Origin of the sequence: Thioclava litoralis, from assembly GCF_045278885.1 — a bacterium.
Classification (GTDB): Bacteria; Pseudomonadota; Alphaproteobacteria; order Rhodobacterales; family Rhodobacteraceae; genus Thioclava; species Thioclava litoralis.
In genome coordinates, this window is the sequence record NZ_CP135444.1 from 1 (window position 1) to 230,686 (window position 230,686).

Sequence of the window (230,686 nt, forward strand, 5' to 3'; positions counted from 1 at the left end):
ATGCACAGGGTAAGCGAACATATCCGCGAAATCGAGGCTGTCTCGAACGGGGGGGCCGTCGGGCGCGATCCTGCCGTGGCCGCAAGCTGGCGGCGCTGCCTGCAAGAGCACAAACTCGATCCGGCCCGCCGCTCCGAAGCCTATATCGTTCCCAGCCGCATCCTGCGCCAGCATCGGGAACGTTCGGGCGATCTGATCTCTATCGCGCGCTCGGGGATCGAACAGCTTTATAAACTGGTGGCCGAACAGGATTATGTGCTGCTTCTGGCCGATGCGGCCGGTGTCACGGTGGAGTTTCTGGGGCAGGACCAGCGCAAGGCCGATCTGCAGCATTCGGGCCTTTATCTGGGCGCGGAATGGTCGGAGGCGCGGGCGGGCACCTGCGCCTTGGGGGCCTGTATCGAGGGCGGCGAGCCGATCATCGTCCATCAGAGCGACCATTTCGACAGCACCCATAGCGGGCTGAGTTGCACAGCCGCCCCGATCCACGACCTGTCGGGACGGCTGAGCGCGGTGCTCGACATCTCGCTTCTGTCCTCGCCGCGCCCGCGGGCCAGCCAGTATCTGGCGCTCAACCTTGTCAAACAAACCGCGCGCCGGATTGAAATGGCCAATATCATGGCCGAGAGCCGCCGCGACTGGGTGTTACGCCTTGGCACCAGCGCCGAATTTCTGGATACCGATCCCGAAGCGGCGATCCGGCTGGATGCGTCGGGGCGGGTGACCGGCATGACGCATGGCGCGGCACGGGTGATGGCGGCGGCTCTGGGCTGCGACTGGCGGCGCCCCGATCTGCTCTTGGGGCGCCCGATTTCCGACAGTTTCAATCTGGATCTGAACGGGATCGAGGCGCTGACCCGCCATAGTCCGGCCCGTGAACGCAATGTGGAGACCCGTAACGGGTACAGGCTTTTTGCCCATGCGATCGAACCCCGACGCGAGCCTGTGCGGCGGATGACGGCCTATCGCGGCACAAGCCTGCCTGCGGTGCCGCAGGGGTTGCGGGATCTGGCGCAGAATGATCCGGCGATGGCGCGCGTGATCACGCAGGCCGCCGGTCTGGTCAACGGGCAGGGGGCGGTTTTGCTGACCGGCCCGATGGGCAGTGGCAAACGCCATCTCGCCCGCGCCATCCACGAGGCGGGCATCGGTGGCCCCTTTGTCACCCTGCGCTGTGGCGAGTTTCTGGCCGAGGAAGAGGCCACAATTTTCGGGCGCGAAACCCGTGGCCTGACAGAGCCCGGCATGATCGACGAGGCACAAGGGGGCGCGCTGTTTCTGGACAAGCTCGAAGAGTTGCCCTCTCGCGCACAGGCACGGCTTCTGGCACTGATCTCGGAAGGGGCATGGCGTCCGATCGGGGCGGTGCGGGCGCAAAAAGCCAATATGCGGATCTTCGCCTCGCTTGGCATGCCGGCACAACAGGCCGTGGCCGAGGGGCGCCTGCGCCGCGACCTGTATTTCGCGCTGCGCGGCACGGTGCTGGACCTGCCCGCCCTGCGCGACCGGCAGGATCTGGTCTGGCTGGCCGAAACCGCACTTTCCGAGGCATTCACCCAGCCAGTGACGCTCGGCGCAGAGGCTGCCAGCTGGATCACGCAGCAAGAATGGGCGGGCAACCTGCTGGAGTTGCATGATTTCGCCCGTCACAGCGCTGACCGTCTGGTGGAAAACGGTGCTTTGCCCCGACAAGGGCTGCAGCTGGCCGATCTGGCCCGTGACTATGTTCAGGACGCAGCCTCGAAAGAGCACGGCCACGCGGCGCTCCTCAACCATATCCTGCAACAGACCGGCGGCAATATCTCCGAAACCGCGCGACGGCTGGGGGTAAACCGCTCGACAATCCACCGGCAGATGCAGCGTTACGGGATCAAACGCCGCTAAAGCATGTTGTCAAATGCCGCTTTGCCTGCCAGATGCGGGGGCAAGAAATTCCAAGCGGAGAGCGTCATGCAGATATTGCGTCTCATCGATACTGGCGGCACCATCGGCATGGTGCCTTCCGAACAGGGGCTTGTGCCCGGTGCGGGTGTCGTTGAACAGCATCTGCGCGCGGCGCTGCCACAGGGCACCGCACTGGATGTCGTGACCTTCGACCCGCTGATCGACAGTGCCAATATCCGCCCCGCGGACTGGAACCGGCTGGCCGATCTGATTGACGAACATGACGGACCCGTGCTGATCACACATGGCACCGATACGCTGGGCTTTAGCGCCGCAGCCCTGTCGCAGGTGATCGCCCCCGAACGCGCGGTGGTCCTGTGCGCCGCCATGCAGCCGCTGGGCCAGAATGCCGATGCCGAAGAAAGCCTCGCGCAGGCGCTGGAGTATCTGCTTTCGGGGCGGGCGGGTGTGCGGGTGGCTGTGAATGGCCAGATCCTTGAGGCCGAAGGGGTGACAAAGACCGACAGTCACGCCCGCGCCGCCTTTGTGTCAGTGCCGCAGGCCCCGCCAGCCCCTCGCGCCACCGGCGCGCGGTTCGGCACAGGGCCGCAGATCGGCGTGCTCACCCTGACGCCGGGACTGTCGGGACAGGCACTGGCGGCACTGCTGGGCTGTTTCGACGGGGTCGTCTTGCGCATCTACGGGGCAGGGACCTTTCCCGAGGATCCGGCACTTGTGACCGCTGTGGCCGAGGCCGTCGCACGCGGCCTTCCGGTGCGCGTCGTCAGCCAATGCGTGCAGGGCGGGCTGGCACCGGGGCTTTACGCAGCAGGTGCCAGCTTTTGGCAAAGCGGTGTCACCAATGGCGGCACCGAAACGGTCGAACTGGCCTTTGTGCGGCTTTTGCTCGCGGCCTCTGCGGCCTGAACCTGACGGCCTGAACTTAACGACCGAACGGGCGGTTTTGCAGCGTTACGCCTCGTCGAAGAACAGGCGCGGCGTCATGCCTTTATCGCAATGCACGACATGGGTGAGATCTTCGAAATCATCCACCGCCGCCCGCAGGACAAAGGTCATCCCGTCCACAAAATCGCTGGCTTGCGGATCGAGTATGATCACGATATCCACGCCGACCGGACGGAATTTGAACGTGACCGATTGCGGCTCCGTCCGCGCGCGCGAGCGCAGACAGAGAATATGCCGGATATCGTCATACAGCCCGTAAAGGCAATCCCGCTCGTCCTGCGTCTCGAACAGGGTGCCCGCCGGAAATGTCGCACATAGCGACCCCGAGGCAATCAGCCGCTCCAAAAGCACGTTCATCAGTTTCTTGTCCTTGAGCTTAGCGCTCAGGAAACGATGTTCGATCGCCTCGAAATTCTCGATGATCTGCGATGAAACGCGGTCGATATGTGTCCGTAAAGCCATGTGATCCTCCTCCGGTTCTGGCATGAATTGGGGTTGGTGCCTCCTGCCGCCCATGATGCGGCGATAGGCAGATCGGTGCGGATCAGGCGGATCGGGACCGACCCGACCGCGCGCATAGGGGCAATATCCGCTGTCGTATAAAGAAATGCGGATGCCCGACCTGATCTTGCCGACCGGATCTTGCCGACCGGTTCGGGGCAGGCCCTTTGCCGAGACACAGCCAAACGGCGGATAAAATCGGGACGACATTTTGAACGAGAAACCATTACGGGACATCGAATGAAGCTGCACAGGACACCCAGCTTTGCTCAATGGAATGAAGGTGATCTTAAAATGACCATTCTGCCGGAAAAATTTTACAAAACGGGCAGGATCACGTCACAGATAGCGCGCAGTGGCAGGTCCAAGCGACAAGAGCCAGAGGCGCCTGACAGAACAGAGTGCGAGGTCTCCGAGCCTGCATAAAGCTCCGCCAGAAAAATCTCTGGCCCGTTCGTCCTGTGTCAGTCCTGCGCCAGGTCTGCGTCGGGGGCAGGGGCGGGGACCAAACCGGCTGCGCCTTTGCGATACTCCGACGGGGGCATGCCCATTGCCAGCCGGAAGGCCGTTGCGAAAGCTTCCGGCGTTTCGTAGCCCGCCTGCCGTGCCGCGCTGGCCACCGAAGCCCCCGCATGCAGGGCATGGCCCGCCCGTTCCAGCCGGATCTGGCGCAACCGCCCATGTACCGACATGCCGCGCAGGCGCCGGAACAACCGGCGCATGGAGGACACGCTCATGCCCGCGCTTTCGGCCAGAGCCTCGGACGAAGGCAGCCCCCCCGCGATCAAGGCCTGCGCCTCGATCCGGCTCAGCCGTTCCTGATCCGTCCGGCTGATCTCCGGCTCCGCTCCCATCAGCCCCACCAGCATCGTCTGCAACATGGACAGGGCGAGCGCTTCCGCTTCGATCTGGCAGAAGGGCGTCTGCCGATGGCGTTGCAGCAGGGCTTCGGCCCGTAACACGTCGGGCATGGTCGCCGTCCAGCTTGCCCGCAGATGGGCTTGGCCCTGAAGGATCGATTGCATCGCCACCCCGCGCGCCTCCAGCCAGTTCCACGGGACCAGCACCGACACTTTGCGCACATGGTTGCCTGCCGTGATATTGCGGCGGAAGGCCGTCGGCTGACCAAGCGCACTCAGATGCAGTTGCGCAGGCTGGCCCGGCATCGGCCCGAAACGCTCGCTGCGCGGCCCGAGCCTGCCCTCGACCTGCCCCTCCAGAATGAGATGCAGCAACAGATTGGCCGGACGGGTCAGGAAGGTGACGAAATCTTTCGCGCTGACCGTATCCTGTAGCTGCACGTTGAGGCCCGAGGGCAGCGCAATCCGCCGACGTCCGCCGCGCAGCACGATGTCGGAGACGGGCAGGCTTGCGCCGAAATCCGTCACATCCCCCCGTAGCCCCGTGGCGATGTCATTCAGGCTGATATCCATCTGGACCTCCAAGGTCTGATCCTTTGCGGGAACGCCAGCCGATTGGCGCTTTGACGAAGATATATGGCCGTATGGCACAGGCCGGATACTGGCCAGATACCAGATCCGGCTCTAATGGTCGATAAAAATACTCGGTTATTAAGGGATAGTGCCATGTCACCTGCTGGACGTACCACGTTGAAACTGTGCCTGCTGGCCTCCACCGCCCTTGCCGCACCGGCATTCGCGCAAGATGCGGTCGCACTGGACGAGATCGTTGTCGAAGGGTCGAGCTACGAGACCGAAGGCTCCGATAGCTATGCGACCGATCTGATCTCGGTGGGGGAGAAGGCGGCGATGAGCCCGCGCGAGGTGCCGCAATCGACCTCGGTCGTGACCCATAAGCAGATCGAGGATGGCGGCTACACGGCGCTGGAAGAGGCGCTGTCGGATGTGGCGGGCATCATGATCCTCAATAATGATGTCGGGCGGTCGTCGATCTATTCGCGCGGCTACGAATTCGACTATCTCTATTTCGACGGCCTCCCCGCGCCGGTCAGCTCGATCTACGGCACCCAGCCGGATCTGTCGATTGTCGATCACGTCGAGGTCCTCAAAGGACCGTCGGGCCTGTTCATCAGCACCGGCGAACCGGCAGGCTCGATCAATATGCGTCTCAAACAGGCCACCGCCACCGAGTTTACCGGCTATGCCACGACTTCGGCCGATAGCAACGGGCAACTCCGCGCGGAAGTCGATATGTCCTCGGCACTCAACAAGGACGGCACGCTGCGCGGGCGCTTTGTGGCCGCCTATGGCGATGGCGATACGTTTATCGACGGTGGCTCGAACGGGGTGCAGTCCTATTACGGCACCGTCGCGTGGGATGTGGACCCGAATACCAAACTGACTTTCTCGCTCAGCCATATGGAGCGCGATATCGCGCCGTTCAACGGTCTGCCCACCTATGCGGATGGCTCGCTGATCTGGACGGATGTCGAGGCGGGCGTGATGCCCGACTGGAACGATTTCGACAACGAAACCACCGATGCCGTGGTGGCGGGCGAGCATTTCCTCGATAATGGCGGGCGCATCAAATTCTCGATGCGCAAATCGTGGCAGGATGCCAATTTCCTCTACGGCTATGCCGGATCGACCGCCGATGCCGATAACAACATCTCTTCGATCGCCTATCTGGGCCGCGATTTCAGTCAGGACAGCCTCGCGCTGGACATCCATGCGGATCTGCCCTTCCAACTGGGCCAGATGGAAGGCAACGCGATTGTCGGGGCCGATTGGCAGAAGGTCACCAGCACCACCTACACCGCCCGCGGATCGATCTCGGGCAGCTGGAACCTGAACAATTTCGATGGCGCGTCGGTGGCCAAGCCGAGCTATAGCTATTCGACCCGCGCGGACTCGGAGACCACTTCCACGGGGCTCTATTCGCAGCTACGGCTCAAGCCGATGGACAAGCTGACCGTGATCGGTGGCGCGCGCCTGAGCTGGTATGACGGCACGGTCGACACCACGACGCTGTCCAGCGGCGCGGTCTCGACGGCCGATTATGACGTCGATGCCCATGTGACACCGTTTGCCGGTGCCACCTACGAGCTGACGCCCGATGCCTCGCTCTATGCCAGCTATTCCGAGATCTTCATTCCGCAATCATCGCGGGACACGGATGGCGATCTGCTTGATCCCGTCGAGGGGCGCCAATACGAGCTGGGCGTCAAGGCGCGGCTTGCCTATGGTCTGGATGTCACGGCGGCCTATTTCAACCTGCGCGAGGCGAACCGTCCTGTCGCGATCACCGGCACCGATTACTACAAAGCCGAGGAAGAGGTCGAATCCAAAGGCGTCGAGCTGACGGTATCGGGCGAGTTGCGCGAAAATCTGCACCTCTCGGCAGGCTATACCTATACCGAGACCGAATATCTCAACGGCAGCTCGAAGGGCGAGGATTTCTCGACCTATACGCCCAAACACATGTTCAAGCTTCAGGCCATGTATGACTTCAAGGACGGCGTGATGGCCGATTGGAGCCTCGGGGGCCGCCTGACCATGATGAGCGGTTTCTCCTCCAAGGGGATCGAGGCACCGGGTTACGGGGTGGTCGATCTGATGGCGGTCAAAACCTTCAATGATGACCTGACTTTGCGCATGGGCGTCGATAACCTCTTTGACAAAGAATATTATTCGCGCGTGGGCAGCACCACGGTGTTCAACTTCCGCGGCGAACCGCGCACCTTCAACGTCTCGCTGACCAAGACCTTCTGATCCGCATCCGGCCCGATCCGGCTGCACCCCCCCGCCGATTGGCGGGGGTTATCTTTTGCGCAAAATTCAATCATGACGTGCATGGATATTTTCCTCGACAGGCCAACCCCCCGCACTAATTCCGTTTTTCGGGCCGGACCTCCGGGCATTTTGACGTGACGGATAAGCAAAAAAATGCTGTCAACTGGCGAGAAAATCGGTTTTTACCGCCGGATGGCCTTGTCTTGGGCCGTTGGAAAGCCGAAGCTGGCGCAAAATAAAGAACATGTGGGCTAAGGGTCTATGATTGAACACACCTCCCTTCCGGGCGTTATCCTCATTACGCCCCCGCGTTTTGGTGACCATCGCGGTTTTTTCTCTGAAAGCTGGAACAAGAAGAAGCTTGAAGCCGAAGGGGTGAACCTGCCGGAATTCGTGCAGGACAACCACTCGCTCTCGCGCGAGAAGGGCACGGTGCGCGGGCTGCATTTCCAGTCGCCGCCGCATGCGCAGGGCAAACTGGTGCGCTGTGGCCGCGGGTCGATCTTTGATGTGGCGGTGGATGTACGCAAGGGCAGCCCGACCTATGGTCAATGGGTGGGCTTTGAACTGTCCTTCGAGAACGGCAAACAGCTATGGATTCCGGCAGGCTTCCTGCATGGGTTCATGACGCTGACGGATGATGCCGAGATCTGCTATAAATGCACCGACCATTACGCCCCCGAATGCGATGGCGCGGTGAAATGGGACAGCTGTGGCATCGACTGGCCGATTGCCGATATTACCCCGATCATTTCCGAAAAAGACGAGAAGGCGCAGCCGCTTTCCGCATTCGACACCCCTTTCACCTTCGAGGCCTGATCCTATGAAACTTCTTGTCACCGGCGGGGCCGGATTTATCGGTTCGGCTGTTGTGCGTCTGGCGATGGCGCGGGGCCACTCGGTGGTGAATGTCGATGCGCTGACCTATGCGGCCTGCCTCGAGAATGTGGCCGAATGGGCCGATCATCCGAATTACGCCTTCGAGAAGGCCGATATCCGTGATCGCGCCGCACTGGATGCGGTTTTCGCCAAGCATAAGCCTGATGCGGTGATGCATCTGGCCGCCGAATCCCATGTGGACCGGTCGATCGACGGGCCGGGCGATTTCATCGAGACCAATATCACCGGCACCTATAATATGCTGGAGGCCGCGCGCAGCTATTGGGTCGCGCAGGGCAAGCCCGAAGCCTTCCGCTTCCACCATATCTCAACCGATGAGGTGTTTGGCTCGCTGCCCAATGATCCGTCGGTCAAGTTCACCGAAGACACGCCCTATGATCCGCGCTCGCCCTATTCGGCGTCCAAAGCGTCTTCGGACCATCTGGTGCGCGCATGGCACGAGACCTATGGCCTGCCGGTGGTGCTGACCAACTGCTCCAACAATTACGGTCCCTTCCACTTCCCCGAGAAGCTGATCCCCGTGGTGATCCTGAACGCACTGGCCGGTAAGGACCTGCCGATCTATGGCAAGGGTGACAATATCCGCGACTGGCTCTATGTCGAGGACCATGCCGATGCGCTGCTGCTGGTGGTGGAAAAAGGCGAGCTGGGCCGCAGCTATAATATCGGCGGCGAGAACGAGCGCACCAATCTGGAACTGGTGAAGACGCTCTGCGCGATCCTTGACCAGAAGCGCCCGAAGGCGCAGGGCTCTTACGCCGATCAGATCACCTTTGTGACCGACCGCCCCGGCCATGATGCGCGTTATGCGATTGATCCGACCCGCATCCGCAACGAGCTGGGCTGGCGTCCCTCGGTGACGGTCGAGGAAGGGCTTGAGCGCACCGTTGACTGGTATCTGGCCAATGAGGCCTGGTGGAAACCGCTGCAGGCGCGGGCGGGCGTGGGTATCCGTCTGGGCACGGGCGAGGCAAAAAAGGAAACGGCATGAGCATCCTCGTTTTCGGTTCCACCGGCCAAGTCGCGACCGAGCTGAAATCGCTTCTGCCCGAGGCGCAGTTTCTGTCGCGTGCCGAGGCGGATCTGTCTGACCCCGAAGCCTGCGCTGCCGCCATCACGGCGGCCAAGCCCGAGGCCGTGATCAATGCGGCCGCCTATACGGCGGTGGATAAGGCGGAAAGCGAAGAGGATCTGGCCGAGGCGATCAATGGCGCCGCGCCCGCCGCTATGGCGCAGGCCTGTGCCGGGCTTGGTATTCCCTTTGTGCATATCTCGACGGATTATGTCTTTGACGGGCAGGGCGAGACGCCGTTCAAACCCACGGATATGACCGCGCCGCTGGGGGCCTATGGCCGCAGCAAGCTGAAGGGCGAACAGGGGATCGCGCTGGCGGGCGGGGCCTATGCCGTGCTGCGCACCTCTTGGGTGTTTTCCGCGCATGGCAATAACTTCGTGAAGACGATGCTGCGCCTGTCAGAAACCCGTGACAAGCTGACCGTGGTGGCCGACCAGATCGGCGGCCCGACCTCGGCGCGGGCGATTGCCAAGGCCTGTGTCCGCATCGCAAGCCAGCTTGCCGAAGACCCGTCGAAAGCGGGGATCTACCATTTCTCGGGCGCGCCCGATACAAGCTGGGCCGGTTTCGCGCGCGAGATCTTCGCGCAGGCAGGGCGCGCGACCGCGGTCGAGGATATCCCCACGACGGCCTTCCCGACGCCTGCCAAACGCCCCGCCAATAGCCGGATGGATTGCGCCACGACGTTTGACGCTTTCGGGATTTCCCGCCCCGACTGGAAGGCCGATCTGGCGGAGGTTCTGCACGCGCTGAGAGGGGTTGATGCCGCTTCTGCAAACTGACAGCACTTCTGTCTTTTTCGCGCATGTCCCCAAGACCGGCGGCACGTCGGTCGAGGACTATCTGCAGCAGCATTATGGCCCGCTCTCGCTTTACGACCCCGACTGGTTGGGGCGTAAGGCGGCGGGTCTCCCCCGCAAGTTTCCCTGCTCGGAGCAGCATCTGGTCTGGGCCGATGCCCGCACCCTGTTCGACACCAAGCCCGATCTTGTTTTCGGTCTGGTACGTGACCCTTTGCAACGGGCGATATCGGAATACCGGTTTCAGGCGCGCAGCTTCCCCCATATGAAGCGCCTGACACAGCGCGGCTTTTCGGTCTGGCTGGCGGTAATGGAGGCCGCCTACCGGCGCGACCCCTATGTGATGGACAACCATCTGCGCCCCCAGTCGGATTTCCTGCCGCATGAAGCCACAGTGTTCCGCCTTGAAGAGGGTATGGAGCCTGTTGTGGACTGGTTGCAAACCCATCTTGGCGGGGTCGCAGGGCAGGTGCCCCATGCGCAGAAATCGGCAGAATGCCCGACCCTGCAGGACCGGATCGCACCGAGCAAGGCGGATATGGCCCGCATCACGCGGCTCTATCACAAAGACTATGTGCGCTTTGGCTATCAACATCCGATCGGCGGGTTCGAATTTGCAACGCTTTACCGCCCCGCACCCGTAAAACACACGCTTTATGCAATGGTGAAAGGCCGCAAAGTCACCCGCGCCTATCGCCGGAAATATATCTAGATTTCTAAAGGACAGTTCTCATGACAAAACAGCGCAAAGGTATTATCCTCGCCGGCGGTTCGGGCACGCGGCTCTATCCGCTGACGATGGCTGTCTCGAAGCAGCTGATGCCGATCTATGACAAGCCGATGATCTATTATCCGCTGACCGTGCTGATGCTGACCGGCATCCGCGAGATCGCGATCATCACCACTCCGGCGGATCAGGAGCAGTTCAAGCGGCTTCTGGGCGATGGCAGCCAATGGGGCATCAGCCTGACCTATATCACCCAGCCCTCGCCCGACGGTCTGGCGCAGGCCTATATTCTGGCCGAGGATTTCCTTGACGGTGCGCCTTCGGCGATGGTTCTGGGCGATAACATCTTCTTCGGCCACGGGCTGCCGCAGCTTCTGGAAGCCGCTGACGCGCAGGGTGTGGGCGGGACGGTCTTCGGCTATCGCGTGGCCGATCCCGAACGCTATGGCGTGGTCAAATTCGATACGGCAGGCAAAGTCGAGGAAATCATCGAAAAGCCCGAGGTGCCGCCGTCGAACTATGCAGTCACCGGCCTCTATTTCCTTGATGGCGATGCCCCCAAGCGCGCCCGCGAGGTCAAGCCTTCGCCGCGGGGCGAGTTGGAGATCGTGACGCTGCTGGAAAGCTATCTCAAGGATGGCACGCTGACCGTGAAACAGATGGGCCGTGGCTATGCATGGCTTGATACCGGCACCCATGCCTCGCTTCTGGACGCCGGCAATTTTGTGCGCACGCTCTCGACCCGTCAGGGGGTGCAATCGGGCTGCCCCGAAGAGATCGCCTATGAAAAGGGCTGGATCGACGATGCGAAAATGGCCGAACATGCCGAGACATTCAAAAAGACGGCTTATGGCAAGTATCTGGCAAGCCTGCTGAAATAAGCAGAACGGACGTTCAGTACAGAGATGCGGAAGGGCATTCGGGCGCGCAGGCACCGGATGCCCTTTCTTCTGGCACCTGCGGCCCTATAACGGATAGACAGACCCGCCAAGCCACAGAATGGCGACCGGTTTCCTGTTGTTTTTGGGGCAAAAAACTGCAAGGTGCATAGTCAAGTTCGGGCATCCGGCAGGATGTCTTCCGTATTGCGAGGTTTATATGTCATTGGGATCTTTCGGTACGTCGTTTCTCCGGCATATTGCCCAGCGGTTCTATCTGTCCAAAGCCCGTGCCGGACGCCCCGGAGAGCGGCTGTTTTCCGAGCTTATGGCAAAGTCGCTGGCCTCGGAACTGGCGCTGCGCGAGGATCTGTTCGACAATGTCACGGTAGATGCGGAAAAGCGTGCGAAATTCCTGCGCGCGCCGCTGCCAGAGCGACGCTATATGCTGTTTTTCACCGCGCGTTCGGGAAGCTCGCGTCTGGGCGAGATGCTGGAACGTGCCCGCGTTCTGGGCCAGCCGAACGAGGCGTTCAATTTCCGCTTTGTGCCCAATATCGCCCAAGCCTATCAGGCCGACACGCTGGAAGCCTATGTCGATATGCTGCTGCGCAGGCGCAATACGCGCGGCACCTATGGCGTCGAGATCACCTATGCGCATATGATGAACCTCTTCGGATCGATGGACCGGCTGATCGAGATGATGGCCCCCACCTCGTATATCTGGCTGATCCGCGAGAACCTTCTGGCGCAGGCGTTGTCGCTGTCGAAGCTGATCCAGACCAAGGTCGCCCATTCCACCGCAGCCGACCAGACCAGCCAGATGGCCGCAGATGCCGCCTTCCAGTATAAACCGCTAGAAATTTTGCATGCGATGGCGCGCTATTGCGTCGAGGAAGACCGGCTCGAGGCCGATATGGCCCGTTTCGGGATCAAGCCGCTATGCCTGAGCTACGAGCAGACCGTCGGTCAGCCCGACACCGTGATCCTCAGGACGATCGCCGATCATATCGGGGTCGGGGCTGTGGATCTGCAGCCCGCGCCCACATCCCATCACAAACTTCTGGGGTGCCGTAGTGCGGAATATGCCGAGCGTTTCGCGCAGGAATATCCTGATTTTCTGGCCCGCATGACTGACTATCGTGCGGCGCGCATCGAACGGCTGCACAAGTTCTGACTGGCCTGGCCACATAGGCCGCGCCCGTTTCGGGGTTTCACGCAATCTTAAAAGGATATCGGTTAACTCTGACCGCAAGGGCCGCTATGGCCCGTTTTGTGTGACGAGTAACCTATGCTTGAAAACCGGTTTCGCGCCGATATCCAAGGCCTGCGGGGTCTTGCCGTTGCGGCGGTGGTGCTGTTTCACGCCTGGCCGAAGGCTTTGCCGGGCGGCTTCGTGGGCGTCGATATCTTCTTCGCGATTTCGGGGTTTCTGATTGGCGGCCATCTACAGCGCGACAGCCTCACGGGGCAGGTCTCTTTGCTGACCTTCTACCACAAGCGCGCCAGACGCCTTTTGCCTGCTCTTCTGGTGATGCTTGCCGCCACTCTGGGGCTGGGGGGCATTCTGCTCAGTCCCGATAACTATCAAGAGCTTGCCCGCACCGCTTTGTCTTCGGCGCTCTTTGCCTCGAATATCGATTTCTATCTGTTCAGCGGCTATTTCGACCAGCAGGCGGAACTGCGACCGCTGCTGCATACATGGTCGCTTTCGGTCGAGGAACAGTTCTATCTGCTATTTCCCTTCCTGCTGTTCATAGTGATCAAATGGCGCCCCTCTGCATTGGTGCCGTTGACCCTGCTGGGGATTATGGGCGGGGTGATCCTGTCCGAATGGGGCCTGCGGCATTCTCCGACGGGGGCCTATTTCCTGTTGCCGTTCCGTGGCTTCGAATTCCTGATCGGGGCTCTGGTCGCCTATCTGCCAGCCCCCCGAAAAGACCGGCCCATCCTGCGTCCGCTGGCGCTGGCCACGCTGGGGCTATGCATGGTCTGGCTGACACCCGATATGCCTTTTCCCGGCCTGCGGGCGGGCGTGCCCAGTTTTGCCACAGCGGTCCTGTTATGGGTGGGGCGCTTTCCTTTGCCCCGACAGACCGGCGGGATGCTGGCCGGCGGGATGCTGGGGGCCGGTTTTCTGGGCCGGATCTCCTATTCACTCTATCTCTGGCACTGGCCGTTGATGGCGTTTCTGCGCAGTCTTGCCGGAGAGGTGCCCGATGCGCTGATGGCGCTTTGCGTGGGGGTCTCGGTCATACTGGCATGGCTGAGCTGGCGTTATATCGAGCAGCCCTTCGCCCGCCTGCCCATCGGCCACAGCCCCATCCTGCGCTGGAGCGCGGCGGGGCTTGCCCTGATCATGCTGCTCGCTTGGGGGATCTGGCACGGGCAGGGGATACCGCAGCGCTTTGCGCCGCAGGTGCTGGCCTTATATGATGCGGCACAGGATATCAGCCCGTGGCGGGAAAGCTGCCATCAGGATGACCGCGACAGAAAGCCCTATGCCCGGACCTGCCGCCTGGGCGGCAGCGGCGCGCCACCTCTTGTGGTCTGGGGAGACAGCCACGGGGCCGAACTCGCCGCAGCCTTGGCCCGGAACCAGCCCCTGCGGCAGATCACGGCCTCTGCCTGTCCGCCGGTTCTGGGCCCCGATCTGCCCAGACGTCCCCAATGCGCCCGCGCAAACCAGCGGATGCTGACGGCGATCAGCGGCGATCCGGCCGTCGAGACCGTGCTGCTGGCGATGAACCGCGAGGCCTATCCCGAACTTCCGGCACAGGTTCTGCAAGACGGCCTGCGCGAAACGGTGACGCGGCTCCGGCAAGCGGGCAAACGGGTTATCCTGCTGGGCCAGATCCCCAACCCGCATCGCGATCCGGCACAAAGCGTGGGAAATGCGCTCCGCTTCGGCAGGCTTGCCGCCACGGCCATTCCAGATCCCGAAGCCCATAGCGCCCGTTTGCGCGCATGGGCGGAGATCGAGCAGCAGCTTGTCACGGCGGACCGGATCATACGGATCGACCCGCGCAAGAGGCTGTGTGCCGGTGGCGAATGTCCTTTTGTGATGGGGGGAGAGGTGCTCTATTTCAACGACACCCATCCAAGCATGGCGGGGGCGCGACGGCTGGCAGAACAGATTCGCGCGGAAGCGGCCGACATCTTGCCCCAACCGCGCACCCCCACTCCGCCGCGCATGTCCCATAGGGTGAATTCGGCTGATAGGGTCGCAATTCGTGGTGAATTTAACTTTTGACGCATGCTTCGTTAAGCAGCCATGCGTCAGGCACAAATCAGCACTGCAGAGAAAGCGCTTTCTGCATCGCAGCATATAGGCTAAATTTAATTCAACGCAGCCAAGGTTGCACAGAATTTCGAAGGCTCTCTCCTCCTCCCTGAGCCTTGGAAACAGGCGGCGATCTCCTCCTCCTCCCTGAGATCGCCGCCGCTCCTCCCCTCCGTTGATCCAAATCTGCCTCAGGCCTTCAGGGTCGCGCCGCCATCGACATAAAGATCGGCCATTGTCACATGCCCCGCTTGATCGGACAGCAGGAACATCGCGGCGGCGGCAATATCTTCCGGCACAGCCAGCTTGCCCAAGGGGATGCCGGTTTTATGCAGCGCAAGATTTCCGGCAATCACCCGTTCCGCGCCGTCCGGCCCCGCCCACATGCCGGTCTGCATCGGCGTAAGCGTCGACCCCGGTGCCACGATGTTGCAACGCACACCGGCGGGCGCAAGCTCTAGCCCGAGGCAACGCACGAACATATGCAATCCCGCCTTGCTGGCAGGGTAGCTGCCCATATTGAGCCGTGGAATATCGGCGGAATTCGAGCCGATCACAACAAGGCTCCCGCCGCCATTGTCCACCATATGCCGCCCCAATGCCGTGGTCACATGGAACGCCCCGTCCAGATTGACCTCGATCACCCGCCGCCACTGCGCGGCGCTGGTGCTCAAAAGCGGGCCCTCGGCCAGAATACCTGCGGCATGCACCCCAAAGCGGATCGGGCCAAGATCGCGGATCGTCGCCTGCACCCGCGCCTCGACCGCCTGCGCATCGCAGACATCCAGCCCGTGCCATGTCACACCCGTCATCTGCGGCGCGCGTGCGATCACATCGGGATGGTCGGTCGCCACGACCTGCGTGCCAGCCTCCGACAAAGCCCGCACCAAAGCCAGACCGATACCGCCTGCCGCGCCGGTGACCAGAGCCACCGCCCCCTCGAACCCTGTCAGTTTCATGCCTGCCCCTCCAGCGTCGCGACCATATCCTGCGCCAGAACCGGCACGCCCGAGCAATCAGCCACCCAGTCCAGCGCGCGGCGATGCCAGTCCTCGGAGAAATCGGCCAGAGCATCGGCCACAAAGAACGGTTCGATATCGCGCTGGAAGGCCTCGGTTGCCGTCGCCAGACAGCCGATATGCGCGTAGATCCCGGTGATCAGCAACTGGTCACGACCGCGCGCACGCATCAGCGGCGCAAGGTTGGATCTCTGGAAGGCGCTATAGCGGTGCTTGACCAGAGTGATATCGCCCTCTTGCGGGGCCAGTGGGGCGATGATCTCTTCATGTTCGGGCTGTGCCTTCATACCCGCCCCCCAGAGATCGGCCTGCAAGCCACGGTCGGGGCGGAACTGGTTGCCCTTCTGGGCGGTGTAGAAGACTGGCACGCCCGCCCGCCGCGCCGCCTGCGCAAGGCGGCCAATCGCCTCGACCGCCTGCGACAGCGCCGAGGTCGGGCGCGTCAATGCCCCCTCGCCATAGGCGGCGCAGAAATAGGCCTGCATATCATGAATCAGCAAGGCCGCCCGCGCAGGGTCAAGCGTGAAGGGCGCGCGGGTCTGCGGCAAGCTGCGGGGAAGCGGGTAATCGGGAATTCCCGGAAGGCTCATAAGGTCAATCCTTAATGCGTGAGGTCAATGCCAAGCGCATCGCTCATCGCGATGAATTTGGCCTGTGTTTCAGCGATTTCGGCGGCGGCGGTACTGTCGGGCACGATGCCTGCGCCCGCATGCAGACGCGCCATGCACCCCTCGATCATCGCGCAGCGCAACGTGACATACCATGTGCCGTCGCGCTCGTTCTCAAGCCAGCCCACCGTCCCTGCGTAGAAGCCGCGCGGCTCGGGTTCCAGTCTGGAGATCAGATCCAGCGCGGGACGCAGCGGCGTGCCTGCCACTGCAGGGGTCGGGTGCAGCTTGCCCAGAAGGGCAAGACAGGGCAGGTCGGCATCGCGCAGCACACCGCTGATCCGCGTGCCAAGATGCCACATGCTGGCCGTCTTTTGCAACGCAGGGGTCTGGGGCCTGGTCAGGTTGTGGCAATAGGGGGCAAGAATATCGTGAATATATTCGACCACATAGCGGTGCTCGGCCAGATCCTTGGTCGAGACCAGTAGGGCCTCGGCACGGTGGCGGTCTTCGACCGGATCGGCGCTGCGGGGCGCTGAGCCTGCCAGCGGATGCGACATGACCGCCGCCCCTTTCTTATCCAGCAGCAATTCAGGAGTGGCCCCGACCAGCCAGCGCATATCGCCTTGCGCATCGGCGGTTTTGCCAGAGCGGATCTGCGGCACGGGCAGGGCATAGCTGGTCACATGCGGGTCCTGCCCGAGACGGCGCGCGACCGCCATCGGGTCCACAGGCGCGGCGGTACGATAATCAAGCGCGCGGGCCAGAACCACCTTTTGCAGCGGTGTCTCATAGGAGCGAAGCTGTTCCACCGCATGCTCGACGGCAGCCCCGTAAACCTCGGGCGCGGGGGAAAACTGCCAGGCGCCAGACTGTGCCTGCGGCGGGGAAGGAACTTGTGCGGTGACGGCAGGCGGCCGTTCTGCCGGTGCCAGCGCATAAAGCCATCCGGGATCGGTCGGGGTGAAAGGAAAGACGCCCGCACAGCGCCCTTTGGACTGCGGCACCCCGTTTTTTGCAAATGCCGCAATCGTACCTTGCCACGCGGTATCGATCTGCCCCGTCACATCGCCCAGCACCAGCGGCACCCCCTGTGCAAGAAGCGCATCGTTCATATCAATTCTTTGATGTTCCAAGGCCATATCCATCCGGTTGAAGCTGCAAGGATGCAGCGGGGGGTGAACGGGTGCCTGACGGGAGGTTGGGTGCCGTTTCGCCCCAGATAACCCGACAAAAATTATCAGTCAATATTCGCGCGAGGTCGGGAGCACGGTAACCGCGCGCGAGGAAAACCGGATAACCTCATGTTTTCGTGATATTATAAGGCAAATTCTCAGCGGGAAACCCGCCGCGGCTTCGCCCTGACCTGGCGAGAACCGGCAACAGATCGCCCGTTTGGGGCCATCCGGCAGCAGACACGCGCCCTTCAAAAGATTGTGCGTATTTTCGTGATACCCTGTGAGCTGACGCACTTGAAATAATCTGTGATAAATCGTTACTGCGCCATAAGAGCCAAGATGGGGGTAACGAATCCCCACCCCAGCCACCGCGATTTTCCAGCCTGTTCCACCAGACTCGCCTGTCGGGAAGGAACCGGCCTGCTATCATGGAGGCAAAGGGGGAGCATTCCATACCCCCCTGAAAAGCAAGCTGATTATGCGCATTTCGTCATGCATAGGATGCTGTTTTACGCCTTCCCAGCCACATGCCTTCTCTTTTGCAGCAACCGGTGCAGAGGAGGGGCCATTCCTCACAGGCCAGCCCTTCGCCAGCCGAATTGCAAACTCAGAAGGGCTTTCCGAATGACACTTCACGCACGCCTCGCCTGTGGCGCGGCCATGTCTCTCATCCTGACAAGCGGGGCGCTCCCCGCTTTGGCGCAATCAACGGATACCGGCGAGGTACTCCAGCTCGACGAAATCATCGTGACCGCTGAAGAGCAGATCAAACAGGCGTTGGGTTCATCGACCATCACCGCCGAGGATCTGGAAAAGCAGCCCGTGGTCAATGACGTCGCGGAAATCATCCGCAAGATGCCGGGCGTCAATATGTCGGGCACGTCCTCGACAGGGCAGCGCGGCAACCAGCGCCAGATCGACATCCGTGGCATGGGTCCGGAAAACGTGCTGATCCTCATCGACGGCAAGCCGGTGCTGTCGCGGACCTCGGTCAAAATGGGCCGCTCGGGCGAGCGGGACACGCGCGGTGACACCAACTGGGTTCCGGCAGAGATGATCGAACGGATCGAAGTCATTCGCGGACCGGCAGCGGCGCGCTATGGCTCGGGGGCTGCGGGCGGTGTGGTGAACATCATCACCAAGCAGCCCGACCATGATCTGGTCCAGCTCGGCTTCAAATATGACATGCCCGAAAGCAGCCTCGAGGGTGCGACCCAGCGCTATAACATGCTCTGGGCCAAGCGGATCTCGGATACGCTGTCATTCCGCTTCTCCGGCAATTACAACAAATCCGAAGGCGATGATGCGAGCATCAATGCGAGCGTCGGCACCTGCGAGACCGACTCGACCACCGGCGAGGAAACCTGCAGCTATGATGCGGGGATGGAAGGGGTGGTCAACAAGGATGCCACGCTGCGTCTGAGCTGGGCCCCGACCGATACCGATAAATTCGACTTCGATCTGGGCTATTCGCACCAGAGCAACGAATATGCCGGTGACACCCAATTGGGCGGGCGGGTGACCTCGACCGGTGACAGCACGGTGGACGCGCTGGCCGATGAGGGGGCCGAAACCAATACAATGGAGCGCAGCACCTTCGGTGTGACCCATCACGGGGATTACAACTGGGGTCGCACCATGAACTACCTCCAGTACGAGCACACCAAGAACCGTCGCCTGAGCGAGGGCACGGCAGGCAGCAGCGAAGGCACGATCAACGCAACCGATACATGGGATACCGCCATTCTGGATGCGGTCGCGGCCAAGAGCGAAGCCTATATCGACCATTACGTTCTGGGCCGCCCGTCCGCCATCACGCTGGGGGCGGAGATGCGCTGGGAACGGCTGGACCTGAGCGATTACAGCTCCTTCTCGAGCCTCACCACCGAGGACGGCGCGATCGATACCGCCAATGCCGATCCGGTGACCGAGCAGACGACACTGGGCCTCTATCTGGAAGACAATATCCAGTGGAACGAAGCCCTGACCCTGACCCCCGGTCTGCGGGTGGATTATGCCGATACGTTCGGGATCAATATCTCGGGCGGGCTGAACGCATCCTATGCGCTGTCCTCCGAATGGACCCTGAAAGGTGGCGTGGCGCGGGCGTTCAAATCCCCGACGCTCTACCAGTTGTCGGATAGCTATGTCTATTCCACCAGCGGCAACGGCTGCCCCTATCCCTATTACCGGAACGGCCCGTGCTATGTGATCGGCAATTCGGATCTGGACCCGGAACATTCGATCAATACCGAGATCGGCGTCGCCTATAGCGGGGCCAACCAGATCAACGGCACGCTGACCTATTTCCACAACTTCTATAAAGACAAGATTCAGGCGGGCACCGATCAGGTGGGCACCGTCAGCATTTATCGTAATGGTGCGTGGACGGATGCACGCCTGTATCAATGGACCAATATTCCCGATGCGGAAGTCTCCGGCCTTGAAGGCAGCTTCGCGGCACCGCTGGCGCAGAACCTGTCGCTGTCGGTCAACGGCACCTATATGATCTCGTCGAAGCAGAAGCTGCATATCGACGGTGGCACCACCACCAGCGGCACCAGCTATGATGCCATCGATATCGAGGTACCGCTGTCGCTGGTGCCGAAATACACGATCAACGCATCGCTGAACTGGGCTGTGACCGACCGCTTTACCGTGACCCCCTCGCTGACCCATTACGGCAAAACGAAAGCCACCAGCTATTCGGGCGTGACGGGCTACGAGGCCAGCGATACGACCGATCTGGGTTCCTATACCATCGTCAATCTCGGGCTGAGCTACGAATTCGAGAACGGCGCGAATGTGTCGGGCGGCGTGACCAACGTCTTCGACAAGTCGATCCTGCGTTCGGGCGACGGGGCCAACACCTATAACGAGGCAGGCCGCGCCTTCTATGTGGGCCTGACAAAAACCTTCTGATCCGGACAGGCGGAAGGGAGGCTGTGTCTGCCTTCCGCATCCCGTCCCCCAACCACGACCAAACCAATGATCTTGCTGAAACTACGCGATACGCTGCTGCGGTTCGATCCGCTTCTGGCAAAGGCCGAAATGGCTCTGAGTGCGGCCTGCCTTGCAGCTGTGGTGCTGATGATGGGCGCGGGAACAGTGGCCCGAAGCCTTGGCCATCCCTTCGTTTTCAGCGATGATCTGGCCATCAGCCTGATGGTCTGGGGGGCGCTTTTCTCGATCTCGGCCAATCTGGCGCAGGGCGGGCATATGCGGGTCGACCTTCTGCTGCCGCATCTGCCGCATCTCCTGATACGCCTGATCGATGCGGTCTGCGCGGTGATGCTGGCGGGTTTCGTGCTGACGCTGTGGCTCTGGCTTGATCCGCTGGGCCTGATCGGGGCAGGCGGGGCCATGCAACTGGCCATGACGACCGGAAATTACACCTATACCGAACCGGTGATGACACTGGGCATCCTGAAAATCTGGATCTGGCTGCCGCTGGTTCCGGCCAGTCTGGGCGCGCTTTACCATGCGCTGATCCGTCTGGTGGCCCCCGTACAAAGAGCGGCCCCATGCTGAGCCTTGCCATTTTCATCGTTCTGTTGCTGCTGGGGCTTCCGGTGGCTTTTGCCATGATTGCGGGGGCCGTGGCGCAAATCCTGCTGGCGGGCAATGGGGTGTTGCTGCTCAGCCTGCCGCAGCAATTCTTTCAGGGCATGGAAAACTATGGCCTGCTGGCCCTGCCGGTCTTCATCTTTCTGGGGGAGTTGCTGAATGCCAGCGGAGCGGCGGCGCGCCTTTATGCGCTGGCCTCGCTATTGACACGCGGACTGCGTGGCGGGTTGGCACAGGCCAGCCTGATTGCCAATGCGCTTCTGGCGGCGGTGTTGGGCTCTACGGCGGCGCAGATCACGCTGATGTCGCGCCTTGCGGTCCCGCAAATGGAACGGGCAGGCTATCCCCGCGATGTGGCCACGGGCCTGACGGCAGCAGGGGCGCTGCTGGCCCCGATCATTCCGCCCTCCATGCTGCTGATCGTCTACGGCGTGATCGCGCAGGTCCCCGTGGGCGACCTGTTTCTGGCAGGGATCGCGCCCGGAGTTCTGCTGGCGGCGGTCTTTGCGCTTGTGATCGACCGCATGGCGCGGCGCGGCGCGTTTCCGACGCCTCCGGTTGCCGCAGCCCCCGCGCCCTCGGCGGCTCGGGCGGGGTTTCGCGAGGCCCTGCTGGAGGCCTTACCCGCCATCGTGATTCCGGCGGGGATGATCGCGGCGATCATGCTGGGCTTTGCCACACCGGTCGAGGCCGGTGTGGCCGCCATCGCGCTGACCCTTCTGGTCGGGGCCGCGCTGTACCGCACGCTTACATTCGGGCGGATCTGGCAGGCGCTTCTGGTCAGCGCCAAAATGAGCGGCGCGATCCTGTTTCTGATCGCGGCGGCCAGCCTTTATGCATGGATCATCGCCTTCGAGAACCTGCCCGCGCTGGTGGCACACTTCCTGTGGACCCTGTCCGACAATCCGCTGGTTTTCCTGCTGCTGGTCAACCTGCTGCTGCTGGGGTTGGGAATGATCTGCGATCCGCTTCCCGCATTGATCCTGACAGTGCCGGTGCTGCTGCCTGTCGCGGTGGACCATTACCATATCGACGCCATACATTTCGGTCTGGTGGCCTGTTTCAACCTGACCATCGGCCTGATGACGCCGCCGGTCGGGGTCGGGCTGTATACGGCCGCGTTGCAAAACAACCTGCCCACCGCCGCGCTGATCCGCGTGCTACGCCCGTTTCTGGCCGCCGCGCTGGCGGTGCTGGCGCTGCTGACCCTCTGGCCGCGCTTCGCGCTGGCCATTCCCTCGTTTTTCCAGTGACCCACCACGGAGACCCCTTTCCATGTTCCGCAGTCTCGCTCTGGCCGCCATTGCCCTTTCGATCCCGCTGGCCGTTTGCGCCCAGCCTTTCCGTCTGGGGCTGATCACCCCGCCCACCCATCAATGGACCAAAACCGCGCAAGAGATCAGCCAAGAAATCGCGCAAGGCACCGAAGGGCGCGTGCAGATCATGGTCATGCCCTCGGGCCAGCTGGGCAACGAGGCGCGGATCTTGCAGCAGGTGCAGACCGGAGCGGTGGATTTCGCCTTTCTGACCGGTGGCGAATTCGCCAATCGCGATCCCGATTATGGCGTGTTCTACGCCCCATATCTGGTCAGCAACACGCAGGAGGCCGCCCAGATCCTGCAAGGCGGTGTGGCGCATACGCTTCTGGACCGGCTGGATGGCTTCGGCCTGAAGGGCTTGGGCTGGGGCATGGCGGGAATGCGCCAGATCGTGATGTCCGGCCCCATCGAGACCCGTGACGATCTGCGGGGCAAACGCATCCGTACCGTGCCACTGGCCCCCGAGATGGCGTTCTGGTCAGAACTCGGTGCCGCCCCGACACCGATGCCGCTGCCCGCGCTTTATGACGCCTTCGCCAATGGCCAGATCGATGGCATGCAGATCGACCATGAAGGCACATGGACCGCCGGATACTGGCGTAATGCCAAGGTTGTGCTGAATTCCAACCATATGATCTTCCCGATGCTTGCCGTCGCCTCGCAGCGCAGCTGGGCCAAGATCTCGCCCGAAGACCAGACCCGTATCACCGCAATCATGGAACGCGAACTGGCCCAGATGAATGCCGCCTATGCCCGGATCGATGCCGACAATCTGGCCGAACTCCGGCAGGCAGGGGTGGATGTTCGAAATGTTGATCGCGACTGGTTTGGCGCGGCGGTCGATCGCTGGTATGCCGCATGGCGACAGAAAGCGCCGCTTCTGACGGTGCTGGAACAGGAGATCAACGAATGATGTATCGTCGGGAGATGGTCATGGGCAGCATTCTCACTCTGGCCCTTGCCGTTCCGCTACGCGCGCAGCCCTCGACCAAGCCGCTGCCCCCGTCGCAACTGGATACCGGATCGGCAGTCCGCGATGTCTACAGCTTCACCTTGCCAGCGCCCGCCGCACCCGCCCCCGAGGAAGGGGCGGCCAATCCGGATTACCGAATCGGCGTGCTGGTGCCGAAAGGGCCGGCACCGGCCAAGGGCTGGCCGATCCTTTACATGCTGGATGGGCAGGCCGTGATGGAACGGCTGACCGACGCGATTCTGGCCAAAATCCCGCAGGCCGCACAGCGGATCATCGTCACGGTGGGCTATCAGACCCCGCAGCGTTTCGCGACGGCGGCCCGCGCCCGCGACTACACGCCGCCGGACCCGAAAGGCCTTGCCATCAAGGACCCGCGCACCGGCACCTCGGCGGGGCATGCCGACAGTTTCCTGCATTTGCTGGGCACACAGATCATCCCGCGCGCCGAAAGCTTCGCGCCTGTCGACCCGCAGGAGCGCACATTATGGGGCCATAGCTATGGCGGGCTCTTCGTCCTTTACGCCGCAAGCCAGCCCGACAGCCCCTTCGTGGCCTTCACCTCGGCCAGCCCCGCCCTGTGGTGGGACGAGGCGCGCATCGGCCCCGCCTTCGAGGCACAGATGCGCGCGGGCCGCTGGTCGCGCCGCCCGCTCGACATCCATATCGGCAGCGCCGAACGCGCCAAAGCCACCGATCCGGGCACGAAACAGACGGAAGCTTTCGTGAAAATGCGCGGGGCCTTGCCCGAACATGCGCTGGAGGATCTTGTGAGCACCGCACGCGCCGCCGGTATCCCCGGCCAATTCACCCAGTTTCCGGGCCTCAGCCACGGCCAGAGCTTCGTCGCCTCCCTCTATAAGACAGTGGGGGTTGCAGAATAGGTTTCTTCTCCGGTAAATGCCGGAGCAGAGACGTAAACGGGCCGCCCTGGCCCGGTTCGCCCCGACATCGGGGACGACAAACGCCACGGAGAATTCCGAAGCCAGAGGGTCATCCATCAGAACTTGCACACCTGAAAGGGCGCAACATGACACACTCTCTTCTCCGGTCTCCGGTCTCGGCCAAAGGTCAGGCTGTCGGGGCTGCCGCAACGGCATTGCTTCTTGTGTGGAGCAGCATCGCACTGGCCGACCCCTTCACCACCCCCGGCGGGTATGAGGGCCGCATCTCGGCGCAGGGCGCGAACCGTTCGCCGATCTTTGCCGGAAGCAAAGCCGAGATCGAGGCACAGGGCCTTGCCCCCAATCAGCCGGTCTCGCTGCGTCAGGCAGGTGAAGTGCTGGGCAATGGTGCCAGCTTTGCGGCCGATGACAAAGGCAATCTGAAGGCCGAGCTCGAGATCCCCGCAACCGCCAAGGCCGGGCTTTATCCTGTGGTGGCAGAACTGGGCGGCGACACCCCTTCGGCCACCGTCTTCGATCTGAAAGTCTCGAAACAGCTTCCCTTCAGCGGCAGCGAGAATTACGCGCTCAAATCCGTTGAAATCGTGCGCAACCCCTATCAGGTAGCGGTTGGCAAGGACGCGATCTATGTGACCGGCGCCGTGGGCCGCCCGCCCGTCAAGGAAAGCGAGCTGGCAAAGATCGACCCGCAATCGATGGAAATCACCACCCGCGTGACGCCGCAGGCCGCCCCCTCGAAAGGGGATCGTGAAGGCGGTGTCTTTGCGGTTTACGGTATCGGTCTGGACGAGCAGGACCATCAGGTCTGGGTGACCAACAGCCGCCAGAACACCGTGGCCGTCTATGACAGCAAGGACCTGTCGCTGATCAAACAGTTCCCCGAAGACAGCGTCGACCACCCGCGGGATGTTCTGCTGGCCAATGGCAAAGCCTATGTCAGCGCGACCTTCACCCCCGAGATCTATGTCTTCGATGCCAAGCATCTGGATGCGGAACCGGCGGTGATCGAAATCCCGTCCTCGCAGCGCGGCCAGCGTTTTGCAGCCGCCAGCCTCTCGCTCGCCCCCGAGGCGAACGAGCTGTTCGTCTCGTCGCTGGGCAGCAATGAGGTTGCGGTGATCGACCTGAAAGATGACAGCGTCAAAGCCACGTGGAAAGTGCCCCATTCGGTCAGCACGATCGGTGTGGCCGCCAGCGCCGATGGCAGCAGGGTCTATACCGTTGCGCAGGGCAATGATGCGGTCTCCATCCTTGACGGAAAAACCGGCGCGCTGATCAAACAGGTCAATGTTGGCGCGAACCCGCTGAATGCCGTGGTCGAGCCGAAAAGCGGCAATATCTTCGTGGCCCTGCGCGGCGCGCATGCGGTGGCGGTGATCTCTCCCGAGGGCGAGCTGCTGGCCAATCTGGATGTCGGCTCGACGCCGAACCATCTGACGCAGGACGGCGCGGGCAATGTCTATGTCGTCAACAAATCGGGTGGCGAGGATGATCCCACCGCGAACCGTCTGACCCGCATCAGCGCAAAATAACCCCCAAAGCAAAACATTGTGCCGCGCAGCCGTCTGCGGATTGCGCGGCCCCTCTGTTTATCGGAGAGTGACATGTCCAACCCGACCCAGATCTGGCCCGCCGACCGTGCCCGCAGCTATCGCGAAAAGGGCTATTGGCGCGGAGAAACCTTCCCGGCCTTGCTGCGCCAGCGCGCCGCGGCCCATCCCGACCGCATCTGCCTGACCTCCGGCACCCAAAACTGGAGCTATGCCGAACTGCACACGCGCGCGCTGCGCTTCGGGGCGGGGCTTGTGGCACTGGGGTTGCAACCGGGCGAGCGTATCCTGATCCAGATGGGGAATGTGCCCGAATTTTTCCAAGCCGTGTTCGGTGCCTTTGCCGCAGGGCTGGTGCCGGTTTACGCGCTGCCCGCGCATCGTCGCGCGGAAGTGCAGCATCTGGCCGGAAAGTCACAGGCCCGCGCGATCGTGGTTCAGGACAAGATCGACCGTTTCGACCATGCCCAGCTGGCGCTGGAGGTGCAGGCCGAGCTTGACGGGCTGGACCATGTCATCATTTCCGGCACCGCCCCCGAGGGCACACTGGCGCTTGAGGATATTCAGGGCGATCCCGCCTGCCTTCCCGCCGACCCCGATCCGCAATCGGTGGCCTTCCTGCAGATCTCGGGCGGCTCGACGGGCCTGCCCAAGCTCATTCCCCGCACCCATGACGATTACATCTACTCCCTGCGCGGCAGTAACGCGCTTTGCGGGATGGACGAGAACAGCGTCTATCTGGCCGTGCTGCCCAATGCGCATAACTTCACCATGTCCTCGCCGGGCACCTTCGGGACCTTCTATGCCGGCGGGCGGGTGGTGCTTTGCCCGACACCGCTGCCACAGATCGCCTTCGGGCTGAGCGCGCGGGAAAACGTCACCATCACCGGCCTCGTGCCGCCGCTGGCCCTGCTGTGGCTGGACGCTGCGGAAAAATTGCAGCCCGATCTCTCCAGCCTGCAAATCCTGCAGGTGGGCGGGGCGAAATTCCTGCCCGAGGCCGCGCGCCGCGTGACCCCCGTTCTGGGCTGTCGCCTGCAACAGGTTTTCGGCATGGCCGAGGGTCTGGTCTGCTATACCCGCGCCGAAGACAGTGACGCGCTGGTCATCGGCACTCAGGGCCGCCCGATCTGCCCCGATGACGAGGTTCTGGTGCTGGACGATGCCGGTCATCCGGTTCCCGACGGCCAGCCGGGCAACCTGCTGACCCGCGGCCCCTATACGATCAGCGCCTATCACGACGACCCGTCCGCCAATGCGCGCAGCTTCACCGAAGACGGGTTCTACCGCACCGGCGATATGGTGATCCGTCTACCGTCGGGGCATCTGGTGGTGCAGGGCCGCAGCAATGACCAGATCAACCGCAATGGCGAGAAGATCTCGGCGGAAGAGGTCGAGGATCTGCTGCTCAGCCATCCTGCGGTCTTCGACGCGGTGGTGGTATCGATCCCCGATGCGCGTCTGGGCGAACGGGCCTGCGCCTTCATCCAGCCGAAAGAGGGTCAGAGCACCGATGCCAGCGCGCTGCGCGCCCATCTGCGCGCGCGCGATGTGGCGGCCTTCAAGATCCCCGACGAAATCCGCATGGTGACAGGGTTTGCCACCACCGCCGTCGGCAAGATCAGCCGCCGCCAGCTGCGCGAGAGCCTGCGCGCCAGTGTTCTGGCCGAAGAAGCTGCGGCACAGGAGGCCTGATCATGCGCGACACCCTGACCTTTGCCCAAATGCTGGATGATCTGGCCGGTGTTCTGGATCTGCCGGCCAATGAGATCGACCCCGAGGGCCATCTGGGCGATCTCGGGCTTGATTCCATCGCCCTGATGCGGCTGCTTCTGCTCTGGCAGGAAACCCAGCCCGATCTGCCCGTCGAGCGGCTGTATGAATGCGAGACCCTGAACGAGTTCTGGGCCATCGTCGAGGCGGCGCCATGAAAGACCATCTGTCGCAGGATAGCGGTGTCCAGCTCTGGTCGCCGCTGACCGAGGCGCAGGAGGGGATCTGGTATGCGCAAGCGCGTATGCCGCATAACCCCGCCTTCATGACAGGGCAGGCGCTGCATCTGCACGGGCCGCTGGATCGCGCCCAGCTTGAGGCGGCGCTGGCCGAACTGGGGCAGGAGGCGCACTGCCTGTCGCTGCGGTTCCGGCAGGTCGCGGGACAACCCGAGCAATCGCTGGATCCGGCCTTTGCGCCACGCCTGCAGCACATCACCTTCGACACGCCCCCCTCCGAAGCGGACCTCCGGACGCGCCTTCTGGCCGAGGCCCGCCGCCCGCTGGATCTGGCACGCGATCCGCTGGCAAGTTTCACCCTGTGGCAGATCGCCCCCCAGCACCACATCCTGACCGAGCGCATCCACCATCTGGCCGCCGATGGCCGCGCGATGGTGGAGATCACCCAGCGTCTGGCGCAGCTTTACAACGCCCGTATCACAGGGCAGCCCGCAGGCACGCCGCTGCCGCCACTTGCACGCGCCTTCGAGGAAGATGCGCGCTTCCGCGCCTCCCCCGCCCGCGCGAGCCAGCACCGCTTCTGGCAGGAGAAAATCCGCCTTCTGCCCGAGGTCGAAGACATCGCCGCCCGTGGCGGGCAGGGCGACGGCACATGGTTCCACCGCCACGAACTGCCGCTTTCCGCCGAGCTTTGTGCCGATCTGGCGCAGCTCGCGCATATTGCGGGGGTGCATTGGACCGATGTTCTGGTCGGGCTGGCCGGCGCATGGCTGGGGCGCCATCTGCCCTTGGTCTCACGCGGGGAAAGCGACGAGGTGGTGATCGGTCTGCCATTGCAAAACCGTATGGGCAAGCTGGCCCGCGTGCCCTCGACACAGGTCAATGTCCTGCCGCTTGCCCTGCGCGTGCAGGAAGACGCACCGCTGGGGGACTGGCTGCAGGAGGTGGGCCGGTCTCTGGCGGAGATGCGCCGCAACCCCCGTTATCGCGGCGAATTGCTGGCCCGCGAGGCAGGGCGCATCGGGGCAGGGCGCAGGCTCTGGGGGCCGCTGATCAATATCCTGCCCTTCGAGGCCTGCCCGACATTCTCCGGTTGCACAAGCCAGCTACAGATCCTGTCGGCGGGCTCGGTCGAGGACCTGACCATCTGCTATCGTGGCACGCCCGAAACAGGGCTTTTGCTGCAGATCGATGCCAATGATGCCCGCTACAGCGCCGAAGAGACCGAAACGATGACACGGCGTCTGGGCTGTTTTCTGGCCCGTGCCGCCCTTGCGCCGCAGTTGCGCCTTGTCCCGACCCTGACCGCAGAGGAAACGCAGGCCCATCTGGTCGCGCGCAACCAAACCGCCCATCCCTTGCCCGAGACCACGCTTTGGGACCTCATCGCCACGCAGATCGCCCGAAGCCCCGACGCCTGCGCGCTGCGCTTCGGTGATCAGGCGGTGAGCTATCGCCAGCTTGATGCCCGCACCGAGGCTCTGGCGCAGCATCTGGCCGCTCTCGGGGCCGGACCGGGCCAGATCATCGCCGTGGCACTGCCGCGCTCGGTCGAACTGGTCGTGGCATTGCTGGCGGTGATCCGCGCGGGGGCGGCCTATGTGCCGCTCGACCCCGAGGACCAAAGCGCGCGCAGCGCCGGTATTCTGGCACAGGTCGCGCCTCTGGCGGTGATCGCGCAGGACGGCTACCCCTGCGGCGACTATCCACAGATCGACTGGCCACAGATCGACTTGTCACAAGTCTCTCCGACCACGACAGGCGGCCCCGGCAAAGGCACCACACCGCGCCCTGCCGGCCCCGACGATCTGGCCTATGTGCTGTTCACCTCTGGCTCGACCGGCGCACCGAAAGGTGTGATGATCGAGCACCGTGCCATCGTGAACCGCCTGCTATGGATGCGCGAGACCTATGGTTTCGGACCCGCAGACCGGATCCTGCAGAAAACTCCCGCAACCTTCGATGTCTCGGTCTGGGAGTTTTTCCTGCCCTTCCTCTGCGGGGCCAGCCTTGTGGTCGCCCCGCCCGGCGCGCATCGCGATCCTGTGGCGCTGGCGGGGATCATCCGCCGCGAAAAGATCACCACCCTGCATTTCGTGCCTTCCATGCTGGAGCTGTTTCTGGCGGCCCCTGCCTCTGAAGGGCTGACAATCGCGCGGGTCTTTGCCAGCGGCGAGGCGCTGCCCACACGTCTGGCCCGCCTGTTCGCACAGCGTATCTCGGGGGCGCTGCACAATCTGTATGGCCCGACAGAAGCGGCTGTGGATGTCACCTATGCACCGGCAGATCCGGCACAAAACGGCCCGCAGATCCCGATCGGTCATCCGGTCTGGAACACCGGCTGCTATGTGCTTGACCATTGTCAGCGCCCCGTGCCCGACGGGCTGGCAGGGCGGCTCTATCTGGCGGGGGGGCAGCTTGCCCGTGGCTATCTGGGCCGCCCCGATCTGACCAAAGAGCGTTTCGTGCCCAACCCGTTCCCCGCCGCACCGTTTTCACCGAAAACCGCGACCGGAACGGCGATCATGTATGATACCGGCGATCTGGTCACCGCCGATGCGCAGGGCAGCCTGACCTTTGCCGGTCGGGTCGACCATCAGATCAAGATCCGTGGGGTGCGTATCGAACCCGCCGAAATCGAGGCCCGCATGGCGCAGGCGCCCTGTCTGAAACAGGTGGCGATGATCGTCGATCAGGATGCAACGGGGCAGGCGCGCCTGCTGGCCTATGTGGTCCCGCGCGAGGATGCCTCGACGGCCGATATCCGCAAGGCCTTCGAGACGGCGCTGCCTGCCATGATGCAACCGGCCCATATCCTGACCTTGCCCGCGCTGCCGCTGAACAGCAGTGGCAAGCTGGACCGCAAGGCCCTTCCCGCACCGCAGACGACGGCAGGCGAGACCAAGGCACTGCCCCGCGCAGGCACCGAAACCCTGCTCTCGCGGCTGTATGCGGAAATTCTGGGGCTGCCCGAGCCGGTCGACCGCAAAACGGATTTCTTCCTTGCGGGCGGGGAGTCGCTCAGGGCGGTCCGGCTGTCTTTGCGCATCGAAGAGGAAACCGGTCGCGATCCGGGGCTGGGGGTGTTGCTCGAGCATCCGGTTCTGGCCGATCTGGCAGAGGTGCTGGATCAGGGCGCAAACCGGAGCGCCGCGCCGCAAGATCACGGCACGAAACCCGTCTTGCGCTTGCAAAAGGGCGCGCCAACGGGGCCTGTCATTTTTGCCATCCACCCTGCGGGCGGTCTGGCATGGTGCTATCGCAGGCTGGCGCAAAGCCTGCCCGAAGCCACGGTCTACGGGCTGCAATCGCCGCTATTGGAACACGGCGGCCCGCTGCAAGGCGATCTGAACGCGCTGGCCCGCAGCTATCTTGACGAAATCGCCGCTTTGTGGCCGCGCGAGGGCAAGGTCTATCTGCTGGGCTGGTCTTTGGGCGGCATCATTGCCCATGCGATGGCCGCCGAAGCCGAGAGACGGGGGTGGCCGCTGGCACGGCTGGTGCTGATGGATGCCTATCCCTCGGCCTGCTGGCGCGATCAGCCCGAACCCGATGACGGCACCGCCCTGCGGGCCATTCTGGCCATTGCGGGCTTCGACCCCGAAGCGCACCGGCATCTGGAAACGGTCGCCGAGGTCACCGGCTTCCTTGCCGCCCGTCAGCACCCGCTGGCCCAGCTTCCCGCCGCCATTCTGGCGGGGGTGATGCGCTCGGTGCGGGCGACCAACCGCTTGGTGCGCGACCATCACGAACCGCAGGTCCATTGCCCGACGCTGCATCTGGCGGCGCTACGGGACCAGATCGGGCAGGGGGGCGCGCAGGGGCAGGGGGGCGATCCGCAAGGCCATCATGCCGGATTGTGGGACAGCTATTGCCAGACGCTGGAGCGGATGGAGTTCGACTGTCACCATCCCGATATGATCGGGCCGGAGGTGGTCGAGGCGCTGGCCGGAACCCTGCGTCTCCCCAGCCCGAAATAAGGTCACCGGCAGCGCGGGAGGGTCCGCGCTGCCGGTCTGTTTCCGGCCGATCTCCGGTCAGGCCTTCAGGTCGGCATTATAGACCGTCCCATCCGGTGCCTCCCCCTGCGGCGCGGGCAGGGCGCTCGGGTCCTGATGCAACGAACGCAGCAACCCGAATGCCATCAGCAGCACCAGCACCGAGATCGGCAGGGCTGCGGCAATCGCGGCTGTCTGCAACGCCGAAAGGCCGCCTGCCGCCAGAAGGGCCGCCGCAACCACGCCCTGCGCCGCGCCCCAGATGATCCGGTGGCGGGTCGGCGGATGCGGATTGCCCATCGACAGGATTGTGGTCACCACAAGCGTGCCGCTATCGGCGCTGGTAATGAACCATGTCGCCAGCAGGAAGGTCGCCAGCGCCGAAACGCCCCATGCCAAGGGGCCATTGCCCGCAAGACCGTCAATCGTGGCGTAAAGCGTGCCGCCGAGATTCCAGTTGTTGACCATCTCCAGAAGACCCGCCGTTCCCACCCCGTTCGGTGCGGTCAGCTCTTGATAGAGCGCGTTGCCTCCGAAGATCACGATCCAGAGAAACGCGATAAAGGTCGGCACCAGCATCGCGCCACACATGAACTGACGGATCGTGCGGCCATAGGAGATCCGCGCGATGAACATGCCAACGAAGGGCGCCCAGCTCAGCCACCATCCCCAGTAGAAGATCGTCCAGCCGCCCTGCCATTTGACATTGCCCGGCTCGGAGGCGGTCCAGAATCCCATCGGAATGAAATGGGTGACATATTGCCCGACCGAATTCAGCAGGAAATCCGTCAGCCAGCCCGAGGGGCCGACAAGGAAGAAAAACGCCACCAGCAGCAGAGTAAGCAGGATATTCCACTCCGACAGGATCCGCACGCCGCGGCCAAGGCCGGACACCGCGCTCAGCGTGGCCACCGCCGAGATCAGCAGCACCAGCGTGATCTGCATGCCGGTTCCGGTCGAGGTGCCAAACAGCACGTTCAGCCCCTGCACCATCTGGGTGGCCCCCAGCCCCAGCGAGGTGGCGATGCCGAAGACGGTGCCAAACACCGCCAGCAGGTCCACCGCATGGCCCAAAGGCCCGTAGATCCGCTGGCCCAGCAACGGATAGAGCGCCGAGCGGAAGGTCAGCGGCAGCTTCTTACGATAGGCAAAATAGCCAAGCGCCAGACCGGTCAGCGTGTAGATCGCCCAGCCATGCAGCCCCCAGTGGAAATTGGTCACGCGGACTGCATCAAGCGCACGCTCCAGCGTCATGGCGTGATGGCCCTCGGCCTCGGCAAAGGGATTGTTGGGATAGCCCCAAGCGGCCGTATTGTCGAAATAGAACAACGGCTCGGCCACACCGAAGAACATGATCCCGATCGAGACGGAGGCCGAGAACAGCATCGCGAACCACGAGAAATTGCCGAATTCGGGGCGGCTGTCATCATCGCCCAGCCGGATCGCGCCGAAGCGCGAACACATGATATACAGGGCGACGGCCAGAATCGCGAGGATCGTGGCGATATAATACCACCGCAGCACGCTTTCGACCCATGCACGGATCGCTCCGAACACATCCGTCGCCATATTCAGATTGAGGATCGTGAACAGCACGAAGACGGCCACCATAACCTTGGCCGCGATACTCATTCCATTATGCAATCCGCGCATGGGACCGCGTTCCGCGACGCGAGGCGGCGCGGGGATCTTGTCTGGCTGTTGCGCCATTGTCATTCTCCCTGTTGCAACAGGCGCGGCACTGGTCTGCGCCACGCCCAGCCTTTCAACGCCTCAGCGCATGATGAAAGGATCGGGGATCGGATCATCGCTGGTCCGAAGCCACACAGTCTTGACAGTGGTGTAATCCAGCGCCGCCGCCAGACCACCCTCGCGCCCGTGGCCCGAAAGCCCGTGCCCGCCGAAAGGTGCCATAGGCGAGACCGCGCGATAGGTATTGACCCAGACGATCCCCGCACGGATCTGCCGGATCATCCGGTGTGCCCGTGTCAGGTTCCGGGTAAACACCCCCGAGGCCAGCCCGAAGGCCGTGTCATTGGCCAGCGCGATGGCCTCTTCCTCGGTGTCAAAGCCCACGACCGACAGCACGGGGCCGAAGAATTCGCGGGTCACACACTCGGCGTCGCGCGCCGCCGAGCAATCCAATATGGTGGGCGGGAAATAATAGCCCGCGCCCTCGGGGGCCTTACCACCTGTCACCAGCTTGGCCCCCTGTTCCAGCGAACGGGCGATCAGCGCTTGGGCCATGTCGCGCTGGCGTTTGGTGCAGAGCGGGCCGATCTCGGTCGCCATATCATCGGGCGTACCGATCACGCAGGCTTCGGCCTTGGCCTTGAGCATTTCCAGAAACGCCTCTTTGACCGAATTCTGCACCAAAAGCCGCGAGCCCGCGACACAGCTTTGCCCCGTGGCCGCGAAAATCCCCGAGACCTGCGCATTGGCGGCGCTTTCCAGATCGGCGTCGTCAAAGACGATAAAGGGCGATTTCCCGCCCAGTTCCAGCGAGGTCGAGGCAAGGTTTTCCGCCGAGTTCCGCACGATATGCCGCGCGGTTTCCGGCCCGCCGGTAAAGGCCACATGGGCGACCTTGGGATGGCTGGTCAGCACCGAACCGCAGTCTGCGCCAAAGCCCGTCACGATGCTCAGAACACCCTTGGGGAAGCCTGCCTGATCGAAGATCCGCGCGAATTCCAGCATCGGCGCGGGGCCCTCTTCCGAGGCTTTCAGCACCATCGTACAGCCCGCCGCCAAAGCAGGGCCGATCTTCACCGCCGACAGGAACAGCTGCGAGTTCCAAGGCACCACAGCCGCCACCACGCCGATAGGCTCGCGGCGCAGCCAGACCTCCATATCGGGCTTGTCGATGGGCAGATGCGCGCCCTCGATCTTATCGGCCAGACCGGCGTAATAGCGGTAATATTCAGCGACATAGGCGATCTGGGCGCGGGTCTCGCGGATGATCTTGCCGGTGTCGCGGGTTTCAAGCTCGGCCAGCACCTGCGCGTTTTCCGCGATCAGATCGGCCAGCCGCAGCAGAAGCTTGCCGCGCGCGCTTGCGGTCATCCCCGCCCATTCGGGCGCCAGAAAGGCGCAATGGGCGGCTTCGACCGCGCGGTTGACATCACAGGCCTTGGCCTCGGGCATCAATGCCCAAGGCTGGCCCGTCGCCGGATCGAGGCTTTCGAATTGCGCGCTGGCGTCTTCGAACTGGCCGTTAATGTACTGCTGAAAGCTCTGCATCGGCCCCCTCCTTCTGGAAGGCGGGCATCACCTCGTTGATGAACCGCAACAGCGAGGCCTTTTTCCGCTCGAAGCTCTGGCTGGAATCGATCCAGAAGGAATATTCGTCATAGCCCTGCGCCTCGTAATGACGGAGGCGCTCGATGACCTGATCGGGGGTGCCGATGACCAGATCGCGCTCCATCGCCTCGGGGGTATAGAAGGGATGGGCTGCGATTTCTTCCTCGCTCAGCGGTTTGATCAGCCCTTGGGTGATCTCGCGCTTGTTCATGAACCATGCGCCGAAATAGTTGTAGAAGCGGTTGAACTCTTTCGCCGCCTGTTTCGCATCTGCCGCATCCTCGGCGACATAGCTATGCATCAGAAGCATGATCTTGGGGCGCGGCACCTGCGGATTTTTGGCGCAGGCATCGTTGAACGTGTCGATGAGATGCTGGACCTCTTCCTCGCCCTTCCACAAAGGCGCGACCTGCACGTTGCACCCATTGGCCACGGCGAATTCATGGCTGTTGGGGTCGCGGGCGGCCACCCAGATCGGCGGGCCGTTTTCCTGCAAAGGCAGCGGTGCCGAGGTGGTTTTGGGGAATTGGAAGAATTCGCCCTTATGCGCGTAATCGCCCTTCCACAGCGCCTTGACCGCAGGGATCAGCTCGCGCAAGCGCTGGCCCGCGCCCCAAGCATCCAAACCCGGCATCATCCGGTCATATTCAAACTGATAGGCACCGCGGGCAATGCCCAGATCCAGCCGGCCCTCGGTGATGATATCGGCCATCGCCGCCTCGCCTGCCAGCCGGATCGGATGCCAGAAGGGCGCGATCACCGTGCCGGTGCCGAGGCGCACGGTCTTGGTATGGCGCGCCACATCCACAAGGCTGAGCAGCGGGTTGGGCGCGATGGTGAAATTCATCCCGTGATGTTCGCCCGTCCAGATGGCATGCATGCCGCCCTCATCGGCAATCTTACACAGTTCGATGAATTCGTCGTAAAGCTGTTTCTGGTTATCTTCGGAAGAGATGCGCTCCATATGCGCGAAAAGCGAGAATTTCATACCGTTAGCTCCCGGCAAAGACCCCGCGGACCTCGCCGCTGGTCTGATTTCCGTAATAGACCCCGAAGCTGCCGATGCGGGCTTCCTCGACGAAGCGCTTGAGCATCTGGCAGGTGGCTGGATCGGTAAGATCCATCAATGTCGACGGGACGAGTTCGGTAAAGGCGCCAAGCGCGGGCGCCCCTCCTTCGGCATCACAGTGAAAGGTAATATGCTGGCACGATCTGGCGGTATCTTCATAGACCGCATAGAGAAATCCCGGCTGGGCGTTGAGCCCCGTGGCGGCAAGCAGTCGCGCCAGCGCCGCCGAGACCCCTTCCGCCCCGACCTTGATTTCCGGCAGGGTCAGACCGCCCTCCCGGTCATTGACCAGCAGAACACGCTCGCCCTGCCGGATCAGCGCCGAGACCCTGACCTCGACCCCAGCCTCGATCCTGTCGAGCGCCTTGGTCTCCACCTGCGGGCGCACATAGGCCCCACGGGCATAGCCCAGTCCGGAGGCGGGGCTTGTGTCAAACGCCTCGACACGGCCAAGCAAGATCACATGGTCGCCCGCCTCGATGATCTGGTGCAGCGCGCAATCAAACCATGCAGAGACATCACCGATCACGGGCGCTCCATGCGGCCCGGGCCACCAATGCAGATCGCGGAAGCGGTCCTCGGAGGGTCTGGCAAAGGTGTTGGAAATATCCTTCTGGTCTTCGGCAAGGATATTCACCGCAAAACCCCGCCCTTGGGTAAAGGCCTGATAATTGCGCGAGCTATTGGCCAGACAGACCAGCAGAAGCGGCGGGTCCAGCGACACCGAGGTAAAAGAATTTGCCGTAAACCCCAAAGGATTGCCGGTGCCGTCATGGGTCGTGACCACGGTCACACCGGTCATGAAGGCACCAAATGCGTCGCGTAGGGCGCGTGGATCGATTGCGGTCATGGTACGACCTCCCCGAGAACCGGTGTTGCAAGCCATTTCTCCAGCGCGGCATTCACCCGCGCAGGGTCCGTCAGATTGACCATATGGCGCTGGCCCTCGATGGTCAGCGCGTGCCCATAGGGCGCGGCCTTGGCCATAGCTTCGGCCATTGCAGGGGTCGAATTGGGGTCGCCCGATCCGGTCAGGGCCAGCAGCGGGCAGCGGATCTGGCCGAACCTGTCGGCATAGAGACTGTCGCCTTCGGCAAAGGCCCGATAGGCTGTGGCATAGCCTCTGGGATCAACCGCACGCAGCCAATCCGCCACCTGCGCCCGCACCGCCTGTTCTTCCGGAGCATCCGAAAACCAGCGCGCAAGCGGTGTGGTCAGATCGAAGACACCCTTGGCAATGAGGGCGGCACGGGCAATCACCGCCTCGCGGGCCGCCACGTCACGACGGAAGACCCCGTTCAGAAGCGCGACCCGCGCCACCTGATCGGGATGCTCGACCGCCATACCACCACAGACCAGCGCCCCCATCGAATGGCCCACCAGATTGACCGGCCCCAGATCCAGCGCCTTGAGCACCTGATGCAGCCAGTCCACAAAATCAGGCAGGCGGGCGGCGTCGGGCAGGGGGGAAGACCGCCCATGACCGGGCATATCAAGCGCAATCACCCGATAGCGCCCCGCCAGGGCGTCAACCTGCGGACCCCAAGCGGCGGAGTTCATCCCGACGCCGTGGATCAGCACCAATGGCGCGCCTGTCCCTGCCTCTGTAACCCCGAGCGTCCCCAGACGCTCAGACAGATGCAGGGTTGTCGACATCGCCACCCATCTCCTTCAGATCCTGATAGCGGTCACCAATGCGGTGATGCGGACGGCCACCGATCGAGGCCCCCAGCGCGATGACGATCTCGTCTGCGGCGGGGGCATCGGCCACCGACAGCTGCATGGTCAGATAATGGCTGCGACGGCCGCCATCATTCTTGTCCATCAGCGGGATATAAAGGGGGGCATTGGCCGGACCGCGCGTATTGCAGAAGGCCAGATAGGATTTCGCACCGACCGCTTCGCGGTAGTGGTTGCCAAAGCGCAGCGTATGGATCAGCGCCGAGGCATGTTCGACCTCGCCATTCAGGCCGACGATGGCCGATTTGCCATAGCCCTCGACCCTGTCGCCGCCACCTGCGGCCTCAAGGATCATCTTGGTCAGCAGGGCCCCGAGACCCGGTGCGCAATCAAGGATTTCAGGGCGGAGGTCTTCAACAAAACCCTTTCCCGCCCAAGGGTTACGGATAACCGCAATGGCCGCGATCATGCGCAAGGGGGTCTCGGCCACCTTTCCGCCCTCGATCAGCGTGTCTTCGATATGCAGCAATGTCTTGCGAATCTCAGCAGGCATTGAACGCTCCCAGTTGGATATTTTTTAGTATTATGGACTCATGGAATACCGTAATACAATCTTACAATCAAGCTTGTCGTTGCGCCGTGGCTCTGTTACGAAGGGGCATGACAAATCTTGGCCTGAATAAGATCGACCAACAGCCTGTCACCCTGCGCGAAGTGGTGCTGGACCGGCTGCGTGACGCGATCATCAATGACGTGTTCAAACCGGGAGACCGGCTGATAGAGCGCGTGCTGTGCGAACAGCTTGGCGTCAGCCGGACGGTGGTGCGCGAGAGCCTGCGCTATCTCGACGCGGAAGGACTGGTCGAGCATGTGCCCAATCGTGGCCCGATCGTCGCGCGGATGACATGGGATGATGCCCGCCAGATCTATGACATCCGTCGCAAGCTGGAAACCGACGCCGCCGAGGCCTGCGCGCGCAATATGACACCGGCGCAGGAACGCCGCCTGCGGCAGGCACTGGCGGAGCTGGAATCTGCCGCGCTCCAGAAGGAAAGCTCGGCCCTGTTCAAAGCCACCACACGATTTTACGAGGTGATCTTTGAAGGCGCGGGGCACACGATTGCATGGGAAGTGGTCAGCCGCCTCAACAGCCGTATCTCGCGACTGCGGATCATGACGCTCACCAGCGACGACCGCGCGATATCCGGTCCAAGCCATATGCGCAAAATCTGCGAGGCCATCGCCGCCCATGATCCACAGGCCGCGCGACGCGCCGTGGAAGAGCATGTCACCGATGCATCGGCCATCGCCCAGAAACTGCTGGCCCAAACATCCGGCACTTGAGGAGAAACCGCATGGCCAAAGCCTATTGGATCGCCCGCGTCACCGTCACAGATCCCGAAGCCTATACCGGCTATCAGGATCTGGCACCGGCGGCGTTCCGGAAATATGGCGCGGTGTTTCTGGCACGGGGTGGCCACACCCACAGCGTGGAAGGCCCCGAATGGGAACGCCATGTGGTGATCGAATTCGCGGATATGGCCACGGCGCGCGCCTGTTATGACTCGCCCGAATACCGCACGGCCCGCGCCGCGCGTGCAGGTGCCTGCCATGCCGAGATCTTCCTGACAGAAGGTCTCTAGGCGGAAGTTCGTGCGCCCACGCACGGTTGAGGTGAATTGTTTTACATAATTCGCATTATCAGAATCCCGCCACCAACAGCGGTAATTTCACCTCCTTTATAACGTGATTGCACGAGTTTGCCAAATGTGTTCTTATTTCGTTCTTGGGTGCGCCGAATGTCTTATGTTCATCCTGCTACGAACCGGTACTTTGGTCGCGTCCAGCGCTACATCCTCGCAGACGGCGAACGCTTTGCCACAGTTATCGACGATGTCGGCGCACCAGCATACTACCCGACTGCTTTGGCTCTCTCGCGGCGTTCCCATGGTCACTCGTCAGAGACCATGGGTGCGGAAGCCGCAGATCTGGTCCACCTCGGACTCTGGGCGCTTCGGGAGCGCATCGATCTGAATGCGCGTCTCGAGGCCGGCGCCTATTTTGATCTGGTCGAGATCGAGACACTGGCAGAAGCCTGCGGGCTGAAGACCGAGGCTCTGCGACGGATCACTTCACCCGCGGTGACGGAAATGCGCAGCGGTCTCACCATGACGAAGGCCGATATCGTCAGTAATGCCTTGAAGTCTCGGCGCTTGTCGACGGCTGCCCGATATTTCGATTTCGTTGGGCGTATGTCCAAGGCCCATCTTCCAAAGCGTTCGTTGGAACTCGCCGAGCACATCAGCGCGCGTAAGGATAGGCGATGGTCTTCAGCCATTCGGAGCTGCAGTGATGGAGGAGTTCATCGCCCGCACCATTACTGATTGCCTGAGCTCTGAACCCTATCACGATCTGGTGGTGCCGAAGCCGGACCTGAATCTGGTCGAAGCTCGCATCCAGGCCTTCGACGCCAGCCAACTCCATTCTCTTACCGACAGACAAAAGATGGCGATCCGAACGGCACTTTCTCAGCGAGTGATGATACTCGGTGGATATGCCGGCTCTGGCAAGACCACGTGTCTTCGCGGCATCTGTGACCTCGCAGAGTCTTTTGGCCGTGCGCTGCACCTGATGGCACTCTCTGGTCGCGCTGCGCAGCGCATGGCCGTTGCGACCGGCCGCCCGGCCCGGACCATCGCTGGGTTTCTTCAATCCATGGTGCGCCCCGACGCCGAAACGCTGCCACCTGGTGCTATGGTGATCGTCGACGAAGCGTCGATGCTCGACCTGCCGACGCTCTGGCGGATCCTGAAGGTGCTGGGAGACGCCAACCTTATGCTGGTGGGAGACCCTGCCCAGTTGCCCCCGATAGGCTTCGGATTGACGTTCCATGTTTTGTACCAGACCGAGCGCATACCCCATGTGGTGCTGGATCGGGTGCTTCGACAATCCGATGCGAGCGGCATCCCCTCTGTCGCAGAAGCGGTACGGCTGGGAAACCCCCCTACCCTCGCAACCTATGAAGGGATCCGCCCTGGAGTTTCCTTTATTCCCACCGCGCCCGAAGACGCGATTGGCCTCATCAGCGCGATCGGTCGGGATCTACGCTCCTGTGGTGCCGACCCGAGAGACACCCGGATCATTGCACCGGTGAAGGCCGGCCCGGCCGGTATCGAAGCCATCAATCGCCATTTCCATGAGCTACGTCGACGGGCCAAAGATGGCGCCCTCTTCCCGGGTCGCAGCGACATTGCCGAGGGCGATCCGATTATTTGGACCCGGAACGACTGGGACCGGGATCTCATGAACGGGTCGATGGGCCGCGTCCAGTCGGTGATCGACGGCATCGCGCACGTCACGCTGGATGGAAAACCGTTCGAACTCGATGCAGCCGATGCAGGCAATCTGGACCCGGCCTATGCCATCTCGGTTCATAAGGCCCAAGGCTCTCAATGGCGGCGCGTCATCATTCCGGTCTTCCCGTCCCGTCTTCTGGACCGGACGCTGATCTACACCGCCATAACGAGAGCCACGGATCAAGTCATAATGCTGGGGGATCGATGTGCCCTAGCGGGGGCCATTGCGAACATGCCCGCTTCCACAGCACGCTCTGTCGGGCTTCATGAAAGGTTGCAGCGCGCACAAGGCTTCTCTGCATGCGCAGATTATGTACCGGAGGCGATGGAAGCAAAGAATGAATGACGTTGAGTTTGATGCCCTGATAACGGAGCTCCGCAACGAGGCGGAGGAGGCAGCTTGGTATATTGGCTTCATGAAGGTGGCGATCGACCAGACTGAGCTGATCGCAGATCGTCTCAACGGATCTTACTCCGGATATGCCGGATTGGTCGTGACCTGCCCCCCGGAAGTTCCCTCGCTGTGATGTAGAGTCTGCCCAACCTGAGAAGGAGCAGACGACATGAGGAAAAGCCGTTTCACCGATGCGCAAATCATCGGGATGATCAAGGAGCAGGAGGCTGGCTTGGCGCACGTGGCGAGTTTAGGATACCGGACGTTCATACGCCGCGCATCAAGGAACGCTGCCTTTTGTCCATCACGGCGGCAAGCTGACCTTCGCTGCTGTCTGCGCCAACGTCAGCAATGTCGCGGAACGGAGCGGACCTCGAACTCTTACATGAAGCATTGTTTGAAGCGCTGAGTGTCGCCTCAAACCAGAAATGTCAGCCCGGAGGTCGGTCGGTCAGGCACATCCTCCTGAAGGAAATCAAGGAATTTCTCCAGATAGCGGAGCTTCTTGCAGCTTTCAGGCCAAACCATGAAGTACCCGTCATACGTCTGCACCGCTTCAGGGAACGGCATTACAAGCTGGCCATCCGATACCGCACCCGAGGTTAAAACGAGATCACCGATCGACAGCCCGTGCCCGGCTGTCGCGGCGGCGTTGCCCTGTTCAAGCGTGTCAAAGACCTGCCCCTGCGAGATGTCCACCTGTTCTGCCCTCCCGCTCCGCCTGAGCCAGCGTCGCCAGTCGCGGCGATCGGGCGAGGGATGGATAAGAGCGTACCGGCCGAGATCCTTTCCAAGATCGCGATACAAGGCCGGAGCACAAATCGGGATCAGCCATTCATCGAAGAGCTTGGCGCTTCTGGTGCCCTCCCCGAACTGCCCCGAGCCGAGCAGAATCGCGCAATCGTGGGGCTCGGTAAAAAAATCAACCGTGTCGATATCCATCCACACGCTGCTGATCTGCACGTCAAAGCTAGGCTCGATGGCCCGGAACCGGCTCACGGCATCAAGCAGCCAACGCATCGTCAGCGTCGAGGGGGCCTTGAGACGCAAAACGTTCCGCTCGCTCTGAAAGACGGCACAAGCATCCTCGATGTGTTTGAATCCGTACTTCAGACCGTCCGCGAAGATCTGACCTTGCGGCGTCACCTCCAGCCGGGGTCCATGACGATGGAACAGCTTACGCCCGAAATGCGCCTCTAGCGTTTTGATGTGCTTGCTGATCGCACTCTGCGTCAGGTTCAGCTCCTCGGCCGCACCTGTCGCCGATCCGGTGCGGGCAGCCGCTTCGAACGCTCGCAAAGCATATAGCGGAGGGAGAGTTTTTGCCATCACCGCACCTCTCAATCAAAACTTTTACTCATAGCAAGAAGCAGGAATTTCCATTTTTCAAGGGTATTTTTCATCGCGATAACTACTGAGAGATTATAGAGGAGAACATTTTTTCATGTTTAGAGGGATATCTCCAGGGGTGCTTGTAGAACAGTCTACAATTGAGGCAGAGCTTATTGAGAGACGCGACAAAGAACTTGAAATGGACTGGAGAGCCGTGGCGTTTCGGGGCTTTTCTTCCCACCTCCGCAAGCCTGATTTCCCATGCCTGTTTGGAAAAAGTGGCTTCAAGAGGGAGGCGTTCAAGTTCCTTTTCATCGATGAGGACGACGAAGCAGGCCAATTTTCAGAGGGCCTGCGGCGATACACGGAATTCACCCGGCAAGTGCCCGCGCGCACCCGGCTTTACACGCCCCTGATTGTGATTTTTCAGAGAATTTTTCCAACGCTCGCCGATCAGCACCAGTTCGGCTGGCGACAACTGCAGGCATTACATCATAACGACACAAAAGACTGGCCTTCCAACGTCCCCATTGACCCCAAAGACAGTCTCTGGAGCTTTTGTTTCGACGGGGTGCAGCTGTTTATCAACATGAGTTGCCCGGGTCATGTGACCCTGAAAAGCCGCAACCTTGGAGGCTACATCACCTTCGTCATCAATCCGCGTGAAAACTTCGATCTGATCGCCAATCGGAACAGCCGCAAGGGTATCCGGGTGCGTCAGACGATTCGCAAGCGCGTCGAAAGGTATAACGCTGCGCCGGTTCCCGATGTGCTTGGCTTCTTCGGTAGCCACAGCAACCTCGAATGGCGACAGTACCAGTTAGCCGAGGAGCATAGTCCGCCGAAAACCATTTGCCCCTTCCGTATGCGCACTCGAACCAGAGAGGTCGAGCCCTCATGAACCTTACGCTTCTGTCGGTCTATTTGACCTCCATCGTTTTGCTGATCGCAACCCCTGGCCCCGTTGTCGCACTCGTTCTCAACACGGCCGCAAAGCGCGGGTTGCGTGAGGCCGTGCTCACTGTATTCGGAACTAACTGGGCCTCGCTTTTCCTGATCGGCGCAGCTGCTCTGGTGATTTCCGGCCTGATGACCATCAACGTGAGGATGCTGACCTGGGTCAGTCTTATCGGCTGCCTGTTCATCGCCTGGATGGCCATTCAGTCGTTTCGTCACAGGCCGACCTCGCAGGAAACAGATCCCACAGAGGCATTGGGGATGGCACGACGCGGCTCCTCTCCTCTGTTGCACGGGTTTCTTGTTGGCATCTCCAACCCGAAGGACATCCTGTTTTTCGTCGCCTTCTTCCCGCAATTTGTCGGCATCACCAGCCGACACGAGATCAGTCTCATCATTCTGACTTTGCTCTGGATTCTCTTCGACTTTGCGATCCTCGTCAGCTACGCCGCCGTCATCCACACCCGCGTGTTCCGCCGCCAGGCGCATCGGATCGCACAGATCTCCGCAGGGTTCCTGCTCTGTGTCGCCATCGCAGGCTTTGCCTACTCTCTCAACGAGTTGCTCTCTGTGCCCCGTTAAATGATAAGCCGAAACCTCTACCGCAAAAGACCACCGACAACTGTCAATGTCATGCCAGCGGGGCTCTGATGATGTGACCGACCGCGCCCATCGGCATCAATGTGCCAAGGTGGGGCTGCGATGATCCACAAGGGTGGCCAGTCATGTCGAAGATTATCACGGTCGGGCTCGACCTGGTGGAAAATGTGTTCCAGGCACACGGGGCGGACGGAGAATGAAGACTGCGCCATGCCATTAGCTTTTCCCTTGCGCGCGGGCATTGCCACCCGAGAGATGTCAAAGTGGGCTCGAAGCTGCCTTCAGCTGCCTAAATCATGAAAGTCCGGTTTGGGCCGATCGCGTCGATACGGTGTCGCGGCCCTCATGATGGGGCCCCGCGCCGCCGCATGACCGCTTCGAGCCCACTTTGACCAATGCTGCGAACTATATGAACGGCAGCTTTCGCAGTTTGCCGCGGTCACTCCACCTTCAATTTCAGCGTCGCAACGAGCCATTCATTGTAGTCGCGAAGTGCCGCTTCGTTGCGAGAACAGTACGTCCATTTTTGCCGCCTTCTCGCCGAGAGAAAATTCGCCCGCTTCAAGAGCTCGACATGGCGGCTCATCGTTGGCTGGCTCACTCCGAAATGCTCCGCGAGGAGTTGGACGCAAACACCAATCTCAACGGGGTCGGCCGACTCCTGATGTGCGAAGTGACGTCCCGGATCATCAAGAACACGAAGAATGTTCATCCTTGTCTCGTTTGCCAGCGCCTTGATCTGATCGGTTCGAACTATCATTCCAACACCATATAGCTACTTCGCTAATTGACAATGGGTGTTGATCATATAGTTTATTCGCTAATTGACAATGAGAGGTATCCACGATGCTTGAGCTCAACCAACGCTATGACCATCGGGGCCAGTCCGTCGCCTGGGGCGTGATGGGCGACGGCGATCCGATCATACTGGTGCACGGCTTCCCTTGGTCGGCGCAGGCTTGGCGGCGGATCGCGCCATGGCTCGCACGGACCCATAGGGTTTACTTTTTCGACATGCTCGGCACCGGCCTGTCGGAGAAGTCTTCGGATCAGAGCGTCGCCGAGTCGGTCCAGAGCGATCTTCTGGCCGCCCTGATCGGGCATTGGCGACTCGATAAACCTCAGGTCGTGGGACACGACTTCGGCGGCCTCGCCTCGCTGCGCGCGCATTTCGTGAACGGCGTTCCCTACGGCAAGCTGCACCTCATCAATGCCGTCGGCGTCCGGCTCTCCGTTCTACGCTCATGTGCGCCAGCACGAGGCAGCGTTTGCGGGTCTGCCCGACTATGCCCACGAGGCGCTGTTTCGCGCCTATATCCAGAATGCAGCGCACTATCCCCTCCGCGAGGAGTCCATCCGCCTCTACTTCGAGCCCTGGTCGGACGCGGTGGGCAAAGCTGCCTTCTATCGGCAGATCGGACAGGCCGATACGGCGAACATCGCGGAAGCGCAGGAACGCTATGGCAAGACCGACTTCGACGTTCACCTGATCTGGGGTGAGGAAGACACCTTCATTCCGTTGGCGCAAGGCGAGGAGTTGGCGGGGCTGGTCCATGCGAAGAGCTTCACACGAGTTCCGAGTGCCGCTCACATCGGTCAAGAGGACGCGCCAGAAGCGCTTCTAGGTGCGCTACTAGCTAACATCTGATCTGAGGCGTGTGAGCCGATCCTTTCGGCGGAAGCGCGCCCGGAACGGGCCTTCGCGCCTCGCGCAGCGAAATTCTGCTCCGTCCCGCATTGCGGACGTCGAGCAACCGGGTCTCGCTGCACAGTGCCACGATTGTCTGGTTCAGTGAACCACATCACCGCGCAGATCGGCCCGTTGAATGTCCGGATAGGGCCGATCGCGTCGATACGGTGTCGCGACCCTCGAAAACAACCTGCCGCACCGCCGTATGACCGCTTCGAGCCCAAAACGTTCATTCAGATGCAAGATCGATAGCACTACGTCTTATCGACAGGGTGTCCGCAGGGTTTCCCTCCACCGTCACGTAGTATACGAGGCGCAGATGCCGGTCCTGATCGACGATCAGCGTTGTATGATCGAATGCAACCTGACCTCGGTCTGGCATCTCGAAACTGCGACGCCCCTCACATTGGCCCTGCACGTCATGGTCGCGCCACAGGCGACGAAAGGTGCGGGACGCCGTTTGCAAATGATCTGCCAAGTCTTGCATGTCGCTCCGGTGATGTCCGGCAGCATAGTCACGTCGGAAGCTGGCGACGATCTGGGCCGCTTGCCGGGGCCAGTCCTGCACGCGACAGCTCAGCCGTTCATCTGCGAAATACATCCAGAGCATGTTCCGCTGGCCCTTCGGGTAGTCCGAGAACCCGAACAGGCCGTCGCCCGCGGCATTCCATCCGATCACGTCCCAGCGAAGGTTCATCACGAATGCAGGTCGCTGCGTCAAGTCGTCCAGAAGCACCCGGATCAACGGCGGCATCTCGCACCATGTATCTGCCGGGGCCGAGGGCGGACGGTTCTGCGCAAGAAGGTACAGGTGCTGGCGTTCTTCGGGGCTCATCCGAAGGGCGCGCGCGACGCTGTCGAGAAGATGAGCAGAAACACGGATGTCTCGTCCCTGCTCCAGCCACGTATACCAGCTCAGGCCGATCCCCGCGACGGTCGCGACCTCCTCGCGCCGCAGGCCGGGGGTGCGGCGGCGTGGACTGCGCGGCAGGCCGACCTCCTCAGGCTGTACGCTGGCGCGTTTGCGGCGCAGGAAATCCGCCAGATCCTGACGAGTACGGAATAGACGGGTGTTCATGGTGCTGCCAGTAATAGGATAACTTCCCCCATAGTAACAGAATGAGAGGTGCGCGAAAAGACGTCATGATCTCGAAGAAGGAGTTGACATGACGACCGAACCCGCCCCTCGCCACCTTGGCATGCTCCCGCTTTTCGCCCTTTTGCTTGGTGGCTTCATCACCGTCTTCGATCTGTTCGTGGTGAACGTCGCGTTGCCGTCCAGGCGGCATGGCGCAGACGATGCTGCGCGGCATCGAGAGTGCGCGCGCCCGCTTCATCATGACGATGGCCGTAGGCAATCTCGCCAGATTGCCGAAACTGCTCGCCATGTGAGGCGCCCGGGGGCCTGTTGGGAGCGCCACAGCGACGCAAGAGGGACAAAGCACGACGGGCGTCAGAGGAAAGTGTTCCGCAGGCCCGACTTCTTCAGCGACCTGCTAACCTGCGGGTGGCTTCGGGCTGTGGTCTCGGCCCCAGCTGCACAGTCATAAAACTACCGGTCAGCGCTCAATCGATTCCCAAACCACCGCAAAACGACCGGTAGTTTTGAAGAGCAGCGTGCAGTGCGGTTCGAAACCTCTGTGCCGCAAGCAGTCATCACCACACACACAGTTCGGAGTGTCGCATTTTTGGTATTATGGCACGTTGCGATGCCTGTCAGGCGTTGTGGTGCAGCAGCGTTGCCGGATAATCCGGACGCAGGACCGGCATGTGCGGCATCTGCGCTTGCGCAATATTCACGCGCCCCAATCGGGTCGGCACCCCGTCGAATTTCCGCGCATCACCGATATAATCCACGTCATATCCGGCGCGACGGATCAGCCTTTCGAAAATGAATTGCGGCATGACCATCAGGAAATGGTCCAGATCGCGGTTCTGGCCGAATTCATAGATTGTCCGGAAAAGCGAGCTGATCGCATCCTTGCGCTGTGCGGCATTCAACTCGGCAGAACAGCCAAACCTTGTCGCTTCCCAGATCTTCGGGGATTTCGGACAGGCCGGTCCGGGCCATTCCGGCCAGAGCGTCTCGATCATATAGGGCGAGGTTGTCGGCACCAGACGCGACAGGGCGCAAACATGGTCATCCTCGTCCAGCGCCACCACATAATGGGCGGCAGGTGTGTCGAAGCTGTCGAATTCCAGATCCCCGTCCTCCGGCAGATCCCATTCGAGACGTTCCACGAAAATGCGACGGCGGAGCTGGAAATGCTCCAGCCAATAGCGGTGGAATTTCCCCAAATTCAAAGCATTGATCACAACGGTACGCATTCGGTCGGCTCCAGTTTGACACGAGGGTTCAGTCCGAGGTCGTCGCGCCGCAAAAGCCGAAAAGTGCTTATAACCTGACATGATACAACTTTAGGTCACTACGTCACTTCGCAGAGCTTGCGCCACCGGAAGTCGATATCGAAATATCTCATCCATAATTTTTATTAGTTATCCGTGATTTAATGATAAATAACCAATTTTGGTGGTTTTGTTAACCAAAACTTTACGCATTCATGGCGCAGAAATCGCCGCCGGACGACTCAGCTTAAGGTTGATCTTTGGCGACGTAGTGGTAACGGTTGAGGACGTTATGGGGCAGAAAAAACCGCGTGATCTTGTCGATTATGCCCGCTGGATCTCTGGCGGATTATGCCTGGCCGCTGGCATCGCCAAAGCCTTTCCGCAGGTCGAGGATGTTGCCGCCACGCTCGAACTGATGGCCGCCGCCAATGCCGCCAACCTGCTCGGGCCGCTCAGCGCCTTTATCGTCGCACATGTCGCGCTGGTGACAACCCTTGTGGGGCTGGCCCTCGGGTTGACGGGGCTGGCTTTCCTGACCAACCGCTATCTGGTCGTGGCCTGCCTGATCCAGCTCGTCCTGTTCAGCTGTTTCGTGACATTTCTCTTTAGTGCCATTCCCGCCATCCTACTGGTCGATGCGCCCTTCTTTGCGGTCACGCTCTTGGTGCTGTGGCGGGCGCTTGCGGCCCCCCGTGCCCACTCCCACCCCTCGCTTATCAAGGAATAGACCGTGGACCGGCGCATATTTCCAGACACAGCCCCGCGGGTCCTGCCCCTTGTCGATCCGGGGCTCCCCCATATTGCCGTGGTCGGCGCAGGCCTTTCGGGGCTGCGGGCCGCCTACGAGCTGATCAAGGCGGGCGCGCGGGTGACTCTTTACGAGGCCGCCTCGAGCCCCGGCGGCAATGCCTGGCTGGAAACGCATGGCCATCTGGAATTCCCGACGGCGGGCTCGTGCTTTCGCTTTCCGGCACCGGGTTCGGATACGGACACCCTGCTGCGGGAGATCGGGCTGCGCGACAGCTGTCACTCGACGACGCGCTCCATGCAGGTGCTGTTCCGCACCTCGGCCTTGGTCCGCAGCCTGCCGACAATCACTCTGGCCTGCCTCAAGCATCCCAGATCGCTTCTGGACCCGAAGCTCTGGGGGCTGACCGCCAAGCTCTGCCTTGCCAGCCTGACGAACCAGCCGCTGGTCAAGGCGGACAAGTCACTCGGGGATCCGATCTTTCATGATCTCTATACTTTTCTGGACCGCCTCGCGCCGGACGGGGGCAGCTACCCTGCCCTGCCCTGGACGGAAAGCTGCGGTATCTCGCGCGAGGATATGGAACGGCTCGACCGTCTGAGCATAGAGCAGTTCCTGTTCGATCCCGCCGCGCGGCAGACGCTGCCCCGACATCTGCAACCGCCCGCAAAGATCGGTGCGCTGGCCCGCACGGTCATCACCACGACACTGGCGGTCGAAGGGCTGTTGCTGAGCAACTGTTCGGCCTATGTCGGCCTGCATTTCCTTGTGGGCTATCTGCGCGGCGACCTGTTCAGCTGTCGTGGCGGAAACGGCGCCGTGGCCCGCCGTCTGCTGGAGCATCTGTCGCAGACCCCGCGCTTCACCCTGCATCTGGAGGCCGCCGTGTCGGAGGTCTCGCAGAACGAGCGCCGCTATAGCCTCTGCGTCAACGAAGGCGGTCAGGACCGCATCTTCGCCTTCGACGGCGTCGTGGTGGCCACGCCCAAGGATGTCGCGATGCAGATCGTGCAGGGGTTGCCGGTCGGCCAGCTTTCGGCCATGCGCGAGATCGAATATTCGGATTACGCTATCGTCAATGCCGAGCTGTCCCAGCCGATCTGGACCGAGACCTTCGGCGGTTATTTCATTGGCGACACGGCCCCGCGCGCCCAACCCGGCAGCTATTGTCAGGCGGGGGGCATCGTGAATGCCAGCTGGTCGGCCCTCGGGGCGCAGACCGAGCGCGGCGGCCTGACCTTCCTGAAACCCGTGCCGCAGCGCGCCGATCAGGGACGGCTGGCCAATGACCCGCCCGCACAGCTACGGCAGGCCGCCGAGGCCGAGGTCCGGCGGGCGCTGCGGGCCATCGGCGTTGAGGAGACCCTGCTGGAGATGGTCTGGCTGCATCGCTGGCCACGCGGGCTTGTGTCCCCCCGCCCCGGTCAGGTGGCACGCGATCTGTTCAAACAGGCCAGCCAGCCTCTGGGCGCGATCACATTCGCCAATCAGGACAGCGTCGGGGTCGGCGCATTGGAATCCGCGATGGAGGCCGGACGTCAGGCCGCCCAGTATCTGATCACCCATCTTGCCATCCCCCCCCAACGCGCCGAGCGCGCTGGCTCTACCCGCGTATACAAGGAGACACCGCAAGATGTTTATACACCAGCTTGACGGGCGGGCCCCCGATCAGCGCAGCCTACTTGGCGGCAAAGCCCTGTCACTAAACAAGATGGTGGCCGAGGGTCTGCCGGTGCCAGAGGCCTTCTGTATCACGACCGAGGCCTTCACGCATTTTCTGCAAGCCAACCGGCTTGATCCGCAAGATCCCGAGATTGCGGGCAAGGTCACATCCGCGGCCCTTCCTGCCGATCTGGAGGCCGATCTCCGCGCGGCCTATGCGCGTTGGGGCGACCGGCCGGTGGCGGTCCGCTCGTCTGCCGCCGCCGAGGATTCCGCGCAAAGCTCCTATGCGGGGCAGTTCCTGACCTGCCTGAACCTGCGCGGCGCCGACGCGGTCATCGCCGCCATGCGCGCCTGCTGGGCGTCCTATTTCAACGGCGCGGCACAAAGCTATGCCAAACAGCGCGCCGAAGACAGCAGCGCGCCGCTGATTGCGGTTGTCGTGCAGCATATGGTGGATGCCGATATTGCGGGTGTGCTGTTCACGCAGGACCCGATGGCCAATAACGCCCAGACCATGCGGATCGAAGCCGCGTGGGGCGTGGGCGAGGGGCTGGTCTCCAGTCAGGTCAGCACCGACAGCTATATCGTGGCCCGCGACAGCCTGACACTGCTCTCGCATACCATCCGCGCCAAGACCATGAGCACCCTGCCCCAGCGCAGTGGCGGCATCGCCCTTGTCGAGACGCCCGCCCACAAGATCGACAGCCCGACCCTGTCGGAAGACACCGCCTGCAGACTGGCGGGGCTGGCCGACCGGCTTATGCGCTCTGCCGCCTATGCGGGGCTGGATCTCGATATCGAATGGGCCATACAGGGGGACACGCTCTGGATCCTGCAGGCCCGCCCGATCACCACACTGGCACAGGACCAGAACACGAAGGTCTATGCCGATAGCGACGAGACCGACCCCGAGCGCCGTGAAAACGCGCTGTTCTCGCGGATGGATACCGGCGAGATCGTGACCGGCCTGATGTCGCCGCTGGGCCTGTCTTTCTGCCGCTTCTACCAGAACCATATCCACGGGCCGGCGGTCAAAACGATGGGCCTGCGCAAGCTTCTCGAACCGCATACCTTCATGGGGTATGTGCGCGGCCATGTCTATCTGAACATCTCCGCCTCGGCCTTCATGCTCACGCAATGCCCGCCGACCCGCGACATGCGTAAATTCACCCAGCGTTACGCCACCGACGATGTGGATCTGCGCGCCCATACCAACCCCTATGGCGTGCCGCCCAAGGGGCTGGAATATCTGCGGGCGGTCGGGCATTGGGCCCGCCAGCAGGTGCATAACCTGCGCACGGCCGACAAAACCGCCCAGGCGATGGTCCAACAGCGCAAGGCCCGCACCGCCGCCTCTCTGGCGCTGGACCTGCCACAGATGAGCCTGCCCGAACTGAATGCCGAGCTGGAGCGTATCGATATCGCCTTCCGCGCGGCCTGCGCGGCCTATATGCCCTTTTTCCTGCAGAGCTTCGCGCTTTATGACGCGCTGGCCGAGACCTGCCAGAAACTGTTCAAAACGCAGGGCAAGGGGCTGGAAAACCGGATCAAGGCCTCGCTGAACAATCTGCGCACCATCGAGGTCACACGCGGCATCGCAGCCCTTACGGAAACCGTGCGCGCTCAGCCCGCCCTTGCCGACCTGATCCGCCGCACCCCCAGCGCCGATCTGGGCAGGGCGCTGGACAGCACCGCCGAGGGGCGCGCCTTTCTGACCGGCGCGTTCAAGGCGTTCATGGAGGAATTCGGCTCGCGCGGGCGGCAGGAATTCGAGCTGACCCTGCCCCGCTGGGCCGATGATCCCTGTTATATCTTCGATGTGATCCGGCTCTATCTGGAAAACCCCGTGGATGTCGATGCCATCATGGCCCAAAGCGAGGCCCTGCGCGGGGCCGATACTGAGGCGCTGATGGCCAGCCTGTCGCGCAAGGACCGGATGAAGCTGCGCTTCATCATCAAGACCTATGCGAAAATGGCCGATCTGCGCGAGACGGTGCGCCCTGCCTTCATTTGCGAGACATGGTTCTATCGCCGGATCATCGTCGAGGTTCTGGGTCGGCTGGAACGGCAGAATATCCTCAAACAGTCCGATTTCCCCTATATCGACTTTGCCCTGTTCCGCGATTACGTGGCAGGCCGCAAAACCGCGCAGGAGGCCTTCCCTCCGGCGCTGATCATGGCCAACCGCCGCGAGAACCTGATCAACCTGCGCTCGGAAGAGCCGCCGATGGCCCTGCTGGGCGGCTATGTCCCGCAACCTGCCGAAAGCGTGAAAATCGCGGAAGATGGGCAGCTGAACGGCATGGGCGCAAGCCCCGGCATCACCGTGGGCACCGCCCGCGTGATCACCGATCTGCCGCATCAGGCGCAAAGCTTCAAGAAGGGCGAGATTCTGGTGGCCCGATTTACCGATGCCTCATGGACGCCGCTGTTCACGCTGGCCAGCGGCGTGATCACCGATATCGGTTCGGCGCTGTCGCATAGCTCGATCGTGGCGCGCGAATTCGGCATTCCGGCCGTGGTCAATACCCGCACGGCCACAGCCCAGATCCGCACCGGCGATATCGTCGAGATCGATGGCGACCGTGGCATCATCTCGGTCGAACGCCAGAGCGCCGCCAGCCCCCTCCAGCCCCCCGTCGATCTCCCCCTGACCGTTCCGGCCTGACAGGTCCAGCAGACATCCCTTCGACCCTAAGGAAGATATTATGGATATTTGCGTCAGCGTCATAGTTGTCACGCGCAATGCAGACCTGTTCCACGCCGGTGCCTCGGTGATTTCCGACCTGCGCGACACATTGTTCGACGAGGTCACGCTGGACAGTGACTGGAGCGTGCTGGACCACGCCATGCCCGAGGCCGGACCGCATTACCAGACGGCGCGGACCCGCGCGATCCGCGCCCTTGCGGGGCATCAGAACCGGCTTTCGCTGAATGTCGTGCATGCCCAGAGCCTGTCGGGCGCGCTTGACAGGCTTCAGGCCTGTGACCGGCGCGATAACGTGCATCACATCGGTATGGCCTATATCGATTATTCCGACCCCTATCACGCAGGGCGTTCGACCGCCGAGATCGAGAATGATCTGAACTGGTTCTATGACCGGCTGCGCGCGCGCAACCTGCAGGCGTTCCAGACGCCGACCTCGACCGCCGTGTTCCAGTCGGCGGAGATGCCGCATTACCATATCCACCCGATGAATTTCATCCGCTGCCTGCTGCCCGGCGATATGGATGTGCTGCGCGCCCATCTGCTGTCGCTATGGATGGATTTCTACGAACTGAGCCTTGCCAATCGCAAGATCCGTCCCGGTAGCCAGAAACGCCCCACCAGCCTTATGGCCTCGACGCTTGCGGCGTTTCTGGCGCAGCAGGCGGGGTCGAACTGGGTCTTGCAATATTACACCGGCTCTGTGGTCTCCAGCCTGATCACAGCGTTCGAGGATCAGGCCGCCGCGCAGAACGTGCCTGTCCTGCGCGGCCCGAACGAGCATTCTCTGGCCTGCGGGGCGATGGCCAACTGGCAGCTTTACGAAAAGCCCTCGGTCACCATCGTCACCTCGGGAATGATCGATGAATTCCGCGGCACTTTTGCCAATCTCTACGAGACCCGCGCGCGCGGTTTCCTGATCTGCGCCGAACAGAAACCGGCGCTGTGGTATGCGTTCCAATCCACCATCAACCCCGAATTCGACAGTCGCGACGTGCTGCATGCGCGCGGTGTGCCCTTTGTCTATATCAGCGAGCCGCAGGATCTGGCGCGGGGGCTGGAACAGGCGATGGCGCTTTATGCCGCAGATCGCGGACCGGTGGTCATTCTGGCCACGCAGGCCGTCATGAATATGGCCGCGCCGCCCACCCCCCGCGTTCCCGCCCCCTGCATCCCCGTCCCCGCACAGGACCAGACGCAAAGCCACGCGCCGCCCGCCGCGCTGGATGATCTGGTCGATCTGGTCAATGGCGATGCCGAACGCCTGCTTTTACAGCCCGGCGCATTGCCGCCCCGCTGCCGCCAGCTTGTGACCGAGCTGGCCGAGGCAAGCGGCATCGCGCTGGTCGACAGCATCCTGCATCCGGGCATGGTGGCCAGCCATCACAACGGGCGTCCCAACCCCAATTATCTCGGCACGCTTGGTGTTTATGGCTTTTCCGATCCGGTCTACCGCTATCTGTATCGCGGCGGCCGGATTGCCCCGCGCGAGACGCAGGCGCTGATTTTCATGGAGGACAAGATCTCGCAGGCGGCCACGCCTTTCGGTGAAAGCAAGCTGCGCCAGCAGTTCCAGATTGCGCAGATCGTCCGCCGCAGCGACCACCTCGCCCCCTTTGCCGATCTGGCGATCCGCCACGACCCCGAAGCCGCCCTTGCCTATCTTCTGGCGCGGCTGGATATCTCCGACGCCCTGCTGGCCCGCCGCCGTGCTGCGATCGCACTGGCCCGCGAGGGCGAGAAGGACCTGTCCAGCAGCCTGCCCGTCCTGCCGATGACACCCAATTATTTCTTCGGTCAGCTGGGCGCGCTCCTGCGCCATATGATCGAGGCCGAGGGCTACGATTTCACGGGGCTTTACGATGTGGGACGCTGCGGCATCTCGGCCATCCGCAACCTGCCCAGAACCCGCGCGGGCTTTTCGGGCTGGTACGGGCGGGCGCTGATGGGCGATGCCTATACCGCAACGGTCGCATTGGCGCAGACCGCCGCCACCGATCTGCTGGTCTTTGTCGGGGACGGGGCACGCGCTCTGGTGCCCGACATCCTGCCCAGCCTGCTGGAAAACGCCCTTGCCAACGGGGCGCGCCGCGACCTGAGCGTGACCATTTTCGTGCTGGCCAATAGCGGCCTCTCGGCCATCAATTCGTATCAGGAGCGGATCCTGTTCAACCGCACGTCCCGGCAGATGCGGGTGCTCAATCTGGGCACGCAGGACAGCCAGCAGGATATGTGCGGCTATCAGGTCGTGACCCGCGCCATCAACACATTCGACCCCGACGCCCTGCGCCATGATCTACGCAAACGCGGGCGGATCAATCTCTTTACCGTCAATCTGGCCCATAACAACGAGGGCGACGGCATGTCTCTGGCCCATGTTTCGGGCTGGCAGCAAGACCAACTGGCGGGACGGCGCAACCGCCCGCTCCGCGCCCATACCGAAGAAAGGATCTAGCCATGCGCTTCGGTTTCATCGCCCATCCGACCTCTGTCCCTTTGAAACGCTATGTGAAAATGCTCGATCTGGTGCAGCGCAGCAGCCAGGATTTCCACAGCGGCTATTCGCGCGATCTCTGGTCGCATAACAACCTTGTGCCCTTCATGAATTTCGACCGCATCGTCAGCGCGACAGGGGCCGAGACCTCGGGTCAGGTGCGCTATCTGCCGCTGACCGCACAGGAAATGATCCATGACGCTCAAGGCAGCCTGCGCCGCGTCATCCAAGGCACGAAATCGCTGGCCGCTGACGGGGCCGATCTGGTCGGGCTGGGCGGGTTCACCTCTATCGTCGGGCGTCGCGGGATCGAGGTCGCCAATGCCAGCCCCGTTCCTGTCACCAGCGGCAATTCCCTGACCGCTTATGCCGCCTATCGGGCGCTGCAACAGGTCATGCGCTGGATGCAGCTACGCCCCAGCGATCACCGTGTCTGCATCGTGGGCTATCCCGGCTCTATCGCGCTGGTGATTGCGCGGTTGCTGCTGGAGGAAGGCGTCGAACTGGATCTTGTCCACCGCCAAGGGGCCAAACCCGAGGATCTGCTCGCGCATCTGCCCGAACGCTGGCACCACAAGCTGCGCCTGAGCGGCGATATCTCGGCCTTCTATGGCGAGACCCGCTTTTTCGTGGCCGCCACATCGGCGGGCGGGGTGATCGACGCACATCGCCTTGCCGCCGGTTCGATCGTGATCGATGTGGCGCTGCCGCGCGATGTCGAGGAAAGCGTGGCCACCCAGCGCGAGGATATCCTGATCATCGATGGCGGCTGTGTGACCGCTTCCGATCAGGTGCGGATCGGCGGCGAAAGCCTGAACCTGACCATCAAGCAGCAACTCAATGCCTGTCTGGCCGAAACGCTGGTGCTGGCGCTGGAAGGCCGCGCCGAGATCTATTCCATCGGGCGCAGTCTGGACAGCGAGAAGGTGCTGGCGATTGGCGAGATCGCCCAGCGGCATGGCTTTGCCCCCGATCCGCTGGCCTCCTATGGCCAGCGCGTCGAGCCCTCGTTCGTTGCCAGCTTCCGCCGCTATCACTGCACCGACCGCCCAAAGGAAAGCGGGCTGACCGCGCAACCGATCCTCCCCGAACGCCACAGCCAGACCCATTATGATACCGCGCAGCGTTTCCGCCGCCATATCAACCCCTATCTGGCCGATTTCCTGCAGACCCTGCATTGCGACCGCGTCTTCGAGACGGCGCAGGGCGTGGTGCTGACCGATACCGAGGGGCAGGACTATCTGGATTTCGTGGCGGGCTATGGCTGCCTCAATCTGGGGCATAACCCGCCCGCCGTGGTGACCTCGCTACAGGCGTTTCTGGCCGGATCGCAGCCCAATTTCGTGCAATATGTCTCGTTCCCAAAACAGACGGCGCTGCTGGCCGAGCGGCTGTGCCAGACCGTGGGCGGGCGGATGGAGCGGGTGTTCTTCTCGAATTCGGGCACCGAGGCCATCGAGGCCGCGCTGAAACTGGCGCGCGCCGCCTCCGCGCACCACATCATCGCCCATGTCGAGAACAGCTATCATGGCAAGACCCTCGGCGCGCTTTCGGTGACCGGACGCGACAAACACCAGCGCCCGTTCCGCCCGCTGCTGCCGGGCACGGTCTCTGTGCCCTTTGGCGATCTGGACGCGCTGGAAGCGGTTCTGTCGCAAGGCGATATCGCGGCGTTCATCGTCGAGCCGATCCTGGGCGAAGGCGGGGTGCATGTGCCGCCCGAGGGCTATCTGCGCGGCGTCCGCCAGCTGTGTGACCGCTATGGCGTGCTGCTGATCCTTGACGAGGTGCAGACCGGCATGGGGCGCACGGGGCGTTTTCTGGCCAGCCAGTGGGAGGGCATCCATGCCGATATCCTGTGCCTGTCGAAATCGCTCTCGGGCGGTCTGATGCCGATTGGCGCGACGCTGTGCCGTGCGGAGACATGGGACCGTGCCTATGGCAGCAGTGACCGCTTCGTGGCGCATAGCTCCACCTTTGGAGGTGGCAATATGGCCGCAGTTGCGGGGCTTGCCACGCTGGAGGCGATGGCCGACGGGACGGTGATGGACAATGCCCATCGGGTCGGTGAGGCGCTGCGCCACAAGCTGGCCGAAGCCACCGCCGAATTCCCCTTTATCGGCGAGATCCGCGGCAAGGGTCTGATGCTGGCGGTGGCCTTTGCCGCCGACTTCTCGGGGGCGGTCTCGGCAGGGGCGCATGAATTTGCCACCCGCCTGCCCGGCGACTGGCACATGACATGGCGCTTCCTGCCCGATCAGGTCCGCGAGAACCTGCTGGACGCGATGCGCCGCTTCGAAGGGTCGCTGTCGGAAATGTTCTGCATGCGCTTCGTCACCAAGCTGGCACAGGATCACAACATCCTCACCTTCGTCACCGCGAATTCCAACACCGTCATCCGTCTGCAACCCCCTCTGACGCTGACGCAGGATCAGGCCGACCGTTTCGTCGAGGCCTTCCGTGCCGTCTGCGCCGACATGTCGACCTTCCTGAACTGAGGACCAATTCATGGACACTCCCCTTGCCCATGTCAGCGGCACCCTGTTGTCATTTTTCAACGCACAGGCGCTGATCAGTGGCTACGAGCTTGGCATTTTCGAGGCCGCCCGCGACGGGGCCGAGGCCCGCGAGATCTGCGCCACCTGCGCCCTGCCCGAAAGTTCGGGCCAGCAACTGCTGATCGCGCTGGCAACGATGGGCTTTCTGAGCCGCACCCAAGCGGGCTTCGCGCTGCCCGCCGATCTGCGCCCCTATCTGCTGCGGGACGGCGCAGCCTATATGGGCGGGCTGGCCCGCCATGCGGCCAAATTCCTCTACCCGCTCTGGGGACAGGCCGCCGCTGGCATCCGCGAGAACCGCAACCAGCGCGAGAAGGTCTTCAACGACCCGCGCAAATGGTTCGAGATGCTGTATTCGGACCCTGCCGATGTCGCGGATTTCCACGCCTTCCTCAGCGTGCTGGCCGATCCTTTCGTGGAAAGCTTCACCCGTGACTTCGACTTCACCCCCTATCGCAGCTTCCTCGATATCGGCTCGGGGCGCGCCGCATTGCCGCGCGCGGTGCTGGCGGCCAATCCGCGGCTTGACGCCGCGGTCTGCGACCTGCCCGAGGCCGCGACCCATATGCGCAAGGAACTAGCGCAGGCGGGCATGGACGGGCGCATCGCGGTGTATGAAGGGGATGTGATCACGGGGAACCTGCCCGAGATTTCGGCCGATCTCGTGCATATGGGCTGGATGCTGCATGATTACAGCGCCGAGACCCAAGCCACGATCCTGTCCAACCTCTTTGCAGCCCTGCCCCCCAAAGCCACCTTCATCGCCAGCGAGACACCGCTTGATGATGACCTGTCCGGCCCCGCCTTTGTCGCTCTGTTGTCGATCAATATGCTCGTCTCCTGCGATGGCGGCATCGAAAGCACGACGGGGCAATATCTCGAACGTTTCCGCGCGGCGGGCTTTGTGAACGTGCGTGCCGCATCGCTGGCGGGACCGCGTGTCCTGCTGATCGGCGAAAAACCCTGACCCTGAAGACTGGACCCGATTATGGAACAACAGATCCTTGAGATTATCGAAGAGAATTACGGCCTTGGCCAAGATCAGGCGCTGACGCCCGACACGCCGCTGCTGGAGCTGAACATTCTCGATTCCAGCGCCTTCTTCGACCTGATCGAGCTGCTTCAGGCGCAGTTCGACATTCAGGTGCCGCTGACGAAAATCGTGCCGGAAAACTTTGCCGATATCCGCGCGATTGCCCGCATGACCACCGAGTTGATGACACCGGGCGTGGCCTGACACGTCCTGCGGACGCCCCCAACAGGAGAGATGAGATGAGCGACGACCAGACCACCCTGGACCTTTCGCGTGACGAAACCGCGCTCGCGCTGACCCTTACGGTCGTGCAGCACCATACCGGCTACAGCCCCGAACAGCTTTCGCCCGAGGCCGAATTCGAGGCCGATCTGGGCATTGACAGCATCGTCCTGCTGGAGATCCATTCCGATCTGATGGGCCGGTGCAACTGTGCAGGGGGCAGTCTGGACGGGATCCGTTCGATCCGTGATCTCACCCGCCAGCTGCTGGAGCGGCTTGGCGCTGCACCCCTGCCCGAATTGGCGGCGCAACCGGCCCCGAGCGGGGCGGCGGATCTGGTCGACACCCTGCTCAATGCCGCGCAGGACGCCCCCACCGAGGACGTGCGCCCCGTTGCGCCGCAAGACACCCGCACCATGCGCGATTTTGCCGACCTGCCCAGCCGTGACCTGTTCCATAAGGCCAGGGAATTCAGCGCCTTCTATCAGGCCCAGCGGACGCAGGGCTATTACTGGTACGGAATGCCGCTGGAGACCCCCTGCCAGAACCGCGCGGTGATTTTTGACGAGGTGGCGGGCCGCCCCCGCGAATTCCTGATGTTCGCTTCGAACAACTATCTCGGGCTGGCCAATGACCCGCGGGTGCTCGAGGCCATCCGCGATGCCGCAACCCGCTATGGGGCGACCAATACCGGCTGCCGCCTGATTGGCGGGTCGAATATCCTGCATAAAGAGCTGGAAACAAAACTGTCGCTGCTGAAGGGCACCGAGGATTCCATCGTGTTCCCCTCCGGCTATTCCGCCAATCTGGGCACGATCTCGGCGCTCTGTTCGCAGCGTGACATGGTCTTTACCGATGCGATCAACCATATGAGCATCCAAGATGGCTGCAAGCTGTCGGGGGCCTCGCGCAAGATCTACCAGCACAGCATCGCCTCGCTGGAACGCACGCTGGAACGCAGTGCCGATGCCGAGGGCGGGCGCCTGATCGTGACCGATGGCGTGTTCTCCATGCATGGCGATATCGTCGATCTGCCGCGTCTGGTGGAGCTGGCGCGCAAATACGACGCCAAGGTGCTGGTGGATGATGCCCATTCCACCGGTGTGCTGGGCAAGACGGGGTCGGGCACCAGCGAGCATTTCGGGATGAAGGGGCAGGTCGATCTGGAACTGGGCACCTTCTCGAAAACGCTCGCAGGCGTTGGCGGCTTTGTCGCGGCGCGGGCCGAGGTGGTGGAATATCTGCGCTTCTACGCCAATTCCTATGTGTTCGCCGCCACCATCCCGGCCCATGTCGCGGCAGGGTTGATCATGTCGATCGAGCTGATGATGACCGAGCCGCAACGGCTGGCCACGCTCTGGCGCAATATCGACCATCTCAAAAGCCGCCTGCTGCGGGCGGGCTTCGATCTGGGCGAGACCCAGAGCGCGATCCTGCCCGTCGTCATCGGTGATGACCGCAAGACACTGGAACTGGGGCGTGCGGTCCGGTCACGCGGGATGTTCTGCCAGACCGTGGTCTTCCCCGGCGTGGCGGTGGGCGATGCACGGCTGCGTATTTCGGTCACCTCGGAACATACGCTGGAAGATCTCGATCTGGCCGCCCAGATCCTGATCGAAAGCGCCAAGGAAGTGGGGATCGAGGTCGATGACTGACATCTCCCGCCAGCAGGCCGCGCCGTTCACACCGGTCACACAGGGGCTGCGCGTTCATGCAGCCCGCACGCCCGAGGCCCCGTGCCTGAAGGGCGAGACGCCGCTGTCCTATGGCGCGCTTTACACACAGGTCGCGCGTCTGGCCGGTCACCTGCAGATCGCGGGCCTCTCGGAAGGGCATCGCCTCGCGATCTGGACCCAGAAGGGCCCGCAGGCGATCACCGCGATCTGGGGGGCGCTGGAAGCGGGGCTTGCCTATATCCCGCTTGACCCCTCGCAACCGGGCGAGCGGGCGGCAAGAATTCTGGCCGAGGCGCACCCCGAGGTGCTGGTGGTCTCGCCCGATCTTCTGGCCCATCTGCCCGGTCCGCTGCCCGACAGCCTGCAACTGGTCATCTTCAGCGATTGTGCCGACACGGCGGAACTGCCCGCGCTTCCGGTGCCCAGCCTGCGGCTCGACCGGCTGGCTCCGGTGCCGCACCACCCTGCACAGCCGCAACCCGACTGGATTGCCGCGATCCTGTTCACCTCGGGCTCGACAGGTGTGCCGAAGGGCGTGCAGATGTCCTATCGCAATCTCGATGCCTTTATCGGCTGGGCAGTCAAGGAATTCAGCCTCGGCCCCGCCGATGTGATCGGCAACCATGCCAGCTTCCACTTCGATCTCTCGACCTTCGATCTGTTCGCGGCGGCGCGGGCGGGGGCCTCTGTCTGGCCGATCCCCACAACAGAGCAATCCAATATCATCGCCATTTCCGAGGGGCTGAAGCGGTATAGGGTGACAACAGTTTATGCCGTGCCCTCGATCCTGACCATGCTGACCCGTGCCAAGCGGCTGGCCCCTGCCCATGCCCCGGCGCTGCGCCAGATCGCCTTCGCAGGCGAGGTCTTCCCGATTGGCGATCTGCGCGCGATGGCCGCGCAGGTCGGGGCGGATATGCCGCTTTACAATCTCTATGGTCCGACAGAGACCAATGCCTGCACGTTCCATCGCATAACCCCTGCCGATCTGGCAGCCGACCATCCCGCCCCGATTGGCCGCCCCCTTCCCGGCCAGCGCGCGTTCATCCGCGACCCCGAGACCGGCCATGCCGTAGCGCCGGGCGAAAAGGGCGAACTGGTCATCGAAGGGACGATGGTCACGCCCGGCTATCTCAACCATCCCGACCCCGCGATCCAGCGCGATCATGCGGCAGGGCGCCATGCGACGGGGGACATCGTGTCCGAACAGCCCGAAGGTCTGGTCTATCACGGGCGCATCGACCGGATCGTCAAGATCAACGGCAACCGTGTCGAGCTGGGCGAGATAGAGGCCGCGCTGGCCCGCCATCCGGCGGTAGCCCAAGCGGCCGTGGTGCAGATCCTCGGCCCGCGCGGGGCGGCACTGGTGGCCTTTGTCACTCCGGTCCATGCCGCGCATCCGCCCGCGCAAATGGAGATCTTGGAGCATCTGCGCGACCTCCTGCCCCGCTTCATGCTGCCCCGCCATATGAAGATCATGTCGGATCTGCCGCGCACCCCCAATGGCAAAACCGATATGCGCCACCTCCAGCGTATCGCGGAAGATGCCTTCCTGCCGGGCCCGCGCCACAGCCACAGGGTCGAACCCGTATGACCCAGCCCCCCCGCACCCTTGCAGGCACCAGCCCCGCAACGCCATATCCACAGACCCGTCTGGCCTGCAAACTGGCGATTGTCGCGGCCAGACACGCGGTAGCGGGGCCGGTGCAACCCTATCCGCCGAACCGGCTGGCGGCCTGCGACCCGCGGATCGCGGCGGAACTGTCCGGCCTACGGGTGGCGCTTCTGCCCCCGCCTCCCTGCCCGGCGGCAAGTTTCCGGATCCCGCCGATCTACGAACGGGCCGTCTCTATGCTGACGCTCAATCTGCTCTGGCTCGCGCGCGAGGCGGTTTCGGCGCAGCCGCTTTCGGACCATGCGGACCGCACCGACATCCTTGTCACCATCTGCGGCGGGTTCGATGCCACATTGCGCAATGCGCTCAAGGTGGCGGGCGTGCGCGCATTGGCCCAGTCCCCGCCCAAGCCTCTGGCGCAGGGCCGCAAGCGTTTGCAGGAGGCCTTCGGCTCGACCACCCATGACAAGGTCGGCGAGATGGCCAGTATCATCGCCGCCCGCATCGGCATCGAAACCAAGGCACGGGGCCGGATTCTGGCGCTGGAAAATGCCGAGGCCGGTCTGGTCAACGCCTTACAGATGGCCTCGCTCAACCTGAGTGACGGAAGCAGCGACAGGGTGATCATCGGCACCGGCCAGCGTATCGAAGGGGCGCATATGGCGGCGGCGCTACAGCATCGCTTCGGGCCGGATCTGGTGCTGGAGGAAGGCGCAAGCCTTCTGGTCCTGCGCAGGCTCGATCTGGCGCAAAAGGACGGCGACCCCATTCTGGGCGTGATCGAGACCGCCGATCTTGGTGCAGTCGACCCCGTTCAGCCCCCCGCTCCGACAGGGCGTTACGGGCTGGGCCACGAGGTCGCACGCCAGTTGCGGGACGCGCTGGAAACCCTGCCACAAACCGGACAGGCCGTGCTTGCGGGCCGTTCGCTTTACGGACAGCGCTGGCAGTTGCGCCTGTCGCGCGACGCCCAGCACGGCACTGAGAACGGCGCACAAACCAACGCCTCCCCGCCCCCGCGCGCCGCCCCCTTGGCCATTCTGGGCAGCGGGGCCTGCTATGGCCCCTTCACCACGCGCGCGCAGGTCGGTCAGGCGTTTCGCGACGGCGAAAATGGCATCGGCCCTGTCAGCGCGGAAGCCCTGCCCCGCAGCTGTGCCTTCGATCCCCAGAAACAGGCCCCCCTGACCAGCTATTCCGATCAGGGGGCCGAAAGCCCTGTCACGGCGGCTCCCGATGCCACCCGCGCCTTGGCCTACAGGGTCGCGAAGGAGGCGCTGTCTCAGGCGGGGGCCACGCCGGACTGGGGGCGCTGGTCGATCATTCTGGCAACGCAGCTTTGCACCAATCTGGAACGTCAGGTCTCGAACGCGGTGCACCAAAGCGCGCTCGAGGCCATTCTGGGCAGCGATATCGCCCCGCCGCCCACCCCGACGCCCGCCCCGCTGCCGCAGACCCCGCTTTGCGAGATGCTCCCGAGCCATCTGGTCAGGCAGCTCAGTGTGGAATTCGGGCTGGCGGCCAGCGGCCTGACGGTCGAAAGTGCCTGTGCCTCATCACTGGCGGCGCTGGATCTGGCCCGCGCCCAGTTGCGCGCGGGGCAGGCCGATGCGGTGCTGGTGATTGCGGCGGAAACCCCGATCAACCAGCGCGATTTCACGCTCTGCTCGGCGCAAAGGATGCTCTCGGCGGGCCGCATCGCGCCCTTCTGCCAGACTGCGGATGGTTTCTCGCCCGGGGACGGGGCGGGCGCGGTGGTGCTGCGGCGGCTGGCGGATTGCGCCACCGAGACCAGCGAGGCCAGCACGATCGAAGGGGTCATTCTGGGCATTGGCGGGTCGTCGGATGCGCTGTCCTTTACCGCCCCCGATGCCAGCGGCCAGATGCGGGCGATGCAGCGTGCGCTGGAAGATGCGGCCATTGCCCCCGAGACGGTCAGCTATGTCGAGGCGCATGGCACCGGCACCCGACGCGGCGACGGGATCGAGATCGAGGCGCTGAATGCGGTCTATGCCGCGCAGCGCCACGGAGCGGCCAGTCTGGGTTCGGTCAAATCGCTGATCGGGCACAGCTTTGCAGCCGCCGGTATGGCGGGGCTGTTCCGTGCGCTGGAGGCCGTACAGACAGGACAGACCCCGCCCACCCTGCTGCGCGGCGCGCTGAGCACGGAACTGGGGCTGGAGGCTGGAGGCTGGCAGATCCGTCCGACAGCGGACACCTCTTCCCCTGCGGACCGCATGCCCGCCCCCCATCGCCGCGCCGCCGTCAATGCGCTTGGCACGGGTGGCACGAATTTTCACATGATTATCGAAGCAGCCCCCGCTGCATTGGACGAAACGGATCATATATGCATTTGATTATCCACAAAATCCGCCTGCTCGCCCCCGAACAGGCCGCGGCCTTCGAAGCATGGGTGCTCGGCACCGATTACGCGACCTGCCCGCAGCTGCCCAGCGTCGAGGCCTTCAGCGTCCAGCGTGCCGATGCCGGACAGGGCTTCGACTATTTCGAGGTCATCACCGTCACCTCGCAAGCCGCCTTCGAGGCCGATATGGCCAGCGCGGCCTTTGCCAGCCTCGTCGCGGCATTTTCCGGCATGGCCGAGGTTGTCGAAGAGCTTTCCGGCGCGCAGCTTGGTCAGGGCTACCGGCGCGCGGCCTGCCTATGATCACCGTCACCCATCTGCGTCTTGGCCCCCATTGCCCCACCGCCCTGACGTTACAGGACGGGCCAAGCGACAGGCTGCGCAGCTTGGCCGCAAAGGTGCTATCCCCACCCGAGCACGATCTGTGGCACAGTTTCGGACAGCACAAGAAGCAGCGCGAGTGGCTGGCCGGTCGACTGGCCGCCAAGATCGCATTGCGGCGACAGATGCCCCGCTTGGGCCCCTTGCGGACGCTCTCGCTGCTGCCGCGCGAGGGGCGCAGCGGGCCGGTGGCGGGGCCGCAGGGCTGGCAGGTGTCTCTGGCCCATAGCGGCGCATACGCGCTGGCTGCCTGCGCGCGCCATCCTCTGGGGGTCGATATCGAGACGCGGACCACGTTCCGGCCCGAGATCCTGCCCTATTTCCTGAGCACGACCGAGCGCGATCTGCTGGGCCAGCTCCCCCCGAACGACCCGCGTCTGCCAGTGCTCTGGGCGGTCAAGGAAGCCGTGCTGAAAACCCGCCTTGCCCGCAGTCTCGCCGAGATTTCCGACATCTTCTGGACAGGCTGGGGCCACGGCTGCCGCATCGCCGTCAGGGATGCCCGCCTGCCCTGCCTGACCGCGTTTGGCGGGATCTGGCGCGGCACGGCGGTTGCGGTGGCCTCGGCACATATCCGCACGGAGGCCCGCGCATGACGCAGATCCCACCGCTGATCACCCAAGCCGCCTCGATCGCACGATGGGCACCGTCATCTCATAATTGCCAGCCGTGGCAGGTCAGCCTGCAGGCCCTGCCGCAGGAGCGCAGCTATCAGGCGCTTCTGACACTGGATGAGACGGCCCGTCTGGCGGCGCTGGACACGCTTGCGGCGGAGATGGCCCTGAGCCTCGGGCTGTTTGCAGGCATTTTCTGCCATGTGCTGGACTTGGGCGGCGCGCAATGGCGCTGCCATGTCGAAGGGGACAGGGCGCTGCGGATCACGATCACCCTGCCGGCTGTGGAAACGCGCACGGGGCTGGATGCCTTTGCCGAACAGGTCCGCAACCGGCGCACCACCCGTGGCCCCTTCGCCGCAACCCCCATCAGCCGCGCCGATTGCGCGCGTCTGGCGGCACGCCACTGGCCACTGCTGGGCACCGGCCAGCCGGCCGACCTAAGGATCATCCAAGACCCGCAGACCCGTCAGAAGGTGGCCGCTCTTGTGGCCCATTACGGGGCGCTGGATTTCTCGAATTTCGCCGCATGGTCAGAGACCTACCGCCATATCCATTTCCAGCCCGCGCCACAGGTCGCAAAAACGCGCGGCTTCCCGATCGAGGCGCTGCTCGGGCCGCTACCGACGTTCAGGCGCAAGCTGCTACAACTGCTTCTGCATCCGGTCACGATGCAATGCCTGCGCCCGTTCGGGCTGGCGCGGACATTGGCACGCGAACTGGCCGATCTGGTGCGCACCACCCCTGCCATCCTGATCTTGCAGGCACGGACACCGAACCTGTCCTTTGGCGATCTGCTGGAAACCGGCAACCGGCTGGCCGAGCTGTGGCTGGCGGCGGCGCAGCTGGGGTTGCAGATCCATCCGCTGAGCGTGCTTCTCCAACACGCGCGCCCGCGTGACGCATTGCGCCTATCGCTCCGGCTCACGGAGTGGCCCTGTTTCATCGCCCGTCTCGGGGCACAAAAACCGGCGGAGATCGTCACCCCGCGCGTGGAAACCAGTGTGATCCTGCATGCGACCTCCGCGCAGCGCGACCCCTGTGCCGCTCCCTATGCCGACCATTCCCCCTTACTGTCTGACTGAAGGTCTGTCATGGATTTCTCCCTTTCCCCCGAACAGCAGGAGCGCAACAGCCATCTGGCGCGCTTTGCCCAAGATTTTGCTGCAACCTGCGCCAAGGACCTGCAGTCTTCGTCCGGCTTCTCGCGCCCGCAATGGGACAGGCTCTGCGCGATGGGGCTGGCGGGGCTGCCGCTGCCCGAGACCTATGGCGGCACCGCGGCAGGGGCGCTTGAAACCATCCAGAGCTACGAGACAATCGCCCGTCATATCCCCGATCTGGGCTTGCTGTTTTCGCTCTGTGCGCATCTTTTCGCCTGTGTCATTCCGGTCTGGCGGGGCGGCACAGACAGCCAGAAAGCCGACTGGCTGCCCGCAATGGCACAGGGCGGCAAAATCGCCGCCAACGCGATTTCGGAAGAGGGGTCCGGCTCGGATGTCTTCGCCATGAAAACGCGGGCAGAAAAACAGGGGGGGCACTATATCCTCAACGGCACAAAGCGGTTTATCACCAACGCCCCTGTCGCGGATATGCTGGTGGCCTATGCCCGGACCGATGCGACCTCTTCCTTTTTCGGGATCAGCTGTTTCGTGCTGCCCACCGATCATCCCGGCGTGACGATCAGCGCCGAGGAAAGCAAGTCAGGCCTGCGCTCCAGCCCGTGGGGCAGCGTGCATTTCCAAGATTGCGCGCTGCCGGAAAGCTTCCGGATCGGGCCGGAAGGTGCCGGAGCCAGCCTGTTCCACGAGAGCATGGTCTGGGAAAGATGCTGCCTGTTTTCCATCTATCTGGGCGCGATGGAGCGCATTCTGGCGCTCTGTCTGGAGCATGCGCGCACCCGCGTGCAATTCGGGCGCCATATCGGGGCCAATCAGGCCATCTCGAACCGGTTGGTCGATATGCGCCTGAAAATCGAGACCGCACGGCTTTTGCTGTATAAGGCGGCATGGCTCTATGATCAGGGCAAGCCCTGCGAGCAGACCGTCGCCCTGAGCAAGATCTGGATCGCGGAATCGGCGGTGCAGATCGGACAGGATGCAATGCAGATTTTCGGCGGCGAGGCGATGACGGCTACCCATCCCGTGAACCGGTTTCTCAATGACGCCATGCCCGCGCGGATTTTCTCGGGCAGTTCCGAAATGCAGCGCGAGATCGTCGCCCGCGCGATGAAATTACGTTAACCATTCAAGAAAGATATAGAAATGACCCCTGTCTATTGGATCATGATCGCGATCACCGTGCTGTTCACGCTTTTGGGCATGCTGTCGGCATGGCGCACGGGCGACACCAAATGGCCCTTTGTCTTCGGCTTTTTCAGCATCCTGCCCGTCACCATCGTGCTGGCCGTTCAGGGCGAGGGCGCTGCGTGGCGGCGCTGGATGATCGTGGCGCTGGTGGCGGTCTATGTGGCGCGGATGCTGTATACGCTGTTGATCTGGTTCAATGCGACAGGGGCGGCCAAGCTGAAGGATCAGGTCAAGCCCAGCCAGTTTCTGGTCCTGCCGCTGGTCTTGGTACCGGTGTTCTGCTGGCTCTATCCGCTGCCCTTCTTTGCCGCGATGGACCGCACCGATCCGTTCGGGCTTTATGATGCGCTGACACTGATCTGCTATGCTTTGGGCACGCTGTTCCATCTGGGGGCGGATTACCAGAAATGGGCCTTCAAGCAGAACCCCGAAAATCGCGGCAAGCTGCTGCATGGCGGGTTCTGGGGCCTGTCGCGCCATCCCAACTATTTCGGGGATTTCCTGATTTACCTGTCTTTCGCACTGGTCTCTGTCTGGCCTTGGGGGCTGGTCGCGCCGGTGGTGAACCTCTTGCAGTATTTCTTCGATGCGATCCCGAAAAACGAGAAACTCTCGCAAGAACGGCATGGCGAGAACTGGGCGCGCTACTGCCGCTCGACCCCGCTCTTCCTGCCCTATGGCGCGTTCAAATCCTGACCACCGCGCGGGTTGATCGCGCCAATATCTCTCACGACAATAAAGGCAGAATGTCCATGTCGGGTCTTCCCTCTTTCCGCCCTCGCTTGAGGATCTTCATGGCCGTTCTGGCACTGGGCACGGCACAGGCCTGGCCCGCGCTGGCGCAGGACGCGCCAAGCGTGCAAAGCCCCGCCCGCGTGTCGGGCTTTGCACGGCTGCGCCCGCAAGATGGCGTGCGCTATCTGACGGGGCCTGCGGGGGACACCACCTATCGCATCAGCAAGGTGCTGGTGCATGAGGGAGAGATGGTCACGGCCGGTCAGCCGCTTCTGGAACTGGATACCGGCGGGCCACTTTCGGCCACCGTGGCTTTGGCCGAGGCCGGTGTGACCGAGGCAGAGGTCTCGGTCAATTTCGCCCAGATCGATATCGAACGGAAATCGCGACTGCGCAAATCCTCGGTCTCGCCGATCTCGCAAAGTGATTACGACACCGCCCTGCAAACGCTGGAACTGGCCAAAGCCCAGCTGGTTACGGCGCAAAAACAGCTTGATTACGACAAGATCCTGCTGGAACAATCGGTGATCCGCGCGCCCACTGACGGAATGATCCTCGACCTGAACAAGCGCATGGGCGAAGGGGTGATTGCCGGAGAGGACCTGATCGAGATGGGCGATGTCGCCCATATGGAGGCACTGGCCGAGATTTTCGAGACCAAGGCCCGCTTTGTCGCAGTCGGGCAGACCGCCAGATTCGAAAGCCCCGCGCTGGCGCATCCCGTCAGTGGCAAGGTGCTTCGGGTCCTGCCGAAAGTGACCGAAACGACGATCTACGCCACCGATGCGCTGGAAAATCTGGAAAAACGGGTGGTGCAGGTGGTTATCGCGCTGGATCGCCCCAAAGATGTCCTGCTGCTGAACGGTTTTCAGGGGACCGTGCTGATTGAGACGCGTGGGGCGGCCCGATAATGCCCGCACGCAACCAAAGATTTTCGCTGGCATGGCGGCTGCTGAGCTTCGAGCCGCGGCGGCTGCTGGCGGCCATTTGCGGCGTGGCGTTCGCTGTGGTGCTGATCCTTGTGCAGATCGGTTTCTACAACGCCATGATCGACAGCGCCACCAAGGTGCATAGCAGCCTTGAGGCCGATCTTGTCATGCTGCCTGCCGATTTCGAATATTTCGGCGCCGAGCACCAGTTCTCCCGCATGCGTCTGCACGAGGCGATGGCGACCGAAGGGGTGCAAGAGGTGGCCCCGCTTTATGTATCGCTGATGAATTTCAAGAATATCGAGAACGGCTATTCGCGGTCGATCATGGCCATCGGCGTAGAGCCGGACAAGCCCGCGATCAACCTGCCGGAACTGGTCGCGGCGCAGGACCAGTTTGCCGTCAGCGGCGCGGTGCTGTTTGACCGTAAAAGCCTGCCCGCCTATTTCGGCGACATCACCGGTGCCTTTGCGAAAACCGGCCATGTCGATACACAACTGGCAGACAAGCCGGTGCGGATCACCGGACTTTTCGATATGGGCACGTCGTTTATCGCCTATGGCACCGTCGTTATGGGCAGCCCGACCTTCTTTGCGCTCCGCCCCGATCTGAGCGCGGCGGAACCCAGTCTGGGGCTGATCAAACTGGCCCCCGGATATGATCCGGCAACGGTGCGCGACAGGTTGCAGGCCGATCTGGAGGCCAAGGATATCAAGATCGTGACCCGCGCCGATTTTGTGGCGCTTGAGGCGAATTACTGGAATACCACCGCCGCTATCGGGTTTATCTTCATCACCGGTGCCTTGATGGGCATTCTGGTCGGCTCGGTGATTGTCTACCAGATCCTTTACACCGATGTGACGGACCACCTGCCCGAATATGCCACCCTCAAGGCGATGGGCTATCGCGACAGCTATTTTTCGGCGCTGGTGCTGAAACAGTCGCTGATCCTGTCCTGTCTGGGCTATGTGCCGGGCGTGGCGATTTCGGCGCTGATCTATTATTTCACGGCCCAGAGCACCGGCTATGCGCTGCGACTGACACCGGGCTGGTCGCTTGCGGTGTTCCTGATGACCTCTGGCATGTGCCTGTTCTCGGGCATTCTGGCCCTGAGACGCCTGCGCAAGGCCGATCCGGCGGAGCTTTTCCAATGACACATCCCGTAATCGAATTTTCCGGCCTGTCGCATAGCTATGGCAGCAAGGCATTGCGCCGGCAGGTTCTGTTCGACCTGAGCGGCAGGTTCGATCCCGGCGAAATCGTGATCGTCAAAGGCCCCTCCGGCTCGGGCAAGACCACATTCCTGACCCTGATCGGCGGACTTCGCGCCACACAGGAAGGCCAGATCAGCGTTCTGGGCCAGCGTCTGGATGGCACATCGGCGCAGCAGCGACTGCAAATCCGGCGTCATATCGGTTTTATTTTCCAGATGCATAACCTGATCGGGGCGCTCACGGCCACCCAGAACCTTCTGATGGCGTTACGGCTGCATCCCGAAATCCCTGCGCCCGCCAAAGCGGCCCGCGACCTGCTGGAACAGGTCGGCCTGTCCCATGCGCTGGACAAATATCCGCGCGAGATGTCGGGCGGCGAACGCCAGCGGGTGGCCATTGCGCGGGCGCTGGTCACCCGTCCCAAGATCGTGCTGGCCGACGAGCCGACCGCCTCTCTGGATGGCAAGACCGGCAAGATGGTGGTGGAGCTGTTGCGCGATCTGGCGAGCCAGAACGGCTCTGCGGTGCTGATGGTGACCCATGACGCGCGTATCCTCGATACCGGAGACCGCGTGCTTGAAATGGAAGACGGGCGCATCCGCGCGGCGTGATGCCGGACGGGTCGCGTCGTCAAACTGTCATCCTCTTTACGTTATCCTACCTTTGAAGAGTTTCTGTGCGCCGGTTTTGGTGTTACGGTCGCGTCAGCAATTATCGACCCCGCTCAAAAGCGCCGTAATTATTTTATCGGATATGTTCAGAACCGCGTTTGGGTAGCTATTTGACGTCATAGACGAGGATTTAGACATGCGAGACAGCACAGGCGCGGCAGCCACGAAATTGACGGACACAATCGAGCATAATCTGGCGCATCTCGATTTCGACTATTACGCGATTTGCGCCATCGGGGCACAGGATTTCACGGCGGCAAAATCCCTGCCCACCATGCATGTGACGAATTACCCCGAAGAATGGGCCCGCCATTATGCCAGCCAGCAGCTTTATAGCTATGATCCGGTGCTGCAATTCGGGCGCCTTGTGTCCTATCCGGTTAAATGGTCGGATCTGAAACATGCGTCGGGCTATGGCGACACGCATGGCCATGTCCAACGGCAGGCGCAGGATTTCGGACTGTATTCCGGCATCTGCATGAGCATCCACAATCTTGATGGGAGCCTGCTTCTGGCCTCGCTGTCCAAAGCCAATCCTTGTGCGTTGAACGACACGTTGATGAACGAGGCCGCGCGCGCCTTACAGTCTCTCAACGGGGTGTCAGCATCGCTGAAGCTGGCCGGAAAAAACGATTACGACCTGACCAAACGCGAGATCGAATGCCTGAGCTGGGCGGCCATCGGCAAAACCTCCAGCGATATTTCCGCGATCCTGCATATCAGCAATAACACGGTGGATTGCCATTTCAAAAGCGCGATGCGCAAGCTTGCGGCCAATAGCCGGACTTTCGCGATCATCAAGGCCATGCGCAGCGGCATTCTGTCGATCTGAGGCGACCGGAAACACAACGCCTCCGCTTCGGACATCCAAAGCGGAGGCGCAGGACATACGGGATGACGGGTCTTAGAAATCCCAGTCTTCGTCTTCGGTGGCCACGGCCTTGCCGATCACATAGCTCGACCCCGAGCCCGAGAAGAAGTCGTGGTTCTCGCTATCGGGCGAAAGTGCGGCCATGATCGCGGGGTTCACCTCGCAGGCTTCCGGCGGGAAGAGCGGCTCATATCCCAGATTCATCAGCGCCTTGTTGGCGTTGTAATGCAGGAAGTGGCGCACATCTTCGGTCAGCCCGATACCGTCATACAGCTCTGCCGTATATTGCGTCTCGACCTCATAGAGATCGAACATCAGCGCAAAGGCAAAATCCTTGACGGCGGCGCGCTCTTCTTCCGAGACTTTCTCCAAAGCGCGCTGGAACTTATAGCCGATGTAATAGCCATGCACCGCCTCGTCGCGGATGATCAGGCGGATCATATCGGCAGTATTGGTCAGCTTGGCGCGGCTGGACCACCACATCGGCAGATAGAAACCCGAATAGAACAGGAAGCTTTCCAGAAAGACCGAGGCCACTTTTTTGCGCAGCGGATCTTCGGCCTTATATTCATTCAGGATCAGATTCGCCTTGCGCTGAAGATGCGGGTTTTCTTCCGCCCAACGGAAGGCCTCATCCACCTCTGCGGTCATGCACAGCGTCGAGAAGATCGACGAATAGCTGCGCGCATGCACGGCTTCCATGAAGGCGATATTGGACAGAACCGCCTCTTCATGCGGCGTCACCGCATCTGCCATCAGCGTCGGCGCACCAACGGTGTTTTGCACCGTGTCGAGCAGTGTCAGGCCGGTGAAAACGCGGATCGTCAGTTGGCGCTCTTCGGCTGTCAGATTGGCCCAGGAGGGCACGTCATTCGACAGCGGCACCTTCTCCGGCAGCCAGAAATTCGAGGTCAGGCGGTTCCAGACCTCAAGGTCCTTATCATCCTGAAGCCGGTTCCAGTTCACGCCCTTGAGCGGCGCTTTTTTCGTTTGATCAAGCATAACTCTTCCTTTCCCGACAGTTACAAGCTGCAGGAGACACAGCCCTGCACTTCCGTGCCTTCCAGCACGGCCTGACGGAGCCGGATGTAATAGATGGTCTTGATCCCCGATTTCCACGCGCGGATCTGCGCACGGTTGATGTCGCGGGTCGTCGCGCTATCGGGGAAGAACAGGGTCAACGACAGGCCTTGGTCCACGTGCTCGGTTGCCGCCGCATAGGTATCGATCAGCTTTTCGGGGCCGATCTCATAGGCATCCTTGTAGTATTCAAGGTTGTCATTATCCATATAGGGCGCCGGATAGTAGACGCGGCCGATCTTGCCTTCCTTGCGGATCTCGATGCGCGCGGTGATCGGGTGGATCGAGGCGGTCGCATTGTTGATATAGCTGATCGAACCGGTCGGCGGCACGGCCTGCAGGTTGCGGTTATATAGCCCATGCGCCATCACATCATCCCGCAGCTGCGCCCAATCGGCGCGGCTGGGCAGGGTGATGCCGAATTTCTCGAAAAGGGCCGTGACCGTCTCGGTTTCCGGCAGCCAGTCGCGGGTGACATATTTCTCGAAGAATGTGCCGCTCGCATAATCCGACTTCTCGAAGCCCACGAAGCTTTCGCCCTTCTCGCGGGCGATCAGATTCGAGGCCCGCAGCGCGTGATAGGCCACAGCCGCGAAATAGACGGAGGTGAAATCGATCCCCTCTTCCGAGCCGTAATGGATACGCTCACGCGCCAAGAACCCGTGCAGGTTCATCTGGCCCAGACCAATCGCATGGCTCTGGTCATTGCCCTTACGGATCGAGGGCACAGCGTCAATCGCCGACATTTCCGACACGGCGGTCAGCGCGCGGATCGCGGCCTCGACGGTCGCGCCAAGGTCACCACCATCCATCGCGCGGGCGATGTTCAGCGAGCCGAGGTTGCACGAGATATCCGTGCCCATATGTGCGTAGCTGAGGTCTTCGTTGAAGGTCGAGGGCTCGGCCACCTGCAGGATTTCCGAGCAGAGGTTCGACATGGTGATGCGCCCGTCGATCGGGTTGGCGCGGTTCACCGTGTCTTCGAACATCAGATAGGGGTAGCCGCTTTCGAACTGGATCTCGGCCAGAATCTCGAAGAAGCGACGCGCACGCATCTTGGTCTTGCGGATACGGGCGTCAGCGACCAGCTCTTCGTATTTCTCGGTGACCGAGATTTCCGAGAAGGCGCAGCCATAGACTTTCTGGATGTCATGCGGCGAGAAGAGATACATCTCGGCATCGCGTTTCGCCAGCTCGAAGGTGATATCGGGGATCACCACGCCCAGCGACAGCGTCTTGATACGGATCTTCTCGTCGGCATTCTCGCGCTTGGTATCGAGGAATTTCAGAATGTCGGGGTGGTGGGCGTTCAGATAGACGGCCCCTGCCCCCTGACGCGCACCCAGCTGGTTGGCATAGGAGAAGCTGTCTTCGAGCAGTTTCATCACCGGAATGACGCCCGAGGACTGGTTCTCGATGCCTTTGATCGGCGCACCGGCTTCGCGCAGGTTGGTCAGCATCAATGCCACACCGCCACCGCGCTTCGACAGCTGCAGCGCCGAGTTGATCGAGCGACCGATGGATTCCATATTGTCTTCGAGACGCAGCAGGAAGCAGGAGACCAGCTCGCCGCGGCTTTTCTTGCCCGCGTTTAGGAAGGTGGGCGTTGCCGGTTGGAAACGGCCTGCCAGCATCTCTTCGGTGAGCGACAGCGCCATCTTGCGGTCACCACGCGCCAGCGCCAGAGCCACCATCACCACGCGGTCTTCATAGCGTTCGAGGTAGCGCTGACCATCACGGGTCTTCAACGTATAGGCAGTGTAATATTTGAACGCGCCAAGGAAGGTCGGGAAGCGGAACTTCTTCTTATAGGCGGCATCCCAGATCTGACGGCAGAAGTCGCGATCATAAAGCTCCAACACAGCAGCGTCGTAATAGCCCTCGTCCACGAGGTAATCGAGCTTCTCATCCAGCGAGTGGAAGAACACGGTGTTCTGGTTCACATGGTTGAGGAAATAGGCGCGCGCGGCCTGCTTGTCGGCCTCGAAACGGATCTTTCCATCCGCATCATACAGGTTCAACAGCGCGTTCAGCGCGTGATGGTCGAGCCCTTTTACGGCGTCTGCTTTGTCAAGCATTGTGCTCTCCAGAATTTCTCGAGCCCGTCTCTGACACGGGCAATATCTAGGTCGGTGCCACTCAGCTCGAATCTATAGAGCAGAGGAATCTTGCATTTTTCGGCAATCACTTTGCCCGCATAGCCATAGTAGATCCCGAAATTGGTGTTTCCGGTGCCGATTACCCCTTTGATATTCTTGCGTATCTCGGGGTTGTTCAAAGCATGGATCACGGGTTTCGGAACCGCCCCCCGACCCTCGCCATCGCTATAAGACGGGCATATTAGCACAAAAGGTAGCTCGGCCAAACTGGCCGAGCGATCTTCTGTACCACCAATGCGGATAGCGGGCAGTCCAAGTCGGGTGATGAAGCGATGCGTGTTTCCGGTGGCCGAGGAAAAATAGGCCAGCCCGGTCATCGGATCGGGTCAGGCGCCAAGGCTTGCGATGCGGTCCGGACGGAAGCCTGCCCAGTGGTCGGCACCCGCCACAACAACAGGTGCCTGACGGTAGCCAAGGCCGGTCACTTTTTCCATCGCTTCGGCATCCAGCGTCAGATCGATGACATCATGCTCGATCCCACGGGCATTGAGCGCGCGGATGGTCGCAGTGCATTGAACGCAAGCGGGCTTGCTGTAGACGGTAATAGACATAGGCTCTCGACCCCGAAGCAAAGGGGCGGACATTCGGGAAGGTGGATCGCATTTCTGCCAAACTCCCCCCGGACGCACCGCCCGTGGACATTATCGCATTCAGGCTGGCCGCTGACAGGCCAGAGACGGCCTGCCCACCTGTCCGCTCCGGCATTGCAACAGGATAGCCTGCCACAGCGGAGATCTCGGACGGGCCGGAACTGTAGCGGCCCTTTGCGTGAGGCTGATATAGTATCCCACCCCACCTGATGCGCTATATATAGTAGCCACTTTGCGCCCAAAGTCCAGTGCCTTTTTCATCCGGCCCTCTGCAGGCCGAACGGGGTATATCACCTTGGCCCTGCATCTGAATCGCGGGACCTTCGAGTTACAAAGAACCCCGCCCAAAGCAAAGCGCAAAAAAATAATTCTGGGGCTAGACGGGGCTTTCCGACAGCGCACACCGAATCGACGCTCCGGATTCGTTCACGGGAGGTTCAATCCCGGGCTGAAAACCGGAGACGGCCTCGCCCTGCAAAACATAAAAGGGCCGCCCCGAAGGACGACCCGAACCGGCATGCGGCCACTATATCTTGCGGAAAGACGCGCGCCTTAGCCCATACGCTCCGACGAGAACGATCCCGGAGACGCAGGAAAGACCACCGTTTTCGACCCGTTGATGAAGACGCGGCGATGGGCATGGGCATGGATCGCCCGCGCCAGCACCTGACTTTCCACATCGCGCCCCAGCGAGACGTAATCCTCGGGCGATTGCGCATGGGTCACCCGCACGGTGTCCTGCTCGATGATCGGGCCCTCGTCCAGATCGGCGGTCACATAATGCGAGGTCGCCCCGATCAGCTTCACCCCGCGGGCAAAGGCCTGCTTATAGGGGTTCGCGCCTTTGAAGGACGGCAGGAAGGAATGGTGGATATTGATGATCCGCCCCGACATCTTCTGGCACATCTCGTCCGAGAGGATCTGCATATAGCGTGCCAGCACGATCAGCTCGGCACCCGCATCCTCGACCACCTGCATGATGCGGGCTTCGGCCTCGGGTTTGTTTTCCTTGGTCACCTTGATGCAGTGGAAGGGGATATCCTGATTCACCACGACCTTCTGGTAATCCATATGGTTCGAGATCACCGCCACGATCTCCACCGGCAGCGCGCCGATGCGCGCACGGTACAGAAGGTCATTCAAGCAATGCCCGAAGCGCGACACCATGATGACGACTTTCATCTTGGTGGCCTCGTCGTGGAAGGCGAAATTCATACCGAAACTTTTCGCAGTCTCGGCAAACTCGCTGCGCAGGCTTTCACCATCATTCCCCGTTTCCGAGGTAAAGCTGACCCGCATGAAGAAATTCCCCGTCTCGAGATCGTCGAACTGGGCGCTATCGGTGATGTTGCAGCCTTTATCGGCCAGAAAACCCGAGATGGCCGCGACGATGCCGCGCTGGGTAGGACAGGTTACAGTCAGGCAATATTTGGTCATGTGAGTATCCGAAAGTCTTTCGCCATAGAGGTATAGCCCCATCGGAGGCATGAAGAGAAGAGGAACCGGTCAAAGACCGCCCCGATTGCACGTGATATTCCCTGACGCCCCGCCCGCAGGCAGGCCGCCAGCCGCAAGGCCTGATCTCGGGCCCCGCCGCATCAGGCCCCGCATCAAGACAGCCGCGAAGCCACCTCGTGAAGGGCATGCCAGAGGCTTCCCGCATAAGAGCGCATGCCCCAGATCCGACAGTGGTCGTCCGCAAGCCGCAGCAGGAAGACCGACATATGATGCAGGCCGGTGCGGGTGGCCTGCCCTGTGGCCTTGGCGCTATCGGGCAGGTTGACCAAACGTTCCAGCAGGCGGTCCATCTCGGGGCCCGTGATGTCGAAGGCCACCCAGCCATCGGTCTGTTCGGTGACCGATGCCGCAGGCGCTTGGGTTTTGACCCATGCCGCAAAGTCTTCCTCGGCGCGGGCCTCACCCTCGATCAGCCATTGGTCTTGCCCCGCCCAAAAGGCGGTCAGCCCCGCGCCCTGCGTCAAAGCCCCCGGCGCAGGCAGTGGCAGCCCCGCCACTTCGGTCAGGCTTTGCCCGTGGCGCGCGGCCACAGAGGCCAGCGCGATATCGGGGCGTTCGGTCAGGGTCATCGACCCGAGGGTTTCGGTTTTCGGACGGGTGCCGCCAAGGGCGGTCTGTGCAATCAGATCAGTCACGGGCTTAGTCACGGAGACGCTCCCCTTCGGGGTCAACAAAATGGGCAGGCACAATCCGGCAATCACAGCCCGTATTTTCCAGCGGGTTATAGGCGACGATCACCTCACCGATCCGCTTGTCGCCCTGTTCGACAAAGCCAAGCGCGATATGGCTTTTGACATGGGGCGAATAGCAGGCCGAGGTCACCCAGCCCTGATCGCTCTGCATCGTGCGCTGATCGCCACGGGTGAACAGATGCGAGCCCGCAAAGATCCGCTCTTCGGCATTCAGCGGTTGCAGCCCCACCAGACGGCGCTTGTCAGCGGCCAGCCCCTCGCGGCGCGACATGATCGCCCCGATGGAGTCTTTCTTGGCCGAGACCATCTTGCCCAGACCCAGCATCTGCGCGGTGGTCTGCCCGTTCAACTCGGCGCCCGCAGCATGGCCTTTCTCGATCCGCAGCACGGCCAAGGTTTCCGTGCCATAGGGGGTGACCCCCAGATCCTGACCCTGCTCCATCAGCCGCTCCATCAGCGCATTACCGTAACGCGCCGGCACCGCGATCTCATAGGCCAATTCGCCCGAGAAGGAGATGCGGAACAGACGCGCCCGCAGACCGCCGCAGAGGGTAATCTCGGCACAGCCCATGAAGGGGAAGGCCTCATTCGACAGGTCCACCCCATCGACCACACGCGACAGAAGCTCGCGCGAGTTCGGCCCCGCCACGGCAATCTGCGCCCAGGCGTCGGTGGTCGAGATAAGCTGCACATCCAGTTCCGGCCAGAGGCATTGCCGCGCGAATTCCATATTGCGATAGCATAGCCCCGCATTGGCGGTGGTGGTGGTGACCACATAATGGTCCTCGGCCAGACGCGCGCAGGTGCCATCATCATAGATATGGCCATCCTCGCGCAGCATCAGCCCGTAGCGGACTTTGCCAACCTTCAGGCTGCCCATCATATTGGCATAAATCCGGTTGAGGAATTCGCCCGCATCCGCACCCTGCACATCGACCTTGCCCAGTGTGGTCACATCGCAAAGCCCCACGCCCGAGCGCACGGCCAAAGCCTCGCGGTCCACGGTTTCGCGCCAGTCTTCCTCATTCCCTTGCGGGAAATACTGCGCCCGCATCCATTGGCCGACCTCGACAAAGACCGCCCCGCGCGCCTTCGCCCAGTCATGGGTCGGGGTCAGGCGGGTCGGGCGGAAATCCTTACCCGTATCGCCACCGCCCAGCACACCCAAAGACACGCCGGTATAAGGCGGGCGGAAGATGGTGGTGCCGGTTTCGGGGATGGATTTGCCGGTGAGTTCGGCCATAACCGCCAGCGCCGAGACATTGGCCGTCTTGCCCTGATCGGTGGCCATGCCCAAAGTGGTCCAGCGTTTGAGATGCTCGACCGGACGCATGTTTTCCTTATGCGCCAGCGCGATATCCTTCACCGTCACATCGTTCTGGAAATCGACCCAAGCGCGCCCTTTGCCGGCCACATGCCAGAAGGCCGTGGGGGTAACAGGGCTATCCTCGGCCTTGGGCAGATCGGGTGCCATGGCCGCAATCCCCAGATCCGCCAGCGCCGCAACAGCCGCCTTCGCGCCCGAGGCCAATGCCTGCGCGGTCGTGCCCTCGCCATTGCAAGCACCTGCGGGGATCAACCCCGTGGGTCCGCCCTCGCCCGGAACAAAGGCCAGCAGATCCTCGCGCCAGACCGGACGTCCACGATGATGCGAGGCCAGATGCACATTGGGGTTCCACCCGCCCGCGACACCCAAAGCGCCACAGTCGATCCACTGGCGAGTGCCGCCGCTAGTGATCTGCACCTTGCTCACACCCAGACGGCCCTTGCTGTCCGAGACCACCGAGCCAGCATAGACACGATAATCGCCCAACGATTTCGCCTCGGGCCGCGTGTCGATGACGCCTGCAATCTGCGCGCCCTTGGCGATCAGATCCAGCGCGGTGCGGTGACCATCGTCGCTATTGGTGAAAATGGCGATCCGGTCCTCGGGCGCCCGCACAGGCGCCACCGCCCAACGGTTGGCATAGGCACGCATGGCACCCGCCAGCATGATGCCCGGACGGTCGTTATTGGCGAAGGGGATATGACGCTCGGTCGCACCCGCCGCCAGAACCGCCCGCCGCGCGGTGATCCGCCAGAGCGTCTGGCGAACCTTCCCGCCTGCATCGGACAGGTGATCCGAGACCCTCTCGACCGCGCCATAGACGCCGTGGTCATAGGTGCCGAAAACCGTCATCCGCGTCATCACACGAACATTGGGCAGGCGGCGAAGTTCGGCCTCGGTCGCGCGCAGCCAGTCGGTCGCGGGCGCGTCATCCAGCGCATGGCTTTCGGCCAGAAGACGCCCGCCCAAGGCGAAATCCTCATCCGCCAGAATGACCTTGGCCCCCGCACGGCCAGCGGTCAGCGCCGCCATCAGCCCCGCCGCGCCACCGCCGATCACCAGCAGGTCGCAATGCAGATATCCGCGATCATAGGCATCGGGATCAGGCAGACCCGACAGCGCCCCAAGCCCAGCCGCCTTACGGATCATCGGCTCATAGAGCTTTTCCCAGAAGGCGCGCGGCCACATGAAGGTCTTGTAGTAGAAACCCGCCGCAAAGAAGGGCGACAGCAGGTCATTCACCGCCAGCCAGTCATGCTCCAGAGAGCCCGCATAATTCTGCGATTTGGCTTCAAGCCCGTCATACAGCTCGGCCACGGTGGCGCGGGTATTGGGTTCGGCCTGCGCCCCCGTGCGCAGGGTCACCAGCGCGTTGGGCTCTTCCGAACCAGCGGCCACCACGCCCCGCGGGCGGTGGTATTTGAACGACCGCCCCATAAGCTGCACGCCATTGGCCAAAAGCGCCGAGGCCAGAGTGTCGCCCTGAAAGCCCGTGTAATCGACCCCATCAAAGCGGAATTTCAAAGGCGCATTGCGATCTACCAGACCGCCAGACAAACGGCTCATTTCGCGCCCTCCGGTTTCATCGCAAGCTCGGCGCCCAGAATTTCGTGGGTCAGCGTGTTACGGGTGACAATCAGCCACGAACGGTCGCCCTGTTCGTGATACCAAAGCTCGCGGTGCACACCTGCCGGATTGTCGCGCAGAAAGACGTAATCGGCGAAGGCGGCCTCGCCCGCGTCAGGCGCGGGACGGTTCATCAGGCTGGCATCGCCCAGATAGGTAAACTCCTGCGCATCCCGCAGGCCAAGAAGAGGATGGGGTATCAGCATGATCGTGCCTCAGTGCAGGTTCGGTTGGGCACCAACGCCCTTTTCATCAATGACATAGCCGCGCGCAAAGCGGTCAAGCCGCATCTGCGCCGTGACCTCATGCGACCGCCCTGTGGCCAGCAGATGCGCAAAACAGAAGCCCGAGGCAGGCGTCGCCTTGAAGCCGCCATAGCACCAGCCCGCATTCAGATAGAGGCCCGAGACCGGCGTCTCGTCGATGATGGGCGAGCCATCCATCGACATATCCATGATGCCGCCCCAGTTACGCAAAAGCCGCGCCCGACCGATCATCGGCATAAGCGCCATACCGCCCTCCAGCACGTCTTCCACCACCGGAAGATTGCCGCGCTGCGCATAGGAATTATAGCCGTCGATATCGCCGCCAAAGACAAGGCCGCCCTTATCGGACTGGCTGATATAGAAATGCCCCGCGCCAAAGGTGATGACATTATCGATCAGCGGTTTCAGCCCTTCGGACACAAAGGCCTGCAGCACATGGCTTTCGATGGGCAGGCGCATCCCCGCCTTCTCCATCACGCGACCGGTCGAGCCTGCGACCGCAACCCCCACCTTCTTCGCGCCGATGAAGCCACGGGTCGTCTCCACCCCTTCAACCTGACCATTGGTGATGCGGAAACCGGTGACCTCGCAGTTCTGGATGATGTCCACGCCGCGCTGATCGGCGCCGCGCGCATAGCCCCAGACCACGCCATCGTGACGCGCCGTGCCTGCGCGCGGCTGGATCAAAGCGCCCTTGATCGGGAAACGGGCATTGTCGAAATTCAGATAGGGCAGCATCTCGCGCAGATCGGCCGCATCCACCAGTTTCGCGCCCGCCCCCGAGATCATCATCGCATTGCCGCGCCGACGGTAGGCATCGCGCTGGCCGTCGCTATGGAACAGGTTGAAGATGCCGCGCTGGCTGACCATCGAGTTGAAGTTGGTTTCCTGTTCAAGGTTTTCCCAAAGCTTCATCGAAAGCTCGTAGAACGGCTGGTTCCCCGGCAGCAGGTAATTCGAGCGGATGATCGTGGTGTTCCGCCCGATATTGCCCGACCCGAGCCAGCCCTTCTCCAGCACCGCCACCTTCAGATGGCCGAAATTCTTCGCCAGATAGAAGGCCGTCGACAGGCCATGGCCGCCGCCACCGACGATGATGATATCATAGCTGGGTTTGGGGTCGGGATTGCGCCACAAAGGCCCCCATCCCTTATGTCCGGTCAGCGCTTCTTTCAGCACCTTGAACCCTGAAAACTTCATGACCTGCGCTCCTTTGTCCCAGACAGGCTAGGCGAGGCAGGGTGAATAAACTTCTTTATAAGTGACATTTTTTATCCTAAAAATGCCATTAGGATTAATCGGGCAAGCCTATGCAAAATATCGCCTTTCTTCTGCTGGATGGCCATGCGCTGATGTCAACGGCTTCGGCGCTTGAGCCTTTACGCGCGGCCAATCAGTTTCGGGCGGGAACCTACCGGATTACGATTCTCTCGGGGTCGGATCGGGCGGTGTCCTCCATCGGGTCCGAATTTCCGGCCCTGCCCTTCCGCGCGACCCCGCCTGATTTCGATCTGGTCTTCGTGGTGGCGGGCGGAGACCCTGCGCGGGTGAATGATCCGGCGTTGATGGCTTGGCTGCGCGAGGCCGACCGGCGGGGCGTTGCCTTGGGGGGAATCTCGGGCGGGGCGATGATCCTTGCGCGGGCGGGTCTGCTGGAGGGAAGGCGCTTCACGCTGCACTGGCATCACTATGACGATATTGCCGCACTGCCGGGCGAGTGGTTGCTGGAGCGGCGGCTGTTTGTGATCGACCGCAACCGCTATACCTGCGCGGGCGGCATCGCGCCGCTGGATATGATGCATGCGCTGATTGCGCGCGAACATGGTACGGGCTTTGCGCAGCGCATTTCCGACTGGTTCATCCAGACCGAGATCCGCGGGGCCGATGCGCCCCAGATGGCCTCGATCGAGGCGCGTTACGGGGTGCTGCCCAAGGTGGTGGCCGCAACGCTGGAGCTGATGGAAAGCCATATTGCCGACCCGCTGGACCAAAGCCAGCTTGCGGGGCTTGCGGGTTTGTCGCTGCGCCAGTTGCAACGGCAGTTCCGCCAGGCGATGGGCGCGCCGGTGATGGAGGTTTACCGCCGCATCCGTCTGGAAAAAGCGCACGAGCTGATCGCCGGCACGCGGCTGCCGCTATCAGAGATCGCGCATCTGACGGGCTTTGCCAGCCAGTCGCATTTTGCCGACCGTTTCCGCGAGGCCTATGGCCATCCCCCCCGCACCTTACGCGACAAAAAAAGCCCGACGTCACCGAAGTGAACGCCGGGCATCAGGAGGGGTAAATCAAGCTCAGATATCGAGCGTATTATCTTTCTCCCATTGGGAGAAATGCGACACGAAGGCGGTCCATTCCTGCATCTTCATCTTGATGTAGGAGGCCGAGAATTCGGCACCCAAAGCAGCTTTCAGCCCCTCATCCGCGTCAAAATTGCGCAGCGCGTCCAGCAGGTTCAGCGGCAGACGCGGCGCGTCCTTGATCTTGAACCCTTCGGCATACATGTCGATATCGTGGCGCGGCCCCGGATCGGCTTTGGATTTGATCCCCGACAGACCCGCCGCGATGATCACCGCCTGCAGGAGATAGGGGTTCACCGCCCCATCGGGCAGGCGCAGCTCGAACCGGCCCGGACCGGGGACGCGGACCATATGGGTGCGGTTATTGCCGGTCCATGTCACGGTGTTCGGCGCCCAAGTTGCGCCCGAGGTCGTGCGCGGCGCATTGATCCGCTTGTAGCTGTTGACCGTGGGGTTGGTGATCGCGGCCAAGGCTTCGGCGTGCTTCATGATACCGCCAAGGAAGGTGCGGCCCTGATCGGAGAGGCCCAGCTCTTTGGACTTATCGGCAAAGGCATTGACCTTACCGTCCAGATCCCAGACCGAGATATGCGCGTGGCAGCCATTGCCCGTCAGACCCTCGATCGGTTTGGGCATAAAGGTGGCGCGCATCCCGTGCTTTTCGGCCACGGATTTCACCATGAACTTGAAGAAGCTGTGGCGGTCGGCGGTGACCATCGCATCGTCAAAGCCCCAGTTCATCTCGAACTGGCCATTGGCGTCTTCATGGTCGTTCTGATAGGCGCCCCAGCCAAGCTCCAGCATATAATCGCTGATTTCGGCAATGATATCATAGCGGCGCATCACGGCTTGCTGGTCATAGCAGGGCTTGGCCGCCGTGTCATAGGGGTCGGAGATCTGGTCGCCCTCGGGGGTGAGCAGGAAGAATTCGGCCTCGATACCGGTCTTCACGCGAAGCCCTTCGGCTGCGGCCTCATCCACCAGCTTTTGCAGCACATTGCGCGGCGCCTGTTCGACAGGCTCGCCTTCCATGACACAATTTGCCGGCACCCATGCCACCTCGGGTTTCCACGGCAGCTGGATCGCAGCCGACGCATCCGGCACCGCCAGCATATCGGGATGCGCGGGCGTCAGGTCCAGCCAGGTGGCAAAACCGGCAAAGCCCGCGCCGTCTTCTTCCATATCGGTGATCGCCTGAGCGGGCACCAGCTTTGCGCGCTGGCCCCCGAAGAGATCCGTGTAGGAGATCATGAAATATTTGACGCCCTTCTCGCGGGCAAACTCGGCAAGACCTGCCATCTGAACACCTCTTTATCCCTGTTGAGAATGGCGGGGCGTTTGCCGCCCTCGCCCTGTCTTTCGACCAATCTGGAAACGGGCTTAGAAGCCGCCCTTGCCCGGCCACCAGCTCGTGCCCGCCAGAGGCACCTGCGCCATAGCAGCGGCCTCCATAGTCAGCGCGCAAAGATCCTCGGGCTCGAGGTTGTGGACATGGTTATGGCCACAGGCCCGCGCGATGGTCTGGCATTCCAGCGTCATCACATTGAGGTAGTTGCGCAGACGACGACCTGCCGCCACCGGATCAAGGCGCTTCATCAGCTCGGGATCCTGCGTGGTGATGCCCGCCGGATCGCGGCCCTCATGCCAGTCGTCATAGGCGCCCGCCGTGGTGCCAAGCGCGTTATACTCGGCCTCCCATTTAGGGTCATTGTCGCCAAGCGCCACCAGAGCCGCCGTGCCGATTGCCACCGCATCCGCGCCAAGGGCCAGAGCCTTTGCCACATCCGCACCGGTGCGGATACCGCCCGAGACAACCAGCTGCACCTCGCGGTGTAGTCCCAGATCCTGCAACGCCTGAACGGCGGGGCGGATACAGGCCAGCGTCGGTTGGCCAACGTTTTCGATGAACACATCCTGCGTGGCAGCCGTACCGCCCTGCATGCCATCGAGCACCACCACATCAGCACCGGCTTTCACAGCCAAAGCGGTATCGTAATAGGGGCGCGCACCCCCGACCTTGATGTAGATCGGCTTTTCCCAGTTGGTGATCTCGCGGAGTTCAAGGATCTTGATCTCCAGATCATCGGGGCCGGTCCAATCGGGGTGACGGCAGGCCGAGCGCTGGTCAATGCCGACCGGCAGATCGCGCATGCCCGCCACGCGTTCGGTGATCTTCTGACCCAGCAGCATACCGCCGCCACCCGGTTTCGCACCTTGGCCCACCACGATTTCAATCGCATCGGCGCGGCGCAGGTCGTCGGGGTTCATCCCGTAGCGCGAGGGCAGATACTGATAGACCAGCTTTTCGGAATGGCCGCGCTCTTCCTCGGTCATGCCACCGTCACCGGTGGTGGTCGAGGTGCCTGCAAGGCTGGCCCCACGACCCAGAGCCTCTTTCGCGTGGCCCGAAAGCGCCCCGAAGGACATGCCCGCGATGGTGATCGGGATTTTCAGCTCGATCGGTTTCTTGGCAAAGCGCGTGCCCAAGGTGACCGAGGTATCGCATCTCTCACGATAGCCTTCCAGCGGGTAGCGCGACATCGACGCGCCCAGAAACAAGAGGTCGTCGAAATGCGGCACGCGACGCTTGGCCCCGCCGCCGCGGATGTCATAGATGCCGGTGGCGGCGGCGCGACGGATCTCGGAGTTGACCTCCTGCGAGAAGGTCCAGCTTTGGCGCGGTTCGGTATGCGGTGTCTTATCCATGATCGCGCTCCTTAATACTCGTCGGCGTGGTCGATATTGAAGTTGTAGAGCTTGCGGGCCGAGCCATAGCGTTTGAACTCTTCGGGCTTGGCGTCGGCGCCGGTCTTCTCAAGGATGTCCTTGAGGAATTCGAGATGCTCGGGGCGCATCTCTTTCTCGATGCAATCAGCCCCTAGCGATTTCACTTTGCCCCGCACAAACAGACGCGCCTCGTAAAGGCTGTCGCCCAACGCATCGCCCGCATCGCCCAGCACAACCAGATTGCCACGCTGTGCCATGAAGGCCGACATATGGCCGATATTGCCATGCACCACGATATCGATGCCTTTCATCGAGATCCCGCAGCGCGACGACGCATTGCCCTTGATATTCAGAAGGCCGCCGCGACCGGTGGCACCGGCATATTGGCTGGCGTCACCTTCAATGGTGACCACGCCCGACATCATATTTTCGGCCACACCCGGACCGGTCGAGCCTTCGACCGTCACCGTGGCTTCCTTGTTCATGCCCGCGCAGTAATAGCCGGTCGAGCCCTTGATGGTCACATTCAGCGGCCCATCCAGACCCACGGCCACCGCATGGGAGCCCCGCGGGTTGGTGATATCGAAAGCTTCGTTCTTGCGGTCTTTGGCGGCCGCCTGCAGGGTGGAGTTCAGCTCGCGCAGGGCAACCTGCGACATATCCAGAACAGTCATGGATCAACGCTCCCAGAAATAGACAGTGGCGGGTTCGGGTTCCCAGACGCGGGCCGCCTCGATGCCCGGCAGGTCGGCAAAGGCGCGATATTCGCTGGCGAAGGCCACATAGTCTTCGGTCTCGGCCATGATCGCGGGCTTGCAAGCGACCGGATCGCGCACGACCCCGAAGCCGTTCTTGGTGCCGGTCACAAAGGTGAAGAACCCGTCGAGATCCTCAAGCGTGCCCTCCAGCGCCTCGCCAAGGCTGGCACCATCGGCAATGCGCGAGGAAATATAGGCCGCCCCCACTTCGGTATCGTTTTCGGTCTTGGTGAAAACGCCCTTTTTGGCGAGCTTGCGGCGCATCGAGTTATGGTTCGACAGCGAGCCGTTATGCACAAGGCATTGGTCATCGGCGGTGGAAAACGGGTGCGCGCCCAGCGTGGTCACGGCGGATTCGGTAGCCATACGGGTATGGCCAATGCCGTGACTGCCGCCCATCTCGCGGATGCCGAAACGCTCGGCCACATCCTTCGGCAGGCCGATCTCTTTGTAGATCTCCATGCTTTCGCCCACGCCCATCACCCGCAGGCCCTTGGCCTCGATCGCAGCCAGTAGGGCGGCCTCGGCGGCAAGCGGCGCTTTGATCACGGCATGGGTGGAGACAACCTTCACCGAAACCGCAACACCCGCAGCCTTCGACAGATCGTCTTCCAGACCCGCAAAATCCACTTCCGGCGTGTCCGATTGCACGGTGATTTTCACACCTTCGCCGTCATCCCCATAGATCGCGATGCCCGCACTATCGGGGCCGCGTTCGGTCATGGTGATCAGCATATCGGTCAGCATATCGCCCAGCTTCGGGCGCAGATCATCCTTTTTCAAAAAAAGGCCAACAATCCCACACATAGGTCCTCTCCATTGCGTTCGAGACCGGCGCAGCGCGCCTTCAAGAACATCACTAAAGAGAATATTTTATTCCTTCTAGGAAAACCGCCGTTTTCTCCGGTCTTTCCGGAAGGCCGCATGGAACCGCATAGATTTTACGCAAAATCCGCAGGGCCAAGCGGCACAACGCCCAGCCCTTAGGCGGAAGATCAACGCGCTTGCGGATAGGTGATGATGGACAGGTAGCGGATCGGCAGGGCCGCCAGATCTTCCGGCCCGTGCGGCGCATCCGAGTCAAACACCAGCGAGTCGCCCGGTTCCATCAGATAGCGCTGGTCCCCGTGCCGATAGGTCATCTCGCCTTCCAGCATATACAGGATCTCGATGCCCTCATGCTGGAAGATGGGGAAGCGTTCGGTGGGATTTTCCAGCGTGATCATATAGGGCTCGACCACAACGCCGGAATTGTTCGACCCGATATGGCCCAGAAGCTGGTATTGATGGCCCGCCCGCGTGCCCTCCCGTTCGATTTCGACCCCGTCACCGGCTTTCACATGCATACAGCCGCGTTGCTCCTCGAACCCCGAAAACAACTGGACCAGCGGCACCCGCAACGCATGGGCCAAGGTGGAAATCGTGCTGAGCGAGGGCGAGGTCACACCATTTTCGATCTTCGACAGCATGCCCACCGAAAGCCCTGCCTGCCCTGCCAGATCGGCCACCGTCATGCGCTGGCGCTTGCGCAATTCGCGCACCTGACGGCCAATCGCCACCTCGAGGTTCTTCTCGCGGATCTCGCGCACGGCATGGGGGTTTTGTTGCAAACCCTTTTTGGTTTCAGACATGTCTGGCTCTCCCTCATGACAGTGCGGGGCCGCTTTGGAAACCCGGCCTGCGCAAAGCCATTATTCAAAAAAGTTTCTTGTCGGGAAAGGCCCTAAAACGCTGTCAAAGGGTTATATGCCTGAAAACATCCGCGAAATCCGCAACGCATAACGGTCTGTCATCCCCGAAACGAAATCACCCATCGCATGCAGCGCCGTTTCCGCCGATGTCACATCCCGCAGGTCCAGCCCCAACACCCGCACGATCTGCGCCGCATGGGTGTCCAGCGCCCCGGCCTGCCATCCCCGCGCGCCAAGCTGCTGATAGATCGGGGCGATCCCGTCCAGCACATTGGCAATGACCCGATAGCCCGAAACTTCCAGCTCTGTCTTGCGCGGGGCGGTGAAGATGCGCGTTTTGGCAAGATCGCGGATCGCGGAGAACTGTGCGCCCAGATGACCGGCCTCGACAAGAGCGTGGCTGAACCGGCCCTCCATGATCGCGCTGTAATGTGCCTTGAAGGCCTCCACACAGCTTTCGATGGCCCGCCCGATACTCATTGCCCGCAGAAGGGCGATCTCTTCCGCAGGCAGACGCGACGGGCGGCTTTGCACGGGCCTGTCCTCGCGCCCCGCCAGCCGGAGCAACGTGTCGCGCACCACCTCGAATGGCAGCTCGCCCGTGGTAAAGGCATCTTCGAGATCGACGATATTATAGCAGATGTCGTCAGCCGCCTCGACGACATAGACCAGCGGGTGACGCCGCCACCACTGGTTCGGGCCGATCTCGATCTGGGGCAGGCCAAGGCTTGCCGCCACCTCGGCAAAAAGCCGCAATTCCGAATGGAAAATCCCGAATTTCTTGGCGCCGAAATACCCATCGGCGTGATAGCTCTCCGCGCCCAATGCGGTTTTCGTCGCTGCCGAAAGCGGGTATTTCATGAAGGCGCCCAGCACCGCCTTGGAGAGCCGCATCCCGCCATCATTGCGATACATCTCGGTGCGGGCGATAATACGGAACCCTTGCGCATTGCCTTCGAACTGGCGGAACTCGTCTTGCAGAGCGGGGTCCAGATCACCAAACACCCCGCGCCCCTCCTCGAAGGCCCGCGCGAACCATGCGCCAATCGAGGCCTCGCCCGAATGACCAAAGGGCGGATTGCCGATATCATGGGCAGCGCAGGCGGCCTGCACGATATTGGCAAGGCTGTTTTCCTCGCCCGCCGCGATATGGCCCTGCGCCACCAGCCATTGCCCGATGGCCATCGCCAGCGACCGCCCGACAGAGCCCACCTCGATCGAATGGATCAGCCGGTGATGCACGTGGTCATGTTCGTATAGCGGCTGCACCTGCGTTTTATTGGCCAGACGCCGGAAGGGCTGGGAAAACACGATCCGGTCGTAATCCTGCGTGAAGATGGAGCGGTTGCTCTGCTCGGAATAGGTCCGGTCGCACAGGCGTTCGTTCGACAGAAGCTTTGTCCAGTCCATGTTCATCTCCGTAGGGGCCGTCCCTTTCTAGCCCCAAGCCCCGCCAATAGCGAGACGGCATCACACACCGCGCTTATTGCCCCAGATCATCACATGCAACTGCGGCAGCACCCGAGGGCGGAACCATTTTGCGGCAAGGGTCTGCTGGACCAGCCATTCCAGCCGCTTGGCCGCCACATCCAGATTGACGGGGGTCGCGGGGTCCACCTCGCGATTGCCCGGCTGCAGGTAAAGCGGCAGATCGGGATAGCTTGCCGCGGTGGCACGGGCAAAGGCGAAATCGTCCTCGTCGAAAACGACGATCTTCATCACCACCTGCGTATGCGGACCCGCCGCCTTGAGACAATCCTCAAAGCGCTCCCAGACGACCCGTTCCCCCGATGAGGGCGGCTTCGGGCTCAGCACGAGCGTATCAAGCCGCCCGAACCATGCCGCAGGGATCGACCCCTGTGTCTCGCAGGCAAAACGGTAGCCTGCCGCCTGCCCCATCTCGATCACCGGTGCCAGATTCTGGATCGCCGGATTGCCGCCCGACAGCGAAACGGTCAGCGGTCTATGGTCTGACAGATGCACGATCTCGTCCCAGACCTCGGTCGGGGTCATGACCTCCCAGTCATGGCGATAGGCGCTGTCGACCGCGTGCAGACTGTCGCACCAGCTACAGCGATAATCGCAGCCGCCGGTGCGCACAAACACCGTCGGCTCGCCGATCAGCACCCCTTCCCCCTGAATGGTCGGGCCGAAAATCTCGCAGATCCGCAGGCTCATGGACGATATTCCGCCCATGTCTTGGGCGTCTCCGAGACCTTCACCGCTGCAACCTCGGGCCAGCGCGCCTTGCACCAGAGATAGAAGTGACGTGCCATATGTTCGGCCGTCGAGGGGCAATCGAGCACGTCATTGAGATGGCGATGATCGAAGGTGCCGTCGATATAGTCTTTCAGCGCGGCCAGTTCGTGATAATCGCGCACGAACCCGTCGGCATTCAGATCGGCGGCGGCCAGTTCGACCACGACGATATAGTTATGGCCATGCAACCGCGCACATTGATGGCAGGCGGGCAGGTGGTCCAACTGGTGAGAGGCGGAAAAGTGGAATTCTTTCGTGATCCGGAACATTACGGCATCTCCTTGGGCGCGGGCAGGACATGCGGCAACACAACGGCACAGGGGCGACACCCCTTTAGGATATAGGTCATAGGATCAGTCCTTGTTTTGATAACCGGGTAGGCTGCGACCGGTGCGCCCTCGATACAGCCTTCGTGATTTTCGCGCAAGCGGTCTGAAAAGACGAAAACCATCGTAAATTTTGGTCATTGCAATCGAATTTTCTTGCCAAAAGCTGCATGGCCCCCTATCCGCTGCGACCATGATGGATACATTGCCCCCCTGCCCCAATTGCGCATCCACCTATACCTACGAGGTCGATGCCCTGCTCACCTGCCCCGAATGCGGGCATGAATGGTCGGCTGACATGTCCGGCTCTGACGAAGAGGTCATCCGCGACGCGGTTGGCAATATTCTCGCCGATGGCGACACCGTGACCGTGATCAAGGATCTCAAGGTCAAAGGCAGTTCCTCGGTCGTGAAAGTCGGCACCAAAGTGCGCGGCATCCGCCTTGTCGGCGGCGATCACGATATCGATTGCAAGGTTCCCGGGATCGGCCAGATGGGGCTGAAATCCCAATTCGTCAAGAAAGTGAACGACTGACCCCCAAGACCGCCCTGCGCGCCCCGCCGGGCGCAGGGCATGCCCTTTCGAACGGGCTTTGAGGCGGGCTTGGATCGGCCAAGCCCGCCTGCCTGTTTCAGGCGATCTCTGCGACGATCTGGCCCGCCGCGAGGCTGGCGCCTTTTGCGGCCTGCAGATGGATCACCCCGTCCTTTTGCACGACAACCGGTGTTTCCATCTTCATGGCTTCCATCATCGCCACAGTCTGCCCCGCGCGCACGGTCTCGCCTTCGCCGACCGTCCAGTCCAGAAGCAGGCCCGAGATGGGCGCGGCCACCCCGTATCCGGCGCCTTCTGCCGGCCCCTCGTCCGCGCAGCGCACAGAGGCTTCGGCGGCTCTGGCAGCACCCTCTGCCGGTATCGTGCCCAGATATCGCGTAAGCTTTGCCACAAGATCGGCCCCGAAGCCGACATCACACAAAGCCCCATCAATCTCGATCCGACCGCGCAGAACGGCGGGCGCAGATTCGGGCGGCACACGCAGCGCCGCTTCCAGCGGTTCGGCAAAATCGGTTTCGATCCAGCGGGTATGCACCGCAAACCCCGTCTCCTGTGTGAAATCCTCGGCCTCCAGCGCGGCACGGTGGAACGGCAACACCGACGCGACCCCCTCGATCCGGAATTCTCTCAGCGCGCGCCGCGCCCGTGACAGCGCCGTTTTACGATCCGGCCCCCAGACCACCAGCTTGGCCATCATGGAATCAAACGTGCCGGGCACGGTGCTGCCACTTTCCACACCGCTATCGACCCGGACACCCGGACCGGATGGCGCATGGAACATCGAAATCCCGCCCGGCGTCGGCAGGAACCCCCGACCCGGATCTTCGGCATTGATCCGGAATTCGATCGCATGGCCATTGGGGCGCGGGGTCTGGGTTACGGATAGCGGCAGACCATCGGCAATCCGCAGCTGCTCGACCACCAGATCGACGCCGGTGGTTTCCTCGGTCACCGGATGCTCGACCTGCAGGCGGGTATTGACCTCGAGAAACGAGATCATCCCGTCCGCCCCAAGCAGAAACTCCACCGTCCCCGCCCCTTCATAACCGGCCTCGGTGCAGATCCTGCGTGCGGCATCATGGATCGTGTCGCGCTGTACCTCACTGAGGAAGGGCGCGGGGGCTTCTTCGATCAGCTTCTGGTTCCGGCGCTGGAGCGAACAGTCCCGCGTCCCCAACACCACCACATTGCCCAGACGGTCGGCAATCACCTGCGCCTCGACATGGCGCGGGCGGTCGAGAAAACGTTCGACATAGCAGGCCCCGTTGCCAAAGGCGGTCTCGGCCTCGCGGCGGGCGGCGTGATACAATTCCTCGATCTCGGCCATTTCGCGGGCGACACGCATGCCACGCCCGCCTCCACCATGCGACGCCTTGATCGCAATCGGCAGACCATGCGCCCGCACGAAAGCCAGCACATCTTCCGGGCCATCCACCGGACCGGGCGTCCCCGGGACCAAAGGCGCCCCCACCTTCATCGCAATGCGCCGCGCCGCGACCTTATCTCCCAGCTCGGCAATCACCGCGGGCGGTGGGCCGACCCATGCAAGCCCCGCCGCAAGCACCGCCTGCGCGAATTCGGCACTTTCCGACAGGAAGCCGTAGCCCGGATGCACCGCATCCGCCCCCGCACGCTGCGCGATTTCGAGAATGGCAGGGATATTGAGATAGGTCTCGGCAGGGCGCGAACCGGGCAGGGAAAAGGCCCTATCGGCTTCGCGCACATAGGGCGCATCCGCATCGGCATCCGCGAAAATCGCCACCGAACCCACTCCGTAATCACGGCAGGCGCGCACCACACGCAAAGCGATTTCGCCGCGATTGGCAATCAGTACAGTCTTCATTGGAACGTCTTTCGTGTCACATGCCCGCGCAGGGCTTGATTTCGGCAAAGGGCGCGACCGGATTGAACCGGATTTTCACGCCGGGCGGCAACTGGCCCGCCAGATCAAGGTGATAATCGGCAACGGCCCCGATCACCGGATAGCCGCCTGTCAGGGGGTGGTCGGCCAGAAACAGAACCGGCTGGCCGGAATGGGGCACCTGTATCGCGCCGGTCGCGGTGCCTTCGGAGGGCAGTTCGCTCTGGTCCGGACGGGTCAGTGGCGCGGCCCCGTTCAGCCGGATCCCGACACGGCTGGATTGCGCCGTCACCTCCCATTCCTGCTGGGTGAAACGGTCCAGTATCTGCGGCTCGAACCAGTCGCTGCGTGGCCCCATCACCACATCCAGCACCACCAGATCACCCGCTTTAGGCAGGGCGGGCAGGGAAATCGCAGGCCCTACGGCATCGGCGGGAGCATGGGCCAGCGCCAGATGCGCGCCCTGGCGAACCGGCTGCGGCCCGATCTCGGCCAGACTGTCCCATGTCGCAGCCCCCATCACCGGTGCCACGGCAAACCCGCCCCGCACCCCGAGCAAGGCGCGCAGCCCCGCTTTGGGCACCGAGAGGGTGATCCTGTCGCCCGGATCCACCGCAATCGGCGCATGCGACCCGAAATCCCAGTCATTGACGCTGACGCGACAGGGCGCGCCCGTCACCGCAATCACGGCCGGTTCCTTGGCGCGGAAGGCAAACCCGCCGCCCGTGATCTCTAGCGCGGCGGTTCCCGCAGGATTGCCCAGCATACGGTTGAGCGCGCGCAGAGCGCCGCGATCCAGCACCCCCGAGGCCGCAACCCCTTGTGCCGCCTGTCCGGCCCGCCCGTTATCCTCGAACATCGCGGGGAAGGGCGCGGCCAGAACCTCGAAGCCACCCTGCCCCGATGACATGTCCGCAGACGGCGGAAGGGCCGCAACGGGATAGGCCGCAACCGCGTCATGGCGCTCGAATTGCACCTGATCTCCGGGCTGCAGCAACGCCGGAGGCGTGCGCCCCAGATCCCACATCGCCAGATCGGTGGTGCCGATGATCTGCCAGCCACCGGGGCTGGCCTTGGGATAGATGCCCGAAAACGCACCCGCCAGCGCGACCGATCCTGCCGGAATGCGAGTCCGTGGCGTGCGGCGGCGGGGCACTTCCAAAGCCGGATCGCCCCCCGCCATATAGCCGAAGCCCGGCGCAAAGCCGCAAAACGCCACGGTCCAGGGGCGGGCCTGATGACGCTCGATCACCTCGGCCACGCTGAGCCCTGTCAGCTCTGCCACCTCGGCCAGATCCTCGCCATCATAGCGCGTCGGAATGGTCACAACCCGTGCCGCCTTCTGCACATGTGGCGTCAGATCCAGCGCATCGATCTGTGCCGCCAGAGCCTGCGCCGAGACCTCTTGCGGATCAAACCGGACAAACAGGGTCCGCGCCGCGGGGATCGTTTCGCGAAGACCCGCCAGCGGGGCCTCGCGCAGCAGCGCATGCAGGGTCAGAACCTGTTCGAGATCGGCAAGTTCGACCAGCAGCGCATCCAGCGCGACGGGCAGGAAACGCAGATGGCTCATGCCGCACCACCCGCCCCGAAGGCCGCAAGCGACACGCCTTCACGCAGGAACAGCGCACGGATCTGGCGGGCCATTTCGACCGCGCCCGGGCTGTCCCCATGCACACAGATCGACTGTGCGTCAACACGGACATCATGCCCGTTGATCGAGCGGATTACCCCCTCGCGCACAAAGCGCAGCATCCGCTGTGCCACCACATCCGCATCATGCAAAACCGCACCCGGCAATTTGCGCGACACAAGCTGCCCCCCGTCATCATAGGCACGGTCGGCAAAGGCTTCGGCCACAACGCTCAGCCCCGCCTGCCGGGCGCGCTGCTCAAGAGGGCTGCCCGCAAGCACCATCAGGGTCAGGCTCGGGTCCACCGCCCCGAGCGCCGCGATCACGGCCTCCGCCTGACGCATGTCATGGGCAATGGTGTTATAAAGCGCCCCATGCGGTTTGACATAGCTCACCTTGGTGCCTGCCGCACGGGCCAGCCCCTGGAGCGCGCCGATCTGGTAGATGACCTCTGCTGTCAGATCCGCGCTGGCGACATCCATATTGCGCCGCCCGAACCCCGCCAGATCGCGATACCCCACATGGGCCCCGACCTGCACGCCGCGTTCTGCCGCCGCACGCAAAGTGGTCAGGATGCCGTTCGGGTCGCCGGCATGGAACCCGCAGGCCACATTGGCCGAGGTGACGATCTCCAGCATCGTCGCGTCATCCCCCATCGCCCATGCACCGAAGCTTTCGCCCAGATCACTATTGAGATCCATGTTTTCTCCCTTCAGGACAGTCTGTGGCAGGTTCGGGCCTTACTGCCCGAGGAACGCGAAGATCGAGCCAACCGATTTGAACCCCATATACCATGTCAGGGCGCAGACGATCGTCCCGAGGATCAGCAGGCTGCGCGGATAGCTATAGCCATTCAGCAGATCCCTGCGCGCCCAGCCCACATAGATGAAGAGGCTGAAGCCCAAAGGCAAGATCAACCCGTTGAACCCGCCCGCAAAGACCAGCAGCGCCGCCGGTGCGGTGCCAAGCCCGACATAGGTTGCCAGCGAGGCGGCGATGAAAGCGACAGTCGCATAGGCCCGACCGCGCTCGGTCAGCGAGGGGAGGAACACTGTCAGGAAAGACACGGATGTATAGGCCGCGCCGATCACGCTGGTAATGGCCGCCCCCCACAGGATCGCGCCGAACACCCGCAGGCCCAGATCGCCCGCAGCCGCCTGAAAGGCCTGTGCCGCCGGATTGGCCGCATGCCCCGTGGTATCCATCACCAGACCCGCCGAGACCACGCCCAGCACGGCCAGAAACAGCACAAAACGCATCACGCCGGTGACCACGATGCCGGTCACGGACGCACGGGTGACCGCGGCAAGATTTTCCTCGCCCACCATCCCCTGATCCAGAAGACGATGCGCACCGGCATAGGTGATATACCCGCCAATCGTGCCGCCGACGATGGTCACGATCGTGGCGAAGTTGATGCTATCGGGCCAGATCGACTGCGAGAGCGCCTCGCCCACCGGAGGATGCGAGACCCCCGCCACGAAAAGCGTCATCAGCAGCATCACCACCCCCAGCACGACCACGACACGGTCCATCAGCAGACCCGCGCGACGCGAAAGGAAAATGGCCACCGCAATCAGCGCACTGATCAGACCACCGATCTTCGGGTCCATGCCCAAAAGTGCGTTGGTCCCCAGACCGGCCCCTGCGATATTACCCACGTTGAAGACGAAACCGCCCAGCAGGATGAAAACGGCCAGCAGATACCCCGTCCCGGGCACGGCACGGTTGGCCAGTTCGGCCGCACGGCATTTCGACAGGGTCACGATCCGCCAGATATTCATCTGCACGACAAAATCGATCAGCACCGAGACGAGAATGGCGAAGGCGAAGGTGGCGCCCATGCTGGCGGTGAAGGTTGCGGTCTGGGTAATGAAGCCCGGCCCAATCGCCGAGGTCGCCATCATGAAAATCGCCGCAACCAGCGCGTGACGGCGCAGCTTGGCCCCTTTGCCGGTCGCAGTGGTCGCTGTTTCTATTTCGGACATTTCTATCTCCCTTGATCCCTGTCGGGCGGATTGATCCGCCTCTCCTGTCACAAAAGAGAGCAACCATATTCACATTGTTCAACAATATATTTGTATCGTAGGCCATATTTGCAGGCATCACCCTATATTCGCATGATTTATGATCAATAATTATGCAAATTCGCCCAATTATTACGCGATGCCAGAGGCGAATGGTGCTTGGGGGCGGGATATGCGATAGAGCGGAAGAGTCACTTTGAAGGTCTTTCCATGTCCGCACCGCCCCTCTCCCTTGCCGAACGCACCGCGCAGCGGATTCGCGATCAACTGATCATGGGAGAGCTTCTTCCGGGCCAGCGGCTCTCCGAAACCGCCTGCGCCGAGGGGCTGGAAGTCTCGCGCAATACGCTGCGCGAAGCCTTCCGCATCCTGACCAAGGACGGTTTGCTCCATCACGAGGCCAATAAGGGGATTTCGGTGGCCAGCCCGTCGATGGCCTCGATCATCGATATCTATCGGGTGCGCCGCGTGATCGAGGTGCAGGCCATTCGCGGCAGTTACGCCCAGCATCCGGCACTGGCGGCAATGGAGGCCGCCATCGCCAAGGCACATCGCTCTGCCGCAGAGTGCGACTGGCGCGGTGTGGGCAGTGCCAATGTCGATTTCCATAGCGCGATTGTCGCCCTGAGCGACAGCCCGAGGCTTGCGACCTTCTATGCCAATCTGACAGCAGAGTTGCGGCTGGCCTTCGGTGTCATTCAGGACCCCGAATTCCTGCATGCACCCTTTATTCCGCTGAACGAGAAGCTGCTGGGGCTGATGAAAGCCGCCGAGACAGAGGCCGCCGCCCTGATGCTGGAAGGCTATCTTGACCAGTCCGAACGGATGCTGATCGCTGCATTCTCACGCAGCGATGCCGCAAAGGCCGCCCGCTAACCCACCTCCCCCTTGCGACAGAAAAGACGCTTGGGGGAGGGGCGCGGCCTTAGGCCGACGGCAGCCGGTTTTCCAGCCAACGCAGCGCCAGCGTCAGCGTGCCGCTGAGCACCAGATAGACCGCGACCAGAAACAGCAGCGGTTCATAGGTCAGGAATGTGGTCTGGCGCACGCGGGTGATCACCGCATAAAGGTCGGTGATCGTAATCGTGGCCACCAGAGGCGTTGATTTGAGTTGCAGGATGATCTCGCCGGTCAGCGTCGGCAGGGCGCGATGCAGCGCCCGCGGGAACCATACCCGACGGAACAGCATGAAGCGCGGCATCCCGAAGGCGCGCGCGGCCTCCAATTCGCCCTCGGGCACACCCGCAAAGGCCCCGCGCATAACCTCGCCCTCATAGGCCGCGAACGAGACAGTCAGCGCGATCAGCCCATAGGGCCATGCCTGCCGCAGATAGGGCCAGAGCCAGGAGTCACGGATCTCGGGAAACTGCGCGAAAAGCGACCCGAGCCCGTAATAGAACAGCCACATCTGCAACAGCAGCGGCGTGCCGCGGATCACCGTGCAGAAGGCCGTCGCCGCCCATTTCAACGGGCGCGGCCCCGTCACCTGCACCAGACCCAGAGGCAGGGCGCAGAGAAATCCGATCACCACGCTCGCGACCAGCATGATCATCGTCATGCCCAGACCGCTCCAGAGTTTGGGGAAATAGGTGGGCAGCCAGCTCCAGTCCATATAATGGACCATCGCGGCCACGGCCCCCACAGCCAGCAGCGCCATCACGATCCGGTGCGGCATCAGCGCGGCCCGCCATTGCCCCAGCAAACGGGACAGGGGCGCAGGTTCGAGCGGGGTGACAATATCGCTATCAGGCATCTCGGGCTTCCCAGATCAGCGGGCCAGACCACGGCGCGCGCGTTTCTCGAACCAGCGCAAACCGAGATTGGACACAAGCGTCAGGGCCAGATAAAGCGCCCCCGCCGCGAAAAAGAACAGAAAATAGGACCGCGTCGCCGACGCCGCCTGACGGGTTGCCAGCGTCAACTCGGAGAAGCCGATCACCGCCAGAAGCGCGGTATCTTTGGTGGCGATCATCCACAGATTGGCCATCCCCGGCAGGGCATGTGGCGTCATGGCGGGAAGTGTCACACGGGTCAGCACCTTGCGCGAGGACATACCGAAAGCATGGGCCGCCTCGATCTGGCCATAGGGCACCGCCTTGATCGCCCCGCGGATGACTTCGGTCGCATAGCCTCCCTGCACCAGCCCGATCACCAAGATCCCCGCCGTCAGGCCATTGATGTCGAAGCCCTCATAGCCCATCGCCTGCATCGCCTTATTGGCCAGATCGGTGCCGACATAGTAAAACAGCAGCATCAGCACCAGCTCGGGCACCGCGCGGATGAGAATGGTGTAAAGCTCGGCCACATCCCGCAGCACGCGCCCGCCATAGAGTTTCGAGACCGCGCCGATAATGCCGATCACAATGCCAAGCAGATAGCCCCCAGCGGCCAGTTCGACCGAGCGCACGAACCCCGTCAGAAGGGTCCCGCCCCATCCCGGCGCGTTCAAGGCCAGCAGGCTGAAATCTATCCCCGTCGCCATGATACGGTTGCTCCTTCTGTCAGGGTAAAAGCCGGAAGACCGGGCGCCTGAACGCCCGGCCCCACCGCTTATTCGCCGTAGATATCAATCGTGAAATACCGCTTGGACAGGGTGTCATAGGTCCCGTCGGCACGAATATCGGCAATGGCCTTATTGACCCGCGCCAGAAGTTCGGTGTCTTTCTGGCGCACGCCGACGCCCACGCCACGACCCAGCGTTTCGGGGTCGCCCTTCACAGCACCGACATAATGGCAGCAGGCTTTCCCTTCGTCGGATTCGATGAAGGGCTGCATCGCCAGCGTATCGCCGACCACCGCATCGATCCGGCCTGCGGCAAGATCCTGCAGCTCTTCGTCCAGCGTCTGGTAGACGCGCACGCCACTGGCGCTATCGGCCAGATGGGCATTGACGAAATTCTCCTGGCTCGAGCCGGATTGCGTGCCGATATACAGCCCCTTCACGCCTTCGGCATCGGGGGTGATGTCGAGCGATTTCGCGGCCAGAATACCGGTCGGCGAGTCATAGTATTTATCCGAGAAGGCGATCTGCTTGGCACGCTCGGCGGTAATCGCCATCGAGCCCATGATCATATCGATCTTGCCGGTATTCAGCGCGGGAATGATCCCTTCCCATGCCACGGGTGCCACCACACAATCCGCGTCGATCCGTTTGCAGACCTCATGCATAAGGTCGATTTCCCAACCACTCCAGTTGCCATCGGCATCGGGGGTATAGAAGGGCGGATAGGGTTCAGCCGAGACACCGACCTTCAGGGTTTCAGCCATAGCAGGGATGGCCATACCGGCGGTGACCAACAGGGTCAGGGCGATTTTTCTGATCATATGCAGTCCTTTATCGGATGATTCAGGTTGAGGAGAAAACGGCAGCGCCTAGGGCCTAGCTGACCGAGCGAAGAAATTGCTGCAGATGCGGCGATTGCGGCGCCCCGAAGATCTGCTGGGGCGGGCCCTGCTCTTCGATGCGGCCGTCGCGCAGATAGACGACATGGCTTGCGACATCACGGGCAAAGGCCATCTCGTGGGTGACCAGAACCATCGTGCGCTTTTCCTGCGCCAGATCGCGCAGCACGGCCAGCACCTCGCCCACAAGCTCGGGGTCCAGCGCCGACGTCGGCTCGTCGAGCAGCATGGCATGGGGATCAACGGCCAGCACCCGCGCAATCGCCGCGCGCTGCTGTTGGCCACCCGAAAGCTGCGAGGGCCATGCCTGCAGCTTGTCGCCCAGCCCGACCCGTTCCAGATAGGCAATCGCCCGCGCCTCCGCCTCGTCCCGCGACAGCCCCAGCACATGGATCGGCACTTCAGTCACATTGCCCAGAACGGTGCGGTGCGGCCAGAGATTGAACGACTGGAAAACCATGCCCAGATGCGCCCGAATCCGCTGCACCTGCTGGCGGTTGGCAGGCTCCATCTCGCCGGAGCGGGTCTTGCGTAGCTCATAGGCCTCGCCCTTGATGCGGATCACCCCCGAGCTGGGCACCTCGAGCAGGTTGATGCAGCGCAGCATCGTGGACTTGCCCGAGCCGGAGCCGCCGATCACCGCGACCACATCGCCGGGATAGGCTTTCAGAGAGACCCCCTTGAGAACCTCAAGCGGGCCGAAGCTTTTGTGCAGATTGTCGATTTCGATGGTCGGGGTCATGATCTACCGGAGAAGTTCTGGCTGCGCCTGTTACGAAAAATTGCGAAGGTGTCTTGTCTTTTGGCCATTACTATACGATCGTATAACAGCATAAGACCCGTCTCAGAAACACGCACTGCCGTAACAGCGCCCCGCCAGAATGGAGATGTCGAACTATGCTCATTTCACAGGCACCCGCACCGCACTACGCACCAATGCTAGGCAGTTTGTTTCTTTCATCGCCCCGTCTTTGGGACTTTCCGCGCGAAAAAGCAACAGAGAGGGCCCCGTTATGAGCCGAAAAACATTCCAGCGCCTGCCAGAAGATGCCCGCCGTCTGGAGCTTCTTGAAGCGACACTGGCCTGTATCGGGGAAGACGGGCTGAATGGTGCCAGCGCCCGCAAGATTGCCGAGCGCGCCGGTGTCACGGCCGGATTGATCCGCCATTATTTCGGCTCGAAAGAGGAAATGCTGCGGGCGGCCTATGCCCATCTGATGACCCAGTTGACCGGTCAGGCCGAGGCGGTGGCGCAAACCCGCGCGCTGACGCCTGCACAGTCTCTGGCCGGTTTCATCTCGGCCAACCTGATGCGCCCGAACCTTTCGGCGCGCAAAGTCTCGCTCTGGTCGACCTTTATCGGGCGGGTCGAGCACGAGCCGGGATATTCGCAGATCCATCGCGCCAGCTATCAGGAATTCCTCGACCTGCTTGCCACGCTGATCCGCGATGCCCGCCATGCCTGTGAGCTGCCCCATGACGCGCCCCTGTGCCATGATCTGGCCATCGCGCTGAACGGGCTGATCGACGGCCTCTGGATCGAGGGGTCTCTGGACCACGGGATTTATGACCCCGAACGCCTGCCCCTGATCGCCCTTCAGGCAGCGGAAGGCCTGCTGCATCTCCCCAAAGACAGTCTGACCCAACATCAAATTGCCTCTTGAGAATGCCTGCCTCCTCGCAGGCTCGAAAGGATTTTTCCATGCGCTACGCTTCGGTGACCGACAGGCTCTATACTCTTGGAAGTGACAAATGGGCGGTGCATTTTGCCGCGCGTGACAGGGTTGCCCAAGGGCAGGACATCCTGGAACTGACCATTGGCGAACCCGATATCGCCCCCGCGCCCGAACTGGTGGAGGAATGCGTGCGCGCCCTCAAGGCAGGCCGGACCCGATATTCGAACGGACGCGGCGAGCCCGATCTGGTCGCCGCGCTGGCCGATCTCTACCGCCCCAGACTGCCCACGATCCGTGACGAGAATATCCTGTGCTTCCCCGGCACCCAGACCGCCCTGTTTGCCGTGATGACTGCGCTGGTGCAAAGCGGCGATGCGGTCTTGCTGGGCGATCCCTATTACGCCACCTATGAAGGGGTCATCCGCTCGACCGGCGCCATAATGCAGCCCGTGCCGCTACAGATGCGGCACGGATTTATCATGCAACCCGAAGATCTGGCCGCCGCGATCACCCCTGAAAGCCGCGTGCTGCTGTTGAACACGCCGCATAACCCGACCGGCGCGGTGCTCGACCGCAACACATTGGAGGCGCTTGGCGCGCTGGCTATTGCGCATGATCTGTGGATTGTCTGCGACGAGGTCTACGAGGCACTGATCTTCGAGGGCGGCTTCGCCTCGCCACTGGAAATCGATGCGCTGCGCGAGCGCACCATTGTGGTGTCCTCGATTTCCAAAAGCCATGCGGCAACCGGCTTCCGCAGCGGCTGGTCCATCGGTCCGGTCGAATTTTCGCGCAGGCTGCTGCCGATCTCGGAAACCATGCTCTTTGGGAACCAGCCCTTCATCGCCGATATGACGACCGCCGCACTGCGCGGCAATCACACCACCAGCGCCCAGCTGCGCACGGCGCTCGGACGGCGGGCGCGCATGGTGACACGCATGATCGAAGAGAGCACGGGGCTGTCCTGCCACATGCCCTCGGGCGGCATGTTTGCCATGATCGACGTGTCGCAAACCGGCATGGATGGCGAGGCTTTCGCGTGGCGGCTGCTGGACGAAGAGAATGTGGCGGTCATGCCCGGCTCGGCTTTCGGGGCGCAGGGGCGCGATCTGATCCGCGTCGCGCTGACGGTTCCGGATGCGGAACTGGCGGATGCCATCTCGCGCATGGCCGCACTTGCCCGAACCGCCCTAACCGGACAGCCCTGACCGGAGTGGCAAAAGACTGACGCCTTAAGACGGCTTAAGACGGCGCGCCCGTTTCCTTCCGTCCGGAACGCCGCGCCGCCTTGGTGCGGCAGTCAGTCCGAAGACATGGGCAGGAAGCCTTCGGTGGTCGCTGTCGCCTTGGGACGTGTCAGCAGGCTTCCCGCCACAAAGAGCAGGCTGGCCACCGGAAAGCCCAGAACACCGGCATTCAGCCCGAACAGCCGGTTCCCGCTCAGATACATCCACAGCACGAACGCCACCCCGCCCAGAATGGAGAGCAACGCCCCCGTGGCCGTCCCCCTGCGCCAGAAAAACGCACCGATCGTGGCCGGAACCACCACCACCAGCCCCGCAGAGGCCGCAACCGACAGAATGGAGATCATCGAAAGCTGCAAGGTTGCGAAGACCAGCGCCAGAACGGAGATTACCGGAATGACAGCCTTCCCCACCCAGAGCTGGCGGCGTTCGGGCGCGTCGGGGCGCAGATTGCCATAGACGTCACGGGCAAAGATGGAGGAAAGCGTCAGCAGGATGGAATCGATTGTCGAGACCGCCGCGGCGAGAATCCCGACCATCACCACCACCCCCAGCACGGGCGGCACATAGTCCGAGGCCAGCAGGGTCGCGGTCGCCAGATCGGGGGTTGCCAGATCGGGGAACGCCACAAAGGCCGAAAACCCCCACAGGACCGAAACAAGCGTATAGACCAGCCCGAAACACAGGAAAATCAACAGCATCTGTCGCAAGGCCGCCAGAGATTTCGGCATGAACAGACGCTGGCTCACCTGCGGGTTGGAGATCGCGAAGAAGAACCACGGAATGGTCAGCCCCAGAAAGGTCGGGAAGCTGAAAAGACCCGGACCGGGCACCTGCAACATCTGCGGCGCACGGCTGGCGATGGTCTCAAACAGGACCGCGGGGCCGCCGAGTCTGGCCACCACAAGCCCCCCGACCAGCACCGAGGCCACAATCATCACAAGGGCCTGCAGGCTATCGGTCCACATCACGGAACGGATACCGGCAACGAAGGAAAAAGCGATGGCCAGAAGCGTGGCCAGCACGACCCCCGCCCCGAACGGGATCGCGCCTTGGGTCATCCCCGACAGCAGATACCCCACCCCCGCAAGCTGCACCGCCGAATAGGGGATCAGGAACCCCAGCGCCGTCAGCCCCGCCGCAACCGCCACCCAGCGCGAACCATAGCGCTTTCCCAGCATTTCGGAGGGGGTGACAAAGGCATGACGGCGGGCCGCTTTCCAGAAGCGCGGCCCGAAGATCGACACCAGCGAGACACCGGCGAAATAGATAATCTCGAAGCCTAGCGCGCCGACCCCGCCCTTATAGGTCAGCCCCGCCAGCCCGACCATCATGAAGGCCGAATAGGTCGTGGCCGAGTAACTGAGCGCCGAGACGACCCCGCCCATCGAGCGGTTGCCCAGAAAATAGCGCGACATCGATTGGCCGCCCTGCGGACCGCGCTGGCGTGACAGATAGGCGACGACCGAAGAGAGCAGGACATAAAGAACCACACCCCACAACACCAGAGACACGGTCATTGCGTATCCTCCTCTTGCGCGGCAAAGCCTGCCGTGGCCACGACATTGAGACCGATCACCGCAAGACCGGCCAGTGCCCAGAACAGGAAGCAGCCATACCATGCAGCGATATCGCCCAACAGAAGGTAGGGGACGCCATAAGAGGCCAGAATGACGAGAGCCGTCAGGAAAAGCGCGAGGGGCCGTGACATGAGTATCCTTGCTTTCGGAAGACCGCAGACATGATTTCGGCGGCAAGATGCGGCATCGCGCGGCAGATGCCAATACGCCTTTACGCCGATGCTGCCGCCCAGCGGCGCGGGCAGAATGGCGGCTTTATGCACACAAGGCCTCACCGGATCTTGAAACCCGCATTATCTTGCCTGTAAGGTAAGCCAAAGTTTTCAGCACTGGCTCTTATTATGTCTGTATTTTTCTCGCAGGATGCCCGTATGGGGCGGCTCACCACGGTTCTCGGCACGGATGAGCTGGTGCTGCAGCGGTTCGATGGGACCGACCATATCAACGCGCTCTATGACTATCAGGTGGACTGTCTGGCCTCTTCGGCGGATGTCGATTTCGACGCGCTGATCGGGACGCATGCAAGCGTTGCGCTTGTCACCCGCGAGGGGAGTGACCAGTATTTCGACGGGATCGTGACCGAGGCCCGTTGGCTGGGCACCGGCGACAACGGCCACAAGTATCGGCTACGCCTTCAGCCGTGGTTCTTCTTGGCTAGCCTCCGCCGCAACCAGCGGATCTTCCATAATAAAACCGTGGTCGAGATCCTGACCGAGCTTTTGGGAAGCTACTCGGATGCGGGCAAGCTGACGGTCAATCTGGCGAATGACTACCCCGAGCTGGAATATACCGTGCAATACCGCGAATCCGATATGGCTTTCGCCACGCGGATGATGGAGCGCCACGGCATCAGCTATCATTTCACCCATTCCGAAGGCGCGCATGAGATGGTGCTTTCCGATGCCGTCGAGGCCCATGCGACCATCGGCGCCGTGCCCTTCAAGCCCGACGATGGCCACCATCAGGCCGATTTCGCGCATTTCTGGGACTGGCATCCGGCGCGGCGCATCACCACCGGCGCGATCCGCCTGACGGATTACAACTTCAAGACCCCGAATGCCGCGATGGAGACCGATCAGATCGGCGATGCCGAGTATGCTCAGGGGCAGATCGAGAGCTTCGACTGGCCCGGCGATTATCTGGCGCAATCGCGCGGGCGTGTTGTGGCGCAGCTGCGTACGCAGGGCGAGCGCGGTCAGGATCGCCGCTATGAAGCGGTGGGCGACATCATCACCCTGCGCGGTGGCACGCGGGTCGATCTGGCGGGCGACACCGTTCCGGGGATTGGTGAGGAATATATCTGCCTCTCCGCAAGCCATTCCTATACCTCGGATAATTACGGCTCGGGCGGGACCGAAGGCGATGGATATGCCTATTCGGGGCGCTATATCCTGATGCCGTCTTCGGCGCCTCTGGTGCCCGAACTGAAGACCCCGCGCGCCGATGTGAAAGGCCCGCAGACGGCGGTCGTTGTGGGCGATGGCGAGATCGATTGCGACGAATATGGCCGTATTCTGGTGCAATTCCACTGGGATCTGGACGCCGATTATTCGATGCGCTGCCGTGTCTCGCAAAGCTGGGCCGGCAACGGCTGGGGCGGCATGGTGATCCCGCGGATAGGCATGGAGGTCGTGGTCGAATTCCTCGACGGCGACCCCGACAAGCCGCTGGTCACGGGCTGTGTCTATAACGGCAAAAATGCCGTGCCCTATGATCTGCCCGCCAATAAGACTGTCTCGACCTTCAAATCCGACACCCATCAGGGCTCGGGCTATAACGAATTCCGCTTCGAGGACGAGAAAGACCGCGAAGAGGTCTTCATGCATGCGCAGAAAGACCACAATACAATCATCGAGAATGACGAGAGCCATTCCATCGGCCATGACCGTTCCAAGACCGTGGGCAATGACCAGTCGGAATCGATTGGCCATGACAAGACGATCTCGGTCGGCAATGACCACCGCGAGAATATCGGTCAGGATATGTATTACGATGTGGCCCGCAACCAGCAGGAAAACTACGGCAAGGACCACATCCATCGCGTCGGCAATATCCACAAACAATCGATCTATGCCGACCACCTCTATGAGGTAGGCCGCAATTATCAGGGCGAGGTTGCGGGGAAATTCACGCTGGATGTGGGCAGCTCGATCACCAATAATACCGGCAAGCACACGCTGATGGCCTTCGAGAAATTCCAGATCAAGGGTCCGGGGGGCAAGATCACCATCGACGCCTCGGGGATCACGCTGGAAGCGGCCAAGATCAACCTCAAGGGCGCGGTCTCTATGGGTGGGTCTGGCTCGGCTCAGGTGCCGACGCTGCAGATGGCGGCCAAGGAAGGCCTGCCGCTTTGCGAGGAATGCGCCGCCGCCAAGGAGGACAGCTGATGCCACAGGTCGCACGGGTGGGCGATAAACATGTTTGCCCCAAACAGGGTCACGGAACCAATGTGATCGTCTCCGGCGGCACGGCAATGGCGGATGGCAAGCCGATTGCACGGGTGGGCGATAAATGCGCCTGCGGCTGCACCATTGTCACAGGGTCGTCGCAGCAGACCCTTGACGGGCGACCGGTGGCGATTGTCGGCTCCAAAACCTCGGGCGGTGGCACCATCGTTTCCGGCTCGCCCAACCATACCGCCTGACAGAGCGCAGAGGGCGCACCATCGCCAGAACCTGACGATGCCAGATCAAACAGCCAGATCAAACACGGGGGCCGACAGGTGCCCCGTTTCTGTTTGCGATATCCCCTGCGCCAGAAAATCCGGCCCAACATAAACCCTGCCCCGCAACCGCATGACACATGAAGCTCGTAAAGAGCCGGTTCCGCCGCAGAATGCGCGCGCTTTCAGGTCTTTTCCCGCCACGACTTCAGAATGACAGACGTCGTGACGGTCAGCACCTCGGGATGCCGTGACAAACGGTCACGCAGCTCTTCGAGAATGCTCAGATTGGCCGCCTCCAGCAGAATACGCATGTCGGTATCGCCCGTCAGCGACCATGCTGAGACCACCTCGCTCCAGCGCTGGATCGAGGCGTAGACGATCGAGCAGGTATTGCGCTTGAGTTGCAGATCGAACATCGCCCGCGTGCCGGTGACCGAATCCACCTGCGTCGTGTCCACCTCGATCGTGAAACGGCTGATGACCTTACTCTCGATCAGCTTGTCGACATGATATTTCACCGTCGGGCGCGACAGGCCGACAATATCGGCAATCTCGGTCAGAGACCGGCGACTGTTTTCGCGCAGCAATTCCAAAATCAGGTTCTCTGTCGGACTCAAACGCATCGAAACTCTCCCATTACGTGTCAGGATAACGAGTTTTTCTTCGAAACGAAGAGAGAATTGCGTTTTGAATTGTAGGCGGCGCCACGTCAAGGCGGCCACACTTACCATGTCATTCAACGAAGGGATCATGATTCATGGATTTAGTCTTCAAGAGTAGCGAGGTCACCGAGGCTTTTTCCGGACAAAGCTGGGAAAAGACCGTTTTCTGTGAATTCGACACTGCATTGACAAGCAAGAGCCGCCCCTTCCCCTGTGTCTTCGGCGTTGCCGGTTTCAAAGCGGATCGCCTGCGCTTCGCTTTCCCCGACCCGCTGACACCGGAAACTCTGGCCCCCATCCTGAAATCCTATCTTGCCCAGGCGCGCGGGATCGGCCCGATGACCTCGCTGGTCATCTTTGCCCGTCCCGGTCCGGTTCAGTCCTTCGACCGTTACCGCGAACAGTTCTGGGACCTGCTTGACGGTCTCGTCGCACTGGATGACAGCCCCCAACCCGACGGGGTCTCCCGCAATCTCGATGATCCGACATGGGAATTCTCCTTTGGCGGCGAACCGATTTTCGTGGTGTGCAACACACCCGCCCATGTCATGCGTCAAAGCCGCCGCGCCAGCAGCTTCATGATCACCTTCCAGCCGCGCTGGGTGTTCAACGGCATCACCGATAGCGACGAGCCGGGGGTCCAGCGTTCGCTCAAGCGCGTGCGCGACCTGTTGGAAGATTACGACCTGATCGCCCCCTCGCCCTCGCTGGGCCATTACGGCGATCCGGCCAACCGCGAATATACACAATATTTCATCGACGATACCAACGAGACCCCCGCCTGCCCGTTCCATCGGCTGGGCGAGGCCCGTCTGCAGCTCGTCAAGGAAGGATAACCCCATGAAAGACCTGACATCGACACCCGAAACCACCGCGACGCCCTCGGTCAAACAGATCGCACTCGCCAAGGCCGATTACTGGTCGATCATCGAAAAGCTCATGCCACAGCAGGGCTGTATCGAGGTCCAGCAGGACGCGCCGGGCAAGGAACATGCATGGCACCAGCACCCGACCGATGAAACGCTTGTGGTGCTGGAAGGACAGGCGCGCTTCTACTGGGAGGGGGGCGAACAGATCTGCGGCGCGGGGGCCGTGATCTCGCTACCGGCGGGGGTGCGCCACGGCTCTGTCGCATTGGACGAGGGCGTGCGCTATCTGATTTCGTTCCATGCCGTCGAGCTTGCCGATCATGGCTGAGCTGAAAAAATCCCTTGGCGTCACGCGCGGCACGGCGATGATGCTCAATATCGTTCTGGGGGCGGGTCTGTTGACGCTGCCGGGACTGGCGGTACAGGAAGTGGGTAGCTCCGCGACCCTGATCTGGATCGCCTGCGCGGTGGCCGCCGCCCCTCTGCTTTGGGTCTTCGCCATTCTCGGGCGGCGCTACCCCGATGCGGGCGGCATCGCCTCTATCATGGGCCACGCCTTTGGCAAATCCGGCCGGATCTGTGCAACCTTGCTGTTTCTGGGGGCGGTTTCGGTAGGGCTGCCCGCTGTGGCTCTGACCGGCGGGCATTACGTCGCCGCAACCTTTGGCGGCCCCGCGGCAGTATATGCAGGCGCGCTGATCGTGGCCGCTCTGGGGGTCAATTTCCTGTCTGCCGAAATGGCCGGACGGGTCAACACCTTCATCGCCTCTCTGGTTCTGGTCTTCATTCTGGGGCTGGCCATCGTGGGCTATCTGGCCGTGCAACCCGCCTTCGACCTGTCGGCAGCCAGCACACCATCCGCCGATACCGACCTGCGCCATCTGGGCATGGTCTTCATGATGGTGTTCTTCGCCTTTACCGGCTGGGAAGTCAGCGCCAATCTGGGCGGCGAATTCCGCAACCCCAAGCGGGACGTCCCCCGCGCGATGGCGCTTTCCTTCTTTCTGGCGGTGGGGCTCTATCTGGTGCTGGCGCTGGTTGTGGCCAAGGCGGGCGCATTGGGCGCAGGCCCCGCACCTTTCGCGCAGATTTTCGGCCAGTCCTTCGGCCCTGCGGGCCGCATCACCATTGCCGCACTCGCCGTGCTGCTGATCTTTGCCAATCTGTCAGCCGCAATCTGGGCGGTCTCGCGCATGGTCTATTCCGCCGCCCGCGACGGGCTGCTTCCGGCCCCGATTGCCCAGATCCGCAACGACGTGCCTCTGAATGCCGTCATGGTCACGGTCGTCGTGCTGCTGAGCGTGGTCGGTCTGGTCGGCGCGGGTATTCTGGATATGTCGCATCTTCTGGCGGCAGCGGGGCAGAACTTCCTGCTGCTCTATACCGGTGCGGCGGCATCCTTGCTGCGCCTCGAACGCCGCACCGCCTACCGGCTCCTCTCGCTGGGATGTCTCGCGCTGGTCTGCCTGCTGTTCATCGGGCGCGGCGGACAGGGGCTTCTCTACCCTGTCCTGCTGATCGCACTGGGACTGGCAATCTCGTTCTTGCAGAAGGGCGATGCGGCCCTGCGCAACCAGTCCCCTGCGGAATAGGCGGAGCCCGGCCTTCTCCCTGACGGGCACTCCCCCAAACTGGCCGGTCGCAAGACCGGCCTTTTTTCATAGCCGACCGCTGCCCCGCGCCGATTGACCCGCCCGAGCAGGAAGCGTATCGCAAAGATCCCACGACCGATGCCGCCAGCCAACGGATCCCAAGCCATGCCCCATCCGCCTTTCGTGATCTCGATCCAAAGTCAGGTTGTCTTTGGCCATGTCGGCAATTCGGCGGCAGTCTTTCCGATGCAGGCGGCAGGGCTGGAGGTCGCAGCCATCCCGACCGTCGTCTTTTCGAACACCCCCGACTATCCGACCCTGCGCGGACAGGCCCTGCCCGCCGCCTTCTTTGCCGATCTGCTGCGCGGCGCGCAGGAAAGGGGCCTGCCCGAGCGGGCGGATTTCCTTCTGACGGGCTATATCGGTTCGGTCGAGGTGGCGCGGCAAACCGCCGCGTTCATCGCGCAGGCCAAAGCCGACAATCCGGACCTCTTCTATCTCTGCGATCCGGTGCTGGGCGATAGCGGGCCGGGTCTCTACGTGCCGGAAGCCATTGCCGATGTCATGCGCGACCTGCTCCTGCCGCTGGCCGATCTGGCCACCCCCAATCCGTTCGAACTGGCATGGCTGACCGGCCAGCCCTTTACCACGCTGGAGGCACTGGAGCACGCCCGACACGCGCTTGGCATGGGGTCGGATGCGCGGCTTGTGGTGACCGGCTGCACATTGGAGGACACAGCCGATGGCCATATCGAAAGTATCATTCTGGGCCCCGAGCCTCCCAGCCGCCATCCTGTACGCAAACTTCCGATCGCCCTGCCCGGCACAGGGGATCTGTTTGCCGCGCTGATCATCGCGGGGCTGGGGCACGACCTGTCGCTTGCACAGGCGGTTGAACAGGCGCAACAGCTTGTGGCAATGGCGCTGTCCCATGCCAAAACGCTGGGGGCGGGCGAGGTCGTGCTGAGCAATCCGGATTTCCGCAAGGCCCTGCTGACCCTTTCGCAAGACCGCTAGGCCAGAGGCAGACCTCAAGGCCTGCCCTTGGCCGTTCCGCCCGCCAGCTTACAACCCGCCGAAGTGGAAGGCTTTGGTTTCGAGATATTCCTCGATGCCTTCCTGCGCCCCTTCACGACCCAGACCCGAGGCTTTGACGCCGCCGAAGGGCGCCTCGGCATGGGAGACCGCACCGGTATTCAGACCCACCAGACCGGTTTCCAGCGCCTCGCCAAAGCGGAAGGCACGGGCCATATCGGTGGTGTAGAAATAGGCCGCCAGACCGAAGGGCGTGCCATTTGCGATCTCCAGCGCCTCTTCCTCGGTCTCGAATTTGAAGACCGGAGCCACAGGGCCAAAGGTCTCTTCGCCGGCGCATTGCATATCCAGCGTCGCGCCCACAAGCACGGTCGGATCAGCATATTGGCCGCTCAGCGCGCGCTTCTTGGTCGCGCGGGTGGCACCTTTGGAGAGCGCATCCTCGATATGGCGGTTGATCTTGTCGATTGCGGCCGAATTGATCATCGGGCCGATGGTGGTGTCTTCCGCCGTGCCGGGGCCGACTTTCAGCGCATCTACCTTCTCGGTGAGGCGGGCCACGAAAGCGTCATGGATACCCGATTGTACCAGCAGACGGTTGGCACAGACGCAGGTCTGACCGCCATTGCGGAACTTCGAGGCCATAGCCCCTTCGACAGCCGCATCCAGATCGGCATCATCGAACACGATGAAGGGCGCATTGCCGCCGAGTTCGAGAGAGAGCTTCTTCAGCGTCGGCGCGCATTGCTGCGCCAGCAGCGCGCCCACACGGGTCGAGCCGGTGAAGGACAGTTTGCGCACAACGGGGCTTGCGGTCAGCGCACCGCCAATCGCCTCGGGGCGACCGGTCAGGCAGTTCAGCACGCCTGCAGGGATGCCCGCCCGTTCACCCAACAGGCACAGCGCCAGCGCCGAATAGGGCGTGAAATCCGAGGGTTTGATGACCATCGTGCAGCCTGCCGCCAGACCCGGTGCCACCTTGCGGGTGATCATCGCGGTCGGGAAGTTCCACGGCGTGATGATCGCGCAGACGCCCACGGGCTCTTTCATCGCGAAGATCTTTTTGCCCTTCACGGGGCTGGGGATGATATGGCCGTTGATGCGACGCGCCTCTTCGGCAAACCAGCGGAGGAAGGACGCGCCATAGACGATCTCGCCCTTGGCCTCGGCCAGCGGCTTGCCCTGCTCGGCGGTCAGGATCAGCGCCAGATCATCGGCATTCTCCAGCATCAGATCATACCACGCCATCAGGATATCGGCGCGTTCGGCATGGGTCTTGGCCTTCCACGACTTCATCGCCTCAGCCGCGGCGGCAATCGCCTCTTCGGTCTCGGCGGCGGTGTTGTCGGGCATATGGCCCAGCACATCGCCGGTGGCGGGGTTCATCACCGCCATATCGGCCCGTGCGCGCCACTCGCCATTGATCAGGGCTGCCTCAACAAACAAGGCGGGGTCGCGCAGCTGGGCGCGCAGATCAAAGCTTTCATGCAGGGTCATCTTATGCCTCCAATGCGGCTTTCACCGCTGCGGTAATTTCATCGGTGGTGCTGGCGCCCGGACGGGTGCCGATGCCACGGGCGGTGGCGGCCTCGATGGCGGCCAGAATGGCCTCGGCGGCGATTTTCTCGCCCAGATGCTCAAGCATCATAGCGCCCGACCAGATCGCGGCAATCGGGTTGGCGATGTTTTGACCCGCGATATCGGGGGCCGAGCCATGCACCGGCTCGAACATCGAGGGCACGGAACGGTCGGGGCAGATATTGGCCGAAGCCGCAAAGCCAAGCCCGCCCTGAATGGCCGCGCCCAGATCGGTGAGGATATCGCCAAAGAGGTTCGAGGCCACGATCACATCCAGATCCTGCGGCGCCATCACCATCTTGGCGGCCATCGCGTCGATATGCATATGGCTGACGGTCACATCGGGATAGTCTGCGGCCAGCTTGTCGGTCATCTCGTCCCAGAACACCATCGAGTATTTCTGGGCGTTGGATTTCGTAACGCTCGTCAGATGCTTGCGCCGCGCACGGGCCTGCTCGAAGCCGAAGCGCAGGATACGTTCGACGCCCTTGCGGGTGAAGATCGAGACCTCGGTCGCTACCTCATTGTCCTGCCCCTGATGCACGCGGCCACCGGCTCCGGCATATTCACCTTCGGTATTCTCGCGGATGCAGAGGATGTCGAACCCTTCGGCCTTCAGCGGGCCTTCCACGCCCGGCAACAGGCGGTGCGGGCGGATATTGGCATATTGGGTGAACGCCTTGCGGATCGGCAGCAAAAGCCCATGCAGCGATACCGAATCCGGCACGGTCTTCGGCCAACCCACTGCCCCCAGATAAATCGCATCGAAGGGGCGCAGCTGCTCGATCCCGTCATCGGGCATCATCTTGCCGGTCTCGACATAATATTCACAGGACCACGGGAAGGTGGTGGGCTTCAGCGCAAAACCGAATTTGGCCGCAGCCACATCCAGCACGTCCATCGTCGCATCGGTCACATCAACGCCAATCCCGTCACCGGGGATAAGGGCAAGCGTATAGGTCTTCATCTTTACTCCTTTGGCCGATTACAGATCGATCAGCACAGATTTCGTGCGCCGGTTAGCGCGGTAAGCCTCGCGGCCCAAGTCCTTGCCCAGACCCGAGGCTTTCCAGCCGCCCGTCGGCAGAATGTGATCACGCGAGCGGCCATAGCGGTTGACCCAGACGGTGCCGGCCTCAAGCCGACCGCTCAGACGCAGCGCACGCGAGAGGTCTTGCGTGAACAGCCCCGCGCACAGCCCGTAGGTGTCATGTGCCGCCAGCGCCATCGCGTCTTCCTCGCTGTCAAAGGTCTGGAAGGTGGCCACGGGGCCGAAGATTTCCTCTGTCACGGCGGGGTTCGTCTCATCCACACCTGCAATCAGGGTCGGCTGGTAGAAGCTGCCCTCGCGGTCAAAGGCAGCCCCACCGCAGAGGATCTCGCCGCCCTTGGCACGGGCCGCCTTCACGATGGAATCGATACGCCCCATCTGACGGGCGGAAATGATGGGCGAGAAACCCGCAGCCCCCGCATGGGTCACATCGGGCACCTGGCGGCCAAATTCCGCCATCAGCTTGGCGGACAGCTCATCAGCCACCTCACGCGCGACCAGAATGCGCGAACCCGCCACGCAGAATTGCCCCGCATTGGGCAGGATACCCTTGGCCAGACATTCGGCCGCCTTATCCAGATCGGCATCGGCAAAGACCAGCATCGGGCTTTTGCCGCCCAGCTCCAGCGTCATAGGCTTGATGCCATGGCGCGCGATATTTTCCATGATCGCCGCACCCGCGCGGGTCGATCCGGTGAAAGAGACCTTGTCGATGCCCGGATGGCCGGTGATCGCATTGCCGGTGGTGGGGCCATCGCCCAGAGCCACATTCACCAGACCCGCCGGAATCCCCGCCTTGACCGAAAGTTCGGCCATATAGAGCGTGGTATAGGGCGTCATCTCGGAAGGTTTGATCACCACGGCATTGCCTGCCGCAAGCGCGGGGCCCAGCTTCCAGCCCGCCATGGAGATCGGGAAGTTCCACGGGGTCACCGCACCGATCACCCCATAGGGATGGTCCGAGATATAGCCGAACTGCCCGTCCGAGGTGGGCACCAGATCACCGCATTCCTTATCGGCGAATTCCGCGAAGAAACGGATCTGCTCGGCGGTGACCGCGATATCGCCGGTGAGCGCCTGCGCATAGGGGCGCGAGGAACAGATCGCCTCAAGTTGCGCCAGATAGGGCGCCTCGGCCTCCATCAGATCGGCCCATTTATGCAGCGCCTTTGCACGGTCACGCGGAGCAAGCCCGCCCCAGTTCGAGGTCTTCAACGCCTGACGCGCCGAGGCGACAGCGCGATCCACCATCTGCGCATCGGCACAGGCAATGGCGCCGATGCGTTGGCCGGTCGAGGGCGAGATGACCTCGATCGCCTCGGGGGCTGCAACATAGTCGCCGCCGATGAAATGGCCCGAAGGCAGAGAGACCGAAGTGGGGTCGAATGCGAAACTCATGCTATCCTCATCATGCTTGGCCCCAGCCTAAGCGAGACCGGCGCGTGAATTCTGGTTAAAACGCCCGCGCCGACGGCATAATTGTCTGCGCAAGCGCTCTGGCAGCATAATATGCTGGCTTAGAACTTCGAGACCTTGCCCCATTGGCTTTCGTTGAAACGCGACAGCTTGTATTGCGCGGTCTCGGTGATGGGGGTGCGGCCCAGCAGCATATCGGCCACCAGATGCCCCACGCCCGGACCGATGCCGAAGCCATGGCCCGACAGGCCCGCCGCCAGCGTCAGCCCCTTCAGGCCGGTGTCGGTGTCGATCACCGGCACACCATCGGGGGTGGAATCGATGAAGCCCGCCCAAGAAGCCTGCACCGGCAGCACCTTCAGCGCAGGCAGCAGATCGCGCGCGCGTTGCAGGGTCAGAGTGACCAGCCCCTTGTCGGGCACGGGATCCAGAACGCGGGCGCGCTCCATCGGGGTGATCTGGTCAAGCGCCCATGTCTTGCGGGTCTCGAAGCCCGCCTTCCACGCCTGCAACCCGCCCGGAGTGAGGCTTTTCCAGCGCTTGGTGAACATCGGCAGGAAATGCTTGGCCTGAACGATCATGCCCGGCGTCGGGTCCACGGCGGCCTTGCCCGAGATCGCCAGTGTATAGGCACCATCGCCGCGCCGCGTGATCGAGACCGCCGCCGTATGCAGCGCCTCGGGGATGCCTTCCGCCCCCGGAGCCACCGAGAGAATCGAGCTGCGCACCGAGGCCTGCGGGAAGGCGATGCCCAGCTGATGCAGGAAGCTCGATGCCCAGGCGCCGCCTGCCATCACCACCTGCTGCGTCTTGATGGTGCCGCGTTCGGTCACCACGGCGCTGACCTGCCCTGCGGAGGTCTCCAACCCGCGCGCCGCGCAATTCTGGATCACATGGCCGCCATGTTTCAAAATGCCCTTGGCAATCACAGGGGCTGCGCGCGAGGGATCCGCCGTGCCGTCGCTGGGCGACCAGACACCGCCGGCCCAGGGCTTTTGCGTGGCGGCTCCGCGTAGGGCGGCCTCGGCGGCGCTGAGCATACGGGTATCAACCCCCTCGCCCCGCGCGAATTCGCCCCATTTCGCCCAGCCCTCGATTTCCGCCGCATCATTGGACAGATACAGCAGACCACAGCGTTTGAACCCCATATCCTCGCCGATATCGCGGGTCATATCCTCCCATAGATCCAGGGACTTGGTCGACAAAGGCAATTCCCGCGCATCGCGGTTCTGCTGGCGGCACCAGCCCCAGTTGCGGCTGGATTGTTCGGCGCCCACGCGGCCCTTTTCCAGCAGGACAACCTTCTGCCCTGCCCGCGCCAGCCAATAGGCCGCACAGGTGCCGACAATCCCTGCGCCGATGACAACGCAATCCGCCTCGGCGGGCAGCATGTCACTGCTTTCCAATGTCAAAAGAGGGGCAGGCATCGGCGTCTCCTTATTATTTCCCGCAGGCTAACCGCCCCCGCGCAGCGTCATCTGCCAAATCTCGGGCTTTTGTGGCATTTCATGTTGTATGCGCCGCCTTGCACACTCTTCCTTGCGCTGTAAAACACGCTAAGAATGGTCGGAAAAGCGATCACGGCAGGGGAAGACATGAGCACGGCCTATAAACTGGACAGAATCGACCTGAAGATTCTGGCGGAGCTGCAACGCAATGGCCGCATTACCAATGTCGAACTTGCCGATCTGGTGGCGCTCTCGCCCTCACCCTGCCTGATGCGGGTCAAGAAGCTCCAGCGGGCGGGATATATCAGCGGCTATACCGCACAGATCGACATGACGAAGCTCGGGGAAACCCTGACGGTGTTCACCGAGTTCACCCTCAAGAACCATCGCCAGATCGACTTCGCCCGCTTTCAGGAGGCGTTGGAAAAGGTGGATAGCTGCATCGAATGCCATCTGGTCTCGGGGGGCTATGACTATCTGGCCAAATTCGTCACCGCCTCTATTGGCGATTACCAGACCATCCTCGAAGGGCTCGTGGACCGCGATATCGGCATCGACAAATATTTCAGCTTCGTGGTGATGAAAACGCCCTTCGTCAAAACCCAGATCCCGCTGACGCGGATCTTTGCCGACCGGCTGTGAAAAAGCCCCGCGAAGGGCGGGGCTTTCACTTAGCGGTTGGCGAATGTGGCAATCAGTTCGGGGTCCTGTTCCAGCGTGTTCAGCCAGTTCGTATCAAGCTGCGGCACAGACGAAATCAGCAGCCGCGAATAGGGATGCAACGCCTCCGCGCTCATGCGGGCCGCAGGCAGCGCCTCGACCACCTCGCCCTTATACATCACCAGCACCTCGTCACAGATCGCCTCGACGGTCGAAAGATCATGGCTGATGAACATATAACTCAGGTGCAGTTCACGCTGCAGCTCTTTCAGCAGCTCGATGATCGCCGCCGCCACAACCGTATCCAGCGCCGAGGTGATCTCGTCGCACAGGATCAGCTCCGGCTCGGCGGCCAAGGCGCGGGCCAGATTGACGCGCTGTTTCTGCCCGCCCGACAGTTCGCCCGGCAGGCGGTGGCGCAGGCTGGCAGGCAGACGCACCATGTCCAGCAGCTCGATCACGCGGGCCTCGCGCGCCTGCCCCCGCAGCCCGTGATAGAAGGTCAGCGGACGGCCCAGAATGGTGCCGATGGATTGTGCCGGATTCAGCGCCGTATCGGCTAGCTGGAACACGATCTGCGCACGGCGCAGCTGTTCCTTGGAGCGTTTGGCCAGATCAAGCGGCATTTCCTGCCCGTCCACCATCGTATAGCCGCGATAGGGCGGCAAAATCCCCGCAATCGCCCGCGCAAGGGTTGATTTCCCCGAGCCGGATTCCCCGATCACCCCAAGATTGCGGCCCCGATCCAGCTTGAAATTCACGTTTTTGAGGATTTTGGCATAGGGCACGCCATCGCGCATCGGCCCGTATCCGGCGCAAAGATCATGCACCTCCAGAATGGGCGTGTGCTTGACGCGGTCCGGCACGCCGGAGGGTTCATGCAGCACCGGCTCGAAAGCGGCCAGAAGCTGTCTGGTATAGGGATGGGCAGGCGCATGCAGGATCTGCTCGCAGCTGCCTTCTTCCTGTATCTCGCCGCCCTTCAGCACCACGATCCGGTCCGCAATCTGCGCCACCACCGCCAGATCATGGCTGACATAGACACCCGCCGCCCCGACCTCGGCCATCGCATTGCGAAACGCCCGCAACACCTCGATCTGGGTGGTCACATCCAGCGCAGTGGTCGGCTCATCGAAAATCACCAGCTTGGGGCTACCGATCAGCGCCATCGCCGCCGACAGCCGCTGCAACTGCCCGCCAGAGACCTGATGGGGATAGCGTTGACCGATGGTCTCGGGGTTGGGCAGAGCCAAGGCACGGAACAGAGATACAGCCTTGGCCTCGGCCTCATCGCGGGGCATCAGGCCGTGGATTGTGGTGATTTCCACCACCTGATCCATGATACGCTGGCTGGGGTTGAAGGCCGCAGCCGCCGATTGCGGCACATAGGACACCTCGGTGCCGCGAATACGGGCACGGGCTTTTTCCGACATCGCGGTCACGATATGCCGGTCCAGCCGGATTTCGCCGCCGGTGATCGCGCAGCCGGTGCGGGTATGGCCCATCAGCGACAGCGCGATCGTGGTTTTGCCCGAACCGGATTCCCCGATCAATGACACCATCTCGCCGGGGGCGATGTCGAAACTGACCCCCTTGATGATCTCGATTTTACGCCCCGCATCGGTGGTCGCCCCGATCCGCAGATCACGGACCGAAACAAGCGCGGTTTCTTGTGCGAAATCTTTCATGGTTCAGCTCCTGTCGCGGATTTTGGTGGGCAGGTTGTCGATGAACAGGTTCACCGAAATGGTCAGCGAAGCGATGGCCAAGCAGGGGAAGACCACCGCCGGCGCCCCCAGCGACAGACCTTCGATATTCTCGCGTACAAGCCCGCCCCAATCGGCATTGGGCGGCTGCACCCCGAGGCCAAGGAAGGACAGCCCCGAAAGCACCAGCACGATGAACACGAAACGCAATCCCAGATCGGCCAGAACGGGGCCGAGGATATTGGGGAAGATCTCGCGGGCGATCAGATAGGGGGTGCCCTCGCCCCGCGCACGGGCCACCGTCACGAAATCCATCGTGTTCACATTGACCGCCAGCGCGCGGGCAAAGCGATATGCCCCGGGCAGATAGATCACCGCCAAAGTCCCGACCAGCACCGGAATGGAGGAGCCGATGGCCGCCACCGTCACCAGCCCGAACAGCAGCGAGGGAATGCCGTTCAGCGCATCCAGCAGCCGCGACAGGATCATGTCGAACCAGCCCCCCGCGACCGCCGCCACCATGCCAAGGATCACCCCGCCCGAACAGGCCAGAAAAACCGAGGCCAGCGCGATGCCGACGGTGTAACGCGCGCCCAGCAACACACGCGAGAATACGTCGCGCCCCAGATAATCCGTGCCCATCCAGAACTTTCCGGAGGCGGCACCGAAGAAATCCCAATCGACGATCTCGCCCGGCGGATGCGGCGCAAGGGCACTGCCGCAGATCGCGATCACCGCCCAGAACAGGATCACGGCCAGACCGATACGGCCGACCCAATTAAACGAATAGCCAAGGTTTTTCGGCGTCGGGAGGCGGAAACTTGTCATATTCATCAACGGCGCAGCCTCGGGTTGGAGAGAATGGCGATAAGATCGGCCAGCGTGATCAGCAGCAGATAGCTGACGCAGAAGATCAACGCGCAGGACTGGATCAGCGGCAGGTCGCGGGTGGAAACGGCATCGACCATCAGCTTGGCCACGCCGGGATAGTTGAAGATCGTCTCGACGATGATGACCCCGCCCACCAGATAGCTCAGCGACAGGGCGACCGCATTGGCGATCGGCCCCAGCGCATTGGGCAGCGCATGTTTGAGCACCATCCGCTTGCGCGAGGCCCCCTTCAGCAGCGCCATCTCGACATAGGGGGTGTTGATCGTCTCGATGACGGCCGCACGGGTCATGCGGATCATCTGCGCCGAGATGACGAAGCTCAGCGTGATCACCGGCATCGCATAGGCCTTGAGAAGCGCCCCGAACGAGGTCACCTCTGCCGCCCCGTAGCTGAGCGCGGGAAGCCAGCCCAGCCAGACCGCAAAGATCAGCACCGACAGCGTGGCCACCATGAATTCGGGCACCGAGATCACCGAAATGGTCAGGATCGACACGATCCGGTCAAACCAGGACCCGCGCCACATGGCCGCCCCGATCCCGAGACCGAGCGCGACCGGCACCGAGATCACGGTGGTGATCCCCGCCAGTTTCAGCGAGCTCAGAAGCCGCCCGCCCACCAGATCGGCCACGGGGATATTATTGACATAGGAAATACCGAGATCACCGTGGAAAAAGCCCAGAAGCCAGCCCAGAAAGCGCAGGAGGGCGGGCTTATCAAGGCCCATCGCCTCGCGCAGACCGGCCACGGCATCGGGCGTTGCCGCCTGTCCCAGCAGGATTTCCGCCACATCTCCGGGCAGGAGTTCGGTGGCAACGAACACGGCGAAAGACACGATCAGCAATGTCAGGATCGCGATACCAAGCCGTTGGAAAACAAGAACCCAAGGCATAAACGACTGGGGCAAGGGGCACCTCCCTTCGGAGCAATCTTCAAGAATGGCCCCTGCGCGCCAGGGCGCGCAGGTCCGCTCGGCTATGATCAGGCGTTCAGCCAGATATGTTCGGCAAAGGTGAAGCCCATCAGCGCCCCCAACGGGTTCGGGCGCATCCCCCCGACCTTATCCGAAAGCCCGTCGACATTGGAGATATAGGCCGGAATGATCGTGCCCGCCTCATTGGCCACCATTTCCTGCATTTCCCAATAGATCGAGGTCCGCTTCTCCTCGTCCAGCGAGCCGCGCGCCTCCAGCATCATCTTGTCGAATTTCTCCGATTTGTAATGGCTTTCGTTCCACGGCGCATCCGAGGCATAAAGCAGCGAGAACAGGATATCGGGGGTCGGGCGCGGGTTGATATTGCCGAAATGCACCGGCGATTTCAGCCAGTAATTCGACCAATAGCCATCGGGCGGCACCTGATCGACTGTGAATTTCATGCCGATCTGCGCGCCCATCTGCTGGATGATGGTCGCCATATCCACCGAGGAATTCGCCGCCGTCGAGGCCACAAGCGGGATCTCGACCCCCAAAAGCCCCGCTTTCTCGAAATGGTGTCTGGCCTGATCGGGGTCGTAAGCGCGCGGTTTGAGATTGGGATTGTGATACCGGTCCGATGCCGAAACGGGCTGGTCATTGCCGATTTCGGCCATGCCCCGCAGGATCGACTTCTGGATCGCCTCGCGATTGACCAGATATTTCATCCCCTCGACAAAGCCGGTCTTGGCACCCGGCTCCATATCCAGCCGGATATTGAGGTCGGTATAGCTGCCCGAGCGCGTGATCGAGGTCTGCACCCCCGGCTTGCCGTCCATAAAGCGCACCGAACGCGGGTTGAGCGAAGCCCCGACCTGAATATCCCCCGACAAAAGCGCATTGACCCGCGCATTGGTATCGGCAATCGCGAAGAATTCGAAACTATCAAGATAGGGAGCTTTGTCCTTGAAGTAATTCGGGTTTTTCACAGCGATCGACCGCACACCCGGCTCGAAGGTTTCGCAGATGAAAGCACCTGTGCCGTTGGCCTTGCTGAAATCGGTCGTGCCATCGGCGATGATCATGAAATGGTGCATCGCCAGAATGGTCGGCAGATCGGCATTGGCGCCGGCCAGCACGATCTTCACCGTCAGATCGTCAAGCTTGGAGATTTCGGTCATCTGCGCGGCCATCGCGTTGGCCTTGGACCCTACGGACGGATCAAGATGGCGCTTGAGCGAATAGACCACATCCTCGGCCGAGAGGGTCTTGCCGTCATGGAAGCTCACACCGGATTTCAGCTTGATTTCCCATGTCTTCGCATCATCGGTCTTGAGACTGTCGGCCAGTTCCATCTGCACGACGCCCTGTTCGTCGAGAATGGTCAGGCGGTTATAGAACGCACAGCAGCGCACGTAATCGGTCGACATGGAGGCCTTGGCCGGATCAAGCGTATCGGCGGTCGAGGACGACCAGCCCGCAGCTTTCAGATGCCCGCCATAGACAGGGGTCGCCGCGACCGCCTGATCGGCCCGCAGCAGAAGCGACCCGCCCGCCGCCATCCCGATCCCCGAGGCCATCAGCATCTTCAGAAGATCCCGTCGCGAGGCCCCGCGACGGATCATCGTCTCGACCATCGCATCATCGCGACCGGACCAGTTTGTCGGCTTATATGTCATATCGTGGGTATCCCTGTCAGGGGTGCGCAGCCGCACCGTTTTTATGATCGTTGGACGGAAGCCCGGGCGGTCTTGATGCCGCCCTGGGAAAGATGTGTCAGCCGCGAAAGGCCGCGTCTGCCGCTTGCGCCAGACCGGCCAGCGCATGGAAATGGTAATCGGGTTCGGTGAACTCTTTCGGGGCGATCGTGCCGCCATATCCGCTTTGCGCGTGCCGCCGCTGGATCCAAGCGTTTGTCATGCCCAATGCGCGCGAGATGCCGATATCATGATACTGGCTTTGCGCGGTATGCAGGATGTCCTCCTTCGACCCGCCATCCTGTTCCACATAGGCAAAAACCTGATGGAAGTAATCGGGGTCGGGCTTCTCGCAGCCGGTATCGTCGGTGGTGAACCCCGCCCAGAACGGCTGGCCCAGTTTCTCGGCATATTTCTCGAAAGCCCAGCGGCGGGCATTGGTCATGGCCACCAGCTTGTAATGCTGTTTGAGCATCGCCATCGCCTTGACGCTGTCGGGGAAAGGCTTGGCCTCGCCCACGATGTCGATCATCAGCTGACGGTATTCTTCGGTGTCGGGCAGGCCCATCGCTGCGGCAATGCGCGCATAGCACCGCCCCAGATCATCGGGGAAACGCTGCGCGCCCTCTTCATAGCGCGCCTCGCGATAGACCGACAGTGCAGCCTCGCCGTCAATCGCCAGACCTTCCCTGGCCGCGATCTGCGCAAGCCCTTCTTTGATGGCCCCTTCGAAATCGATCAGGGTGCCGACCACATCGAACGTGACATAGCGAAAGGCGGTCAACGGTTTGGTGGCGGTGGTGGTTGCCATTTTCGGCAGTCCTTTCTGCGGGTGGACCGGAGGAGAGATCCGGCAAAAACGCGGGCGGGAGAGGTGGCGGCGGGCCTGCCTCCGCGCGAGGGTAGGCTGAGCTGCGGGCGCCGGTATCTCCCCTGCAATCTTGGTCTTACAAACCCCAGTGTGCCGAAGGATCCTGCGCTTGGAACACCGAATTGAGGGGGCTTCACGGCATAATCTTCTGTATCGATCCGCGCAGGGACAGAATTTCATGCGGCAAGGGCGCAACCGGCCCGAGGGCCGGCCGGCAGGGGTCAGTAGCCTTTTGCCTGATCGACCTGACCGGGCACGGGCGTTCCGTTGGTGGTGGCCTCGATCACGGCAAGCACATGGCGCGCGCCCTCCTCATGGCCGGTTTTCGCGGCAATATGCGGCGTAATCAGCACACGCGGATCGGCCCATGCCCAATGATCGGCAGGCAGGGGTTCGGGGTCGGTCACATCCAGCATTGCCGCAGCAATCCGGCCGCTGTCCAGCGCCGTTCTGAGCGCCTCCAGATCAAGCTGCGGCCCCCGTCCGGCCTGCACCAGCCGCGCGCCCTGCGGCAGTTGCGCCAGAAACGCGGCATCCATCAGCCCCCGCGTCTGCCCGGTCAAAGGCAGAAGACACACGAGAATGTCGCTGCGCGCCAGAAATTCCGGCAGGCCCGCCTGATCATAGACGGCACATTCTGCCGTGGACTGCCCCGAGCGCGACCATCCGGCCACCTCGAAGCCGAGCGCGCCCAGCGTCTGCGCGACAAGCTGCCCGATCCGCCCCATTCCCATGATCCCCACACGGGCCTCATGGGCAGAGCGGGGCGCATGCAGCTGCCAGCATCCCTCGCGGGCCTGCGCGATATATAGTGGCAGATCGCGATGCAGCGCCAGCACCGCCATCACCACCCAGTCCCGCACCATCTGTTCGATACCCGGCGCAATCGTGCGCGACAGGATGACCCCTTCGGGCATGGGCGGCATCTGGTCCACCCCCGCCCCGACCGAGATCACCGCCCTGAGATTGGGATAGCGCGCCAGATCCTCCGGCGGTTGCCAGCAGGCGATATGGGTGATGGCGGCAGGATCTGTCACTGCCGCCTCGCCCATCACCATCTCGACCCCCGCACGGGCCAGCATCTGCGCCCAGACCGCACCGCGTTCGGGAACCGAAAGATACAGAAGCGCCATCAGGCCATCGCCGCGCGGACATCCGCATCATCCAGCGTCTCGTCCAGCACCGCCTTGGTGCGCGCCACGATCTGGTCGATCTCATCATCGGTACAGCAGAGCGGCGGCGCATAACCGAAGATCCCCTGAGCGAAGGACCGCACGATCAGCCCCTTGTCCCATGCGCGATCAAACAGCCGTGTCGCCGGCTGGACCGAGGCAGGCAGGCGGGTTTTCTTGTCCTTATCCGTCACCAGTTCGAGTGCGGCCAGCATCCCGCGGCCCCGCACATCGCCCACAAGCGGGTGATCGGACAGGCTCTGCAATCCCTCCATCAGACGCGCACCGGCCTTGCGACCATTCTCCAGCAGCCCCCCTTCGTAAAGCGACAGCACTTCCAGCGCGACCGCCGCCGACACGGGATGCGCCGAATAGGTGAAACCGTGGCCCACCGCCTTGGCGCCCGCGCCCTCGGCAATGGTCTCGAACACATGGTCCGACATGAACACCGCCCCCATCGGCACATAGCCCGAGGTCAGGCCCTTGGCCGTGGTCATCATATCCGGCACGATGCCCTCTTCCTCGCAGGCAAAGAGCGGGCCGGTGCGCCCGAAACCGGTGATGACCTCATCCGCGATAAACAGGATGTCCAATTCGCGGCAGGCCTCGCGCATGGCCTTGATCCAGCCCTTCGGCGGCACGAGCACACCGCCCGACCCCTGAATCGGCTCGACATAGAATGCCGCGACGCGCTCCGGCCCGATCGCGGCCACCTTCGCCTTCAGTTCAGCCACCGAGGCGGCAATGATTTCGGCGTCGCTTTTCAACGGGTTGCGATAGGTGTAATGCGACGAGATCTTGTGCTGCCAGCTATAGGGCACACCGAACCCCTCGTGGAAACCGGCCAGCGCGGTCAGGCCCGCGCCCATGCTGGTCGACCCGTGATAGCCTTCCTCGACCGAAATGAACTGGTCCCGCCCGGGCTGCCCCTTGGCATGCCAGTAATAGCGCACGAAACGGATCGTGCTGTCGACAGCATCCGAGCCGCCCAACGAGAAATAGATATGGTTCAGATCCCCCGGAGCCCGTTCGGCCAAGGCCGCGGCCAGCTTGATCGGGGCTTCGGACCCAAGGCCGAAATAGCCCGTGGCATAAGGCAGCTTGCGCATCTGTTCAGCCGCCGCCTCGACGACGCTTTCATGGCCATAGCCCGCATTCACGCACCAAAGACCGGCAAAGCCGTCAATCAGCTCGCGCCCTTCGGCATCGGTCACCCGCGCCCCTTTGGCCGAGGCCAGCACCCGCACACCACGCGCAGCATGGCCTTGAAACGAGGACACGGGGTGGATCAGGTGCTGGCGATCCATCTCGATCAGGGAATTGGTCAACATTGACAGTCTCCTAAGATCAGCCCAGGGCCTGTGACACGAGGGCATAGGTTTTCAGTTCTAACGATTGCGCCGGTGCTGCGGCGCGGTCGCGGGTGCGGGCGCGCTCGCCCGCAGGGCGCACCATCGCGATCCCGCCCCCTGCATGGTGCAGCCCCAGCGCCTTGGCGTGATCGGCCAGAGCGTGCTCGGGCGCGAAATCGACGCGCAGGAACTGCCCCGCCGCGCGGCAGGCCGCTTCCGAAAGCAGCGCCCGCGCGGCACGGTCATCTGCCGCAAGGATCGGCCCGATCACGTGCCCGCGTCCGAAGGCACGGATCATCGCCACCCCGCCCTGCGTGGCGATCACCTCGCCCTGCGCGGCAATCTCGTGCAGCACGCGGCTCCGCTCCATACCGGTCGCGGCGCGATCCGCCGCCAACAGGACGGCCAGATCTTCGGGCGTGCCCTCCCGCACCGGCTGTTCGGGGGCTTGGGCCTGTGCGACACCCTGATATTGCGCCACCTCGCCCACGGCCTGAAAGCCGAGCTTGCGATACAGCGGCAAACCGTCGGCAGTGGCCACCAGCCGCAGCTCCATGCTGCCCGCCCGATCCAGCAGCGTCTGCATCAATGCCCGCCCCAACCCGCGCCCGCGCATCGCCGCGTCGACGATAATCATATTCATCGTGCCGACATCGCCCAGCAGCGACAGGATCGCGGTCCCCACAACCTTGTCCCCCTGCAGCGCCACCACTGCCTCGGACACGCCCAGCACCAAGGCCCAGTCTTCGCGACGATGGGGCCATGCAACAGCCTGCGACATCGCATGGGCCTGCGCCAGATGCGCAGGCTCCATCGGCGCAATAGTGATTTGGGCGGCATCGGTCATGGCTCGGGTCTCTTTCCTTCTTGCATCTGTCCGGTCCAGACTAGCGCCTGCACCACGGCAGTTTCCCTTGCATCGCGGGGTCGGGCCGCAGCCTAGATCGCATTTGCCGCAGCCCGACAGCATTTTATGCCGCCCTTCAGACCGCCTGCCGGTCGATCAGGGAGGACAACATCGCACAGGTGCCCTCGAGCTCGGACAGGGTGAGATATTCCTCGGGTTTATGCGCACGCGCAATATCTCCCGGACCACAGACAATGGCCGCAATCCCCGCTTGCTGGAACAAACCGGCCTCGGTGCCAAAGCTGACCGCGCCCTGTGCAGCCCGCCCCGTCAGGGTCTCGGCCAAACGGGCAAGAGGGGCCTCGGGAGCCAGCGCAAGGGCGGGATATTCCGACAGCCAATCGAGGCTGACCCCTTCGGGCAAATCCACCAGAACCTCCTGCAGGATCGCTTTGGGGGACACGCCGGCAATGGCCCGGGCCTCGATCTGGGCTTCGGCGAAATCCGGAATGATATTCACCGCCTGGCCTCCGCAGATCGTGCCGATCTGCACCGAGCTGTAAGGCGGGGCGAAGCGTGCATCCTGCGGCCCCCGCGTCAAGGCTTCCGCCTGCGCACAGATCCGCGCCAGCACCGGCACCAGCCGCTGGATGGCATTCTGGCCCAGATCGGGACGCGAGCTATGACCCGAACGCCCCTTGGCCGAAAGCCGCAGCGCCGCCTTGCCTTTATGCGCCAGCACCGGCACCAGTCCGGTGGGCTCGCCGATAATCGCCCCCTCGGGCGGCGCGCAGAGCGCAGGCAGGGCGTCCAGAAGATGCGGCACCCCTTTGCACCCCGCTTCCTCGTCATAGGACAGCGCGATATGGAGCGGCGCACGCAGAGCCATCCGCCCCATCGCGGGAGCCGCCGCCAGCACCGCAGCCACGAAGCCCTTCATGTCACAGGCCCCGCGCCCGATCAGCCGGTCCCCCTCGCGGCGCAGCACGAACGGATCGGCGCGCCATTCCGGTTCGGTGGCAGGCACCACATCGACATGCCCCGACAGCACAATGCCGGGCACGTCTTTCGGACCGAAGCTTGCGAAGAGGTTGGACCTGTCGCCCTCGGGCCCTGCCAGAACCGTCACCTCGGCCCCATGCGCGCGCAGATAACGCGCCACATCCTCGATCAGCGCTCCATTGGGCTGGCCGACCACCGTTGGAAAGCCCACCAGACGGGCCAGAAGATCCGCGGGCGTAAGCGTGGCGGGCATAAGCGTGGCGGGGCTCATGCTGCGATCACAAAGATTTTGCGCAACGTTTCGAGCGTCTGCCATGTACCGACAAAGCCGGGCTTCAGGATGAAACTGTCGCCTGCCGCGAATTCATGGCTGGCCCCGCCCTCTTCCGAAATCAGGCAGCGCCCCGACAGGATGTGGCAGAACTCGAAAGTATCGCCCTTCATCGAGACCGTCTTGCCCGGCGTAGCCTCCCAGATGCCGGTACGGATCTTGCCCCATTTGGCGGCCTCGGCAAGCGCGGCATCAAGCTCCCATGTCTTATACTGCGGCTGCCCCTCGATCAGCCGCTCGGGCGCGGCGGTCGCTTCGCGCGGGGGAAAGGCGGGCGAGGTCTCTAGAGGAAGAAGGCACGTCATGGGAGATCCTTTCGGCTAGGTGTGGGACGCATTCCGATAGACCCATCCTGCCCGATCCCGCCTGCGCCAAGGCATCGAAACCGTGGCACAGGCGGCAGCGCATGCCGATCTGCGTGCTGCAAACGGTATTTCCTGCGCTAGAGGCCGCACTTGCGGCACCTATGGTCGCGGCAAAGGCGTCAGGCTGGACCCATCTTACAGTTCCCGGAGACAGCTATGACCTTCCGCCCGAAATTCATCACCTTCGACTGCCACGGCACGATGATCAACTTCGACATGGCCGGTGCGGCGCGCCACCATTACAGCGCGCATCTCTCCGCGCCCGCAATGGACGCCTTCATCCGCGATTTCTCGGCCTACCGTCTCGACGAGGTGCTGGGCGCATGGAAGCCTTATGCCGAAATCGTCCATAACGCGCTGGAACGGACCTGCAAACGCAATGCTGTGCCATTCGATGCCGCAGTGGCGCATGATATCTACACCCGCGTGCCCACTTGGGGGCCGCATGCGGATGTGCCCGCAGGGCTGGCCCGTATCGCACCGCATATTCCGCTGGTGGCCCTGACCAACTCGATGAATGCGCAGATCCCGCATAACATCGCCAAGCTCGGGGCCCCCATCGCCCATGTTTTCACCGCCGAAAGCGCAGGCGCCTATAAACCGCAGATGAGGCCGTTCGAATATATGCTGGACGAGCTGGGCTGCGGGCCGGAGGACATCCTGCATGTGTCGTCGAGCTTCCGCTACGATCTGATGACCGCGCATGACATGGGCATCAAACACAAGGTCTGGGTCAACCGCGCCCATGAACCGGCCAATCCGTTCTACGGCTATACCGAGGTCAAGGATATCTCCGGTCTGGCCGAGGTTGTCGGCCTGTAGGCCGCAAGAAGGGGGAAGAGATGGATTATCACTCCTACTGGCATGACACATCGACCCCCTTCGCCCATGCCCAATCCGGCGCGGTCGAGGGGCAGTTCGACGTGGTCGTGATCGGCGCAGGCTTCACCGGCCTGAACGCCGCACGCAAACTGGCGAAGGAAGGTGTCCATGTGGCGGTTCTGGACGCCGCCCATGTGGGCGCGGGCGGATCGGGGCGCAATGGCGGGCATCTCAATAATGGCATCGCTCATGGTTATGGCGACGCCAAGGCACATCTGGGGGCCGAACAGGCACACCGCCTTTACAAAGCCTATGACCGCTCGATCGACATGATCGAGGCGCTGGTGGCCGAAGAGGGCATCGATTGCAACTTCCGGCGGTCGGGCAAGCTCAAACTGGCCTCGAAACCGAGCCATGTGGCGGGGCTGCGGGCCAATTTCGAGCTGATCCACCGCGAGGTCGACCCCGAGACCCGCTGGATCGAACGGCCGGGACTGGCACAGGAGATCGGCTCGGACGCCTTCCATGCCGGAATGCTCTACGAAAAAAGCGCGATGATGCATATGGGGCGCTATGTGAACGGTCTGGCCGAGGCCTGTCACCGCCACGGCGCGAAACTCTGGGAATATGCCCCGATGACGGCGCGGCGCAAAACCGCGACGGGCTGGGACATCCTCACACCGCGCGGCACCCTGTCGGCCAACCGTGTGATCCTTGCCACGGGGGCTTACGGAGGGGTCGTGCCCGAGGCACCGCTGAGCTATTTCCGCAAGCGGATGATTTCGGTCGGGTCCTTCATCATCGCCACACGCCCGCTGAGCCCCGCAGAGGCGGCCAGCATCGCCCCCGCCAACCGGACCTATGTCACCTCGATGAATATCGGCAACTATTTCCGGCTCTCGCCCGATAACCGGCTGATCTTCGGTGGCAGGGCGCGGTTTTCGGCACGCTCAGATCAGGCCTCCGACGCGAAATCCGGCGCAATCCTGCGCCGCGCGATGCTGCGCCTGTTCCCCCAGCTTGCTCCGGTGGAGATCGACTATTGCTGGGGCGGGCTCGTGGGCATGACCAAAGACCGTTACCCGCGCGCGGGCGAAACCGATGGTCTGCTTTACGGCATGGGCTATTCCGGCCACGGGGCGCAGATGTCGACGCTGGTCGGGCAGGCGCTGGCCGATATGGCCTTGGGACGCGCCGGAACCAACCCGCTGGCCGGGCTGGAATGGCCCACCATCCCGATGTATAGCGGCAAACCGTGGTTCCTGCCTCTGGTGGGGATGTATTTCGGGCTGAAAGACAGGCTCTCCTAACTCCCGCCCCGCCCCCCCCCCCCCGCGCCAAGGGCCGCACCAAGAGGGCCGCACCAAGGGCCGCGCGTCCTGCGCGGCTCGTCGTGCGGGGATAGGGTGTAATGCGGCGTCAGGCGCGGGAAAGATGCTGTCTTTTTCCTCCGACGGTCGGGGGATGTGGAATATCGGCCTCTGCTCGGTTGCCCGATCTGTCACGCCGTTGTAATCAGCTAGAACCTGCCCATCCGCCGCCTCTCAAGGGAGATAGAGTGTCCTATCAGCCAACCACAAAATCGGATACTATCGCCCAGCAACTGTCCACGCGCATCATCCGTGGCGAATTTGCCCCGGGCGAAAAGCTGCGTCAGGATCTGATCGCGCGCGAATACGGGGTCAGTCAGGTCACCGCCCGCGAAGCCCTGCTGCGGCTGGCCTCGCAGGGGCTGGCCATCAGCCTGCCCCGTCGCGGCATGTGCGTCACCCCGATCGACAAGGATGCGATCGAGGAATTGCGTCTGATGCGCCACGCGCTGGAGCCACTGGCGCTGGAGCGGTCGGTTCCGTATCTGAACCCCGCCCAGATTGCCGAGATCGAACATCTGCACGAGGCCTGCAATGCCGCCGCGACCGCCGAAGATTGGGAAGAGGCCAATCGCGGCTTCCACATGGCGATTATCGCAGGCTGCCACATGCCGCGCCTTGTCAGCGAGATCAGCAACCTCCAACTGCTGTATGCGCGGCACTTCAAAGCCCGCTATAGCGACAAATGGCGCCGCAGGGACGACCCTGACCACGCCGCGATCCTCAGCGCCATCAAGGCCCGCGATGCCGCACGTGCCCGCACGGTGATGCAGCGCCATCTGATGCGCTTTTCCTGATCGGGGCAGCTCCGACCGGTTTGCGCGCCACGATCCACACCGCCTGATAGGTCAGCGACACCCCCTGCGCCGTGCCGAACTGCTGTCGATAGGCGGCCTCGAAACGGGCAAGGCGGGCGCGGGTCCAGTTTTGTCGCGCCTGTCCGTTGACCCCTGTGCGGCGCAAATGACGCAAGACCTCGCGCGGCGAGGGGAAATAGAGCGGCAAGAGATCCTCGCCACAGGCCAGAACGTCCAGATCGGGCGCCACGGCTGCGGCCAGAGCGTGGCGAGGACACAGCCCAGGGGCCTGTGCCTGCGAGCCGAGCGCGGACAGTTCACGGAAATGCCCGGGCCCGAAGCCCGAAAGCGCCAGCCACCCCCCCTCCGGCAAGGCCCGCGCGGCCCGTCGCACCAGCGCCAAAGGGTCGGGCAGCCACTGGATCATCGAGGCCGACGCGATAAGCGAGGGCACCTCGGGCCAGTCGAGCGCGAGGGCATCGCCGCAGAGGAACGTCGCTCCATACTGCCGTGCCGTCTGGCAGGCCGCAGGGGAAAGGTCATTGAGCGTCATCTGGGGACAATCGAACTGGCGTTGCAGCCGCGCGGTCAGATGCCCCGTGCCGCAACCGAGTTCAAGCACCGAGCCGAACCGCGCCGGTGCACCGGCACGGGCCAGCGCCCCCACCAGCAGATCCGCAATCCGCGCCTGCGGGCAGGCCGCTTCGTGATAACTGTGGAAGCTGCGGCTGAAGCTGCGCTGCACCCGCTGGGACAAAAGTGCGCTCATTGCAGCCAGTCCTGCCAGTCCTGCCCCGCCCGAAACGGCACATGGGGTGCATCGACAAACCGCACAGCCGCAGCGCGGGAGTGCCACGCATATTCCTGTGCCTGTGGCGGCACGATCCTGTCGCGGCGGGGAATCCAGATCCGGTCGAAGGCATAGGCGGGCGCAGGGCCGCGCGCCATCACCGCCAGCAATTCGGCACGGGCCGCCTCCAGATCAAGCTGCGGCGCAGGGCCTGCCAGTCCGGCGCGACGGCAGAAGGTGGCAAATGTCGCCGCCGTCAACCCCTCGGCGGTGGCCCGCACCCGCTCGGGCGGTATGCCGGAGGTGACGGATGCAGGGGTCAGGGTTCCGGCGATCGCGACAGAGCGACGGAGGCGGAGACCCCGCCCCGCCAAGTTCTGCCCCGCCAACCAATGCGCCGCGCCTGCAACGCCGAAGGAATAGGCCAGAAGATCGATATGGGCATATCCCTCCAGCGGGGGCAGATCGACCGTCAGATCCTTGTAATCATCCAGCAAAAGCACATCGGTCTGGCCCACCATCCCCGCAAAAGCCGCCGCGCCAAGCGCCCATCCGCCAAAGACCAGAAGCAGGTCGCGGTGCTTCCGTGGCCCGAGCCATTGCCCTTTCATCGGGCTCCCTCCGCCAGTTCCAGCATGGCAGTGCTGACCTTGCGCAATTCGGCAGGGGTGATCACGAAGGGCGGCATGCAATAGATGTTGCGCCCAAAAGGACGCAGCCACACGCCCGTCTCGCACGCCCGCCGATGCACAGGATATCGGGGGTGACGGCGGCATGATCGGCCGCAAACAGCCTGCCCGTGCGCCCGAACCCCGTGGCGATCTCGTCCAGGATCAACAAAATGCCATAGTCCCGACACAGCGCCTGCGCGCCCTGCAACCACGCGGGGTGATAGAAATACATCCCCCCCGCCCCCTGCACCACCGGCTCCACGATCAGCGCCGCCAGCCGGTGCGCGTTCCGCGACAGGAGCACCTCCAGCGCGCCCAGCCCGTTCTGTGCCGGATCGGCAGACCAGTCCTGCCCGAAGGCAATCGGCGGACGCGGCAGGAAATGCTGGATCGAGAGCGCGCCCTGAAACAGGCTGTGCATCCCCGTCTGCGGGTCACAGACGCTCATCGCCTTCCATGTATCGCCGTGATAGCCACCACGGATCGTGGCAAACTCGGCCCGCTCCGGATGGCCCATCGCCCTTTGGTATTGTACCGCCATCTTCAGCGCCACTTCCACCGCGACCGAACCGCTATCGCAATAGAACAGCCGGTCCAGCCCCTCGGGCAGAAGCGCCACCAGACGCTGGCCCAGATCGATTGCGGGCATATGGGTCAGGCCACCAAACATCACATGCGGCATCCGGTCCAACTGGCGGTGCATCGCTGCGGTAATGGCGGGATGGCGATGGCCGTGCACCGCGCACCACCACGAGGACATCGCATCGATCATCCGCCCGCCATCGGCACGGGTCAGCCACACGCCCTCGGCCTCGGTGACAAGATGCATCGGACCGGGATCGAGCACATTGGTATAGGGGTGCCACAGATGGCGGGCGTCAAAGGCAAGGGCTGTCACAGATGGCTCCGGATGGTGGCAAGATCGATGCCGTCAAAGGCGCGGGCAAGGCTGTCGCGCCCCAGATCGGGCAGCAGCGGCAGGCGGCCCAGACGGGGAATGGCGCAGGTGTCCACGATGCTCTGCTCGACATCGGGGGCCGGATCGCCCACGAACGCGACGCCAATCACCGAACAGCCCGCCGAACGCAGAGCCAGAAGCGACAGCGCGGTATGGTTGATCGTGCCAAGCGCCGTGCGCGCCACCAAGATCACCGGAGCCTGCCAGAGCCGGAACATATCCAGAAAGAAGGCTTTGCGCGTCAGCGGCACCATCACGCCCCCCGCGCCTTCCACCACCAGCGGCCCGTCCACCGCAGGAAGGGCCAGCCGGTCCGGATCGATCTCGATGCCTTCCGCCTCGGCAGACAGATGCGGCGAGGCGGGGCGGCGCAGGCGGTAGGCTTCGGGCAGAGGCGTCACCCCTGCCAGTCTTGACACGATCAGGCTGTCGGTCTCCTCCTCCAGCCCCGACTGGACAGGTTTCCAGTACTGCGCACCAAGCGCCGCTGTCAGACCTGCGGCAAACACGGTTTTGCCAATGCCGGTATCGGTTCCGGTAACGATGACGGCGCTCATGCGGCCTCCTTCTGATAGGCGGCGAGGGTTTCGAACAGGGCGGCAATTTCGGCAGGGGTGACATTGCCCGTCACCGAGATCCGCAGCCGCGCCGTGCCGCGCGCAACGGTGGGCGGGCGGATCCCACGCAGGTCGAACCCCTGCCCGCGCAAACGATCTGCCCATGCCATCACCTGCGCATCCCCGCCCAGTATCACCGGAATGATCTGGCTGTGCAGTCCGGCGCGGTCGATCCGGTGCAGCCGCGCCTGATCATGGGCAAAGGCAATCCGCGCCTGCGCCTGTGCCACCAAGGCAGGCGTTGCGGCCAGATGCGCGAGAACCTCGCGCAAGAGTGCAGCCGTAAACGGGGCCGGCGCGGTGGCAAAGATGAAAGGCCGCGCACGGGAGACCAGACTATCGATAAAAACCTTCGCGCCACAGACAAGCCCGCCCGAAACGCCCAGCCCCTTGCCGCATGTATGCAGGCTGAGAACCTCGGCCTGCAGACCATGCGCCAACCCGCGCCCCGACGGGCCAAACACCCCGGTGGCATGGGCCTCGTCCACCACCAGCACCGCCTCTTCCGCCTGTGCGAGGCGGTCGAAGGCAGCCAGCGGCGCCAGATCGCCCTCCATCGAATAGACGCTTTCCACCGCAATCCAGACCTGCCCGGCCCCCCCCGATGCCCGCCAGTCCGCAATCGTCTGGCGGGCCGCCTCGACATCATTATGGGCAAAACTGCGCAGGTCGGCCCGCCCCAGCCGGAAGCCCTCATGGGCGCTGGCATGGACCAGCGCATCATAGGCCACCAGATCGCCCGCCGCAGGCAGCGTCGAGAAGATCGCCTGATTGGCCTGAAAACCGCCGCCCATGAACAGCGCCGCTTGCGCACCGAAAAAGGCGGCGGCTTCGGCCTCCAGCGCCTCGTGTTCGGGATGGTTGCCGCGCAAGAGCCGCGAGCCCCCCGCGCCCAGAGGCACATCGCGCGCCAGAACCCGCAGCGCGGCTTCCTTGAGAAAGGCCGAGCCGGTCAGGCCAAGATAGTCGTTCGAGGCAAAATCCACCCCCTGACGTGGCGCGACAACCCTGCGGCGATGGCGTGCCTCCAGATGGCCGAGCATATCGTCCAGACGCGCGAGAGCCTTCATTGCGCCGCCCTCACTCTGCGGCTTTTGTCTCGCAGCGCCCTGCCATTGTCTCGGCACGCAAGCCGAGCTTGGCAAACAGGACCGCATCCTTGTCCTCTTCGGGGTTTTCTGCCGTCAGCAGGGTCTCGCCCACAAAGATCGAATTCGCACCCGCCAGAAAACACAGGGCCTGCATCTCGTCGCTCATCTCGCTGCGCCCTGCCGAAAGCCGCACATAGGAGGCCGGCATCATGATCCGTGCCGTCGCGATCAGCCGCACGAAGTCGATCGGGTCCACCGGCTTGGCCTCTGCCAAAGGCGTATCCGCCTGCGGCATCAACATATTGATCGGCACGGAATCGGGCGCAGGGTTCAGATTGGCCAGCGTGACCAGCATATCGACGCGGTCCTGCGCATGCTCGCCCATCCCCAGAATACCGCCCGAGCAGACTTTGATCCCCGCCTCTTTCACGCGGTTGAGGGTGTCGATCCGGTCAGCGAAACTACGCGTGGTGATCACCTCGGGATAATAGCGCTCGGAGGTGTCGATATTATGGTTATAATAATCGAGACCGGCATCGCGCAGGCGGATCACCTGACTGTCATCCAGCATACCAAGCGTCATACAGGTTTCCATGCCCAGACCGCGCACCCCTTCGACCATCGCCACAAGAGCGTCCATGTCGCGCTCTTTGGGCTCGCGCCATGCTGCCCCCATGCAAAACCGCGTGGCCCCTCCGTCACGCGCCTTGCGGGCCGCGCTGAGAACACGCTCCACCTCGATCATCTTCGAAGCGGAAAGCTGCGAGCCGTTCCGCGCCGATTGCGAACAATAGGCGCAATCCTCGGCACAGCCGCCGGTTTTTATCGATAGAAGACGGGAGGTCTGGATCTGGTTAGGATCGAAATTCTCCCGATGCACCGATTGAGCGCGAAAAAGGAGATCCATTAGCGGCATATCATAAAGAGACTTTGCGGCCTGGCTGGTCCAAGTGCTGGCTGTAGTAGACATTATCGACAAAAACCCAATATTTCATATCTCGTAAATTTATTATCGATACTATGAAAGGCATCAAGCCCTTTTCTTGCCCTGCGCCAGACAAGCCTAGCAACCAGCGCCTAACCTCCTACAGAAAAAAGAAAAAACGTTACGTCCGCCCCGCAATCCGCGCGGACCAAAGGCAAAAGCGCATAAAAACGCCCCCGCGAGGGAGTGTCGCGGGGGCGGGCTCGCCCTGCGGCATAGGGACCGCAAGACAAAACGGATGGATCAGGCCGCTTCGGGCTGACGCCAGCGCGGGAAGGGGTCGGGCAGGTCGGCCCAGCGATGCGGCGGGCACTCTTCGGGGTCGACAAGGGCCGCATCAAGCGCCTTGGTGATCCCCTCCTTGTCGAGCCCCGCCCCGATAAACACCAGTTCCTGACGGCGGTCGCCATAGGGCTCGGCCCAGTGATGTTCGAGATATTGCCGCGCGCTGGGGCTGTCGGGCCAGCGATCTTGCGGCACCGATGCCCACCAGATCCCCATCGGGCGCACCGCCGAAAGCGCCCCCGCCAGCGAGAACTCCGCCAGCCAGTCGGGGCGGGTCGCAAGCCAGAAATGGCCTTTTGCACGGATCACCCCCCGCAGCGGCCCGTTCAGCGCATCATGGATGCGTTGCGGATGGAAGGGCAAACGCGCGCGATACACGAAAGAGGACACGCCATATTCCTCGGTTTCCGGCACATGATCGGCAAAACCATACAGCTCTTTCGCCCAGAGCGGGTGGTCATGCGCGGTGTCGAAATCGAACAGGCCCGTGTCGAGAATACGCTCGGGCGCAACCTGCGAATGGTCCGTCTCGATGATCTGCGCATCAGGGTTCAGCGAGGTGATGATCTTGCGCGCCGCATCCACCTTGGCAGGCCCCGCATCGCTGACCTTGTTCAGCACCACCACATCCGCGAACTCGATCTGGTCAACCAGCAGGTCGACAATCCGCCGCTCGTCGCCCTCGCCCAGACTTTCGCCGCGATCGGCGATGAAATCATGGCTGGAATAGTCGTTCAGCAGGTTGGCCGCATCGACCACGGTCACCATCGTATCAAGCCGCGCCACATCCGAGAGGCTGTCGCCGTTTTCATCGCGGAACTCGAAAGTCGCCGCCACAGGCAGCGGCTCGGCGATACCGGTGCCTTCGATCAGCAGATAATCGAAACGCTTTTCTTCCGCGAGACGGCGCACCTCGGCCAGAAGATCGTCACGCAGGGTGCAGCAGATGCAGCCATTCGTCATCTCGACGAGCTTCTCCTCGGCATGGCTCAGCTCTGCCCCGCCCGAACGCACCAGATCGGCGTCGATATTCACCTCGGAAATATCATTCACGATCACCGCCACACGGCGGCCTTCGCGATTGTTCAGGATCGCATTCAGCAATGTCGTTTTTCCGGCGCCCAGAAAACCTGAAAGCACCGTGACCGGCAAGCGGGTATCTTCGACTGACATGGTAGGCCCATCCTTTATGTCATCTTTTGTTATGTTATACTATAACAAATCATATCCTGTCACAGAGTGCAAGAGGCCATATGACCGGCGCCCACCCTATCTGTCTCGCGCCACCAAGAGAAAAACCCCTCCGACGGCTGGACCTGTCGGGATCTTTGACCTAGCCTGCCCCTATCGACCGAGTGGCAACTAGGGTTCCGGGCGCGATGCGCCGTCAGCGACCGAGCGTTGCAGAGACCGGAGGCCATATCCTCTGGCTGCACCCGAGGGATAAAATCCCAGAGGCGGAGACGTCGAGATCAACCAACGCCCGAGCACGTCTTCGGGCGCATCAAGGGGGTCTCCATGACGCTATCTGCCATTCTTCTGGTGCTCTGCGCCGCTTTTCTTCACGCGGGCTGGAATTTGCTGGCAAAACGGGCGGCTCAGGCCGGACCGGTTTTCGTGCTGGCCTATTCGGCCTGCGCCTGCCTGATCTACACGCCTTGGGTGGTTTGGATTTTCTGGCGCAGCCACATTGCGGAAAGCGCCGCAGGCCTTGATGCCACCGGCCCGAGCCTCACGGGGCTACTGGTGATGGTGGCCAGCGGGCTGATCCATCTGGCCTATAATCTCTGCCTGCAACAAGGTTATGCCAAGGCCGATCTGTCGGTCGTCTATCCGGTCGCCCGCGGGACGGGGCCGCTTCTGTCGGTGCTCGGGGCGTTTGTTCTGCTGCAAGAGCCTGCCAGCCTCACAGGCATCGCGGGGATGCTCTGCGTGGTGACAGGGATCGTGCTGATCGCGTCACAAGGACGACTGGCGATGTTCTGGCGACCGGAGGGGCGGACGGGCCTGCTTTGGGGGCTTCTCACCGGCAGCCTGATTGCCTGCTACACCCTGACCGATGCGACCGCCGTCAAGCTGCTGGGGGTGGCACCTGTCCTGCTGGAATGGGTGTGCAACCTGATGCGCGTGGCCATGCTGGCCCCTCTGGCCCTGAAAAACCGCCATCTTGCAGGTCAGCGCATGCGGGGGCACTGGCGACGGGCGGCGGCCATCGGGCTCTTTTCGCCACTGGCCTATATTCTGGTGCTCACCGCCATCGCGCATGGGGCACCGCTCAGCCTCGTGGCCCCGCTGCGCGAAAGCTCGATGATGGTCGGGGCCTTGCTGGGGATGGTGCTGCTGAAAGAGGCGGTCGGTCCGGCACGTCTGGCAGGATGCGCCATTCTGGTGCTGGGGGTCGTCTTGCTCTCGGGCAGCTAGGCTCGCCTGCGCAAAGCTGGTATGGGCGGAACCACCGATGATGATGAAAGGATGTCCCCATGATCGCCCCCACCGCCTCTTTCAAAGACAATCTGGCGCTTTTGCCACCCATCGACGGGCTGAGCCATATCGAATTGCTGGATGCGACAGGGACGGTTCTGGCCTGCATCGAGAACAAGCCGGGCAAACAGGGCTCGCTTGCCGTCTATCACTATCTCGCCCAGATGTTCGGGGCGCTGGATGCACAGGCCGCAACCTACGCCATCGCGCTTTTTGCCGAACATAGCCTTGATGCCAAGGCCCGCCCCGGGGCGCATCCCAATATCGACCGGCTGTTCGAGATCACCCAAGGAGCGCCCGCGCAGACACTGCGCGTGGTCGCCAAGGCCTAAGCATAAAACGCCCCTCCCCGCCAAGCGCGCGGGAAGGGGCGGCCATAGGGCGATGGCTCAGCCAACCAGCGCGGCGTCGTCACGCTTGACCGCGATCACGGTCGAACGCGGCAGGCCACTGTCCGAAGGCCAGCTTCCGCCGGGGTGCTGGATGCCGACAAACATCGTGCGGCGGTCTGCCGACCAGCACAGGCCGGTGATCTCGCAGCCCGTCGGGCCGGTCAGGAAGCGCGCAATCTCGCCGGTGACGGGATCGCCCGCAAGTTGCTGGTTGTTGCCCATGCCTGCGAAATCGCCTTCATTGCTGTCTTCGCCATCGGTCTGGATCCACAACAGGCCCGCGCTGTCGAAGGTCATCCCGTCGGGCGAGTTGAACATATTGCCCTGCGTGACATTTTTCGAGCCGGCATAGGCATCGCCATGCACGGTCGGGTTGCCCGCCATTACGAACAGATCCCATCTGAACGTATCCTTCGCGTGGTCATCCTCGTCGGGATACCAGCGTACGATCTGGCCGTAATGGTTGGCCTGACGCGGGTTCGGACCACCAACGGGGGTTTCGTCACCACCGGCATTGGGCTTCACACCACGGTTCTTGTTATTGGTCAGGCAACAATAGGCCTCGACCGCATAGGGGTTTACGGCAATCCATTCGGGACGGTCCATCGTGGTCGCGCCCAGCTTCGAGGCCGCCTGACGCGCGAAGATCAGCATCTCGGCCTTGTCCATGCCGGTGCTCTCCGGCGTCAGCGCCATCCATTCGCCGGTCTGGTCATCATTGAACTTGGCCACATAAAGCGTGCCGTCATCCAGAAGACCATCCGTCGGCTGACCCGCGACATAGGGGTTGGTCGACACGTAGCGATACAGGAACTCGCCGCGCTCGTCATCGCCCAGATACACCACCACACGCCCGTCGGGCGCCAGCGTCACCTCGGCGTTCTCGTGCTTGAAACGGCCCAGAGCGGTGCGTTTGACCGGCGTGCTATCGGGATTGGTCGGATCGATCTCGACCACCCAGCCGAAGCGATGCGGCTCGTTGGGGTTATGCGAAAGATCGAAGCGCGCATCGAATTTCTCGTAGCCATACTGGCTTTCGTCTGCCAGCCCGTACCGTTCGTAACCGGCCTGCACCAGATCCGACAGCCCCTCGGCCTTGCCACCGAAATAGCCGTTAAAGTTTTCCTCGCAGGTCAGATAGGTGCCCCACGGGGTTTTGCCCGCCCCGCAATTTCCCATCGTGCCCAGCACATTCCGGCCCTCGGCATCCGCAGCCGTCTGCAACAGCGCATGACCCGCTGCCGGACCGGACATGGTCATCGGCGCATTGTGATGCAGACGGCGATTGAAGCGCGATCCCTTGACCGGCGCGAAACCGCCCTGCCCTTCGGCGATTTCCATCACCGTGACACCTTGGAAATTCTGCAGCATCCGCACATCCTCAGCCGATTGCGGCACGCCGTCCTTGGTGTGGGGAAGGTTGGTTTCGGGGTTCACATATTCATTGTTCACGGCAAGGATCTCGTGCCCGCCGATCTGGAAGGTCTCCATACCGTCGGTATTCTCGCCAAAGACCTTATCGGAGTCTGCCAGCGACACACCTGTGGTGGCCTCGAACCCGCGCACATCCTCGAACAGGGCATCGCCCCAGCTGACCATCGGCTTCCAGTTCCAGCCCTCGGGGACGTGGACAGTCATATCGGTCTGCGCGTCAATCGGCGTGAAGGGGAAGCGCGACACGGCCTGCGCCTGTGCCGAGGTCGAATTCAGAAGCCCCGCCCCCATCGCGACCGCGCCCGAACCAAAGGCTACGATCCCGCTCAGGAAACCACGGCGCGAGATTGCGCGTTCGACAACACGATCGAAGTCATTCTCTTCCGGACGGGGGAAATGCAGCTCGTCCCATTCATCTGCGGGCATCTTGTGTGGCGGCAGCTTGCTCATCTTGGCGATCCTCAAAGGTAATTCGTGAGCAAGGAGTTAATAAGCCCATGAAAAAGTTTCGTGACAGTCCGGACAAGAAATTGCGACACACATGCCGGGGGAATGCTGTGAGCGCTGACAGAAGTATTTTGCGATTTATGTAGAAAAAATCTTGACTTGTCAGCCAAAGCCCCCAAATCTTGCGATGACATGGTGGGCAGAGGTTGTGCCCCGCGCCAAAGATCAAGCAAACCACTTGTTCCGGCGGCATGTCAGGTAAGGTCCCGATTGCGCCGCATTCCGGCCCCGTTCGGGCATTTACCGCCTGTGTCAGAAACATCTTTCGGGATGCACGGCACATTGTTCTCCGGCTCGCCAGCTTGGAAAATTCATGAAACTGTCATGGATTTGTTTCCAATTTGGAAAGTTTCGGGGCGCATACTCTTCTCGTCCTCCCTCTGCAACCTGCAGGAAGACGAAACACGCCAAGCTTGCTTTACGAGCATATAATAAAAAAAAGGAAATCCGAATGGGATTGAAACTGACTGAACTGAACAACCATCGCGCCAGCGGCGAACTCGATGGACAACCTTTCGAACTGATCGTCGAAAACGGTCAATACTATGTGCGTATCACATCGGAAGACGCAGCCACCGGCACGGACTGGACGCTTGCAGATACCTTTGTGGCCCCCGCATCCGCCCGTAAGGGCGTGGCAGATCGCGTCCGCTCCTATGCCTATGCAGCGACCGCGAAATACCGCCAGTTCCAGCGCTTCGGCACGATCTGAAGCTCTGGCTGAGCCTCTGGTTTTTTCCAGACAGGATTGACCAGCCCCAGCAGAGCGGCCTTGTCTGGCACCGCCACGCTCGGGCTTTGGTCCGCCATTCCCCCGCGCCAATCCCCGTGCCAAGACCGCCACGGCTTGGCGCTGCGGCCCGCGGGACAGACGGCCTGCGCCCGATACCCCGTTTCCTCCGCATTTCCTCCGGCCCTACCCGAGATCGCCACCGCCCCGCACGTGGTCCGGTTCCATCCGGTCGGGAAAGCTCTTGCCGCCAGCCGCATTCGGGGCTGGTTTTTGCACATCCGGTTCCTGTCGTCTCAATGCGGCAGACCGGGAGATGAAACCATCTCCCGGCCCGTCGGAGGTACCACTTAAAGGAAACATCCCGGGCGGAGGACCCGGAACATACACTCAGTATGCAGCTTCGAGGATGGCAATCACCTCCTGCAACGAGGCCTTGCGCGGATTGGTCAGCATGCAGGCATCCTTCTGGGCATTCTGCGCCATCAGCTCGAAATCTTCCCGCTTCACGCCCAGCTCTTCCAGTCCGGACGGAATCCCGACCGACACGGTCAGATCACGGATGGCCTCAAGGCCGGCCCGCGCGGCAGTCATATCATCCATGCCTTCGGTATTGACCCCGAGCAGTTGCGCGATCTGCGCATAGCGTTTCGGAGCCGCGATCAGGTTGAAGGCGCAGACATGCGGCAGAAGCACCGCGTTACACACGCCGTGAGGCAGGTTGTAAACGCCCCCCAACTGGTGTGCGATGGCGTGAACATAGCCCAGCGAGGCGTTATTGAAGGCCATACCCGCAAGGAACTGCGCGTAGGTCATCGCGTCACGGGCCTCGATATTCTGGCCATTGGCCACCGCCGGACGCAGATATTCGGAAATCAGCTTGATCGCCTTTTCCGCGCAGGCATCGGTGATGGGGTTGGCTTCCGTCGAGACGAAGGCCTCGATCGAGTGGGTCAGCGCGTCCACACCCGTGGCCGCCGTCAACGCGGCAGGCTTGCCTTCCATCAGGCGCGGATCGTCAATCGCGATCAGCGGCGTGCAGCGCCAGTCGACAATCGCCATTTTCACATGCGTATCGGAATTGGTGATGATGCAGAAGCGGGTCATCTCGGCGGCGGTGCCCGCCGTGGTGTTGACCGAGATCAGCGGCGTCATCGTCACCGTGCTCTTGTCGATCCCCTCGTAATCGCGGATATGGCCACCGCCCGCAGTCACCAGCCCGACGCCTTTGGCGCAGTCATGGGCCGAGCCGCCCCCGAGCGAGACGATAAAATCACATGCCCCGCCCTGATAGGCCTTGACCCCGTCATGCACATTGAGATCGGTCGGGTTGGGTTCGGCCCCGTCAAAAACCACGGTCTCGATACCGACCTCGCCCAGTTGCCGGACGATCTGGTCGGCAATACCAGCGGCGACGATCCCCTTATCGGTCACTAAAAGCGCCTTCTTATAGCCAAAGGCCTTCGCGCGCGGGCCAACCTCGGCCGAAACACCCGGGCCGATCAGACTGACATTCGGAATGAAAAAGCTATAGGTGCGATCCGCAAGCTGCTTGAAAGACATAAATTTCTCCTCCCAGAGATTTTGTAAGGCGGCATGGGTCCTCCCCGCCTCAGGGGTTATTTATGTTATAACGTAACTAATTTAAGCAACCCGATTTCCGGCATTTCAAAGCCCGAAAACCATATTCCCACCTGAAAACTGTCTCAGTTCCGAGACAGGGCGCGCGCAAGCACCCGCCTAGCGAAGGTCGAAACTGGTGATGGCCAAAGCGGTGCCCGGGGTCATGGCGGCCTCGGCAAGCGGCATCACATCCTTGGCCAGATGGCCCAACTTGGCGCGCAAGGCCGCCAGAGGTTCATCGCTGGCCAGTGCCAGCACCAGATAGGAAGTGTCGCGCGCCGGACCGACCCGTGTCACCGGCACCGCGAAATCGGCGCGATTCTCGCCAAAAAGACTGAAGCGCTGCAGATCCTGCACAACACCATTGGTGTCCACCAGCATCAGCACGACATACCGGCCCGAAGTGCCGCGCACCCCGCCCCGCAACCAGCCACCGCTTGCCGTCGTACTGGCCTCAAGCGAGACCCCAAGACGTGTCGCGGGGTAGTTCGGGCTATGGGCTACGAAATCCAGCGCCGCGCATTGACGCGGGTCGACAAGACGCCGCGTCTGCACAAGCGGGGCATCCTCGGTGCCGAACCCTTTGGACAGGGCGGCGCCATATTGCTCCATGAGGGTTTCCGAGGCGCCCAGCATTTCCAGCCCGAGCCCGCCCTGCAAGGTCCGCCGCGGCAGGGCCACCACGCAGTCGGGCTGCGGGGTCTCGCGGATTTTGCGGATCAGGTCGCCCGCAGCCAGGTCGATGGCCCGCGCGGCAACCGCCCCTGTCCCGTCAGGCCCGACCGTTTCGGCGGCATTCCCTGCGCCGCTGGGCTCTTGTGCCACATCCGGATCGGACGAGGGTTCGGGATCTTCCGCCTGCGACAACGCCGGATCTGCAGCCCCGTCCTGCGGCACGGGCAATGCAACTTCCGGCTCTGGCGCAGCAGGCGCCACAGCCGCCCCGCCCGCCCCCACGGCTTCGCCTTCGGCTGGCAACAAAGGCGACGTCCGCGAGGCAGGTTCCGCCAAAGCAACCGGCGGATCTTCGGGGGTCTGCTGTGTCTCTGGCGGCACTTTGACGGCATCCGATCCCGTTTCAGAACCCGTTTCCGGCCCAATATCCGACCCTGTATCCGGCACATTCTCGGGCCCTGCCTCAGGAGACGGCGTGTCCTCGGGCGGCTCCGGCATCGCGGTCAGCGCGGTCTCGGGCAAAGGCGGCGATACGGCGGCGGGGTCGGTCGCAGGCGTGGGGGCGACCTCGGGCATGGCGCCCTTCTCGGGGTCGGGCAGGCGCGTGCCCGCACCGGCATTGCCATTGGCGATCCCGTTGGAAAGGGACATCCCCGCCAGAGTATCGGTATCCAGCCGCTGCAAACTGATCGTGAAGGCGGGCTCGGGCGTATCGGTCGCAGGCGCGGGCGCATAGGTCAGCGCCCACCAAAGCCCGCCCAAAGCCATGCCATGCAGGCCCAAAGCCGCCACACCGGCCCAAGCCCAATCGCGATAGACCCAGCCCCTGTTTCCGCCGGAGGAATAAGGCAGATAGCTCATGGCTGCGGCCCCGCCTCCGGTTGACTATGGACCGTCACCAGCACGATATCATGGCCGCTCAGCCCCGGTAGTGCCAGCAGCGAGGTCAGCTCGAAAGCGGGCGCGGTCTTGTCGATCAGCACATACACATCCCCGACAGGCGCAAGCGCGTTGCCAAGCGCGTCGGGCGTCACCGGCGCATCATCCAGATACAGCCCGCCATCGGGACGTTTTTCCAGCAGCGGTTTCGGCAGTTGCGTCACCGCCAGATCGGTGGTCTGCGACAGGCTGACGCTGCTGGGCGCCGCGCGGTTGAACAGCGCCCCAGTGGCCAGAAAGAACATGATAAGCAGCAGCACCACATTGACGATTGCCAAAGCCATATCGGGCTTTTCGCGCGCGGGGGCAGGCGGCAGAAGCGGGGATTTGCGCGCCATCAGCGACCACCTTCCGCATCAATGGCCAGCCGCACATTCTGCAGCCCCTGCGCGTGCAACCGCGCCATAACAGTCACCACATCCTGCACATGCGCCTCGGCGCGCGCCACCAGAACGACATCCGGCACCGGTTCTTGCTGCGCCAGCGCCTGTGCGAGAGCGTCGATCTGGGCGAAGGGGAAATGCTGGCCATTGGTCTCGACATCGCCCGCGCCGATACGCCAGAGCTGCTGGTCCTGATCACGACCTCGCGCCGGTTGCGCCCCCCCCTGCCCCGTGCCGGATGCGGTCATCGTCTGGCCACCCGCCCCCGAGGCACCGCTGAGCCCCAGCAGCGAATAGGGGGTCAAGCCCGAAGACAGCATGAAGAAGATCAGAAGCTGGAACATCGTATCCGCCAGAGGCGTCAGCGCCACGCGACGCGTGCGGCGCGGCGGAGGCGGCAGAAGGGGACGGGCCGCACACATCGGGCCTTATCCCTTATGCGCCGGATCAACCCGCCCGTAGATCGCCGCGGAGATCAGCGCCTCGGCCATGATCCGTTCCTGATCGATGCGGCTTTCGAACCATGTGGTGATGAAACTTGCCACCAGCGCCAGAGCCAGCCCCGCCGCCGTGGTCGTCAGCGCCGTCCAGATCCCTCCGGCAAGGCTGGCCGGATCGGCCATCCCCTGCGTGGCCGACAGCGTGGCGAAGGCGTCGATCATGCCCAGCACCGTGCCCAGAAGCCCCAGCATCGGGGCCGATTGCACACAGATATCAAGGAAGCGCATGTACCGCCCCATCCGCGCCAGTTCGACAAGCGCGGTCTGGCGCCCAAGCTCTTCGGCAAATCCGGTATCGCCCGGGCGGGCCTGAAGCCCCGAGATCACTCCGGCCAGAATACGCCCCAGCACGGTCTTCTGGGTGCGCGCGGCGGTAACCGCCTCGTTGACGCGCCCCGCAAGCCACAGATCCAGCGCGGCCTCTGCCTTATGCCCCCCGCCGACGCCCATCTTGCGGAATTGCGCCAGTTTGCGAAGGGCCACCGTCAGCATGGCCAGAGACAACAGTCCCAAAGCCGCAAAAACAGCGAGTGAAAGCGGAGAAAGAAGCTGTGACATGGAAACCTTGTCAAAATCAAATCGAAATAGGTATGGCAGGGATCTGGCACAAAGGCCCGAACGTCTCTGTGCCGACCTATCATAAGCTATAGTAACATGGCCAGCCCGATCCGCCGCAGAGCGCCGATCGGCTTCCTGTCTCTGCCGCTTGCTCTTCGCACATCATGTCTGGCACTTGCGCAAAAGCCGCCCATAGGTAGCCGTCCTGTCTGTCGCGAGGCGCGGATCATGGCGGCCTTGGGCTTAGACTCGCGCCACGGTCCAATCAGCGGGAGAGTGCATGGCGGCAAACTCCGGATCAGCCAGACCCAGCTTGGGCAGCAAAAGCTGATAGGTTCTGGCCTCCCCTATAAAACCAGGCACGCGGCATCAGGCGTCCAGAACACAACCGAAACACGAACCGCACGGATGCCACCATGCGGAGGATCCGCCGCGACGATTGACAGTTTCTATCCTATATGTCTGACTGGCTTATGATTTTAAGAACCAGGTAGCGCAAAATGTCATTTGATACGGCTGAGGAACACACGCGCGGCCAAGTCGCGTTGGAGATTGACGTCGCCCAAAAAGTGAATTTCGCATCCTCCCAGAATGGCGTTTCCGTGCTGAAGAACGTTGCGCTGCAGAACCTGACAGATGTGCCGCTGGAGAAGCTGACCCTCGAGCTGTCCTGCAGCCCCGGATTGATCCGCCCGAAAATCTGGACGGTGGACCGGTTGATGCCCGGCCAAAATCAGCAGTTGCCTGACCTTGAAACGCCGCTTGATACGCAGCTCCTTGGGGGGCTCAACGAGGCGGAACGGGGCGAGTTGCGATTTGTCGTCAAACAGGATGGGGCGGCGCTGCTCGACGAATGCCATCCGATCGAGATGCTTGCACGTGACGAATGGGGCGGTGTTGGCGACATGGCGCATCTGCTGGCAGCTTTCGTCTCTCCGAATGATGCGGTCGTCGCAGCTGTCCTGAAAGACGCCGGGCGGCTGCTGGAAAGTGCTGGGCAGAGCGGCGCGATGAATGGCTATCAATCCGGCGACCCGTCCCGATCATGGATGCTGGCAGGGGCGATCTGGTCGGCGGTCACGGGTATGGGGCTGACGTACGCGGTACCGCCTGCAAGTTTCGAACTGAACGGCCAGAAGATCCGCGATCCCGGACGGATCAAATCCGAGGGTCTGGCGACCTGCCTCGACACGGCCCTCCTACTGGCGGGCTGTTTCGAGGCAGCGGGCCTCAATCCGGTTATTCTTTTCTCCGAAGGCCACGCCTGGACCGGTGTCTGGCTGACCGGACGCGACTTCGGGAGCATCAGCGAGCCTGATGTGATGACAGTCCGCAAAGCCATCGAGGCGCGTGAATTCGTGGTCATGGAAACCACCTTGCTGACGCATCGGCCCAGCGTGGGATTCGAGCAGGCGGTTGATACGGCGCGAGATCTTGTGTCGGAACGTAATGAACATAACTTTGTCATGGCAATCGACATCCGGCGGGCGCGGGCCGCGCGCATCCGCCCGCTTGCCAGCCATCGCTCCGCACCGGAGGCCGAAGCCGAGGCGGTCGTTGCAAGTCCGGCGGCTTTGCCACGACCGCTTGATCTGGGGCTTCTGCCGGGCGAACTGATCGAGGAGGCCGCCTCGACCCCTGCGGACCGGATCTCGCGCTGGCAACGCAAGCTGCTGGATCTGTCCTTGCGCAACCGGTTGTTGAACTTCAAAGACAGCAAGCAGACGCTTCCCTTGCTCTGTCCCGATGTCTCGGCGCTCGAGGATCAGCTGGCAGAGGGCAGGAAGTTCCGCGCGCTTGCGCTCAAGGACGAAGATCCGGTCGGCACGCGTGACCTTCTGGCAAAAGACGAGCCCAAGCTCCTTGAAGAAGTGGCGAAGGACGCGTTTGCCAAGGGCCAGATTGCGGTACCACTGACGGGCAGGGAAAGCGAGCGTCGGCTGCTGGAGCTGCACCGGCGTGCCAAGAGCGACATGCAGGAGGGCGGCACGAACACGCTGTTCCTTGCGGCAGGCTTCTTGCGCTGGAAAAAAACCGAAGGGGACACCCGCAGCTATCGGGCGCCGCTCCTTCTGGTGCCGGTGAAAATCTCGCGTAAGTCTGCCCAGTCGGAATTCGTGATCGAAGATCACGAAGATGACGTGCGCTTCAACACCACGCTGCTGGAGTTTCTCAAGCGGGACTTCGACCTTAAGGTGCCCGAACTGGAGGGCGAACTGCCGCGCGACGAGAGTGGTTTCGACCTGCCGCGTATCTTCGAGATCATGCGCCGCAAGGTGCGCGATGTTGCGGGGTTCGAAGTGGTCGAGGATCTGGCGCTCTCGACCTTCTCTTTCGCCAAGTTCCTGATGTGGAAGGATCTGGTCGAGCGCACGGATGGCCTGCGTGAAAGCGCCTTGGTGAGGCACCTCGTCGACAACCCGACAGAACCGTTTCTGGCCGAAGGGGCGCCCGGGTTACCGGTTGCGGTTGATGTGGACCGCAGGCTTGCGCCGCGTGACCTTTTCACGCCGCTCCCAGCGGATTCCTCGCAGCTTGCAGCAGTTCTGGCCGCGCAGGAGGGGCATGATTTTGTCCTGATCGGTCCGCCGGGAACGGGCAAGAGCCAGACGATTGCCAATATCATTTCTCAATGCCTTGCCATGCAGAAGACCGTTCTCTTCGTGGCGGAGAAATCGGCCGCGCTGGATGTGGTGCAGCGGCGTCTCGCTTCGCACGGACTGGGCGATGCGGTGCTGGAGTTGCATTCCAACAAGGCCGACCGGAAATCGGTATTGGCGCAACTGGGCCGCAGCTGGGCGCGGGCGAGCAGTGCTTCTGAGGCCGAGTGGATCAGGGTGACAGATGACCTGACGGTCACCCGCGAACAGCTGAACGCCTATGTCGCGGCCTTGCATGCAAAGGGCACGCAAGGCTTCAGCGTGTTTCAGGCCATCGGAAAAGCCGCTGGTCCGGCACAACCGTTCAGCCTGTCTTTCGCCAATAAAGACGCGCATGATGCACAGAGCTACATGCATTTGCGAAAGCTGGCCGAGGCGCTCGGCCGCTGCCATGACATCATTGCAGGCCGTGCGCCGCTGCCGCTGATCGAGGCGGCGGAATGGTCCTTCGGCTGGCAGGCCGACCTTCTGGAACGCGGCGCGAAACTGAGCCTCGCGACCCAAGAGCTGTCCGAGGCGGCAGAGGCGCTTGCGCATCAAGCGGGGCTGGCGTGGACAGGTGCGGGCGATACGTCAGAGCTTCAACCGCTTGTGCTTCTGTCGTCGATCCCCGAAAGCGGTGAGGATGTCAGCTGGTCGCTCAAGCGCGATGTCCGCGAGCTACAGGCTCAGACAGAGGCGCTTACGGAAAACCTTACCGCCTACAGGGACGCCGCCGCGCGGACGTCCGGGCGATATCCGATGGATCGGCTGGACAGTATCCCGCTGGATCAGCTTGATGCCAACTGGCGGCTCGCGCAGACCAAGATGTGGCCGTTCTCGGCCTTTGCCAAATCTTCGGTTCGCAAGCTATTGCAGACCTATGCCGAGGGGGGCAGTGCCGATCCGCAGACCGATATCGTCGCTTTGGCCGATGCCAAACGTATCAGAGCCGGTATTGAAGCCACGCCACTCAACGGGTGTCCTGTGGTCAAAGGCGTGCAAACGGATACCGCACAGCTGAGCGCATGGGTCGATCAGGCGCGCGCGTTACACGCGGCTATTGCCCAAGTCACGCCGATGGTCACCGATCCCGTTCGGTGGGATCTGGCCTGCCAGAGCCTTGCGAGGGAAAGCGGCGGCCTGAGAGACGCGATCACGTTCTTCCGGCACAGGCAGGGTGTGTGGAAGGAACATGCCGATGCCTTCGCGCAGATCGCGCAGGTATCGCCCGACGGTATGGCGCTATCCGATGTGCTGACAGCTTTGCAGGTCATTCAGGACAACAAGGCGCATCTACAGGACTGGACCCGTTGGGTCGAAATACGGGCGCAGGCCACGGGCGCGGGGCTTGAGGCGCTGGTTCTGGCTGTGGAAGAGGGGCAGATCGCGGACGATATCGAAGCTGCCTTCACCTCTGCCTATGCGGCGTGGTGGTTGCCTCAGGCCATGGATGCCCAGCCCGAGCTGCGCGGATTCTCCCACTGGTCGCATGAGGATGCGATCAAGCGCTTCAGGGAGCTGGATGATCGGGCGACCTCCATGGCGGCGGATCAGGTTCTCTCCCGCATCCAGCACGGGTTGCCCGCGCAAGACGCCGTCGCGCGCCGCTCGGAACTGGGCACATTGCGCCATCAGCTGGGGCTGCAACGGCCCAGCATGCCGATCCGGGAGCTGATCTCGGAAATGCCCGATGCCTTTACCAAGCTGGCGCCTTGCGTGCTGATGTCGCCGCTTTCCGTGGCGCAATATCTGCCTGCGGGACAGGCCGCCTTCGATGTGGTGATTTTCGATGAAGCCTCCCAGATCACCACTTGGGACGCGATCGGTGCGATCGCACGGGGCAAGCAGGCGATCATTGTCGGAGACCCGAAACAGTTGCCGCCTACGAATTTCTTCGGACGCAGCGATGCCGGAGAGGAGGATCTGCCGGAAACAGAGCGCGATCTGGCCTCCATTCTGGACGAGGTTGCCGCAGCAGGGATTCCGACGCAGCAGCTTGACTGGCACTATCGCAGCCGGGACGAGGCGCTGATCGCCTTTTCCAACTGGCATTATTATGGCGGTCGACTGGTGACATTTCCCTCTCCGGCGACGGTGTCGGACGCGGTGCAACTGCATCAGGTGGATGGTGTCTACGGGCGGGGCATGGGACGGACCAACGAGTCAGAGGCCCGCGCGATTGTCCGCATGACGGTGCGCCGTCTCAACGAATGGCTGCGCTGGCCGGAAGAAGAGCGGCTGACGCTCGGGGTCATCACCTTCAATGCCGAACAACAGGGTCTGATCCTCGATCTTCTCGACGAGGAACGCCGCAAGAACCCCGATCTGGAATGGTTCTTCGAGGATGCGCGCGAAGAGCCGGTTATCGTGAAGAACCTCGAGAACATCCAAGGCGACGAGCGTGATGTCATGCTGTTCTCCATCACCTTCGGCCCCGATCATGCGGGCAAGCTCTCGATGGCTTTCGGGGCGCTCAACAGTGACGGCGGCGAAAAGCGTCTGAACGTTGCCGTCACGCGGGCCAGAGCCGAGCTGCATGTTTTCGCCTCGATCCGCGCGGACCAGATCGACCTGACCCGGACCAAAGCCATTGGCGTGAAACATCTCAAAGGCTTCCTCGATTTTGCGGCCCGCGGTCCGGTGGCACTTCCGGCGCAGGATGATGGCTCGCTTGGTCCGGTCGAGAATGTCTTCGAGGCCGCGATCAAGCTGGCGATCGAGGCCAAGGGATGGGAGTTGCGTCCGCAGATCGGCGTCTCGGGCTTCCGGATTGACCTTGGCGTTGTGCATCCCGATCACGCGGGCGTCTACCTTGCAGGGATCGAATGCGATGGCGCGACCTATCACGGCTCGGCCACAGCGCGGGACCGTGACAAGGTGCGGCAGGCGGTGCTGGAGAACCTTGGCTGGACGATCTTCCGGATCTGGTCGACCGACTGGTTCCGCAACCCTGCCACTGTGGTCGAGCGTATTCATGCCGCACTGAGCGCGCATCTCGAGGCGGATCGGGCCAGACGTGCGGAAGACGAGGCCGAACGTGAGGCCAAGTTTTTGGAAACGCTGGAGGAAGAAGACACGGACGTTGATGCGGACGAGAGTAACAAAATCGTCTCCGCCGAAATGCCGGTGCCGCAAGAGGTCAGGACATCCCCCGCACCCGCCCGTCAGCCGCCGAAATTTGCCAGCGGCGCGCAGGCAGGTATCGTGGAGCCCAATGATGCGACCGAGATCATTCCCGATCCAAGCAGGTTCTATGATGCCGATTACATTCCCATTCTCGAAAAGATGATCGCGGAGATCGTCGGGCAAGAGGGACCTATGCCAGTGGCCTTACTCGGCAAGCGTGTGTCGGGGCGACATGGCTGGCAACGGACAGGACGGCGGATCTCCGAGCAAGTGTCCGCAGCTCTTGGCCATGTCGAAATATATCGCGAGGGAGACGTTGATTTCCTTTGGGTCTCCGGCACGAAGACCGACAGGCTGGCGTTCCGCGCGGGCACGGATCGCGCGATCCGGGACATTTCCCGGGCCGAAATCGCCGAACTTTACGAGCGCCACGCAACCGAGTTGAGCCAAAGCGAAGATCCGGTGCTCGATCTCGCCCGTCATGCGGGAATCGCGAGACTTTCGGCGGATGCGCGTTCGTATCTTCTGACATGCCTGGAATGGCAAAGGGCCACAAGGCTTTAAGGCCGCAGACCATCGGGGAGGGTCCAGAACTTTGTGTATCGGCCCCGATCCGTGCGGTTTGGATGCAAGGGCGTCGAAGCGCCCGCCACAGGATGGCTAAAGGATTGCGCGGGTCTGTGGTGAACAGCAGTCCCGACATGCTGCAGCTTGGTGCAAATCGGTCGTAGAGTGGAAGGCATCGCGGCTTCAGGCACAGCCAAACCGGCCGGTGGAAACCGTCGATCGCTAGCGATAAACGCCGATAAAATAGCCCGGCTCGGCATCCGCCTGGGCGGCGACCGGTTTGCGCATCTGTGCTGCCTCACGGGGCGGGGCGGCATATGCGTAGGGCACAACCGTTGAAAGAGGCGCCCCTGCCGTGACGGGATAGGCTTCGGGCGCACGCGCTGGCACAGGTGCCGCGCGCAGGGCAACAGACCCTGTCGCCGGTGAAGGGGTCGCAACGGGGCGGTTTTGCGGCAAGCGGACGGGCGCATCAGCGGCGGGGGCAGGCATGGCATCGACAGATGGCAGCGCCGCCTGTTGTGGGAGCGGCACGCGCGGCAGGGTGCCTGCTGCGGGCCGTACGGCTCCGGCGCTTTGCCCCTCATACCGGCCAAGTTCGTAACGGGTGCTGCGCCTGACTTCGGGCAGGGCCGACGGCGCGGCAAGGCTTGGCGTGGCCGGTGCCTGCGTGCCATGCCAGACGGCCAGACCGACACCGCCTGCAACCGTGCCGCCAATCAGAAATGCCGAAACCACAATAAGTTTAATCATCTGTCGAGCGTAACCCAGAATACGAAAAGCCGATAGGCAAAAATCATTACTCGGCCGCCTCATCAGGAGCAGGATGCAGATGGATCGGTGTCACCCGCACCGAGACCTGTTGCCCCGTCTGCCTGATCTCGGCCAGCAGTCCCGGCATGATCTTGGCGGCCTCTGCGCCATCCTGCAGCGTCGCCAGACCCACAAGCGCCTGCGTGCTGGCGATGCTCAGCACAAGCTGCGTCTGTGCCTGCCCTGCCGCGCCGGTCGAAAGGGCAAAGGCCAGATCCTTGCCCGTCAACCGCCCGCCAAGATTGTAGATCTGCCCCTCGGGCGTCACCAGCCCGACCCATGTCTGGGCCTGCGGATCCGCCTCGAGCGTGGCCCGCAGGGTTTCCCCGGAGGCGATATCGTCATTGGCCACGGTCAGCGCCAGATCAGGGCCCGGACGGGCCTGCATCTCGCGGGCGAAATCCAGCACAGGGCATTGTGCATCGGTAATACGGGCATCAAACCGCCCCGGTGCCGCACCGAATGTCTTCGCATAATCGGACACCAGATCCGGTGCCGGCAGAGTGGTGCCCGCATCGGCCGTCGACAGCACCGACAGCACCCCCGTGCGCGGGCCTGCGGTGAGACGATGGGCATAAAAACAGGCCGGAGCCGACGGATAGCTGGCCAGAAACGCATCGCGCGTGCCTGCCTCGCGCGGGGCCAACCCGTTAGCGGCCTCGGCCACAGCCCCCGTCCCTGAGGCCTCCATCTGGCCCTGAGGCCGCAACCAGCCGCTTTGCCAGCCCGCAAAGCCCAGCACAGCGGCAAAAACCACCCCCATCAACAGCACAAGCCGCCGCGGCAGCGGGTCGCGTTTGCGCTTCGGAGCAGACGCCTTGTCCATGCCCGACCGCTCGGGCACAGGGGCCTCGGGCGGGAGCGGCCCCTGCAAGCCGGGCGGCAGGCTCAGACCGGCCACGGGGCGCGGCTGGGCGGGGGCACGCAAAGCCTCGATCTTGGCCAGAAGCGCCTCCATCGAGGCCGGACGGTCCGCCGGATCGGGGGCCAGCATCTGCCGCAGCAAAGGTTGCAACCGCAATGGCACCGCACTGATATCGGGCACCTCGGCACGCCGCTCGATCGCTTCTTCAATCGTGGCGCCCATCTGCAGCGGCTTGCCCTGCAAGGCCGCAATGACCAGCAGGGCCAGCCCGTAGATATCGGCGCGCGGTCCCGCATCGCCGCCGTAAAGGCCAAGCTGTTCCGGAGCCACATATTTCAGCTTGCCCGCAAACTGGTTATCAAGCTGGCGGTCGCTCTGGATAGCCGAGCGCGCGATCCCGAAATCGATCAGCCGCGCCTGCGCGATATCACCGCCCGGCAGCATCACGTTATCGGGCGAAAGATCGCGGTGGATCACTCCCAGCGCATGGGCGGACCCCAAGCCCCCCGCAAGCCGTTCCATCAGAGTCAGCGCCGCTTCCGAGCCAAGCGTGCCACGGCTGACCACGTAATCCGACAGCGCGATCCCGTCGATATATTCCATGACAAGGAAATACCGGTCGAGTTGCGGGTCCTGCACGTAATTGTAATAGCGCACGATGGCCGGATGGGTCAGCTGGCGCAGCGTGCGGGCCTCGCGGCGAAACAGCATGGCGGTCTGCTCGTGCTCGGCCAGAACCGACAGCACCAGCTTGATGGCCACCGGATCCCCCGTCCCGATTTCCACCCCGCGATAGACCGAGCCCATGCCTCCGGCCTTCAACTCGGCGGTGACGCGGTAATTGTTGTTGATCAGCGTCCCGATCTTGAGATCGGCCTGCCCTGCGGATGGCTTGGCCGAAGGGGCGCCCGCTGCCGCCCCCGTATCGAAGCGTGTCGCCTCCTCCGTCGCGGGCGCAAAGGCGAATTGCGTGCGCTCGTCATCGCCTTGCGGCACAGGCGCCTGCACGACCGGAGGCTGCGGAACGGAGGCCTGCGCAGCAGACGGCAGGCCCGCCAGACGGGTCGCTTCCTCATCGCCCTGTGGCGGATCGGTCGGCATATGCGGAGGGCGGGTCATACGGGTTGGGTCGTCTCGTCAAACATGGTCGGGCTGCAGCTTATCACAACCACCGTCACATTATCGCGTGCCCCGCGCGCCAGAGTCTCGCGGATCAGCTGGTTGCAGGCCGCCTGCGGCGGATAATCGCGCACGATGGCGGCAATCTCGCGATCGGCCATATGCTCCATCAACCCGTCCGAGCACAGCACGAACAGATCCCCCGCCCTGAGCTTGCCCGAAACAATGTCGCATTGCGGCTCGGCGGTGACACCGATCGCGCGGGTAATGACATTCTTGCGCGGGTAGCTACGCGCGTCTTCGGGGCGCAACTGTCCGCCGTCCAGCATGGCCTGCAACTCGGTATGGTCGCGGCTTTGCTGCACCAGATGCCCCTCGCGCATCAGATAGGCGCGGCTGTCTCCGGACCAGACGACAAACCAGTCCTCGCCCTGCACGAGGAGCGAAACCACCGTCGAGCCGATGGTCTGCCCGCCCAGTTTGACCGCATGGCTGCGGATCGCCTGATTTGCCCGCACCAGCCGTTCCATATACCGCGCCTGCAGATCCTGCTCCGAGGCCGCCACCCCGACCGAGCCGAGTTCCTGCACGATCATGCCACTGGCATAATCCCCCGCCGCATGGCCGCCCATACCATCGGCCACCGTCCACAGACCGAATTCGGGACGGCAGATCAGACTGTCCTCGTTGATCGACCGGCGGCAGCCCACATCGGTGGCGGCGCCCGTTTCGAAACAGAACACACCATTGCTGAAAAAACCGTCCATCCCCACCGTCTCCTGCCCTTACGCCGCCTCCGGCATGCCCCCCAAGAGCCAACCCATCACCCGCGCATCGGGCATCTGCGGTCCGGCAATCCACTGGGCCGCGCGGCCCGCCTCCCCCTTCGTCCAGAAATGGACCCGCGTCAACATGGCGCGCTCGCGCTCGACCGTCGCAGCCGAGCGCAGCAGCGCCGCAAGGTCGCCCTCGGGGTGATGCGCCCAGACCTGCGGCCCCTGACTGGCTTTCGCAGCCTCGTCGGGCAAGGCCAGATCAAGCCCGTGCAACAGTGCCGCAGCCCCCTGTCCCGGTTGCGCCTTGTCGAGATGCGCCGAGAACCTGTCCCACAGGCTCTGGTCCGAGGCGGGGTCGGTCGGGGCGGGCAGATCCGCCCCCTGCGTCAGCAGCAGCAGCGGGAACCGCCGCCCCACCTTGTCATGGGACGGCCGCAGAACCCCCGCCAGCGTCTGACCGAAATGGCCGCGCCCGACCCAGAACCGCAGCTCTTGCGCACGGTCCCAAAAGGCAGGCCAGTCATTGCCCATCTCGTCACGCAGCCCCCCCAAAGAGGCATCAAGCCACTGGTTGAGCGCCTCGACAATCGAGGCCCCCAGCCCTGCCTGCAGGAAATCGCCATAGCCCGGATGCTTGCCCAGAAGACCTATCGGCGCGGTGTTCAGAACGGATGCCTCCTGCATGGCTTACTCCACCGAGACGGGACAGGTGAATTCGGACAGTTCCGGCATAAGGAACGGCACCGTGGTGCTGTCGAATTCGAAGCGATAGGTGATCGAGCGCCCGCCCACCTGCTCTGCGACATTGGCGACATTGCCATTGATCTTGACCACGCCATTGCGCAGGAACGACACGATATCCCACCGCCCGTCATTGAAATTCAGCGCGGAATTGCCCCCCTCGCTTTGCGGATAGAGGCTGAGATTGACCCCCGAGGATTGCCCCGGCCACACCATCTCGGCGGCTGTCGAATTGGGCTGGGTGCGCAGTTGCTTGCCATTCATCGTCAGCACTGCAAGCTGCACCGAAGGGCTGGAGCTGACATGGGTGATCGACATCGACACTTCCGGCTCGGACGAACCGGAGGCAAAAAACGCCATCCGGATCGCTTCGGCCTGCGAGAAAGAGCGCAGGAGTGCGGGCGACAGACGCTGCCCCAGCGCATTGTCGGGCGCGGGTTCCAGACCGTTTTCACCACGGCTGACATAGGGTTGCAGATAGGTGGTGAAATAGCGGTCCATCCGCCCTCCGGGACCGAAGAACTGCCCGAAAATCGCAGGCGACACATGGCGGCCATTTTGCGCGAAGGGGAAATAGGGCGCGATGAATTCGCGGCAGAAGGCCCCCACATCATCATTCAGCGCACGATTGAGCTGGCTGACTGTCGCATCCTGCGCCACCGAGGAGAATTCGCGCTCGACCCCGTTGAGCATGGTTGCCAGCGGCTTGGGCAGGGCCGAATTATTCATCGTCAGCGTCGCAAGCTGCTGGCGCAGCATGGTTTCATCGGCCGGGGTCGGTGCCAGTGACGCATTGCGCCGGTTCTCGCGCAGCGCCTGCAGGTTCGACAGAACCACGTCAATCGCGCGCCCGCCCTGTTCGCCGTCCAGCAGACGGTGCCAGATCGCGAAATCGCCGCTGATACGTTCGACCTGCGCGCGCTGGCTGTCATCGGTGGCCGAGGCCCCGCCCGCGCTTTGCGCGCGGGTCTGGCTCTTGCCGGTCGAGCTGGCGCGCAGCTGGTCCATCACCACGCGCTGGAAGACCCCCGACCCCGCATAGATCTGGTTGAAGGCCGTATCGCCCAGAGCCGCCCCCAGATCGCCCCCGCCTGCGGCCATCTGAGCCGCCTGTTCGGGGCTGAGGGTATCGAGCTTGTCGTAAAGGCGGCTCAAACGGGTCTGGCGGTCCACCTCTTCGACAAGGCGCAACAGCGGCGAGTTGACCGACGACCCCGCCACGGCCAGTTTATCATAGCGCGGCGGGTCCGCCGACATCCGCTGCAGGGCCAGACGTGACAGCACGTTGTTCCATGCCGCATCGAATTGCTGGCGATACATGCGATGCAGATCGCGCGACAGCGACCCCAACTGACGCTGGTAATCCACACGGTCGGCGGCATCGCCCAGCACCCAGCGATCTTCTTCCAGACGCGCGCGCGCATTCGTCAGCTCGTCAAGGAAGAAGCCCCAATAGCCCTCGAACGTATACAGACCGGGCACCACAAGCTGATGCAGGTCGGTCCCGTCATTGGTGGTCAGCACCTGATCGACCTGCCCGCCAATGGCATCGGCCAGCCCGAAGGCCGTCTGACCCGAACTGATGGCCCGATCCTTGATCGAGGCATAGGCCTGCTCGGCCAGCGGCAGGTTGACAATGGCATCGCGGGCCTTGGTCACGATGGCATTATCGATACCGATCAGGTCGGTACGGTCACCATCGAGTTGCAGCATGGCTTGCAGATGGCCCATAAGCTGGTCATGGATACGGGTCTCGCCGGGGGCGGAATATCGCGCGCTCCACAGATCGTCGAAATAGCTCTCGACCGCTGCCATATCGGACGATTTCGCAGGCCCCTGCCCGCCCAGCAACAGATAGACCTTCAGCGCCCGATAGACGCCGGCGGTATTGCCGTCGGCAATCAGTTGCGGAATGGTGTTTTCAAGATAGAGCACCAGACGCGGGCGCAGCATCCGCTCCAGCCCGTCGGAATAGGCGCGATTGGCCGCCTGATGCAGCTCGCTCCAGCGCGACAGGCCCATATTCTCGATCAGCGGCGGGGCGGTCTTGTCGGCATAGCCCGCGCGCATATCGCGCAGACGCTGCAATTCCGGCAGAACGGGTGCCGGATCATCGTCCGAGATCACCGTCTTCGACAGTTCCTCGCGGGCGGTATCGGCATAATCGCTGGCATCCACCTGCGCCGCGCGCAGCTGGTCGGCGCTTTTCCAGAACGCATAGCCAAAGCCTGCCATTCCCAGGAGCGTCACCACCGAAATCAGCGCCAGCCCGCCGGTATGCAGGATCTGGCGGCGGCGCACGGCCTTGCGGTCAAAGCCCACCCAGTCGCGCTCGGCAAAGATCACCTTGCGCAGAAGGTCATGCAGGAAATAGCTCTTGCCCTTGCCCGACATGAAAGCGGGACGGAAGCCCTCGGACTGGCTGTCACGCGCCATCGCCCCCAGCACCTGATCGACGGGCGTACCCTCCTGTGTGCCGGAGGTGAAATAAAAGCCGCGCAGGATCGCCGCCGATTTGTAGCGCGTCGGTTCAAAGACCAGCCGCAGGAATTCGGCCATCTTGTCGCGCAGCATCTCCATCTGCCCCGGCAGGCCGAAAATCGCGATCCGCGAGGCGGGATCGGGCTCTTCGGTCATGCGGTCCACGACCTCGTCGCTCAGCCGCGTCAGCAGCGCGTCAAAGGCGGCGGGCACCTCTTCATGGGTGGCGGCCTTGCGGTCGCGGGTCTGGAAGGTATGCCCCCAGACCAGCTTGCGCCGCGACTGCGAGAAGGACCCGAAATATTCGCGGAACCCCGAGATCAGGTCGGCCTTGGTGAAAATCGCATAGACCGGCACATCGATGCGCAGGGTCTCGTGCAGTTCGGCCAGACGGGCACGTACGGTCTCGGCATGGGCCTGAAGACTATCCTCGGTGGCGTTCATCACGTCTTCCACCGAAAACGCCAGCATCACGCCATTGACCGGCTGGTCGGGGCGGCCCTTTTTCAGCAGGTCCAGAAACGCCTTCCATGAAGCCTGATCGGCCTGACGGTCGCTGTCTTGCGTGGTGTAGCGGCCAGCGGTGTCGATCAGCACGGCATCCTCGGCAAACCACCAGTCGCAGTTGCGGGTGCCACCAAAGCCGCGCGCATGATCGGCCAGACCGTCCTGCCCCGGAAACTCGATGCCCGAATTGGCCAGAGCGGTCGTCTTGCCCGCGCCGGGCGGACCGATGATGACATACCACGGCAGATCATAGAGATAGTTGCGCCCGCCCGATTTGCGCAGCTTGGCCATCGCCTCCTGCATGCGCTCGTTCAGCACCTTGCTGTCGCTGGCGGGGGCCGAGAACAGGCTGTCTTCCAACGCCTGCGCCTTCTTGCGCCGCTTGCGCCAGCGCAGGAACCAGACAAGCCCCACCACCGCATATAGCAGGGCGATCACCCCGCCGCGAAGCCAGGGCGAGGCCAGAAGATCAAGGCCGGTCATCACAAAGCCGAACCAGATCGCCAGCCCCGCGCCCACCAGCGCCAGCGCGATCATCACACGGCGCACCCATTTATGCCGGAAGCCGGACGCCGTCGCGCGGGCTGCCTTTTTCAGAAGAGAAAATGCCATCTCAGTCCTCCCGCGGGATCATGATCTCGACCCGGCGGTTACGGGCGCGGCCTTCAGCCGTCTTGTTATCGGCCACCGGATCGGTCGCCCCTTTACCTTCGGCGCTGATACGGGCGGGGTCTTTGACCAGCCCCTCGAGCACACCGGCAACGGTCTGCGCCCGCGCCTCGGACAAGGCCTGATTGGTCTTGAAACGCCCGCGGCCCGACATCGGCACCGAATCCGTATGGCCCACCACGCGGATCGGCCCGTTTTCCTTATCCAGCGTCTGCGCAATCGCGCCCAGAAGCGGCATCACCGATTGCGTATCGGCCAAGGTCTCGCGCCCTGTGGCAAAGCGCAGTGCATCGCCCACGCGCACCAGAACCCAATCTGTGCTCTGCGTCACCTCGACCCGCCCCGCATCGATTTCGGATTGCAGCGCATCGCTGATCCGCTGCATCTGGGTCGAGCTGGCCTGATAGGGGGTCACCACGGGCTCTGTCCGTTCGATCGTGACATCGGGGATCCCGCGATGCAGCGCCAGAACCTGATCGCGCACCGTGGCAGACTGGCGGGTCAAAAGCGTGGAAAGCGTCGCAAACAGCGCCACCAGCATCGCACCTGCAATCAGCCCCACCACCCAGACGGGCGTCGCGCCGCGCTGGCGGCGGCCATGCATCGGCACGCCCTCCCAAGCGGGCGAGACATCATCATCGGGGCGCGGGCTGACACGGCGCAGGGTCTCGTAGATAGCGGAGCGGATACGCGCCAGCTCGACCGAGCCATTGGGCAGCGTCCGGTACTGGCCTTCGAAGCCAAGCTGAAGACAGCTCAGCATCAGCTCCAGCAGATTGAAGCTCTGCCCCGGCACCTTCATCGCCTCGTCGACCTTCTGGAAGAAGCCGACACCCGAGGACCGCTCGCCAAAGAAGCGCGCCACCATCGAATATTGCAGCCACATGCCACGGTCGGCACCGGGAAGGTTCTGCACGATATCATCGGCCGTGGCCGAAAGCGCATATTTCGCATCGCGCACCTGCGGCGCGGGCAGGCCACGCGCCAGGGCCCGCGTCTCGAAATCATCGATCGCGCGGGCGACATGGTCCAGCAGCGGGCCGGACTGCATCTCGACCAGCCCCGTGCGCAGACGGCCCAGCAGGATCAGAAGCCCCGTGGCCTCGGCCAGAAGCGGGTTCGAGGCCGCCCCCTCTCCGCTTTGCCGTGCCGAAGCGCGCAGTGCATCGGCCAGCGCGATGCGCGGGGCCACGCGCGCGGCCTGCGCCTGTGGCTGGTTGAGATCGGGAAACATCCCCGCGCCTTCGGGCCGCGCACCGGTATCGGGCTGGTAAAGCGGCTGGCCATAGGGAGTGGCCGCAGGCTGCTGGGGCGGCAGATAGGGGTTGGGATCGGGCGGGTTCTGCCCGGGATAGCCGCCTTGGGGCACGTGCTGCGGTGGTTGTGGCGGCACCGGATGCCCCCAGCCCTGCGGGGGCTGAGGCGCAGGATAGGGCGGCTGTTGGGGGGACGCGGCAGGATAACCCTGCTGCGGCTTCAGCGCCCCGCCAAGCCATGTGTCATCCTCGCGGGCGGGCGGCTGGGGCGCCGCCGGTCGTCCTGCATCCTTGCGCGGCGGGAAAGAGGGCAGCGGCTGCCCGAAGACGGTCTTATCGTCATCATCCGACATTAGGCGCTCTCCGGTACGGCCCAGAGTTCCAGCTTCAGATCCGGCCAGTTACCGGCAAAATGCATCCCGATCGCGGGCGCGGTCGAGAACTCGCGCCAGAGCTGGGTGGATTTGTCCAACAGGAAATAGACATTGGTGGACACAACGCGGATCTGCCGCGGCGGATTGGGCAGATGCACCAACCCGATACCGGGGAGGTTGTTGTTGATGATGGTCTTCATCTGGGTCGAGGGCCCGACCTTGCACAGCTGCGGGAACTGGCTTTGCACCTGCGTCAGCGGCAGCCCCGAAGAGACCTCCAGCACGAAGGTCGCCTGCGCGAAAAGCGAGCGGTCATTGACAAGGGCTGCGAAGGAATTGGCGCGCACCTCCTGTAGCGGCAGGCGCACCGCACGGCCCACATCGCGCGCCAGAAGACGCTGGATATCCGAGACCACGGGCTGAAAGCTTTCATTGGGCAGATCATGTTTATAGCCGCCGTAATCGCGCGCATGGCGGTCGCCCTGATCAAAGGTCGTCAGCTCGCCGGCCAGCGCGATCAGCCGTTCATACAGCCGCTCGGGATGGACATTGGCCATGGATTTCAGATGCCGCAGCACCGGAAGCTCGCGGTTGAGCACCATCAGCATCAGATAGTCGCTGGCCTGCATCCCCCCGCCCGAGGTCGGGTCGGAGGCATAGCGGGCCAGCGTCTCCAGCTTGGCCTCGATCCAGCCGATCACACGGCTGAGATAGCCATCATAGGCCGGATGCGCGGGCAGGCGCAGCGCCGAGGGCGGCACGCGGTCATCCAGCGTCACGATGCCGTCGCGCAGCTCCAGCACGCGGCCCAGACGGATGTTCTGATAGCCCGGACGCGGGGTCTTGCGGATGGCGATCTCGAGGCGCGGATGGGCCACTTCGATCACCTGTTCGGACCGGCTAGCGGACTGGTTATCGACCACGGTATCGCTGTCGAGCACATAGCGCGTGCTGGCATCCTTGGCCTGAGGCGCGATGTCCTGACCATTGATCGCCGCATCGGGCAATGTCAGCCAGATATCCAGCCCCGCGCCATCCTCGGGCACCTCGACCGCCAGCGGCAGGGGCGAGACCCCCGGCGCATCGAACGGCGTGCCATCCGGCATGATGCCGGAAACCTCGGTCAGCCCGATCTGGCCAAGCTGGGCCTTGTCACGATCCAGCCGCAGGGTCGCAATCCCCCAAGGATAGGGGCTGAGCACCCCCACACGCGCGCGCGTCAGATACTCGTGATAGCGATCTGCCTGCTGCAGGTGGTGCGGCTGCAGAAACAGCCCCTCTTTCCATGCGACCTTACTGAAAAGTGACATCGTCCCGAAAGCTTTCTTCCAAAGGTGCGACCAGCAAGATAGCCGCGTAAAATCCGTTCCTTTGTAGGGGGTCACCCGATTTGGTCAACCCCCCGCCCCTGTTCCGGCCCGACCGGATCAGAACTGCCAGCGCAGCTGTGCCGTAACCCCCCAGCCGTCAAGCTGATCGGAGAAGCGCCCGTCGAAGCGTGCCGAGGCATCGAACTGCCGCGCCGGAAGCGCCATACCGGGGTTGAGAACCTTGGTATAGTTCAGACCAAAGCTGATCTCGCCGTAATCGGTCAGCAATTCGTTGGTGGCATCCAGACCGGTGCCCGATTTGTTGCCCTCATCATCCAGCACGTAATAGGTCGCCTTCGCGGAGTCACCGAAATCGTGATAATAGGTGCCCGTCGCGAAATAGTTGATCGCTTCGGTGCCCGAGGCAAGGATCTGCCCGCGCGACAGTGTCAGCGAGGTGAAGGCGATCTTGTTGGTGATCGGATCGAATTCCAGCACGCCATCATCGGTGCTATCATCGGGATCGTTCGAGAAGTAGATATCATCCGCCTGCGAACGCGTCCACGAGAAGCCCGCCGAGGGCACGAGGTTCATCCCCGACACAAGGCTGTCAAGCGAGAAGGCATAGCCCACAGAGCCCGACACCGTATAGCCGTGGCTGTCGTAGCTCTGGTCATCCAGCCCCAGCGCCTCGCCATATTCGTTCGCGGTCGCACGGTTCTTGATGTCATAGCTTGTGCGGTCCACCCGCGCCTGCAGATCGGCCACCCAGCGCCCTTTGGACAGGCCGATATATCCGCCGCCATAGATCTGGTTGAAATCGATCTTGTTCTCGCTGGTCTTGATCGCGGTGTTCAGCGTCGCGGTCGAGGTATCGAAGAGATAGACCGGCTGTTCGATCTTGCCGATGTTGAAGCCGCCGATCCCGCCAAAGCTGACATTCCAGCCGCCGATGATATCCTTGAAGCAGCTATGGTCAAAGCCCGCCTGTGCCCCGCCATAGGTCGCCTCGACCTCGTTCTGGAAGGTGCCAAGCGCGGTCTGCGACGCGCCGGTGGCGGTGGCCTTACCCCCAACGAACCGGCCCCAACCGCCAAAGCCGCACAGATCGTCATCTTCTGTCGCAGCGGCCAGACCCGAGATATAGGGGCTGGTCGGACGGTTGATCACCGAGCCCATCAAGGACTGGGTCAGCGCCAGCCCCGAGGCGATCCCGCCGAAGGCAGGGTTGGCACCGGAAATCAGGTTGATGGTGTTCGAGCTGCTGTCATCGGACAGCGCATAAAGCACCGCCCCCGTCTCCGGCAGACCCGAGGTCGTGGCGCTGAAGCCGTTATTGCTGCCATAGGTGAGGATCGCCAGATCGTCGTCAAGCAGGGCGTAATCATCGCCTGCCAGATTGTTGAAGACGATCGTGGCATGGCCGCTCAGCGCGCCCGACACCGCGATCTTATCCGCCGACTGATCCGTCGCACCCAGAGCCGCATCAAGGACGATGGTCCCGTTCAGCGCCGCATCGCCATCAATGCTCAACGTGGTGGTCGTGGTATCATCGGCCAAGGACAGAAGGCTGCCCGACGCATTGCTATAGCTGCCCGAAATCGACGCGCTGCCCGTGACATAGACGGTGGAATAGTTGGTCGTCGCGGCGCTGACCGCCGCATCCTCGGACAGATAAACGGTGCCGAAATTGCGGAAGCTGCCCGCCGAAAGCTGACCGCCTGCCAGCGTCAGGACCGCGTCCTGCGCATCGTCATCCGCCGTGCCGAGGGTGAACTCATCGCCAATGGCCAACGCCCCATCAATGTCGAACTGGCCCAGCCCCGACAGCGATCCGGTGATCGTCGCGCTGTCATCTGCCGCCACCGTCAACACGCCGCCGGTGGCTTGGCTGACATCGCCATCCACAGTCCCCGCAAGCGCCAGAAGCGCCCCGCTGGCATTGGAGACCGTGCCGGTGACCTCGCCCCAAAGCGCGAGCGCCGCACCGGTTTCATTGCTCACATCGCCTGTCAGCGAACCGGTCAGCGACACGGTTCCGGCATTGACGAGATCGCCGTTCATGGCACCGGCCAGTAGCATCTGGGCCCCGGCCTCGTTCTCGACATCCATCGAGAGCGTGCCCCCCGACGCAACCGAAAGCGTGGCATCTGCCGCGTTGGTGAAGACTGCACCTGCGTCAGATAGCAGCGTGCCGCCGGTGATCGACACCGTGGTCGCATTGCTGACGCCTTGCGCGCCCGTCAGGCTGAGCGTTCCAGCCGACAGCACCAGCGCGCTGCTGCTGGTCTGGCTGATCGAAATCACCCCGTCCAGATCGCCCGTCACCTCGACGCTGGCAGCATCGGTGATGGCCAGCGCCCCGTTCAGGCTGCCCGCCAATGCGGTCTGCGAGCGACCACCCGCCGCCAGATCACCCTCAATCACCCCAGAGGTCATCACCAGCGTGGCCGCGTTCTCGACCGCGGCCTCCAGCGTGCCGCCCGCGATCTCCAGCGTGCCGGTATTGGTCAGGCTGCCGCTGGCAACCGCCAGAGTGCCCGCGCTCAGCAGCAGGCTGCTCTCGGTCGTGTTCGTGACATCGGCCACCGACAGATCGGAGAGGATCTCGGCGCTGGCCGTATCGCTCAGGGCCAGAGTGCCCGCGATGGTGCCGGACAGCTGTGCCTGCGCCGCCCCCGACAGCGTCGCGCTGCCAAGGATAGTGCCGGTGGACGTGAAGCTGCCGCCGGTGATCGTGGCATTCCCCGTCACCGTGCCGCTTGTCACGGTCGTGCCCGCGCTGACCAGATCGGCCAGTTGCCCCGCATTGGTCAGGCTGCCGCTGCTGCCCACGCGGGTGGTGCCGGACACGCTGGCGGCTCCGGCCAGCTCCGCGCTGCCGCCGGTGATACCCAGATCGCCCGTGACGCTGCCCGCCGAAAGCGTGGCGCTGCCACCGGTGACCGACAGCGCCGCAATGCTGCCTGCGCTTTGCGTCAGCGTGCCGCCCGCCAGCGTGACCTCGGCCAGAGTACCGCTATTGGCCAGCGTGCCTGCCGTCATTGCCAGATCGGCGCTGACCGCGCCACTATTGACGATCTCGCCGCCCGCATTGGTCAGGCTGCCAGACACATCCAGTGTTCCGGCATTTTCCAGCGTGCCGGTATTGGTCAGGTTGGCAAGGCTCAGGCTGGCCCCGCTGCCGATGCTCAGCGCCCCCGCATTGTCCAGATCGGTCTGCGTCGCCACGACGCTGTCCAGCGCACCGATGACGAAAGTGCCGGTGGCGGTATTCTCGAAGCTGTTGGCGCTGCCATCGCCGATCACGATGGTATCATTGCCGCCTGCGACAGTCTGGATCAGACCGTCATTGACAAGCGCGGTGCCGTTATCGCCCGTATCGGCGGCCAGAACGCCCGACCCGTCATAGGTGATGGTGCCGCTGTTGTTGATCGCGCCCGCATCGGTGACCGTGCCGCCATCGCCAACGGTGATCGTACCGTCATTATTGAGCGTGTTGCCGGTGCCCGAAAGAACGGCCCCCGCGCCCAGCGTGATCTCGCCGCTATTGTTCATCGTGGCCGAGGCCAGTTCTGCCCCTGCGCCCAGATCGATGGTGCCGCTATTGTCGACCACCCCCAGACCGGTGAAGGCCACGGCATCCGCAACAACCAGCGCGCCCGCATTGGTCAGGTCATAGCCTGCGCCCGACACATCGGAGGTCACGGAGATCGTGCCGCCAAGCTGGTTGGTGACATCGTCTTCCAGATCATTGGTCAGCTCGACCATGCCCGCATTGACCAGTGCGCCCTCCAGCACGACATCGCCCAGAACCGAGGCCGTATCGGCCACGATAATGGTCGAGGCCGTGATGCTGATCTGGCCTGTCGAGCCGTCAATCGTGCCGTTATTGGTGAAATCACCGGCCACGCTGACACCGGCCCCCGTGCTGTCGGCGGTCGTGATGGTGCCGTCATTCACCAGATCCCCGCCCACGCTGGTCTGGCCCGAGAGTTGCAGGACAGCCCCGCCCGCGCCGCTATCACCGGCAAGCACAACATCGCCCGCGAAGCTGCCACCATCCGACACCAGCAGCGCCCCGTCCGACACGCTGGTATCGCCGGTCACGCTGCCGCTATTGGTCACACTCCCCGCAAGCAGATCAAGATCGCCGCCAATCGTCCCCGCATTCTCGAGGCTGCCCCCCGACACGGTGGCATCGCCCGCAAGGGTCGCGTTGCTTTCGTTGATCACGCTGCCGCCGGTCTGGGTCAGGGTGCCATTCAGCGCCCCGCTATTGGTCAGCGCGCCCGCAGAGACGGTGATCGCACCGGTCACGCTGCCGCTATTGTCGACCTCGGCATCGGTGCCCGCCAGTGTCAGCCCGCCGGAAATGGCACCGCTCGTGTCAAGACGACCGCCGGTGACCGTCGCCAGACCGCCAATCGTCCCGTCATTGTCGAGGCTGCCCGCCGCAATATCGACCGCTCCGAGGATCTCGCCCGTCGAAAGCGCCGTGCCGCCCGAAAGCTCCAGCGCGGCCAGAATGCCCGCATTGACCAGATCGCCGCCCGATTGCGTCACGCCCCCCGTGAGCCCGCCGGCGAGGTTGGTAAAGCTGCCATTGGTCAGCATGACGCCGCCCGAAATCGTGCCGCTATTTTCGGTGCTGCCGCCATCCTGCGCCAGATTGCCGCTCAGCGTGCCCGCATTGGTGAAGCTGCCCGACGCAAAGCCCAGATCCCCCGCGATGCTGCCCGCAGCCGTCAGCGTCAGCGCGCCCTCTTCCAGCGTCACAGCATTGGTCAGCGCCATGCCCACCGTCACATCCGCCGTGCCGGACACCGCCAATGCACCGGCCAGCGTGCCGCCCGAAAGCGTCGCCTCTCCGGCACTGGCCACAAGCCCGTCGGCCACGCCGCCCGACAGCGTGACGCTGCCGCCCTCCTGCGTGATCACACCCGACTGCCCCGAGAGATCCAGCGTGCCGCCGGAAAGCGCGATGCTGCCCACCGTGCCGTCAATATCGACCTCGCCGCCGGTGATCACCCCCGCAGCGCCTGTGCCCGCAAGCGACAGACGCCCGTCGCTCACCGTCCAGTCGCCAAGGCTGCCGGTGCTGGTGGCCGTCCCGCCCGCAACGATCAACCCGCTTGTGATCGTGCCGCTATTGACCAGCGTTCCGGTGCTGGTCAGGGCGGTGGTGGTGGTCAATGTCCCGCTATTGGTCAGGCTGCCGCTTGAGGTAAGCCCCGCCAGCACGAGGCTGGCATCCTGCCCGACGATGATATTGCCCGCGCTATCGACCGTCGTGGCCTGCCCGTTCAGGCTCTGGCCGTCCTCGACTGTCAGACGACTGCCCGAGGACAGCGTCAGCGAGGCGCTGCTGCCCAGCGAGGCCGCCGCCCCCGAGACCGTCAGAGCGGCCCCCGATCCCAGCACGAAACTGTCCGAGATATCCAGCACCGAACCGGAATTCAGCGTGAGGGTCCCGCTGCCTGCAAACCGCTGCGCCGCAAGGCTGGCCGTGTCGGCCAGAACCAGATCGCCCTCGTTCTGGAACAGGTCCAGATTGCCCAGCCCGAAACCTTCCGCGATGGCGAATGTGCCGCTGTTGGTGACATCGAACCCGGCCCCATCGACATTGGCCGTCACCGAAACCTGACCGCCCGTCTGGTTGACCAGATTGTTTTTCAGATCCTGACCAAGTTCGACCAGACCGGCATTGGTGACCGTGCCGTCATAGGTGACATCGCCGGTCACGCTGAAGCCCGCCAGAATCTGGATCTCGCCCGCCGTAATGATCAGGCTGCTGGCCGAGGCATCGATATCACCACCGGCATAGAAACTGCCCGAGGTCAGCGTCAGCAGGACCGGCGTGCTGCCGGAGGTGGTCAGCGTGCCGGTATTGGTGAAATCGCCATCCACATTGACCGACCCGCTCAGCACGACAGTGCCAGCATTGTCGATCCCGCCCGAAACATCGGCCTCCGACAGCGTCAGCGTGCCGCCCAGCAGCACCGCCACCGAGCCGTCAAGCATGCTGGTCACCGTCAGGTCACCGCCTGCGCGCAGCGTCACATCGCCAGTGATCGTGCCTGCACCGGTGACCGTCGCGTCGCTGATATCGAGATCCGCGCGGATGGCGCCGTTATTGGTCAGGCTGCCGCCGGTCAGCGTCAGATCGCCCGAGATCACGCCCTCATTGACAACACTGCCTGCCAGAAGCGACAGGGCCGATGTCAGGGTGCCGCTGGCGCTATTGGTCAGCGTTCCCCCGCTGACAATCGCCGTGGCCAGAGTGCCGCTATTGATCACGCTGCCGGTCTCGCTCAGGCGCAGAGTGCCAATCGCCCCGCCAAGGTCATTGGTCAGCGCCCCCGCCTGCACCAAGGCCTCGGTCAGGGTGCCACTATTGCCCAGCGTGCCGCCCGTCATCTCGACCGAGGCCAGCGAACCCGCATTCGTCACAAGCCCCGTGCCGGAGACCGTCAACGCCCCCGTCACCTGAGCGCTTGCATGATTGACCAGCGTGCCGGCAGAAATATCCAGTCCGGCCAGCGCGCCATCATTGGTAAAGGTGCCGCCCTCCACCGTCACCAGACCGGTGATGGTATCGGTATTGTTCACCATGCCGGAAGCAAGCGTCACGCTGCCGCTGACACGACCGTTATTCTCAAGCGTACCGCCCTCAACCGTGGTCGCGCCCGACAGCTCGCCGCTATTGTCCAGCGTCCCGTCCGAGAGTAGCACATCCCCTGACAGGAGGCCACTATTCAGCAGGCTGCCGCCCGTAACCGTCGCCGTCCCCAACGTGCCGGTTGTGGTCACGGTGCCAGCGCTCAGGCTCAGCGCGGCCAGCGCGCCCGCATTCGTGACCACGGCCCCGCCAGAAACCGCCAGCACGCCCGCGATCGCACCCTCTGCGTCATTCTCCAACTGCCCGCCCGAAAGGCCGACCGCACCGGTAATGGTGCCGCTGTTCACAAAACTGCCCGCGCTCTGCACCAGCCCCGAGATCTCGCCCGCATTGCTGCCCGATCCCGCCAGCGTGATCTGCCCCGCAGAGCCGCCAGTCAGCACATCCATCTGCGCACTGGCGGCCACATCGACATCCCCAACACTGCCCGCCACCGTCAGCGTGCCGCCGCTGACCTCCGTCGATCCGCTATACTCCGAGACCCCCGACAGCGTCAGATCGCCGGTCGAGACCAGCGACAGCGCGCCCGAAAGCGTCCCGCTGAACGTGCCATCGGCCAGCGTCAGAACCGCCGCCGACGTGCTGCTGACCTCGCCCGCGCCCTGCAGATCCGCCAGCGTCAGCGCCTGACCGTCCAGATCGAGCACCGCGCCGCTTTGCACCTCGGTCGAGGACAGCGCCGCCAGAAGATCCGCCGCCTCCTGATCCACCAGCCGCAGGCTGCCAGAGGTCAGCGTCAGCGTCGATCCGCTGTCGATCACCCCCGCCGTCATATCCAGCGCCAGCCCGTCGCTGCTGCCCAGAGACAGCGCCCCCGACAGATCCAGCGCCCCCGACAGCCGCGTCTCGCCGCTGCCCGTGGCCATGATCGCGCCCGCGCCCGTCACCGAGACCCCCGCCGACAGCGCCGCCGCGCTGGTCGACAGCGTGCCCGAAGACAGCGTCACAAGGCCCGAGAGATCATCGGCAATCGACAGATCGGCATTGATCAGGGCCAGAGTCCCCGCAAAGCCCGACAGATCGCCGCTCAGGCTGTTGCCCGTGCTGCCCGCAACCGACAGGACCGCCGCAGACGTGCCCTCCACCGTGCCCGAGAACCCGACCGAGCCCAGCGTCAGATCCGCATCGCCAAGCCCCAGAGCCCCCGTGCCCGACAGCGACGCCACCGTCTCGTCGCCCGACAGCGTCCAGCCGCCATCCAGCACCACCGAGGCCTCGGCCTCCAGCGCCCCGCCTGCGGTCGCAAGCTGCCCCGAACCGCCCACCTCGACCGACCGGCTGGCCAGAGACCCCGTCCCGGTCACCGTCAGCGTGCCGCCGCTGACCTCCGTCGATCCGCTATACTCCGAGACCCCCGACAGCGTCAGATCGCCGGTCGAGACCAGCGACAGCGCGCCCGAAAGCGCCCCGCTGAACGTGCCATCGGCCAGCGTCAGAACCGCCGCCGACGTGCTGCTCACCTCGCCCGCGCCCTGCAGATCCGCCAGCGTCAGCGCCTGACCGTCCAGATCGAGCACCGCGCCGCTTTGCACCTCGGTCGAGGACAGCGCCGCCAGAAGATCCGCCGCCTCCTGATCCACCAGCCGCAGGCTGCCAGAGGTCAGCGTCAGCGTCGATCCGCTGTCGATCACCCCCGCCGTCATATCCAGCGCCAGCCCGTCGCTGCTGCCCAGAGACAGCGCCCCCGACAGATCCAGCGCCCCCGACAGCCGCGTCTCGCCGCTGCCCGTGGCCATGATCGCGCCCGCACCCGTCACCGAGACCCCCGCCGACAGCGCCGCCGCGCTGGTCGACAGCGTGCCCGAAGACAGCGTCACAAGGCCCGAGAGATCATCGGCAATCGACAGGTCCGCATTGCTCAGGGCCAGAGTCCCCGCAAAGCCCGACAGATCGCCGCTCAGGCTGTTGTCCGTGCTGCCCGCAACCGACAGGACCGCCGCAGACGTGCCCTCCACCGTGCCCGAGAACCCGACCGAGCCCAGCGTCAGATCCGCATCGCCAAGCCCCAGAGCCCCCGTGCCCGACAGCGACGCCACCGTCTCGTCGCCCGACAGCGTCCAGCCGCCATCCAGCACCACCGAGGCCTCGGCCTCCAGCGCCCCGCCTGCGGTCGCAAGCTGCCCCGAACCGCCCACCTCGACCGACCGGCTGGCCAGAGACCCCGTCCCGGTCACCGTCAGCGTGCCGCCGCTGACCTCCGTCGATCCGCTATACTCCGAGACCCCCGACAGCGTCAGATCGCCGGTCGAGACCAGCGACAGCGCGCCCGAAAGCGCCCCGCTGAACGTGCCATCGGCCAGCGTCAGAACCGCCGCCGACGTGCTGCTCACCTCGCCCGCGCCCTGCAGATCCGCCAGCGTCAGCGCCTGACCGTCCAGATCGAGCACCGCGCCGCTTTGCACCTCGGTCGAGGACAGCGCCGCCAGAAGATCCGCCGCCTCCTGATCCACCAGCCGCAGGCTGCCAGAGGTCAGCGTCAGCGTCGATCCGCTGTCGATCACCCCCGCCGTCATATCCAGCGCCAGCCCGTCGCTGCTGCCCAGAGACAGCGCCCCCGACAGATCCAGCGCCCCCGACAGCCGCGTCTCGCCGCTGCCCGTGGCCATGATCGCGCCCGCGCCCGTCACCGAGACCCCCGCCGACAGCGCCGCCGCGCTGGTCGACAGCGTGCCCGAAGACAGCGTCACAAGGCCCGAGAGATCATCGGCAATCGACAGATCCGCATTGCTCAGGGCCAGAGTCCCCGCAAAGCCCGACAGATCGCCGCTCAGGCTGTTGCCCGTGCTGCCCGCAACCGACAGGACCGCCGCAGACGTGCCCTCCACCGTGCCCGAGAACCCGACCGAGCCCAGCGTCAGATCCGCATCGCCAAGCCCCAGAGCCCCCGTGCCCGACAGCGACGCCACCGTCTCGTCGCCCGACAGCGTCCAGCCGCCATCCAGCACCACCGAGGCCTCGGCCTCCAGCGCCCCGCCTGCGGTCGCAAGCTGCCCCGAACCGCCCACCTCGACCGACCGGCTGGCCAGAGACCCCGTCCCGGTCACCGTCAGCGTGCCGCCGCTGACCTCCGTCGATCCGCTATACTCCGAGACCCCCGACAGCGTCAGATCGCCGGTCGAGACCAGCGACAGCGCGCCCGAAAGCGCCCCGCTGAACGTGCCATCGGCCAGCGTCAGAACCGCCGCCGACGTGCTGCTCACCTCGCCCGCGCCCTGCAGATCCGCCAGCGTCAGCGCCTGACCGTCCAGATCGAGCACCGCGCCGCTTTGCACCTCGGTCGAGGACAGCGCCGCCAGAAGATCCGCCGCCTCCTGATCCACCAGCCGCAGGCTGCCAGAGGTCAGCGTCAGCGTCGATCCGCTGTCGATCACCCCCGCCGTCATATCCAGCGCCAGCCCGTCGCTGCTGCCCAGAGACAGCGCCCCCGACAGATCCAGCGCCCCCGACAGCCGCGTCTCGCCGCTGCCCGTGGCCATGATCGCGCCCGCGCCCGTCACCGAGACCCCCGCCGACAGCGCCGCCGCGCTGGTCGACAGCGTGCCCGAAGACAGCGTCACAAGGCCCGAGAGATCATCGGCAATCGACAGGTCCGCATTGCTCAGGGCCAGAGTGCCCGCAAAGCCCGACAGATCGCCGCCCAGGCTGTTGCCCGTGCTGCCCGCAACCGACAGGACCGCCGCAGACGTGCCCTCCACCGTGCCCGAGAACCCGACCGAGCCCAGCGTCAGATCCGCATCGCCAAGCCCCAGAGCCCCCGTGCCCGACAGCGACGCCACCGTCTCGTCGCCCGACAGCGTCCAGCCGCCATCCAGCACCACCGAGGCCTCGGCCTCCAGCGCCCCGCCTGCGGTCGCAAGCTGCCCCGAACCGCCCACCTCGACCGACCGGCTGGCCAGAGACCCCGTCCCGGTCACCGTCAGCGTGCCGCCGCTGACCTCCGTCGATCCGCTATACTCCGAGACCCCCGACAGCGTCAGATCCGCGCCAGCGACGATCAAAGACCCGGTGCCCGAGATCACCCCGCCATAAGTGGTGGGAAAGGGTGTCATCCCGCTCGCCACGGTCAGGTCATCATTGAGCGTGACCGTGCTGCCCGCGACACCACTGAGCCCGCCGACGGTCTCGGCGGTCTCGACGATCAACGCCGTGCCCGCGCTCTCCAGCGACACCACCCCATAATCGCTCAGGGCCGAGCCGCCGATTACCTCAAGGGTGCCCGATTGCACCGACGTGTCGCCCAACTGGGTGTTGAGGCCCGTAAACACCACGGTATTGCCATCACCTGCGTCCACGCTCAGGTTGCCTGCGCCGGAGAAATTCGCCGCGATGGTGGTCAGCGGGGCCGCGTTGGTGATCTCGGTATCGGCGGCCAGAAGGAAATCCACGCCCGTCAGATCGGGACTGGTCGGGCCGAGGAAGTTCAACGCAGCAGGATCGCCGCTATCTGTTGCCACAAGCATGATGCCGCCATCGCTGAGCGTGTAGGGCGTGGTGCTGTCAAAGGTCATCCCGCTGAGCGACCAGCTTTGCCCGTCGAGGTCGACCTGCCGGGTCGTTGCGACATCGCTGAAGGTGACCGTATCGTGATTTGCGACATCCGATCCCGGCGTCGCGGCGAGATCCCAGTTGGCATCCGCGCTCCACTGGCCATCAGAGCCGGTCCAGATATAGCTATCCGCCCAGACCTGACCCGCGCCGACCATCATTGCCAAGGCCAGAGCCGTGGTGCGCAGGAGAAGGGCAATCCGTTTGCCGCGCGGGGGGCGGGCCACTGCTGCAAAATCGTTACGCTTGAACTTTGTAACAATGAAATGACGAATTACCACACCAGCCCCCAAAGAATATCGAGATAGAAAGCGATCAGAAAAGAAAGTTATCCTCTCTTATTAATGATCGACCGTGTACGGCAAGCCCCAAGTTCTAATAAATGCTGAATATCTCTGCCTGTGAGATAAATCGTGTCCGGTTATACCGCCTCGACCCGGCGCGCGTCCCGAAAGTCGGGATGCGAATTGCCGCAAGAAGCTGTTTTACGGGCTTGCATGAACGGGCCTGTCGCTCTAGCGATGGGCCAATCATCATTAGACCTATTTAATCAGGATCAGATCATGCGCTTGTCCCCTATTGTTCTTCTTTCGCTTTGCGCCCTGCCCCTGTCGCTTCCGGCAACATCCATTCCGGCGCTGGCCCAGCAAACCCAGACCGCCCCGACAGATGACCCTCTTGCACCGGCAGTGGCCGCGCTTGACAAGGGCGATGTGAAAGCGGCCGCGAAAGGGTTCGAAGACGCGTGGAATGCCGGCAATGCCGATGCAGGGTTCTATCTGGGCCGGTTCTACGAATTGGGTCTGGGCACCGCCAAGAACCCCGCCCGCGCGACCGAATTCTATCGCGCCGCTGCCGAGAAGGGGTCCGCCGAGGCCCAGAACCGTCTGGGCCTGATGTATCTCGACGGGCGCGGCGTGGTGCGCGATTACAAAGAGGGCGCAAGGCTGGTCTGCGCGGCCGCCGACCAAGGCGATGCGAATGGCGCGTTCAATTGCGGTGTCGTCTATATGAACGGGCGCGGCATGGCCAAGGATGAGGCCAAAGCCGTGGCAGAATGGACCAAAGCCGCCGATCAGGGCCATATCGCGGCCCGCAACCTTCTGGGCCTTGCGCTGAAAAACGGCACCGGCATCAAGGCCGATCCCGCCAAGGCCGTGGCGCTGTTCCAGAAGACCGCCGATCAGGGCAATGCGCTGGGGCTGTACGAGATGGCGCTGGCCTATCAGAGCGGCACCGGCATCACCGAAGATCTGGGCGAGGCCTATGTCTACGCCAATCTGGCAGCCGCACGGAACCATCCCGACGCAGCGAAGCTGCGTGACCAGCTGGAAGAAAAGCTCTCGGCAGAAGATCTTGCCAAGGCGCAGGAAGAGGCCCGCACCAAGATGGACGCCCTGCGCGCAGGCACCGCGGCCAAAGCCAATCCCTGAGCCGCGCGCCAGATCAGGAAAACACATGGGCTTGCCACAGGCCCATGTGCTATGCTTTGGGATATGATGACCCCCGGAGGCCGTGACGTGAAAGCCCGTGCTTTCCCTTCCCGCGCCTGCGCCGCGACTGCCCGCATGGAGTGCGACATGACCGCCGCCGCGATACAGCAGCCCCGCTTCCGCTTGCGCCCTTGCGCGGGCAGTTGGCTGGTGGCAGGGCTTCTGGCGGGCGCAATCGGGGGGCTTGCCGCGGACAGGAGCGCGGCACAGACCGAACCGGCGGGCTTCCGGCTGTGCAATGAAACACTGGATGTCTTCAGCGCGGCATTCGGCCAGTCCCGCGACGATCTCTTTGAAACGAAAGGCTGGTGGGTGATCGGGCCGGGCCAATGCGCGCAGCTGACCGACCAGCCGTTACAAGCGCGGTTTGTCTATGTGCTGGCCACCGACCCGTTCGGAAAGGTGCTGGTCGAGGGAGCCACCCCGATGTGCGCCGCACCGCAACAATTCGATATCCGCGGTGAGAGCGACTGCCTTGCACGGGGCTATCTCGAAGCGCGCTATCTGGAAGTCGATACGAAAGAGGAAAGAGGCTTTACGCTCTCTGTCTATCCCGATGCGCCGTAATCACCCTATCGACACGCCCCCCAAGAAAGAAGCGGCGCGCAGGCTGCCGGACGGCCCCAGCTTGGTTATGACATGCCTGGGGGTGGGCTTGGCTTCGGGCTTCGGCCTTGGTGCAGGGCAGGCAATGGCACAGGACGCCCCCGCCGAAATCTGGGATGCGCTGGTGGTCGACCTGACGCAAAACGGGGCGGGCCTGCCCCAGAGTGCCGCGAAGGCCCTGACCACTGCCGGTGCCACCCGCACAACCGTGGCCCGCGCGCCGGATCAGACGGCAATCGCCACAGCGCTGGGGCAGGCGCATCAGGCAGGGCGCGGAATGGTGGTGGCAGTCTATGGCGATATGGCACAGAGCGGCGCGCGGCTGACCGAAAGCGCCCTGCGCAACCTGATCATCCAGAGTGGCCTGTCACAGACCGTGCTGCTGAGCGGTAATTGTGCGCAGGCCTCCGGTGCCCCTGCCGCTCCGCGCACCCTGCCACGATCGGACCGGATCCGGCTGATTGCCAGCGCCGCGCCGGGCGAGACCTGCCCCGACGGCGGAGACCGGCTGTTTGCGCGGCTGCAACAGGCCGGTGATCTGGCCTCCGCACAACCGGTTTCGGCCTATTTCGCGGGTTTCTGGAGCGATGCGGCCAACGATGCGCCGGATCTGATGCTGACACCGGTTGCCCAAACGGCCCCTGCCACGGTGCAGATCTCGGCTCCGGCCCCCGAGGACAGCAGCGCCGCCCCCCTGCCCGCCGCATTCCGTTACGCCCCCCCGCAAGGCGCGGATCTGACGCAGGTGCCCGACGAGACACTGGCCGCCATTCCGACCGCAAAAGGTCTGCCCCAGCCTTCGGTCATTCTGGGGCTGATCGGCCCTGCCTTCCTGACACCCACGCCCGAAGATGGCACCCAAGCGCGGGATCTCGCCAGCCGGATCGCCCTGCGTCAGGACAATCCCGAAACCTATCGGGCGCTGGTTAATGAAGGTGCCTTCGACCCGCCTGCCGCACAGATGGCCCGCGCGATCCAAACCGAACTCGCACGCATGGGCTGTTACCGTCAAAGCATCGATGGCAAATGGGGTGCGGGCTCGCGCGCGGCCGTGCGCGGCTATTTCAACGAGCGTGACGACACAAGCGAAGCCGTCACCGAAGACGCCGCAGCCGCCCTCTATCGCCAGATCATTCTGGCCCCCGATGTGGCCTGCCCCGCGCCGAAAACCGTCGTCAGGGAAGAGACACCGCGCACATCGCCTGTCCGCCAAACGCCCCAGCGCACCGCGCCCCCGCCTGCCGCGCCGAAAGAAGATACACCCGTCATCAAGAAGCTGCGGCTGATGAACGGGGTGTACAAATGAGCCCTAAAGACGGGATCGACCCCGCGTTCCGTGCCGCAAATGCGCGCGCGCGCGCGCGCCGGCGCGCACGGATTGCACGGCGTCTGCTCCTTGGCGCAGCCGCTCTGGCGCTTGGAGCCGGTGCGCTGGCATGGTGGTGGCAGCCTTCCCCCGAGACGCGCCAGACTGCACCCCTTGAGGGGCCCGCACCCCCCCGCACCCTTACGGCACAAACGGGCGCGATTTCGGAAGATCAGGATCTGGCGATGGTCGAAGACCCGCCCGCCCCGCCTGACACAGCCACCAAACCCGACCCGTTCGTGGCGCTGTTGAACCTGCCACGCGATCCGCTGATGCTATGGCTGCCGCAACCCGATGCGCAGACCGAGCGCTCCCTTGCCACGCGGGCCGAGGACGGCCTGCCAGCCGCGCGGCTGCAAGGAAGCTTGGCGCTGCATCTGTCGCAGGCGCGGCTGGCAGTCGATAGTGACCGGCTCCAGCTCAACCCGCCCTCCAGCCCCGAAGATTTCGCCCTGTATCAGGCCCGTCGCAATCGTGCGCTGGCCCAAAGACGCTCTGCCCCCTTCCGGCCCGCCGCCAACCGTTTGGCCATCATTGCCCGTCCGCAGGCCCAACGCCGCGCGCTGTTTCAGGACCAGATCCTGCTGGCACGGCGCGAGGCATCGGGGGCGGGTTTGCTGGAACAGGCGGGGTTTTCGCGGGCCGGTGCACAGGCCGTCATGCGCCAGCTTGCACCGCTCTCCACCGCACGGACAGACGCAGCGCCCGACACAGGGAGCGACGCAAATACCGGCGCAAAGACATCTGCGCTGGCGGCAAAATCGGTCATGGCGCTGCGGCTGGAACCTTCGACAGCCACAACCAAGGCCAACCAGCTTCGGCAGGTCTCGCTTTATGGCCCCGAAGGGTATCGCGGCAGTCTGGCACAGGTCGGGTCTGGCAGATGGGTCCGCGCGGCCAATCCGTGGGACGGCATGGAGCTGCCCGCACGCGCGGCCAAAGCCTTCCGCACGGAAAACGCCCCGCCGCTTTTGCTGGATGCGCTTTACACAACCGCATTGCAAAGCGGCTTGTCCCAAAGCGTGGCGGGCAATCTGGTGGCCATGGTGGCGCAGCGCTTCAGTCTGGACAGGCGCGCCCAGCCCGAGGAGAAGATCACACTGCTAAGGGTGACGGGTGCGGCAGAACAGGGGGGCGCGCTGGGGCAGATCCTTTATGTCGGGCTGCCCGCCGAAACCGCCGGCCACGCGCCGCGCCAGTGCTATGTTGTCGAAGAGGCGGGCGAATGGGCCTGTGCCGGTGCCGCCACCCCCTTGGCAAACGGGGCCCTGCCGCCTGCCGGAACGGCCCCGTCCGCAAGCGGCCCTGCGGACGAGGATGATCAGGCGATCCGGACCCTGATCGCCCGCATCATCCATGTCGAAAGCGGCGGGCAGGCCAATGCGCGCAATCCGCGGTCCAGCGCGCTTGGTCCGGGGCAGTTCATCATCTCGACATGGCTGCGGATGATTTCGCAATATCACCCCGAACTGATGCAAACCCTGACCCGCGACGAGGTGCTGGCGCTGCGCACCGATCCGGTTCTGTCCGTCGAGATGGTCTATGCCCTGACCCGCGAGAACCGCCGTTATCTGGCTGCAAACGGCATTCCGATCACAGCGGGACGGCTGTATCTGGCGCATTTTCTGGGGCCGCAGGGCGCGGTACAGGCGCTGCGGGCCGATCCCGATGCGCTGGTGAGTACGGTGATGGGGGCGAATGTCGTGTCGGCCAACCCGTTCCTGACAGGGCGCAGCATAGCCGACCTGCAGATCTGGGCAGAACGCAAGGTTGGCGGAAAAAGCACGGCATCGCTGCCGCTGGCCAGCACACAAAGCCCCGCCACCCGCGCCTATCGCCGCGCCATCGACACGATACTGGCGCGGGCAGACGCGGGCTGAGCGACCTCAGGCCGCGACCTTGGCGGCCTTCATCGCCTTTTCCATGAAGGTCTTACGGCGTTGGAAACGGTCTTGCGGCACGCCCAGCCAGTTCATCCGTTTCACGATCTCCGCCCCGAACGCCGCCAGATCGTTAGCAGCCACATGCTTTTGCAGGAATTTGCGTGATCTGGGATCATAATCCCCGCGGAATTTCAGATCGACCAGCATCTCCTTGATGGCCCCATGCAGCTTGCCCCAATTAACCGCGCCATAGGTGGCGACCGTGTCGGCCTTGCTACAGATGCGCATCACAACAGCTTCTGTCTCGGCATAGCTGATATCAAACAGAACCTTCTGGCCCTGCTGGGAAATCTCGAATTTCTCCAGCTTGTTATCGGTGATGAATTTCTCGGCCTGCGCGCCCGATTTTCCCGCAGCCCCCGCGATAAGCGTGGCGTTTTCGGTGCTGACACCTGCGCGCTTGAGATCGGCCATGATCTTCGTTTTGGTCTTTTCTTTCATGTCATAGCCGCGCCCGATCGTAAGGCCCGACGCACTGCTGGGCACATGCAGCCTGCGCGAATGGTAATAGCCCCCCTCGGTGCCTTCGGAATTCCATGTCAGCGACCCTTTGGTCGGCGCGATCTGCACATTGGAAAGCGGTTGAACATCAGCCATAAAGAAATCCTTGTTTGTAAAGTAAAAGGGGAAAAGACGCCCCGCGCGCCGGAGGAAGATCCCCACCCCTATCACGCGCGCAGCGCATCACATCAGGGCGCCTCGACCATATCGGTCAGGAAGGCCGTGCGTGCCTCGGTCATCTTGATGCGGCAAGAGGCCACAAACACACCATAGCCCGAGCCACCGCGCGAATAGTAATTTTCCAGCGCACATTGCTGGTCACGATAGGCCAGCCAGCCGGGTTCGGCGACTTCCAGCATTGCCGCCAGTCCCGGCTCCTCGGCATTGTTGTTTTCCAGTGCCTTCGTATAGGCCGCCTGCAGCTTGGCCTCGGCCTCGGTCAGGGCTTTGTCATAGCACTGGTTCATCTCGACCTGCGTCTTGGCGCTGGCACAGACTTCATCGACATCGGCATGCGCCGCGACCGGCCCCATGAGCGGCAGCGCCAGAAGCGCCGTCATCATCAGCCAAGAACTAGACAATTTCATATGCAAAGGCTCCGTCTTTCATCGCGATGGTCACGCGGGAAATATCCTCGCCCGAGACCATCCGGCGCAGCACCTCGCGCGAGAGTTCGGGCAAAATCGTGTTGGTGATGATATTGTCGATCATCCGCCCGCCCGAATCCGGGTCACGGCATTCCGAGACAATATGCGCGATCACGTCACCGGTATAGGACAGCTCTGCATCATGGGCGGATTTCAGCCGTTTTTCAACCGCTTGCAGCTTGAGCTTGGTGATGCCACCCAGCACCTCCTGCGAGAGCGGCAGATAGGGGATGGTCACGATGCGGCCCAGAAGCGCAGGCGGGAAGACCGTCAGCTGATGCGGGCGCAGGGCCTCGGTGACCTGATCGAGGTCAGGGATTTTGCGCCCCTCATCGGCCATCTCCATGATCACCTCGGTGCCGACATTCGAGGTCAGCAGGATCAGCGTATTGCGGAAATTGATCGCGCGGCCATTGCCGTCTTCCATCACGCCCTTGTCGAACACTTGGAAGAACAGCTCATGCACATCGGGGTGGGCCTTCTCGATCTCGTCAAGCAGCACCACCGAATAGGGCTTGCGGCGCACGGCCTCCGTCAGCCGGCCACCCTCGCCATAGCCCACATATCCGGGAGGCGCGCCTTTCAGCAGGCTGACCGTATGGGCCTCCTGAAATTCGGACATATTGATGGTGATCATGTTCTGCGCGCCACCGTAAAGCGCCTCGGCCAGCGCCACGGCGGTTTCGGTTTTACCGACCCCCGAGGGGCCTGCCAACATGAAGACCCCCAGCGGTTTTTCGGGGTTGGCAAGCCCTGCCCGCGCGGTCTCGATCCGGCGCGCGATGGCCCCCAAAGCGTGGTCCTGCCCGATCACGCGGTCCTTCAGCGTGTCCTGCAGCGTCAGCACGGCCTCCAGCTGGTCTCGCACCATGCGCCCCGTCGGGATGCCCGTCCAGTCAGAGACCACCTGCGCCACGGTCTGCGCATCGACATGGGCAAAGACCATGCGGTTTTCGGGGTCTTCGGCCTCAAGCTCGGCCAGCTGCGCCAGCATATCGGCCCGCAGTTGGGCGGGGTCGTCCTGTACCTGCAGCGCATCCGTTTCAGGGGCCGGCCCCTCCGCCGCTTCGGCGGGTTCCAGAACCGGCTCGGGCGCGGGTGCGCCTTCCGCAATCTTCGCCCGTAGCGCAATGATCTGGTCCACAAGCTTCTTCTGCGTGGCAAAACGCGCCTCTAGCGTGGCAAGGCTTGCCTCGGCCTCGGCACGTTCGGCCTGCGCCTCGGCAATGCGGGCCGAGCCATCCTCGCCCAGATCACCCGAGGCCTCTTTCGCGCCGATCTCGGTGTCCAGCGCGCGGATCTTGGCCTGAAGATCGGCAATACGCGCAGGCGTCGAGGCCTGCGAGACGGCCACCCGCGCACAGGCGGTATCCAGAAGCGACACGGCTTTATCGGGCAGCTGGCGCGCAGGGATATAGCGCTGCGACAGTTCAACCGCGGCCACCACCGCCTCGTCGGAAATACGCACGCCATGATGGCTTTCCATCGGTGCCAGCACGCCGCGCAACATGGTGCAGCAGGTGGCGACGTCGGGCTCGTCCACCGTCACCGGCTGGAAGCGGCGGGTCAGCGCGGGGTCTTTCTCGAAATACTGGCGGTATTCGGCCCAAGTGGTGGCGGCAATCGTGCGCAGGGTGCCGCGCGCCAGCGCCGGTTTCAGCAGGTTGGCGGCATCGCCGGTGCCCGCCTGACCGCCTGCGCCGATCAGCGTATGGGCCTCGTCGATAAAGAGGATGATCGGCACGGGCGAGGCCTGCACCTCGTCGATCACCGCCTTCAGGCGCTGCTCGAATTCGCCCTTCATCGAGGCGCCTGCCTGCATCGCCTGAATATCCAGCATGTAAAGCCGCGTGCCCTTCAGCGCGGGCGGCACCTCGCCGCGTGCCAGTGCCTGCGCGAAACCTTCCACCACGGCGGTCTTGCCCACACCGGCCTCGCCGGTCAGGATCGGGTTGTTCTGGCGGCGGCGCAACAGCGCATCGGTGATCTGGCGGATCTCGTCATCGCGGCCCACCACCGGATCAAGACGCCCCGCTTCCGCCTCTGCCGTCAGATCCTGCGCAAAACGCCCCAAAGCCGTCTGCCCCTTGCCCGAGGCGGTCGAGGCTGCATCGCCGCCTGCCACCAGCCCCGAGCCGTCCATCGGGCGCATGTCCTCTTCATCCGAACCGGCCCAGAGGCTGCGCGCCTCGGAAGCCACCTGCTCGGGCGGGATCTGCGCAAAGACCGACGACAGCGAGATCAACTGCCGTTTCAGCGTGGGGTCCGACAAAAGGGCCACCAGCACATGGCCGGTGCGGATCTGCGCCTCGGCGAAAAACAGCGTCGCATAGGTCCAGGCATGGTTCAGCGCATCGGCCAGAAATTCCGAAATCCCCGGAATGGTGGTCACATTGCGGTCCATCTCGGACAGGATACGGTCGAGGTCCTTCAGCGCGCGCCCACGATCCAGCCCCAAACCCGTCAGCGTCAGGGACAGATCGCTTTGCTGGTTGGACAGCGAGGCAAAGACCCAATGTGCCAGATCGACATGGCGATGCCCTTCCGAACGCGCCTGCCGCATCCCTTGCAAGAAGGCATCATAGCCCACGCGGTTCATCTTGCCGGCATAGGTTTCAATGGTGATTTCTGTCATCAAAAGGGCTTTCGTCTGGAACTGGAAATGTAAGAAAGGGGGCGCGGCCTATGCCGCGATCCCTTGGGGTCGGGGCGGCGTCTGATCGCCGTCGGGAAGGCTGAGCGTGTAGCGCGTGGCATGGACCTGCTGCTCAGGGCGGCCCGGATCGGGGGCGATGCACGCCATCCAGCCGATCCGCGTCGACTGCCCCAGCACCGCAGGCATGATCTGCGGTTTGGGCAACCAGAGCGCCACATCCACCTCGGTCACAACGCCCAGATACCAGCGCACGAGGTCACGCAACTCGGCATGCCCCTGTGCGCCGGGCAACATATGGTTGAACTGCACCATATCCGGCACATGCAGATGGATGGTGATCTTCTCTCTGATCGAGCGCACCTGCGCCCCCAGATGCAGATTGCGCCCGAGCCCCGCACATTGCAGCCCCAGCGCACTGCGCGCCTCGGGTTCGATGCGCAGCCATGTCGGCACCATCTCTTCAACCTCGACACGCAGGCCCGCGCCGAAATGCACCGACAGCATCTGGCGCAGCTTGACGGGGCTTTTCACACGCCCGATCGCAAAAGGCGCAAGATAGGCACGGCTGGTGGCGGGCAGCGCCTGATCGGGGTAGCTGTCGGGGGTCGCGGTGCCGGTAAAGGCCTGCAGGAACGCGGTAAATCTGTCGTCGCGATGATCGAACTGGGTGATCGCGCGCGCATCCGACCAGACGCGGAAAAACAGCTCCTGAAAGCGGGCCGCGAAAATATCGGTAAAGGCGGCAAAACTGCCATCGCCGCTTTCGAACCAGCGCAGCACCTCTTCGGTCCAGTTCAGCGGCAGCGCCCCGAAGGCCCCGAAGAACCCCAGAAACTGCGCCCGCACCGAGGGCACCTGCCCGCGCTCGCCCATCCGCGCCAGATCCTGCGCGGGGAAGCTCAGGAACGGGTCCTGCCCCAGCCGCACAAGCGACTGTTTGAGCCGCGTATTCCGCCCGATACGGGGCCGACCTGCGGGGGCCTCGCGCTCGATCCGGCGCAGCGCCGCCAGCAATCCCCTGCCCACCGCCCGCGCCATTTCACCCTCGCGGCGTGCCAGCACGGTGCTGGCCTGCGACACCGCACTGCGCGTGGGGTCCAGAACAGGGGCGGTCTCGGCGCTCACAATAAAGGCCCCCGTCCGGTGCGCGGGGGGAAGCTCAGGATGTGACCGCGCTGGCGGGTCTCGATCCTGACTTGGGTGAAGGCATTGACCGCCGCATATTCGGCCAGAAACCGGTCCAGCACCGCGCCAATCAGAATGGGACCAGAGCCTTCGTAATCATCGTCATTGAAGGTCAGCGTGACTTCCAGTCCCCGCGCGGCATGGAAGCCATCGGCCATCGCCACGGTGCGGGTAATCGGGCGTGTGGCAAGATGGGTCACCCCTGCCACGGCGGCCCGTGCGGCCGGATCGGCATGATTGGCAAACACCGAAAGGATCTCGCGCAGCGCCGCCGCCCCATCCTCGCGCCCCTGCCCGCTCAGCCCGAACTGGTTGAGCGACAGGAAAGAGATCAGCCGCCAGTAGACATGCCCCTCCTGACCGCGCACCCCCGCCAGCGTCGCGTCCTGCGCCAGCGGATAGCGCGGTGCCGACGGGCCCGAGCGCACGCCCAAGGTGACGGACTGGTCATCGTTCAGCGTAAAATCATCACGGCTTTCGGCAATCGGCAGGCTCTCGGCCAGATGGCGGTTCGAGGCCAAAGCCTTGACCTGCAGGCGCTGCACCTCTTCCTGTCCGGGCGGTTCATAGATCGAGATGAAGGTCTCGGTCCCGCGATACTGCGACCGCTGCATCCCCAGACGGCGTTCCTTCGCCGTCAGACGGCGCTGTTTGCGGCGGGAGGTGTAGTAATAGCTCTGGCGCGGGTCGGTGCCGCCTTCGGGCTGGGCGTAAAGCGGCAGCACATCGGCCTTGCTTTGCAGGCTGGCAAAATGCGCCTGCACCCCCGTAATCGCATGGATCTCGTAATGCGTCATCGGCGTCGAATTGGGCATGACGACAAATTCGCTATGGCGCTCGTCCACCCGCACGGTCGAGGCCATTTCCTCGAAGAGATTCACCGCAGGCACGCAATGCAGCGCCAGATCGCGCCGCCCCAGCCGTTGGGCAAGACGGCCATTGGGCTGGTCGAATTCGAAGATCACCTGAAGCTCCGAGCCCGGCAGACGCTTGAGATAGCCCGCCAGCCCCGTAAGGCGCAGATTGAGGAATTTACGCGGAAAAATGAAGAACTCGCGCAGCAGCGCATAGCCGTCAAAAAGGCGGTCATGATGCGGCAGCAGCCGTTCGTCCAGATCGAAGCCCCCCTGCTCCAGCGCCTCTTTCGGCAGGCGGGCAAAGCAGGCATCGCCGTTGCCATCAAGCCAGCGCAGGCTGATGCGGGTCGTATCGGCCAGAAGCTGCTCATAAAGCGCGCAGGCCTCGGCCATCGGGCCGGTCAGATGCAGGTCCAGCCGGTCCATCGCAAGTTCCGCCAAAGGCGCGGAGCCGTCCGTCAGACCATTCGTGCCAACCCGCGCCAGATCCAGCACAAGCCCCGCACGGGTGTCGGAATGCGGTTCCTGCCCCAAGGCTCCGATCGGCCCTGCCCCGCCGTGATAGGTCACTCCCGTCAGGGCGATCGGCCAGATGGTCAGCGGCGCGGCCAGCGTGAAGCGGCAGGCAATGCGACGGTCGGCATCACGGAAGCGGGCATCCATATAGGCCCCGGGCGCAAAGCGCAGCCCCTCGGTAATCGCCGAAGCATCCGCGGGAATGCTGGCCTCGGCCAGCAGCACCGAGGGCACAGGGGCCAGCGCCTGCGGGAAAATCTGCTCCAGCAGCGTTTCGGTGAATGTCTTGAACTCTTCATCGATCTTCAGCTGCACCCGTGCCGCCAAAAAGGCAGAGCCTTCCAGCAGCCCCGCAACCGTCGGGTCCAGATTTTCGGCCAGCAGGCCGCCCAGGCGGTCCGCAAGGCCGGGATAATCGGCGGCAAACTCCGCCGTGCGTTCCTTCAGCAGCGCCAGTTCGCGGTTATAGGCATCACGGAACGCGCGGTTCATGCTTTCACCCTGAGCGTCGACATCTTCATATTGCCCGATCCGAGATCGACCTCGGCATCGAAATCGACCGGAATATCGACAGGATCCCCCGCCATCTCGGCCTCGACCGAAATGGACAGCCGCTGGCGGGCATTGCCATCGGGCTCCACCACGCGCACATGCAGGCTTTCGGCCAGAAGGCGCGGCTCGTGGCGCAGAAGGCTTTCACGAATGGATTGCACAAGATCCTGCCGCTGCAATTCGGCCAGCGACACGGAAGACAGGTCGCGAAACCCGTAATTCAGGATCGAATCGGCCACATAGGGGGCGTCGTCCAGATCCTGTGCGGCATCCAGACGGATCGTGTTGAGAAGCGCGTCGAGATCGCTTTTGAGATGGCGACGCAACTGATCGGCAGACACCCCTTCGCGGCGGGGCTTCGAACGCTGGGTCACCTCAACCTCGCCGCCCTGCGCCGGACCGTTGGCACGACGGGCATCATGTTCCTCGAAGGCCGAGCGGAACACCTGAAAGATCGAGATTTTGGCGCGTTCATGTCCGTTCCAGTGTTTGAAACCGGATTTCGGCTGCGCTGGATCACGGGCGGCCATCACACGTCCCCTTCGCACAGTCCGGCCCACCCCAGAAGGCCTGCCAGAGCGTCAGAAAGCGGAAGCCGGACAAGCCGGCTCCCGCAGTGATCTGGATCACAGATCCGAATGGGCGGATTAGGCCGACCACTCGATGTTTTCTGCGATTTCCCAACCGGCTGCGCTTTCCGGACCTGCGCCACCATCTTCTTCCTGCATGGTGTAGGTCACTTGGAAGGCGCGGAAGTTCAGGGTCAGCGTCTCTTGAACGCGGTCCAGACCATCCTTGGTGCCACCGGTGAGGTAGGACGTGATCATCACGTCTTTGAGGTCGATTTTCAGGTAGTCCACCGGTGCGGTGCCGCCCGATTTACGCACGACCAGCTGACCGCCGGTGATGTGCTCGCCCGAGCAGCAGCGCTTGATCAGGTCGTGGGTTGCCGCATCGACGTATTTGGTGATGGTAATGTCTTGAACATCGACTTTACCGCCGCCGCCACCGTGGCCTTGGTGGGTGGTGCCGGATTGGCTCAGGCCCCAGTTCCACGACAGGACGTCGATCCAGTCTTTGTGTTTATCATCATGGGACTCGCCCTTGATGTTGTTTTCGAGTTTCAAAAAGCAATCAATTGCCATAGCGCGGTCTCCTAGTTTGCTGCGCTTTCAGAAAAACTTGGTTTTGTGCGATGCTTACTTCCCTGCCGGCAGCTTCGATACCAGCGACATGCCGATATCCATGCCTTCCAGCTGGAAGTGAGGCCGAAGGTAGAACTTACCCTGGTAATAGCCGGGGTTGAGCTCGTCTTCGACGACCTCCACCTTTGCACCTGCCAGCGGTTTACGGGCTTTTTCAAGCTCGCTCGCGCTTTCAGGATTGCCCGAAACATATTTGTTGATCCAGGCCTGCAGCTGTTTTTGCAGCTGGAGCTGGTCGGGGCTTGTCCCGATTTTATCGCGCACCATCACCTTCAGGTAATGGCTAAACCGAGACACAGCAAAGATGTAGGGAATGCGCGAAGACATATTGTCGGAGGCCGTTGCAAGGTCATCGACATAGGTCTTCGGACGATAGAGCGATTGCGCACCGATAAAGGCGGCCTTGTCGGTATGCTGACGATGGATCAGCCCGATCAGACCGGCTTTCGACAGCTCGCCCTCGCGACGATCGGTGATCGACACTTCGGTCGGACATTTCATGTCCTTCGAGCCGTCCCCGGTGTCAAACAGATGGGTCGGCAGGTTTGCCACTTCGCCACCCGAAGTCACACCACGAATACGCACCGTCCAACCGTATTCCTTGAAGGCGCGGTTGATATTGGTCGCCATCGCATGGGCCGCGTTCATCCAGGCATATTTCTTGCCGTCATGACCGTCAGTTTCTTCTTCGAAATTGAACTCTTCAACAACTGAATTGGAGTTCGGGCCATAGGGCTCGCGCGCCAGAACACGGGGGGCCACCAGCGCGAGAAAGCGCGAATTCTCGCTGTCACGCAGGCTGTTCCACTGTGCATATTCGGGGGTCTCGAAGACCTCGGACAGATCCGGCGGGGTGCCGATCTCGTTCCAGCTATCAAGACCCAGAAGCTCGGGGGCCGTGCCAGAGATGAAGGGCGCAAGGGCGGCCTCCGAAATCTTGCCCAGCGAATTGAGCAGATTCACATCCGGCGAGGAATGATCGAAGTAGTAATCCCCGATCAGACAGCCGAAGGGCTTGCCGCCCAGCGTGCCGAGATTTTGCTCGTAAACCGCATTGAACAGCGGCGACTTGTCCCATTTTGCACCCGGATAGCGGCGCATCATCGCCTGCAGTTCCGGTTTGGACATGTTCAGGACCTTCACCCGCAGCGAGGCATCGGTTTCGGAGTTATTGACCGTATAGGCCAGACCGCGCCATGCGGACTCGATCTTCTGGAACTCTTCCGCATGCATGATCTCGTTGACCTGATTGCTCAGCTGCTCGTCGAGCTTGGCAATCATCGCATCCAGCGTATCAACCACATCTTCCGAGATCAGATCCTGCGAAAGAAGCGCCTCACGCGCAAGCGCACCCACTGCATTATCCACCTCGCGCGCGGCCACTTCGCTGCGCGGTTTGATGGTCTGCTTGAGGATGTCGGAGAACTCCGAGAGCTCGTCAAGAGCTGCGGCGGGCTGGCCGCCTTGGGCCTGAAGGGAATCAGTCATTGCGCGTCATCTCCGGATTTTGCGTCCGCTTCGGCAGCCTCGCGCTCTGCACGATCTGCCAGCGCGGCCAGAAGTTCGGGGTCTTCGAGAAGGCGCTGGATATGCTCTTGCGCCTTGGGTTTCGCGGCAAGATAGCGCTGCAGGTTGGCCAGTTGCTCGCGCGCCTGCAACAGCTTGTTCAGTGCCGGAACCTGACGGGCGATCGCAGCCGGTTCGAGATCGTCCATTTTCTCGAATTGCAGATTTACGCCCATACGGTCGGTGGAGTTCGGGTCCAGAGTATTCTTGACGACGAAGCTGACGCCCGGTTTGACCGAGCCCATATAGTCATCAAGCGTCGCGCTGGTCACATCCGAGAAGCCACGATCTTCAACAGCAGGTTTTTCCACGCCGGGATTGTTGCCTGACAGATCAGACATCACCCCCATGACAAACGGCAACTCGACCATTTTCTCGCTGTCGTAGGGATCCTGATACTGAATTTGAACGCGCGGCGGACGGTTGCGCTTTACAAAATTGGAACCAGAATCTGAAGCCATGGAAAACCAACTCCTTGATAATTAATTAATGTAGTGAGTAAGAACCCCGAGAGGCGTTTCTTGTCAATCTCTGTTTAGGCAGACAGCATGAAGTTTCTGCGAAAAATTTGATTTGAAACGTATAATTTCCTACCCGTCTGCTTTTTTCGTTAGAAATTCCTTCAGGATTCCCTGAAAGTCCCGTCCTATATAGCTTGCCGCTCGGGCAAGGAGTAGGGGCACGGGGCTCGATTTTTCGCTTCGGCGGAAATACGCCTCGACCGCCGCAATGGCTTCGGCGGCTTTCTGCCCATCCAGAATATCGGCCACGGCGGGCAGGGGCGGCTTTTTCTCGGCCACCGCCGTCTCGGGCAATGTGGCGCTGAGTTTTTGCAGCCTTGCACTATCGAGCACGAAGCCCGTTGCCGGACCAAAATCGATATGCGCCTCGGACAGACGGTTGGGCATCAGGGTCTCGATGGCCTCCAGAAGCGATTTCCCGATCAGCAGCCGCGCCTGCGTTACCAGAACCAGCGCCGCCGATGAGGGTTCGGACTGGCGGTAATATTGCTCGACCTTCTCGAGAACCGCCCGCGCATGGTCATGGCTTTCCACCCGTGGCCCCGCCGCAGGGTTGACGGGCGCGGGCGGAACCGGTTGTGGTGCCGGATCGGCGATCTCCGGCGCGGGCTCCGCTGCCGCCTGCGCAATGTCCTGATCGGCGCGGCGCACCATTCCCGGACGGGCATGGGCCAGAACATCGTAAATCTGCGTCAGCACCGCCGTCAGCGGCGTTAATCCCAGCGTGATCGGATGGCTGCCGCGCAGGCTGGCCGCGCTGATTTCCGCAATGGCGGCCAACACCCGATCCACGGCATCCGCGATTTTTTCGACGCGCGAGGCCTGACCGGCATCGGCCAGCAGCGATGTCATGGCCTCGCCATCCAGATCCTGTTCGTTCTGCAACGCGGTCAGCTCTCCCGAGGCCACGCGCAACTTGCGCAAAGTGACCTCGGTCGAGCCGGTCAGACCGGCAAATTGCAGCGCCTGCACCATCGTCACCGGCGCCGCCAGATCATTCAGCGCCTCGCGCCGTTCGCTTGGCCCGTCCTGCATCGAGGGGTGCAGATCGTCGCCGAAAGTCTTCATCAGGGCGGCGATTGTCTCGAAGGTCTCGGGCAGATCCAGCAAACGACCGGCCAGCGCCTGCCATTGCGCGCGCAGCACCAGAAGCCGCAGGTCGCGGCTGCGCGCCAGCAATGTGTCGATCTGTTTCAGCTCGGCGGCCAGATCCACTTCCGAGGGGTCGAAAACCCGATCCGGCGACAAACTGCCATCGGGCCGCGAGACACCGGGCACAAAGTAACGATCCGGCAACCGGCCAAGCGCGCCGAAATAATACTCGTCGTAATCCGGATCCATCAACGCGCTCAGATCGGCACCGCAAGGGGCCTCTGCACTGACGGGGGTCAGCAGCTTTTCCATATTCATGATCGCTCTCCCAGAATAGAGTTGCGGACCGGATGGCCAAGACCCGCCTTAGCCATGATCGCTATGAGCCTGCGCATAGGCCTGCGCGAAAGCCTCCAGAAAGACATCCAGCATTCCGTTCTCGCCACTTGCCGCACGTTTGTCCCAGCGGGACACATATTCATCCCATGCCCGCCCCTTGCGCGCCCCCGGCAGGATGCCCCCCTGCAATCCCTCTTCCACCTCTTCGGGCGAGAGATCCTTGAGCACGGCGCTCAGCGCGGGCTGCAAGGCCGCAAAAATGGCCTGCTGGTGGCGCTGGATATCCCGCAGCGCCGCCCCCACACCTTCGGCACCGCTCTGGAAACCGTCACGCGGCTGCAAGAAGAGCGCCGTCACCGCCTCATCCACATTCGGGATGAATTTCAGCGGGTTATTCCCGCTTGCGGCACGCATGGTGCGCTCTCCGGAGCGGGTGAACTGTTTGACATGCGCGCGTTCGCGTAAAATGGCCATGATCAGCGCGGTCGACACCTGACTGGCCTCGCCAAGGCTGCGCGCCAAGGCCAGCGGATCGGTTGTTTTGGCAAGCTCCGGGTCAAGCCCTGCGCCTTCGCAGAATGCCTGCAAAATATCCTGCCCCTGATCGCGCGGCGGCGCTTCGGCACTGCGCTGCGGCACGAAAGGCCGCGGTTCGGGCGCATTGGGCGGGCCACCCTGCGGACCGGCACCGGACATGAATTCCGGTGGCGAAAGCGGCGGGATCGGATCGGGGCGCGGTGCCGCCCCCTCCGGGCCTTGCGGGAAGGCCGGCATGGGCATGGGCGGGGGCGCGGGCCAGCCTTGCGGCTGCGCCTGCGGTGCAGGAGACGCGAGCGGCACGAAGCCGCCCAGAGACTGGTCGATATCGCCCGAACGCGATGCGGGCGCCAAAGGCGTGGCCGCAACGGCCGGTGCGAAACCGAAATCCCAAGGGTCATCCGACGCCGGCGCTGCGGGTTCGGCGGCGGGCATCGCATGGCCCGTAGAGGGCAGCAGCGCCGCGCCCTGTTCCTGCACCACGATGACATAGCGCCCGACCAGAAAGCGCTCGCCTGCCCGTAGCGGGTGCGGTGCCTGCAGACGATGCGACTGCCCCTGCAGATAGGTGCCGTTGGTGGACATGTCGATCAGCCAATACTGCCCGTTTTCCATCCGCAACGTGAAGTGATGGCCGGAAATCAGGCGCGAGGGGTCGGGCAGCACCCAATCCATCGCATTGCGCCGCCCCACATGCAGCTCGCGGCCATCCAGCGGCAGGGAAACCGGTCCGCCAGTGTCAAGATGATCGATATTCTCGAGAGTTAGGATCAGGGTCATCGGGTTTGAACAGCTTTAACAAAACAGGGGCGAAAGACGGACAGGGGCCGGGCCATGGCGTCAATGTGCCGCAAAAAGGCGCGCGGCCTCGTCAATGATCTTCGCAAGCAGGATCGGGCGGTCGCGCAGATCCTGCATGGCAACGGCAGACAGGATGGCGGCATTGATCGCCTGCGGCATCCGGTGGCTGGGGACGGGGGCCGGATCATTGGGCGCGATGGCACCGCCCGACCAGCCGACAGCCAGACCCAGATAGACCGCCGGACTGCGCACCGGCGCAAAAAGCGCGCTTTGCATCACCCGCCAGCGGTTGGTCGCATCCGAAGAGCGCGTCCAATCGGCCACCAGCGCCAGAATGGCGCGGTCCGGCGCGGTGGGCTCGGGCAGGGTCCGGCGCAGGCACTCATAGGCCCACCAGACCACCAGATGGGGCACCGCCGCAAACGCCGTATAAATCACGGCCTCTTCCGGCGTGGTCGAGCCGCGCAGCCGCAACAGGAAATTCAATCCGGTTTCCTCGGCTCCGGGCCGAAGCTGGGTCATCCGTGTAAGATAGGGTTCGGCCCCGTAGAGTTCGGCAGGGGTATCAAAGCGCAGGAAACGGATGGGCGGCTGGGTTTTATCCGACATTTCGTCTTCAGAACGGAACGGTTCGGGCAGATCCATCGGGGTATCCATCAAATCCAAGGCAACCGGACCTGCACCACGACAGGACCAGACGGCCACCTTTCAATAAAGCCTAGCAATCGCCGCGAACCCTAAAAGCAAGCTCGCCACATAGCAAGTGCCCCCGACGGCCGTCGCGTACCCCGCGACACACCGCCCCGCCCCCGCGCGGATCATCCCGCCATGACCGGCGTCTTGGCTTCGGCATGCAAAACCACCAGAGCCGCCGCCCGTGCATCCTCGCCCGCATCGTGATGCACGAAACTCAGCCCCAGATGGTCTTTCAGCGAGGCAAGCCCGTGCCCGCCCCGTCCCTTGAGCTGCGGCCAGGCCTTACGCGCCACGATCACACTGTCGCGCCATTCCCAATCAGGCGCGGGCAACTGCGCCTGCAGACTGGCCCGCCCGATGGCACTCCGGTCGAAACCGGAATGCTGATAGATCACAAGCCCCTGTAACGCGGGTCGCAAGATCTCGATCACCTGCGCGAAAGACGGCGCCCCGAGAACGGTCTGGGCCGTAATCCCGTGCACCCAGCTGCACGACCAGTCCGCCGTTGCCGGATCGATATAACAGGACCATGTCTCGATCTTATTGGCAGGGGCCACACCCGGATGCACGAAGGCCAGCCCGATCTGGCAGATACTGCTGCGATCACGGTTCGCCGTCTCCACATCCAGAGCGACAAAACGGAAACCGCCCTGCGGCAAGGGCGGCATAAAGGGATCTGAAGGGACATGTGTCATAACCGCCTTAGAACCCATAAAATCCAAGCGCGCAAGCATGGGCGGCATGGCTCCCGCCATACGGGAATTCCCGAAAGACCCGAAATAACGTGCCGTCACTCGGCGCGCATATATCCGCTTACGCGACGGTTGCAAGGCAGTTGTGGGCCTGCCAGCCCTGCAGAAAAATGCTAGCATCTTTAGTGATCCGTCCACGCGCGATCACATCACAAGACATCCTTAACCCAAACGCGCCTAATACTGGCGCATTAAGGCTAATCGACACAAACGGGGGCTCCGCATGGTCGCACCACGAAATAGCAAGCCGTCTGGCGAGCTACGCCACATCTTTGGTCCCGCCCGCGGGGCGCTCTGGGCGATTGCCTTATTCTCCGTTGCAGTGAACGTGCTGCTGCTGACCGGACCGCTTTTCATGCTACAGGTCTATGACCGTGTGATCGGCTCGCGCTCAAGCTCGACATTGCTGGTGCTGTTCCTGATCGTCGGGTTCCTGTTCACCGTCATGGGGCTTCTGGACTATTTCCGTGGCCGCATTCTGGCGCGGATCGGCGCGCAGCTTGTTGAACGGCTGGATGCCCGCATCATGCGCGCCACGCTCGAACGCACGGCTTCGGCCACCTATCGCAACCAGCCCGCCACCGGCGCGACAGAGCTCAGCCGGATCAATGCGCTTTTCGGGTCTCCGGCGCTCGGGGCGGTATTCGACCTGCCCTTCACCCCGATCTTTGTCGCCCTGCTGTTTTTCTTCCATCCGCTGATGGGGTGGTTTGCCATCGCCTCTTCGGTCATTGTGTTCACGCTTGCGGTGCTCAACCAGCGCTATACCCACGCCGCCCATGCCGAGGCCAATCGCGCCGCCGCCGAAGCCGAGATGCGCAGCACGGTCATGCGCAGCGGGCTGGAAACCCTGCGCGGACTGGGTATGAGCCGCCAGATGCTCGACCGCTGGCAGAATGCCCGTGATCGCGCCTTGCTGCATGGCATGAAGGCTGCCGATCGCAGCGGTGGCTTCACACAGGCCACGAAAGCATTCCGGATGTTCATCCAGTCGGCCATGCTGGCTTTGGGCGCATGGCTGGTCTTGCAGAATATGCTCACGGCGGGCGCGATGATTGCGGGCTCGGTCCTGCTCGGGCGCGCCCTTGCCCCCGTCGAACAGACCGTCGGGCAATGGGCCGCGATCCAGAATGCGTGGAATGCCCGTAAATCCCTGTCGCGCCTGCTGGACGAGACCCCCGAAAAAGAAGCCCCGATGTCGCTGCCCCGCCCCAAGCCGGAGCTGACGGTCAGCGATATTCTGGTGGCCCCGCCCGGCAGCCGCACGCCCACCCTCCACCAGCTCAGTTTCGAAGCGGTTGCAGGGGACGCGATTGCTGTCATCGGCGTCTCTGCATCGGGAAAATCCACGCTGGCCCGTGCGCTGGTCGGGCTCTGGCCCACCCTGCATGGCGAAATCCGCCTTGGCGGCGCGGCGCTGGCGCATTTCGACCGCGAAGCCCTTGGGCGGCTGCTGGGCTATCTGCCGCAGGAGGTCACGTTTTTTGCCGGAACCGTGGCCGAGAACATCGCCCGCTTCACCCCCAATGCCGACCCGAAGGACATCGTCTACGCGGCCCAGACGGCCGCTGCCCATGAGCTGATCCTGTCGCTGCCGCAAGGCTATGACACCCCGCTCAGCGACGGGGCGCCCGAACTGTCCGGCGGTCAGCGGCAGCGGATCGGGCTGGCCCGCGCGATCTTCGGCAACCCGATCCTGCTTGTGCTCGACGAGCCCAATTCCAGCCTGGATGACGCGGGCACGAAGGCGCTGAACCAGTCGATTTCGATCGCCCGCAAACAGGGGCAGATCACCCTTGTGATGTCCCATCGTCCCTCGGCACTGGCACATTGCAACAAGGTGCTGCTGCTTGACAAAGGACAGATCCGCGCCTTCGGCCCGCGTGACGAGGTCCTGCGCAGCCACGTGAAAAATGCCAGCAACTTCGTGCGCCCCAAAGCAGTTGGAGAGAATTGACATGACACGCTATTCTGTTCGTGGACCGATGATGGCAGGGCTTGCGGTGCTGGCTTTGGGCTGCGGCGGCTTCGTGGCGTGGGCCGTCGCCACCGAAATCGACGGCGCAGTGGTGACCCAAGGCCGTGTCGAGGTGGAAGCCCGTCGCCAGACGCTCCAGCATCCGGACGGCGGGATGGTCGCCGAAATCTTCGTGCGCGACGGCCAGACCGTCAAAGCGGGGGCACCGCTGATCCGGCTCGACGATTCCGAACTGCTGGCGCAACGCGCCCTTCTGCATGCCAATCTGACCGAAACACTGGCGCGGATCGACCGGCTTCAGGCCGAGGTCAGCGATGCACAAACCATCACATTCGATGAGGAACTTCTGGCGGATGCGACGGAAAATGCCCAGACTCAACGGCTCCTGGCCTCGGAAACCGCCTTGTTCGACTCCCGCCGTGATACGCAGGCCCGCACGCTGGAACAGCTGACAGAGCGCAAGAAACAGACGCAATCCCTGATCGGGGGCTATCAGCGTCAGGTTCAGGCCGGCAACCGCCAGCTGCAACTGATCCGGCAGGAACTGACCGATCAGGCGAGCCTGCTGGATCGGGGGCTGACACAGGCAAGCCGTGTCTCGGCGCTGTACCGGCAGGAAGCGGAACTGCAGGGAAATATCGGCCAGCTCGAAGCCTCGATCGCCGAGGCTCGCAGCTCGATTGCCGGATATGAGATCGAGGGGCTGCGCACCCAAGCCTCCCGCAGGGAGGAATCGCAAGACGCGCTGCGCAGCGAGCAGCCCAACGAGCTGCAAATCCGCGAACAGCTTGGCGTCACAGAGACCCGTCTGGGACGGCTGGTCCTGCGGGCTCCCATGTCGGGACGCGTGCTTGGGCTGAAAATCCACACGATTGGCGGGGTGATCGCGGCCGGACAGGAAGTCGTGTCCATCGTGCCGCAAGACGTGCCGCTGATCTTCATGGTCCGCATCGACCCGCTGCAGATCGACCGGATCCATGCCGGACAATCGGCGATGGTGCGGTTCCCGAATTTCAACAGCCGCACGACACCGAGCTTTTCCGCCACCTTGCGGACCGTCTCGCCCGACACGATCACCGACCCAAACACGCAAAGCACCTATTATACGGCAGAGCTTGAACTGACGCCGGAGGCGAATGAGGCGCTTGGCGATCTGCCGCTCCAACCCGGTATGCCGCTTGAAGCTTTCATCCGGACAGGCGCACGCAGCCCCGCCTCGGTTCTGGTCAAACCGCTCTCCGATTATATGGCCTATGCCCTGCGCGAAGACTGACCCTGCGGGAGAGCCCCTTTGCGCCGCACGCCGGTCGCACACGGACAAAGGAGGACCGGTCTGCGGTCACAATCCGATACCGATGGGCATCCGGCATATGATCTGCCCGTCTCCGGTCGCTCTTCGGCCGCGCTGCAGCCTGATAGCAGGCCGTCCTGATAGGACAGGCCTCTATCGCCAATGAAAACGGGGGCCTGCGGGCCCCCGTTCCGGATCATCGCCATATGGCTCAGCTTTGCTGGTCCTTGACGAAGGTCTTGTCGGTTTCGCCGCGGAAGAAATCCCGACCATAGACAAGAATGCACAGCACAACCCCAACCGCGAAGGCCCAGGCCGCACCCCGCGTCGCAAGAACAGCGGCGACGATGCCCGCGATACCAAGATCGCGCTGCGAGCGGGCTTCCATCACACCGATCCGCACGGAGACATAGCCCTGAATAAGCAGGGTCAGCGCCAGCGCAATGCCGAGGATGGGCTGCACGAGGGTCACGATCGGCATCAGCAGAAGGCCGGTATTCGTCCCCCAACGGAACGACCCCGCCCCGCCAAAGATCGAATCCATCGCCTTTTTACCTTGCGAGAACCGCTCGACAATCACCACATGCATCGCCGCCCAAAGCGGACCACACATCGCGACATCGGGACCGATGATCGACATGATCGAGTTCCGCGCCCCGAAAATCATATGCGCGCGGTCAGGATTGTAATGCACGACCTCATCGGGACGCTCGTGATCGGCCTCGTCCAGAATGGCCTTGCTTTGCAGCACATCGCCAAACAGCACGATATAGGCCGCCAGCACCGTCGGAACGGCGGACACGAACATATGCAGTGGCGGAAAGCCAAGCCCGAACACGGTATATTCTTTCCACAGCGTCACGAAATCGGGCTTGGAGATCCCCCATTCGATCTTGGGCCAGGGGGCCTCGCCGAAGACCGGCGCGATCACGATAGCCAGTGCCACAATCGGGAAGATCCCGAATTTGCCGACCATCCCCCAGAAGGGGCTGACATTTTTCAGCTTGGCGAAATGGCGCGAGAAAATCACATAGAAGGCGATACCGACCGCGATGGAGATGGTGAAGGGAAAGCTGTCAAAGCGCCCCCCGACCTTGAAGACCGAGATCACCGCCGCGATCCCCGCACCGATGATGATACCGGATTTGATGGCTTGAGGGATCAGTTGCACGACCCGATGCGCCAGCCCCGAGGCCCCGATAAAGATCGAGAACACCCCGAGCATCAACTGGAAGGCGATCAGCGCATGCACCCGCTCGGGGCCTTCGGGGAAGGCCGCGCAATAGGCCATCAGCAGCGGGATCGCGGGGGTGATCCAGCCCGGCACGACGGGGTCACCCAGCAGGTGGTGGGTCAGATACAGAATGCCGTTCATCATCACGACCGCCAGCGCGACCTCGAACGGCATATTGAGAAGCTCAACCATCAGCGGGATCGCCGCAAGATCCACGGCACACATCAGAAGGCCCTGGAAATAGTCCGGCCATTCAAACCGATAGTGAAGGAATGGCAGGCGGATTTTGAACGGCCCCGCCGGCCAATAGGGCGTTTCCTGCCCGTCGATGCGTTGTTGTCTCACAGAAGTCTCCTCGTAATCTACGCAGTTCGCCCTTCCCTCCCGGGCGAGAATGTTTTGTGTCAGGCGCCCCACCTGCGATGCGTCGAGGCGCCTGACAAGAGGGTCAGAACGCTTCGCGATACAGCGCGAGCGCGTCTTGTTCCGTCACTTCGACAGGGTTGTTGACCAACAGTCGGGTCTGCAGCATCGCATCACGTGCCAGCATCGGCAGATCGGCCTCGGGTACCTTGACATCGCGCAGCTTCAGCGGCGCGCCGGAGCGGTCCATCAGATCCTGCATGAAGTTCACGAAATTGGCCGATTTGGCTTGCGTGCCTTCGTCGGACGGCCCGATCACCACATCCGCCAGCTCGGCATAAAGCGCGGCGGCACCGGCCATGTTATAGCGCAGGACCGGGCCCAGCATCAGCGCGTTGGTCAACCCGTGCGGCAGGTGGTAATGCCCGCCCAGCGGATAGGCCAGCGCATGGACCGCGCCCACGGGGCTGTTCGAGAACGCCTGACCGGCCAGATTGGCCCCGAGCAGCATCGCTTCACGCGCCGCGCGGTTGGTGCCATCCTGACAGGCCGTGATCAGGTTCGCGCTCATCAGACGCAGCGCTTCCTTGGCGAAGACATCCGACATCAGGTTCTTCTTGTGCTGGCCGGTAAAGGCTTCGATGGCATGCACCATCGCATCGATACCGGTGGCAGCCGTCTGCACCGGCGGCAGGCCGGTGGTCAGTTCGGCATCCAGCAGCACGCGGTCGGCATAAAGCTGTTGCGAGACGATGCCCATCTTGGTGGTCTCGCCGGTGGTCAGAATGGTGATATTGGTCACTTCCGATCCGGTGCCCGCCGTGGTCGGCACCTGCACCAAGGGCGTGCGCTTGCCCTCGACCTTGCCGATCCCATACAGCTCGGACAGCGGCTGTTCAGAGACCAGCATCACCGCCACCAGCTTGGCGATATCCATCGACGAGCCGCCCCCCAGCCCCATGACAATATCGGAGCCTGCCGATTTCGCACGTTCAACACAGGCCATCAGCACGGCCTCCGGCGGATCGGCAACCACATCATCAAATACGGTGACACTGAAGCCATGCGCCTTGAGAGACGCAATCGCCGGATCGAGCAAGCCATTTTCATGCAGGAACTTGTCGGTCACGATCAACAGGTTACGTTCCGGGAACCACGCCCCCAGAAGTTCGCCCATCCGCTTCGCGCCACCCCATTCCACCAAGGTGGAGCCGGGTGTGTCGAAGGAGAACGGTTTGATACCATCAGTCATTGATCTTGTCCTTGAAGAGAAAAACACAACTGTCCCGCGCCCGGAAGGCCGCGGGACTTACCAAAAGGGTCAGAGCGCGCTACAGATGTATTTCAGCTCGAGATATTCCTCGATGCCGTACTTGGAGCCCTCGCGCCCCAGACCGGACTGTTTGACACCGCCGAAAGGCGCGACCTCGTTCGAGATCAGGCCGGTATTGTGGCCAACCATGCCATATTCCAGCCCCTCGGACACACGCACCATCCGCGCATGATCCTTTGTGTAGAAATAGGCGGCCAGCCCGAAGATCGTGTCATTGGCCATCGCCACGGCCTCTTCCTCGGTGTCGAAGGCAAAGAGCGGCGCCAGCGGCCCGAAGGTCTCTTCCTTGGCGACCTTCATCTCGGGGGTGACGCCGGTCAAGATCGCCGGTTCGAAGAACAGCCCGCCCAGACGTGTGCCGCCCTGCAGCAGGGTCGCGCCCTTGGACACCGCATCCTCGATATGGCTTTCGACCTTATCCAGCGCCTTGGCCTCGATCATCGGACCGATATCAGTGCCCTCTTCGGTGCCATTGCCGACCTTGAGCGCCGAGACTTTCTGCGAGAGTTTCTGCGCGAAGGCCTCATAGACCCCGCGCTGCACCAGAATGCGGTTGGCGCAGACACAGGTCTGACCGGCATTGCGGTATTTCGAGGCCATCGCCCCTTCCACCGCCGCATCCAGATCGGCGTCGTCGAACACGATAAACGGCGCATTGCCGCCCAGTTCCAGCGAGACTTTCTTGATCGTGTCGGCACATTGCGCCATCAGCAGACGCCCCACCTCGGTCGAACCGGTGAAGGAGAGCTTGCGCACGATATCGCTATCGGTCAGCACCTTACCGATTTTCGACGCCGGTCCCGTCACAATCTGGAACACGCCTGCCGGAATCCCCGCGCGTTCGGCCAGAACGCCCAGGGCCAGCGCGGTCAGCGGCGTCAGATCGGCCGGACGCACAATCATCGAACAGCCCGCCGCCAGAGCGGGCGCGGCTTTGCGGGTGATCATCGCGGCCGGGAAATTCCAAGGCGTGATCGCCGCCGTGACACCAATCGGCTGACGCAGAACGGTCAGGCGCTGGTTGCGCGCCGGAGCGGGGATCGTGTCGCCATAAACGCGTTTGGCCTCCTCGGCGAACCATTCCACAAACGAGGCCGCATAGCCGATCTCGCCTTTGGCCTCTTTCAGGGGCTTGCCCTGTTCGAGCGTCATGATCAGCCCCAGATCGTCGGTATTCTCGACCATCAGCGTGAACCATTTACGCAAGACGGCGGCCCGCTCCTTGGCGGTCCAGCGCGCCCATTCGGCCTGCGCCTTGCGCGAGGCCTCGATCACGGCAGGGATCTCCTCGGGGGCGAGCGCGGGCACCGTCCCGACAACGGATCCATCAGCGGGATTGAGAACATCGATCGTTGCGCCGGAGGCGGCATGCACCCACTGGCCATTGACCAAGCAGGCATCTTTCAACAGCGACGGGTCTTTGAGTTGGGACATTGCGGGCCTCATCGTTTGGAGTTGCGTAGGTCTTGCAGTATCGTTCCATATATGAAACGACGTTTGCTATATGGAACGTATGCCGATGTATACACCTATGTCAATCGCTCACATCTTCGCGTAAGACTGCGGCTCAAAGGAAATGGCAGATGGCAGAACCCTCCAAACGACGCGCCCCCGCCGCAGAGCGGACAATCCTGATACTGGACAAACTCTCCGCGCATCCCTCGCCGCTGGGGGTCTCGGAACTGGCCCGCGAAATGGGCCTGCCCAAAAGTTCGGTCTACGGAATCTGCGAGACACTTGTCGCGGCCGGTGTGCTGCATTCGGAGCCAGACGGTTATAGCCTCAGCGCCCATTGCCTGCGCTGGAGCAGCGCCTATCTGACACGCTCCTCGCTGATCTCGGAATTCCAGCGGGTTCTGTCGCGCGATGACCGGCTGGCCAATTATACCGTCACCCTGTCGACCCTCGAACAGGGGCAGGTCGTCTATCTGGCCTGCCGCAATTCGGACCGCCCTCTGGGCTTTACCTTCCAGATCGGAATGCGCCTTCCGGCGGTCTATTCCGCCACAGGCAAGGCGATGCTTTCCCATCTGCCCGAGGCCGAGCGGACAGCCATCCTGCATCTGCCCTGGCCCGCCCCCTTCACGCCCAATAGCGTGCGCGACATCGCCGCCTTCGAGGCCGACGCGCAGATCTGGCGGCAGAACGGCTATGCCATCGATAACGGAGAAATCCGGGAGGGCATGGTCTGCCTTGGCGCCCCAATCCTCGGCCCCGCGGGCAGCCCCGTCGCGGGTATCGCCATCTCGATGACCAGCGCCGAAGCCAGTCAGGTCAAACAGACCGAACTCGGCGCCGCCATCCGCGATATCGCAAAGTCTCTGGCGCAGCATTACACCGGCTAAAGTCGGCCCGTCCGCGCGCGAGGCGCTTAGGGACCACCCTCCTGCGGACCGGCCCCGCTTCTCCTTGCGGCACCCTGTACATATCCGGTTGATTTGGAACAGGTCATTTCCTATTGAGGAGTCATGACCGATTCCACCGCCCAGACCCCGCATTCCAAACGTGGCCCCGGCCGCCCGCGCGAGTTCGATCTCCCGCAGGTGCTTGATCAGGCCGTGCTGGTGTTTCGGGAAAAGGGCTATAACGCGACATCGATCGGCGATCTGTGTCAGGCCACAGGCCTGACATCAGGCAGCCTCTACAAGGCGTTCAAAGACAAACTCGGCATTTTCCTTGCGGCGCTCGACCATTATCTGACCGCCCGAAACACGGCGCTGACTGCGCGCATGGCACAGGGCCAGACAGGGCGCGACCAGCTTCGTGCCTTCATCTCGGTCTATGTCGATGCAAGCCAGGGCCGTGAAGGGCGCACCGGATGTATGGTGATTTCGGCCCTGACCGAGATCACCACATTTGACGAGCGGATGGCCCTGCCCGTCCTGAAAGCCTATGAGCGCCTTGAAGCGACCCTGCTGAAGATTTTCGATGCGGGGCGGGCCGATGGGAGCCTGACGCTGACCACGGACCCGCGCATAACCGCGCGTCTTCTGCTGTATACACTGCAAGGCATGCGCCTTGCGGGCAAGATCGGCTATGCCGAAGGCGACCCCGCCGACCCTATCGATACCCTGCTACAACTCTTCGCCTAATCCCTTCCGCCCCTCGTCATTGCCCTGCGCCAAATTAGGGAATGATCGTTTTATAAAGTGCAAAACCCGATGCCCCATCCCCGACCTGCCACCGCTCCAGCCCCTGCCCCCAACAAGGCACCCGGCGCAGGGATCTCGTTTCTTCTGGCACTCTCCTGCGGTGTCCTTGCCGCGAATATCTATTATGCGCAGCCACTGGTCGGCCTGATCGCCCAGACCGTGCAGATCCCCGACCGGCTTGCAGGGCTTGTGGTGACGCTGACACAGCTCGGCTATGGTCTGGGCCTCATCCTTCTGGTGCCGCTGGGCGATATCTTCGAGAACCGGCGTCTGGTCCTGACCCTGATCGGGCTGAGCGTTCTGGCCCTTGCGGGAACGGCCCTCGCGCCCGGCCAATGGCTGTTTTTTGCCGCGAGTTTCTGCACGGGGCTCGGGGCGGTGGCCGTGCAGGTTCTGGTGCCCTATGCCGCGCATCTTGCCGATGACGCCCATCGCGGCAAAGTGGTGGGCAATGTCATGTCCGGCCTGATGGCGGGCATCATGCTGGCCCGCCCCGTCTCCAGCTTTATTGCCGGTTCTTTCGCATGGCAAACCGTCTTTGTGCTGGCCGCGCTCGCGCTTGTGATCCTTGGCATCGTGCTGGCCCGCCGCCTGCCCGAGCGCCACCCCGCAAGCCGGATGGGCTATGGCGCTTTGATGCGCTCGATCGGGCATATCGCCATAACGACCCCTGTCCTGCGCCGCCGCGCCCTTTATCATGCGGCCATGTTCGGCGCATTCAGCCTGTTCTGGACGGTCACCCCGCTGCTGCTGGCCAGCCCCGCCATCGGCCTGACCCAAGGCGGGATCGCGATCTTTGCCCTAGTCGGTGCCGCCAGCGTGGTCGCCTCGCCCGTCGCAGGCCGGATCGCCGATCGCGGCTGGGGATATCCGGCCACACGGCTTGCGCTGCTGGCAGGCATGGCGGCATTCGTGCTGTGCCTTGCGGTCCCGCACAACCGGATCGTCGCCCTCGCAGGGCTGGTCACCGCCGCCCTGATACTGGATTTCGCCGTGACCACCAATCTGGTGCTGGGGCAGCGCGAGATCTTCCTGCTGGATGCGGGCATCCGTGCCAGATTGAACGGAATCTACATGGCCAGCTTCTTCCTTGGCGGGGCTCTGGGCTCGGCAGTAGGGGTCTGGGCCTATGTGGCCGGAGGCTGGTCTCTGGCGGCGGGTCTGGGGCTTCTCGCCCCCGCGCTGGCCTTCCTTTACGCCCTGACCGAGAAACGGCACGGCTGATCCGCCCTGCCCCGCGATCTCCGGAGCGAACGGCCTTCCGCTCCCCCAACCAGAATGCGCCCCGCCTGCGAACGGGGCGCAAAAACATTTCATGTTCTATTAAAGCTGAATCCAACTGCCCGATTTTCGCCCGAATTCGGGCACGCCGCGACCACCCGTAAATGGGATCCAGAGGCTATCGGGAAGCGGCAAAGATCGACCCTTCCCCGCGGAAGCGCGCAAAACGTGCGTACAGATTGCAGCAAAGCTGCTCTCACCTCGGTCATTCCTCAGGGATCTGTTCCATGTGCTCACTTTGCGGCAATCCACTCCATTTCGCGCCTCTGACGGATCTGGCAACCGCCACGACCTCTGCCTCGGGCACCTCAAGCAGCAAACCGGTCTGGAGCGTGGAGCAAATCGCCACCTATCTTCAGGACGGCTACTGGGAAGACAAGGGCAGCAGCAGCCACAAGTTCAACATTACGGCCTCGGGCTCTTTGACGGTCAATCTCTCCGCGCTGAGCGCCACCAGTCAGGCCTATGCCCGCGATGCGCTTTCGGCATGGACCGATGCGTCGGGGATCAGCTTTGTCGAAACCACCGGATCGGCGCAGATCACCTTTAGCGACAGTGCCTCGGGGGCATGGACCTCGTCGGTCTATTCCTCCGGAATCACCAAATCCGCGAAAGTCAATATCGACGAGGGCTTCGCCTCCAGCGCCTATATGCTGCAGACCTATATCCACGAGATCGGCCATGCGCTGGGTCTTGGCCATACCGGCAATTATAACGGCTCGGCCACCTTTGCCTCGGATGCCGCCTTTGCCAATGATACATGGCAATATTCGATCATGTCCTATTTCTATCAGACGCTCAGCGCTGATACGGGGGCAAGCTTTTCCTATGTGGTCACGCCGCAGATCGCGGATGTCTTTGCCATCCAGCAACTCTATGGCACCTCCAGCAAAGTCCATAGCGGCAATACCACCTATGGCGATAGCGGCGAGACCCTGCTGGATGCCCGCGCGCAAACCATTGTCGATGCAGGCGGCACCGATTTCATCGACCTGCACAGCCGCAGCGCGGACCAGCGCATCGACCTGACCCCGGGCAGCTTCTCCGATATCGGGGGGCGCACGATGAACCTCGCCATCGCGGTCGGCACCGTTATCGAGAATGTCTCGACCGGCAGCGGCGATGACACGATTACCGGCAACAGCGCCAATAACGCGCTGTCAGGCGGGGCCGGAGCAGACCAGATCTTCGGCGGCGCGGGGGCGGACCAGCTCAGCGGTGGGCAGGGCAGCGATCTGTTGCAGGGCGGGGATGGCAATGACCTGCTGGCAGGGGATGCGGGCAATGACACGCTGATCGGCAATGCCGGCAGCGATACACTGGATGGCGGCGCAGGCCAGGATACCGCCTATTACGAATTCGCCTCCGATGATGCGCTGGTCTTCTTCAGCGGCACACAGCTCCAGATCAGGAACGGCACCGATACCGATATCCTGACCAATATCGAAACGCTGTCTTTCGCGGATGGAAGCTGCAATGTCTCCGATCTCGATCCCGTGATCGGCAGCGGCTGGATTGCGGCCAGCAGCATTCTTGACGGAACCGCCCTGCAACCGGTGACAATCACCCCCCCCAGCACGGCGACCGGCACGACGACGCCCAGCACGACCACCCCCACCACCAGCGAGCCCACCACCAGCGAGCCTGCCACAAGCACGGCCAGCACGGCACGGATGGAAGTGGGCGTGACCGATCTTATGCGCCATGCCAATACGGATGGCTGGGTGCATATCAGCTTTAGCGCCGAAATTACCGATGCGGTGGTTGTGGTTGGCCCCGTCACCTCGAACGGCGGGCATACGCTTGTCCCCGAAATCCAGAACGTCACCAGCACGGGCTTCGACATCCGCCTGAGCGAATGGGCCTATCTCGACGGCGCCCATACGCTTGAATCGGTTTCGTGGATGGCCGGAACAGCGGGGGACTATTTCCTGAGCGACGGCACGAAGATCACCTTCGGCTCGGCCGATATTTCGGGCGCCGGAAACACGACCATCGCGCTGGACGGCTATGAGGCGGGCAGCTCTGTCACGGCCTATGGCTCGCTTGTCGGCACCGGCGACCAGATTCTGACCCACCGTCTGGTGGATGTCTCCGCCGATCAGCTTCAGGTGCGGATGCAGGCAGAAGAAGCCGAGCGCGGCACCGAGGCCACCGAGGCCCGCAGCTTCGATTATGTGGTGATCGAGAACGGCAGCACGCTGATGACCTCCGGTTCGGTCGGGCTGGCTGGCGGGTGGCAATCCATCGGCACGACCGGCGCAACCGCGCTGTTTGCCGATATGCAGTCTATGGCAGGCGGTGACACCGCGACCCTGCGTCAGACCACCAGCAACGGCTCGACCTATCTGAGAGTTGCGGAAGAACAGTCGCGCGATGCCGAAACGGGCCATGTTGCGGAAAATGTGGCCTATAGCGCCTTGGCCACCGGCAGCTATACGCTACAGGCAACGGGCGAGACAGAAGTCAAAAGCGATCCGGTCCTGTCCAACACCACCGAGGGCGCATTGGAGGTTGGCACGCTCAGTCTGGGTCGCACGGCAGGTGCCGATGGCTGGGTCCATGTCAGCTTCAGCGAGGCTATTCCCGATGCGGTCGTGGTGCTGGGTCCGATCACCACCAATGGCGGCCATGCGGTCACGACGGAGCTGCGCAATATCACCGATGAGGGGTTCGACCTGCGCCTGTCCGAATGGAGCTATCTCGATGGCAACCATACCGGCGAAACCATCTCGTGGATGGCGGGCACGGAAGGGGCGCATATGCTCTCGGACGGGACGAAGATCACTCTGGGCACGCAAGAGGTGACCGGCAGCCAACAGGTCACCCTCGGCTATGACGGCTTTGACGGCACACCGACCATTCTGGCCTCGGTCTCGGGCGAAGGCGGCCAGACGGTGACCCATCGGATCAGCGATGTCGACAGCGACAGCGCCACGCTGCGCCTTGCCGCGCAAGAGGCCGATTCCGGTGTCTCCAGCAGCACAAGCCGTGTCGTGCAATGGGCCGCGGTGGAAGACGCCTCGGGGTCTCTGGTGACGGGCGATACCAGCTCGGTCAATCATCTGGCCAGCCTGATTGACGCGAACGAGGATCAGGTGCTTTTCGCGGATGTGCAATCCTATCTGGGCGGTGACACAATCGTGCTGCGCAGCCTCGACACCGCCAAAGGCACCGCACTGTATCTGCAAGAAGAACAGTCGCGCGATGGCGAGGTCGGCCATGTCTACGAAACCGTCTCGTGGCTGACGATTGGCGAGGGACGGTATGACCTGACCGACCTCAATGATGACACAACGACCAGTGTCGCGGCCAATATCCCCGACCTGTCCATCCTGACCGATGATCTGCTGCTGTAACAGCCTGTGAAAAAGGCCCCGTTTTCGGGGCCTCTCCTCTGTGCCTGACCCTAGAGAACCGGCTCGAGCGCACCGCGCAGGCCTGCGGCCCGCTCGACCATCGCACGGTTCATGACCTGCCAGACACGGCTACTGTCATTACGTGCCACCAAGAGCGCCAGACGGTTCGGGGCGCGACGGATCACAAACACCTCGCTACCGGCCAGATGCGCCGAGCGTGCCGAACCGGGTGCGAAACTGTCGATCTCCAGATCCGTCAGCCGTGCCATCAGCGCCTCGACCGTCTGGGCATCGCAGGCCACCAGTTCCAGCATCACCCGATGGGCGCCCTGCGCACTGATCGACAGACCCGGCATGCCGTGACGCAGATTGCGGGTCATATCGACCTCGGACATATGCTCGGCTTCCAGCATCCATTGGCCCGGACCAGTCCAGAACGCCCCCAGACCACGGCCCCCATGCCATGCCCCCGGCCCCGGCAGGGAAACCCCCATCGGCACGGGCACCTGCGCGCCCCGTTTCACACCCAGCGAAATCAGCGCCATATCGGAACGTTCCGACAAAACCGTCGTCCCTACGCGGGTTTCTCGGACAGTCTGGGCTGCGATAGTATCTGCGGTGCGCGCATCGGTCATCTGGGCAATCTCCTTACATTCACAAGCTCCCTCGGGGCCTGCCTTGCCACTGGAACGAGGGGGATAGTAGCGCGTTCAAACCCGTGATATTTTCGCGCCACGGACATTCTGTTTTCACTTAGGGACAAAGATGACCATCAGACGTATCGGATTCGTGCTGATTGACGGGTATGCCATGCTGTCAACGGCAGCGGCGCTTGATCCGCTGCGCGCCGCCAACAGCTTTGCGGGGCGCGATCTTTACGATGTCCGCATCCTCACGCCCGAAGGGACGCTTGCCACCTCGTCCTTGGGGGCGCGCTTTGATGCCATCCCGCTGGCGGAGGCGGGCATGGCCTTCGATCTGGTCTTCGTCGTGGCGGGGGGCGACCCGATGCGGCTGCGCTTGCCCGCGCTTGACACATGGCTGCGGCGCGCCGACCGTGCGGGGGTCGAGCTTGGCGGCATCTCGGGCGGCGCGGTGCTGCTGGCGCGGGCGGGGCTGCTGGAGGGGCGGCGCTTTACGGTGCACTGGCACCATTATGACGACATCGCGCATATCGACCCGACCCTCCTGCTGGAGCGCAAACTTTTCGTCATCGACCGCGACCGGTATACCTGCGCGGGCGGTTCGGCACCGCTGGACATGATCCACATGCTGATTGCCCGCGATCATGGCGCACGTTTTGCCCACGAGATCTCGGACTGGTTCATTCAGGCGCAGGTCCGCCCCTCCGAAACACCGCAGAAAAGCTCGATTGCCGCGCGTTACGGGGCCTTGCCCCCGATGGTCGAGGCGGCGCTGGAACTGATGGAAGCCCATATCGCCGACCCGCTCTCGCCCGCGCAACTGGCCGATCTGGCGGGCCTGTCAGAGCGCCAGCTGCAACGCCAGTTCAATGCCACGCTCGGGGCGCCGGTGATGGAGATCTATCGCCACATGCGCCTTGATGTGGCCCGTGCCCTTGTCCAGCGCAGCGCCCTGCCGCTGAGCGAGATCGCGCAGATGACAGGCTTTGCCTCACAGGCCCATTTCACCACGCGCTACGGGGCCCGTTTCGGGACCCCGCCGCAGGCCGACCGCAGCCATGTCCAGAAACGCTGAGCCCCCGCATCCCTGCGTCCGCCTCTCGCAAAACCGAGCGTGAATTGACTTTCCCTTATTCTGCGCCAAACCTCCCAGCATCTCGAAACGGCCAATGGATAGCCTATGCCCAAACAAAACCGCACTTTCGCAGTTATCGGCCTCGGGGCCTTCGGCTCGGCTGTGGCAAGCGAACTGGCGCGCTTCGGCAATACCGTGATGGGAATCGACCAAGACGAATCCCGCGTGGCCAAGCTGGCCGAAGCCCTGACCTCGACCATCATTCTGGACGCGACAGACGAACAGGCCCTGCGCGAGGCAGGGGTGGACCGCTATGATGTGGCGCTGGTGGCCATCGGCCATGACATCGAATCCAGCATCCTCGCCACCATGAATGTGCGCGTGCTTGGCGTGGACCAGCTTTGGGTCAAAGCCATCAACAAAACCCATCACCGCATCCTCTCCAAGCTGGGGGCGGACAGGATCATCCTGCCCGAACAGGAGATGGGCAAACATGTCGCCCAGCGGCTGAACAACCCCGTCGTGCAGGATTACGTCAATCTGGGCAACGGGTTCAGCGTCGTGACAATGGCGGTGCCGGAGCGGCTGAAGGGCCGGACACTTGCCTCGCTGGAAATCGGCAGCCGCCATGACGTGCGGATGCTGGGGCTGATGCGCGGCACCGAATTCCTGCCCTGCACCACCCCCGAACTGGAACTGGCCGCGCAGGACAAGCTGCTGGTGCTGGGGCGCCGCCCCGAGCTGCGCGCTTTCGGGGATGCGCTGTGAAAAAAACCACCCAACTTGTCTGGCGCAAATGCCAGCGCAAGCTGATCCATATGCCGCCGCCGCTGCTATTATCGGTGCTTTATGCCTCAGCGATCCTTCTGGGGGCGGCCGCCCTGATGATGCCGGTCTCCCATACCGCCAAAATCAGCTGGTCCGATGCCATCTTCACCGCCACCTCGGCGGTCACGGTGACGGGGCTGGTGGTCTTTGATATCGGCACCAAACTGACCTTTTTCGGGCAGGTCGTGCTGACCTTCCTGATCCAGCTTGGCGGGTTGGGGCTGATGACCTTTGCCGTTCTGGTGCTGGGGGCGCTTGGCCTGCCCATCGGGCTGACCGGCCAGATCTACCTGCGTGAGGATCTCAACCAGAATTCGATGCACCGGCTGATGCAGCTTGTCGGGGTCATCCTGAAAGCGGTGCTGATCTGCGAAGCCATTGGCGCAGCCCTCCTGTGCCTGAGTTTCGTGCCAAGGCTCGGTTTCTGGAACGGCCTGTGGCAGGCGGTCTTCCATTCGGTCTCGGCCTTCAACAATGCCGGTTTTTCCACCTTTTCCGACGGGCTGGTGGGCTATGCCACCGATCCGGTCATCAATCTGGTGATTCCCGCGCTCTTCATTCTGGGCGGGATCGGCTATTCGGTCCTGCGCGAGGTCGCCTCGGGCAAGGGCTGGAAACGCTATAGCCTGTCGACCAAGATCATGCTGCTGGGCACGGGCGTGCTGATCCCGTGGTCGGTCATCATGTTCGCCGTGCTCGAATGGAGCAATCCCGGAACGCTTGGCCCCTATTCGGTCTGGGGCAAGCTGATGATCAGCTGGTTTCAGGGCGTCACCACCCGCACCGCAGGGTTCAACACCACCGATATCGGGGCCATGCATGACAGCACGGTGCTGATGTTCATCTCGCTGATGCTGATCGGTGGCGGACCGGCCTCGACGGCGGGCGGCATCAAGGTGACGACCTTCGTGGTGATGATCCTTGCCACCATCGCCTTCTTCCGCCGCCAGACCCAGCTCAACGCCTTTGGCCGCTCGATCGGCTTCGAGGCCGTGCTCAAGGTCATGGCGCTGACCGCCATCAGCACCGTGCTGGTCTTTGTGGCGACCTTCCTGATCCTGATCACCCATGACGGAACCTTCCTCGATATCGCCTTCGAGGTCTCCAGCGCCTTCGGCACGGTCGGCCTGTCGCGCGGCTATACCCCCGAGCTGAACGGCTTCGGTCGGGCGGTGATCATTCTGGTGATGTTCCTCGGGCGGGTCGGCCCGCTGACCCTCGGCTTCTTTCTGGCCACCCGTTCCGTGCCAAGGCTGCGTTACCCCAAAGGCGAGATCCATCTGGGGTAGCGCCCCCACGCCCCGAAACCGTCCTGCCGGTCACTCCGGCGGGGCGGCCTTTCGCGCCATGCGGCAGCGGGGCGCGGGATCTGCCCCCCTTTTGCCCCCCCTTCTGCCCCCCTTGACCGCGGCCCGCAGCGTGCCGCTTCTTGCAAAAGCTGCGGCTTTGCGGCAGGACAGGGCATCTTTTGACAAGATCCGGTGACTTGATACTCATGGCGCAGTGCCCCCGCCTTACCCTGACCGATCTCCGGCTCGACCTTGCGGGCAAAACCGTTCTGTCGGACATCACCCTTGATCTACAGGTGCGCAGGCTCGGTATCGTGGGCCGCAACGGCTCTGGCAAATCGACGCTGGCGCGGGTGATCTCGGGGTTGATCGCCCCCGATGCGGGCAGCCTGCGCCTTGACGGCATCGATCCCGCCAGGGACCGCCATGCCGCGCTCAACCGCATCGGCATCCTGTTCCAGAATCCCGATCACCAGATCATCTTCCCGACCGTGCAGGAAGAGCTGTCTTTCGGCCTGCGCCAACAGGGGCATGGCAAGACCGAAACCGCAGAGCTTGTTCGGGCGATGCTGCAGCGGTTCAGCAAGGCGCATTGGCAGGAGGCCCCGATCTCGACCCTGTCACAGGGCCAGAAGCAACTGGTCTGCCTGATGGCGATCCTGCTGATGCAGCCGCAGCTCATCGTGCTGGACGAACCTTTCTCCGGCCTTGATCTGGCAATCCGCGGCCAGTTGATGCGCCTGTTCGAGACCCTGCCGCAGGCCTTGGTGCATATCACCCATGATCCGGACTGCCTTGCGGGCTATGACCATGTGCTTTGGGTGCATGAGGGCCGCATCCACCGTTCGGGCCATGCCAAGACCGTGCTTCCCGACTATCTGGCCTATATGAACCAAGCGGGGCTGGGCGATGATCTCTCTGACCTCGCCGGTTGAGACCCGCGCCCATCACTGGCCCGCAGGCCCCAAGCTGGTCGCCCTGTGTCTGGCCACGGCCCTGCTGTTCATGACGCCGGGCCTCTGGCCGCCGCTGCTGGCGCTGGCGGGGGCTGCGGGGCTGTATCTGGCAGGCGGGGGGCGCTTTGCGCGGGCGGGGCTGCGCGCCCTGCGCCCGCTCTGGCCGCTGGTGCTGGTGCTGGCGCTCTGGCACGGGCTGACCGCCGATTGGGCAGAAGGGCTGCGGATCGTGGCCCGTTTCAGCGCCGCCGTGGCGCTGGCCAATCTGGTCACCATGACCACGCGGCTGGCAGATATGATCGACGCGCTCAATACGCTGCTGCGCCCCGTCGCACGGCTGGGGCTGAACACCCGTGCGCTGGAACTGGCGATGGCGCTGACCATCCGCTTCACCCCGATTCTGGCGCAGAAAGGCCAGCTTCTGGCGCAAAGCTGGCGCGCCCGCTCGCCAAGACGGACCAACTGGCATCTTGTGCTTCCCTTGGGGATTCTGGCATTAGACGATGCGGAACATGTAGCCGAAGCCCTGCGCGCGCGGGGCGGGGTCATTCCGCCCGCCAAATCCCCACCTGTCAGGGAGGACAACTGACTATGGAACGCTCTATCACGCTGGTGGCGCTTTTTGCCGCCCTGACCGCCGCTCTGGGCCTGTTGCCCAACCTCACACTGGGCTTTGGCGTGCCGATCACCGCGCAGACATTGGGCGTGATGCTGGCCGGCACCGTGCTGGGGGCCAAACGGGGGGCGCTGTCCTCGCTGCTGTTCATCATGCTTGTCGCGCTTGGTCTGCCGCTTCTGTCGGGCGGACGCGGCGGTCTGGGCGTTTTCACCAGCCCGACGGCGGGCTTCCTGATCGGCTGGCCCATCGCCTCCTTCGTCACCGGCCTCTTCGTTGAAAAAACGCGCGGCCTGTCGCTGACGGTCTCGGGCATTCTGGGCTCGGTACTGGGCGGGGTCGTCGTGCTTTATGCAGCGGGCATCATCGGTATGTCGATTGTTCTGGACAAAACCATTTTGCAAGCCACATGGCTCACCACTGCCTTCATTCCGGGCGATATTGTGAAGGCAGTGCTGGCGGGCTTCATCACTCAGGGGCTCGCCAAAGCCCGCCCACAAAGCGTTCTCTCGCGCGCGAAATAACGCCACAAACAAGGACGACCCCACCGCATGCCGACAAGCGTGGAAAACCTGCTGAAGGCGCGCCAATCCACCCGCGCCTTCCTGCCCGATCCAGTCTCGCGCGAGACAACCGAGCACCTGCTCTGGGCCGCAAGACGTGCGCCCTCGGGGGCCAATCTGCAACCGGGCAGCTTTCACGCCCTGACAGGCCGCGCGCTGGCGGGGCTGGTCACCAACCTGACCACCGCCATCGACGACAACCGGCCACAGGTCGCGGAATATGAATGGTTTCCGCGCCCTATCCCGCCACATCTGAAGGCCCGCCAAAGGGCTGCGGGCTATGCGCTGTACCAGGCACTCGGCATCGAGCGCCGCGATATCGACGGGCGGCGGCGGCAGTTCAAGGCCAATTACCGCTTCTTCGACGCGCCCTTGGGCATCATCGTCTCGATCGACCGGCACATGGGCGAAGGCGGGTTCATGGATCTTGGCATGTCCATCATGGCGCTGATGCTGGCCGCGCAGGATCGCGGGCTGGGCACCGTGGGCATCGGCGCGATGGCCAATTACGCCGATGTCGTGCATGAAACGCTGGCTTTGCCGCCGGATGAAATGGTGCTCTGTGGCATCGCCATCGGCTATCCCGACGAACATGCGGTGATCAACGGCTTCCGCACCGAACGCGAGCCGCTGGACAGCTATGCCACGCTGCGCGGCTTCGACTAGACCTGTCTCAGGGATCGCGGTGCAAAAGCAGCGCGGTGCCGATCCCGCCGGCGGCGGCAATCGCCGCCAGTCCGGTTTCCCCCGGCAACAGGTCGTGAAACAGGCGCACCACCAGAATCGCCCCTGAGGCCCCGATCGGATGGCCCCGCGCCAAGGCTCCGCCCTTCAGATTGACCCGCGCCGGATCAAGCCCCGCCTGCCGCACGCAGGCCAGTGCCTGAACGGCATAGGCCTCCATGATCTCGGCCCGATCCGCGCCCGCACCGTCAATCGCGCGGATCGCGGCAACAGGTGCCAGCCCCGGCAGGTCGGGCTGCCCGCCCAAGCTGCGCCCGCGCCCGACCACAAGCCCCCTGCCCCGCGCCAGCGGTTCGGCCATCAGCACGAAAAACGCCGCCGCATCCGCCGCCACCGCCGTATTGGCAACCGTCACCGCTCCGGCCAGAACCGGAGCCCGCCGCATCACCCCTGCGGCCATCTGTCGGGGATAGGGGTCGGTTGCGATACCGGCTATTTCCACGATTTCAGGAAATTGCGAAGCCATTGCTTTTTCATGACTTATTACGGACCATGCATCGGCTTCCCCACGGGGAATATCGCAGATCTGGCCCAGCCGGTCCGCCGCTCCGGCCATATCGGGGTCGCGCTCTGGCCAGGGCGTAAACGGGGCCTGCGTATAGAATTCAGGCCCCTCCGGCCCGTCAAAAGCACGCAAAGGGCGGCGAGAGTAGCTCTCGACGCCGCCCGCAATCACCACATCGGCCTGCCCCGCGGCAATCAGCGCCTGCCCCAGCAACAGCGCATCCAGCCCGCCCGCACATTGCCGGTCAACCGTCAGCCCCGCCACCTCTTGCGGCAGCCCCGCCGCCAAGGCCACGACCCGCGCCAGATTGCCGCCCGGCCCGATGGCGTTGGAACAGATCAGCTCGTCAACCGCCCCCGCCGCAAGACCGGCATCGGCCAGACAGGCGGCAATCACCGGCGCGGCAAGCTGATGCGGGTCCAATCCGGCAAAGGCACCGCCACGCGGCACCACCGCCGAGCGCCGCGCCGCCACCACGCGCACCGCTCTCATAGCCGCGCCTCCAAAGCCCGTATGTCGGGCTTGCCCGTCGGCAGCAGAGGAAAGGGCGCAACCCGCTGCCAGCCATGCGCAGAGGCCACCGCCCCCAGTTCCTGCCGCAACCGGACCAGCGCCGCCTCGACGGCCTCGGGGGCAGGCCCCTCCCCGACCATCGCCCAAAGCCGTGCCCCGCGCAGCGGATCGGGCTGCGCCACAACGGCCACGTCACAGCCCAACCAGTCTGCCAGCCGCGCCTCGGCAGGTTCGGGGCTGACCAGATGGTCCAGCACCTGCACGATCCGCCCCTTGCGCCCGCGAATATAGACAAAGCCCTGCGCATCCACATGCCCGATCTCGCCAATGCTCAGAAACCCGTCGGCATGCCAGCAGGTGTCAGGGCTGCTGCCAAGCGCATATTCCGTGAACAGATAGGGGCTTTTCACCCGCAATTCGCCCGCCGCATCCACCGCGATCTCGACCTGAGGATAGGCCCGACCGACCGATCCTTCCGGCGCATCGCCGCGATCTAGCGTGATAAAACTTGTCTCGGAGGCACCGTAAAACTGCATGATCCGCGCCTGAGGCACACGCAGCGCAAGCCGCGCCCGCAGATCCGCCGACAACCGCCCGCCCCCGATGATCCAATAACGCAGCGAAGGACAGCCCCCCTGCCCTTTCAGCATCACCTCCACCTGCGCTGGCGTGGCATAGACATGGGTGGTGCCCCACCGCGCCATATGCGCCAGCTGCCGATCCCCGCGATGGACAGACAGATCCACAAGCGCGGCCCCGTTCCACTGCGCCTCAAGCGCTGCATAAAGGGTCAGGGATTGCGCCATGGTTCCGGGAAGCGCCACGACCGACCGCGCGTCGAGGCCGAAAATCTTAGCGTTCAGCGCGAAACTCGTGGTCCAGCTTACAACGGTCCGGCGGATCCGTTTCGGGGCACCGCTGCTGCCGGAGGTGGCACATTCGATCCATCCCGGGGCAATCGCACAAACCGCGCCCTCACCGACCCGCACGCCGCCGCCCGCAGTAACGGTCTCCTGCAGGTGACGGATCGTGCCACGGTCATCGGCCAGAACCGGCCCGCGCCACCTCAGCCCCTTGCCCATGCGTCAGCCCAGAAGGCTCAGTACATGGCGCAGCGCCAGTTCATAGCCCTCGGTGCCGCAACCGCAGATCACCCCGTCGGCCCGCGCCGACACATAGGAATGATGGCGGAAGCTCTCGCGCTTGTGGATGTTCGAGATATGCACCTCGACCACCTTGCCCTCATAGGCGTTCAGCGCATCCAGAATCGCAACCGAGGTATGGCTATAGGCCGCAGGGTTGATAATGACCGCCGCCGCCTTCTCGCGCGCCTCGTGGATGGTCTCGACGATCTCGCCCTCATGGTTGGACTGGAACAGCGCAATCTCCGCCCCCTGCGCCTGCGCCAACTGCCGGCAGCGGATCTCGATATCGGCCAGCGTATCGGTGCCATAAATCTCCGGCTGCCGCTTTCCCAGCAGGTTCAGATTGGGTCCGTTCAGGATATAGATGAGCTTGGCCATAGACCGTTCCTTTCACATTCGCCCAGATCTACCCCGCGCAGGCGCGCGCGTCAAAGCCCCATCCGCAGGGCCCCATCCGCAGGACTGCGGAGGCAGGTGCGACAACATCGACGATCCCGATTTCGTGGATGATATTGCCAGATGGCCCCCGCTTTCTATATACTGCCCAGCTAACATGTATATAACTCGTACCTTTGGGTGACCATGCGTAAAACAACGCTTGTCTCGGCTCTTTACCAATCGCTGCTGGACCGCCTGCTTGCCAATGAACTGAAACCCGGCGAGAAGATCAACCTCGACAGGCTTCGCGGCGAGCTTGGCGTGTCGATCAGCCCGCTGCGGGAGGCGATCTCACGCTTGACGGCGACGCGGCTGATCCAGTTCGAGGACCAGCGCGGCTATACCGTGGCCGATGTCTCGATGGAAGATTTCCGTGAAGTCATGGAGATCTGCCGCAACAGCGAGTGTTTCGCGCTGGAACGCGCGATCCGCGATGGCGACCTGACATGGGAAAGCAACGTGACGGCGGCGCTCTATCGGCTGCAGAACACCGAGTCGAATTTCGGGTCGCCGGAATCGGAAATGGCGCATCGCGACTTCCACCTGACCCTTGTCTCGGCCTGCAAGATGCCGCGCCTGCATGACCTGATCGGACAGATCGCCATTGCGCAGCGCCGCTATCGGGGGCTGATCGACATCCGCAAGCTCAGCGACCGCAGCGCCGATCATGTCGCCTTGGCCGAAGCGGCCCTTGCGCGCGATACCGAGCGCGCCTGCGAGGTGATGCGCCAGCATATCGATGGCGTAGCGGCCGAGACAGAGGTGCTGCTGGCACGCTATTTCGCCGCGCAGAGCGCCCCCGATAACCGCCCTGCCACCCGGCCATAAAAAAGGCGGCAGAGAAATCTGCCGCCCCCGTCTTCCCCGCGGGGAAGGTTCTATTTGAGACCATCCAGAAGATCGCGCAACGCGCGTTCAAGACTGGCGCGGTCCACCGTGGAAAAATCCCGATCCAGCCGGATTTCCAGACGCCCGTTCGACGCCGTACACTTGGCCGCCCCCGTCCGCGTCTGCACCTGAAACACGGTGCGCGCCTTGCCACTGCGCTGCTTCGGGGCGGCTTTCGCCACCAGCCCCGGACGCTCGGTTTCCTCGCCAATCACCTGACGCAGCACCTCCAGCTCGTCGGTGGCGGAATGGTTATCCCAGCCCTTCAGCGCCTCACGCACCTGCGTCACGATCTCGGGGCGGTCTTCCATCGCCGCCACGAATTTGAGACCAAGCGAGCGCGGCACATGCTGGATGAACTTCAGATCCTCGCCCAGTCGATCCACCAGCTTGATGAAGCTGCGGATATAGCTGCGCTTCTGATAGCCCGCGCTTGCGAACAGCTCCGCCACGGCCTTGTCGGGGTCCATCTGTGCGGTGCCGGGATCCTTGGCATAGTTCAAGGCCAGCCCGGCCATCTCGCCAAAAGAGATATCCTTCCGGACAAGGTTCTCGTCGACCATCCGCCGATAGAGCCCCTCCAAACCTTCCCCGCGGGGAAGGATGCCCGCCGGAATGGCGCCCCAGCGTTCGGCATCGCCGGTCTCCTCCAGCAATGCCTTATAGGCCGACATACGCCTAAAGCCTTGAATAAGCTCGTATTTTCCATCATCCCGCGCCTCAACACGGATCGGATTGGACAGGCCGATCTCGCGGATCGACTTGACCAGCTCGGACAGTTCGAAATCATCATCCTTGGCGCGGTCCCGCACCAGTTTCCATGTCTCGATCTGCCCGAGCGGGATCATATCCACGATCAGCCCGAGCTTTTTCATGCGCACATGCTCTGCCGCCAGCGCATCATTTTCCGCACGGATCTGCGCTTCCAGCGCAGTCCGGTCGCGCAGGCTGGCGGCATTCTCGCTGATCGCCGCAGCCATCGGCGACCGCCGCGGATGGGCGCTCGGCACCTCGGGGGTGTTATTCCCCGCGGGGAAGGTCTCGGCCTCGTCCTCTTCGGGAAGGTCGATGGCGAAGGTCCGACGCTTCTTCATTCAATCTCCTCCAATTTGTCCCATGCGCCCAAGAAGGTGGCGCGGAATTCATCATAGGCCCGATCGAACGACGCCCGCGCCCGACGCCATGTCTCGCGCGTCATCGTGCGGTAATCGATCTCGTAGACCGATGACAGGAACCGCCCCGACTGTTCGACGGCGCGCGTCATTTCGATCGGGTGGTCTGCCAAGCGTTCCCCGAAAACATTACGGAAGGCTTCAAACATCGCGCGGTGCAGGTCGTTGCCCGGCTCGAAGCGCGTCATCAGGAAGCGGACATCCAGAAATTCCTTCGGCAATGTCATATTCCCCGCGGGGAAGGTGCCCTCGAAGCCATGCGCCAGATCGCCCAGAGCCTCGGAAAGCTGACCGATAAAGGAGGTGGTGGAGTCATATTCCCAATAGCCGGGGCCGGAAGGGATATAGAGTACGTCGGCGGCAAAGACCGCATTCATCGACTGGTAGCCGATGGCGGGCGGGCAATCGAAGACGATGACATCATAGCTGTCATGGGGCAGGGCATCGAGATAGCGCGCGACGGCGGCGAAGAAGGACCAGTCGGGGTTGAGGTGCCGATACTGGGCCGATGCGAACTCGACAAAGGCCGCATTGGCGCAGGAGGGGATCATGTCGATGGTCGGCCATGCGGTCGGGCGGATGAAGTCGGTGATGCGCAGGGTATCGAGCCCGAGATCGAGGATCGAGCCGGGCAGCTTGCGCTGGGGCAGGGCGGTGCCGGATTCTGCCGCGCGCGGCGCGTTATTCATGCGCTCCGTTTCGCGGATGAGGTCGCGCGCGATGATCCCCCAGACGGTCAGCTCTTCGGACACATCCGTCAGCCCCATCGAATGGGTGAGGGTTGCCTGCGGGTCGAAATCCACCAGCAGCACACGATAGCCGTCAAGCGCCGCGGCATGTGCCATATGCAGGGCGACAGTCGATTTGCCCGCGCCGCCTTTGAAATTCGAGATCGCCACGCGGATGGCGCGCTTGTTATGCGGACGCGGCGGCTGCAGCGACCGGCGGTTCACCTTCATCTTGCGCCGCATCTCGTTGATCTCGGGCAGGGTGAACCAGCGCTGGCGCCCCTCTTCCTCGACTTCCCCGCCGGGAAGGTCGGGGTCTGAGGCCAGACGGCCCCGGAATGTGGACTGGTTCACCTTCAGGATCAGCTCGGAGACCTCCCAGCTGGAAAACCGGCGCAGGGTCTTCTCGTGCTCGGGCGAGAAGGTTTGCTTGCGGATCGCTGCCTGCATCTTGAGAGAGCGCGAGTGCAGCTCCTCCAGACTTTCATGCGTAAACATATATGCCTCATTCGGACGTTGATTATCTCTGACAACAGAAATACGCCGGATTTGCCAATGACGCAAAAAGAAAGTTATAAATATAGAGAGAAGTTCAAACAGCGTCCGCGCCCAAGGAAATAACGCTGCCCGAATGCGAATCGAATCTGTTGCGATTCGGCCCGTTTGGATGAGTCGCCCGCCCGGGTTTGGGGGACAAAACCGAGGCGTTTTGTAGAGTTAAGGTGACAAATAGGGGCGATTTAGGGGACATGCAGGGCGTCCCCCTTAACCTATAATTACCATTTTTTCAGATTTGAATTTATCAGTTGGGGTCTTGAAATTGCCACGGGCTTGACAGAATCGGATTGGCGGACGCAAATAGCCAACATCGAGAGGAAAGCGTTGTCTTGCGGTGGACCATCGTGCTACTCTCGGCTAACGAGGCGCAAAATAGCGTCCGAAGAATGAAGCGCCCTAAAGCGCCGGAGCAGTGTCATGATGAAAAAGGCAGTGGGTCGCGGTGCGGCCACACGTAAATACGATTTGCTTTCTGTATTGGGAAGCTATGCATTGTCTCAGGACAAGCATGTCCAGAAACAGGCGCTGCGCCTGATTTGCCTGATAACTGCGCGATATAACTGGCAAAGTGATGAACTTTCGATTGGCCAGAACGAGATCTCGAAACTGTGGTCGGTGGATGTGCGCACCGTCAAACGCGAGATGGCGGCACTGCGTAAACGCGGCTGGCTTGTTGAAAAGCGTCCGGCTGCACGGGGCAGGGTCGCGCTTTACGGGCTGAACGTGGTGCAGATCCTTGAAGACACGCGCGAGGGTTGGGCCAAGATCGGGCCAGATCTGGTGGAGCGTCTGGCTCCGGTCGAACAGAGTGCGCCGCAGACCAATGTGGTGCCGCTACGGGTGGCCGATATGCCCAGCGACGGGATCTGGTCGGAGGTCGCCCGCCGTTTGCAGCGCCATCATCCAACGGCTTGGGGCGCGTGGTTTGCCCAGTTATCGGTGCTTTCGGAGGATCGTGAGACGCTTGTCCTGCGGGCAGGCTCCGAATTTCAGGCGAGCTATATCGATACCCATCTGCGGGCGACGCTGGAGGCGGTAATCCGCAGCGTGGCCCCCCAGATCCAGCGCGTCCAGATTATCGCGCATGTCTGACAGGAAAACGCCCCGCCAGAGAACCGGCAGGGCGCAGGAAAGATCAGGATTGCGGTGCGCGGCGTTTGGCCGCTCCCGGATCGGCGGGGCCCCGTTTGGCCCCCTGCGGTTTATTCCGGCGCCGACGCGGGCCACCGGAATTGGCCTCATTCGCGGGTTTGAAGGCCCGCACGGCACCGGCTTTCGGCGGACCGCCGCGACGACGGCCACGCGGGGCAGGGGAGGTGCCTTCGGGGCGCGTGCCTGCCGCAACCGGAATATCGATCTTCATCAGCTTTTCGATCTGTGCCAGAAGTTCGACTTCTTCCTCGGAGCAGAAGGCAATCGCCTGACCTTCGCGGCCCGCACGCGCGGTCCGGCCGATCCGGTGGACGTAGGAATCGGGCACTTCGGGAAGATCGAAGTTGATCACATAGGCCACGCCCGGAATGTCGATGCCGCGGGCAGCCACGTCGGTGGCGACCAGAATGGTGGTCGAACCGGCACGGAAACTCTCGATTGCGCGATCGCGCTGGTTCTGGCTTTTGTTGCCGTGGATCGAGGCGGCCGGATACCCGTCTTTCTCGAGGCTTTTCTTGAGCTTTTCGGCCCCGTGCTTGGTCCGGCAGAAAACCAGTGTCAGCGCGCCCATATCGTTGGACAGGATCTTGCGCAGACGGTTGGGCTTTTCGGCCTTGTCCATGAACTGGACCGACTGGCTGACCTTGTCGGCGGCCTTGCCGGGGGGGCTGACCTGCACGCGCTGGGGGTTGTTGAGATAGGCTTTGGAGAGCTCTTCCATCTGTTTGGGCATGGTGGCCGAGAACAGCATGGTCTGGCGCGGCGTGCCCAGACGCGGCGCGATCTTGCGCAACGCATGGATGAAGCCGAGATCCAGCATCTGGTCGGCCTCGTCGAGCACCAGATGTTTGGTCTGCGACAGATCGACCGACCCGCGGTCCATCAGGTCGATCAGACGGCCCGGCGTTGCCACCAGAATGTCGCAGCCGCGATGCAGCGCACCGATCTGGCGGTTGATCGACTGGCCGCCCACCACGGTGATGATATGGATGCGGGTGCCTTTGGTCAGCGCGCGCAGCCCGTCGGCGATCTGGTTGACCAGTTCGCGGGTGGGGGCAAGGATGAGCGCCTTGGCGGTTTTCGGCGCGGGCTTGCCCGGGGCCTGCAGCAACTGGTCGATCAGCGGCAGGCCGAAGGCCAGCGTCTTGCCGGTGCCGGTCTGGGCGAGCCCCAGAATGTCATGGCCTTGCATGGCCAGCGGAATGGCCTTGTTCTGGATCGGGGTCGGCTCGGTAAAGCCTTGCGCTTTCAGCGCATCTTTCAGCGCCGGGGACAGCCCCAGCATATCGAAATCGAACATAAATATCCTTTGCTACCCGATGCCATCATGGCTGGGCGTGGCCGCGGGGAGGCGGCCTGAGGGGTGTGACGCCGCGACCTCGAAAGCCACGGGCGGATCCCGTCTGCTTTGGCCGGACGATACGAACCCTGCGTGATGGGGAACGGGTGGGTCTGGTGCCGATGCGTCAAACGGACGCGGCTTGCTCACGCGGCAGCGCGGCACCAATGCCTATATGCGGTGTTTTTCCGATTTTGTCAATTCTGCTCTTTGCAATCTTCCCCGCGGGGAAGGGGCAGGCCCCCGTGATCCGGAAAGCTAAGCTTAACATATTTTGCGTAGCCTCGGTGGGTAATAAGTGATTCTTACGACTCGCGGGAGAGCCGATGTTCAAGTCCAAGAAACTGCATCAAGAGATTGACGAGCTGAAACGCGAAGTCAGTGCATTCGAAAACTCCCATGCGGTTGCACGCGTGGATTTTGATCGTAAGTTTTTGTATCTAAACGATTTATTTGCAAAAACTTTCGGGATTTCTCGTGAGGACGCCCTTGGGAACAACTATGATACCCTCGTGCGTGAGAAAGACCTCGAACAGGAGGATTTCAACGAGATCTGGCGTGTTCTCAAGCAGGGCACGCCCGTCAACAAGATCGAACCGCGGCTGAATGCCAAAGGCGAGGAGATCTGGCTGGATACGACCTATTCGCCGATCACGAACAAGGACGGGGTCAGTGAGCATGTGCTGATTGCCGCCCGCGAGATCACCTATATGCATATGCGCCGTCGCGACAACCGGAGCCAGGTCGATGCGCTGAAACGTTCGATGGCGGTGATCGAGTTCGATCTGAAAGGCAATGTGCTGGATGCCAATGATCATTTCCTGAAGGCGACCGGTTACACGATTGAGGAAATCCGTGGTAAAAATCACCGGATATTCATGCCCAAGGACGCGCTTGATACGCCCGAATATGCGCAGTTCTGGCAACGTCTGGCCAAGGGGTCTTCGGAATCGGGGCAGGTGAAACGTGTCCGCAAGGATGGTGAATTCTGCTGGCTGCAGGCAACCTACGAGACGCTGATTGACCCCGAGGGCCGCCCGTTCAAGGTGGTGAAATATGCCTTTGACATCACCGAAGCGCGCAACTTGGCCGCCGATGCGGAAGGGCAGATCCACGCCATTCAAGGGGTGCAGGCGGTGATCGAGTTCGATCCCTATGGCAAGATCGTTTCGGCCAATGACCTGTTTTGTAAGGTGATGGGCTACGAGCGCGCCGAGATCATCGGTCAGTCGCATCGCATGTTTGTCGAACCGGGCTATGGCGAGAGCCAGAGTTACAAGGATCATTGGGCAGATTTGCGGAAGGGCAAAACCCTTGAGGGCGATTTCCTGCGTGTTGGTAAAAACGGTAAGGAAGTCCATATTCGCGCCAGCTACAACCCGATCAAGAATGCCGCAGGGCAGGTTGTGAAGGTGGTGAAATTCGCGGTGGATACCACGCCTTACATGCGTATGAACCGCGTTATGGCCGAGAGCTTGGGCCGGTTGTCCGAAGGTGATCTGAGCACGCGCATCGATCAGGATCTGGGGGAATTCAACACGCTGCGCCAACAGTTCAACGATGCGATCAGCCGGATCGAACGTGTGATTGTCGGGGTTTTGGAACAAACGGCCTCGATTGCGCAGGAAGCCGCCTCGATTACAGCGGGCACGACAGAGCTGTCGCGCCGGTCCGAACGGCAGGCTGCGACCTTGGAAGAAAGTGCCGCTGCGCTGGAAGAGCTGACCACCTCGGTGCGCGGGGCTGCCGATATGACCCTGACCGCCCGTGCGAAGGCGGAAAAGGCGAAAGAACAATCCGACCGTTCGAGCCTTGTGGTCAATGATGCGGTCACCGCGATGAATGAAATCGCCGCAAGTTCGCAGTCGATTTCGCGCATCACCAGTGTGATTGACGATATTGCTTTCCAGACCAATCTTCTGGCGCTGAATGCCGGGGTCGAAGCGGCCCGTGCAGGGGATGCGGGGCGCGGATTTGCCGTGGTGGCCTCCGAGGTGCGGGGACTGGCGCAACGGTCTTCGGATGCCGCGCGCGAGATTGCGACGCTGATCGAGGCGTCGACCCGTCAGGTCGGACGGGGGGTCGAGCTTGTCGGGCAGGCAGGCGAGGCGCTGCAATCGATCGATGAATCGATTACCGGTATCCGGGATTCGATCCAGCAGATCGCCTCTTCGGCGCAGGAACAGAGCAATGGTCTGAACGAGATGAACAGCGCCGTGAGCGACCTCGACCGTGCCGTGCAACAAAATGCCGCGATGGCCGAGGAAAGCTCCGCCGCTGTCCAGATGTTGCAGCGTGGAATCAACACGATGAGCGAGGATGTGGGGTATTTCCGCTGTAGCGAGCTGGACCTCGGCGCCGAAGAGGACCGTCTGGCAAGTTAAGGAGGCTTGCCACATCAGTCCGAAGGGGCAATAACGGCCTCGGTAATTTGGAGGTCTTTCATGCCGACGCTTCTCGTGACGGGTGCTGCCGGGTTTATCGGCTCTTTCGTGTCCCAGCGGTTTTTGTCCGAAGGCTGGCGTGTCGTCGGGTTGGACGGGATGACCGATTATTATGACGTCACTCTGAAGGAGGCGCGGCTGGCAAAGCTGCGCCTTTCGCCCGATTTCCGTGACATTATCGGTATGGTCGAGACCCCCGGTCTGCTGATGTCCATCATGGAAGAGGAACGTCCGGATGTGGTGATCCATCTGGCGGCACAGGCTGGGGTCCGCTATTCGATCGACAATCCGCGGGCGTATCTTGAAGGCAATATCATCGGTACATTCGAATTGCTGGAAGCCGCGCGGGCCTATCCGCCCAAACATATGCTGCTGGCTTCGACCTCATCGGCCTATGGGGCCAATACCCAGATGCCCTATCGCGAAACCGATCGCGCGGATCACCAGATGAGCTTTTACGCCGCGACCAAGAAATCCACCGAGTCGATGGCCCATTCTTACGCCCATCTGTTCAATCTACCGGTAACCATGTTCCGGTTTTTCACCGTCTATGGGCCGTGGGGGCGTCCGGACATGGCGCTGTTCAAATTTACCCGTGCCATTTTCGAAGACAAGCCGATCGATGTCTATAATTTCGGCGATATGAAGCGCGACTTCACCTATATCGACGATCTGGTCGAAGGGATCCGCCTATTGGTCGATGTGGTGCCCGAGCGTTGTGCCGATGTGCCCGCGGGCGATAGCCTGTCGCCGGTGGCGCCCTATCGCGTGGTCAATATCGGCAATAACAACGCGGTGCAGTTGACCGAATTCATTGCCGCGATCGAAGCGGCGACCGGGCGTGAGGCGATCCAGAATCTGATGCCGATGCAGGCCGGAGATGTGCCTGCCACATGGGCGGATGCCAGCTTGCTGAAATCACTGACAGGATATGCGCCCAGAACGTCGGTGCGCGAGGGGGTGCAGTCTTTCGTGGACTGGTATCGCAGCTATTACGCGCTGTAATCCGTAAATGTCGCGTGTGCTCCCGTTCGCGGGGCGATCTGCCATGGTGCGGATAGGGCATCCGACACCCTGCAGGCTTGGGCTTTCGGAGTGCGGGTTTGGCGACAGGACGTATGCCGGTCGCCGCAAAGACGATCTGCTCTACAAAACGCAGGAGCCTGCCGCGCGCTTGAAGGCACGGGGCACGCTTTGTTTGCCCTGCCGATTGCTGCCGAATTTACGGGCAATTCCAACGGGTTTTGCGGACAAGTGAAAAATCCTGCCGGAACACGCTGGAGTTGCCTTGCGCCGACAGCTAGCCTGAACAAAACAGATTGCACAGGGAGCGCCAGCCATGTCCACGAAAACGGTGATGATTATCGGAGCAGGGATTGGCGGGCTTTGTGCGGGCATTGCGCTGCGCCGGATCGGTTTCGAGGTGCGGATTTTCGAGAA

The 230,686-nt window shown here is 62.8% G+C and carries 188 protein-coding genes and 1 pseudogene (1 of these 189 cut by a window edge); 87 read left to right on the plus strand and 102 right to left on the minus strand.

Going from position 1 to position 230,686, the window contains the following annotated elements; genetic code table 11:
• Both RPE78_RS13725 and RPE78_RS13730 read left to right on the plus strand, forming a co-directional pair.
• On the plus strand, positions 1-1,884 hold the full coding sequence (locus tag RPE78_RS13725) for a sigma-54-dependent Fis family transcriptional regulator (RefSeq protein ID WP_330647079.1): 1,884 nt from the start codon (positions 1-3) through the stop codon (positions 1,882-1,884).
• A gap of 66 nt (positions 1,885-1,950) precedes the next feature.
• Positions 1,951-2,811 carry an asparaginase domain-containing protein gene (locus tag RPE78_RS13730; protein ID WP_406721695.1) on the plus strand — a complete coding sequence of 287 codons (861 nt, stop codon included), beginning with the start codon at positions 1,951-1,953 and terminating at the stop codon, positions 2,809-2,811.
• 45 nt (positions 2,812-2,856) lie between these two features.
• On the opposite strand, the gene RPE78_RS13735 is transcribed toward RPE78_RS13730, so the two are convergent.
• Together RPE78_RS13735 and RPE78_RS13740 are read right to left on the minus strand one after the other, a co-directional pair.
• Positions 2,857-3,312, minus strand: coding sequence for a hypothetical protein (locus tag RPE78_RS13735; protein WP_330647081.1), 456 nt, complete (start codon positions 3,310-3,312; stop codon positions 2,857-2,859).
• A 503-nt stretch (positions 3,313-3,815) separates the two neighbouring features.
• Positions 3,816-4,784: a helix-turn-helix domain-containing protein gene (locus RPE78_RS13740; protein ID WP_330647082.1), complete on the minus strand. Its 969-nt coding sequence runs from the start codon at positions 4,782-4,784 to the stop codon at positions 3,816-3,818.
• A gap of 153 nt (positions 4,785-4,937) precedes the next feature.
• Between RPE78_RS13740 and RPE78_RS13745 the strand changes: the two genes are divergently transcribed.
• From RPE78_RS13745 to RPE78_RS13780, 8 genes are all read left to right on the plus strand, one after another.
• Positions 4,938-7,043 (plus strand): TonB-dependent siderophore receptor, encoded by a 2,106-nt coding sequence (locus RPE78_RS13745; RefSeq protein ID WP_330647083.1) that lies wholly within the window; start codon positions 4,938-4,940, stop codon positions 7,041-7,043.
• A 282-nt stretch (positions 7,044-7,325) separates the two neighbouring features.
• Positions 7,326-7,883 carry a dTDP-4-dehydrorhamnose 3,5-epimerase gene (rfbC, locus tag RPE78_RS13750; protein WP_330647084.1) on the plus strand — a complete coding sequence of 186 codons (558 nt, stop codon included), beginning with the start codon at positions 7,326-7,328 and terminating at the stop codon, positions 7,881-7,883.
• A gap of 4 nt (positions 7,884-7,887) precedes the next feature.
• Positions 7,888-8,955, plus strand: a complete 1,068-nt coding sequence (gene rfbB, locus RPE78_RS13755; RefSeq protein ID WP_330647085.1) for a dTDP-glucose 4,6-dehydratase — start codon at positions 7,888-7,890, stop codon at positions 8,953-8,955.
• Positions 8,952-9,821, plus strand: a complete 870-nt coding sequence (gene rfbD / locus RPE78_RS13760) for a dTDP-4-dehydrorhamnose reductase (RefSeq protein ID WP_330647086.1) — start codon at positions 8,952-8,954, stop codon at positions 9,819-9,821. Before rfbB ends, rfbD begins: the two co-directional genes overlap by 4 nt.
• A complete protein-coding gene (locus tag RPE78_RS13765) occupies positions 9,802-10,551 on the plus strand; it encodes a sulfotransferase family 2 domain-containing protein (protein WP_330647087.1) in 750 nt (249 codons plus the stop codon). Before rfbD ends, RPE78_RS13765 begins: the two co-directional genes overlap by 20 nt.
• A gap of 20 nt (positions 10,552-10,571) precedes the next feature.
• Positions 10,572-11,447, plus strand: a complete 876-nt coding sequence (gene rfbA, locus RPE78_RS13770; protein WP_330647088.1) for a glucose-1-phosphate thymidylyltransferase RfbA — start codon at positions 10,572-10,574, stop codon at positions 11,445-11,447.
• 217 nt (positions 11,448-11,664) lie between these two features.
• Positions 11,665-12,621: a Stf0 family sulfotransferase gene (locus RPE78_RS13775; protein WP_330647089.1), complete on the plus strand. Its 957-nt coding sequence runs from the start codon at positions 11,665-11,667 to the stop codon at positions 12,619-12,621.
• Positions 12,622-12,735: 114 nt separating this feature from the next.
• A complete protein-coding gene (locus RPE78_RS13780; RefSeq protein WP_330647090.1) occupies positions 12,736-14,697 on the plus strand; it encodes an acyltransferase family protein in 1,962 nt (653 codons plus the stop codon).
• Positions 14,698-14,918: 221 nt separating this feature from the next.
• Here the strand turns inward: RPE78_RS13780 and RPE78_RS13785 are convergent, their stop codons facing one another.
• From RPE78_RS13785 to RPE78_RS13795, 3 genes are read right to left on the minus strand one after another with little or no spacing between them, the layout of a single operon-like run.
• The gene (locus RPE78_RS13785; RefSeq protein ID WP_330647091.1) at positions 14,919-15,686 is read right to left on the minus strand and encodes an SDR family oxidoreductase; all 768 of its coding nucleotides are present in this window, start codon (positions 15,684-15,686) and stop codon (positions 14,919-14,921) included.
• On the minus strand, positions 15,683-16,336 hold the full coding sequence (locus tag RPE78_RS13790) for an isochorismatase family protein (protein ID WP_330647092.1): 654 nt from the start codon (positions 16,334-16,336) through the stop codon (positions 15,683-15,685). The genes RPE78_RS13785 and RPE78_RS13790 overlap by 4 nt, the downstream gene beginning before the upstream one ends.
• Positions 16,337-16,347: 11 nt before the next feature.
• Positions 16,348-17,469 carry an isochorismate synthase gene (locus RPE78_RS13795; protein WP_330647093.1) on the minus strand — a complete coding sequence of 374 codons (1,122 nt, stop codon included), beginning with the start codon at positions 17,467-17,469 and terminating at the stop codon, positions 16,348-16,350.
• A 687-nt stretch (positions 17,470-18,156) separates the two neighbouring features.
• Between RPE78_RS13795 and RPE78_RS13800 the strand changes: the two genes are divergently transcribed.
• The 9 genes from RPE78_RS13800 to RPE78_RS13840 all read left to right on the plus strand — a co-directional run bounded on the left by RPE78_RS13800 (position 18,157) and on the right by RPE78_RS13840 (position 31,775).
• Positions 18,157-20,454, plus strand: coding sequence for a FepA family TonB-dependent siderophore receptor (locus tag RPE78_RS13800; RefSeq protein WP_330647094.1), 2,298 nt, complete (start codon positions 18,157-18,159; stop codon positions 20,452-20,454).
• A gap of 66 nt (positions 20,455-20,520) precedes the next feature.
• Positions 20,521-21,063: a TRAP transporter small permease subunit gene (locus tag RPE78_RS13805; RefSeq protein ID WP_330647095.1), complete on the plus strand. Its 543-nt coding sequence runs from the start codon at positions 20,521-20,523 to the stop codon at positions 21,061-21,063.
• Positions 21,057-22,352 (plus strand): TRAP transporter large permease, encoded by a 1,296-nt coding sequence (locus RPE78_RS13810; RefSeq protein WP_330647096.1) that lies wholly within the window; start codon positions 21,057-21,059, stop codon positions 22,350-22,352. The genes RPE78_RS13805 and RPE78_RS13810 overlap by 7 nt, the downstream gene beginning before the upstream one ends.
• Positions 22,353-22,374: 22 nt before the next feature.
• Positions 22,375-23,331 carry a TRAP transporter substrate-binding protein gene (locus tag RPE78_RS13815; RefSeq protein ID WP_330647097.1) on the plus strand — a complete coding sequence of 319 codons (957 nt, stop codon included), beginning with the start codon at positions 22,375-22,377 and terminating at the stop codon, positions 23,329-23,331.
• Complete coding sequence (locus RPE78_RS13820; RefSeq protein WP_330647098.1) at positions 23,328-24,272, plus strand: alpha/beta hydrolase-fold protein; 945 nt, start codon at positions 23,328-23,330, stop codon at positions 24,270-24,272. The genes RPE78_RS13815 and RPE78_RS13820 overlap by 4 nt, the downstream gene beginning before the upstream one ends.
• 146 nt (positions 24,273-24,418) lie before the next feature.
• A complete protein-coding gene (locus tag RPE78_RS13825) occupies positions 24,419-25,825 on the plus strand; it encodes an ATP-binding protein (protein ID WP_330647099.1) in 1,407 nt (468 codons plus the stop codon).
• Positions 25,826-25,897: 72 nt separating this feature from the next.
• Positions 25,898-27,538 carry an AMP-binding protein gene (locus RPE78_RS13830; protein ID WP_330647100.1) on the plus strand — a complete coding sequence of 547 codons (1,641 nt, stop codon included), beginning with the start codon at positions 25,898-25,900 and terminating at the stop codon, positions 27,536-27,538.
• A gap of 2 nt (positions 27,539-27,540) precedes the next feature.
• On the plus strand, positions 27,541-27,774 hold the full coding sequence (locus RPE78_RS13835) for an acyl carrier protein (protein ID WP_330647101.1): 234 nt from the start codon (positions 27,541-27,543) through the stop codon (positions 27,772-27,774).
• Positions 27,771-31,775, plus strand: a complete 4,005-nt coding sequence (locus RPE78_RS13840; protein ID WP_330647102.1) for an amino acid adenylation domain-containing protein — start codon at positions 27,771-27,773, stop codon at positions 31,773-31,775. The genes RPE78_RS13835 and RPE78_RS13840 overlap by 4 nt, the downstream gene beginning before the upstream one ends.
• A gap of 57 nt (positions 31,776-31,832) precedes the next feature.
• Here RPE78_RS13840 and RPE78_RS13845 read toward each other — a convergent pair whose 3' ends face one another.
• The 6 genes from RPE78_RS13845 to RPE78_RS13870 all read right to left on the minus strand — a co-directional run bounded on the left by RPE78_RS13845 (position 31,833) and on the right by RPE78_RS13870 (position 38,395).
• On the minus strand, positions 31,833-33,503 hold the full coding sequence (locus RPE78_RS13845) for a BCCT family transporter (protein WP_330647103.1): 1,671 nt from the start codon (positions 33,501-33,503) through the stop codon (positions 31,833-31,835).
• 63 nt (positions 33,504-33,566) lie between these two features.
• Positions 33,567-35,033: an aldehyde dehydrogenase gene (locus RPE78_RS13850; protein ID WP_330647104.1), complete on the minus strand. Its 1,467-nt coding sequence runs from the start codon at positions 35,031-35,033 to the stop codon at positions 33,567-33,569.
• Positions 35,008-36,081 (minus strand): LLM class flavin-dependent oxidoreductase, encoded by a 1,074-nt coding sequence (locus RPE78_RS13855; protein ID WP_330647105.1) that lies wholly within the window; start codon positions 36,079-36,081, stop codon positions 35,008-35,010. The genes RPE78_RS13850 and RPE78_RS13855 overlap by 26 nt, the downstream gene beginning before the upstream one ends.
• 4 nt (positions 36,082-36,085) lie before the next feature.
• The gene (locus tag RPE78_RS13860; protein ID WP_330647106.1) at positions 36,086-37,012 is read right to left on the minus strand and encodes a flavin reductase family protein; all 927 of its coding nucleotides are present in this window, start codon (positions 37,010-37,012) and stop codon (positions 36,086-36,088) included.
• Positions 37,009-37,818: an alpha/beta fold hydrolase gene (locus RPE78_RS13865; protein WP_330647107.1), complete on the minus strand. Its 810-nt coding sequence runs from the start codon at positions 37,816-37,818 to the stop codon at positions 37,009-37,011. The genes RPE78_RS13860 and RPE78_RS13865 overlap by 4 nt, the downstream gene beginning before the upstream one ends.
• Positions 37,793-38,395 (minus strand): amino acid synthesis family protein, encoded by a 603-nt coding sequence (locus RPE78_RS13870; protein ID WP_330647108.1) that lies wholly within the window; start codon positions 38,393-38,395, stop codon positions 37,793-37,795. The genes RPE78_RS13865 and RPE78_RS13870 overlap by 26 nt, the downstream gene beginning before the upstream one ends.
• Before the next feature lie 107 nt (positions 38,396-38,502).
• Here RPE78_RS13870 and RPE78_RS13875 point away from each other — a divergent pair, with 107 nt between their 5' ends.
• The 5 genes from RPE78_RS13875 (at position 38,503) to RPE78_RS13895 (ending at position 41,725) form a co-directional block, all read left to right on the plus strand.
• The gene (locus tag RPE78_RS13875; RefSeq protein WP_330647109.1) at positions 38,503-39,186 is read left to right on the plus strand and encodes a GntR family transcriptional regulator; all 684 of its coding nucleotides are present in this window, start codon (positions 38,503-38,505) and stop codon (positions 39,184-39,186) included.
• Between the two features lie 11 nt (positions 39,187-39,197).
• Positions 39,198-39,485: a DUF1330 domain-containing protein gene (locus tag RPE78_RS13880; protein WP_330647110.1), complete on the plus strand. Its 288-nt coding sequence runs from the start codon at positions 39,198-39,200 to the stop codon at positions 39,483-39,485.
• Between the two features lie 156 nt (positions 39,486-39,641).
• Positions 39,642-40,226 (plus strand): hypothetical protein, encoded by a 585-nt coding sequence (locus tag RPE78_RS13885; protein ID WP_330647111.1) that lies wholly within the window; start codon positions 39,642-39,644, stop codon positions 40,224-40,226.
• Positions 40,195-41,544 carry an AAA family ATPase gene (locus tag RPE78_RS13890; protein WP_330647112.1) on the plus strand — a complete coding sequence of 450 codons (1,350 nt, stop codon included), beginning with the start codon at positions 40,195-40,197 and terminating at the stop codon, positions 41,542-41,544. Before RPE78_RS13885 ends, RPE78_RS13890 begins: the two co-directional genes overlap by 32 nt.
• Positions 41,537-41,725, plus strand: coding sequence for a hypothetical protein (locus RPE78_RS13895; protein WP_330647113.1), 189 nt, complete (start codon positions 41,537-41,539; stop codon positions 41,723-41,725). The genes RPE78_RS13890 and RPE78_RS13895 overlap by 8 nt, the downstream gene beginning before the upstream one ends.
• Positions 41,726-42,009: 284 nt before the next feature.
• Here the strand turns inward: RPE78_RS13895 and RPE78_RS13900 are convergent, their stop codons facing one another.
• A complete protein-coding gene (locus tag RPE78_RS13900; RefSeq protein WP_330647114.1) occupies positions 42,010-42,921 on the minus strand; it encodes a LysR family transcriptional regulator in 912 nt (303 codons plus the stop codon).
• Positions 42,922-43,123: 202 nt separating this feature from the next.
• On the opposite strand from RPE78_RS13900, the gene RPE78_RS13905 reads away from it, so the two are divergent.
• Positions 43,124-43,825 (plus strand): YqcI/YcgG family protein, encoded by a 702-nt coding sequence (locus RPE78_RS13905; protein WP_406721696.1) that lies wholly within the window; start codon positions 43,124-43,126, stop codon positions 43,823-43,825.
• Positions 43,822-44,463: a LysE family translocator gene (locus RPE78_RS13910; RefSeq protein ID WP_406721697.1), complete on the plus strand. Its 642-nt coding sequence runs from the start codon at positions 43,822-43,824 to the stop codon at positions 44,461-44,463. The genes RPE78_RS13905 and RPE78_RS13910 overlap by 4 nt, the downstream gene beginning before the upstream one ends.
• Positions 44,464-44,920: 457 nt before the next feature.
• Here RPE78_RS13910 and RPE78_RS13915 read toward each other — a convergent pair whose 3' ends face one another.
• Positions 44,921-45,193 carry an ArsR/SmtB family transcription factor gene (locus RPE78_RS13915; protein WP_406721698.1) on the minus strand — a complete coding sequence of 91 codons (273 nt, stop codon included), beginning with the start codon at positions 45,191-45,193 and terminating at the stop codon, positions 44,921-44,923.
• A 191-nt stretch (positions 45,194-45,384) separates the two neighbouring features.
• On the opposite strand from RPE78_RS13915, the gene RPE78_RS13920 reads away from it, so the two are divergent.
• A complete protein-coding gene (locus RPE78_RS13920; protein WP_353963116.1) occupies positions 45,385-45,981 on the plus strand; it encodes an alpha/beta fold hydrolase in 597 nt (198 codons plus the stop codon).
• A 419-nt stretch (positions 45,982-46,400) separates the two neighbouring features.
• On the opposite strand, the gene RPE78_RS13925 is transcribed toward RPE78_RS13920, so the two are convergent.
• The 3 genes from RPE78_RS13925 to RPE78_RS13935 all read right to left on the minus strand — a co-directional run bounded on the left by RPE78_RS13925 (position 46,401) and on the right by RPE78_RS13935 (position 48,499).
• Positions 46,401-47,249 carry a helix-turn-helix transcriptional regulator gene (locus RPE78_RS13925; RefSeq protein WP_330647118.1) on the minus strand — a complete coding sequence of 283 codons (849 nt, stop codon included), beginning with the start codon at positions 47,247-47,249 and terminating at the stop codon, positions 46,401-46,403.
• Positions 47,173-47,559, minus strand: a complete 387-nt coding sequence (locus RPE78_RS13930; RefSeq protein WP_330647119.1) for a hypothetical protein — start codon at positions 47,557-47,559, stop codon at positions 47,173-47,175. The genes RPE78_RS13925 and RPE78_RS13930 overlap by 77 nt, the downstream gene beginning before the upstream one ends.
• 328 nt (positions 47,560-47,887) lie before the next feature.
• The gene (locus tag RPE78_RS13935; RefSeq protein WP_330647120.1) at positions 47,888-48,499 is read right to left on the minus strand and encodes an acyl-homoserine-lactone synthase; all 612 of its coding nucleotides are present in this window, start codon (positions 48,497-48,499) and stop codon (positions 47,888-47,890) included.
• Between the two features lie 310 nt (positions 48,500-48,809).
• Between RPE78_RS13935 and RPE78_RS13940 the strand changes: the two genes are divergently transcribed.
• The 19 genes from RPE78_RS13940 to RPE78_RS14030 all read left to right on the plus strand — a co-directional run bounded on the left by RPE78_RS13940 (position 48,810) and on the right by RPE78_RS14030 (position 73,288).
• Positions 48,810-49,247 carry a DUF6041 domain-containing protein gene (locus RPE78_RS13940; RefSeq protein WP_339109605.1) on the plus strand — a complete coding sequence of 146 codons (438 nt, stop codon included), beginning with the start codon at positions 48,810-48,812 and terminating at the stop codon, positions 49,245-49,247.
• A gap of 3 nt (positions 49,248-49,250) precedes the next feature.
• Positions 49,251-50,921, plus strand: a complete 1,671-nt coding sequence (locus tag RPE78_RS13945) for an FAD-dependent oxidoreductase (RefSeq protein ID WP_330647122.1) — start codon at positions 49,251-49,253, stop codon at positions 50,919-50,921.
• Positions 50,902-53,601, plus strand: coding sequence for a PEP/pyruvate-binding domain-containing protein (locus tag RPE78_RS13950; RefSeq protein ID WP_330647123.1), 2,700 nt, complete (start codon positions 50,902-50,904; stop codon positions 53,599-53,601). The genes RPE78_RS13945 and RPE78_RS13950 overlap by 20 nt, the downstream gene beginning before the upstream one ends.
• A gap of 40 nt (positions 53,602-53,641) precedes the next feature.
• Positions 53,642-56,095, plus strand: coding sequence for a hypothetical protein (locus RPE78_RS13955; protein ID WP_330647124.1), 2,454 nt, complete (start codon positions 53,642-53,644; stop codon positions 56,093-56,095).
• A 2-nt stretch (positions 56,096-56,097) separates the two neighbouring features.
• Positions 56,098-58,632 (plus strand): aminotransferase class III-fold pyridoxal phosphate-dependent enzyme, encoded by a 2,535-nt coding sequence (locus RPE78_RS13960; RefSeq protein WP_330647125.1) that lies wholly within the window; start codon positions 56,098-56,100, stop codon positions 58,630-58,632.
• 10 nt (positions 58,633-58,642) lie between these two features.
• Positions 58,643-59,659, plus strand: coding sequence for a methyltransferase (locus RPE78_RS13965; RefSeq protein ID WP_330647126.1), 1,017 nt, complete (start codon positions 58,643-58,645; stop codon positions 59,657-59,659).
• Positions 59,660-59,680: 21 nt separating this feature from the next.
• The gene (locus RPE78_RS13970; protein ID WP_330647127.1) at positions 59,681-59,929 is read left to right on the plus strand and encodes an acyl carrier protein; all 249 of its coding nucleotides are present in this window, start codon (positions 59,681-59,683) and stop codon (positions 59,927-59,929) included.
• A gap of 35 nt (positions 59,930-59,964) precedes the next feature.
• Complete coding sequence (locus tag RPE78_RS13975; protein ID WP_330647128.1) at positions 59,965-61,602, plus strand: aminotransferase class I/II-fold pyridoxal phosphate-dependent enzyme; 1,638 nt, start codon at positions 59,965-59,967, stop codon at positions 61,600-61,602.
• Positions 61,595-63,217, plus strand: coding sequence for an AMP-binding protein (locus tag RPE78_RS13980; RefSeq protein WP_330647129.1), 1,623 nt, complete (start codon positions 61,595-61,597; stop codon positions 63,215-63,217). The genes RPE78_RS13975 and RPE78_RS13980 overlap by 8 nt, the downstream gene beginning before the upstream one ends.
• The gene (locus tag RPE78_RS13985; RefSeq protein WP_330647130.1) at positions 63,214-65,595 is read left to right on the plus strand and encodes a beta-ketoacyl synthase N-terminal-like domain-containing protein; all 2,382 of its coding nucleotides are present in this window, start codon (positions 63,214-63,216) and stop codon (positions 65,593-65,595) included. The genes RPE78_RS13980 and RPE78_RS13985 overlap by 4 nt, the downstream gene beginning before the upstream one ends.
• Positions 65,586-65,906: a hypothetical protein gene (locus tag RPE78_RS13990; RefSeq protein ID WP_330647131.1), complete on the plus strand. Its 321-nt coding sequence runs from the start codon at positions 65,586-65,588 to the stop codon at positions 65,904-65,906. Before RPE78_RS13985 ends, RPE78_RS13990 begins: the two co-directional genes overlap by 10 nt.
• Positions 65,903-66,580: a 4'-phosphopantetheinyl transferase superfamily protein gene (locus RPE78_RS13995; RefSeq protein WP_330647132.1), complete on the plus strand. Its 678-nt coding sequence runs from the start codon at positions 65,903-65,905 to the stop codon at positions 66,578-66,580. Before RPE78_RS13990 ends, RPE78_RS13995 begins: the two co-directional genes overlap by 4 nt.
• On the plus strand, positions 66,577-67,683 hold the full coding sequence (locus RPE78_RS14000; RefSeq protein ID WP_330647133.1) for a nitroreductase family protein: 1,107 nt from the start codon (positions 66,577-66,579) through the stop codon (positions 67,681-67,683). Before RPE78_RS13995 ends, RPE78_RS14000 begins: the two co-directional genes overlap by 4 nt.
• Before the next feature lie 9 nt (positions 67,684-67,692).
• The gene (locus RPE78_RS14005; protein WP_330647134.1) at positions 67,693-68,841 is read left to right on the plus strand and encodes an acyl-CoA dehydrogenase family protein; all 1,149 of its coding nucleotides are present in this window, start codon (positions 67,693-67,695) and stop codon (positions 68,839-68,841) included.
• 21 nt (positions 68,842-68,862) lie between these two features.
• Entirely contained in the window at positions 68,863-69,603 is a 741-nt protein-coding gene (locus RPE78_RS14010; protein ID WP_330647135.1) for a DUF1295 domain-containing protein, read from the plus strand.
• A gap of 98 nt (positions 69,604-69,701) precedes the next feature.
• Positions 69,702-70,553 (plus strand): efflux RND transporter periplasmic adaptor subunit, encoded by an 852-nt coding sequence (locus RPE78_RS14015; protein WP_330647136.1) that lies wholly within the window; start codon positions 69,702-69,704, stop codon positions 70,551-70,553.
• The gene (gene devC / locus RPE78_RS14020) at positions 70,553-71,725 is read left to right on the plus strand and encodes an ABC transporter permease DevC (protein WP_330647137.1); all 1,173 of its coding nucleotides are present in this window, start codon (positions 70,553-70,555) and stop codon (positions 71,723-71,725) included. Before RPE78_RS14015 ends, devC begins: the two co-directional genes overlap by 1 nt.
• Positions 71,722-72,396, plus strand: coding sequence for an ATP-binding cassette domain-containing protein (locus RPE78_RS14025; RefSeq protein ID WP_330647138.1), 675 nt, complete (start codon positions 71,722-71,724; stop codon positions 72,394-72,396). The genes devC and RPE78_RS14025 overlap by 4 nt, the downstream gene beginning before the upstream one ends.
• A gap of 196 nt (positions 72,397-72,592) precedes the next feature.
• The gene (locus RPE78_RS14030; RefSeq protein WP_330647139.1) at positions 72,593-73,288 is read left to right on the plus strand and encodes an autoinducer binding domain-containing protein; all 696 of its coding nucleotides are present in this window, start codon (positions 72,593-72,595) and stop codon (positions 73,286-73,288) included.
• A gap of 72 nt (positions 73,289-73,360) precedes the next feature.
• On the opposite strand, the gene nrdF is transcribed toward RPE78_RS14030, so the two are convergent.
• The 9 genes from nrdF to RPE78_RS14075 form a co-directional block, all read right to left on the minus strand.
• Positions 73,361-74,329: a class 1b ribonucleoside-diphosphate reductase subunit beta gene (gene nrdF, locus RPE78_RS14035; RefSeq protein ID WP_330647140.1), complete on the minus strand. Its 969-nt coding sequence runs from the start codon at positions 74,327-74,329 to the stop codon at positions 73,361-73,363.
• A 20-nt stretch (positions 74,330-74,349) separates the two neighbouring features.
• Entirely contained in the window at positions 74,350-76,485 is a 2,136-nt protein-coding gene (gene nrdE, locus RPE78_RS14040; RefSeq protein WP_330647141.1) for a class 1b ribonucleoside-diphosphate reductase subunit alpha, read from the minus strand.
• Complete coding sequence (gene nrdI, locus RPE78_RS14045; protein WP_330647142.1) at positions 76,461-76,883, minus strand: class Ib ribonucleoside-diphosphate reductase assembly flavoprotein NrdI; 423 nt, start codon at positions 76,881-76,883, stop codon at positions 76,461-76,463. The genes nrdE and nrdI overlap by 25 nt, the downstream gene beginning before the upstream one ends.
• A gap of 9 nt (positions 76,884-76,892) precedes the next feature.
• On the minus strand, positions 76,893-77,117 hold the full coding sequence (nrdH, locus tag RPE78_RS14050) for a glutaredoxin-like protein NrdH (protein ID WP_330647143.1): 225 nt from the start codon (positions 77,115-77,117) through the stop codon (positions 76,893-76,895).
• A 591-nt stretch (positions 77,118-77,708) separates the two neighbouring features.
• Entirely contained in the window at positions 77,709-78,593 is an 885-nt protein-coding gene (purU, locus tag RPE78_RS14055; protein ID WP_330647144.1) for a formyltetrahydrofolate deformylase, read from the minus strand.
• Between the two features lie 173 nt (positions 78,594-78,766).
• On the minus strand, positions 78,767-79,321 hold the full coding sequence (locus tag RPE78_RS14060) for a sarcosine oxidase subunit gamma (RefSeq protein ID WP_406721699.1): 555 nt from the start codon (positions 79,319-79,321) through the stop codon (positions 78,767-78,769).
• Entirely contained in the window at positions 79,314-82,259 is a 2,946-nt protein-coding gene (locus RPE78_RS14065; RefSeq protein WP_330647146.1) for a sarcosine oxidase subunit alpha family protein, read from the minus strand. Before RPE78_RS14065 ends, RPE78_RS14060 begins: the two co-directional genes overlap by 8 nt.
• Positions 82,256-82,525 (minus strand): sarcosine oxidase subunit delta, encoded by a 270-nt coding sequence (locus RPE78_RS14070; protein ID WP_330647147.1) that lies wholly within the window; start codon positions 82,523-82,525, stop codon positions 82,256-82,258. The genes RPE78_RS14065 and RPE78_RS14070 overlap by 4 nt, the downstream gene beginning before the upstream one ends.
• 9 nt (positions 82,526-82,534) lie before the next feature.
• The gene (locus tag RPE78_RS14075) at positions 82,535-83,785 is read right to left on the minus strand and encodes a sarcosine oxidase subunit beta family protein (protein WP_330647148.1); all 1,251 of its coding nucleotides are present in this window, start codon (positions 83,783-83,785) and stop codon (positions 82,535-82,537) included.
• A gap of 110 nt (positions 83,786-83,895) precedes the next feature.
• Here RPE78_RS14075 and RPE78_RS14080 point away from each other — a divergent pair, with 110 nt between their 5' ends.
• On the plus strand, positions 83,896-84,846 hold the full coding sequence (locus RPE78_RS14080) for a GlxA family transcriptional regulator (RefSeq protein WP_330647149.1): 951 nt from the start codon (positions 83,896-83,898) through the stop codon (positions 84,844-84,846).
• 30 nt (positions 84,847-84,876) lie between these two features.
• On the opposite strand, the gene glnT is transcribed toward RPE78_RS14080, so the two are convergent.
• The 8 genes from glnT to RPE78_RS14120 form a co-directional block, all read right to left on the minus strand.
• Entirely contained in the window at positions 84,877-86,181 is a 1,305-nt protein-coding gene (gene glnT / locus RPE78_RS14085) for a type III glutamate--ammonia ligase (protein WP_330647150.1), read from the minus strand.
• 81 nt (positions 86,182-86,262) lie between these two features.
• Positions 86,263-87,588 carry an FMN-binding glutamate synthase family protein gene (locus RPE78_RS14090; protein ID WP_330647151.1) on the minus strand — a complete coding sequence of 442 codons (1,326 nt, stop codon included), beginning with the start codon at positions 87,586-87,588 and terminating at the stop codon, positions 86,263-86,265.
• Between the two features lie 11 nt (positions 87,589-87,599).
• Positions 87,600-88,283 carry a GXGXG domain-containing protein gene (locus RPE78_RS14095; RefSeq protein WP_330647152.1) on the minus strand — a complete coding sequence of 228 codons (684 nt, stop codon included), beginning with the start codon at positions 88,281-88,283 and terminating at the stop codon, positions 87,600-87,602.
• 3 nt (positions 88,284-88,286) lie between these two features.
• On the minus strand, positions 88,287-89,174 hold the full coding sequence (locus RPE78_RS14100) for a glutamine amidotransferase family protein (protein WP_330647153.1): 888 nt from the start codon (positions 89,172-89,174) through the stop codon (positions 88,287-88,289).
• 188 nt (positions 89,175-89,362) lie between these two features.
• The gene (locus RPE78_RS14105) at positions 89,363-89,998 is read right to left on the minus strand and encodes a helix-turn-helix domain-containing protein (protein ID WP_330647154.1); all 636 of its coding nucleotides are present in this window, start codon (positions 89,996-89,998) and stop codon (positions 89,363-89,365) included.
• A 111-nt stretch (positions 89,999-90,109) separates the two neighbouring features.
• On the minus strand, positions 90,110-91,468 hold the full coding sequence (dgt, locus tag RPE78_RS14110; protein WP_330647155.1) for a dGTP triphosphohydrolase: 1,359 nt from the start codon (positions 91,466-91,468) through the stop codon (positions 90,110-90,112).
• A gap of 60 nt (positions 91,469-91,528) precedes the next feature.
• The gene (queE, locus tag RPE78_RS14115; protein ID WP_330647156.1) at positions 91,529-92,236 is read right to left on the minus strand and encodes a 7-carboxy-7-deazaguanine synthase QueE; all 708 of its coding nucleotides are present in this window, start codon (positions 92,234-92,236) and stop codon (positions 91,529-91,531) included.
• Positions 92,233-92,586, minus strand: a complete 354-nt coding sequence (locus RPE78_RS14120) for a 6-pyruvoyl tetrahydropterin synthase family protein (protein ID WP_330647157.1) — start codon at positions 92,584-92,586, stop codon at positions 92,233-92,235. The genes queE and RPE78_RS14120 overlap by 4 nt, the downstream gene beginning before the upstream one ends.
• A gap of 250 nt (positions 92,587-92,836) precedes the next feature.
• Between RPE78_RS14120 and RPE78_RS14125 the strand changes: the two genes are divergently transcribed.
• Positions 92,837-93,178, plus strand: coding sequence for a zinc ribbon domain-containing protein YjdM (locus RPE78_RS14125; protein WP_330647281.1), 342 nt, complete (start codon positions 92,837-92,839; stop codon positions 93,176-93,178).
• A gap of 97 nt (positions 93,179-93,275) precedes the next feature.
• Here RPE78_RS14125 and RPE78_RS14130 read toward each other — a convergent pair whose 3' ends face one another.
• The 4 genes from RPE78_RS14130 to RPE78_RS14145 are packed head-to-tail and all read right to left on the minus strand — an operon-like array spanning position 93,276 to position 98,681.
• A complete protein-coding gene (locus tag RPE78_RS14130; protein WP_330647158.1) occupies positions 93,276-95,042 on the minus strand; it encodes a biotin carboxylase N-terminal domain-containing protein in 1,767 nt (588 codons plus the stop codon).
• A 16-nt stretch (positions 95,043-95,058) separates the two neighbouring features.
• A complete protein-coding gene (locus tag RPE78_RS14135; protein ID WP_330647159.1) occupies positions 95,059-96,633 on the minus strand; it encodes an urea amidolyase family protein in 1,575 nt (524 codons plus the stop codon).
• Entirely contained in the window at positions 96,630-97,394 is a 765-nt protein-coding gene (locus RPE78_RS14140) for a 5-oxoprolinase subunit PxpA (RefSeq protein WP_330647160.1), read from the minus strand. The genes RPE78_RS14135 and RPE78_RS14140 overlap by 4 nt, the downstream gene beginning before the upstream one ends.
• 39 nt (positions 97,395-97,433) lie before the next feature.
• Positions 97,434-98,681, minus strand: a complete 1,248-nt coding sequence (locus tag RPE78_RS14145; RefSeq protein ID WP_330647161.1) for an NRAMP family divalent metal transporter — start codon at positions 98,679-98,681, stop codon at positions 97,434-97,436.
• Positions 98,682-98,930: 249 nt separating this feature from the next.
• Here RPE78_RS14145 and RPE78_RS14150 point away from each other — a divergent pair, with 249 nt between their 5' ends.
• The gene (locus tag RPE78_RS14150; RefSeq protein ID WP_330647162.1) at positions 98,931-99,596 is read left to right on the plus strand and encodes a GntR family transcriptional regulator; all 666 of its coding nucleotides are present in this window, start codon (positions 98,931-98,933) and stop codon (positions 99,594-99,596) included.
• Positions 99,597-99,645: 49 nt separating this feature from the next.
• Here RPE78_RS14150 and RPE78_RS14155 read toward each other — a convergent pair whose 3' ends face one another.
• The 4 genes from RPE78_RS14155 to RPE78_RS14170 form a co-directional block, all read right to left on the minus strand.
• Entirely contained in the window at positions 99,646-100,395 is a 750-nt protein-coding gene (locus RPE78_RS14155) for an ABC transporter permease (protein ID WP_330647282.1), read from the minus strand.
• A 93-nt stretch (positions 100,396-100,488) separates the two neighbouring features.
• Positions 100,489-101,202 carry an ABC transporter permease subunit gene (locus RPE78_RS14160; protein ID WP_330647163.1) on the minus strand — a complete coding sequence of 238 codons (714 nt, stop codon included), beginning with the start codon at positions 101,200-101,202 and terminating at the stop codon, positions 100,489-100,491.
• A 68-nt stretch (positions 101,203-101,270) separates the two neighbouring features.
• Positions 101,271-102,044 carry a transporter substrate-binding domain-containing protein gene (locus RPE78_RS14165; protein WP_330647164.1) on the minus strand — a complete coding sequence of 258 codons (774 nt, stop codon included), beginning with the start codon at positions 102,042-102,044 and terminating at the stop codon, positions 101,271-101,273.
• Positions 102,045-102,099: 55 nt separating this feature from the next.
• Positions 102,100-102,864 (minus strand): ATP-binding cassette domain-containing protein, encoded by a 765-nt coding sequence (locus tag RPE78_RS14170; RefSeq protein WP_330647165.1) that lies wholly within the window; start codon positions 102,862-102,864, stop codon positions 102,100-102,102.
• A 271-nt stretch (positions 102,865-103,135) separates the two neighbouring features.
• Between RPE78_RS14170 and RPE78_RS14175 the strand changes: the two genes are divergently transcribed.
• Both RPE78_RS14175 and RPE78_RS14180 read left to right on the plus strand, forming a co-directional pair.
• On the plus strand, positions 103,136-103,786 hold the full coding sequence (locus tag RPE78_RS14175; RefSeq protein WP_330647166.1) for a TetR family transcriptional regulator C-terminal domain-containing protein: 651 nt from the start codon (positions 103,136-103,138) through the stop codon (positions 103,784-103,786).
• A gap of 38 nt (positions 103,787-103,824) precedes the next feature.
• The gene (locus RPE78_RS14180) at positions 103,825-105,006 is read left to right on the plus strand and encodes a pyridoxal phosphate-dependent aminotransferase (protein ID WP_330647167.1); all 1,182 of its coding nucleotides are present in this window, start codon (positions 103,825-103,827) and stop codon (positions 105,004-105,006) included.
• A 92-nt stretch (positions 105,007-105,098) separates the two neighbouring features.
• Here RPE78_RS14180 and RPE78_RS14185 read toward each other — a convergent pair whose 3' ends face one another.
• Both RPE78_RS14185 and RPE78_RS14190 read right to left on the minus strand, forming a co-directional pair.
• Positions 105,099-106,562, minus strand: coding sequence for a sodium:solute symporter family protein (locus RPE78_RS14185; RefSeq protein ID WP_330647168.1), 1,464 nt, complete (start codon positions 106,560-106,562; stop codon positions 105,099-105,101).
• A complete protein-coding gene (locus tag RPE78_RS14190) occupies positions 106,559-106,753 on the minus strand; it encodes a hypothetical protein (protein ID WP_330647169.1) in 195 nt (64 codons plus the stop codon). Before RPE78_RS14190 ends, RPE78_RS14185 begins: the two co-directional genes overlap by 4 nt.
• Before the next feature lie 210 nt (positions 106,754-106,963).
• Here RPE78_RS14190 and RPE78_RS14195 point away from each other — a divergent pair, with 210 nt between their 5' ends.
• Together RPE78_RS14195 and RPE78_RS14200 are read left to right on the plus strand one after the other, a co-directional pair.
• Positions 106,964-109,012, plus strand: coding sequence for a type VI secretion system tip protein TssI/VgrG (locus RPE78_RS14195; RefSeq protein WP_330647170.1), 2,049 nt, complete (start codon positions 106,964-106,966; stop codon positions 109,010-109,012).
• Positions 109,012-109,269, plus strand: coding sequence for a PAAR domain-containing protein (locus tag RPE78_RS14200; protein WP_330647171.1), 258 nt, complete (start codon positions 109,012-109,014; stop codon positions 109,267-109,269). The genes RPE78_RS14195 and RPE78_RS14200 overlap by 1 nt, the downstream gene beginning before the upstream one ends.
• Before the next feature lie 203 nt (positions 109,270-109,472).
• Here RPE78_RS14200 and RPE78_RS14205 read toward each other — a convergent pair whose 3' ends face one another.
• Positions 109,473-109,913, minus strand: coding sequence for an Lrp/AsnC family transcriptional regulator (locus RPE78_RS14205; RefSeq protein ID WP_330647172.1), 441 nt, complete (start codon positions 109,911-109,913; stop codon positions 109,473-109,475).
• Between the two features lie 134 nt (positions 109,914-110,047).
• Between RPE78_RS14205 and RPE78_RS14210 the strand changes: the two genes are divergently transcribed.
• The 4 genes from RPE78_RS14210 to pdxY all read left to right on the plus strand — a co-directional run bounded on the left by RPE78_RS14210 (position 110,048) and on the right by pdxY (position 113,430).
• Positions 110,048-110,788 (plus strand): YqcI/YcgG family protein, encoded by a 741-nt coding sequence (locus tag RPE78_RS14210; RefSeq protein ID WP_330647173.1) that lies wholly within the window; start codon positions 110,048-110,050, stop codon positions 110,786-110,788.
• Between the two features lie 4 nt (positions 110,789-110,792).
• Positions 110,793-111,149 carry a cupin domain-containing protein gene (locus RPE78_RS14215; RefSeq protein ID WP_330647174.1) on the plus strand — a complete coding sequence of 119 codons (357 nt, stop codon included), beginning with the start codon at positions 110,793-110,795 and terminating at the stop codon, positions 111,147-111,149.
• Positions 111,142-112,413: an amino acid permease gene (locus tag RPE78_RS14220; RefSeq protein WP_330647175.1), complete on the plus strand. Its 1,272-nt coding sequence runs from the start codon at positions 111,142-111,144 to the stop codon at positions 112,411-112,413. The genes RPE78_RS14215 and RPE78_RS14220 overlap by 8 nt, the downstream gene beginning before the upstream one ends.
• A 165-nt stretch (positions 112,414-112,578) precedes the next feature.
• The gene (pdxY, locus tag RPE78_RS14225; RefSeq protein ID WP_330647176.1) at positions 112,579-113,430 is read left to right on the plus strand and encodes a pyridoxal kinase; all 852 of its coding nucleotides are present in this window, start codon (positions 112,579-112,581) and stop codon (positions 113,428-113,430) included.
• Between the two features lie 48 nt (positions 113,431-113,478).
• On the opposite strand, the gene RPE78_RS14230 is transcribed toward pdxY, so the two are convergent.
• The 4 genes from RPE78_RS14230 to RPE78_RS14245 all read right to left on the minus strand — a co-directional run bounded on the left by RPE78_RS14230 (position 113,479) and on the right by RPE78_RS14245 (position 118,920).
• Positions 113,479-114,945 (minus strand): NAD-dependent succinate-semialdehyde dehydrogenase, encoded by a 1,467-nt coding sequence (locus tag RPE78_RS14230; protein WP_330647177.1) that lies wholly within the window; start codon positions 114,943-114,945, stop codon positions 113,479-113,481.
• Position 114,946: 1 nt separating this feature from the next.
• A complete protein-coding gene (locus RPE78_RS14235; RefSeq protein WP_330647178.1) occupies positions 114,947-115,993 on the minus strand; it encodes a tartrate dehydrogenase in 1,047 nt (348 codons plus the stop codon).
• A gap of 18 nt (positions 115,994-116,011) precedes the next feature.
• Entirely contained in the window at positions 116,012-117,475 is a 1,464-nt protein-coding gene (locus tag RPE78_RS14240) for an aldehyde dehydrogenase family protein (RefSeq protein WP_330647179.1), read from the minus strand.
• Between the two features lie 119 nt (positions 117,476-117,594).
• Positions 117,595-118,920: an FAD-binding oxidoreductase gene (locus tag RPE78_RS14245; RefSeq protein ID WP_330647180.1), complete on the minus strand. Its 1,326-nt coding sequence runs from the start codon at positions 118,918-118,920 to the stop codon at positions 117,595-117,597.
• Between the two features lie 168 nt (positions 118,921-119,088).
• Here RPE78_RS14245 and RPE78_RS14250 point away from each other — a divergent pair, with 168 nt between their 5' ends.
• Positions 119,089-119,583 (plus strand): Lrp/AsnC family transcriptional regulator, encoded by a 495-nt coding sequence (locus tag RPE78_RS14250; RefSeq protein WP_330647181.1) that lies wholly within the window; start codon positions 119,089-119,091, stop codon positions 119,581-119,583.
• A 29-nt stretch (positions 119,584-119,612) separates the two neighbouring features.
• Here RPE78_RS14250 and RPE78_RS14255 read toward each other — a convergent pair whose 3' ends face one another.
• The 10 genes from RPE78_RS14255 to RPE78_RS14300 all read right to left on the minus strand — a co-directional run bounded on the left by RPE78_RS14255 (position 119,613) and on the right by RPE78_RS14300 (position 130,686).
• Entirely contained in the window at positions 119,613-121,289 is a 1,677-nt protein-coding gene (locus tag RPE78_RS14255; protein ID WP_330647182.1) for an ABC transporter ATP-binding protein, read from the minus strand.
• Positions 121,290-121,292: 3 nt separating this feature from the next.
• The gene (locus RPE78_RS14260; protein WP_330647183.1) at positions 121,293-122,141 is read right to left on the minus strand and encodes an ABC transporter permease; all 849 of its coding nucleotides are present in this window, start codon (positions 122,139-122,141) and stop codon (positions 121,293-121,295) included.
• On the minus strand, positions 122,141-123,088 hold the full coding sequence (locus RPE78_RS14265) for an ABC transporter permease (protein ID WP_330647283.1): 948 nt from the start codon (positions 123,086-123,088) through the stop codon (positions 122,141-122,143). The genes RPE78_RS14260 and RPE78_RS14265 overlap by 1 nt, the downstream gene beginning before the upstream one ends.
• A gap of 89 nt (positions 123,089-123,177) precedes the next feature.
• Positions 123,178-124,788, minus strand: coding sequence for an ABC transporter substrate-binding protein (locus RPE78_RS14270; protein WP_330647184.1), 1,611 nt, complete (start codon positions 124,786-124,788; stop codon positions 123,178-123,180).
• Positions 124,789-124,885: 97 nt separating this feature from the next.
• Positions 124,886-125,617 (minus strand): HAD-IA family hydrolase, encoded by a 732-nt coding sequence (locus RPE78_RS14275; protein ID WP_330647185.1) that lies wholly within the window; start codon positions 125,615-125,617, stop codon positions 124,886-124,888.
• A 281-nt stretch (positions 125,618-125,898) separates the two neighbouring features.
• A complete protein-coding gene (locus tag RPE78_RS14280) occupies positions 125,899-126,810 on the minus strand; it encodes a glyoxylate/hydroxypyruvate reductase A (protein WP_330647186.1) in 912 nt (303 codons plus the stop codon).
• On the minus strand, positions 126,810-128,180 hold the full coding sequence (locus tag RPE78_RS14285; RefSeq protein ID WP_330647187.1) for an aspartate aminotransferase family protein: 1,371 nt from the start codon (positions 128,178-128,180) through the stop codon (positions 126,810-126,812). Before RPE78_RS14285 ends, RPE78_RS14280 begins: the two co-directional genes overlap by 1 nt.
• Positions 128,181-128,196: 16 nt before the next feature.
• Positions 128,197-129,048, minus strand: a complete 852-nt coding sequence (locus tag RPE78_RS14290) for a GNAT family N-acetyltransferase (RefSeq protein ID WP_330647188.1) — start codon at positions 129,046-129,048, stop codon at positions 128,197-128,199.
• Positions 129,049-129,184: 136 nt separating this feature from the next.
• Positions 129,185-130,321, minus strand: coding sequence for an acetylornithine deacetylase (argE, locus tag RPE78_RS14295; protein ID WP_330647189.1), 1,137 nt, complete (start codon positions 130,319-130,321; stop codon positions 129,185-129,187).
• Positions 130,318-130,686 (minus strand): cupin domain-containing protein, encoded by a 369-nt coding sequence (locus RPE78_RS14300; protein WP_330647190.1) that lies wholly within the window; start codon positions 130,684-130,686, stop codon positions 130,318-130,320. Before RPE78_RS14300 ends, argE begins: the two co-directional genes overlap by 4 nt.
• 216 nt (positions 130,687-130,902) lie before the next feature.
• On the opposite strand from RPE78_RS14300, the gene RPE78_RS14305 reads away from it, so the two are divergent.
• The 3 genes from RPE78_RS14305 (at position 130,903) to RPE78_RS14315 (ending at position 133,735) form a co-directional block, all read left to right on the plus strand.
• Positions 130,903-131,568 (plus strand): haloacid dehalogenase type II, encoded by a 666-nt coding sequence (locus RPE78_RS14305; protein ID WP_330647191.1) that lies wholly within the window; start codon positions 130,903-130,905, stop codon positions 131,566-131,568.
• A gap of 20 nt (positions 131,569-131,588) precedes the next feature.
• The gene (locus RPE78_RS14310) at positions 131,589-132,878 is read left to right on the plus strand and encodes an FAD-binding oxidoreductase (RefSeq protein ID WP_330647192.1); all 1,290 of its coding nucleotides are present in this window, start codon (positions 131,589-131,591) and stop codon (positions 132,876-132,878) included.
• A 248-nt stretch (positions 132,879-133,126) separates the two neighbouring features.
• Complete coding sequence (locus tag RPE78_RS14315) at positions 133,127-133,735, plus strand: GntR family transcriptional regulator (RefSeq protein ID WP_330647193.1); 609 nt, start codon at positions 133,127-133,129, stop codon at positions 133,733-133,735.
• On the opposite strand, the gene RPE78_RS14320 is transcribed toward RPE78_RS14315, so the two are convergent.
• The 7 genes and pseudogenes from RPE78_RS14320 to RPE78_RS14350 form a co-directional block, all read right to left on the minus strand.
• Positions 133,671-134,504 (minus strand): methyltransferase domain-containing protein, encoded by an 834-nt coding sequence (locus RPE78_RS14320; protein ID WP_330647194.1) that lies wholly within the window; start codon positions 134,502-134,504, stop codon positions 133,671-133,673. The genes RPE78_RS14315 and RPE78_RS14320 overlap by 65 nt on opposite strands.
• On the minus strand, positions 134,501-135,136 hold the full coding sequence (locus tag RPE78_RS14325) for a pimeloyl-ACP methyl esterase BioG family protein (protein WP_330647195.1): 636 nt from the start codon (positions 135,134-135,136) through the stop codon (positions 134,501-134,503). The genes RPE78_RS14320 and RPE78_RS14325 overlap by 4 nt, the downstream gene beginning before the upstream one ends.
• Before the next feature lie 130 nt (positions 135,137-135,266).
• Positions 135,267-136,094, minus strand: a pseudogene (locus tag RPE78_RS14330) (aminotransferase class III-fold pyridoxal phosphate-dependent enzyme); the annotation flags it as partial.
• Positions 136,091-136,711, minus strand: coding sequence for a dethiobiotin synthase (gene bioD, locus RPE78_RS14335; protein WP_330647196.1), 621 nt, complete (start codon positions 136,709-136,711; stop codon positions 136,091-136,093). The pseudogene RPE78_RS14330 and the gene bioD, both read right to left, overlap by 4 nt.
• Positions 136,708-137,841: an aminotransferase class I/II-fold pyridoxal phosphate-dependent enzyme gene (locus tag RPE78_RS14340; protein WP_330647197.1), complete on the minus strand. Its 1,134-nt coding sequence runs from the start codon at positions 137,839-137,841 to the stop codon at positions 136,708-136,710. The genes bioD and RPE78_RS14340 overlap by 4 nt, the downstream gene beginning before the upstream one ends.
• Before the next feature lie 10 nt (positions 137,842-137,851).
• The gene (bioB, locus tag RPE78_RS14345) at positions 137,852-138,832 is read right to left on the minus strand and encodes a biotin synthase BioB (protein ID WP_330647198.1); all 981 of its coding nucleotides are present in this window, start codon (positions 138,830-138,832) and stop codon (positions 137,852-137,854) included.
• Positions 138,833-139,090: 258 nt separating this feature from the next.
• Positions 139,091-140,305, minus strand: coding sequence for a GTP-binding protein (locus RPE78_RS14350; RefSeq protein ID WP_330647199.1), 1,215 nt, complete (start codon positions 140,303-140,305; stop codon positions 139,091-139,093).
• Between the two features lie 345 nt (positions 140,306-140,650).
• Here RPE78_RS14350 and RPE78_RS14355 point away from each other — a divergent pair, with 345 nt between their 5' ends.
• Positions 140,651-141,553, plus strand: coding sequence for an EamA family transporter (locus tag RPE78_RS14355; protein WP_330647200.1), 903 nt, complete (start codon positions 140,651-140,653; stop codon positions 141,551-141,553).
• A 59-nt stretch (positions 141,554-141,612) separates the two neighbouring features.
• The gene (locus RPE78_RS14360; protein ID WP_330647201.1) at positions 141,613-141,945 is read left to right on the plus strand and encodes a DUF2322 family protein; all 333 of its coding nucleotides are present in this window, start codon (positions 141,613-141,615) and stop codon (positions 141,943-141,945) included.
• 57 nt (positions 141,946-142,002) lie between these two features.
• On the opposite strand, the gene RPE78_RS14365 is transcribed toward RPE78_RS14360, so the two are convergent.
• Positions 142,003-143,889: a PhoX family phosphatase gene (locus RPE78_RS14365; protein WP_330647202.1), complete on the minus strand. Its 1,887-nt coding sequence runs from the start codon at positions 143,887-143,889 to the stop codon at positions 142,003-142,005.
• Between the two features lie 508 nt (positions 143,890-144,397).
• Here RPE78_RS14365 and RPE78_RS14370 point away from each other — a divergent pair.
• Positions 144,398-144,658, plus strand: coding sequence for a hypothetical protein (locus RPE78_RS14370; RefSeq protein ID WP_330647203.1), 261 nt, complete (start codon positions 144,398-144,400; stop codon positions 144,656-144,658).
• A gap of 408 nt (positions 144,659-145,066) precedes the next feature.
• Here RPE78_RS14370 and RPE78_RS14375 read toward each other — a convergent pair whose 3' ends face one another.
• From RPE78_RS14375 to RPE78_RS14395, 5 genes are all read right to left on the minus strand, one after another.
• A complete protein-coding gene (locus RPE78_RS14375; RefSeq protein ID WP_330647204.1) occupies positions 145,067-146,239 on the minus strand; it encodes an iron-containing alcohol dehydrogenase in 1,173 nt (390 codons plus the stop codon).
• 177 nt (positions 146,240-146,416) lie between these two features.
• Positions 146,417-147,835 (minus strand): hypothetical protein, encoded by a 1,419-nt coding sequence (locus tag RPE78_RS14380; protein WP_330647205.1) that lies wholly within the window; start codon positions 147,833-147,835, stop codon positions 146,417-146,419.
• Positions 147,832-148,251 carry a biopolymer transporter ExbD gene (locus RPE78_RS14385; protein ID WP_330647206.1) on the minus strand — a complete coding sequence of 140 codons (420 nt, stop codon included), beginning with the start codon at positions 148,249-148,251 and terminating at the stop codon, positions 147,832-147,834. The genes RPE78_RS14380 and RPE78_RS14385 overlap by 4 nt, the downstream gene beginning before the upstream one ends.
• The gene (locus tag RPE78_RS14390; protein ID WP_330647207.1) at positions 148,251-148,718 is read right to left on the minus strand and encodes a biopolymer transporter ExbD; all 468 of its coding nucleotides are present in this window, start codon (positions 148,716-148,718) and stop codon (positions 148,251-148,253) included. Before RPE78_RS14390 ends, RPE78_RS14385 begins: the two co-directional genes overlap by 1 nt.
• Positions 148,719-148,724: 6 nt before the next feature.
• Positions 148,725-149,354 carry a MotA/TolQ/ExbB proton channel family protein gene (locus tag RPE78_RS14395; protein ID WP_330647208.1) on the minus strand — a complete coding sequence of 210 codons (630 nt, stop codon included), beginning with the start codon at positions 149,352-149,354 and terminating at the stop codon, positions 148,725-148,727.
• Positions 149,355-149,956: 602 nt separating this feature from the next.
• Between RPE78_RS14395 and RPE78_RS14400 the strand changes: the two genes are divergently transcribed.
• Positions 149,957-155,686 carry a DUF3320 domain-containing protein gene (locus RPE78_RS14400; RefSeq protein WP_330647209.1) on the plus strand — a complete coding sequence of 1,910 codons (5,730 nt, stop codon included), beginning with the start codon at positions 149,957-149,959 and terminating at the stop codon, positions 155,684-155,686.
• A gap of 225 nt (positions 155,687-155,911) precedes the next feature.
• On the opposite strand, the gene RPE78_RS14405 is transcribed toward RPE78_RS14400, so the two are convergent.
• The 8 genes from RPE78_RS14405 to RPE78_RS14440 form a co-directional block, all read right to left on the minus strand.
• On the minus strand, positions 155,912-156,442 hold the full coding sequence (locus RPE78_RS14405) for a hypothetical protein (RefSeq protein ID WP_330647210.1): 531 nt from the start codon (positions 156,440-156,442) through the stop codon (positions 155,912-155,914).
• Between the two features lie 46 nt (positions 156,443-156,488).
• Positions 156,489-158,486: a serine/threonine-protein kinase gene (locus RPE78_RS14410; protein ID WP_330647211.1), complete on the minus strand. Its 1,998-nt coding sequence runs from the start codon at positions 158,484-158,486 to the stop codon at positions 156,489-156,491.
• Entirely contained in the window at positions 158,483-159,253 is a 771-nt protein-coding gene (locus tag RPE78_RS14415; protein ID WP_330647212.1) for a protein phosphatase 2C domain-containing protein, read from the minus strand. The genes RPE78_RS14410 and RPE78_RS14415 overlap by 4 nt, the downstream gene beginning before the upstream one ends.
• Before the next feature lie 18 nt (positions 159,254-159,271).
• A complete protein-coding gene (gene tagF, locus RPE78_RS14420) occupies positions 159,272-159,946 on the minus strand; it encodes a type VI secretion system-associated protein TagF (RefSeq protein ID WP_330647213.1) in 675 nt (224 codons plus the stop codon).
• 3 nt (positions 159,947-159,949) lie between these two features.
• Entirely contained in the window at positions 159,950-163,603 is a 3,654-nt protein-coding gene (tssM, locus tag RPE78_RS14425; protein WP_330647214.1) for a type VI secretion system membrane subunit TssM, read from the minus strand.
• Position 163,604: 1 nt separating this feature from the next.
• A complete protein-coding gene (icmH, locus tag RPE78_RS14430; RefSeq protein ID WP_330647215.1) occupies positions 163,605-165,269 on the minus strand; it encodes a type IVB secretion system protein IcmH/DotU in 1,665 nt (554 codons plus the stop codon).
• Positions 165,269-166,600: a type VI secretion system baseplate subunit TssK gene (gene tssK, locus RPE78_RS14435; RefSeq protein ID WP_330647216.1), complete on the minus strand. Its 1,332-nt coding sequence runs from the start codon at positions 166,598-166,600 to the stop codon at positions 165,269-165,271. Before tssK ends, icmH begins: the two co-directional genes overlap by 1 nt.
• Positions 166,601-166,717: 117 nt before the next feature.
• Positions 166,718-178,054 carry an autotransporter-associated beta strand repeat-containing protein gene (locus RPE78_RS14440; protein ID WP_406721700.1) on the minus strand — a complete coding sequence of 3,779 codons (11,337 nt, stop codon included), beginning with the start codon at positions 178,052-178,054 and terminating at the stop codon, positions 166,718-166,720.
• A 336-nt stretch (positions 178,055-178,390) separates the two neighbouring features.
• Between RPE78_RS14440 and RPE78_RS14445 the strand changes: the two genes are divergently transcribed.
• The 4 genes from RPE78_RS14445 (at position 178,391) to RPE78_RS14460 (ending at position 183,172) form a co-directional block, all read left to right on the plus strand.
• Positions 178,391-179,260 (plus strand): tetratricopeptide repeat protein, encoded by an 870-nt coding sequence (locus RPE78_RS14445; RefSeq protein WP_330647218.1) that lies wholly within the window; start codon positions 178,391-178,393, stop codon positions 179,258-179,260.
• A gap of 147 nt (positions 179,261-179,407) precedes the next feature.
• A complete protein-coding gene (locus RPE78_RS14450) occupies positions 179,408-179,887 on the plus strand; it encodes a DUF1036 domain-containing protein (RefSeq protein ID WP_330647219.1) in 480 nt (159 codons plus the stop codon).
• Positions 179,888-179,948: 61 nt separating this feature from the next.
• A complete protein-coding gene (locus tag RPE78_RS14455) occupies positions 179,949-181,232 on the plus strand; it encodes a peptidoglycan-binding protein (protein ID WP_406721701.1) in 1,284 nt (427 codons plus the stop codon).
• On the plus strand, positions 181,229-183,172 hold the full coding sequence (locus tag RPE78_RS14460; protein ID WP_330647220.1) for a hypothetical protein: 1,944 nt from the start codon (positions 181,229-181,231) through the stop codon (positions 183,170-183,172). The genes RPE78_RS14455 and RPE78_RS14460 overlap by 4 nt, the downstream gene beginning before the upstream one ends.
• A gap of 6 nt (positions 183,173-183,178) precedes the next feature.
• On the opposite strand, the gene RPE78_RS14465 is transcribed toward RPE78_RS14460, so the two are convergent.
• The 13 genes from RPE78_RS14465 to RPE78_RS14525 form a co-directional block, all read right to left on the minus strand.
• Positions 183,179-183,832, minus strand: a complete 654-nt coding sequence (locus RPE78_RS14465; RefSeq protein ID WP_330647221.1) for a hypothetical protein — start codon at positions 183,830-183,832, stop codon at positions 183,179-183,181.
• Between the two features lie 92 nt (positions 183,833-183,924).
• Positions 183,925-184,323 carry a lysozyme inhibitor LprI family protein gene (locus tag RPE78_RS14470; protein ID WP_330647222.1) on the minus strand — a complete coding sequence of 133 codons (399 nt, stop codon included), beginning with the start codon at positions 184,321-184,323 and terminating at the stop codon, positions 183,925-183,927.
• On the minus strand, positions 184,310-187,018 hold the full coding sequence (tssH, locus tag RPE78_RS14475) for a type VI secretion system ATPase TssH (RefSeq protein ID WP_330647223.1): 2,709 nt from the start codon (positions 187,016-187,018) through the stop codon (positions 184,310-184,312). The genes RPE78_RS14470 and tssH overlap by 14 nt, the downstream gene beginning before the upstream one ends.
• A 48-nt stretch (positions 187,019-187,066) precedes the next feature.
• Entirely contained in the window at positions 187,067-188,164 is a 1,098-nt protein-coding gene (tssG, locus tag RPE78_RS14480; protein ID WP_330647224.1) for a type VI secretion system baseplate subunit TssG, read from the minus strand.
• Positions 188,161-190,089: a type VI secretion system baseplate subunit TssF gene (gene tssF / locus RPE78_RS14485; protein WP_330647225.1), complete on the minus strand. Its 1,929-nt coding sequence runs from the start codon at positions 190,087-190,089 to the stop codon at positions 188,161-188,163. Before tssF ends, tssG begins: the two co-directional genes overlap by 4 nt.
• Positions 190,086-190,679 (minus strand): type VI secretion system baseplate subunit TssE, encoded by a 594-nt coding sequence (gene tssE / locus RPE78_RS14490; RefSeq protein ID WP_330647226.1) that lies wholly within the window; start codon positions 190,677-190,679, stop codon positions 190,086-190,088. The genes tssF and tssE overlap by 4 nt, the downstream gene beginning before the upstream one ends.
• A 117-nt stretch (positions 190,680-190,796) precedes the next feature.
• Positions 190,797-191,294 (minus strand): type VI secretion system tube protein Hcp, encoded by a 498-nt coding sequence (locus tag RPE78_RS14495; RefSeq protein ID WP_330647227.1) that lies wholly within the window; start codon positions 191,292-191,294, stop codon positions 190,797-190,799.
• Between the two features lie 54 nt (positions 191,295-191,348).
• A complete protein-coding gene (gene tssC / locus RPE78_RS14500) occupies positions 191,349-192,842 on the minus strand; it encodes a type VI secretion system contractile sheath large subunit (RefSeq protein WP_330647228.1) in 1,494 nt (497 codons plus the stop codon).
• Positions 192,839-193,381 (minus strand): type VI secretion system contractile sheath small subunit, encoded by a 543-nt coding sequence (gene tssB, locus RPE78_RS14505; RefSeq protein WP_330647229.1) that lies wholly within the window; start codon positions 193,379-193,381, stop codon positions 192,839-192,841. Before tssB ends, tssC begins: the two co-directional genes overlap by 4 nt.
• A gap of 129 nt (positions 193,382-193,510) precedes the next feature.
• Positions 193,511-194,851 carry a type VI secretion system ImpA family N-terminal domain-containing protein gene (locus RPE78_RS14510; protein ID WP_330647230.1) on the minus strand — a complete coding sequence of 447 codons (1,341 nt, stop codon included), beginning with the start codon at positions 194,849-194,851 and terminating at the stop codon, positions 193,511-193,513.
• A 48-nt stretch (positions 194,852-194,899) separates the two neighbouring features.
• On the minus strand, positions 194,900-196,189 hold the full coding sequence (tagH, locus tag RPE78_RS14515; RefSeq protein ID WP_330647231.1) for a type VI secretion system-associated FHA domain protein TagH: 1,290 nt from the start codon (positions 196,187-196,189) through the stop codon (positions 194,900-194,902).
• A gap of 60 nt (positions 196,190-196,249) precedes the next feature.
• Entirely contained in the window at positions 196,250-196,855 is a 606-nt protein-coding gene (locus RPE78_RS14520) for a DUF6931 family protein (protein ID WP_339109783.1), read from the minus strand.
• Between the two features lie 173 nt (positions 196,856-197,028).
• On the minus strand, positions 197,029-197,574 hold the full coding sequence (locus RPE78_RS14525; RefSeq protein WP_339109782.1) for an exonuclease domain-containing protein: 546 nt from the start codon (positions 197,572-197,574) through the stop codon (positions 197,029-197,031).
• Positions 197,575-197,881: 307 nt separating this feature from the next.
• Here RPE78_RS14525 and RPE78_RS14530 point away from each other — a divergent pair, with 307 nt between their 5' ends.
• Positions 197,882-199,615 carry a type I secretion system permease/ATPase gene (locus tag RPE78_RS14530; protein WP_330647234.1) on the plus strand — a complete coding sequence of 578 codons (1,734 nt, stop codon included), beginning with the start codon at positions 197,882-197,884 and terminating at the stop codon, positions 199,613-199,615.
• Position 199,616: 1 nt separating this feature from the next.
• Positions 199,617-200,909: an HlyD family type I secretion periplasmic adaptor subunit gene (locus RPE78_RS14535; protein WP_330647235.1), complete on the plus strand. Its 1,293-nt coding sequence runs from the start codon at positions 199,617-199,619 to the stop codon at positions 200,907-200,909.
• A gap of 229 nt (positions 200,910-201,138) precedes the next feature.
• Here RPE78_RS14535 and RPE78_RS14540 read toward each other — a convergent pair whose 3' ends face one another.
• The 3 genes from RPE78_RS14540 to RPE78_RS14550 all read right to left on the minus strand — a co-directional run bounded on the left by RPE78_RS14540 (position 201,139) and on the right by RPE78_RS14550 (position 205,291).
• Entirely contained in the window at positions 201,139-202,506 is a 1,368-nt protein-coding gene (locus tag RPE78_RS14540) for a hypothetical protein (protein ID WP_330647236.1), read from the minus strand.
• Between the two features lie 103 nt (positions 202,507-202,609).
• Positions 202,610-203,776 (minus strand): iron-containing alcohol dehydrogenase, encoded by a 1,167-nt coding sequence (locus RPE78_RS14545; RefSeq protein ID WP_330647237.1) that lies wholly within the window; start codon positions 203,774-203,776, stop codon positions 202,610-202,612.
• A 69-nt stretch (positions 203,777-203,845) separates the two neighbouring features.
• Positions 203,846-205,291 carry an NAD-dependent succinate-semialdehyde dehydrogenase gene (locus RPE78_RS14550; protein WP_330647238.1) on the minus strand — a complete coding sequence of 482 codons (1,446 nt, stop codon included), beginning with the start codon at positions 205,289-205,291 and terminating at the stop codon, positions 203,846-203,848.
• Between the two features lie 149 nt (positions 205,292-205,440).
• Here RPE78_RS14550 and RPE78_RS14555 point away from each other — a divergent pair, with 149 nt between their 5' ends.
• The 4 genes from RPE78_RS14555 to RPE78_RS14570 all read left to right on the plus strand — a co-directional run bounded on the left by RPE78_RS14555 (position 205,441) and on the right by RPE78_RS14570 (position 211,649).
• Positions 205,441-206,202 (plus strand): IclR family transcriptional regulator, encoded by a 762-nt coding sequence (locus RPE78_RS14555; RefSeq protein WP_330647239.1) that lies wholly within the window; start codon positions 205,441-205,443, stop codon positions 206,200-206,202.
• Between the two features lie 123 nt (positions 206,203-206,325).
• Positions 206,326-206,949 carry a TetR/AcrR family transcriptional regulator gene (locus tag RPE78_RS14560; RefSeq protein WP_330647240.1) on the plus strand — a complete coding sequence of 208 codons (624 nt, stop codon included), beginning with the start codon at positions 206,326-206,328 and terminating at the stop codon, positions 206,947-206,949.
• Positions 206,950-207,018: 69 nt separating this feature from the next.
• The gene (locus tag RPE78_RS14565; RefSeq protein ID WP_330647241.1) at positions 207,019-208,233 is read left to right on the plus strand and encodes an MFS transporter; all 1,215 of its coding nucleotides are present in this window, start codon (positions 207,019-207,021) and stop codon (positions 208,231-208,233) included.
• Between the two features lie 284 nt (positions 208,234-208,517).
• Positions 208,518-211,649, plus strand: coding sequence for a M10 family metallopeptidase C-terminal domain-containing protein (locus tag RPE78_RS14570; protein ID WP_330647242.1), 3,132 nt, complete (start codon positions 208,518-208,520; stop codon positions 211,647-211,649).
• Positions 211,650-211,699: 50 nt separating this feature from the next.
• Here RPE78_RS14570 and RPE78_RS14575 read toward each other — a convergent pair whose 3' ends face one another.
• The gene (locus RPE78_RS14575; RefSeq protein WP_330647243.1) at positions 211,700-212,284 is read right to left on the minus strand and encodes a hypothetical protein; all 585 of its coding nucleotides are present in this window, start codon (positions 212,282-212,284) and stop codon (positions 211,700-211,702) included.
• A gap of 130 nt (positions 212,285-212,414) precedes the next feature.
• On the opposite strand from RPE78_RS14575, the gene RPE78_RS14580 reads away from it, so the two are divergent.
• The 7 genes from RPE78_RS14580 to RPE78_RS14610 all read left to right on the plus strand — a co-directional run bounded on the left by RPE78_RS14580 (position 212,415) and on the right by RPE78_RS14610 (position 218,286).
• Positions 212,415-213,368, plus strand: coding sequence for a GlxA family transcriptional regulator (locus RPE78_RS14580; protein ID WP_330647244.1), 954 nt, complete (start codon positions 212,415-212,417; stop codon positions 213,366-213,368).
• A gap of 105 nt (positions 213,369-213,473) precedes the next feature.
• Positions 213,474-214,136 carry a TrkA family potassium uptake protein gene (locus RPE78_RS14585; RefSeq protein WP_330647245.1) on the plus strand — a complete coding sequence of 221 codons (663 nt, stop codon included), beginning with the start codon at positions 213,474-213,476 and terminating at the stop codon, positions 214,134-214,136.
• Between the two features lie 50 nt (positions 214,137-214,186).
• Entirely contained in the window at positions 214,187-215,485 is a 1,299-nt protein-coding gene (locus tag RPE78_RS14590) for a TrkH family potassium uptake protein (protein WP_330647285.1), read from the plus strand.
• A 206-nt stretch (positions 215,486-215,691) separates the two neighbouring features.
• A complete protein-coding gene (locus RPE78_RS14595; protein WP_330647246.1) occupies positions 215,692-216,420 on the plus strand; it encodes an ABC transporter ATP-binding protein in 729 nt (242 codons plus the stop codon).
• On the plus strand, positions 216,395-217,030 hold the full coding sequence (locus RPE78_RS14600; RefSeq protein WP_330647247.1) for an energy-coupling factor transporter transmembrane protein EcfT: 636 nt from the start codon (positions 216,395-216,397) through the stop codon (positions 217,028-217,030). The genes RPE78_RS14595 and RPE78_RS14600 overlap by 26 nt, the downstream gene beginning before the upstream one ends.
• Positions 217,031-217,032: 2 nt before the next feature.
• Positions 217,033-217,581, plus strand: coding sequence for a biotin transporter BioY (locus RPE78_RS14605; protein ID WP_330647248.1), 549 nt, complete (start codon positions 217,033-217,035; stop codon positions 217,579-217,581).
• A gap of 27 nt (positions 217,582-217,608) precedes the next feature.
• A complete protein-coding gene (locus RPE78_RS14610; protein WP_330647249.1) occupies positions 217,609-218,286 on the plus strand; it encodes a nitroreductase in 678 nt (225 codons plus the stop codon).
• A 7-nt stretch (positions 218,287-218,293) separates the two neighbouring features.
• Here RPE78_RS14610 and RPE78_RS14615 read toward each other — a convergent pair whose 3' ends face one another.
• The 3 genes from RPE78_RS14615 to aroQ are packed head-to-tail and all read right to left on the minus strand — an operon-like array spanning position 218,294 to position 220,905.
• On the minus strand, positions 218,294-219,361 hold the full coding sequence (locus RPE78_RS14615; protein WP_330647250.1) for a thiolase family protein: 1,068 nt from the start codon (positions 219,359-219,361) through the stop codon (positions 218,294-218,296).
• A complete protein-coding gene (locus RPE78_RS14620) occupies positions 219,358-220,464 on the minus strand; it encodes an AMP-binding protein (RefSeq protein ID WP_330647251.1) in 1,107 nt (368 codons plus the stop codon). Before RPE78_RS14620 ends, RPE78_RS14615 begins: the two co-directional genes overlap by 4 nt.
• 3 nt (positions 220,465-220,467) lie before the next feature.
• Positions 220,468-220,905, minus strand: coding sequence for a type II 3-dehydroquinate dehydratase (gene aroQ / locus RPE78_RS14625; RefSeq protein WP_330647252.1), 438 nt, complete (start codon positions 220,903-220,905; stop codon positions 220,468-220,470).
• Between the two features lie 204 nt (positions 220,906-221,109).
• Here aroQ and RPE78_RS14630 point away from each other — a divergent pair, with 204 nt between their 5' ends.
• A complete protein-coding gene (locus tag RPE78_RS14630; protein ID WP_330647253.1) occupies positions 221,110-221,793 on the plus strand; it encodes a GntR family transcriptional regulator in 684 nt (227 codons plus the stop codon).
• 50 nt (positions 221,794-221,843) lie between these two features.
• On the opposite strand, the gene RPE78_RS14635 is transcribed toward RPE78_RS14630, so the two are convergent.
• On the minus strand, positions 221,844-222,947 hold the full coding sequence (locus RPE78_RS14635; protein WP_330647254.1) for a ParB N-terminal domain-containing protein: 1,104 nt from the start codon (positions 222,945-222,947) through the stop codon (positions 221,844-221,846).
• Positions 222,944-224,251, minus strand: coding sequence for an AAA family ATPase (locus RPE78_RS14640; protein WP_330647255.1), 1,308 nt, complete (start codon positions 224,249-224,251; stop codon positions 222,944-222,946). The genes RPE78_RS14635 and RPE78_RS14640 overlap by 4 nt, the downstream gene beginning before the upstream one ends.
• Positions 224,252-224,728: 477 nt before the next feature.
• On the opposite strand from RPE78_RS14640, the gene RPE78_RS14645 reads away from it, so the two are divergent.
• Positions 224,729-225,403: a hypothetical protein gene (locus tag RPE78_RS14645; protein ID WP_330647256.1), complete on the plus strand. Its 675-nt coding sequence runs from the start codon at positions 224,729-224,731 to the stop codon at positions 225,401-225,403.
• A 43-nt stretch (positions 225,404-225,446) separates the two neighbouring features.
• Here the strand turns inward: RPE78_RS14645 and RPE78_RS14650 are convergent, their stop codons facing one another.
• The gene (locus RPE78_RS14650; protein ID WP_330647257.1) at positions 225,447-226,763 is read right to left on the minus strand and encodes a DEAD/DEAH box helicase; all 1,317 of its coding nucleotides are present in this window, start codon (positions 226,761-226,763) and stop codon (positions 225,447-225,449) included.
• Between the two features lie 365 nt (positions 226,764-227,128).
• Between RPE78_RS14650 and RPE78_RS14655 the strand changes: the two genes are divergently transcribed.
• The 3 genes from RPE78_RS14655 to hpxO all read left to right on the plus strand — a co-directional run.
• The gene (locus RPE78_RS14655) at positions 227,129-229,186 is read left to right on the plus strand and encodes a PAS domain-containing methyl-accepting chemotaxis protein (RefSeq protein WP_330647258.1); all 2,058 of its coding nucleotides are present in this window, start codon (positions 227,129-227,131) and stop codon (positions 229,184-229,186) included.
• A 60-nt stretch (positions 229,187-229,246) separates the two neighbouring features.
• Positions 229,247-230,251 (plus strand): NAD-dependent epimerase/dehydratase family protein, encoded by a 1,005-nt coding sequence (locus RPE78_RS14660; RefSeq protein WP_330647259.1) that lies wholly within the window; start codon positions 229,247-229,249, stop codon positions 230,249-230,251.
• A 334-nt stretch (positions 230,252-230,585) separates the two neighbouring features.
• On the plus strand, positions 230,586-230,686 hold the 5' portion of the coding sequence (hpxO, locus tag RPE78_RS14665; RefSeq protein ID WP_330647260.1) for an FAD-dependent urate hydroxylase HpxO. It continues 1,093 nt past the right edge of the window; the window shows 101 of its 1,194 coding nt (coding positions 1-101); it begins with the start codon at positions 230,586-230,588; its stop codon lies beyond the right edge, outside the window.

Bases quoted from the DNA above. Each gene is read 5' to 3' on its own strand.
- RPE78_RS13830 (WP_330647100.1), top strand. From the start codon at position 25,898: ATGTCCAACCCGACCCAGATCTGGCCCGCCGACCGTGCCCGCAGCTAT.
- RPE78_RS14185 (WP_330647168.1), bottom strand. From the start codon at position 106,562: ATGACCGTGTCTCTGGTGTTGTGGGGTGTGGTTCTTTATGTCCTGCTC.
- RPE78_RS14150 (WP_330647162.1), top strand. From the start codon at position 98,931: ATGTCCGCACCGCCCCTCTCCCTTGCCGAACGCACCGCGCAGCGGATT.
- RPE78_RS14365 (WP_330647202.1), bottom strand. From the start codon at position 143,889: ATGAGCAAGCTGCCGCCACACAAGATGCCCGCAGATGAATGGGACGAG.
- RPE78_RS14650 (WP_330647257.1), bottom strand. From the start codon at position 226,763: ATGTTCGATTTCGATATGCTGGGGCTGTCCCCGGCGCTGAAAGATGCG.
- RPE78_RS14000 (WP_330647133.1), top strand. From the start codon at position 66,577: ATGACGCAGATCCCACCGCTGATCACCCAAGCCGCCTCGATCGCACGA.
- RPE78_RS13955 (WP_330647124.1), top strand. From the start codon at position 53,642: ATGGATATTTGCGTCAGCGTCATAGTTGTCACGCGCAATGCAGACCTG.
- tssF (WP_330647225.1), bottom strand. From the start codon at position 190,089: ATGAACCGCGCGTTCCGTGATGCCTATAACCGCGAACTGGCGCTGCTG.
- RPE78_RS13850 (WP_330647104.1), bottom strand. From the start codon at position 35,033: ATGCAGAGCTTTCAGCAGTACATTAACGGCCAGTTCGAAGACGCCAGC.
- RPE78_RS13815 (WP_330647097.1), top strand. From the start codon at position 22,375: ATGTTCCGCAGTCTCGCTCTGGCCGCCATTGCCCTTTCGATCCCGCTG.
- RPE78_RS13870 (WP_330647108.1), bottom strand. From the start codon at position 38,395: ATGCCTGCTGAGATTCGCAAGACATTGCTGCATATCGAAGACACGCTG.
- tagF (WP_330647213.1), bottom strand. From the start codon at position 159,946: ATGCAGGAGGCATCCGTTCTGAACACCGCGCCGATAGGTCTTCTGGGC.
- RPE78_RS14155 (WP_330647282.1), bottom strand. From the start codon at position 100,395: ATGCCGCACCGGATCGTGATGGCGCTGCTGGCTGTGGGGGCCGTGGCC.
- purU (WP_330647144.1), bottom strand. From the start codon at position 78,593: ATGACCAAATATTGCCTGACTGTAACCTGTCCTACCCAGCGCGGCATC.
- RPE78_RS13935 (WP_330647120.1), bottom strand. From the start codon at position 48,499: ATGCGTACCGTTGTGATCAATGCTTTGAATTTGGGGAAATTCCACCGC.
- RPE78_RS14545 (WP_330647237.1), bottom strand. From the start codon at position 203,776: ATGACTGATGGTATCAAACCGTTCTCCTTCGACACACCCGGCTCCACC.
- RPE78_RS14460 (WP_330647220.1), top strand. From the start codon at position 181,229: ATGAGCCCTAAAGACGGGATCGACCCCGCGTTCCGTGCCGCAAATGCG.
- RPE78_RS14120 (WP_330647157.1), bottom strand. From the start codon at position 92,586: ATGTTCCGGATCACGAAAGAATTCCACTTTTCCGCCTCTCACCAGTTG.
- RPE78_RS13765 (WP_330647087.1), top strand. From the start codon at position 9,802: ATGCCGCTTCTGCAAACTGACAGCACTTCTGTCTTTTTCGCGCATGTC.
- RPE78_RS13880 (WP_330647110.1), top strand. From the start codon at position 39,198: ATGGCCAAAGCCTATTGGATCGCCCGCGTCACCGTCACAGATCCCGAA.
- RPE78_RS13950 (WP_330647123.1), top strand. From the start codon at position 50,902: ATGTTTATACACCAGCTTGACGGGCGGGCCCCCGATCAGCGCAGCCTA.
- RPE78_RS13840 (WP_330647102.1), top strand. From the start codon at position 27,771: ATGAAAGACCATCTGTCGCAGGATAGCGGTGTCCAGCTCTGGTCGCCG.
- argE (WP_330647189.1), bottom strand. From the start codon at position 130,321: ATGAGCCCCGCCACGCTTATGCCCGCCACGCTTACGCCCGCGGATCTT.
- RPE78_RS14565 (WP_330647241.1), top strand. From the start codon at position 207,019: ATGCCCCATCCCCGACCTGCCACCGCTCCAGCCCCTGCCCCCAACAAG.
- RPE78_RS14390 (WP_330647207.1), bottom strand. From the start codon at position 148,718: ATGTGTGCGGCCCGTCCCCTTCTGCCGCCTCCGCCGCGCCGCACGCGT.
- RPE78_RS14105 (WP_330647154.1), bottom strand. From the start codon at position 89,998: ATGTCTGAAACCAAAAAGGGTTTGCAACAAAACCCCCATGCCGTGCGC.
- RPE78_RS14015 (WP_330647136.1), top strand. From the start codon at position 69,702: ATGGCCGTTCTGGCACTGGGCACGGCACAGGCCTGGCCCGCGCTGGCG.
- RPE78_RS14495 (WP_330647227.1), bottom strand. From the start codon at position 191,294: ATGGCAATTGATTGCTTTTTGAAACTCGAAAACAACATCAAGGGCGAG.
- RPE78_RS13790 (WP_330647092.1), bottom strand. From the start codon at position 16,336: ATGAGCCTTCCGGGAATTCCCGATTACCCGCTTCCCCGCAGCTTGCCG.
- tagH (WP_330647231.1), bottom strand. From the start codon at position 196,189: ATGACCCTGATCCTAACTCTCGAGAATATCGATCATCTTGACACTGGC.
- RPE78_RS14535 (WP_330647235.1), top strand. From the start codon at position 199,617: ATGACACGCTATTCTGTTCGTGGACCGATGATGGCAGGGCTTGCGGTG.
- RPE78_RS13995 (WP_330647132.1), top strand. From the start codon at position 65,903: ATGATCACCGTCACCCATCTGCGTCTTGGCCCCCATTGCCCCACCGCC.
- RPE78_RS14160 (WP_330647163.1), bottom strand. From the start codon at position 101,202: ATGGCGACGGGGATAGATTTCAGCCTGCTGGCCTTGAACGCGCCGGGA.
- RPE78_RS14525 (WP_339109782.1), bottom strand. From the start codon at position 197,574: ATGCCGCCCTTGCCGCAGGGCGGTTTCCGTTTTGTCGCTCTGGATGTG.
- RPE78_RS14470 (WP_330647222.1), bottom strand. From the start codon at position 184,323: ATGAAATTGTCTAGTTCTTGGCTGATGATGACGGCGCTTCTGGCGCTG.
- rfbA (WP_330647088.1), top strand. From the start codon at position 10,572: ATGACAAAACAGCGCAAAGGTATTATCCTCGCCGGCGGTTCGGGCACG.
- RPE78_RS14255 (WP_330647182.1), bottom strand. From the start codon at position 121,289: ATGAAAGATTTCGCACAAGAAACCGCGCTTGTTTCGGTCCGTGATCTG.
- rfbC (WP_330647084.1), top strand. From the start codon at position 7,326: ATGATTGAACACACCTCCCTTCCGGGCGTTATCCTCATTACGCCCCCG.
- RPE78_RS13990 (WP_330647131.1), top strand. From the start codon at position 65,586: ATGCATTTGATTATCCACAAAATCCGCCTGCTCGCCCCCGAACAGGCC.
- RPE78_RS14290 (WP_330647188.1), bottom strand. From the start codon at position 129,048: ATGACCGATGCCGCCCAAATCACTATTGCGCCGATGGAGCCTGCGCAT.
- RPE78_RS14355 (WP_330647200.1), top strand. From the start codon at position 140,651: ATGACGCTATCTGCCATTCTTCTGGTGCTCTGCGCCGCTTTTCTTCAC.
- RPE78_RS14560 (WP_330647240.1), top strand. From the start codon at position 206,326: ATGACCGATTCCACCGCCCAGACCCCGCATTCCAAACGTGGCCCCGGC.
- RPE78_RS14260 (WP_330647183.1), bottom strand. From the start codon at position 122,141: ATGAATATGACAAGTTTCCGCCTCCCGACGCCGAAAAACCTTGGCTAT.
- rfbD (WP_330647086.1), top strand. From the start codon at position 8,952: ATGAGCATCCTCGTTTTCGGTTCCACCGGCCAAGTCGCGACCGAGCTG.
- RPE78_RS14615 (WP_330647250.1), bottom strand. From the start codon at position 219,361: ATGAGAGCGGTGCGCGTGGTGGCGGCGCGGCGCTCGGCGGTGGTGCCG.
- RPE78_RS13805 (WP_330647095.1), top strand. From the start codon at position 20,521: ATGATCTTGCTGAAACTACGCGATACGCTGCTGCGGTTCGATCCGCTT.
- RPE78_RS14370 (WP_330647203.1), top strand. From the start codon at position 144,398: ATGGGATTGAAACTGACTGAACTGAACAACCATCGCGCCAGCGGCGAA.
- RPE78_RS14140 (WP_330647160.1), bottom strand. From the start codon at position 97,394: ATGGATCTCAATAGTGATCTGGGCGAAAGCTTCGGTGCATGGGCGATG.
- RPE78_RS14075 (WP_330647148.1), bottom strand. From the start codon at position 83,785: ATGAAGTTTTCAGGGTTCAAGGTGCTGAAAGAAGCGCTGACCGGACAT.
- RPE78_RS14340 (WP_330647197.1), bottom strand. From the start codon at position 137,841: ATGAAGGCTCTCGCGCGTCTGGACGATATGCTCGGCCATCTGGAGGCA.
- RPE78_RS13800 (WP_330647094.1), top strand. From the start codon at position 18,157: ATGACACTTCACGCACGCCTCGCCTGTGGCGCGGCCATGTCTCTCATC.
- RPE78_RS14360 (WP_330647201.1), top strand. From the start codon at position 141,613: ATGATCGCCCCCACCGCCTCTTTCAAAGACAATCTGGCGCTTTTGCCA.
- RPE78_RS14200 (WP_330647171.1), top strand. From the start codon at position 109,012: ATGCCACAGGTCGCACGGGTGGGCGATAAACATGTTTGCCCCAAACAG.
- RPE78_RS13820 (WP_330647098.1), top strand. From the start codon at position 23,328: ATGATGTATCGTCGGGAGATGGTCATGGGCAGCATTCTCACTCTGGCC.
- RPE78_RS14235 (WP_330647178.1), bottom strand. From the start codon at position 115,993: ATGAAGACCTATACGCTTGCCCTTATCCCCGGTGACGGGATTGGCGTT.
- RPE78_RS13725 (WP_330647079.1), top strand. From the start codon at position 1: ATGCACAGGGTAAGCGAACATATCCGCGAAATCGAGGCTGTCTCGAAC.
- tssB (WP_330647229.1), bottom strand. From the start codon at position 193,381: ATGGCTTCAGATTCTGGTTCCAATTTTGTAAAGCGCAACCGTCCGCCG.
- RPE78_RS13875 (WP_330647109.1), top strand. From the start codon at position 38,503: ATGACAAATCTTGGCCTGAATAAGATCGACCAACAGCCTGTCACCCTG.
- tssM (WP_330647214.1), bottom strand. From the start codon at position 163,603: ATGGCATTTTCTCTTCTGAAAAAGGCAGCCCGCGCGACGGCGTCCGGC.
- RPE78_RS14270 (WP_330647184.1), bottom strand. From the start codon at position 124,788: ATGACATATAAGCCGACAAACTGGTCCGGTCGCGATGATGCGATGGTC.
- RPE78_RS14305 (WP_330647191.1), top strand. From the start codon at position 130,903: ATGACCTTCCGCCCGAAATTCATCACCTTCGACTGCCACGGCACGATG.
- RPE78_RS14125 (WP_330647281.1), top strand. From the start codon at position 92,837: ATGATGGATACATTGCCCCCCTGCCCCAATTGCGCATCCACCTATACC.
- RPE78_RS14350 (WP_330647199.1), bottom strand. From the start codon at position 140,305: ATGTCAGTCGAAGATACCCGCTTGCCGGTCACGGTGCTTTCAGGTTTT.
- RPE78_RS14210 (WP_330647173.1), top strand. From the start codon at position 110,048: ATGGATTTAGTCTTCAAGAGTAGCGAGGTCACCGAGGCTTTTTCCGGA.
- RPE78_RS13905 (WP_406721696.1), top strand. From the start codon at position 43,124: ATGGACTGGAGAGCCGTGGCGTTTCGGGGCTTTTCTTCCCACCTCCGC.
- RPE78_RS14280 (WP_330647186.1), bottom strand. From the start codon at position 126,810: ATGGCGCTTCTGTATCTTTCGGTTCCCGAACGCGGTGCGGTCTGGGCG.
- RPE78_RS14100 (WP_330647153.1), bottom strand. From the start codon at position 89,174: ATGTGTGGGATTGTTGGCCTTTTTTTGAAAAAGGATGATCTGCGCCCG.
- RPE78_RS14655 (WP_330647258.1), top strand. From the start codon at position 227,129: ATGTTCAAGTCCAAGAAACTGCATCAAGAGATTGACGAGCTGAAACGC.
- bioB (WP_330647198.1), bottom strand. From the start codon at position 138,832: ATGTCTACTACAGCCAGCACTTGGACCAGCCAGGCCGCAAAGTCTCTT.
- RPE78_RS14095 (WP_330647152.1), bottom strand. From the start codon at position 88,283: ATGACTGTTCTGGATATGTCGCAGGTTGCCCTGCGCGAGCTGAACTCC.
- RPE78_RS13740 (WP_330647082.1), bottom strand. From the start codon at position 4,784: ATGGATATCAGCCTGAATGACATCGCCACGGGGCTACGGGGGGATGTG.
- RPE78_RS14635 (WP_330647254.1), bottom strand. From the start codon at position 222,947: ATGAAGAAGCGTCGGACCTTCGCCATCGACCTTCCCGAAGAGGACGAG.
- RPE78_RS14405 (WP_330647210.1), bottom strand. From the start codon at position 156,442: ATGATTAAACTTATTGTGGTTTCGGCATTTCTGATTGGCGGCACGGTT.
- RPE78_RS13910 (WP_406721697.1), top strand. From the start codon at position 43,822: ATGAACCTTACGCTTCTGTCGGTCTATTTGACCTCCATCGTTTTGCTG.
- RPE78_RS14570 (WP_330647242.1), top strand. From the start codon at position 208,518: ATGTGCTCACTTTGCGGCAATCCACTCCATTTCGCGCCTCTGACGGAT.
- RPE78_RS13885 (WP_330647111.1), top strand. From the start codon at position 39,642: ATGTCTTATGTTCATCCTGCTACGAACCGGTACTTTGGTCGCGTCCAG.
- RPE78_RS14660 (WP_330647259.1), top strand. From the start codon at position 229,247: ATGCCGACGCTTCTCGTGACGGGTGCTGCCGGGTTTATCGGCTCTTTC.
- RPE78_RS14575 (WP_330647243.1), bottom strand. From the start codon at position 212,284: ATGACCGATGCGCGCACCGCAGATACTATCGCAGCCCAGACTGTCCGA.
- RPE78_RS14530 (WP_330647234.1), top strand. From the start codon at position 197,882: ATGGTCGCACCACGAAATAGCAAGCCGTCTGGCGAGCTACGCCACATC.
- RPE78_RS13890 (WP_330647112.1), top strand. From the start codon at position 40,195: ATGGAGGAGTTCATCGCCCGCACCATTACTGATTGCCTGAGCTCTGAA.
- RPE78_RS14605 (WP_330647248.1), top strand. From the start codon at position 217,033: ATGGAACGCTCTATCACGCTGGTGGCGCTTTTTGCCGCCCTGACCGCC.
- pdxY (WP_330647176.1), top strand. From the start codon at position 112,579: ATGCCCCATCCGCCTTTCGTGATCTCGATCCAAAGTCAGGTTGTCTTT.
- RPE78_RS13900 (WP_330647114.1), bottom strand. From the start codon at position 42,921: ATGGCAAAAACTCTCCCTCCGCTATATGCTTTGCGAGCGTTCGAAGCG.
- RPE78_RS14265 (WP_330647283.1), bottom strand. From the start codon at position 123,088: ATGCCTTGGGTTCTTGTTTTCCAACGGCTTGGTATCGCGATCCTGACA.
- RPE78_RS14220 (WP_330647175.1), top strand. From the start codon at position 111,142: ATGGCTGAGCTGAAAAAATCCCTTGGCGTCACGCGCGGCACGGCGATG.
- nrdE (WP_330647141.1), bottom strand. From the start codon at position 76,485: ATGCTTGACAAAGCAGACGCCGTAAAAGGGCTCGACCATCACGCGCTG.
- RPE78_RS13745 (WP_330647083.1), top strand. From the start codon at position 4,938: ATGTCACCTGCTGGACGTACCACGTTGAAACTGTGCCTGCTGGCCTCC.
- RPE78_RS13965 (WP_330647126.1), top strand. From the start codon at position 58,643: ATGGACACTCCCCTTGCCCATGTCAGCGGCACCCTGTTGTCATTTTTC.
- RPE78_RS13860 (WP_330647106.1), bottom strand. From the start codon at position 37,012: ATGACCGCAATCGATCCACGCGCCCTACGCGACGCATTTGGTGCCTTC.
- nrdF (WP_330647140.1), bottom strand. From the start codon at position 74,329: ATGCTTGATCAAACGAAAAAAGCGCCGCTCAAGGGCGTGAACTGGAAC.
- RPE78_RS14465 (WP_330647221.1), bottom strand. From the start codon at position 183,832: ATGGCTGATGTTCAACCGCTTTCCAATGTGCAGATCGCGCCGACCAAA.
- glnT (WP_330647150.1), bottom strand. From the start codon at position 86,181: ATGGCAGGTCTTGCCGAGTTTGCCCGCGAGAAGGGCGTCAAATATTTC.
- icmH (WP_330647215.1), bottom strand. From the start codon at position 165,269: ATGTCGGATGATGACGATAAGACCGTCTTCGGGCAGCCGCTGCCCTCT.
- devC (WP_330647137.1), top strand. From the start codon at position 70,553: ATGCCCGCACGCAACCAAAGATTTTCGCTGGCATGGCGGCTGCTGAGC.
- RPE78_RS14415 (WP_330647212.1), bottom strand. From the start codon at position 159,253: ATGGACGGTTTTTTCAGCAATGGTGTGTTCTGTTTCGAAACGGGCGCC.
- RPE78_RS13930 (WP_330647119.1), bottom strand. From the start codon at position 47,559: ATGGCGAGCAGTTTCGGCAATCTGGCGAGATTGCCTACGGCCATCGTC.
- RPE78_RS14170 (WP_330647165.1), bottom strand. From the start codon at position 102,864: ATGACCCCGACCATCGAAATCGACAATCTGCACAAAAGCTTCGGCCCG.
- RPE78_RS14310 (WP_330647192.1), top strand. From the start codon at position 131,589: ATGGATTATCACTCCTACTGGCATGACACATCGACCCCCTTCGCCCAT.
- RPE78_RS14025 (WP_330647138.1), top strand. From the start codon at position 71,722: ATGACACATCCCGTAATCGAATTTTCCGGCCTGTCGCATAGCTATGGC.
- RPE78_RS14275 (WP_330647185.1), bottom strand. From the start codon at position 125,617: ATGGCAACCACCACCGCCACCAAACCGTTGACCGCCTTTCGCTATGTC.
- RPE78_RS13845 (WP_330647103.1), bottom strand. From the start codon at position 33,503: ATGGCGCAACAGCCAGACAAGATCCCCGCGCCGCCTCGCGTCGCGGAA.
- RPE78_RS14300 (WP_330647190.1), bottom strand. From the start codon at position 130,686: ATGACGTGCCTTCTTCCTCTAGAGACCTCGCCCGCCTTTCCCCCGCGC.
- RPE78_RS14380 (WP_330647205.1), bottom strand. From the start codon at position 147,835: ATGAGCTATCTGCCTTATTCCTCCGGCGGAAACAGGGGCTGGGTCTAT.
- RPE78_RS14600 (WP_330647247.1), top strand. From the start codon at position 216,395: ATGATCTCTCTGACCTCGCCGGTTGAGACCCGCGCCCATCACTGGCCC.
- RPE78_RS14195 (WP_330647170.1), top strand. From the start codon at position 106,964: ATGTCTGTATTTTTCTCGCAGGATGCCCGTATGGGGCGGCTCACCACG.
- RPE78_RS14285 (WP_330647187.1), bottom strand. From the start codon at position 128,180: ATGTTGACCAATTCCCTGATCGAGATGGATCGCCAGCACCTGATCCAC.
- tssK (WP_330647216.1), bottom strand. From the start codon at position 166,600: ATGTCACTTTTCAGTAAGGTCGCATGGAAAGAGGGGCTGTTTCTGCAG.
- RPE78_RS14190 (WP_330647169.1), bottom strand. From the start codon at position 106,753: ATGTCACGGCCCCTCGCGCTTTTCCTGACGGCTCTCGTCATTCTGGCC.
- RPE78_RS13775 (WP_330647089.1), top strand. From the start codon at position 11,665: ATGTCATTGGGATCTTTCGGTACGTCGTTTCTCCGGCATATTGCCCAG.
- nrdI (WP_330647142.1), bottom strand. From the start codon at position 76,883: ATGACCGGGCTGGCCTATTTTTCCTCGGCCACCGGAAACACGCATCGC.
- queE (WP_330647156.1), bottom strand. From the start codon at position 92,236: ATGAGCCTGCGGATCTGCGAGATTTTCGGCCCGACCATTCAGGGGGAA.
- RPE78_RS14630 (WP_330647253.1), top strand. From the start codon at position 221,110: ATGCGTAAAACAACGCTTGTCTCGGCTCTTTACCAATCGCTGCTGGAC.
- RPE78_RS13855 (WP_330647105.1), bottom strand. From the start codon at position 36,081: ATGAAATTCTCGCTTTTCGCGCATATGGAGCGCATCTCTTCCGAAGAT.
- RPE78_RS14135 (WP_330647159.1), bottom strand. From the start codon at position 96,633: ATGAGCCATCTGCGTTTCCTGCCCGTCGCGCTGGATGCGCTGCTGGTC.
- RPE78_RS13915 (WP_406721698.1), bottom strand. From the start codon at position 45,193: ATGAACATTCTTCGTGTTCTTGATGATCCGGGACGTCACTTCGCACAT.
- RPE78_RS13985 (WP_330647130.1), top strand. From the start codon at position 63,214: ATGACCCAGCCCCCCCGCACCCTTGCAGGCACCAGCCCCGCAACGCCA.
- RPE78_RS13925 (WP_330647118.1), bottom strand. From the start codon at position 47,249: ATGAACACCCGTCTATTCCGTACTCGTCAGGATCTGGCGGATTTCCTG.
- RPE78_RS13795 (WP_330647093.1), bottom strand. From the start codon at position 17,469: ATGAACGATGCGCTTCTTGCACAGGGGGTGCCGCTGGTGCTGGGCGAT.
- rfbB (WP_330647085.1), top strand. From the start codon at position 7,888: ATGAAACTTCTTGTCACCGGCGGGGCCGGATTTATCGGTTCGGCTGTT.
- RPE78_RS14175 (WP_330647166.1), top strand. From the start codon at position 103,136: ATGAGCCGAAAAACATTCCAGCGCCTGCCAGAAGATGCCCGCCGTCTG.
- RPE78_RS14065 (WP_330647146.1), bottom strand. From the start codon at position 82,259: ATGAGCCGTTTGTCTGGCGGTCTGGTAGATCGCAATGCGCCTTTGAAA.
- RPE78_RS14590 (WP_330647285.1), top strand. From the start codon at position 214,187: ATGCCGCCGCCGCTGCTATTATCGGTGCTTTATGCCTCAGCGATCCTT.
- aroQ (WP_330647252.1), bottom strand. From the start codon at position 220,905: ATGGCCAAGCTCATCTATATCCTGAACGGACCCAATCTGAACCTGCTG.
- tssC (WP_330647228.1), bottom strand. From the start codon at position 192,842: ATGACTGATTCCCTTCAGGCCCAAGGCGGCCAGCCCGCCGCAGCTCTT.
- RPE78_RS13940 (WP_339109605.1), top strand. From the start codon at position 48,810: ATGGGGCAGAAAAAACCGCGTGATCTTGTCGATTATGCCCGCTGGATC.
- RPE78_RS14240 (WP_330647179.1), bottom strand. From the start codon at position 117,475: ATGAGTTTCGCATTCGACCCCACTTCGGTCTCTCTGCCTTCGGGCCAT.
- RPE78_RS13920 (WP_353963116.1), top strand. From the start codon at position 45,385: ATGGGCGACGGCGATCCGATCATACTGGTGCACGGCTTCCCTTGGTCG.
- RPE78_RS13975 (WP_330647128.1), top strand. From the start codon at position 59,965: ATGAGCGACGACCAGACCACCCTGGACCTTTCGCGTGACGAAACCGCG.
- RPE78_RS14620 (WP_330647251.1), bottom strand. From the start codon at position 220,464: ATGGGCAAGGGGCTGAGGTGGCGCGGGCCGGTTCTGGCCGATGACCGT.
- RPE78_RS13960 (WP_330647125.1), top strand. From the start codon at position 56,098: ATGCGCTTCGGTTTCATCGCCCATCCGACCTCTGTCCCTTTGAAACGC.
- RPE78_RS13730 (WP_406721695.1), top strand. From the start codon at position 1,951: ATGCAGATATTGCGTCTCATCGATACTGGCGGCACCATCGGCATGGTG.
- RPE78_RS14165 (WP_330647164.1), bottom strand. From the start codon at position 102,044: ATGATCAGAAAAATCGCCCTGACCCTGTTGGTCACCGCCGGTATGGCC.
- RPE78_RS14180 (WP_330647167.1), top strand. From the start codon at position 103,825: ATGCGCTACGCTTCGGTGACCGACAGGCTCTATACTCTTGGAAGTGAC.
- RPE78_RS14090 (WP_330647151.1), bottom strand. From the start codon at position 87,588: ATGGATAAGACACCGCATACCGAACCGCGCCAAAGCTGGACCTTCTCG.
- RPE78_RS14555 (WP_330647239.1), top strand. From the start codon at position 205,441: ATGGCAGAACCCTCCAAACGACGCGCCCCCGCCGCAGAGCGGACAATC.
- RPE78_RS14320 (WP_330647194.1), bottom strand. From the start codon at position 134,504: ATGAGCGCACTTTTGTCCCAGCGGGTGCAGCGCAGCTTCAGCCGCAGC.
- RPE78_RS13825 (WP_330647099.1), top strand. From the start codon at position 24,419: ATGACACACTCTCTTCTCCGGTCTCCGGTCTCGGCCAAAGGTCAGGCT.
- RPE78_RS14410 (WP_330647211.1), bottom strand. From the start codon at position 158,486: ATGACCCGCCCTCCGCATATGCCGACCGATCCGCCACAGGGCGATGAG.
- RPE78_RS13865 (WP_330647107.1), bottom strand. From the start codon at position 37,818: ATGTCGACAACCCTGCATCTGTCTGAGCGTCTGGGGACGCTCGGGGTT.
- RPE78_RS14130 (WP_330647158.1), bottom strand. From the start codon at position 95,042: ATGAAGACTGTACTGATTGCCAATCGCGGCGAAATCGCTTTGCGTGTG.
- RPE78_RS14645 (WP_330647256.1), top strand. From the start codon at position 224,729: ATGATGAAAAAGGCAGTGGGTCGCGGTGCGGCCACACGTAAATACGAT.
- RPE78_RS14580 (WP_330647244.1), top strand. From the start codon at position 212,415: ATGACCATCAGACGTATCGGATTCGTGCTGATTGACGGGTATGCCATG.
- RPE78_RS14385 (WP_330647206.1), bottom strand. From the start codon at position 148,251: ATGGCGCGCAAATCCCCGCTTCTGCCGCCTGCCCCCGCGCGCGAAAAG.
- RPE78_RS14640 (WP_330647255.1), bottom strand. From the start codon at position 224,251: ATGTTTACGCATGAAAGTCTGGAGGAGCTGCACTCGCGCTCTCTCAAG.
- RPE78_RS13835 (WP_330647101.1), top strand. From the start codon at position 27,541: ATGCGCGACACCCTGACCTTTGCCCAAATGCTGGATGATCTGGCCGGT.
- RPE78_RS13980 (WP_330647129.1), top strand. From the start codon at position 61,595: ATGACTGACATCTCCCGCCAGCAGGCCGCGCCGTTCACACCGGTCACA.
- RPE78_RS14510 (WP_330647230.1), bottom strand. From the start codon at position 194,851: ATGAATATGGAAAAGCTGCTGACCCCCGTCAGTGCAGAGGCCCCTTGC.
- RPE78_RS14245 (WP_330647180.1), bottom strand. From the start codon at position 118,920: ATGCCTGCCCCTCTTTTGACATTGGAAAGCAGTGACATGCTGCCCGCC.
- RPE78_RS13785 (WP_330647091.1), bottom strand. From the start codon at position 15,686: ATGAAACTGACAGGGTTCGAGGGGGCGGTGGCTCTGGTCACCGGCGCG.
- RPE78_RS14595 (WP_330647246.1), top strand. From the start codon at position 215,692: ATGGCGCAGTGCCCCCGCCTTACCCTGACCGATCTCCGGCTCGACCTT.
- nrdH (WP_330647143.1), bottom strand. From the start codon at position 77,117: ATGTCTATTACCGTCTACAGCAAGCCCGCTTGCGTTCAATGCACTGCG.
- RPE78_RS14030 (WP_330647139.1), top strand. From the start codon at position 72,593: ATGCGAGACAGCACAGGCGCGGCAGCCACGAAATTGACGGACACAATC.
- RPE78_RS14145 (WP_330647161.1), bottom strand. From the start codon at position 98,681: ATGTCCGAAATAGAAACAGCGACCACTGCGACCGGCAAAGGGGCCAAG.
- bioD (WP_330647196.1), bottom strand. From the start codon at position 136,711: ATGAGCGCCGTCATCGTTACCGGAACCGATACCGGCATTGGCAAAACC.
- RPE78_RS14325 (WP_330647195.1), bottom strand. From the start codon at position 135,136: ATGAAAGGGCAATGGCTCGGGCCACGGAAGCACCGCGACCTGCTTCTG.
- dgt (WP_330647155.1), bottom strand. From the start codon at position 91,468: ATGGACTGGACAAAGCTTCTGTCGAACGAACGCCTGTGCGACCGGACC.
- tssH (WP_330647223.1), bottom strand. From the start codon at position 187,018: ATGACAGAAATCACCATTGAAACCTATGCCGGCAAGATGAACCGCGTG.
- RPE78_RS14215 (WP_330647174.1), top strand. From the start codon at position 110,793: ATGAAAGACCTGACATCGACACCCGAAACCACCGCGACGCCCTCGGTC.
- RPE78_RS14585 (WP_330647245.1), top strand. From the start codon at position 213,474: ATGCCCAAACAAAACCGCACTTTCGCAGTTATCGGCCTCGGGGCCTTC.
- RPE78_RS14070 (WP_330647147.1), bottom strand. From the start codon at position 82,525: ATGCTGATACCCCATCCTCTTCTTGGCCTGCGGGATGCGCAGGAGTTT.
- RPE78_RS14080 (WP_330647149.1), top strand. From the start codon at position 83,896: ATGCAAAATATCGCCTTTCTTCTGCTGGATGGCCATGCGCTGATGTCA.
- RPE78_RS14375 (WP_330647204.1), bottom strand. From the start codon at position 146,239: ATGTCTTTCAAGCAGCTTGCGGATCGCACCTATAGCTTTTTCATTCCG.
- RPE78_RS14445 (WP_330647218.1), top strand. From the start codon at position 178,391: ATGCGCTTGTCCCCTATTGTTCTTCTTTCGCTTTGCGCCCTGCCCCTG.
- RPE78_RS14010 (WP_330647135.1), top strand. From the start codon at position 68,863: ATGACCCCTGTCTATTGGATCATGATCGCGATCACCGTGCTGTTCACG.
- RPE78_RS14610 (WP_330647249.1), top strand. From the start codon at position 217,609: ATGCCGACAAGCGTGGAAAACCTGCTGAAGGCGCGCCAATCCACCCGC.
- RPE78_RS14520 (WP_339109783.1), bottom strand. From the start codon at position 196,855: ATGGATCTGCCCGAACCGTTCCGTTCTGAAGACGAAATGTCGGATAAA.
- RPE78_RS13810 (WP_330647096.1), top strand. From the start codon at position 21,057: ATGCTGAGCCTTGCCATTTTCATCGTTCTGTTGCTGCTGGGGCTTCCG.
- RPE78_RS14005 (WP_330647134.1), top strand. From the start codon at position 67,693: ATGGATTTCTCCCTTTCCCCCGAACAGCAGGAGCGCAACAGCCATCTG.
- RPE78_RS14550 (WP_330647238.1), bottom strand. From the start codon at position 205,291: ATGTCCCAACTCAAAGACCCGTCGCTGTTGAAAGATGCCTGCTTGGTC.
- RPE78_RS13780 (WP_330647090.1), top strand. From the start codon at position 12,736: ATGCTTGAAAACCGGTTTCGCGCCGATATCCAAGGCCTGCGGGGTCTT.
- tssE (WP_330647226.1), bottom strand. From the start codon at position 190,679: ATGGCCGCCCGTGATCCAGCGCAGCCGAAATCCGGTTTCAAACACTGG.
- RPE78_RS14250 (WP_330647181.1), top strand. From the start codon at position 119,089: ATGAGCACGGCCTATAAACTGGACAGAATCGACCTGAAGATTCTGGCG.
- RPE78_RS14450 (WP_330647219.1), top strand. From the start codon at position 179,408: ATGACCGCCGCCGCGATACAGCAGCCCCGCTTCCGCTTGCGCCCTTGC.
- RPE78_RS14205 (WP_330647172.1), bottom strand. From the start codon at position 109,913: ATGCGTTTGAGTCCGACAGAGAACCTGATTTTGGAATTGCTGCGCGAA.
- RPE78_RS14230 (WP_330647177.1), bottom strand. From the start codon at position 114,945: ATGACCCTGCATGAAAGCTTTGATCTGCGCGCCCAGCTGCGCGACCCC.
- RPE78_RS14395 (WP_330647208.1), bottom strand. From the start codon at position 149,354: ATGTCACAGCTTCTTTCTCCGCTTTCACTCGCTGTTTTTGCGGCTTTG.
- RPE78_RS13735 (WP_330647081.1), bottom strand. From the start codon at position 3,312: ATGGCTTTACGGACACATATCGACCGCGTTTCATCGCAGATCATCGAG.
- RPE78_RS13895 (WP_330647113.1), top strand. From the start codon at position 41,537: ATGAATGACGTTGAGTTTGATGCCCTGATAACGGAGCTCCGCAACGAG.
- RPE78_RS13970 (WP_330647127.1), top strand. From the start codon at position 59,681: ATGGAACAACAGATCCTTGAGATTATCGAAGAGAATTACGGCCTTGGC.